This window comes from Streptomyces sp. NPDC017202 (genome assembly GCF_044331705.1).
In the GTDB taxonomy this organism is placed as follows: domain Bacteria; phylum Actinomycetota; class Actinomycetes; order Streptomycetales; family Streptomycetaceae; genus Streptomyces.
The window spans coordinates 397,636-628,321 of the sequence record NZ_JBIRNP010000001.1 but is presented as its reverse complement, the minus strand read 5'-3'; the positions used below and the strand labels follow the sequence as shown (position 1 = coordinate 628,321).

Annotated in this window: 190 protein-coding genes, 5 tRNA genes and 3 pseudogenes (2 of these 198 running past the window's edge); 107 read left to right on the top strand and 91 right to left on the bottom strand. The window is 72.9% G+C overall.

Annotated features, from left to right (window positions below; translation table 11 throughout):
• The 9 genes from ACH4N1_RS02635 to ACH4N1_RS02595 all read left to right on the top strand — a co-directional run.
• Positions 1–3,695, top strand: the 3' portion of a protein-coding gene (locus ACH4N1_RS02635; RefSeq protein ID WP_398093970.1) for a polymorphic toxin-type HINT domain-containing protein. 3,229 nt of this gene lie to the left of the window's left edge; the window shows 3,695 of its 6,924 coding nt (coding positions 3,230–6,924); the start codon falls outside the window, past its left edge; it ends in the stop codon at positions 3,693–3,695.
• Between the two features lie 8 nt (positions 3,696–3,703).
• Complete coding sequence (locus ACH4N1_RS02630; protein ID WP_398093969.1) at positions 3,704–4,072, top strand: hypothetical protein; 369 nt, start codon at positions 3,704–3,706, stop codon at positions 4,070–4,072.
• Between the two features lie 212 nt (positions 4,073–4,284).
• A complete protein-coding gene (gene rplU, locus ACH4N1_RS02625) occupies positions 4,285–4,605 on the top strand; it encodes a 50S ribosomal protein L21 (RefSeq protein WP_007381993.1) in 321 nt (106 codons plus the stop codon).
• A 14-nt stretch (positions 4,606–4,619) separates the two neighbouring features.
• Positions 4,620–4,874 (top strand): 50S ribosomal protein L27, encoded by a 255-nt coding sequence (gene rpmA, locus ACH4N1_RS02620; protein WP_040253648.1) that lies wholly within the window; start codon positions 4,620–4,622, stop codon positions 4,872–4,874.
• Between the two features lie 125 nt (positions 4,875–4,999).
• Positions 5,000–6,445: a GTPase ObgE gene (gene obgE / locus ACH4N1_RS02615; RefSeq protein WP_398093967.1), complete on the top strand. Its 1,446-nt coding sequence runs from the start codon at positions 5,000–5,002 to the stop codon at positions 6,443–6,445.
• 242 nt (positions 6,446–6,687) lie between these two features.
• Positions 6,688–7,839, top strand: a complete 1,152-nt coding sequence (locus tag ACH4N1_RS02610; RefSeq protein WP_398093966.1) for a hypothetical protein — start codon at positions 6,688–6,690, stop codon at positions 7,837–7,839.
• Positions 7,840–8,097: 258 nt separating this feature from the next.
• Positions 8,098–9,597 (top strand): SDR family NAD(P)-dependent oxidoreductase, encoded by a 1,500-nt coding sequence (locus ACH4N1_RS02605; protein ID WP_392241268.1) that lies wholly within the window; start codon positions 8,098–8,100, stop codon positions 9,595–9,597.
• 156 nt (positions 9,598–9,753) lie between these two features.
• Positions 9,754–11,823, top strand: coding sequence for a hypothetical protein (locus ACH4N1_RS02600; RefSeq protein WP_398093964.1), 2,070 nt, complete (start codon positions 9,754–9,756; stop codon positions 11,821–11,823).
• A 230-nt stretch (positions 11,824–12,053) separates the two neighbouring features.
• Positions 12,054–13,268: a glycosyltransferase family 2 protein gene (locus ACH4N1_RS02595; protein WP_398093963.1), complete on the top strand. Its 1,215-nt coding sequence runs from the start codon at positions 12,054–12,056 to the stop codon at positions 13,266–13,268.
• Between the two features lie 78 nt (positions 13,269–13,346).
• On the opposite strand, the gene ACH4N1_RS02590 is transcribed toward ACH4N1_RS02595, so the two are convergent.
• Positions 13,347–14,741: a polysaccharide pyruvyl transferase family protein gene (locus tag ACH4N1_RS02590; protein ID WP_398093962.1), complete on the bottom strand. Its 1,395-nt coding sequence runs from the start codon at positions 14,739–14,741 to the stop codon at positions 13,347–13,349.
• Positions 14,742–14,980: 239 nt separating this feature from the next.
• Here ACH4N1_RS02590 and proB point away from each other — a divergent pair, with 239 nt between their 5' ends.
• The 5 genes from proB to ACH4N1_RS02565 all read left to right on the top strand — a co-directional run bounded on the left by proB (position 14,981) and on the right by ACH4N1_RS02565 (position 20,049).
• Positions 14,981–16,087 (top strand): glutamate 5-kinase, encoded by a 1,107-nt coding sequence (gene proB / locus ACH4N1_RS02585; RefSeq protein WP_382786868.1) that lies wholly within the window; start codon positions 14,981–14,983, stop codon positions 16,085–16,087.
• 164 nt (positions 16,088–16,251) lie between these two features.
• Positions 16,252–16,764 (top strand): hypothetical protein, encoded by a 513-nt coding sequence (locus ACH4N1_RS02580; protein ID WP_398093961.1) that lies wholly within the window; start codon positions 16,252–16,254, stop codon positions 16,762–16,764.
• A gap of 150 nt (positions 16,765–16,914) precedes the next feature.
• Positions 16,915–18,201, top strand: a complete 1,287-nt coding sequence (locus ACH4N1_RS02575; protein ID WP_366057491.1) for a glutamate-5-semialdehyde dehydrogenase — start codon at positions 16,915–16,917, stop codon at positions 18,199–18,201.
• A 68-nt stretch (positions 18,202–18,269) separates the two neighbouring features.
• Positions 18,270–18,887, top strand: a complete 618-nt coding sequence (locus ACH4N1_RS02570; protein ID WP_398094390.1) for a hypothetical protein — start codon at positions 18,270–18,272, stop codon at positions 18,885–18,887.
• Positions 18,888–18,975: 88 nt separating this feature from the next.
• The gene (locus ACH4N1_RS02565; protein ID WP_398093959.1) at positions 18,976–20,049 is read left to right on the top strand and encodes a hypothetical protein; all 1,074 of its coding nucleotides are present in this window, start codon (positions 18,976–18,978) and stop codon (positions 20,047–20,049) included.
• A gap of 110 nt (positions 20,050–20,159) precedes the next feature.
• On the opposite strand, the gene ACH4N1_RS02560 is transcribed toward ACH4N1_RS02565, so the two are convergent.
• Entirely contained in the window at positions 20,160–21,254 is a 1,095-nt protein-coding gene (locus ACH4N1_RS02560; protein ID WP_398093958.1) for a M48 family metallopeptidase, read from the bottom strand.
• Positions 21,255–21,394: 140 nt separating this feature from the next.
• Here ACH4N1_RS02560 and ACH4N1_RS02555 point away from each other — a divergent pair, with 140 nt between their 5' ends.
• From ACH4N1_RS02555 to ACH4N1_RS02525, 7 genes are all read left to right on the top strand, one after another.
• Positions 21,395–21,556 carry a hypothetical protein gene (locus ACH4N1_RS02555; protein ID WP_366057487.1) on the top strand — a complete coding sequence of 54 codons (162 nt, stop codon included), beginning with the start codon at positions 21,395–21,397 and terminating at the stop codon, positions 21,554–21,556.
• A 194-nt stretch (positions 21,557–21,750) separates the two neighbouring features.
• A complete protein-coding gene (locus tag ACH4N1_RS02550; RefSeq protein WP_366057486.1) occupies positions 21,751–21,915 on the top strand; it encodes a hypothetical protein in 165 nt (54 codons plus the stop codon).
• Between the two features lie 87 nt (positions 21,916–22,002).
• Positions 22,003–22,641 (top strand): nicotinate-nucleotide adenylyltransferase, encoded by a 639-nt coding sequence (nadD, locus tag ACH4N1_RS02545; protein WP_382790000.1) that lies wholly within the window; start codon positions 22,003–22,005, stop codon positions 22,639–22,641.
• 16 nt (positions 22,642–22,657) lie between these two features.
• The gene (locus ACH4N1_RS02540; RefSeq protein ID WP_398093955.1) at positions 22,658–24,382 is read left to right on the top strand and encodes an LCP family protein; all 1,725 of its coding nucleotides are present in this window, start codon (positions 22,658–22,660) and stop codon (positions 24,380–24,382) included.
• Positions 24,383–24,511: 129 nt separating this feature from the next.
• On the top strand, positions 24,512–24,955 hold the full coding sequence (gene rsfS, locus ACH4N1_RS02535) for a ribosome silencing factor (protein WP_398093954.1): 444 nt from the start codon (positions 24,512–24,514) through the stop codon (positions 24,953–24,955).
• The gene (locus tag ACH4N1_RS02530) at positions 24,952–25,632 is read left to right on the top strand and encodes a histidine phosphatase family protein (RefSeq protein WP_398093953.1); all 681 of its coding nucleotides are present in this window, start codon (positions 24,952–24,954) and stop codon (positions 25,630–25,632) included. Before rsfS ends, ACH4N1_RS02530 begins: the two co-directional genes overlap by 4 nt.
• Before the next feature lie 93 nt (positions 25,633–25,725).
• Positions 25,726–25,798 (top strand) — tRNA-Ala (locus ACH4N1_RS02525).
• 71 nt (positions 25,799–25,869) lie between these two features.
• Here the strand turns inward: ACH4N1_RS02525 and ACH4N1_RS02520 are convergent.
• Positions 25,870–25,995, bottom strand: coding sequence for a hypothetical protein (locus ACH4N1_RS02520; RefSeq protein ID WP_398094407.1), 126 nt, complete (start codon positions 25,993–25,995; stop codon positions 25,870–25,872).
• 6 nt (positions 25,996–26,001) lie between these two features.
• On the opposite strand from ACH4N1_RS02520, the pseudogene ACH4N1_RS02515 reads away from it, so the two are divergent.
• The 4 genes and pseudogenes from ACH4N1_RS02515 to ACH4N1_RS02500 form a co-directional block, all read left to right on the top strand.
• A pseudogene (locus tag ACH4N1_RS02515) lies at positions 26,002–26,752 on the top strand (MFS transporter); the annotation flags it as partial.
• 69 nt (positions 26,753–26,821) lie between these two features.
• Positions 26,822–26,995, top strand: coding sequence for a hypothetical protein (locus tag ACH4N1_RS02510; protein WP_398093952.1), 174 nt, complete (start codon positions 26,822–26,824; stop codon positions 26,993–26,995).
• 3 nt (positions 26,996–26,998) lie between these two features.
• Positions 26,999–27,232 (top strand): hypothetical protein, encoded by a 234-nt coding sequence (locus tag ACH4N1_RS02505; RefSeq protein ID WP_003976229.1) that lies wholly within the window; start codon positions 26,999–27,001, stop codon positions 27,230–27,232.
• A 120-nt stretch (positions 27,233–27,352) separates the two neighbouring features.
• A tRNA-Ala gene (locus ACH4N1_RS02500) sits at positions 27,353–27,425 on the top strand.
• A 163-nt stretch (positions 27,426–27,588) separates the two neighbouring features.
• Here ACH4N1_RS02500 and ACH4N1_RS02495 read toward each other — a convergent pair.
• Both ACH4N1_RS02495 and ACH4N1_RS02490 read right to left on the bottom strand, forming a co-directional pair.
• A complete protein-coding gene (locus ACH4N1_RS02495) occupies positions 27,589–29,199 on the bottom strand; it encodes an NADH-ubiquinone oxidoreductase-F iron-sulfur binding region domain-containing protein (protein WP_366057479.1) in 1,611 nt (536 codons plus the stop codon).
• Positions 29,196–30,488, bottom strand: coding sequence for a cytochrome b/b6 domain-containing protein (locus tag ACH4N1_RS02490; protein WP_398093949.1), 1,293 nt, complete (start codon positions 30,486–30,488; stop codon positions 29,196–29,198). Before ACH4N1_RS02490 ends, ACH4N1_RS02495 begins: the two co-directional genes overlap by 4 nt.
• Before the next feature lie 412 nt (positions 30,489–30,900).
• Between ACH4N1_RS02490 and leuS the strand changes: the two genes are divergently transcribed.
• The 9 genes from leuS to ACH4N1_RS02445 all read left to right on the top strand — a co-directional run bounded on the left by leuS (position 30,901) and on the right by ACH4N1_RS02445 (position 43,167).
• On the top strand, positions 30,901–33,777 hold the full coding sequence (leuS, locus tag ACH4N1_RS02485) for a leucine--tRNA ligase (protein ID WP_398093947.1): 2,877 nt from the start codon (positions 30,901–30,903) through the stop codon (positions 33,775–33,777).
• Positions 33,778–34,055: 278 nt separating this feature from the next.
• Positions 34,056–34,799: a hypothetical protein gene (locus ACH4N1_RS02480; protein WP_398093946.1), complete on the top strand. Its 744-nt coding sequence runs from the start codon at positions 34,056–34,058 to the stop codon at positions 34,797–34,799.
• Between the two features lie 94 nt (positions 34,800–34,893).
• Positions 34,894–35,739, top strand: a complete 846-nt coding sequence (locus ACH4N1_RS02475) for a DegV family protein (RefSeq protein WP_398093944.1) — start codon at positions 34,894–34,896, stop codon at positions 35,737–35,739.
• Positions 35,740–35,930: 191 nt separating this feature from the next.
• Complete coding sequence (locus tag ACH4N1_RS02470) at positions 35,931–36,992, top strand: helix-hairpin-helix domain-containing protein (protein ID WP_398093942.1); 1,062 nt, start codon at positions 35,931–35,933, stop codon at positions 36,990–36,992.
• A gap of 206 nt (positions 36,993–37,198) precedes the next feature.
• Positions 37,199–39,985 (top strand): ComEC/Rec2 family competence protein, encoded by a 2,787-nt coding sequence (locus tag ACH4N1_RS02465; RefSeq protein ID WP_398093940.1) that lies wholly within the window; start codon positions 37,199–37,201, stop codon positions 39,983–39,985.
• A 4-nt stretch (positions 39,986–39,989) separates the two neighbouring features.
• Positions 39,990–40,886, top strand: coding sequence for an arylamine N-acetyltransferase (locus tag ACH4N1_RS02460; protein ID WP_398093939.1), 897 nt, complete (start codon positions 39,990–39,992; stop codon positions 40,884–40,886).
• 146 nt (positions 40,887–41,032) lie between these two features.
• Positions 41,033–41,278 (top strand): hypothetical protein, encoded by a 246-nt coding sequence (locus ACH4N1_RS02455; RefSeq protein ID WP_398093937.1) that lies wholly within the window; start codon positions 41,033–41,035, stop codon positions 41,276–41,278.
• A 192-nt stretch (positions 41,279–41,470) separates the two neighbouring features.
• Positions 41,471–42,460 carry a DNA polymerase III subunit delta gene (gene holA, locus ACH4N1_RS02450; protein ID WP_398093936.1) on the top strand — a complete coding sequence of 330 codons (990 nt, stop codon included), beginning with the start codon at positions 41,471–41,473 and terminating at the stop codon, positions 42,458–42,460.
• A 311-nt stretch (positions 42,461–42,771) separates the two neighbouring features.
• Positions 42,772–43,167: a nuclear transport factor 2 family protein gene (locus ACH4N1_RS02445; protein WP_398093935.1), complete on the top strand. Its 396-nt coding sequence runs from the start codon at positions 42,772–42,774 to the stop codon at positions 43,165–43,167.
• A 303-nt stretch (positions 43,168–43,470) separates the two neighbouring features.
• Here the strand turns inward: ACH4N1_RS02445 and rpsT are convergent, their stop codons facing one another.
• On the bottom strand, positions 43,471–43,737 hold the full coding sequence (gene rpsT / locus ACH4N1_RS02440; RefSeq protein WP_363088202.1) for a 30S ribosomal protein S20: 267 nt from the start codon (positions 43,735–43,737) through the stop codon (positions 43,471–43,473).
• A gap of 220 nt (positions 43,738–43,957) precedes the next feature.
• Between rpsT and lepA the strand changes: the two genes are divergently transcribed.
• From lepA to hemW, 4 genes are all read left to right on the top strand, one after another.
• Positions 43,958–45,826 carry a translation elongation factor 4 gene (gene lepA, locus ACH4N1_RS02435; RefSeq protein WP_398093934.1) on the top strand — a complete coding sequence of 623 codons (1,869 nt, stop codon included), beginning with the start codon at positions 43,958–43,960 and terminating at the stop codon, positions 45,824–45,826.
• Between the two features lie 240 nt (positions 45,827–46,066).
• The gene (locus ACH4N1_RS02430; protein WP_398093933.1) at positions 46,067–47,941 is read left to right on the top strand and encodes an AMP-dependent synthetase/ligase; all 1,875 of its coding nucleotides are present in this window, start codon (positions 46,067–46,069) and stop codon (positions 47,939–47,941) included.
• Positions 47,942–48,224: 283 nt separating this feature from the next.
• The gene (locus tag ACH4N1_RS02425; RefSeq protein WP_398093931.1) at positions 48,225–50,126 is read left to right on the top strand and encodes a SpoIIE family protein phosphatase; all 1,902 of its coding nucleotides are present in this window, start codon (positions 48,225–48,227) and stop codon (positions 50,124–50,126) included.
• Positions 50,127–50,224: 98 nt separating this feature from the next.
• The gene (gene hemW, locus ACH4N1_RS02420; RefSeq protein WP_398093929.1) at positions 50,225–51,457 is read left to right on the top strand and encodes a radical SAM family heme chaperone HemW; all 1,233 of its coding nucleotides are present in this window, start codon (positions 50,225–50,227) and stop codon (positions 51,455–51,457) included.
• A gap of 45 nt (positions 51,458–51,502) precedes the next feature.
• On the opposite strand, the gene ACH4N1_RS02415 is transcribed toward hemW, so the two are convergent.
• Both ACH4N1_RS02415 and ACH4N1_RS02410 read right to left on the bottom strand, forming a co-directional pair.
• Positions 51,503–52,324 (bottom strand): DUF3097 domain-containing protein, encoded by an 822-nt coding sequence (locus tag ACH4N1_RS02415; protein WP_398093928.1) that lies wholly within the window; start codon positions 52,322–52,324, stop codon positions 51,503–51,505.
• Positions 52,325–52,355: 31 nt separating this feature from the next.
• Positions 52,356–53,081, bottom strand: a complete 726-nt coding sequence (locus ACH4N1_RS02410; RefSeq protein WP_398093927.1) for an MBL fold metallo-hydrolase — start codon at positions 53,079–53,081, stop codon at positions 52,356–52,358.
• A gap of 158 nt (positions 53,082–53,239) precedes the next feature.
• Here ACH4N1_RS02410 and hrcA point away from each other — a divergent pair, with 158 nt between their 5' ends.
• The 9 genes from hrcA (at position 53,240) to ACH4N1_RS02365 (ending at position 64,150) form a co-directional block, all read left to right on the top strand.
• Complete coding sequence (gene hrcA, locus ACH4N1_RS02405; protein WP_398093926.1) at positions 53,240–54,256, top strand: heat-inducible transcriptional repressor HrcA; 1,017 nt, start codon at positions 53,240–53,242, stop codon at positions 54,254–54,256.
• Entirely contained in the window at positions 54,257–55,390 is a 1,134-nt protein-coding gene (gene dnaJ / locus ACH4N1_RS02400) for a molecular chaperone DnaJ (RefSeq protein WP_363088194.1), read from the top strand.
• A 165-nt stretch (positions 55,391–55,555) separates the two neighbouring features.
• The gene (locus ACH4N1_RS02395) at positions 55,556–56,647 is read left to right on the top strand and encodes a nitronate monooxygenase (RefSeq protein ID WP_398093924.1); all 1,092 of its coding nucleotides are present in this window, start codon (positions 55,556–55,558) and stop codon (positions 56,645–56,647) included.
• Positions 56,644–57,390 carry a 16S rRNA (uracil(1498)-N(3))-methyltransferase gene (locus ACH4N1_RS02390; protein WP_398093923.1) on the top strand — a complete coding sequence of 249 codons (747 nt, stop codon included), beginning with the start codon at positions 56,644–56,646 and terminating at the stop codon, positions 57,388–57,390. Before ACH4N1_RS02395 ends, ACH4N1_RS02390 begins: the two co-directional genes overlap by 4 nt.
• A 513-nt stretch (positions 57,391–57,903) precedes the next feature.
• Entirely contained in the window at positions 57,904–58,452 is a 549-nt protein-coding gene (locus ACH4N1_RS02385; protein WP_398093922.1) for a hypothetical protein, read from the top strand.
• Positions 58,453–58,514: 62 nt separating this feature from the next.
• Entirely contained in the window at positions 58,515–61,718 is a 3,204-nt protein-coding gene (locus ACH4N1_RS02380) for a S41 family peptidase (RefSeq protein WP_398093920.1), read from the top strand.
• A gap of 159 nt (positions 61,719–61,877) precedes the next feature.
• Positions 61,878–62,231, top strand: coding sequence for an HIT domain-containing protein (locus tag ACH4N1_RS02375; RefSeq protein ID WP_398093919.1), 354 nt, complete (start codon positions 61,878–61,880; stop codon positions 62,229–62,231).
• Between the two features lie 3 nt (positions 62,232–62,234).
• Entirely contained in the window at positions 62,235–63,140 is a 906-nt protein-coding gene (locus ACH4N1_RS02370; RefSeq protein WP_398093917.1) for a ribonuclease Z, read from the top strand.
• Between the two features lie 20 nt (positions 63,141–63,160).
• Positions 63,161–64,150 carry an adenosine deaminase gene (locus tag ACH4N1_RS02365; RefSeq protein ID WP_398093916.1) on the top strand — a complete coding sequence of 330 codons (990 nt, stop codon included), beginning with the start codon at positions 63,161–63,163 and terminating at the stop codon, positions 64,148–64,150.
• Between the two features lie 43 nt (positions 64,151–64,193).
• Here ACH4N1_RS02365 and ACH4N1_RS02360 read toward each other — a convergent pair whose 3' ends face one another.
• A complete protein-coding gene (locus ACH4N1_RS02360; RefSeq protein WP_398093915.1) occupies positions 64,194–65,540 on the bottom strand; it encodes an MFS transporter in 1,347 nt (448 codons plus the stop codon).
• Positions 65,541–65,841: 301 nt separating this feature from the next.
• On the opposite strand from ACH4N1_RS02360, the gene ACH4N1_RS02355 reads away from it, so the two are divergent.
• From ACH4N1_RS02355 to ACH4N1_RS02325, 7 genes are all read left to right on the top strand, one after another.
• On the top strand, positions 65,842–67,131 hold the full coding sequence (locus ACH4N1_RS02355) for a glucarate dehydratase family protein (protein WP_398093913.1): 1,290 nt from the start codon (positions 65,842–65,844) through the stop codon (positions 67,129–67,131).
• A 102-nt stretch (positions 67,132–67,233) separates the two neighbouring features.
• Positions 67,234–68,355 carry a carbohydrate kinase family protein gene (locus tag ACH4N1_RS02350; RefSeq protein WP_398093912.1) on the top strand — a complete coding sequence of 374 codons (1,122 nt, stop codon included), beginning with the start codon at positions 67,234–67,236 and terminating at the stop codon, positions 68,353–68,355.
• A gap of 239 nt (positions 68,356–68,594) precedes the next feature.
• A complete protein-coding gene (locus ACH4N1_RS02345; protein ID WP_398093911.1) occupies positions 68,595–69,665 on the top strand; it encodes a PhoH family protein in 1,071 nt (356 codons plus the stop codon).
• Positions 69,666–69,678: 13 nt separating this feature from the next.
• The gene (gene ybeY / locus ACH4N1_RS02340; protein WP_398093910.1) at positions 69,679–70,176 is read left to right on the top strand and encodes an rRNA maturation RNase YbeY; all 498 of its coding nucleotides are present in this window, start codon (positions 69,679–69,681) and stop codon (positions 70,174–70,176) included.
• Positions 70,173–71,468 carry a hemolysin family protein gene (locus ACH4N1_RS02335; RefSeq protein WP_398093908.1) on the top strand — a complete coding sequence of 432 codons (1,296 nt, stop codon included), beginning with the start codon at positions 70,173–70,175 and terminating at the stop codon, positions 71,466–71,468. The genes ybeY and ACH4N1_RS02335 overlap by 4 nt, the downstream gene beginning before the upstream one ends.
• The gene (locus ACH4N1_RS02330; RefSeq protein ID WP_398093906.1) at positions 71,465–71,824 is read left to right on the top strand and encodes an MmcQ/YjbR family DNA-binding protein; all 360 of its coding nucleotides are present in this window, start codon (positions 71,465–71,467) and stop codon (positions 71,822–71,824) included. The genes ACH4N1_RS02335 and ACH4N1_RS02330 overlap by 4 nt, the downstream gene beginning before the upstream one ends.
• A 52-nt stretch (positions 71,825–71,876) precedes the next feature.
• The gene (locus ACH4N1_RS02325; RefSeq protein ID WP_398093905.1) at positions 71,877–72,230 is read left to right on the top strand and encodes a cytidine deaminase; all 354 of its coding nucleotides are present in this window, start codon (positions 71,877–71,879) and stop codon (positions 72,228–72,230) included.
• 94 nt (positions 72,231–72,324) lie between these two features.
• Here ACH4N1_RS02325 and ACH4N1_RS02320 read toward each other — a convergent pair whose 3' ends face one another.
• Both ACH4N1_RS02320 and ACH4N1_RS02315 read right to left on the bottom strand, forming a co-directional pair.
• A complete protein-coding gene (locus ACH4N1_RS02320; protein ID WP_366057621.1) occupies positions 72,325–72,663 on the bottom strand; it encodes a P-II family nitrogen regulator in 339 nt (112 codons plus the stop codon).
• Entirely contained in the window at positions 72,660–73,970 is a 1,311-nt protein-coding gene (locus ACH4N1_RS02315; RefSeq protein ID WP_398093904.1) for an ammonium transporter, read from the bottom strand. Before ACH4N1_RS02315 ends, ACH4N1_RS02320 begins: the two co-directional genes overlap by 4 nt.
• Before the next feature lie 174 nt (positions 73,971–74,144).
• Here ACH4N1_RS02315 and era point away from each other — a divergent pair, with 174 nt between their 5' ends.
• Positions 74,145–75,098, top strand: coding sequence for a GTPase Era (era, locus tag ACH4N1_RS02310; RefSeq protein ID WP_366057623.1), 954 nt, complete (start codon positions 74,145–74,147; stop codon positions 75,096–75,098).
• 67 nt (positions 75,099–75,165) lie between these two features.
• Here era and ACH4N1_RS02305 read toward each other — a convergent pair whose 3' ends face one another.
• The 3 genes from ACH4N1_RS02305 to ACH4N1_RS02295 are packed head-to-tail and all read right to left on the bottom strand — an operon-like array spanning position 75,166 to position 77,913.
• Positions 75,166–76,509 carry a GH1 family beta-glucosidase gene (locus ACH4N1_RS02305; RefSeq protein WP_398093903.1) on the bottom strand — a complete coding sequence of 448 codons (1,344 nt, stop codon included), beginning with the start codon at positions 76,507–76,509 and terminating at the stop codon, positions 75,166–75,168.
• A 46-nt stretch (positions 76,510–76,555) separates the two neighbouring features.
• Positions 76,556–76,822: a protealysin inhibitor emfourin gene (locus ACH4N1_RS02300; RefSeq protein WP_398093902.1), complete on the bottom strand. Its 267-nt coding sequence runs from the start codon at positions 76,820–76,822 to the stop codon at positions 76,556–76,558.
• A 20-nt stretch (positions 76,823–76,842) separates the two neighbouring features.
• The gene (locus ACH4N1_RS02295; RefSeq protein WP_398093901.1) at positions 76,843–77,913 is read right to left on the bottom strand and encodes a M4 family metallopeptidase; all 1,071 of its coding nucleotides are present in this window, start codon (positions 77,911–77,913) and stop codon (positions 76,843–76,845) included.
• Between the two features lie 319 nt (positions 77,914–78,232).
• On the opposite strand from ACH4N1_RS02295, the gene leuA reads away from it, so the two are divergent.
• A complete protein-coding gene (gene leuA, locus ACH4N1_RS02290) occupies positions 78,233–79,954 on the top strand; it encodes a 2-isopropylmalate synthase (protein WP_398093899.1) in 1,722 nt (573 codons plus the stop codon).
• A 186-nt stretch (positions 79,955–80,140) separates the two neighbouring features.
• The gene (locus ACH4N1_RS02285) at positions 80,141–80,836 is read left to right on the top strand and encodes a TerB family tellurite resistance protein (protein ID WP_382784894.1); all 696 of its coding nucleotides are present in this window, start codon (positions 80,141–80,143) and stop codon (positions 80,834–80,836) included.
• A 123-nt stretch (positions 80,837–80,959) separates the two neighbouring features.
• Here the strand turns inward: ACH4N1_RS02285 and ACH4N1_RS02280 are convergent, their stop codons facing one another.
• A complete protein-coding gene (locus tag ACH4N1_RS02280) occupies positions 80,960–81,400 on the bottom strand; it encodes a GNAT family N-acetyltransferase (RefSeq protein ID WP_398093898.1) in 441 nt (146 codons plus the stop codon).
• A gap of 221 nt (positions 81,401–81,621) precedes the next feature.
• Between ACH4N1_RS02280 and ACH4N1_RS02275 the strand changes: the two genes are divergently transcribed.
• The 6 genes from ACH4N1_RS02275 to ACH4N1_RS02250 all read left to right on the top strand — a co-directional run bounded on the left by ACH4N1_RS02275 (position 81,622) and on the right by ACH4N1_RS02250 (position 88,349).
• Positions 81,622–82,419 (top strand): SCO2525 family SAM-dependent methyltransferase, encoded by a 798-nt coding sequence (locus ACH4N1_RS02275; RefSeq protein WP_398093897.1) that lies wholly within the window; start codon positions 81,622–81,624, stop codon positions 82,417–82,419.
• A 70-nt stretch (positions 82,420–82,489) separates the two neighbouring features.
• Positions 82,490–84,352 carry an SCO2524 family protein gene (locus ACH4N1_RS02270; protein ID WP_398093895.1) on the top strand — a complete coding sequence of 621 codons (1,863 nt, stop codon included), beginning with the start codon at positions 82,490–82,492 and terminating at the stop codon, positions 84,350–84,352.
• A gap of 2 nt (positions 84,353–84,354) precedes the next feature.
• A complete protein-coding gene (locus ACH4N1_RS02265; protein ID WP_366057633.1) occupies positions 84,355–85,275 on the top strand; it encodes an SCO2523 family variant P-loop protein in 921 nt (306 codons plus the stop codon).
• Positions 85,272–86,258, top strand: a complete 987-nt coding sequence (locus ACH4N1_RS02260; protein WP_398093893.1) for an SCO2522 family protein — start codon at positions 85,272–85,274, stop codon at positions 86,256–86,258. The genes ACH4N1_RS02265 and ACH4N1_RS02260 overlap by 4 nt, the downstream gene beginning before the upstream one ends.
• 1 nt (position 86,259) lies before the next feature.
• Positions 86,260–87,225, top strand: coding sequence for an SCO2521 family protein (locus tag ACH4N1_RS02255; RefSeq protein WP_398093892.1), 966 nt, complete (start codon positions 86,260–86,262; stop codon positions 87,223–87,225).
• 140 nt (positions 87,226–87,365) lie between these two features.
• The gene (locus tag ACH4N1_RS02250; RefSeq protein ID WP_398093891.1) at positions 87,366–88,349 is read left to right on the top strand and encodes a DUF6879 family protein; all 984 of its coding nucleotides are present in this window, start codon (positions 87,366–87,368) and stop codon (positions 88,347–88,349) included.
• 45 nt (positions 88,350–88,394) lie between these two features.
• Here ACH4N1_RS02250 and bla read toward each other — a convergent pair whose 3' ends face one another.
• A complete protein-coding gene (bla, locus tag ACH4N1_RS02245; protein WP_398094388.1) occupies positions 88,395–89,285 on the bottom strand; it encodes a class A beta-lactamase in 891 nt (296 codons plus the stop codon).
• Between the two features lie 150 nt (positions 89,286–89,435).
• Between bla and recO the strand changes: the two genes are divergently transcribed.
• Positions 89,436–90,182, top strand: a complete 747-nt coding sequence (gene recO / locus ACH4N1_RS02240; RefSeq protein ID WP_366057638.1) for a DNA repair protein RecO — start codon at positions 89,436–89,438, stop codon at positions 90,180–90,182.
• A gap of 35 nt (positions 90,183–90,217) precedes the next feature.
• Entirely contained in the window at positions 90,218–91,051 is an 834-nt protein-coding gene (locus tag ACH4N1_RS02235; RefSeq protein ID WP_382794716.1) for an isoprenyl transferase, read from the top strand.
• Between the two features lie 103 nt (positions 91,052–91,154).
• Here ACH4N1_RS02235 and ACH4N1_RS02230 read toward each other — a convergent pair whose 3' ends face one another.
• The 4 genes from ACH4N1_RS02230 to ACH4N1_RS02215 are packed head-to-tail and all read right to left on the bottom strand — an operon-like array spanning position 91,155 to position 94,301.
• Entirely contained in the window at positions 91,155–91,565 is a 411-nt protein-coding gene (locus ACH4N1_RS02230) for a Fur family transcriptional regulator (protein ID WP_398093888.1), read from the bottom strand.
• Between the two features lie 59 nt (positions 91,566–91,624).
• Complete coding sequence (locus ACH4N1_RS02225; protein ID WP_398093887.1) at positions 91,625–92,527, bottom strand: metal ABC transporter permease; 903 nt, start codon at positions 92,525–92,527, stop codon at positions 91,625–91,627.
• A complete protein-coding gene (locus ACH4N1_RS02220; protein WP_398093885.1) occupies positions 92,527–93,324 on the bottom strand; it encodes a metal ABC transporter ATP-binding protein in 798 nt (265 codons plus the stop codon). The genes ACH4N1_RS02225 and ACH4N1_RS02220 overlap by 1 nt, the downstream gene beginning before the upstream one ends.
• On the bottom strand, positions 93,321–94,301 hold the full coding sequence (locus ACH4N1_RS02215) for a metal ABC transporter solute-binding protein, Zn/Mn family (RefSeq protein WP_398093884.1): 981 nt from the start codon (positions 94,299–94,301) through the stop codon (positions 93,321–93,323). Before ACH4N1_RS02215 ends, ACH4N1_RS02220 begins: the two co-directional genes overlap by 4 nt.
• 218 nt (positions 94,302–94,519) lie before the next feature.
• Between ACH4N1_RS02215 and ACH4N1_RS02210 the strand changes: the two genes are divergently transcribed.
• The gene (locus ACH4N1_RS02210; protein ID WP_363088155.1) at positions 94,520–95,902 is read left to right on the top strand and encodes a glycine--tRNA ligase; all 1,383 of its coding nucleotides are present in this window, start codon (positions 94,520–94,522) and stop codon (positions 95,900–95,902) included.
• Between the two features lie 116 nt (positions 95,903–96,018).
• Here ACH4N1_RS02210 and ACH4N1_RS02205 read toward each other — a convergent pair whose 3' ends face one another.
• Positions 96,019–96,225, bottom strand: a complete 207-nt coding sequence (locus ACH4N1_RS02205; protein WP_398093882.1) for a hypothetical protein — start codon at positions 96,223–96,225, stop codon at positions 96,019–96,021.
• 284 nt (positions 96,226–96,509) lie between these two features.
• Here ACH4N1_RS02205 and ACH4N1_RS02200 point away from each other — a divergent pair, with 284 nt between their 5' ends.
• Positions 96,510–97,034, top strand: a complete 525-nt coding sequence (locus ACH4N1_RS02200) for a hypothetical protein (protein WP_398093881.1) — start codon at positions 96,510–96,512, stop codon at positions 97,032–97,034.
• Positions 97,034–101,605, top strand: coding sequence for an HAD-IC family P-type ATPase (locus ACH4N1_RS02195; protein ID WP_398093879.1), 4,572 nt, complete (start codon positions 97,034–97,036; stop codon positions 101,603–101,605). Before ACH4N1_RS02200 ends, ACH4N1_RS02195 begins: the two co-directional genes overlap by 1 nt.
• A 421-nt stretch (positions 101,606–102,026) precedes the next feature.
• Here the strand turns inward: ACH4N1_RS02195 and ACH4N1_RS02190 are convergent, their stop codons facing one another.
• Positions 102,027–103,472 carry an MFS transporter gene (locus ACH4N1_RS02190; RefSeq protein WP_398093878.1) on the bottom strand — a complete coding sequence of 482 codons (1,446 nt, stop codon included), beginning with the start codon at positions 103,470–103,472 and terminating at the stop codon, positions 102,027–102,029.
• 81 nt (positions 103,473–103,553) lie between these two features.
• Between ACH4N1_RS02190 and dusB the strand changes: the two genes are divergently transcribed.
• Positions 103,554–104,696, top strand: coding sequence for a tRNA dihydrouridine synthase DusB (gene dusB, locus ACH4N1_RS02185; RefSeq protein WP_398093876.1), 1,143 nt, complete (start codon positions 103,554–103,556; stop codon positions 104,694–104,696).
• 50 nt (positions 104,697–104,746) lie between these two features.
• Here the strand turns inward: dusB and ACH4N1_RS02180 are convergent, their stop codons facing one another.
• The 3 genes from ACH4N1_RS02180 to ACH4N1_RS02170 form a co-directional block, all read right to left on the bottom strand.
• On the bottom strand, positions 104,747–106,552 hold the full coding sequence (locus ACH4N1_RS02180; protein ID WP_398093875.1) for a CDP-alcohol phosphatidyltransferase: 1,806 nt from the start codon (positions 106,550–106,552) through the stop codon (positions 104,747–104,749).
• A 154-nt stretch (positions 106,553–106,706) separates the two neighbouring features.
• The gene (locus ACH4N1_RS02175) at positions 106,707–108,644 is read right to left on the bottom strand and encodes a glycogen debranching N-terminal domain-containing protein (protein WP_398093873.1); all 1,938 of its coding nucleotides are present in this window, start codon (positions 108,642–108,644) and stop codon (positions 106,707–106,709) included.
• Positions 108,641–110,131, bottom strand: a complete 1,491-nt coding sequence (locus ACH4N1_RS02170; RefSeq protein ID WP_398093871.1) for an MGH1-like glycoside hydrolase domain-containing protein — start codon at positions 110,129–110,131, stop codon at positions 108,641–108,643. The genes ACH4N1_RS02175 and ACH4N1_RS02170 overlap by 4 nt, the downstream gene beginning before the upstream one ends.
• Before the next feature lie 132 nt (positions 110,132–110,263).
• Here ACH4N1_RS02170 and ACH4N1_RS02165 point away from each other — a divergent pair, with 132 nt between their 5' ends.
• A complete protein-coding gene (locus ACH4N1_RS02165) occupies positions 110,264–111,484 on the top strand; it encodes an ROK family protein (protein WP_398093869.1) in 1,221 nt (406 codons plus the stop codon).
• Between the two features lie 508 nt (positions 111,485–111,992).
• Positions 111,993–114,740 (top strand): pyruvate, phosphate dikinase, encoded by a 2,748-nt coding sequence (gene ppdK, locus ACH4N1_RS02160; protein WP_398093867.1) that lies wholly within the window; start codon positions 111,993–111,995, stop codon positions 114,738–114,740.
• Between the two features lie 266 nt (positions 114,741–115,006).
• Here ppdK and ACH4N1_RS02155 read toward each other — a convergent pair whose 3' ends face one another.
• Positions 115,007–115,492, bottom strand: coding sequence for an excalibur calcium-binding domain-containing protein (locus ACH4N1_RS02155; protein WP_398093865.1), 486 nt, complete (start codon positions 115,490–115,492; stop codon positions 115,007–115,009).
• A gap of 174 nt (positions 115,493–115,666) precedes the next feature.
• Positions 115,667–116,824 carry an alkaline phosphatase PhoX gene (locus ACH4N1_RS02150; RefSeq protein ID WP_398093863.1) on the bottom strand — a complete coding sequence of 386 codons (1,158 nt, stop codon included), beginning with the start codon at positions 116,822–116,824 and terminating at the stop codon, positions 115,667–115,669.
• A 152-nt stretch (positions 116,825–116,976) separates the two neighbouring features.
• Here ACH4N1_RS02150 and ACH4N1_RS02145 point away from each other — a divergent pair, with 152 nt between their 5' ends.
• Entirely contained in the window at positions 116,977–117,897 is a 921-nt protein-coding gene (locus ACH4N1_RS02145; RefSeq protein WP_398093861.1) for an oxidoreductase, read from the top strand.
• A gap of 63 nt (positions 117,898–117,960) precedes the next feature.
• Here the strand turns inward: ACH4N1_RS02145 and nirD are convergent, their stop codons facing one another.
• The 3 genes from nirD to ACH4N1_RS02130 are packed head-to-tail and all read right to left on the bottom strand — an operon-like array spanning position 117,961 to position 122,176.
• Positions 117,961–118,314, bottom strand: a complete 354-nt coding sequence (nirD, locus tag ACH4N1_RS02140; RefSeq protein WP_363088144.1) for a nitrite reductase small subunit NirD — start codon at positions 118,312–118,314, stop codon at positions 117,961–117,963.
• Complete coding sequence (nirB, locus tag ACH4N1_RS02135) at positions 118,311–120,935, bottom strand: nitrite reductase large subunit NirB (RefSeq protein WP_398093859.1); 2,625 nt, start codon at positions 120,933–120,935, stop codon at positions 118,311–118,313. Before nirB ends, nirD begins: the two co-directional genes overlap by 4 nt.
• Positions 120,932–122,176 carry an NAD(P)/FAD-dependent oxidoreductase gene (locus tag ACH4N1_RS02130; RefSeq protein ID WP_398093858.1) on the bottom strand — a complete coding sequence of 415 codons (1,245 nt, stop codon included), beginning with the start codon at positions 122,174–122,176 and terminating at the stop codon, positions 120,932–120,934. The genes nirB and ACH4N1_RS02130 overlap by 4 nt, the downstream gene beginning before the upstream one ends.
• Positions 122,177–122,403: 227 nt before the next feature.
• Between ACH4N1_RS02130 and ACH4N1_RS02125 the strand changes: the two genes are divergently transcribed.
• Positions 122,404–123,186 (top strand): sulfite exporter TauE/SafE family protein, encoded by a 783-nt coding sequence (locus ACH4N1_RS02125; protein ID WP_398093856.1) that lies wholly within the window; start codon positions 122,404–122,406, stop codon positions 123,184–123,186.
• Between the two features lie 25 nt (positions 123,187–123,211).
• Here the strand turns inward: ACH4N1_RS02125 and ACH4N1_RS02120 are convergent, their stop codons facing one another.
• Positions 123,212–123,829, bottom strand: a complete 618-nt coding sequence (locus ACH4N1_RS02120; protein ID WP_398093855.1) for a class F sortase — start codon at positions 123,827–123,829, stop codon at positions 123,212–123,214.
• A 118-nt stretch (positions 123,830–123,947) separates the two neighbouring features.
• Positions 123,948–124,481, bottom strand: a complete 534-nt coding sequence (locus ACH4N1_RS02115) for a hypothetical protein (protein WP_398093853.1) — start codon at positions 124,479–124,481, stop codon at positions 123,948–123,950.
• 616 nt (positions 124,482–125,097) lie between these two features.
• On the opposite strand from ACH4N1_RS02115, the gene ACH4N1_RS02110 reads away from it, so the two are divergent.
• Positions 125,098–126,744 carry a M4 family metallopeptidase gene (locus ACH4N1_RS02110; RefSeq protein WP_398093851.1) on the top strand — a complete coding sequence of 549 codons (1,647 nt, stop codon included), beginning with the start codon at positions 125,098–125,100 and terminating at the stop codon, positions 126,742–126,744.
• 182 nt (positions 126,745–126,926) lie between these two features.
• Here the strand turns inward: ACH4N1_RS02110 and ACH4N1_RS02105 are convergent, their stop codons facing one another.
• Both ACH4N1_RS02105 and ACH4N1_RS02100 read right to left on the bottom strand, forming a co-directional pair.
• Positions 126,927–129,173, bottom strand: coding sequence for a molybdopterin oxidoreductase family protein (locus tag ACH4N1_RS02105; protein ID WP_398093849.1), 2,247 nt, complete (start codon positions 129,171–129,173; stop codon positions 126,927–126,929).
• A 198-nt stretch (positions 129,174–129,371) separates the two neighbouring features.
• Positions 129,372–130,058 (bottom strand): vancomycin high temperature exclusion protein, encoded by a 687-nt coding sequence (locus ACH4N1_RS02100; protein WP_398093847.1) that lies wholly within the window; start codon positions 130,056–130,058, stop codon positions 129,372–129,374.
• Positions 130,059–130,448: 390 nt separating this feature from the next.
• On the opposite strand from ACH4N1_RS02100, the gene ACH4N1_RS02095 reads away from it, so the two are divergent.
• The 6 genes from ACH4N1_RS02095 (at position 130,449) to ACH4N1_RS02070 (ending at position 138,619) form a co-directional block, all read left to right on the top strand.
• Entirely contained in the window at positions 130,449–131,261 is an 813-nt protein-coding gene (locus tag ACH4N1_RS02095) for a sirohydrochlorin chelatase (protein WP_398094386.1), read from the top strand.
• Between the two features lie 90 nt (positions 131,262–131,351).
• On the top strand, positions 131,352–132,605 hold the full coding sequence (locus ACH4N1_RS02090) for a deoxyguanosinetriphosphate triphosphohydrolase (RefSeq protein WP_398093845.1): 1,254 nt from the start codon (positions 131,352–131,354) through the stop codon (positions 132,603–132,605).
• 129 nt (positions 132,606–132,734) lie between these two features.
• Positions 132,735–134,015, top strand: coding sequence for an NAD(P)/FAD-dependent oxidoreductase (locus ACH4N1_RS02085; RefSeq protein ID WP_398093843.1), 1,281 nt, complete (start codon positions 132,735–132,737; stop codon positions 134,013–134,015).
• 182 nt (positions 134,016–134,197) lie between these two features.
• A complete protein-coding gene (dnaG, locus tag ACH4N1_RS02080) occupies positions 134,198–136,102 on the top strand; it encodes a DNA primase (RefSeq protein WP_366057669.1) in 1,905 nt (634 codons plus the stop codon).
• Between the two features lie 104 nt (positions 136,103–136,206).
• A complete protein-coding gene (locus ACH4N1_RS02075) occupies positions 136,207–137,550 on the top strand; it encodes an RNA polymerase sigma factor (protein ID WP_398093842.1) in 1,344 nt (447 codons plus the stop codon).
• A 349-nt stretch (positions 137,551–137,899) separates the two neighbouring features.
• Positions 137,900–138,619 (top strand): hypothetical protein, encoded by a 720-nt coding sequence (locus ACH4N1_RS02070; RefSeq protein ID WP_398093840.1) that lies wholly within the window; start codon positions 137,900–137,902, stop codon positions 138,617–138,619.
• Positions 138,620–138,693: 74 nt separating this feature from the next.
• Here the strand turns inward: ACH4N1_RS02070 and ACH4N1_RS02065 are convergent, their stop codons facing one another.
• The 4 genes from ACH4N1_RS02065 to ACH4N1_RS02050 all read right to left on the bottom strand — a co-directional run bounded on the left by ACH4N1_RS02065 (position 138,694) and on the right by ACH4N1_RS02050 (position 144,353).
• A complete protein-coding gene (locus ACH4N1_RS02065) occupies positions 138,694–140,622 on the bottom strand; it encodes an ABC transporter ATP-binding protein (RefSeq protein WP_398093839.1) in 1,929 nt (642 codons plus the stop codon).
• Positions 140,622–142,355: an ABC transporter ATP-binding protein gene (locus ACH4N1_RS02060; protein WP_398093838.1), complete on the bottom strand. Its 1,734-nt coding sequence runs from the start codon at positions 142,353–142,355 to the stop codon at positions 140,622–140,624. The genes ACH4N1_RS02065 and ACH4N1_RS02060 overlap by 1 nt, the downstream gene beginning before the upstream one ends.
• 129 nt (positions 142,356–142,484) lie before the next feature.
• The gene (locus ACH4N1_RS02055; RefSeq protein WP_398093837.1) at positions 142,485–143,939 is read right to left on the bottom strand and encodes an FGGY-family carbohydrate kinase; all 1,455 of its coding nucleotides are present in this window, start codon (positions 143,937–143,939) and stop codon (positions 142,485–142,487) included.
• Positions 143,940–144,047: 108 nt separating this feature from the next.
• Positions 144,048–144,353, bottom strand: coding sequence for a YtxH domain-containing protein (locus ACH4N1_RS02050; protein ID WP_398093836.1), 306 nt, complete (start codon positions 144,351–144,353; stop codon positions 144,048–144,050).
• A gap of 159 nt (positions 144,354–144,512) precedes the next feature.
• Here ACH4N1_RS02050 and ACH4N1_RS02045 point away from each other — a divergent pair.
• The 3 genes from ACH4N1_RS02045 (at position 144,513) to ACH4N1_RS02035 (ending at position 144,905) form a co-directional block, all read left to right on the top strand.
• A tRNA-Asn gene (locus ACH4N1_RS02045) sits at positions 144,513–144,585 on the top strand.
• A gap of 5 nt (positions 144,586–144,590) precedes the next feature.
• Positions 144,591–144,663 (top strand) — tRNA-Asn (locus ACH4N1_RS02040).
• 168 nt (positions 144,664–144,831) lie between these two features.
• Positions 144,832–144,905: transfer RNA gene (locus tag ACH4N1_RS02035), tRNA-Ile, on the top strand.
• 302 nt (positions 144,906–145,207) lie between these two features.
• Here ACH4N1_RS02035 and ACH4N1_RS02030 read toward each other — a convergent pair.
• Entirely contained in the window at positions 145,208–145,975 is a 768-nt protein-coding gene (locus tag ACH4N1_RS02030) for an SDR family oxidoreductase (RefSeq protein WP_398093835.1), read from the bottom strand.
• Positions 145,976–146,043: 68 nt separating this feature from the next.
• On the opposite strand from ACH4N1_RS02030, the gene ACH4N1_RS02025 reads away from it, so the two are divergent.
• The 4 genes from ACH4N1_RS02025 to ACH4N1_RS02010 all read left to right on the top strand — a co-directional run bounded on the left by ACH4N1_RS02025 (position 146,044) and on the right by ACH4N1_RS02010 (position 149,581).
• Positions 146,044–146,679, top strand: coding sequence for a TetR/AcrR family transcriptional regulator (locus ACH4N1_RS02025; RefSeq protein ID WP_398093834.1), 636 nt, complete (start codon positions 146,044–146,046; stop codon positions 146,677–146,679).
• Positions 146,680–146,911: 232 nt separating this feature from the next.
• Positions 146,912–147,235, top strand: coding sequence for an STAS domain-containing protein (locus ACH4N1_RS02020; RefSeq protein ID WP_398093832.1), 324 nt, complete (start codon positions 146,912–146,914; stop codon positions 147,233–147,235).
• A 226-nt stretch (positions 147,236–147,461) separates the two neighbouring features.
• Positions 147,462–148,997 carry a DUF1254 domain-containing protein gene (locus ACH4N1_RS02015; RefSeq protein WP_398093830.1) on the top strand — a complete coding sequence of 512 codons (1,536 nt, stop codon included), beginning with the start codon at positions 147,462–147,464 and terminating at the stop codon, positions 148,995–148,997.
• A gap of 320 nt (positions 148,998–149,317) precedes the next feature.
• On the top strand, positions 149,318–149,581 hold the full coding sequence (locus ACH4N1_RS02010; RefSeq protein ID WP_398093829.1) for an SHOCT domain-containing protein: 264 nt from the start codon (positions 149,318–149,320) through the stop codon (positions 149,579–149,581).
• 46 nt (positions 149,582–149,627) lie between these two features.
• Here the strand turns inward: ACH4N1_RS02010 and ACH4N1_RS02005 are convergent, their stop codons facing one another.
• From ACH4N1_RS02005 to ACH4N1_RS01995, 3 genes are all read right to left on the bottom strand, one after another.
• Positions 149,628–150,281 (bottom strand): DUF305 domain-containing protein, encoded by a 654-nt coding sequence (locus ACH4N1_RS02005; protein ID WP_398093827.1) that lies wholly within the window; start codon positions 150,279–150,281, stop codon positions 149,628–149,630.
• Between the two features lie 115 nt (positions 150,282–150,396).
• Entirely contained in the window at positions 150,397–150,858 is a 462-nt protein-coding gene (locus tag ACH4N1_RS02000) for a DUF6153 family protein (RefSeq protein WP_398093826.1), read from the bottom strand.
• 135 nt (positions 150,859–150,993) lie between these two features.
• Positions 150,994–151,425 carry an ester cyclase gene (locus tag ACH4N1_RS01995; RefSeq protein WP_398093825.1) on the bottom strand — a complete coding sequence of 144 codons (432 nt, stop codon included), beginning with the start codon at positions 151,423–151,425 and terminating at the stop codon, positions 150,994–150,996.
• Between the two features lie 301 nt (positions 151,426–151,726).
• Between ACH4N1_RS01995 and ACH4N1_RS01990 the strand changes: the two genes are divergently transcribed.
• A complete protein-coding gene (locus tag ACH4N1_RS01990) occupies positions 151,727–152,185 on the top strand; it encodes a hypothetical protein (RefSeq protein WP_398093823.1) in 459 nt (152 codons plus the stop codon).
• Positions 152,186–152,224: 39 nt separating this feature from the next.
• Here ACH4N1_RS01990 and ACH4N1_RS01985 read toward each other — a convergent pair whose 3' ends face one another.
• The gene (locus ACH4N1_RS01985) at positions 152,225–153,757 is read right to left on the bottom strand and encodes an MFS transporter (protein ID WP_398093822.1); all 1,533 of its coding nucleotides are present in this window, start codon (positions 153,755–153,757) and stop codon (positions 152,225–152,227) included.
• Positions 153,758–154,089: 332 nt separating this feature from the next.
• Positions 154,090–155,808 carry a protein kinase gene (locus ACH4N1_RS01980; RefSeq protein ID WP_398093821.1) on the bottom strand — a complete coding sequence of 573 codons (1,719 nt, stop codon included), beginning with the start codon at positions 155,806–155,808 and terminating at the stop codon, positions 154,090–154,092.
• Between the two features lie 357 nt (positions 155,809–156,165).
• Here ACH4N1_RS01980 and ACH4N1_RS01975 point away from each other — a divergent pair, with 357 nt between their 5' ends.
• A complete protein-coding gene (locus ACH4N1_RS01975; RefSeq protein WP_398094384.1) occupies positions 156,166–157,320 on the top strand; it encodes a glutathione-independent formaldehyde dehydrogenase in 1,155 nt (384 codons plus the stop codon).
• 198 nt (positions 157,321–157,518) lie between these two features.
• On the opposite strand, the gene ACH4N1_RS01970 is transcribed toward ACH4N1_RS01975, so the two are convergent.
• The 8 genes from ACH4N1_RS01970 to ACH4N1_RS01935 form a co-directional block, all read right to left on the bottom strand.
• Positions 157,519–158,559, bottom strand: coding sequence for a rod shape-determining protein (locus tag ACH4N1_RS01970; RefSeq protein WP_398093819.1), 1,041 nt, complete (start codon positions 158,557–158,559; stop codon positions 157,519–157,521).
• A 197-nt stretch (positions 158,560–158,756) separates the two neighbouring features.
• Positions 158,757–162,092, bottom strand: a complete 3,336-nt coding sequence (locus ACH4N1_RS01965; protein ID WP_398093818.1) for an SAV_2336 N-terminal domain-related protein — start codon at positions 162,090–162,092, stop codon at positions 158,757–158,759.
• Positions 162,082–163,158 carry an AAA family ATPase gene (locus ACH4N1_RS01960; RefSeq protein ID WP_398093817.1) on the bottom strand — a complete coding sequence of 359 codons (1,077 nt, stop codon included), beginning with the start codon at positions 163,156–163,158 and terminating at the stop codon, positions 162,082–162,084. Before ACH4N1_RS01960 ends, ACH4N1_RS01965 begins: the two co-directional genes overlap by 11 nt.
• 43 nt (positions 163,159–163,201) lie before the next feature.
• A complete protein-coding gene (locus ACH4N1_RS01955; RefSeq protein WP_398093815.1) occupies positions 163,202–164,899 on the bottom strand; it encodes a trypsin-like peptidase domain-containing protein in 1,698 nt (565 codons plus the stop codon).
• Positions 164,896–165,312, bottom strand: a complete 417-nt coding sequence (locus ACH4N1_RS01950; RefSeq protein ID WP_398093814.1) for a CU044_2847 family protein — start codon at positions 165,310–165,312, stop codon at positions 164,896–164,898. The genes ACH4N1_RS01955 and ACH4N1_RS01950 overlap by 4 nt, the downstream gene beginning before the upstream one ends.
• A gap of 155 nt (positions 165,313–165,467) precedes the next feature.
• Positions 165,468–166,865 carry a carboxyl transferase domain-containing protein gene (locus ACH4N1_RS01945; protein WP_398093812.1) on the bottom strand — a complete coding sequence of 466 codons (1,398 nt, stop codon included), beginning with the start codon at positions 166,863–166,865 and terminating at the stop codon, positions 165,468–165,470.
• Positions 166,862–168,322 (bottom strand): acyl-CoA synthetase, encoded by a 1,461-nt coding sequence (locus ACH4N1_RS01940; RefSeq protein ID WP_398093810.1) that lies wholly within the window; start codon positions 168,320–168,322, stop codon positions 166,862–166,864. The genes ACH4N1_RS01945 and ACH4N1_RS01940 overlap by 4 nt, the downstream gene beginning before the upstream one ends.
• A gap of 153 nt (positions 168,323–168,475) precedes the next feature.
• Entirely contained in the window at positions 168,476–169,552 is a 1,077-nt protein-coding gene (locus tag ACH4N1_RS01935) for a MerR family transcriptional regulator (protein WP_398093808.1), read from the bottom strand.
• Positions 169,553–169,688: 136 nt separating this feature from the next.
• Here ACH4N1_RS01935 and ACH4N1_RS01930 point away from each other — a divergent pair, with 136 nt between their 5' ends.
• Positions 169,689–170,627 carry a RimK family alpha-L-glutamate ligase gene (locus tag ACH4N1_RS01930; RefSeq protein WP_398093807.1) on the top strand — a complete coding sequence of 313 codons (939 nt, stop codon included), beginning with the start codon at positions 169,689–169,691 and terminating at the stop codon, positions 170,625–170,627.
• On the opposite strand, the gene ACH4N1_RS01925 is transcribed toward ACH4N1_RS01930, so the two are convergent.
• The gene (locus ACH4N1_RS01925) at positions 170,587–171,189 is read right to left on the bottom strand and encodes a hypothetical protein (RefSeq protein ID WP_398093805.1); all 603 of its coding nucleotides are present in this window, start codon (positions 171,187–171,189) and stop codon (positions 170,587–170,589) included. The two genes, ACH4N1_RS01930 and ACH4N1_RS01925, sit on opposite strands and share 41 nt — an antisense overlap.
• Before the next feature lie 250 nt (positions 171,190–171,439).
• Between ACH4N1_RS01925 and ACH4N1_RS01920 the strand changes: the two genes are divergently transcribed.
• Positions 171,440–172,213, top strand: coding sequence for an IclR family transcriptional regulator (locus tag ACH4N1_RS01920; RefSeq protein WP_398093804.1), 774 nt, complete (start codon positions 171,440–171,442; stop codon positions 172,211–172,213).
• The gene (locus ACH4N1_RS01915) at positions 172,210–173,058 is read left to right on the top strand and encodes an SMP-30/gluconolactonase/LRE family protein (RefSeq protein ID WP_398093803.1); all 849 of its coding nucleotides are present in this window, start codon (positions 172,210–172,212) and stop codon (positions 173,056–173,058) included. The genes ACH4N1_RS01920 and ACH4N1_RS01915 overlap by 4 nt, the downstream gene beginning before the upstream one ends.
• Before the next feature lie 161 nt (positions 173,059–173,219).
• Here ACH4N1_RS01915 and ACH4N1_RS01910 read toward each other — a convergent pair whose 3' ends face one another.
• The 6 genes from ACH4N1_RS01910 to ACH4N1_RS01885 all read right to left on the bottom strand — a co-directional run bounded on the left by ACH4N1_RS01910 (position 173,220) and on the right by ACH4N1_RS01885 (position 180,413).
• Entirely contained in the window at positions 173,220–174,632 is a 1,413-nt protein-coding gene (locus ACH4N1_RS01910; protein WP_398093801.1) for an FAD-dependent oxidoreductase, read from the bottom strand.
• A gap of 280 nt (positions 174,633–174,912) precedes the next feature.
• The gene (locus ACH4N1_RS01905) at positions 174,913–176,088 is read right to left on the bottom strand and encodes an MAB_1171c family putative transporter (protein WP_398093800.1); all 1,176 of its coding nucleotides are present in this window, start codon (positions 176,086–176,088) and stop codon (positions 174,913–174,915) included.
• On the bottom strand, positions 176,085–177,473 hold the full coding sequence (locus ACH4N1_RS01900) for an MAB_1171c family putative transporter (protein WP_398093798.1): 1,389 nt from the start codon (positions 177,471–177,473) through the stop codon (positions 176,085–176,087). The genes ACH4N1_RS01905 and ACH4N1_RS01900 overlap by 4 nt, the downstream gene beginning before the upstream one ends.
• A 30-nt stretch (positions 177,474–177,503) precedes the next feature.
• Complete coding sequence (locus ACH4N1_RS01895; protein WP_398093796.1) at positions 177,504–178,013, bottom strand: toxin; 510 nt, start codon at positions 178,011–178,013, stop codon at positions 177,504–177,506.
• Between the two features lie 343 nt (positions 178,014–178,356).
• Positions 178,357–179,805, bottom strand: coding sequence for a DUF6545 domain-containing protein (locus ACH4N1_RS01890; RefSeq protein ID WP_398093795.1), 1,449 nt, complete (start codon positions 179,803–179,805; stop codon positions 178,357–178,359).
• The gene (locus tag ACH4N1_RS01885) at positions 179,802–180,413 is read right to left on the bottom strand and encodes a toxin-antitoxin system, toxin component family protein (protein ID WP_398093794.1); all 612 of its coding nucleotides are present in this window, start codon (positions 180,411–180,413) and stop codon (positions 179,802–179,804) included. The genes ACH4N1_RS01890 and ACH4N1_RS01885 overlap by 4 nt, the downstream gene beginning before the upstream one ends.
• Positions 180,414–180,860: 447 nt before the next feature.
• On the opposite strand from ACH4N1_RS01885, the gene ACH4N1_RS01880 reads away from it, so the two are divergent.
• Positions 180,861–182,375 (top strand): alpha-N-arabinofuranosidase, encoded by a 1,515-nt coding sequence (locus ACH4N1_RS01880; RefSeq protein ID WP_398093792.1) that lies wholly within the window; start codon positions 180,861–180,863, stop codon positions 182,373–182,375.
• Between the two features lie 63 nt (positions 182,376–182,438).
• On the opposite strand, the gene chvE (ACH4N1_RS01875) is transcribed toward ACH4N1_RS01880, so the two are convergent.
• On the bottom strand, positions 182,439–183,521 hold the full coding sequence (gene chvE, locus ACH4N1_RS01875; protein WP_398093790.1) for a multiple monosaccharide ABC transporter substrate-binding protein: 1,083 nt from the start codon (positions 183,519–183,521) through the stop codon (positions 182,439–182,441).
• A 546-nt stretch (positions 183,522–184,067) separates the two neighbouring features.
• Between chvE (ACH4N1_RS01875) and ACH4N1_RS01870 the strand changes: the two genes are divergently transcribed.
• Positions 184,068–184,727 (top strand): DUF4360 domain-containing protein, encoded by a 660-nt coding sequence (locus tag ACH4N1_RS01870; RefSeq protein WP_398093789.1) that lies wholly within the window; start codon positions 184,068–184,070, stop codon positions 184,725–184,727.
• A gap of 40 nt (positions 184,728–184,767) precedes the next feature.
• On the opposite strand, the gene ACH4N1_RS01865 is transcribed toward ACH4N1_RS01870, so the two are convergent.
• Positions 184,768–184,950, bottom strand: coding sequence for a DUF397 domain-containing protein (locus tag ACH4N1_RS01865; RefSeq protein WP_398093787.1), 183 nt, complete (start codon positions 184,948–184,950; stop codon positions 184,768–184,770).
• Positions 184,947–185,786, bottom strand: coding sequence for a helix-turn-helix domain-containing protein (locus tag ACH4N1_RS01860; protein ID WP_398093786.1), 840 nt, complete (start codon positions 185,784–185,786; stop codon positions 184,947–184,949). Before ACH4N1_RS01860 ends, ACH4N1_RS01865 begins: the two co-directional genes overlap by 4 nt.
• A gap of 127 nt (positions 185,787–185,913) precedes the next feature.
• On the opposite strand from ACH4N1_RS01860, the gene ACH4N1_RS01855 reads away from it, so the two are divergent.
• The gene (locus ACH4N1_RS01855) at positions 185,914–186,393 is read left to right on the top strand and encodes an ATP-binding protein (protein ID WP_398093785.1); all 480 of its coding nucleotides are present in this window, start codon (positions 185,914–185,916) and stop codon (positions 186,391–186,393) included.
• Positions 186,394–186,623: 230 nt separating this feature from the next.
• On the opposite strand, the gene ACH4N1_RS01850 is transcribed toward ACH4N1_RS01855, so the two are convergent.
• Complete coding sequence (locus ACH4N1_RS01850; RefSeq protein WP_398093784.1) at positions 186,624–187,241, bottom strand: DUF6058 family natural product biosynthesis protein; 618 nt, start codon at positions 187,239–187,241, stop codon at positions 186,624–186,626.
• A gap of 257 nt (positions 187,242–187,498) precedes the next feature.
• On the bottom strand, positions 187,499–188,143 hold the full coding sequence (locus ACH4N1_RS01845) for a dihydrofolate reductase family protein (protein WP_398093782.1): 645 nt from the start codon (positions 188,141–188,143) through the stop codon (positions 187,499–187,501).
• A 199-nt stretch (positions 188,144–188,342) separates the two neighbouring features.
• Here ACH4N1_RS01845 and ACH4N1_RS01840 point away from each other — a divergent pair, with 199 nt between their 5' ends.
• Positions 188,343–188,726, top strand: a complete 384-nt coding sequence (locus ACH4N1_RS01840; protein ID WP_398093781.1) for a hypothetical protein — start codon at positions 188,343–188,345, stop codon at positions 188,724–188,726.
• A 226-nt stretch (positions 188,727–188,952) separates the two neighbouring features.
• Positions 188,953–189,492, top strand: a complete 540-nt coding sequence (locus ACH4N1_RS01835; protein WP_398093780.1) for a GNAT family N-acetyltransferase — start codon at positions 188,953–188,955, stop codon at positions 189,490–189,492.
• Between the two features lie 111 nt (positions 189,493–189,603).
• Here ACH4N1_RS01835 and ACH4N1_RS01830 read toward each other — a convergent pair whose 3' ends face one another.
• Entirely contained in the window at positions 189,604–189,741 is a 138-nt protein-coding gene (locus tag ACH4N1_RS01830) for a hypothetical protein (RefSeq protein WP_398093778.1), read from the bottom strand.
• 153 nt (positions 189,742–189,894) lie between these two features.
• On the opposite strand from ACH4N1_RS01830, the gene ACH4N1_RS01825 reads away from it, so the two are divergent.
• A complete protein-coding gene (locus ACH4N1_RS01825; RefSeq protein WP_398093776.1) occupies positions 189,895–190,149 on the top strand; it encodes a hypothetical protein in 255 nt (84 codons plus the stop codon).
• Between the two features lie 29 nt (positions 190,150–190,178).
• Here the strand turns inward: ACH4N1_RS01825 and ACH4N1_RS01820 are convergent, their stop codons facing one another.
• The 11 genes from ACH4N1_RS01820 to ACH4N1_RS01770 all read right to left on the bottom strand — a co-directional run bounded on the left by ACH4N1_RS01820 (position 190,179) and on the right by ACH4N1_RS01770 (position 206,595).
• Positions 190,179–190,742 (bottom strand): cysteine hydrolase family protein, encoded by a 564-nt coding sequence (locus ACH4N1_RS01820; RefSeq protein ID WP_398093775.1) that lies wholly within the window; start codon positions 190,740–190,742, stop codon positions 190,179–190,181.
• 385 nt (positions 190,743–191,127) lie between these two features.
• The gene (locus ACH4N1_RS01815; protein WP_398093774.1) at positions 191,128–194,928 is read right to left on the bottom strand and encodes a CHAT domain-containing protein; all 3,801 of its coding nucleotides are present in this window, start codon (positions 194,926–194,928) and stop codon (positions 191,128–191,130) included.
• A gap of 213 nt (positions 194,929–195,141) precedes the next feature.
• Positions 195,142–195,906: an intradiol ring-cleavage dioxygenase gene (locus tag ACH4N1_RS01810; RefSeq protein WP_398093772.1), complete on the bottom strand. Its 765-nt coding sequence runs from the start codon at positions 195,904–195,906 to the stop codon at positions 195,142–195,144.
• A gap of 178 nt (positions 195,907–196,084) precedes the next feature.
• Positions 196,085–197,767 carry a pyridoxal phosphate-dependent aminotransferase gene (locus ACH4N1_RS01805; RefSeq protein WP_398093771.1) on the bottom strand — a complete coding sequence of 561 codons (1,683 nt, stop codon included), beginning with the start codon at positions 197,765–197,767 and terminating at the stop codon, positions 196,085–196,087.
• A 211-nt stretch (positions 197,768–197,978) separates the two neighbouring features.
• Positions 197,979–199,127 carry an aldose epimerase family protein gene (locus tag ACH4N1_RS01800; RefSeq protein WP_398093769.1) on the bottom strand — a complete coding sequence of 383 codons (1,149 nt, stop codon included), beginning with the start codon at positions 199,125–199,127 and terminating at the stop codon, positions 197,979–197,981.
• A gap of 60 nt (positions 199,128–199,187) precedes the next feature.
• Positions 199,188–200,432 carry a multiple monosaccharide ABC transporter permease gene (mmsB, locus tag ACH4N1_RS01795; protein WP_398093767.1) on the bottom strand — a complete coding sequence of 415 codons (1,245 nt, stop codon included), beginning with the start codon at positions 200,430–200,432 and terminating at the stop codon, positions 199,188–199,190.
• Complete coding sequence (mmsA, locus tag ACH4N1_RS01790) at positions 200,429–201,979, bottom strand: multiple monosaccharide ABC transporter ATP-binding protein (RefSeq protein ID WP_398093766.1); 1,551 nt, start codon at positions 201,977–201,979, stop codon at positions 200,429–200,431. The genes mmsB and mmsA overlap by 4 nt, the downstream gene beginning before the upstream one ends.
• Before the next feature lie 32 nt (positions 201,980–202,011).
• A complete protein-coding gene (gene chvE, locus ACH4N1_RS01785) occupies positions 202,012–203,121 on the bottom strand; it encodes a multiple monosaccharide ABC transporter substrate-binding protein (RefSeq protein ID WP_398093765.1) in 1,110 nt (369 codons plus the stop codon).
• Positions 203,122–203,264: 143 nt separating this feature from the next.
• Positions 203,265–204,236 (bottom strand): hypothetical protein, encoded by a 972-nt coding sequence (locus ACH4N1_RS01780; RefSeq protein WP_398093764.1) that lies wholly within the window; start codon positions 204,234–204,236, stop codon positions 203,265–203,267.
• 197 nt (positions 204,237–204,433) lie between these two features.
• On the bottom strand, positions 204,434–205,438 hold the full coding sequence (locus ACH4N1_RS01775) for a zinc-binding dehydrogenase (protein ID WP_398093762.1): 1,005 nt from the start codon (positions 205,436–205,438) through the stop codon (positions 204,434–204,436).
• Positions 205,435–206,595 carry a mandelate racemase/muconate lactonizing enzyme family protein gene (locus ACH4N1_RS01770; RefSeq protein WP_392241124.1) on the bottom strand — a complete coding sequence of 387 codons (1,161 nt, stop codon included), beginning with the start codon at positions 206,593–206,595 and terminating at the stop codon, positions 205,435–205,437. The genes ACH4N1_RS01775 and ACH4N1_RS01770 overlap by 4 nt, the downstream gene beginning before the upstream one ends.
• Positions 206,596–206,865: 270 nt before the next feature.
• Here ACH4N1_RS01770 and ACH4N1_RS01765 point away from each other — a divergent pair, with 270 nt between their 5' ends.
• Positions 206,866–207,744 (top strand): hypothetical protein, encoded by an 879-nt coding sequence (locus ACH4N1_RS01765; RefSeq protein WP_398093760.1) that lies wholly within the window; start codon positions 206,866–206,868, stop codon positions 207,742–207,744.
• Positions 207,745–207,904: 160 nt separating this feature from the next.
• On the opposite strand, the gene ACH4N1_RS01760 is transcribed toward ACH4N1_RS01765, so the two are convergent.
• Positions 207,905–208,453 (bottom strand): NADPH-dependent F420 reductase, encoded by a 549-nt coding sequence (locus ACH4N1_RS01760; protein WP_398093759.1) that lies wholly within the window; start codon positions 208,451–208,453, stop codon positions 207,905–207,907.
• On the opposite strand from ACH4N1_RS01760, the pseudogene ACH4N1_RS01755 reads away from it, so the two are divergent.
• Positions 208,421–209,026 (top strand): annotated as a pseudogene (locus ACH4N1_RS01755) (LysR substrate-binding domain-containing protein); the annotation flags it as partial. The gene ACH4N1_RS01760 and the pseudogene ACH4N1_RS01755 sit on opposite strands and share 33 nt — an antisense overlap.
• A 136-nt stretch (positions 209,027–209,162) precedes the next feature.
• On the opposite strand, the gene ACH4N1_RS01750 reads toward ACH4N1_RS01755, so the two are convergent.
• Positions 209,163–209,612 carry a MarR family winged helix-turn-helix transcriptional regulator gene (locus tag ACH4N1_RS01750; protein ID WP_398093758.1) on the bottom strand — a complete coding sequence of 150 codons (450 nt, stop codon included), beginning with the start codon at positions 209,610–209,612 and terminating at the stop codon, positions 209,163–209,165.
• A 151-nt stretch (positions 209,613–209,763) separates the two neighbouring features.
• Between ACH4N1_RS01750 and ACH4N1_RS01745 the strand changes: the two genes are divergently transcribed.
• On the top strand, positions 209,764–210,786 hold the full coding sequence (locus ACH4N1_RS01745) for an NADP-dependent oxidoreductase (protein ID WP_398093756.1): 1,023 nt from the start codon (positions 209,764–209,766) through the stop codon (positions 210,784–210,786).
• Positions 210,787–210,913: 127 nt separating this feature from the next.
• Here the strand turns inward: ACH4N1_RS01745 and ACH4N1_RS01740 are convergent, their stop codons facing one another.
• Positions 210,914–212,068: a serine hydrolase domain-containing protein gene (locus tag ACH4N1_RS01740; protein WP_398093754.1), complete on the bottom strand. Its 1,155-nt coding sequence runs from the start codon at positions 212,066–212,068 to the stop codon at positions 210,914–210,916.
• A 236-nt stretch (positions 212,069–212,304) separates the two neighbouring features.
• Between ACH4N1_RS01740 and ACH4N1_RS01735 the strand changes: the two genes are divergently transcribed.
• A complete protein-coding gene (locus ACH4N1_RS01735) occupies positions 212,305–213,108 on the top strand; it encodes an EI24 domain-containing protein (protein ID WP_398093752.1) in 804 nt (267 codons plus the stop codon).
• 97 nt (positions 213,109–213,205) lie between these two features.
• Here the strand turns inward: ACH4N1_RS01735 and ACH4N1_RS01730 are convergent.
• Positions 213,206–213,791 (bottom strand): annotated as a pseudogene (locus tag ACH4N1_RS01730) (TetR/AcrR family transcriptional regulator).
• A gap of 116 nt (positions 213,792–213,907) precedes the next feature.
• Here ACH4N1_RS01730 and ACH4N1_RS01725 point away from each other — a divergent pair.
• Positions 213,908–216,325 (top strand): beta-glucosidase H, encoded by a 2,418-nt coding sequence (locus ACH4N1_RS01725; protein WP_398093750.1) that lies wholly within the window; start codon positions 213,908–213,910, stop codon positions 216,323–216,325.
• Positions 216,326–216,428: 103 nt separating this feature from the next.
• Here the strand turns inward: ACH4N1_RS01725 and ACH4N1_RS01720 are convergent, their stop codons facing one another.
• Together ACH4N1_RS01720 and ACH4N1_RS01715 are read right to left on the bottom strand one after the other, a co-directional pair.
• Positions 216,429–217,409, bottom strand: a complete 981-nt coding sequence (locus ACH4N1_RS01720; RefSeq protein ID WP_398093748.1) for an aldose epimerase family protein — start codon at positions 217,407–217,409, stop codon at positions 216,429–216,431.
• A 15-nt stretch (positions 217,410–217,424) separates the two neighbouring features.
• On the bottom strand, positions 217,425–218,321 hold the full coding sequence (locus ACH4N1_RS01715) for an SGNH/GDSL hydrolase family protein (protein ID WP_398093747.1): 897 nt from the start codon (positions 218,319–218,321) through the stop codon (positions 217,425–217,427).
• A gap of 282 nt (positions 218,322–218,603) precedes the next feature.
• On the opposite strand from ACH4N1_RS01715, the gene ACH4N1_RS01710 reads away from it, so the two are divergent.
• Positions 218,604–219,098: a DUF3145 domain-containing protein gene (locus ACH4N1_RS01710; RefSeq protein WP_398093745.1), complete on the top strand. Its 495-nt coding sequence runs from the start codon at positions 218,604–218,606 to the stop codon at positions 219,096–219,098.
• A gap of 104 nt (positions 219,099–219,202) precedes the next feature.
• Here ACH4N1_RS01710 and ACH4N1_RS01705 read toward each other — a convergent pair whose 3' ends face one another.
• From ACH4N1_RS01705 to ACH4N1_RS01685, 5 genes are all read right to left on the bottom strand, one after another.
• A complete protein-coding gene (locus ACH4N1_RS01705; protein WP_398093744.1) occupies positions 219,203–220,495 on the bottom strand; it encodes a beta-ketoacyl-[acyl-carrier-protein] synthase family protein in 1,293 nt (430 codons plus the stop codon).
• Between the two features lie 86 nt (positions 220,496–220,581).
• Positions 220,582–220,830, bottom strand: coding sequence for an acyl carrier protein (locus ACH4N1_RS01700; protein ID WP_366057748.1), 249 nt, complete (start codon positions 220,828–220,830; stop codon positions 220,582–220,584).
• An 82-nt stretch (positions 220,831–220,912) separates the two neighbouring features.
• Positions 220,913–221,914, bottom strand: a complete 1,002-nt coding sequence (locus ACH4N1_RS01695; RefSeq protein WP_398093742.1) for a ketoacyl-ACP synthase III — start codon at positions 221,912–221,914, stop codon at positions 220,913–220,915.
• A gap of 16 nt (positions 221,915–221,930) precedes the next feature.
• Entirely contained in the window at positions 221,931–222,845 is a 915-nt protein-coding gene (locus ACH4N1_RS01690) for an ACP S-malonyltransferase (protein WP_398093740.1), read from the bottom strand.
• An 89-nt stretch (positions 222,846–222,934) separates the two neighbouring features.
• Positions 222,935–224,140, bottom strand: coding sequence for a PucR family transcriptional regulator (locus ACH4N1_RS01685; RefSeq protein ID WP_398093738.1), 1,206 nt, complete (start codon positions 224,138–224,140; stop codon positions 222,935–222,937).
• Positions 224,141–224,233: 93 nt separating this feature from the next.
• Here ACH4N1_RS01685 and ACH4N1_RS01680 point away from each other — a divergent pair, with 93 nt between their 5' ends.
• Positions 224,234–224,893, top strand: coding sequence for a pirin family protein (locus ACH4N1_RS01680; protein WP_398093736.1), 660 nt, complete (start codon positions 224,234–224,236; stop codon positions 224,891–224,893).
• 6 nt (positions 224,894–224,899) lie between these two features.
• On the opposite strand, the gene ACH4N1_RS01675 is transcribed toward ACH4N1_RS01680, so the two are convergent.
• Positions 224,900–226,681: a protein kinase gene (locus ACH4N1_RS01675; protein ID WP_398093734.1), complete on the bottom strand. Its 1,782-nt coding sequence runs from the start codon at positions 226,679–226,681 to the stop codon at positions 224,900–224,902.
• A gap of 72 nt (positions 226,682–226,753) precedes the next feature.
• Positions 226,754–227,590: a serine hydrolase domain-containing protein gene (locus tag ACH4N1_RS01670; protein WP_398093732.1), complete on the bottom strand. Its 837-nt coding sequence runs from the start codon at positions 227,588–227,590 to the stop codon at positions 226,754–226,756.
• 111 nt (positions 227,591–227,701) lie between these two features.
• On the opposite strand from ACH4N1_RS01670, the gene ACH4N1_RS01665 reads away from it, so the two are divergent.
• Positions 227,702–228,166: a MerR family transcriptional regulator gene (locus ACH4N1_RS01665; protein WP_398093731.1), complete on the top strand. Its 465-nt coding sequence runs from the start codon at positions 227,702–227,704 to the stop codon at positions 228,164–228,166.
• Complete coding sequence (locus ACH4N1_RS01660) at positions 228,163–229,188, top strand: aldo/keto reductase (RefSeq protein ID WP_398093729.1); 1,026 nt, start codon at positions 228,163–228,165, stop codon at positions 229,186–229,188. The genes ACH4N1_RS01665 and ACH4N1_RS01660 overlap by 4 nt, the downstream gene beginning before the upstream one ends.
• A 10-nt stretch (positions 229,189–229,198) precedes the next feature.
• On the opposite strand, the gene ACH4N1_RS01655 is transcribed toward ACH4N1_RS01660, so the two are convergent.
• Positions 229,199–230,053: a DUF4429 domain-containing protein gene (locus ACH4N1_RS01655; RefSeq protein WP_398093727.1), complete on the bottom strand. Its 855-nt coding sequence runs from the start codon at positions 230,051–230,053 to the stop codon at positions 229,199–229,201.
• 75 nt (positions 230,054–230,128) lie between these two features.
• A protein-coding gene (locus ACH4N1_RS01650) for an alpha/beta hydrolase (RefSeq protein WP_398093725.1) crosses the window boundary here: on the bottom strand, positions 230,129–230,686 show its final stretch. It continues 651 nt past the right edge of the window; the window shows 558 of its 1,209 coding nt (coding positions 652–1,209); the start codon falls outside the window, past its right edge; the stop codon is at positions 230,129–230,131.

Genomic DNA, 230,686 nt, shown 5'->3' with positions numbered 1-230,686 from the left:
CGACGGCGCAGACGCCGAGCATCAAGTACTCGTACAACGTCCGCAAGGACAAGGTCACCTCGATCAAGACCGAGAAGATCGAGAACGACGGCAGCTACGGCGCCGAGTACCAGCTCTACGACGCCTTCCTCAGGCCCCGTCAGATCCAGACCGAGGGCCCGGACGGCACCCGCATGGTCGCCGACACCTGGTACGACGGCACGGGCAACGTCAGGAAGACCAACGCCACGTACAACGCGGCGGGCGCAGCCTCGGACGAGCTGCTGCTCGTCAGCAACGGCGAGGTCGGCCAGCAGAGCCTCATGGAGTACGACGGCCTGGGCCGCCCGACCGCGCAGATCCTCGCCGTCGGCGGGGGCGAACAGTGGCGCACCACGACCACCTACAACGGTGAGCTGACCAGCGTCGACCCGCCGATCGGCGGCGTCCCCACCACCACGGTCACCGACGGCCAGGGCAACGTCTCGGAGATCCGCCACCACCGCGGCGCCTCACCGGCCGCGGGCGTGCCCTACGACTCGACGAAGTACACGTACACCGCGGCGGGTCAGCTGGAGACCGTCACGGACGCCAAGGGCAACGTGTGGCGGTACGAGTACGACCAGCTCGGTCGGCAGACCAAGTCGATCGACCCCGACGCGGGCACCTCGCGCGTGGAGTACGACGAGTTGGACCGGCCGATCGCCACGTACGACGGCCGGAACAAGAAGACCTCCACGGTCTACGACAGTCTCGGCCGCGTCCTGACCACCTGGCAGGGCGACGTCAACACCGGTACCAAGCTCACCGAGACCAGGTACGACAAGGCGGGCTGGCTGGGCCAGGCCTACGGCTTCCTCAACTACACCTCGCCCACGGAGTACTTCGCCACGGCCGTCCAGTCGATGGACGAGTTCTACCGCCCGCTGAAGACCGCCTACCAGGTTCCCGCCTCCCAGGGCGACCTGGCCGGCACCTACGTCTACACGTCCACCTACAACCGTGACGGAACGCTCCAGGGCACCGGAATGCCGGCCGTCGGCGACCTGCCGGCCGAGGCACTGACCTACACGTACGACAGCCTCCAGCGTCCCAAGACGATGACGGGCTCCACTTCGTACGTCACCAACACCGTCTACTCCGGCAAGAGCCTCCTCCAGCAGCTGGAGCTGAACACCGGCAGCGGCAAGAAGGTCTGGCAGACCTACAACTACGAGAAGGGCACCGAACGGCTCACCCGCTCGATCGTCGACGTCTATGGCGCGACGGCCCCGGCCAAGGACTCCCGGTACTCGTACGACCAGGCGGGCAACGTCCTGTCCATCGCGGACACCGCGAACTCCGCCTCGCCGGACATGCAGTGCTTCGCCTACGACGACCGCCAGCGGCTGAAGGACGCCTGGACGCCGACCGCCACCGCGACGACCGCGGCCGGCATGGGCACCCGAGGCTCCTCCGTCCCGGTGGAGGGATCCGGCCCGACGGCCTGTGACTCCGCCGCCGGCACGAGCGCCCTCGGCGGTCCGGCCCCGTACTGGAAGTCGTACGAGACCGACGCCATCGGCAACCGCGTCTCGGAGACGGTCCACGACACCGGGCTCGACGCCGCGAAGAACATCACCCGCAGCTACGAGTACGGCACCGCGGGCACGCTGGGCGACGGTCCGCACCAGGTCACCAAGATCGTCGAGAACACGCCGACCGGCGACCGTCAGTCGACGTACGAGTACGACGACTCCGGCAACACCATCAAGCGCACCATCGGCGGCAACGCGCAGTCCCTGCTCTGGACCGACCAGGGCAAGCTGAGCGAGGCCACCGAGGCGAACGGCTCGAAGACCAGCTACCTCTACGACGGCTCCGGCAACCGCCTGGTGCGCAAGGACCCGTCGGGGACGACGGTCTACCTGCCCGGCACCGAGCTGAAGCTGTCGGCGGACGGCACCAAGAAGGAGGCCACCCGCTACTACGAGTACGCCGGCCAGGCGGTCGCCGTACGCACCGCGGGCAAGGTGTTCTTCATCGCCTCCGACCACCACGGCACGGGTGAGGTGGCGATCGACGCCGCGACCGGCGCGATCAGCCAGCGCCGCTTCGACCCCTTCGGCGTCGACCGCGGTGAGAAGACCGGCGTCTGGCCCGGAGAGAAGGGCTACGTCGGCGGCACGATCGACGCCTCGACCGGCTTGACCCACCTGGGGGCGCGCGAGTACGACGCGGTGATCGGCAAGTTCATATCGGTCGACCCCGTCATCGACCACACGCAGCCGCAGCAGATCAACGGCTACGCGTACGCCAACAACTCGCCGGTCACGCACGCCGACCCCAGCGGCATGATCATCCCGGAGTGTCGGGAGGGTCTGATCGAGTGCCGCGGCGGTGTGCCGTACTTCCCGAAGACCGACGTCGACAAGGCGGAGTCGGAGAAGGACAAGGCGTCCTGGAACGTCACGCAGGCACAGGGGCAGCAGTCCGCGGCCAAGCAGCGCATCAAGTCCGCGGGCAAGGCCCTGGTCAAGATCGCGCGGGACATCCTCGGTGTCGACGCGGCCCTGGACTGCATCTCCAGCGGTGACGTCGGCGCCTGCGGTGAAACCCTGCTCAACATCGCCGGCAGCTTCGCGGGCGGTCTCGCGGGCAAGATCCTGGCCAAGTACGGCGCGCCCTGGAAATGGGCCAAGGGCATCAAGCTCGCCAAGCGGGTCACCGGCCTGGTCGGCGACCTGATCGGCGGGGCCAAGGACCTGTGGAAGGCCAACAAGGCCGTCGGCAAGGCCCAGGCAGGGCTCGCCAAGGCCGGGGAGAAGCTCGCGGCCGCCAAGAAGAAGGCGGCCGAGGCCCTCAAGAAACGGAAGAAGAACGAGGAGGGCGGCTCCTGCCCGGTCGGCGGGAAGCACAGCTTCCTGCCGGGCACGAAGGTGCTGCTCGCGAGCGGCAAGACCAAGCCGATCGAGAAGGTGAGGCTCGGCGACAAGATCACCGTCACCGACCCCGCCACCGGCGGCACGACGGTCCGTGAGGTCGTCGGCACCATCGTCACCGAGGACGACAAGCACTTCGTCGACCTGACGATCAAGGGGACCTCGGGCGAGTCCGAGACCCTGGTCTCCACCACGACCCACCCCTTCTGGTCGGACTCGGAGCAGGTGTGGATCGAGGCCGGAGCCCTGAAGCCCGGCATGCGCCTGCACACGGCGAACGGCGAGGCGGTCGAGCTCACCGCGATCCGTGCTTTCGACGAGCGTCAGCGCACGCACGACCTGACGGTCGAGGACGTCCACACCTACTACGTGCACGCGGGGGAGACCCCGCTGCTGGTGCACAACTGTGGCGATGGCGATGAGGGAACGGCCACGGTGCGCTGGGACGAGGACATGGAACACGCCACGATCAAGGTGGAGATGGACGGGGCCGAACCGCTGGAGACGGAGCAGGTCGTCAACGGCTGGGACGGCACGGGCAGCCCCAACGGATACCCCACCACCGGTGCGGTCGCCGAACGCCTGGGACCGAACGTCATCGAGCGGACGTTCCGTCTTCCCAACGCGCGGGCGGCCATGGAGGCGCAGCGCAGGACTCTGGGTGCGGACATGGGGGGGTACGACGGCATCCACAACAGTTGCGTCACCTACTGTGTGGCAATCCTGAGAGAGGGTGGCGTGGACATACCGGCAGGTGCGCGAGGCATGGTCGCTCTCAAACGGACATTGGGATAGGGGCTCCATTGACTGACGAAACGGAACACTGGAACGCGGTGCTCGCCGAGATCCTTCTGAGCGAGAAGGTGGGGGTGGCCCACGTGCGTCTGGTGGGCGACCTGATCTCCGTCCAGGCCCAGCTGAGCATGGGCATGCAGGGGCCGGTCGGCCTCTCGTTGGCCGACCGGGCGGACATCGCCGAGGAGCTGCTGGTTCTGGAGGACACCTACAAGGAGGTCTGGCAGACAGTGGTGGCCGCGCCCGACATCGACCGGCGTATCCCCGAGCTCAAGAGGCTTGAGGTCGCGCTGGAGGAAGCCGTTGAAGGGGTTGCGGCCGTGGCCCGCCGATACGGCATCACGTCGGAGCCCAGGCGCCTGGATGACGACCGCTAGCGTGCCGCACTCCTGAAGATCGGGGCCCGGTTTGACCCCTCAAGCCGGGCCCCGTAACCTTGACCGTCGGCGTGTCGAGTGGCGCGCCACATCCCCGTAAACCTCTTCCTTCCGGACGCCGGTCTGTCGGTGGCCGGGAGAGGTCGCCCGTGTTTCCTGCCCGGGTGGCTGGCCTGCGGGGGTGCCGTTCTCCGAGCGAAAGAGAGACCCGCGTGTACGCCATCGTGCGCAGCGGTGGTCGCCAGCACAAGGTTGCTGTCGGCGACATCGTTGAGGTTGACAAGATTTCCACCGCCAAGGTTGGCGACACGGTCGAGCTCTCGACCCTGCTCGTGGTCGACGGCGACGCTGTGACCAGCGACCCGTGGGTGCTGGCCGGCATCAAGGTCCAGGCCGAGGTCGTGGACCACCACAAGGGCGTCAAGATCGACATCCTTCGCTACAAGAACAAGACCGGTTACCGCCGTCGTCAGGGCCACCGCCAGCAGTACACGGCGATCAAGGTCACTGAGATCCCCGCGGCTGCGAAGTAAGGGACTGAGGAGACATGGCACACAAGAAGGGCGCATCGTCCACCCGGAACGGTCGCGACTCCAATGCCCAGCGGCTCGGCGTGAAGCGCTTCGGCGGTCAGGTCGTCAACGCGGGTGAGATCCTGGTCCGCCAGCGCGGCACCCACTTCCACCCCGGCTCCGGCGTCGGCCGCGGCGGCGACGACACGCTGTTCGCGCTCCAGCCCGGTGCGGTGGAGTTCGGTACGTTCCGTGGCCGCAAGGTCGTGAACATCGTTCCGGTCGCCTGACCTCAGGCTTTCCGGGAACGCTTCGCGAGGCGGACCTCACTTCCCTTCCGGGAAGGCGGGTCCGCCTTTCGCTTGTTGGCACAGGTAACACCCGTACATCACGTACATCACTGGAGGCACCCACCATGACCACCTTCGTGGACCGCGTCGAGCTGCACGTCGCCGCGGGTAACGGAGGTCACGGCTGTGCCTCCGTCCACCGTGAGAAGTTCAAGCCGCTCGGCGGCCCGGACGGCGGCAACGGCGGCCGCGGCGGGGATGTCATCCTCACCGTGGACCAGTCGGTGACCACCCTGCTCGAGTACCACCACTCCCCGCACCGCAAGGCCACCAACGGCAAGCCCGGCGAGGGCGGCAACCGCTCCGGCAAGGACGGCCAGGACCTGGTCCTGCCCGTGCCGGACGGCACCGTCGTGATGGACAGGGCGGGCAACGTCCTCGCCGACCTCGTCGGCCACGGCACCTCCTTCGTCGCCGCCCAGGGCGGCCGCGGCGGTCTCGGCAACGCGGCCCTGGCCTCGGCCCGCCGCAAGGCGCCCGGCTTCGCGCTGCTCGGCGAGCCCGGCGACCTGCACGACATCGTGCTGGAACTGAAGACCGTCGCCGACGTGGCGCTGGTCGGCTACCCGAGCGCCGGCAAGTCGTCCCTGATCTCGGTGCTCAGCGCGGCCAAGCCGAAGATCGCCGACTACCCGTTCACCACCCTCGTGCCGAACCTCGGCGTCGTCACCGCCGGCTCGACCGTCTACACCATCGCCGACGTCCCCGGCCTCATCCCCGGCGCCAGCCAGGGCAAGGGCCTCGGCCTGGAGTTCCTGCGCCACGTCGAGCGATGCAGTGTGCTCGTGCACGTCCTGGACACCGCGACCCTGGAGTCCGAGCGCGACCCGGTCTCCGACCTCGACATCATCGAGGAGGAGCTGCGCCAGTACGGCGGGCTCGGCAACCGCCCGCGCGTCGTCGTCCTGAACAAGATCGACGTACCGGACGGCAAGGACCTCGCGGAGATGGTGCGGCCGGACCTGGAGGCGCGCGGATACCGCGTCTTCGAGGTGTCGGCGGTGGCGCACCTGGGGCTCAAGGAGCTGTCGTTCGCGCTGGCCGACATCGTCGGCAAGGCGCGCGCCGCGAAGCCGAAGGAGGAGGCCACCCGGATCGTCATCCGGCCCAAGGCCGTGGACGACGCCGGCTTCACCGTCACGCGCGAGGAGGTGGACGGGGAGCTGGTGTTCCGCGTCCGCGGCGAGAAGCCCGAACGCTGGGTGCGCCAGACCGACTTCAGCAACGACGAGGCCGTCGGCTACCTCGCCGACCGTCTCAACCGGCTCGGCGTCGAGGACGAGTTGATGAAGGCGGGCGCCCGCTCCGGCGACGGCGTCGCCATCGGCCCCGAGGACAACGCGGTCGTCTTCGACTGGGAGCCGACCGTCACGGCCGGCGCCGAGATGCTCGGCCGCCGCGGCGAGGACCACCGCTTCGAGGCCCCGCGCCCGGCCGCCCAGCGCCGCCGCGACCGCCAGGCCGAACGCGACGAGGCGACCGAGGAGTTCGAGGGCTTCGAGCCCTTCTGAGCCACCGGCTCCTCCGGGACCCGCCGCGGCACGCGCCGCGGCGGGTCCTCCGTCGTTGCTTCCCCGCCGTCCCGCCGTCCCGCCGTCCCGCCGTCCCGGTGCCCCGGACTCATCGCGGTCCCAGGCTCCTCTCAGCGTCGCCTCAGGGACGCCTCTTACCGTCCTCTGACCATGGAGACGCACTGTACGAGTGACGAGAATCCCCGGAGCGGCCCCGGAGCGGCCCCCTGAGCGCGGTCTCCGTGCCGCCCGGCACCCGGCTGCTGCACATCGGGCCGCACAAGACCGGCACCACCTCGATCCGGGGCGCCCTGTTCGCCGCCCGGGACGCGCTGCCGGCGTACGGCGTGGAGTTCCCGGCGACCAGCAGGCACCCCCTGCAGGCGGTGCTGGCCGCCTGCGCCCGGCCCGGCATGATGGGGGACACCGCGCCCACCGAACGGCACTGGACGCGGCTGCTCCGACAGGTGCACGCCACCGGCCCGCGCACATCCGTGATCAGCAGCGAGTTCTTCGCCGACGCCCCCGACGACGCGACGGTCCGGCGGATCGTCGCACAGCTCGGCGGAGACCGGGTGCACGTCCTGGTCACCCTGCGCACGCTGGCGCGGATCATGCCCTCGCAGTGGCAGCGGTACGTGCAGAACGGGCTGCGCACGGGCTACGAGGACTGGCGGGAGCACATGCTCCGCAAGGCGCCGTACGAGAAGCCCACCCCCAGTTTCTGGCGGCGCCACCGGCACGACCGGCTGGTGGAGCGGTGGGCGGCGGCGGTGGGCGCCGACCGGGTCACCGTCGTCGTGGTGGACGACCGGGACCGGGACGGGCTGATGCGCACCTTCGAGGAACTGCTCGGACTGCCCGAACGGCTGCTGCGGGCCGTCCCCGGCACCGCGAATCGCTCCCTCACTCTCGCCAAGACCGGGATGTTGCGGAATCTCCATAAGGAATTCCGGGGCCACGGCCTTCCCGACGAGCTCTATTCGAAGCTGGTCCGCAACGGCGCGGTCATGCATTTGAAGAACACGTGCGGTCCCACGGCCCGGGACGTGAAGATCTCCACACCGGCCTGGGCGGCCGAGCGCGCCGCCGCCGTCGGAGCCGCGGCCGCCGCCCGGAGCGGGGCGACGGGCGTGCGCGTGCTGGGGGATCCGGGCCTGCTGTCCACCGGGCCGGAGCCGGCCGGGGCCGGGGCGGACCGGGCCCCGGGGACGGCGGTGCCGGACGGGTCCGTCATCGCGCCGGAGGTGGCGGCGCAGGCGCTGTACGGGGCGCTCGCGGCGGCGGCCGCGGCGTCGGGCCGACGGTCCGGGCGTCCGGTGCACCGGACGCCCTCGAAGGAACTCGTGAAAGTACTCGGCGGGCGCTGCCTGAAACGGCTGCGACGCCGGTGAGCCGCAATCCCGTCACTCTCGGCAATCCGTTACCGTCTGTGCGGTTACTCACAGGATTTAACGAGAGGGTGTCAGGAAGGCCCATCCGCACCGGCCCAATCACCCGCACCGTATGGTTCATCCGCACCGGCTTCATCCGCACCGCAAGGTGAATGGCGGGTGGCGCGCACATATGCGCTGAACGGCGCTCACCTTGCACCGCGGTTACCGAAAGTGGGAGCATTTCCCCGTTCCCTGTCGCCCCAAGGTAGGTCACCCGTGTCCCAGCGCATAGCCAAGCCCCGTACCACCGCAGTGATCCTGGCCGGTGGCACCGGCCAGCGGGTGGGTCTGTCGATCCCGAAGCAGCTGCTGAAGATCGCCGGCAAGGCCGTCATCGAGCACACCCTGACCACCTTCGAGCACGCCGACTCCGTCGACGACGTCATCGTGCTGATGGCGCCGGGCTACGTCCCGGACGTCGAGAAGATCGTCGCCAAGGCCGGGTTCACCAAGGTCTCCCGCGTCATCGAGGGCGGCTCCACCCGCAACGAGACCACCGAGCGGGCCATCGCCGCCCTCGGTGAGGGCCTGGCCGAGGGCGAGGACCTCAACGTCCTCTTCCACGACGCCGTACGCCCCCTGCTCTCGCAGCGCGTCATCGACGACTGCGTCGCCGCGCTGGACCGCTACCAGGCCGTCGACGTGGCCATCCCGTCCGCCGACACCATCATCGTCACCCGCACCCACGGCGAGGACGGGGAGTTCATCACCGAGATCCCGGACCGCTCCCGGCTGCGCCGCGGCCAGACCCCGCAGGCCTTCAAGCTCTCCACCATCCGGCGGGCCTACGAGGTCGCGGCGGGCGACCCCAACTTCCAGGCCACCGACGACTGCACCGTCGTCCTGCGCTACCTGCCGGACGTGCCGATCCACGTCGTGGCGGGCGACGAGTACAACATGAAGGTGACGCAGCCCGTCGACGTCTTCATCGCCGACAAGCTGTTCCAGCTCGGCTCCACCGCCGCGCCCGAGCAGATGAGCGAAGAGGCCTACCGTCAACTGCTCACGGGCAGGACCCTCGTCGTCTTCGGCGGCTCGTACGGCATCGGCAAGGACATCGCCGAACTCGCCCGGTCCTACGGCGCCCACGTCTACGCCCTGGGCCGCTCCACCACCAACACCCACGTGGAGAACCCGGAGGAGGTCGACGACGCGCTGTCCAAGGCCTACGCCGAGACCGGCCGCATCGACTACGTCGTCAACACCGCGGGCGTCCTGCGCATCGGCAAGCTCGCCGAGACCGACAACGCGACCATCGAGGAAGCGCTCAAGGTCAACTACCTGGCCCCGGTCCAGATCGCCCGCTCCGCCTACAAGTACCTCTCCGAGACCAAGGGCCAGCTGCTGCTCTACACCTCCAGCAGCTACACCCGCGGCCGCGCCGAGTACAGCCTCTACTCCTCGACCAAGGCCGCCATGGTGAACCTCACCCAGGCCCTGTCCGACGAGTGGGCCGCCGACGGCGTCCGCGTCAACTGCGTCAACCCGGAGCGCACCGCGACCCCCATGCGCACCAAGGCCTTCGGCCAGGAGCCGGCGGGCAGCCTGCTCTCCTCGGAGACCGTGGCCCGCACCTCCCTGGACGTGCTGCTGTCCGAGCTGACCGGGCACGTCATCGACGTCCGCCAGCAGGACCCCACCGCCGACGCCTCCCGCGCCTCCGGCTTCGAGCAGGCCCTGGCCGGCGTGCTCGACCGACAGGACGGCGTGGCATAATCAACCGCCATCAGCCTTGAAATTCAGGCCTCTGTGGCTCCCTGTTTACGGGATATTCACAGAGGCCTGAATCCGTAAGGCTCCGGAAACCTTCACAACGTATTTTCCGGACTTTTCGGATTCACTGACCGGCCCCCTCCCAGAGCAGGTTTCTCCGTGATAACGACCGCCATTCGCGTCGCCCGGGTGGGCAGCGTGGCCGAGCTGGCCGCGGTGGCCCTCATGACGCTGGGCTTCCCCTGCCTCATGCTGGCCGCGCTCGTCCCGAACGTCCCCGCCTTCGCCGCCGCGGCAGCCGTGACCTACCTTGCGGACCTCTATCTCCACCGCAAGGGCAGCTACCTCATCAGCCTCCTCGGCAAGGTGAGAGCCGGCCTGTCGACCCGGTTCCTGGTCAGGGAGCTGCTCCTGATCCTGCTCCTGGCCCGGCTCGAGCTGTCGGAGGAGCCGGTCTTCTACGCGGCGATCGCCTGCTTCACGGTCTTCTTCGGTCTCCAGGCCCCGCACGGCGCCCTCGTCACCCTGATCGGCAACCGCCGCCAGATGCCGGTCGTGACCCGCAACGTCGACCTGGTCTCCCGCCTGACCGTCCCCGACGCCCCGCCGCGCCTGCTGCTGCGCCGGGCCGACGTGAAGATGCTCCACCTCGACCTCGCGGCCGTCGCCGGCCTGCTCGCCTACGCCGTCACCGACAGCGAGGCCGCCGGCTTCGCCGGAACCGGCGTCACCCTGGGCCTCGGCGCCCTGTACGTCCTCGCGCTGGCGCCGTACCTGCGCGCCAAGCGGATCCCGCCGAAGGCCGACAAGGTCCTCAAGGCCGTCAGCGCCTGGCTGCGCGAGTACCGCCCGGAGACGGTGCTGTACTTCTCCGGCTCGGCCGACTCCGCCTACCAGCTCAACATGTGGCTGGAGACGATGGAGCAGTTGGAGTCCCGCCCGCTGATCATCCTGCGGGAGCGCGTCATCCTGGAGAAGATGGCGCCCACCACGGTCCCGGTCGTCTGCGTGCCCGGGGGGGTGCACCTGATGAACATGGACCTCTCCATGGTGCGGGTCGCGTTGTACGCGGCGAACGTCGGCAAGAACATCCACCTGCTGCGCGTGCCCACCATGAAGCACGTCTTCATCGGCCACGGCGACAGCGACAAGCTCGCCAGCGTCAATCCCTTCAGCAAGGTGTACGACGAGGTGTGGACCGCCGGCCGCGCGGGCCGCGACCGCTACGCCATCGCCGACGTCGGCATCCGCGACGAGGACATCGTCGAGGTCGGCCGCCCGCAGCTCGCGCCCATCGAGTCCTGGCAGGGCGCGCCGGCGGACCGGATCCCGACCGTGCTGTACGCGCCCACCTGGGAGGGCTGGGACGACGACCCGGGCAACACCTCGATCCTGCTGGCCGGCGAGAACATCGTGAAGAAGCTGGTCGCGGCCGAACCCCCGGTCCGGGTCCTGTACAAGCCGCACCCCTTCACCGGCACCCGCAGCGCCAAGGCCCGCACCGCGCACCGCCGGATCACGGCCCTGGTCGAGAAGGCCGCCGCCGAACGCGCCGCCGACCCCCGGTTCACCGCGGACCCGGCCGCCCAGGCGAAGGCCAGGGCCGAGCTGACCCGCCTCAAGGCCCGCCTCGACCAGCTCTCCCTCACCTTCGACGAGAAGGCCGACGAGGCGGTGACGAGCCGCGACGGCCTCGTCGACCTGCGCAAGCACCAGGAGGCCGCCCGGCTGCGCGCCGACTGGAACGACGCCTACTGGCGCTCCTTCCCGTCGTACGAGCACCGCGTCATCACCGGCGGCGAGCCGCGCCTGTACGACTGCTTCAACGCCTCCGAGGCGATGGTCTCGGACATCTCCAGCGTCGTCTCCGACTTCATCGCCAGCGGCAAGCCGTACGCCGTCACCGACTCGGCCGAGCTGGGCGCGGAGGAGTTCCGGCGGCAGAACACCGCGGTGCGCGCGGCCGTGATCCTCACCAACGACGCCGCCGGGGTGCAGCAGCTGCTGGACGCCGTCCGCGACCCGGCCGCCGACGTGCTGGCCGAGGACCGCAAGGAACTGAAGGAGTACCTGCTCGGCCCCGACGAGCCGACCTCCCTCGAGCGGTTCGACACCGCGATCGCCGACCTCGCGCTGAAGGCCGAGGCCCGCAACGTCGGCCAGGAGTCCCGCGTCGTCGCGGAGGCCGGAGAGGCGGAACTGGCGGAGGGCGGCGTGACCGCGGTCTGAGGCACCCGCGTGTGAAGCCCGCGGTACGAGGCGCCCGGTAGGAGGCGCCTGTGGGACATCTGCTCGGCCCCCGGAGAGGGAATCTCCGGGGGCCGAGCCGTTTCCCTAGGCTGTGACGCGGCACACATCCAGGGTGCGGGTAACACGAGCAACCCCTTTCTGTAATCCCCCGTCTACCGGGTTGCCCGATCTTTGACCAGGGGGGAAACCGTGCGTGACGAGGGGGAGAAGTGACCGTGGCCGAGCCCGATGTCAGCGTGATCATCGGGGCGTACGAGGCGATGCCGTACCTGGTCGAATGCCTGGCATCGGTGGAGGCACAGTCCCTGGACCCGGCGCGCATCGAGGTGATCGCGGTCGACGACGGCTCCACGGACGGCAGCGGCGACTGCCTGGAGGAGTTCGCCGCCCGCGTCCCCATGGCGGTCACCGTGATCCGCCAGCCGAACTCCGGCGGCCCCAGCGGCCCGCGCAACGTCGGCCTGGCCAAGGCCACCGGCCGGTACGTCTTCTTCCTCGACGCCGACGACCGGCTCGGGCCCGAGGCCCTGGAGCGCATGGTCGCCATGGCCGACCGCAACGGCACGGACGTGGTCCTCGGCCGCGTCGAGGGCGTCAACCGCAAGGCACCCCGGTCCATGTGGGGCAAGACCCTGGAACGGACCGACGTCTTCTCGTCCAACATCAAGTTCACGCTCAGCGCGCAGAAACTGTTCCGGCGCGCACTGCTGGAGCGGCACGGCATCCGCTTCGACGAGTCCCTGTGGACCGGCGAGGACGCGGTGTTCACCATGGAGGCCTACCTGCGGGCCGACGGCGTCTCCGTGGTCGCTGATCACACCTGCTACTACCTGGTGGGCCGCAGCGACGGCAAGCACGTGACCAAGAGCGGCAGCTACACCCTGCGCTTCGACTCGGCGCGCGCCCTGATGGAGCTGATCGCCCGGATGCTGCCGCCCGGCCCCAAGCGGGACGTGCTCATGGTCCGCCCGTTCCTGGTGACCGTCCTGCCGCAGTTCGGGCCGGTCTTCCTCAGGAACGACGAGGAGATCCGGCGCACCAAACTCGAACTGGCCAAGCCGCTGATGGACGCGTACTGGAACGAGGGCGTCTCCCACCGCCTCCGGGTCCACGAGCGGTTGCGCCTGCACCTGGTCGCCGAGGGGCGCCCCGACCTCCTCGCGGAGGTCATCGAGTTCATCAAGGACAAGCGCGAGCCCGACCCCGTCCTGGAGAAGCGCGGCACGCGGCTCTACCTCGCCTACCCGCACTTCCGGGACCGCGCGGCCGGCGTCCCCGACCGCGTCTACCTCGCCGAGCCCCGGGAGGCCAGGGAGTTCCCGGGCTGGCGCCAGGGCCCGGCCGAGTCCTTCCTGCGCAGGGCGACCCGCAAGGTGCGGCGCACGCTGCGCCGGCTGAGGGCTCGGACGACGGCGGCGGCGTGACGAGGGTGGCGATGTGACGTCGGCGGCGGCGTGGCGAGGGCGGCGACGGCGGTGTGCGGGGCGGGAGGGCTCCCAGGGCTACTTCGACGGCTTCAGCGCCCGCCGCAGCGGCCCTCCGACCGCCCGCCGGGCACGCCGGTAGATCGACGGAGTGACCAGCGCGGCCTTGGCCGCGCCCCGTGCCCCCGCCCGGCTCTTCGCCAGCTCCCGCTTCAACTCGGTGTTGTGCGCGTCCAGTTGGCTGATCCGCTGCTGAAGCCACCCGAACCGGCTCGTCAGCGAGGCAGGGTCCGTGTCGTTCCAGGGCCGCACCCCGGCCGGGAAGGACAGCGACCGCAGCTTCTTGTCGAAGGCCGCGCCGCCGTCGCCGTGCGTGAAGGTGTTCTCCAGGCCGTTCTTGTCGAGGAAGCCCGTGAACCGCTCGAAGCGCTCCCGGTGGTTGCCGGTCAGCGGCCCGAAGTCGGCCTCCTCGTACAGGGTGGCCGGGTCGAGGTCCGCGGGCACCTCGTTGAGGAGCCGGTGCGGGATCTCGAAGTAGCGGCACAGCTCCAGCGTGCGCGAGTCGAAGGCCAGCACCGTCGCGGGCGTGCCCGCCAGCAGCGCCGCGATGTTGCCGTGGATCCGCGAACCGAACGAGTAGTCGAAGTCGCGGAGGTCGTCCATCCACCTCACCGGGTCGACGTACACCCGGACCTTGTCCTCGCGGTACATCGGGTGGTCGGGGTGGGTCGGCATCTGCGTCACGCGGCCGGCCGGGGAGTCCACGTCACGCCAGTGGAGCTGCTTGGCGTCGGTGAGGTTCTGGCCTATGTACCGCAGGTTCGGGTAGTGCGCGTGGGTCCGCGTGATGATCCGGTGCAGACCCCCGCTGCGCACCGCGGTGTGCGAGCCGTTGACGGCTATCCGCGACTCCGGCGTGAGGGACTCGACCCGCTTCTCCACGGTCAGCCGGTCGCCGTGCAGGAACATCGACGGGCAGCCGATGACCTCCACGTCCCGGAACCCCATGTCGGTCAGGTACTTCTCGGTGAACTCGCCCCGCACGCCGATCGACGCGCTGCGCTCCAGCACCGCCGAGCAGAACGCCCGCACGGTCGGCTCCATGGCCTTCAGCCGCGCGGGGTCCTGGTCGAGGCCGGCCTGCGCGCCGACGCCCAGCACCACGACCGGGATCCGCAACTTGCCGATCAGCCGGGTCAGCCGCTGGAGCGCCGGCTCGAACGTCGGCCGGAAGGCGTTGGCGAGAGGCACGACGAAGGCGTCGTACTCCTCGTTGATCCGCCCCGCCGCGGCCACCTCGGTCCGCATGCTGTTCGAGACCACCTCGGTGTCCGGGGTGGTGAGGATCTTGTGGGCGGCATCGCTGAAGATCAGGTTGCCGGAGTTGGTGGCGATCACGTCGCGGTGCAGTGCCTCCTCGACGGGGAGTACGTCGAAGGGGCTCTTCCCCGATCTCAGGAGTATGCGCTTCACAGGGCGAACTTTAGGTCACGCGAACTTCGAAGGAAATTTTGGATCTCTTCAAATTTCCTGTGGAACCCGCACAGGCTCTTTGCCCTACGCAAACGGTGAACATCCGCGGGCACAGCGTGACCGTCCCGGCACGTGAAACCCCGGCGCGCCCTCCGCCCCCGTTCGCGTAGATTGCGTGAGGGGCAGCCGTGGACCTACGCGAGGGGACGAAGAACAAGGTGGCAGGGGCAAGGCAGGCCGTGCGCGAGGCCCGCAGGATCGTCGTCAAGGTGGGCTCCTCGTCGCTGACCACCGCCTCCGGCGGCCTGGACGCCGACCGGGTGGACGCGCTCGTCGACGTCCTCGCCAAGATCCGCAGCGGAGGAGAGCGCGAGATCGTCCTGGTCTCCTCCGGCGCCATCGCCGCCGGACTCGCACCGCTGGGCCTGCGCCGCCGGCCGAAGGACCTCGCCCGGCAGCAGGCCGCGGCCAGCGTCGGCCAGGGCCTCCTCGTGGCCCGCTACACCGCCTCCTTCGCCCGCTACGGCGTCCGCGTCGGCCAGGTCCTGCTCACCTCCGACGACATGAGCCGCCGCGCCCACCACCGCAACGCCTCCCGCACCCTCGACAAACTGCTGGCGATGGGCGCCTTCCCGGTCGTCAACGAGAACGACACCGTCGCCACCGACGAGATCCGCTTCGGCGACAACGACCGGCTCGCCGCCCTCGTCGCCCACCTCGTCCACGCCGACCTCCTCGTGCTCCTCTCCGACATCGACGGCGTGTACGACGGCAACCCCAGCAAACCCGGCACCTCACGGATCGCCGAGGTGCGCGAACCCGCCGACCTGGACGGCGTCGAGATCGGCAGCGCAGGCAAGGCGGGCGTCGGGACCGGCGGCATGGTCACCAAGGTCGAGGCCGCCCGGATCGCGGCCGCCGCGGGCATCCCCGTCGTCCTCACCAACGCCGTCCACGCGGCCGACGCCCTCTCGGGCGGTGACACCGGCACCTACTTCCATGCCACCGGCAAGCGCTCCGCCGACCGGCTGCTGTGGCTCCAGCACGCGTCCACCCCGCAGGGCTCGCTGACCCTGGACGACGGAGCCGTACGGGCGGTCGTCGAACGCCGCACCTCGCTGCTGCCGGCCGGGATCGCCGCCGTCGAGGGCGACTTCAGCGCGGGCGACCCGGTCGAGCTGCGCGACGGCTCCGGGCACGCCGTGGCCCGCGGCCTCGTCAACTTCGACGCCAAGGAGATCCCCCAGCTGCTCGGCCGCTCCACCCGCGAACTGGCGCGCGAACTCGGCGCCGAGTACGAGCGGGAGGTCGTCCACCGGGACGACCTGGTGATCCTGCACCCTTGAGGCTCCCGCCCCCGCGCCCGCGGTCGAACGGCCGCTCCCGGCGACGCTCGAACGGTCCGTACCGGTGGGGGACGTTCCGTGAAACGGCCCCATGGAGCCGTGCGGCCTGCTCCACTTTGTTTCTGGGACATGTTCCGCACGAGCGCTGCGTAAAGGAGGCCGTCGTGAGACGAGTACGCCCTGGGGTGGCAGCGGCCCGTGGGAGTGCCGGCGGGGCGAGTCCGGCGGCCTCGCGCCCGGCGGCCGAGGAACGCGCCCTGACGAGCGTGGCGACCGGGGAGAACTACCGGGAGCGGCAGGAGGACGGCGGCCCGGGGCGGACCCGCCCCGCGGACCTGCCCCGCCTGTGGCACGTCACCCTCAGCGTCTCCGGCGAGGAGGCCGACCTCAAGGAGGTGCGGCGCGCCCTGGAACGGCTCGCCCACGACCACCCCTTCCTCCTGACCAGCCGCTACGCCGTCGACCACGCGGAGATCCGCTACTGGGAGGAGGCCCGCGACCTGCACGACGCGGCCGCGGTCGCCCTGCGCCTGTGGGGCGAGCACCGTCAGACGGCCGGACTCCCGCCGTGGGAGATCGTCGGCCTGGAGGTCATCGACCGCCAGACCTACCACCAGCGCATCGCCGAGGGCTACGGTCCGGCCCCGGCGACCCCCGTCGGGGTCCACCCCTACTGACCTCGGCCGGCCCGGGCGGGAGCCCCGAGAGGCGTCTCGGCCGACATCTCGGCCGACGTCTCCAGGGGCGTCCCGGCCGGTGTCTCGGTGGGTGTCTCGGGGTGTGGAACAAGCCATGAGCGGGCCCGCGCCGCGCACTACCCTTTCCTTATGACCACGCTCTCGCCGTACGACGCCCTCTCCCCGGTGACCCAGGCCGCCTACCGCGCCAAGGCGGCCGCCGCCGACCTCGCGCCGCTGCCGCGGGCCGTCAAGGACGACGCGCTGCTCGCCATCGCGGACGCGCTGGAGGTTCGTACGAGCGAGATCGTCGAGGCCAACGCCAGGGACATCGCCAAGGCCCGCGAGGCCGGCACCAGCGAGGCGATCGTCGACCGGCTGACCCTCACCCCGGAGCGGGTGCGGGCCATCGCCTCCGACGTGCGCGACGTCGTCGCCCTGCCCGACCCCGTCGGCGAGGTCGTGCGCGGCTCCACCCTCCCGAACGGCATCGACCTGCGCCAGGTCCGCGTCCCGCTCGGCGTGGTCGGCATCATCTACGAGGCCCGGCCGAACGTCACCGTCGACGCCGCCGCCCTGTGCCTGAAGTCCGGCAACGCGGTCCTGCTGCGCGGCTCCGGCTCCGCCTACGAGTCGAACAGCGCTCTGGTGCGGGTGATCCGCGACGCCGTCGGCGGCGCCGGGCTGCCCGCCGACGCCGTCCAGCTCGTGCCTGGGGAGAGCCGGGAGAGCGTGCGCGAGCTGATGCGCGCCCGCGGCCTCGTCGACGTGCTGATCCCGCGCGGCGGCGCCTCGCTGATCCAGACGGTCGTATCGGAGTCCACCGTTCCGGTGATCGAGACCGGCACCGGAAACTGCCACGTGTACGTCGACGCCCAGGCCGACCTCGACATGGCGGTCGACATCCTCATCAACTCCAAGGCCCACCGGGTCAGCGTCTGCAACGCCGCCGAGACCCTCCTGGTCCACCAGGACATCGCCGCCGAGTTCCTGCCCCGCGCCCTCGACGCCCTCGCGGACGCCGGGGTCACCGTCCACGCCGACGAGCGCGTCCTGGCCTACGCCAAGGACTCCCGGGCGACCGTCGTCGAGGCCACCCCGGAGGACTGGGAGACCGAGTACCTCTCCTACGACATCGCCGCCGCCGTCGTCGACTCGCTCGACAAGGCCGTCGAGCACATCCGGCTGTGGACCTCCGGCCACACCGAGGCCATCGTGACCACCTCCCAGCAGGCCGCCCGCCGCTTCACGCAGTTGGTCGACTCCACCACGGTCGCCGTGAACGCCTCCACCCGCTTCACCGACGGCGGCCAGTTCGGCTTCGGCGCGGAGATCGGCATCTCCACCCAGAAGCTGCACGCCCGCGGCCCCATGGGCCTGCCGGAGCTGACCAGCACCAAGTACATCGTCACCGGCGACGGCCACGTACGACGCTGACGGGAGGCACGTGGCGCCCGCCGGGGGCGTGAGAGGCGTCTCGGCGGGCGGATGAATTTCCGTACCGTCTGCCCAAATTAACCCCCCAGGTCTACTCTGGATCCGTGCCGGAGGACGTGGGGGGCACGCCGTTCCCGGACGGCTGGGAGCCCGACGACGACCACGACCGCGGGGTGTCGGACGAAGAGTTCGCCTCCGTGGTCTTCGACGAGGCCTTCGTACGGGCGGCGCCGGTGCACGAGCCGACCGCCGTCGAACGCCTCCTGGCCGCCGCGCAGGCGAGAGCCGAGGCCTCGGAGGCCGAAGCCCGCCGCGCCCGCGGCGACCGCTACGACGACCTGTACGGACCCGGCGTCTTCGGCCATGATCCGGACTACGACGATCCGGACGACCTCGAGGATCCCGACGACCCGGACACCTGGGGCCGCCGGCACGACGGTTTCGGGCCGTACGGCAAACAGGTCCGCTGGCATCGGCCGGTCGCCTGGATGCTCGCCGTCGTCATGGGGGTGGGCATGGTCGCGCTGGCCTTCGCCGCGGTCTACCGGGGAGCCTCCCCCTCCGACAACCGCGACCACGCGCCGTCGCCCGCGTCGACCGGGCTCGAAACCGGTGCCGGGCCGGTCCCGTCCGCCTCCGCCGGCCAGGTGCGGCCACCCGTCGCGGCCGTCCCGCGCACGCCTTGAGGCAGCGCCGCCGACCGGGTGAGAACCTGTCAGAACTTGTGGCGCAGCGCGGCGTTTACCGGGACTCCCGGCGACCTACTCTGAAGGTATGGGCGGGCCCGGAGAGCCACCGGAGGGGGCACCCGAGGGAACTCCCGGTGGCGGTGAGGACGAGTACCGATCCGTCGTCTTCGACGAATCGTTCGTCCGCGCTGCCCGCCTCCAGGAGTACTCCGCCGAGGAACGCATCGCCGACCACGCCCCCGCCGTACGCCGCCGCCCGCCCGTGCGGCGGACCGGCCTGCCCCGGCAGGCTCTCGCCCTGGTCCTGCTGATCGCTCTCGCCTTCGGCACCGCGATCTACATGGGTGTCCGGCACCCTTACCAGAACCCGGCCGCCCGCCGCGCCGTCGAGCCGCTGCGGATGACCGTCATCCCGCTCGCCCCGCAGGGCGCCGTGCCCGGCACCGCCGACCCCGCCCACCTGTTCGCACACAGCCCGGCCGCCCAGTACCGCGTCGGCGCGGAGGGCATCCCGCTGCCCCCCTCCCGGCGCACCGCGCACTTCTCCGACAGCCAGGTCGTCACCGCCCTGAGCACCGCCAAGGACTACATCGTGCGCTCCTCGCTCTACCCGGAGGTGCTCACCGGGCAGCAGGTCAGGCCCGTACGGATGCTGCTCGACCCCGCTCAGCTCGACCAGTTCGACGAGAGCTTCACCCACCCGGCGGCCGACGGACGGCACGCGCCCACCGGATGGCTCGTGCGTTTCGACCCCGCCCGAGCCGAACTCGCCGACCGCGGGATCCGCGTCCAGGGCACCCTCCAGGCCGCCGAGGCCGACGCCGCCACCCTCGAGGTCACCGCCGACCACACCTTCGTCTACGCCCTGCGCCCGGCCGGAGCCGACGCCGGGACCCCCGCCTCGCTGTTCACCGTCCGCCGCGAGCTCCAGTTCCGCTTCGACCGCGACGACCTGCGGCTGCGGCAGACCCAGCTGATCGTCTCCTACGTGCAGGCCGGCCCGCTGTCCTGCGGCGACGACTCCACGAACCACCTGCGGCCCCTGCTCGCCGGCCAGACCGCCGGGACGGGCGGCCCGGCCGGCACCGACCCCTACGCGACAGGCGGGGCGACGGCGCTCTGCGGATCGCTGGCGGCGAGCGCACAGCCGAGCGTGTGAGCGGCGGGGGCCGCAGGGGCGGGTCCGGGGAACGGGACGTGCCGGCGAGACGCGAGCCGGCGCGGGCGTGAGCGGTGGGGCCGGTGCGCCCCGCCGGGCGAACGGGCCCGTCAGGCTTCGTCGCGCGGGGGCGTGTCCGTCGGACGGTCCTGCGGGGGCGCGGTGCCGGTGAAGCCGTCGAAGCCGCGGCGCACCCGGCCCCCCAGGTTGCCCGCCCCACCCGCGATGTCGGTGACCAGCTTCATCAGCGGGTCCTTCGAGCTCTTCACGTGATCGGTGTAGTGCGACGCCGACTCGCGGAGGGAGTCGGTGACCGAGGTCTCCTTGTCCTCGGTGCGACGCGGGTAGTGACCGTCCAGGATCCGCTGGTGGTCACGGGACTCGGCCCACTTCTTCAGCTCGGCCGCGCGCACGGTGGTGAAGGGGTGGGAGCGGGGCAGTACGTTGAGGATCTTCAGCACGGAGTCGCGCAGGTCGCCTCCGGCCTCGTACTCCTCGGCCTGCTTGAGGAACGCGTCCACGTTCATCTCGTGCAGGTGGTTGCCGCCCGCGATCTTCATCAGGCCGCGCATCGAGGCCTTGAGGTCCTGTCCGACCAGCAGGCCGGCCCGGTCCGCGGACAGCTCCGACTTGCGGAACCACTCGCGCAGCGCGGTCACGATCGCCATGATCGCGAGGTTGCCCAGCGGGATCCAGGCGACCTTGAGGGCGAGGGTCGTCAGGAACAGCAGGATCGTGCGGTACACGGCGTGCCCGGACAGGGCGTGACCCACCTCGTGACCGACGACGGCCCGCATCTCCTCCTCGTCGAGCAGCTCGACGAGGCCGGTGGTCACCACGATGATCGGTTCGTCCAGACCGATGCACATCGCGTTGGGCTTCGGGTCCTGGGTGACGTACATCGCCGGGACCTTCTCCAGGTCCAGGATGTAGCAGGCGTCCCGCAACATGTCGTTCAGGTGGCTGAACTGCTGGTCCGAGACGCGGACCGAGTCGGACAGGAACAGCAGACGCAGACTCCGCTCGGGCAGCAGCCCGCTGAGCGCCTTGAAGACCGTGTCGAAACCGCTCAGCTTGCGCAGCGCCACCAGGGCGGAGCGGTCGGCCGGGTGCTCGTACGCACGCGAGGAGATCCCGGGGAAACGCCTGCGCTGCCTGCTCGGCACGTTCTCGTGACCGTTGTGCTCGTGGCCGTCGTCGGACATCCATCCCCCAAGTGCGTGTGTATGGCCCTTGTACGTGTGGTCCTTTGCGGACCTTTGTGCAGCCCTTTGCGCCTCCGAAGCAGGGCCCGTCCCAGGCGGAGTTACGGTGGACGGGCACCACACCGAAGGAGTCCCGCGCCATGGAGCACACCCCCACCGCCGCCTGGATCGCGCAGGCCGCCGGCGCCGCGCAGCAGCAGGGTTCGGGGTACCTGCTCCGGGTCGTACTGATCGTGATGGTGCTGGGTTGCGTGCTGACAGCCTGGTTCCTGTTGCGGGGCTACAAGCGGAAAGACGACTGAGCCGTCGGGAAGGTTCCCCCTCGCCTCCCACGCCACGTCCGCCTCCTCCGGAACCGCCCACGGAGCCGCCGCCGGCGGCGCCCGCGGGCAACCGGCCTCCCCAACGGCGGAGTCGGCGTGTGGCGTGCCGAGGCGCCCGCTTACGATGGGCCGACATCTTTATCCCGCCCTCCATCGGATAGGTCCTGCCGAAGATGAGCTTCCACAGCGCAGCCGCCCAGTTGGTCACTCTCGCCGCCGAGGGCGAGGAGCACGGTGGCAACCACGAGAGCCTGAGCCCCCTGGTCACCGGTGGTGCCGCCTTCCTGATCCTGGTGCTCCTGCTGTGGGTCACCACCCGCTTCAACCGCGACCGCTGAGACCACTGAGACCACTGTGTTCATAGCGGGGCGCTTCGGACATCGGTCGGACCGTGTCCTCGGGACGGGCCGGTAGGGTCTGCACGCATGGGAGAGCAGGACATGCCTACCGGTCCGTCGAACAGCCCGTCGAAGCCGGGCAAGCGCCGCCTCGGCGTCATGGGCGGGACCTTCGACCCGATCCACCACGGGCACCTCGTGGCGGCCAGTGAGGTCGCCGCGCAGTTCCACCTGGACGAGGTCGTGTTCGTCCCGACCGGCGAGCCGTGGCAGAAGAGCCACCGCAGGGTCTCCCTGGCCGAGGACCGCTATCTGATGACGGTCATCGCGACCGCCGAGAACCCGCAGTTCTCGGTCAGCCGCATCGACATCGACCGCGGCGGTCCCACCTACACCGTGGACACCCTGCGCGACCTGCGGTCCCTCAATCCCGACACGGACCTCTTCTTCATCACGGGTGCGGACGCCCTGGGACAGATCCTGACCTGGCGGGACAGCGAGGAACTGTTCTCCCTCTCCCACTTCATCGGTGTCACCCGGCCCGGCCACAACCTGGCCGACCCCGGCCTCCCCGAGGGCGGCGTCTCCCTCGTCGAGGTCCCCGCACTGGCCATCTCCTCCACGGACTGCCGCGCGAGAGTCGCCAAGGGCGACCCCGTCTGGTATCTGGTGCCGGACGGAGTCGTGCGCTACATCGACAAGCGCGAGCTGTACCGCGGCGAGTGAGCCGAGAGGGGCACCGGTGAACGACCGAAACGACGCGGGCTACGGGGAGACCCCGTACGAACTCGTCGGCTATGACGAGTACGGCCAGCCGGTGTACCGGCAGGTCCCGCCGCAGCAGGCCTACGACCCGTACGCACAGCAGCAGGGCTACGGCCACGACCCGTACGCCCAGGGCGAGGGGCAGCAGCAGGCCTACGACCCCTACGGCACCGGCCGGCAGCCGGCCACCCCCGCGTACGACCCGTACGACACCGGCCGGCAGGCTCCCGTCCACGACCCCTACGGCACCGGCACGCGCACGCAGCAGGCAGGCGGGACCGCGGCCCCGTACGACCCCTACGGGCAGACGGCCACCAGCGGCCAGCAGTCGCGGGCCGCCGAGCAGACCGCCTACATCCCGCAGCAGGCCGGACCGGCGGAGGCCGAGGAGGAGCCGGACGCCTCCGCGCGGCCCCAACGGGATTACCACACGGAGCAGTTCGCGTTCGTCGAAGATCCCGACGGGGACTCCGAGGACGTCATCGACTGGCTGAACTTCACCGAGAACCGCACCGAGCGCCGCGAGGAGGCCAAGCGCCGCGCCCGCAGCCGCCTGGTCGCCCTGGCCGTCGTCCTCGCGCTGACCGCGGTCGGCGGAGTGGGCTACCTCTGGTACGCCGGGAAACTGCCCGGACTGTCGTCGTCCGACGACTCCAAGGGCGGCACCACGGCCGCCCCCGCCGCCCAGAAGCGCGACGTGATCGTGGTCCACCTGCACGACACCGCCCAGGGCGGCACCTCCACGGTCCTGCTGGTCGACAACACCACCACCGAGCAGGGCACCACCGTCCTGCTGCCCAACTCCCTCGTCGTCACCACCGACGACGGCACCACGACGACCCTCGCGAAGTCCGTCGACGGCGACGGTTCCGCAGGGACGCGCGAGTCGCTGGACACCGTCCTCGGCACCGAGATCCAGGGCACCTGGCGGCTGGACACCCCCTACCTGCAGAACCTCGTCGACCTCGTCGGCAACATCGAGGTGGACACCGACACCGCCGTGCCGGACCCGGCCGCCAAGAAGGGCCAGGCCCCGCTCGTCAGCAAGGGCGAGGGTCAGACCCTCAGCGGCAAGGCGGCCGTCGCCTACGCCACCTACCGCGCCGAGGGCGAGGCCCAGAACGCCCAGCTGGAGCGGTTCGGCCAGGTCATGCAGGCCGTGCTGCGCAAGGTGTCCTCCGACCCGCAGGGCGCCACCGTCACCGTGCAGACCCTGGCGCAGATCCTCGACCCCTCGCTCACCGACAAGGATCTCGGCGCCTTCCTCGCTGGCCTCGCCGACCTCGCCAAGGGCGGCGACTACAAGACCGCCCTCCTGCCCGTGCAGGCCGACGGCACGCTCAGCGCCGAGGCCGGCGCCAGCGTGGTCAAGGACATCCTCGGCGGCACCGCGAAGAGCCCCGACAAGGACGCGGCGGTCAGCGTCTTTGTGCAGAACGCCGGCGGAGTCAAGGCCACCACCGAGGACGCGCGCGTGGTCCTCCTCAACGGCGGCTTCACCTTCCTGGACGGCGGCACGGCCCCGGGCGGCACCGCGTCCACGTCCAAGGTGCTCTACGCGGACGCCGCCGACAAGGAGAACGCCACCGAGGTCGCCAAGACCCTGGGCCTGCCCGGCACCGTCGTCGCGAAGGGCACGGTCCCCGCGAACGCGGATGTCACGGTCGTCCTCGGCAAGGACTACGAGCCCTCGTCGTCATAGCCGGGGCGGAACCGGGGGCCCGTCACGGAAGCGGCCCCCGGTCACGCCGGGTCCGGTGCATTCCCGTGGGGTGTCGTCGGCGGCCGTGAGACCCTTGAGGGCAAACGACCGCCGACGGAAAGCCACGCAGTGACCGCCACAGACCGCTCCATCGAGCTCATCCGGACCGCCGCCCAGGCGGCCGCCGACAAGCTCGCGCACGACATCATCGCCTACGACGTCAGCGACGTGCTGTCGATCACGGACGCCTTCCTGCTGGCCTCCGCCCCCAACGACCGCCAGGTCAAGTCGATCGTCGACGAGATCGAGGAGCGCCTGCAGAAGGAGCTCGGCGCCAAGCCGGTCCGCCGCGAGGGCGACCGCGAGGCCCGCTGGGTCCTGCTCGACTACGTCGACATCGTCGTGCACGTCCAGCACAGCGAGGAGCGCGTCTTCTACGCCCTGGAGCGGCTGTGGAAGGACTGCCCCGAGCTGGACCTGCCCGCCGACGCCCGGGCGACCCGGGGCAAGGCCCGGGAACACGCCGAGCTGCAGGCCGCCCAGGACGCCGCAGAGCCGGGGGGCGACTGGTGACGACCCCACCTGGTGCCGAGGCCGCGGCCGGCCGGTCGCCGGGCCGCGGCCGGCGCGTCATCCTCTGGCGGCACGGCCAGACCCTGTGGAACGTGGAACGCCGCTTCCAGGGCACCACGGACGTCCCGCTGACCGAGACCGGCGTGGCCCAGGCCCGCCGGTCCGCCAGGCTGCTGGCCTCCCTCAAGCCCGACGCGATCATCGCCTCGGACCTTCAGCGGGCCGCGAACACGGCCGCCGAGCTGGCCGCGCTCACCGGCCTCGAGGTGACCCACGACGAGGCCCTGCGGGAGACGTACGCGGGCGTCTGGCAGGGACTGACGCACGAGGAGATCGTCTCCCGGTTCGGTGACGAGTACACCGCGTGGAAGCGCGGCGAGCCCGTCCGCCGCGGCGGCGGCGAACTGGAGACGGAGGTGGCCGACCGCTCCGCCCCCGTCGTGCTGCGGCACGCCGAGAAGCTGCCCGAGGACGGCACGCTCGTCGTCGTCAGCCACGGCGGCACGATCCGCACCACCATCGGCCGCCTGCTCGGCCTGGAGGCGCACGACTGGGAGAGCCTCGGCGGCCTCTCCAACTGCTGCTGGTCCGTCCTCGGCGAGGGCGCCCGCGGCTGGCGGCTCCTCGAGCACAACGCCGGCACCCTGCCGGAGCCGGTCCTCGGCGACGACGACTGAGCACCTCGGGGCGGACCGGACCCGGATTTCACTTTCCGGCAGGTCGCAGGCTAAAGTTCTTCTTGTTCGCCCCGCCGAGCGGGAAGAACGCAAGGGGCTATAGCTCAGTTGGTAGAGCGCCTGCATGGCATGCAGGAGGTCAGGAGTTCAATTCTCCTTAGCTCCACTGATCGACACTCTCTGGAGTTGTCAAAGATCGGTTTCGGGAAGATCCCGTCCCTCAGGGGGCGGGATTTTTCATTGCCCGCGCAGCGCCTCCACCCGCAGCGCCGTCTCCTCGTCCTCCGGTGTGTAGACCACGATGCGGCACTCCGGCATCCCGTTGATCGACAGCGACATGGACGTCATCCACAGCTCGCCCACCGCGGGACCGTGCCGCTCGTGCTCGGCCAGGAGGAGGACTGGCCGTCGTGGTCCCTGCTCTCGCCGGCCGTCGGCGCGCTCCTGTTCGCGGTGTTCCGCGGTTGTGAAGCCCGGCTCGCCCGGCGCGGCGGTGCCCCGCTGATCGCGCCCCGCGTGCTGCGCCACCCCGGCATGGGGCTCGCCGTGCTGCGCATCGCGGCCGTCATGGCGGCCAACGGCGGCTTCCTGTTCGTCCTCACCCTGCACGTCCAGGCGGGCCTGGGTACAGCGCGCTGCGCGCCGGTCTGACGTTCGCGCCGACCGCGGTGGTCTTCGGCGCGGTCGGTCTGACCTGGCGCAGGTGGCCCGCAGCCTGGCAACGGGGGCTCGCTCCGGCCGGGTTCACGCTCACCGCCGTCTCCCTGGCCGCGGTGGGCCTCGTCTTCAGGGGCGGGGGCGACGGGGGCGTGTGGCTGTATGCGGCGTACGCCGGAGTGGGAGCGGGGCTCGCGCTGGCGTTCAGCCCCACGCTCACCCGGGCCCTGGCCGCCGTACGCCCGAGGACGCGGCGGACGCCGGCGGGCTGCTGGCCACGGTCACGCAGCTCGGGCAGCTGGTCGGGGTCGCGGCCTTCGGCGCACTCTTCTTCGACCGGCTTGAGTCACTCGGGGGCCTGGCGGCGTATACCTCTTCGCAAGCGCTGCTGACGTGCATGTTCGCGCTCGCAGCGACGGCCGCGCTGGGTGGCGTGTCCGGACTGGTACTGAGGCGTCGCTGACCGTATCGGCCCGGCCGTGGCAGAATCAAACGGCCGGAAGGGGGCGCGGCCCGACGGGAGGGAGTTGCGATGCCTGCGAGCATCCTCGGAGAGGTCGGCCACCTCTCCGGAGCAGCGGTGACACGGGACACGGCCACCCGGCTCGGCTGCCCTTCCTGCGGTTCCGCCTTCGTGGCCCAGGTCCTCGGTGACAACGGCGGGATCTCCTACGTGTGCACGGCCTGCGGCCACAGCTGGAGCTGATCGATGGGTGCCCACAGGCGAAAGTGCGACTGGTGCGGCAGTGGCACCCCGATCGTCCGCGACATGGAGCCGGTCAATCCCGACTACCAGTACTGGTGCGAGGAATGCGCGCGGGCGCTGATCATAAAGGGCGACCCGATCGAGACCTATCGGGAGCTGGAGGGCGAGCCGATCTACGGCCGGCTCCTCGAAGAGCACTGCACGCTCAAGCGGTTCTACTCGTTCGTCACCGCCTGAAGTGGCATTCCGGGTGAATCCGGGCAGAACGGAAACGATTTGGTAGTGCACCCCCCGGACCGTGTAATGTTGGCGTCGCCGCCAGGGAAACCCGCAAGGGAAGCCCGGTGGACAAGGCAAGGGGCTATAGCTCAGTTGGTAGAGCGCCTGCATGGCATGCAGGAGGTCAGGAGTTCAATTCTCCTTAGCTCCACAGTGGATCCCGCCGGGTCGAAAGAACCGGCGGGATCTTTTTTGTGTTCTCACGCGCGCGTGCGGCGGGACACACGCGCGTGCGGCGGGAAACGGGCCGAGGGGCCGCTCCCCGCCGGGCGGCCCCTCTCGGTGTCGCCGCGGCGACGGGTGCGCGGCGCCGGTCAGCGGCCCAGGGCGCGGCGGCCGCGGCCCTGGGAGAGGACCGGAAGGTTGCGGGAAGGCTCCTTCGCGCGCGTGTCCTCCTCGATGCGCAGGGCGAGCGCCGGGCAGCGGCGCACCGCGCGCAGCGCCTTCGCCTCCGCGTACCGCGGCACCTTGGCCTGCGCGACCGTCGGGAAGCCGTCGGCGCCGAGCTGGAAGACCTCCGGGAGGATGTCCGCGCACAGCCCGTGGCCGCGGCACAGGGTCCAGTCCACGAAGATCTTCTGACGGCTGTCGCCGGCGTCCTCGGGCGCTCCGCCGGCCGAGATGCCCGCGGGGGCCATGCCGCCCTCGAAGAGCGGCAGGACGCCCTCCACGGGCCGTCCGCAGCCATTGCCGAGGACATGGGCCGCGAGGTCGTCCGTGAACGCCTTGATGGTCGACTCCAGGAACATCGCGGAGCCGTCCGGGTGCGAGCAGGCGCCGCGCCGCTTGACGTTCTTGGCGACCTGCTTGAGTGCCTCCAGGGCGGCCGGGCCGCCGCCGTTGATGATGTCCTCCATGCCGCGCGCGGCGGCCGGCAGACCGAGGTAGCAGGGGCCGCACTGCCCCGCGCTCTCCTCGGCCAGCCACTGCGCCACGCGCAGCGACTCGCCGAGCGGGCAGGTCTCCTGGCTGATCGGCAGGATCGCGCCGGCGCCGAGCGCGCCGCCCACCGCGTCCAGGGAGTTGCGGGAGACGATCGCCTCGTTGACCGTCGCCGCGTCGATCCACTTGCCGTGGTAACCGCCGGTCAGCACCCCCTGCGGGACCGGCGGGGCGCCGGCCAGCTGGAGGACGTAGCGCAGCGGGACGCCCGTGGGGACCTCGATCACCATCGGGCGGGCGACCGCGCCGGAGACCGTCAGCATGACGGTGCCCGGCTCGTCGTACAGGCCGGTGTTGCCGTAGCGCTCGGGGCCGATGCGGGCGCCGATGGCCAGCTGGGCGAACGTCTCGGCGTTGGACAGCAGGGTCGGGGCGCCGCCGACGCCGTTCTGCGAGGCGCTGACCTTGCGGCCGGGCGGGATCGCCGGGCCGCCGTCGATGGAGCGGATCACGGACGCGGCCGCGCCGGTGACCATGCGGATCGGGTTGCGCTGGACGAACGCCTTCAGCGCCGAGCGGCGGCCGTTGCTGAGGCCGCGCTCGGCCAGTGCGGCCTCCATGGAGCGCTGGGTCGATTCGCGGGTGACCGCCACCACGAGCGTGCGGGCGCCCAGCGCCTCGGCGACCAGCAGCGCGCCGTCCAGGATGAGGTGCGGGGCACGGTTGATCAGGACCGTGTCCTTGCGGCAGGCCGGTTCGTCCTCGCTGCCGTTGACGACGACGACGGGCCGGACGCCCCGCTTGATCGCCGCGTCGGCGACGGAACGCAGCTTCTTGTGGAAGGGGAAGCCCGCGCCGCCGCGGCCCTTGAGGTTGATGCGTTCCGAGAGCTGCGCGAGCTTCTCTCCGCCCATGGGTTCGAGCGGCCCGTGCACCTTCAGGTGCATGGGCAGGTCGAGTCTCTCGACAAGGTCGAAGCCCGACGTGAGCTGCGGAAGGCCGACCACGCGGACTTCCGGGACGTCGGGCAGGGCCTCGTTCACCTATAGCCTCCGGAAGGCGTGTTCCAAGGTTCGCCCGAACCCGGCGCGTCGAAGGACGCCCCGGGGGATGGTTCATCGGCGGGACCGCTGTTGTACGTGTCGTTCGGGTTGTACGCGTCATACCGGGTGTTTGTCTCACCGGTGTCGTACATGTCACTCCCGCCGTACCCGCCGGTGCCCGGATTGCCATAGACCGGGATGGTGAATCCCGTGTCCTGGAGCGGGTCGTAGACCGACTGCGGGGCCTCGCCGACCGGCGGCGGGGACGGGATCGGCCAGCTGCCGGAGGTGCTGCCGCCGCTGTCCACGCGCGGGACGGCCTCGGTGGCCTGCAGGTCGAACGGCAGGTCCATGCGCGCGGTCTGGCCGGACGCGAACGACTGCTCCGCGCGCGGGGGCGTGGAGACGGCGCGGTAGGCGGCCGCGAAGCCGTTGGCCGGCTCGGGCGCGGGAGCGTCGAACAGGGGCGACGGCGGTGGCGTCCCGCGTCCGGAGCCCGCCGTGTCCGCTCCCCGGCCGGGGCGGCCCTCGTAACCCGGCAGCGACTGGGACTCGGCCATCCGGGCCCGGCTCGCGTCCAGGGCGTCGCGGCCGGCCGGCTCGTCGGTGCCCAGGACGGCGGCGATGCGGTCGGCGACCTGGCGCTTGAAGGGGCGTGGTGCGGAACGCAGGGCGAGGGCGGCCATGACGCCCAGCAGGCACAGGCTGTAGAGGATGGTGAAGATCGGTTTGGCCGCGCGACCCGCGTAGAGTCCGTGGATCAGCGCGGCGCACCAGGCCGGGTAGGCCAGCATGTGCATGGCCCGCCAGCGGGCGGCCACCGGGGCGGGCGAGGCGAACCGGCTGCGCAGCGCGCCGGTGATGCCCACGAAGATCATCAGAAGTCCGGCCAGCGAGCCGAGTCCGATCAGCCCGGCGGCTCCGGTGACGCCGAGCGAGAACGGGATGATCGCGGCGATGAACTGGGTGTGGTCCAGCGCGATCTTCGTGGTGATGTGCAGCAGCAGGAACGCGATCGAGGCGACCGCCGTCGTCCGGTGCACGGCCTGCCCGATGAGCCGCTGGCGCGTGTTGAGGAAGATCCGGTCCTGGGCGACCAGGCCCCAGATCACCGAGCAGCTGAGCGAGACGAGGGACAGTACGCCCGCGCCGAAGTTCAGGAACGCGCGGAACTGGTCACCTCCGACCAGCACGACCACGGGTATGAGGAGCAGGACGACGGCGGACGCCACCCCGTAGGCCGACCGGCCCGGCTGGGGGAGCGAGCTGTTACTACGAAGAGGGTTCATGGGGGCAACTCCGAGCAGTTCGGGAAAGCGGTCCCGATGCCGAACTCTAAGTGGGCGCCATACCGATGGGTACGAGGTTTGAGTTATTGCGTTGTTATCAAAGGACAATGTGGCCACGGCGATGTCCCTTAGTGGCTGTTACGCGAAGTAATCCCTGACCTTGGTCCGGTTGCGGCGTGGTGCGTACGTGTCGACCAGGCATACGCAAGCGCGTCGCAGCTTGCTCAAGCCCTGCGGTACCCTGAGGCCATGCGTGCCGTACGCCTTCTGCTTAGCGAGCCGCGCTGATCAGTCCCGAACGCCGGAGAACCGGGCGGTTCGGAATCGGCGCGGCGTCCCCTCCTGTGCGAGGGGATTTTTCGTTTCCCGAGTGGCAGCCGCTGGCAGAGACGATCGATGGAGCTTTGAGGACATGAGCGAGACGAACCCCGCCGCCACCGCCGAGGTGGCCGCGCCGCACCGGTACACGGCCGCCATGGCAGCCGACATCGAGGCACGCTGGCAGGACGTCTGGGACGCCGACGGCACGTACGCGGCACCGAACCCGAAGGGCGACCTGGCGGGCGACCCCGCGGTCGTCGCCCGGCCGAAGAAATTCATCATGGACATGTTCCCGTACCCCTCGGGTGCGGGCCTGCACGTCGGCCACCCCCTGGGCTACATCGCGACCGACGTCTTCGCCCGCTACCAGCGGATGACCGGCCACAACGTCCTGCACACCCTCGGCTTCGACGCCTTCGGCCTGCCCGCCGAGCAGCACGCCGTCCAGACCGGCGAGCACCCCCGGATCACCACCGAAGCCGCCATCAACAACATGAAGTCCCAGCTGCGCAGGCTGGGCCTGGGCCACGACAAGCGCCGGTCGTTCGCCACGATCGACCCGGACTACTACAAGTGGACCCAGTGGATCTTCCTGCAGATCTTCAACTCCTGGTACGACGACGAGGCGAAGAAGGCCCGCCCGATCGCCGAACTGGTCGCCCGCTTCGAGTCCGGTGAGCGGAGCCTGCCCGGCGACCGCTCCTGGGACGAGCTGAGCGAGGTGGAGCGCGCGGACGTCCTGAGCGAGTACCGCCTGGCCTACGCCTCCGACGCGCCCGTCAACTGGTGCCCCGGCCTGGGCACCGTGCTGGCCAACGAGGAAGTCACCGCCGACGGCCGCTCCGAGCGCGGCAACTACCCGGTCTTCAAGGCCAAGCTGCGCCAGTGGAACATGCGCATCACCGCCTACGCCGACCGGCTGCTCGACGACCTGGACGCGCTGGACTGGCCCGAGGCCATCAAACTCCAGCAGCGCAACTGGATCGGCCGCTCCGAGGGCGCCCGCGTCGACTTCCCGATCGACGGCGAGCGCATCACCGTCTTCACCACGCGCCCCGACACCCTGTTCGGCGCGACCTACATGGTGCTGGCGCCCGAGCACCCGCTGGTCGAGAAGTTCACCCCGGACGCCTGGCCCGAGGGCACGCACGACGTGTGGACCGGAGGCCACGCGACCCCGACCGAGGCCGTCGCCGCGTACCGCGCGCAGGCCGCCTCCAAGTCCGACGTCGAGCGTCAGGCCGAGGCCAAGGACAAGACCGGCGTCTTCATCGGCGCGTACGCGACCAACCCGGTCAACGGCGAGCGGATCCCCGTCTTCATCGCCGACTACGTCCTGATGGGCTACGGCACCGGCGCGATCATGGCCGTCCCGGCCGGCGACCAGCGCGACTTCGAGTTCGCGCGCGCCTTCGAGCTGCCGATCCAGTGCATCGTCGAGCCCACCGACGGCCGCGGCACCGACACCTCGACGTGGGAGGACGCCTTCGCCTCCTACGACGCGAAGATCGTCAACTCGTCGAACGACCGGGTCTCCCTGGACGGCCTGGGCGTCGCCGAGGCCAAGGAACGCATCACCGAATGGCTGGAGCGGTCCGGCGTCGGCGCGGGCACGGTCAACTTCCGGCTGCGCGACTGGCTGTTCAGCCGCCAGCGCTACTGGGGCGAGCCCTTCCCGATCGTCTACGACGAGGATGGCATCGCCCACCCGCTGCCCGAGTCGATGCTGCCGCTGGAGCTGCCCGAGGTCGAGGACTACTCGCCCCGTACCTTCGACCCGGACGACGCCGACACCCAGCCCGAGACGCCGCTGTCGCGCAACGAGGACTGGGTCGACGTCACCCTCGACCTGGGCGACGGCCGCGGTCCGCGCAAGTACCGCCGCGAGACCAACACCATGCCCAACTGGGCCGGTTCCTGCTGGTACGAACTGCGCTACCTGGACCCGCACAACTCCGAGAAGCTGGTCGACCCCGAGATCGAGCAGTACTGGATGGGCCCGCGCGCGGGGCAGCCGCACGGCGGGGTCGACCTGTACGTCGGCGGTGCCGAGCACGCCGTGCTGCACCTGCTGTACGCCCGCTTCTGGTCCAAGGTCCTGTTCGACCTGGGCCACGTCTCGTCCGCGGAGCCGTTCCACAAGCTGTTCAACCAGGGCATGATCCAGGCCTACGTCTACCGTGACAGCCGCGGCATCGCCGTACCGGCCGTCGAGGTGGAGGAGCGCGACGGGGCGTACTACCACCAGGGCGAGAAGGTCTCCCGGCTGCTGGGCAAGATGGGCAAGTCCCTCAAGAACGCGGTCACTCCGGACGAGATCTGCGCCGAGTACGGCGCCGACACCCTGCGCCTGTACGAGATGGCGATGGGCCCGCTGGACGTCTCGCGGCCGTGGGACACGCGCGCGGTGGTCGGCCAGTTCCGGCTGCTCCAGCGACTGTGGCGCAACGTCGTGGACGAGGCGACCGGTGAGATCACCGTCGTCGACACCGAGCCGGACGAGGACACCCTGCGTGCCCTGCACAAGGCCATCGACGGTGTGCGCCAGGACCTGGAGGGCATGCGCTTCAACACCGCCATCGCCAAGGTCACCGAGCTGAACAACCACCTGACCAAGGCCGGCGGCCCGCTGTCGCGCAGCGTCGCCGAGGCCCTGGTGCTGCTGGTCGCGCCGCTGGCCCCGCACATCGCCGAGGAGCTGTGGCGCAAACTGGGCCACACCGACTCCGTGGTCCACCAGGACTTCCCGGTGGCCGACCCGGCGTACGTCGTGGACGAGACCGTGACCTGCGTGGTGCAGATCAAGGGCAAGGTCAAGGCGCGCCTGGAGGTGTCGCCGGCCATCTCCGACGAGGAGCTGGAGAAGGTGGCGCTGGCCGACGAGAACGTCGTCAACGCGCTGGGCGGCGCCGGGATCCGCAAGGTGATCGTGCGGGCGCCGAAGCTGGTCAACATCGTGCCGGCCTGACGAAACACGGGTACGGGACACGGGTACGGGCGCGGCTGGGGCCGGCGTCCGGGCGTCACGCGGCGCGTGCGGCTGGGACCGCTGCGCGGGGGCGCCCCGTGCGTGCGGCTCCGGCCGGCGCCCGAGGGACACCGGTGCGTGCGGCTCCGGCCGACGCTTGCTTCGGGGTAGTCCCCTACGGGCAGGTTCGGGGTTCTGACGGAACTCCGCGCCTGCCCGTTGCGTTTACCGTTGAAGAGCGGCGCGCGGCGTGCCGTGTCGGACCGGAGGAGGAGCTCGTGGAAGCAGTGATCGCGATCTTTGCCCTGCTCTTCGTGCTCTTCCTGGCGGCGGGGGCCTACGCGACGGTGAAGGTCGTCGGTGCCGCCAAGCGCGGCGTCGACCGCACCATCACCCAGGCCCGCCGCACCGTCGAGGACCACACCCTGCGGGCCAAGTCCTTCGCCCAGACCGGTCCGGCCGGCGAGATCGCCCAGCTCCGCCTCAAGCTGCGGACCTCGATGCGGGCCACCCAGGAGGCGCTCCACGCCGGCGTCGCCGAGGACGAGTCCCTCAAGGAGTCCCTCGCCCTCTTCGCACGCCTCAGCGGACACGGGCGCGAACTCGACGACGAACTCAAGCGACTGGAGTCCGAGCCCGACCGGGCCACCCTCGCCGAGCGGCTGCCGTCGCTGCGCGAGCGCACCGGACGGATCACGTCGTCGGCCGACTCGCTGCGCTGGGCCGCCCGCGACCGGGCCCACCGCTTCGCCGACGACGACCTGGACACCCTCCACGCACAGATCGACGTCGAGGCCGGTGCCCTGCGGCACTGGACCACCGCGGACGACCCGGCACCGGCGCAGGCGCCCCCCTCCTGGCCCGAGGCACCTGCGGCCGACCGCGCGTCCGGAGGCCGGACCCGGTCGGAGACGTCCGCCGCGCGTCCGGCGGAGACCCCCGCACGGCCCGCCATCACCCCGCCGGGGCCGCGTCCCAGCTACCCCTGGCAGAAGAAGCCCCGGCCCGAGAGCACCACCTGAGCCCCCCCGGCCCGGTACCCGATCCGGTCGACGGCCGACCGGCCGCGAGGGCCCGGACTCCCGTCCCGCGGATACGGCAGGTAACCTCCAGCTCATGTCCCGCCATGTCGCTATCGTCACGGATTCAACGGCCTATCTGCCGCAGCGGACGATGGAGCGCCACGGCATCACCGCAGTGCCCCTGACCGTCGTTCTCGGCGACCGGGCACTCGAAGAGGGCACCGAGATCTCGACCCGCTCCCTGGCTCTGGCACTGCAGAAACGACGCTCCGTCACCACCTCGCGCCCCAGCCCCCAGGTCTTCGCGGAGACCTACCGCAGGGTCGCCGAGTCCGGCGCCACCGGCATCGTCTCCCTCCACCTGTCCGCCGAGTTGTCGGGTACCCACGACGCGGCGGTCCTCGCGGCGCGTGAGGCCCCGGTCCCGGTGCGGGTGGTGGACACCGGCATGATCGCGATGGCGCTCGGATTCTGCGCGCTCTCGGCGGCCGAGACGGCGGAAGCGGGCGGCACGATGGACGAGGCGGTCGCCGCCGCGGAGAAACGCGCCTCCGGCACCTCCGCCTTCTTCTACGTCGACACCCTCGACTATCTGCGCCGTGGCGGCCGCATCGGCGCCGCCCAGGCCCTCTTCGGTTCCGCGCTCGCGGTGAAGCCGCTGCTCCAGCTGGACGGGGGGCGCATCGAGCCCTTGGAGAAGGTGCGGACGGCGTCGAGGGCGATCGCCCGCCTCGAGGAACTGGCGGCCGACCGTGCGGGCGGCGCACGTGTGGACATCGCCGTCCACCATCTCGCCGCCCCCGACCGGGCGTCAGCCCTGGCGGACCGGCTGCGGGCGCGGGTGCCCGGTCTCGGGGAACTGCATGTGAGCGAGGTCGGTGCGGTGATCGGGGCGCACACCGGGCCCGGCTTGCTGGGAGTCGTGGTTTCGGCCCGGTGATGCGGGTCGGTGGATCGGCTCGTTCGGCTCGGTGGTTCGCCTCGTCCGGTTCGGGGTTCGGCTCGGGGTTCGGCTCGGCTAAGAGCCGTCGCCTCACTCCCGCGGGTGGCGGAGTTATCCACAATCAGGTGGTTCTCCCCGAGAATTGAGCAAGATCATCGCGGATTCGTGAAGTGTCCCATTCTCGTGGCATGGCACTTCGATCACGCACACGGACGACCACCGCGACCAGTGGACCCGGGCGTCGGCCCGGCTCCGACGGACGCGTCCGACACCGACGGTCACCGGCACGCAGCCGGGTGGGGAACCGCCATGCGCCGGCTGAGGAGCTGCGCCGACGAGCGGAGCTGTTGTTCGGGGAACGGGACGGCGAGCGCGGGGAGTTGGGGATGGGGCCGCCGCAGCACGGCGGCGGTCCGGGGAGCACGCCCGGCGTGGTGGGGGAGGGGACTGCCGGTTCCCGGTCCGGGTCCGTAGCCGAGGGCGAGGGCGAGGGCGAGGGCGACGACCGTGCGGTGGTGACTCGGGGGCCGGGGCAATGGCGGGCGCGGGCCGGACTGGCCCTGCGGGAGAGGCTGCCGGTGTGGGCGCAGGCGCGATGCGGACTGGAACGCAGGAACGTACTCGCGCTGGCCGTCGTGGTGGTCGCCGTCGCCGCGTTCGCCGTCCAGCACTTCTGGACCGGCCGCGCGCAGCCCGTGCGGGCTCCCGAGGTGGTGCAGGCGGCCGCTCCCTACGCAGAGGACGAGCGGAGCGGGCCGGCCGAGCCATCGGCTTCGGCCCCGGCGCCCGGCGGGGCGGGTACGGCGGAAGCGCAGATCGTGGTGGACGTCAGCGGCAAGGTCCGCGATCCCGGCATCCATCGCCTTCCGGCCGGCTCGCGCGTGGTCGACGCACTGGCCGCGGCCGGTGGGGTGCGGCCGGGCACGAACACGGACGGTCTGAACCGGGCGCGCTTCCTCGTGGACGGGGAACAGGTCGTCGTCGGTGGGCCGCCGGGGACCGGAGGCCAGCCGGCTGGAGCAGGGCCCGGAGGTGGCGCGGTGGGAGCGGGACCGCCGGCTCCCGTCTCCCTCAACACGGCCACCGCGGACCAGCTCGACACGCTGCCGGGAGTGGGGCCCGTGCTGGCGCAGCACATCGTGGACTACCGGACGCGGCACGGCGGCTTCCGATCGGTGGACGAGCTGCGCGAGGTCAACGGCATCGGGGAGCGCCGCTTCTCCGACCTGCGGAACCTGGTGCGGCCATGAGGGAGGAGGAGACGGGGAACGGCGGGACCCGACGGGTGGGTCCGGCGGGGGACGCGCCGGTGGCTTCGGCAGGGGCCGGGACACCGGCCGGGACGGGAACGGCGACTGCGTCGGGTGCGGGAGCCGGTGCAGGGGCGGCGGCCGGGGTCGGGCCTGGGCGAAGGGCGGAGGCCGGAGCGGATGCCCCATCGCGTTCGCGGCGAGCGGTGCACGCCGCTTCCGGGAGCCGACTGGGAGCTTCGCACCCGCGACAGGAAGGGCCGGTGGATCTGCGGCTCGTACCGCCCGCGCTCGCGGCCTGGGCCACGGCGGCATGGACGCTGGACGCCCCGCCCCGGGTGGTGGGCGGTGTGGTGCTCCTCTGCGGGATCGTGGCGGGGATCCTCCTCAGCGGGTGGGGGAGCGGTGCTCGGGGAGTACCGATGGTGGCCGGCGGCGGTGCGTCACCGGGCGGTGCGGGTGGCGCGACGCCGGGCAGCGGTGCGCGACCGTCGGGCGGTACGGGGAACCTGTCGCCGGACGGTCCGCCGGACCAGTCGCCCGACGGGCCCGGGGACCGGTCCTCCCAAGGGACGAGAGTCCGATCCCGAGACGGGACGGGGGATCGGTCGCCCACGGGCACGAGCCCGCTGTCACCGGAAGGGCCGAGGAGCCGGTCGCCGGGCCGGTCGTCGGGGTGGCCGGCCGGCGCTCGGTACGAGTGGTCGCGGATGAGCGGGGCCGCGCTGCTGCTCTGTGTGGCCGCGGCCGGCGTGTCCGCCGGGCTGCACGGGGCCGACCTGCGTCGCGGACCGGTACCGGTGCTGGCGCGGGAGTACGCCACCGTCACCGCGGAGGTGGAACTGACCTCGGACCCGCGGCTGACCCGGCCGAGGGTGAGTGGGGACCACGTGACCCCGGACTCCGTCCTGGTCGACGGGCAGGTGCGATCGGTCGCGGTGGACGGGGCGGCGAGGACGGAGACCAGGGCGCCGGTGCTCGTGGTGGTGGACGTCCGGGACCGTGCGGGACCGGACGGCGGACGACCGGCGGGCGTCGGCCGGGGCGCACGGCAGGCATGGCTCGGACTGCTGCCGTCCACCCGGGTGCGGGTGACCGGGCGGCTGGCTCCCGCGCTGACGGGCGGGGACCGGATCGCTGCCGTGCTGCGGGTGCGGGACCGCGGTGCGGGCGCGGTTCCGGTGGTCGTGCGGAAGCCGTCGGCACCGCAACGCGCCGCGGGCCGGCTGCGGGCGGGGCTACGGGAAGCCACGGACGGGTTGCCGACGGACGCGCGGGCGCTGCTGCCGGGGCTGGTCGTCGGGGACACCTCGCGGATCACGCCCGAGCTGGACGAGGCCTTCAAGGAGACGGACCTCGCCCACACCCTGGCCGTGTCCGGGAGCAACCTCACGATCATGCTCGCCCTCCTCCTGGGGCCGCCCGGTCTGGCCCAGCACGTCGAGCGTCGCGGCCTGGCACCCCGCCTGGGCATCCCGCTCCGCACGACCGCACTGCTCGGCGGGGCGCTCACGCTCGGGTTCGTCGTCGTGTGCCGGCCCGACCCGAGTGTGCTGCGGGCGGCGGCCTGCGGCGCCGTCGTCCTGCTCGCCCTGGCGACCGGTCGCCGCCGGTCCCTGATCCCGGCACTGGCGACGGCGGTCCTGCTCCTGGTCCTGTACGACCCCTGGCTGGCGCGGAGTTACGGCTTCCTGCTGTCGGTGCTGGCCACAGGGGCCCTGCTGACGCTGGCGCCGCGCTGGAGCACCGCTCTGCGGCGTCGCGGGCTTCCGCCGAGGCTCGCGGAGGCGCTGGCGGCAGCGGGAGCCGCACAGGCCCTGTGCGCGCCGGTCGTGGCGGTGCTGTCGGCCCGGGTCAGCCTGGTGGCGGTGCCGTGCAACCTCCTCGTGGAATTCGCGGTGGCACCGGCCACCGTCCTGGGGTTCACCACCCTGGCGACGGCGCCGTGGGCGATGCCGGCGGCGAAGGCGTCGGCCTGGTTGGCGAGTTGGCCGGCCGAATGGATCGCGGGTGTCGCACGGACCGGGGCGGCGCTGCCCGGCGCGGGAGTGGACTGGCCCGGCGGTTGGGGCGGGGCACTGCTGCTCGCCCTCGCCACCGCGGTGGCGGTGCCGCTGGGGAGACGGCTGCTGCGGCGGCCGTGGCTGTGCGCGGCCTGCGCGGCGCTGCTGCTGCTCGCGGTGGTGCGGCCGACTCCGCTGACCCGGGTGCTCACGGGCTGGCCACCGCCGGGCTGGCGGCTGGCCATGTGCGATGTGGGCCAGGGCGACGCGACGGTGCTGGCGGCGGGTGACGGCACCGGCGTGGTGGTGGACGCCGGCCCGGACCCGGCACTGGTCGACCGGTGCCTGGACCGGTTGGGCATCACCCGGATCCCGCTCGTCGTGCTGACCCACTTCCACGCCGATCACGTGGCGGGACTGCCCGGCGTGCTGCGGGGCCGGACGGTGGGGGCGATCGAGACGACGGGGTTCGCGGAGCCGGTGGACCAGGTGGCGTTCGTGCGGAGGGAGGCCGAGGCCGGCGAGGTTCCCCTGGTGCGGGCGGTTGCGGGGGAGCGGCGGCGGCTCGGTTCCCTCGACTGGGAGGTGCTGTGGCCGCCGGCCCGGCAGGTGCCGGAACCGGAGGGGCCGAACGACGCGAGCGTGACGCTGCTCGTTCGGTCGGCCGGGATACGGATGCTGCTGCTCGGCGACCTCGAGCCTCCCGGCCAGCAGGCGCTGGCGCGGTCGCCCGCGGCGGCCCGGTGGGCAGGGGTGGACGTGCTGAAGGTCGCCCATCACGGCTCGGCCTACCAGGACCCGGATCTCATACGCGCGGTGGCGCCCCGGCTGGCGTTGATCTCCGCGGGGGCGGACAACCCGTACGGCCATCCGGCACCCGGCACCGTCGCCGCACTGAGGGCCACGGGCGCGGTGGTGCTGCGGACCGACAGGGACGGGGCGTTGGCCGTCGTGGGTGCGGGCGGCCGACTGCGGGTGGCGCGAGACTGAGGACATGGATTCCGTACAGGCCGCCATCGCCACGTCCCCGCTCGACGCGCGTCTGGTCGAGGCGTATCTGCGTCGGCTCGGCGTCGAGTACCCGGCGTGGCCCACCGCCGACGTCCTGCGGGAGCTGCACCTGCGGCACCTGCGGGCCGTGCCCTTCGAGAACCTGTCGGTGCATCTGGGAGAGGAGATCGTGCTGGAGGAGAGGTGGCTGGTCGAGAAGGTCGCCACGTCGGGGAGGGGAGGGTTCTGTTACGAGCTGAACGGCGCGTTCGGCGCGCTGCTCACCGCGCTGGGCTTCGATGTGACGCTGCTCGCCGGCCGGGTCTACGGCGACGAGGGGCGCCTCGGGATCCCGTACGACCACCTCGCGTTGCTGGTGCGCACGGTGGACGCGGGGGAGTGGCTGGCCGACGTCGGGTTCGGGGCGCACAGCCACTACCCGCTCCGTTTCGAGCACCGGGGGCAGCAGGAGGACCCCGGCGGCCTGTTCCGGATCACGGAGGCCCGTGCGGACGCGGCCGGGGTGAAGGACGGGACGGGCCGGCCGGCGCGTGCGGGCGGTGGCGTGCCGGGGGCGGCCGACCTGGACGTCGTACGGGACGACAGGCGGGTGTACCGGCTGGAGGCGCGGCCCCGGGTGCTGGGTGACTTCGTGGCCGGGGCGTGGTGGCACAGCACCTCGCCCGCGTCGCACTTCACACGGTCGCCGGTCTGCTCGCGGGTCACGCAGGACGGCGGACGGATCACTCTCAGCGGCCGTCGGCTGAAAGTGACGGACTCGCAGGGACACAGCCGGGAGGAGGAGTTGGCGGGGGACGAAGAGGTGCTGGACGTGTACCGGGAGCGGTTCGGGATCGGGTTGGAGCGGGTGCCGGTGGCGCGGGGCGGTGGCGCGCCCTGAGGAGACCGACCGGCCGGCCGGCCCGCAAGCCCGGAGGGCCGGCGCGGCGTGCCGGGGCCCGGCGACGGGATCGAGCTGGACGTGGCGCTCGTCTCCCACGGCCGACCTGCCCTCCGGCCTCCGTGGGGGTGCCGGAAAATGGGCGGATGAGCGATGTGAGACATGTGCTGGTGCTGCCCGACCGCGACGCCGCCGAAGAGGTCGTGGAAGCGCTCGGGGAGCGGTTCGGGGTGCGCGAGGAACCGCAGGTCGTCCGGGACGCGTTGGCCGGTGAGGACGACGCGGAGGACGCGCAGTGGCTGGTGGTGCTGCGGGACGAGGAGGGACGGCTCGACGCGGACGAACTGCACGCCTTCGCGGCCGAGTGGGAGGGATGGCGGGAGGAACCGTAGAGGCGACGCCGGAGGCGGAGCCGCTGCCGGGTCCGCGCTGCCGGGTCCGCGCTGCCGGGTCCGCGCTGCCGGGTCCGCGCTGCCGGGTCCGCGCTGCCGGGTCCGCGCTGCCCCGGTCCCTGGCTCCCGCTGCGGCCGGTCCCCGGTCCCGGCCGGTCCTCGCTGTCACCGCCCCGTGCCATCCTTGAGCCAATGGCCAGGAAGACTGCGAATGACGACCCCCTCGCCCCGGTGACGCTCGCCGTGGGCCAGGAGGACCTGCTCCTCGACCGTGCCGTGCAGGAGGTGGTGGCCGCCGCCCGGGCCGCCGACGCCGACACGGACGTGCGTGACCTGACGCCGGACCAGCTCCAGCCCGGCACGCTCGCCGAGTTGACCAGCCCGTCGCTCTTCGCGGAGCGCAAGGTCGTGGTCGTACGCAATGCGCAGGACCTGTCCGCCGACACGGTCAAGGACGTGAAGGGATATCTCGCGGCGCCCGCCGAGGAGATCACGCTCGTGCTGCTGCACGCGGGTGGCGCCAAGGGCAAGGGACTGCTGGACGCCGCGCGCAAGGCGGGGGCGCGGGAGGTGTCCTGCCCGAAGATGGCCAAGGCGGCGGACCGGCTGGCCTTCGTCCGGCAGGAGTTCCGGGCCACCGGCCGGTCGGCCACCCCGGAGGCCTGTCAGGCGCTCGTCGACTCCATCGGCAGCGATCTGCGGGAGCTGGCGGCGGCGGTGTCGCAGCTCGCCGCCGACATCGAGGGGACCATCGACGAGGCGATCGTCGGGCGGTACTACACGGGCCGGGCCGAGGCGTCGAGCTTCACCGTCGCCGACCGCGCCGTGGAGGGCAGGGCGGCGGAGGCGCTGGAGGCGCTGCGCTGGTCGCTGGCCACCGGCGTCGCACCCGTGCTGATCACCAGCGCCCTCGCGCAGGGCGTGCGGGCCATCGGCAAGCTGTCCTCCGCGCGCGGCGGCAGACCCGCTGACCTCGCGCGGGAGCTGGGCATGCCGCCCTGGAAGATCGACCGGGTCCGTCAGCAGATGCGGGGCTGGACGCCCGACGGCGTCTCCCTGGCCCTGCGCGCGGTCGCCGAGGCCGACGCGGGGGTGAAGGGCGGTGGCGACGACCCGGAGTACGCGCTGGAGAAGGCCGTGGTGGCGGTGGCACGGGCGGCCCGTTCCGGGGGCCGGGCGTAAGGCCGGCCCCCCAGAGCCGGAGCTGGAGCCCGACGCCGGAGCCGGAGCCCGACGCCGGAGCCGGTCGCCGCTTCGGCTGCCGTCGGTACCGGACCCGACCTGTCCGCCAGCCACCTGGACCCGATCAGCACGCCTCGAACCCCGCGCCTCGAACCCCGTGCCTTGACCCCCACACCTCGAACCCCCCCACCTCGCACCCCGCGCCTCGCCCCCATCGGCCCCTGGATCCAGTCGCCGTGCCCGGTGGACGGAGGAGAATCGAAGCAGCAGCCGACGCATCGCCCAGGACGTCGGAAAGGTGGCGATCGACCATGGCTGAACACCCGCACGCAGCGCTCGTTCGCAGGGGCTTCGAGGCCTTCTCCCGAGGGGACATGGACACCCTGCGGGAACTGATGGCGAAGGACGCCACGCATCACGTGCCCGGCACTCACCCGCTCTCGGGTGACTTCAAGGGCCAGGACGCGATCATCGACATGTACCGGCGGCTCGGTGAGGAGACGAACGGCACGATGCGTCTGGACATGCTCGGCACCTGTGCCGACGGTCGCGGACACGCGGTCGGGATGTGCCGTGTCACCGCCGAGCGGCAGGGCAAGCACCTCGACGACACCGGATGCATCGTCTTCCGGGTCGTCGGCGACAAGATCACGGATCTCGACGAGTGCGTCGAGGACATCGACAGGAGCGACGACTTCTGGGCGTGAGAGCACCCGCTGGGAGCACCGCTGAACGCACCAGTTGGGGGCACCCGTTGAGAGCACTCCCTCAAAGCACCCCTGAGAAACACCACCTGAGAAACACCACCTGAGAAACACCCCGACCGGGAATGCCGAAGGCCCCGGCGCCCGCCCTGGGGAAGGGCGAGGCACCGGGGCCTTCGGTTCGCGATGCTGGATCCACGCCCGCGTGGCGAACGCAGGCCGCGCGTAGATCCGTGGGTGCCGGTCGGGAGCGGATGAGAGAGGGCCCGCTCTGGGTCTCCCCGGCGATCAGATCAAGAAGGGAGTTCAGCCCTTGAGGGTCGCGACCTTCGAAGCGAGCGCCGACTTCTTGTTGGCGGCCTGGTTCTTGTGGATGACGCCCTTGGAGACGGCCTTGTCGAGCTGACGCGCTGCAGCGCGCTGCAGCTCGGTGGCCTTCTCGACGTCACCCGCGGCAGCGGCCTCGCGGGCCTTGCGGATCGCGGTCTTCAGGGAGGACTTGACGGCCTTGTTGCGCAGCCGAGCCTTCTCGTTGGTCTTGATCCGCTTGATCTGGGACTTGATGTTCGCCACGAAAGAGCCTTTGCAGGTTCAGGCACGGGGCCGCTCGGGTCCCGCACCAGGTGATTTCTTGAGTGTGCCTCGCGCTGAGAGGGCATGAGACACAGCCACCCAGACTACCAGCGGGTCCGAGAGCGGCCCAAACCGGTCCCCGGTCGCCGCGCGTGGGACCATGGAACCTACGTATCGATCCGACCCGAGGCATAAGGCGCCTCAAGAGACAGGACCCTGCGTGCCCGCGACCCCTAACAATGTGCCCGAGCCGAGCCGTACCGACCCGGCACTGATCCGCAACTTCTGCATCATCGCGCACATCGACCACGGCAAGTCCACCCTCGCCGACCGGATGCTCCAGCTGACCGGTGTGGTCGAGCAGCGGCAGATGCGTGCTCAGTACCTCGACCGTATGGACATCGAGCGTGAGCGCGGAATCACGATCAAGTCCCAGGCGGTGCGTCTGCCGTGGGCTCCGACCCAGGACCCCGGAAACACGCACATCCTCAACATGATCGACACCCCGGGGCACGTCGACTTCACCTATGAGGTCTCGCGGTCGCTCGCCGCGTGCGAGGGCACCATCCTCCTCGTGGACGCCGCCCAGGGCATCGAGGCCCAGACCCTCGCCAACCTCTACCTGGCGATGGAGAACGACCTCGCGATCATCCCCGTGCTCAACAAGATCGACCTGCCGGCCGCGCAGCCGGAGAAGTTCGCCGAGGAGCTGGCGAACCTCGTGGGGTGCGATCCGGACGACGTGCTGCGGGTCTCCGCCAAGACCGGTGTCGGCGTCGACGCGCTGCTCGACAAGGTCGTGCGGGAGGTCCCGGCGCCGGTCGGGGTCAAGGACGCGCCCGCCCGCGCGATGATCTTCGACTCGGTGTACGACTCCTACCGGGGTGTGGTCACGTACGTCCGTGTCATCGACGGGCAGCTCAACAAGCGTGAGCGGATCCGGATGATGTCCACGAACGCCACGCACGAACTGCTGGAGATCGGCACCAACTCGCCCGAGATGCTGGCGGCCGACGGCCTCGGCGTCGGCGAGGTGGGCTATCTGATCACCGGGGTGAAGGACGTCCGCCAGTCCAAGGTCGGTGACACCATCACCAGCCAGCAGAAGGGCGCGACCGAGGCGCTCGGCGGCTACAAGGACCCCAAGCCGATGGTCTTCTCGGGCCTGTACCCGCTGGACGGCTCCGACTACCCGGAGCTGCGCGACGCCCTGGACAAGCTCCAGCTCAACGACGCCGCGCTGGTCTACGAGCCGGAGACCTCCGCCGCCCTCGGCTTCGGTTTCCGCGTGGGCTTCCTGGGGCTGCTGCACCTCGACGTGATCCGGGAGCGGCTGGAGCGCGAGTTCGGTCTCGACCTCATCGCCACCGCGCCGAACGTGGTGTACCGCGTGGTCATGGAGGACGGCACCGAGCACACCGTCACCAACCCGAGCGAGTTCCCCGAGGGCAAGATCAGCGAGGTGTACGAGCCGGTCGTGCGCGCCACCGTCCTGGCGCCGACCGAGTTCATCGGCTCGATCATGGAGCTGTGCCAGACCCGGCGCGGCACCCTGCTCGGCATGGACTACCTCTCCGAGGACCGGGTCGAGATCCGCTACACGCTGCCCCTCGCGGAGATCGTCTTCGACTTCTTCGACCAGCTGAAGTCGAAGACGCGCGGCTACGCGTCGCTGGACTACGAGCCCACCGGCGAGCAGACCTCCAGCCTGGTCAAGGTCGACATCCTGCTGCACGGCGACAAGGTCGACGCCTTCTCGGCGATCACCCACAAGGACGCCGCGTACGCCTACGGTGTGCGGCTCGTCGCCAAGCTGCGCGAGCTGATCCCGCGGCAGGCCTTCGAGGTGCCCATCCAGGCCGCCGTCGGCTCGCGGGTCATCGCCCGCGAGACCATCCGCGCCATCCGCAAGGACGTCCTCGCCAAGTGCTACGGCGGCGACATCTCCCGCAAGCGCAAGCTGCTGGAGAAGCAGAAGGAGGGCAAGAAGCGGATGAAGATGGTGGGTTCCGTGGAGGTTCCGCAGGACGCCTTCATCGCCGTCCTGAGCAGCGACGAGAACGCGGGTTCGGGCAAGGGCAAGAAGTAGCCCGCCGACACGCCGGTTCCGGGGCCCGTCGCGCTGCAGCGCGGCGGGCCCCGCCGCGTCACCGGGTCGCCGTTGTGTAAAAAGTGACAGTCCGTGGCCCCTTACGTGCAGGCCAGTCGCCCTCTACTCTGATCCCTGCTCGATAGTTACTCGCGAGTTAAACAACAGCCGCACCGAGTCGGCCGCATTGTCAACAGCCGCACCGAGCCAGCCGCACCGTCGCGGGTCCCGGAGGATGTCGTGAGCGACACACAGACACTGATCGAGAACCGTCCGCCGTCCGTCGCGGGCCTCTTCCTGGAGCGGGTGGCCGCCACGCCGGACGCGGAGGCCTACCGCTACCCCGTGCCGGCGCCGGCGGGCGAGGGCCCGGACGAATGGAAGTCGCTGAGCTGGGCGCAGGCCGCCGAGCGGGTCCACGCCATCGCGGCCGGCCTGATCGAACTGGGCGTGCAGCCCGAGCAGCTGGTGGCGCTGGCCTCCTCCACCCGGATCGAGTGGATCCTCGCCGACCTCGGCATCATGTGCGCGGGCGCGGCGACGACCACCATCTACCCGCAGACCAACGCCGAGGAGTCGGCGTTCATCCTCTCCGACTCCGGCAGCCGGGTGCTGATCGCGGAGGACGCGGCCCAGGTCGCCAAGGCGGTGGAGAAGCGCCAGGAGCTGCCCGAGTTGACCCATGTGGTGGTGATCGACCCGGCCGGGGTGGAGACCGCCGACTGGATCCTCACGCTCGACGAGCTGGAGAAGCGCGGCGCCGCCCGCCTGGAGCAGGACCCGCAGCTGATCAAGGAGCGGGTCGGCGCGATCACCAGGGAGCAGCTCGCCACCGTCATCTACACGTCGGGCACCACGGGCCGCCCCAAGGGCGTGCGGCTCCCGCACGACAACTGGTCGTACATGGCGAAGGCGATCGCCGCGACCGGCCTGGTCGGCCCCGACGACGTGCAGTACCTGTGGCTGCCGCTCGCCCACGTGTTCGGCAAGGTGCTGACCTCCGGCCAGATCGAGGCCGGGCACGTCACCGCCGTGGACGGCCGCGTCGACAAGATCATCGAGAACCTGCCGGTCGTGCGGCCGACGTACATGGCGGCCGTCCCCCGCATCTTCGAGAAGGTCTACAACGGGGTGGCCGCGAAGGCCCGTGCGGGCGGCGCCGCCAAGTACAAGATCTTCCAGTGGGCCGCCGAGGTCGCCCGCGAGTACGCCAGGGTCGCGCAGGACAACTTCCGGCGCACCGGCACGGCCTCCGTGCCCTTCGGGCTCGGCGCCAAGCACAAGGTCGCCGACGCGCTCGTCTACGCGAAGATCCGCGAGGCGTTCGGCGGGAACCTGCGCGCGTGCGTCTCCGGCAGCGCCGCCCTCGCGCCGGACATCGGCTTCTTCTTCTCCGGCGCCGGCATCCACATCCTCGAGGGGTACGGCCTGACGGAGTCCTCCGCGGCCTCCTTCGTGAACCCCGGCGAGGCCTACCGCACCGGCACGGTCGGCAAGCCGCTGCCCGGCACCGAGGTGCGCATCGCCGACGACGGCGAGATCCTGCTGCGCGGTCCCGGCATCATGGAGGGCTACCACGGGCTGCCGGAGAAGACCGCGGAGGTCCTGGAGGCCGACGGCTGGTTCCACACCGGCGACATCGGCGAGCTGTCCCCCGACGGGTACCTGCGGATCACCGACCGCAAGAAGGACCTCATCAAGACGTCCGGCGGCAAGTACATCGCGCCCGCCGAGGTCGAGGGACAGTTCAAGGCGGTCTGCCCGTACGTCTCCAACATCCTCGTGCACGGCGCCGACCGGAACTTCTGCACGGCCCTGATCGCCCTGGACGAGGTGTCCCTGCGCGCCTGGGCCGAGGAGAACGGCCTGGGCGGCAAGTCGTACGCCGAGATCGTGGCCGCGCCGGAGACGGTGGCGCTCATCGACGGCTACGTGAAGCACCTCAACCAGGGGCTGCAGAAGTGGCAGACGATCAAGAAGTTCCGGCTGCTGCCGCGTGACCTCGACGTGGAGCACGGCGAGATCACGCCGAGCCTGAAGCTGAAGCGGCCGGTCGTCGAGCGCGAGTACAAGCACCTGATCGACGAGATGTACGCCGGGTCGCGCGAGGCGTAGGCGCCGGCAGCGGACCTCGTAGGCCGGGGGCGGCCGCGGACACGCCGCCCCCCGGCCGAGGCCGCGCCCGGCACGGGCCCACCGGGACGAACGGCAGGGTGCTCGAATCCCGCCCCCTAAGCGCCCCTTTCCGGACACATGCGGAACCCGGTTTTCCCTCATCACGGCCCACTTCGGTAACTCAGCGCGTAGGAGTGCGACCGGTCTGTCACCCTGTCGGCATCGGCCGGGGTGTGCCGCCCGCGGACCGAGGCCCGATTCGTCGATCGCCCGGGAGCCGTCCATGGGGGCCATTCCCACGCAACGGGAGACCGTGTCCCGTGCCAGTGGTGCGCCGGCGCACGCGGGCGGGCACCCGCACACGCGCGTGACCCTCGCCGGCGGCCCCCTCGCGCCCGGCGCCGCCCGTGACGTCGTCCGCGTCGCGTTAGCCGAGTGGACCGGCCGTGGCCTGCCCGGCGCCCGGGAGCTGGCGGGACGGCTCGGCGAGGAAGTGGTGCTCGTCGTCAGCGAACTGGTCACCAACGCCGTCGTGCACGCCGGTACCGACGTCGACCTGCTGTGCCGGCTGGAGGCGGAACCGGAGCAGCCCGACACCTGCGCCGTCGTCGTGGAGGTCACCGACCGCCACCCCTCGCGCGCACCCCGCGACGGCGGCCCCGACACGCCGTACGACACCCCCGAGCACGGCCGCGGCCTGCGCCTGGTGGCCACGCTGGCCGACGCGTGGGGGGTGACGTACCGCCGGGGGGCGAAGACCGTGTGGGCGCGGCTCCCGGCCCGCCCGGCGGACGACGACGGGAACCCCGACGAACCCCGGGCCCGCACCGCCCCCGAGCCCGCCACCCCCCTCGCCCTCGCCGAGGCGCTCGCCCCCGAGAGCCGGTCCGCCGCCCACGACCGCGACTGGCTCGGCCGCGGCGCCCTGTCCTTCCTCGCCGAGGCCTCCGACCTGCTCGCCGGGCAGCTCGACGAGGAGCTGGTCGCCGCGCTCACCGGCCAGCTGATCGTGCCGCGCCTCGCGGACTGGTGCGCGATCCGGCTGGAGGACGAACTCGGCCCGCGCGCCGGCTGGGACGACGGACCGCAGGCACGGCTGACCCGCGTCTGGCACGTCAGCGAGAACCACGTCGAGGAGCTGCGCCGGGCCCTGGAGAAGGACCCGCCGCGCCCGCCCGACGGGTCCTTCTCCGGGCCCGCGGCCCACCCCTGGCCCGGTGGCGCGCTCGGCCCGCACGGCACCGCCCTCGCCTACCGCCTGGTCGCCGGCGGCCGCCCGCTCGGCACCCTCGTCATCGGACGGGCCGGGCTGCCGCGCTTCCCCGACGAGGTCACCGGGCTCGTCGAGGACCTCGGCCGACGCGTGGCCCTCGCCATCGGCGCCGCCCGCCAGTACGCCCGCCAGGCCACCATCAGCGCCGTCCTCCAGCGCGGTCTGCTGCCCGGCGCGGTCGCCGAGATCCCCGGCCTGCGCAGCGCCCTCGTCCACGAGCCGCGCGAGCAGGGCGGGCCGAGCGGCGACTTCTACGACCTGTTCCCGGTGGGCGACGGCCGCTGGTGCTTCGCGGTCGGCGACGTCCAGGGCAAGGGCCCCGAGGCGGCCGTGGTCATCGGACTGGCCCGGCCCTGGCTGCGGCTGCTGGCCCGCGAGGGGTACGGCGTCGCCGACGTCCTCGACCGCCTCAACCAGCTCCTCCTCGACGACGCCACCGAGGCCGCCGACGCGGCCGCCCGCGCCTTCGTCGGCCCGGCGGGCCCCGGCGACGGGCCGCAGACCCGCTTCCTCTCGCTCCTCTACGGCGAGCTCGTGCCCTTCGACGGCGGCGTCCACTGCACCCTCGCCTCGGCCGGCCACCCCCTGCCGCTGCTCCTCGGGCCCGACGGCGGAGTGACCACGGTCGCGCAGCCGCAGACCCTCCTGGGCGTCGTCGAGGACGCCACGTACGTCAGCGAGAGCCTGGACCTGTGGCCCGGCGACACCCTGCTCTGCGTCACCGACGGCGTCACCGAGCGCCGCTCCGGCTCCCGCCAGTTCGACGACGGTGACGGCCTCGCCCTCGCCCTGTCCGGCTGCGCGGGGCTGGACGCGGAGCTGATCGCCGAGCGGATCCGCCGCCTGGTCCACGAGTTCGGCGGCCGGCCCCCGGAGGACGACCTCGCCCTGCTGGTGCTCCAGGCCGAGTAGCCGGGCGGCGCAGGCGCGGCACCGCGGAGGAGCCGGACGACGGACGGCGGACGACGGACCCGCGGGACCCACGGGCCGCGTACGGGACAATGGAGGACATGCCTTCCGCACTTCCCGACGGCGAGCCCGTCCCCACCGACGGCGCACTGCCCGCCTCCGCGCTCGCCGGGGCCGCCGACCGCCCCCTCGGGTTCTACCTGCACGTGCCCTACTGCGCGAGCCGCTGCGGCTACTGCGACTTCAACACCTACACCGCCACCGAGCTGCGCGGCACCGGCGGTGTCCTCGCCTCCCGCGAGAACTACGCCGACACCCTGCTCGACGAGATCCGGCTGGCCCGCAAGGTCCTCGGCGACGACCCGCGCGAGGTCCGCACGGTCTTCGTCGGCGGCGGCACGCCCACCTTGCTCGCGGCCGGCGACCTGGTCCGGATGCTCACGGCGATCCGCGAGGAGTTCGGGCTGGCCGCGGACGCGGAGGTCACCACCGAGGCCAACCCGGAGTCGGTCGACCCGGCGTACCTCGCCACGCTCCGCCAGGGCGGCTTCAACCGGATCTCCTTCGGCATGCAGAGCGCCCGGCAGCACGTGCTGAGGATCCTCGACCGCACCCACACGCCCGGCCGCCCCGAGGCCTGCGTGGCGGAGGCCCGCGGCGCCGGCTTCGAGCACGTCAACCTCGACCTGATCTACGGCACCCCCGGCGAGTCGGACGACGACTGGCGGGCCTCCCTGGACGCGGCCCTCGGTGCCGGACCCGATCACGTCAGCGCGTACGCCCTGATCGTCGAGGAGGGCACCCAGCTCGCCCGCCGGATCCGCCGCGGCGAGGTTCCGATGACCGACGACGACGTCCACGCGGACCGGTACCTGATCGCCGAGGAGACGATGTCCGCGGCGGGCTTCGACTGGTACGAGGTGTCCAACTGGGCCACCTCCGAGGCGGGCCGCTGCCTGCACAACGAGCTGTACTGGCGGGGCGCCGACTGGTGGGGCGCGGGTCCGGGAGCCCACAGCCACGTCGGCGGCGTGCGCTGGTGGAACGTCAAGCACCCGGGGGCGTACGCGGCGGCGCTGGCGAGCGGCCGTTCACCGGGTGCCGGACGCGAGGTCCTGTCGGAGGAGGACCGCCGGGTCGAGCGGATCCTGCTGGAGCTGCGGCTGCGGGAAGGGGTTCCGCTGGACCTGCTGAAGGAGGCGGGGCTGGCGGCGTCGCGGCGGGCCCTGGCGGAGGGGCTGCTGGACGGCGGCCCCTACGAGGCGGGCCGGGCCGTCCTCACCCTGCGGGGCCGCCTGCTGGCGGACGCGGTGGTGCGGGACCTGGTGGACTGAGGGTCTCGACGGAGGGACCCCGACCCCGGTGTCCCGTACCCCGGGTCAGGTTTCGGCCGGTGCCGTGACGAAGTCGATCAGTTCCTCGACCGCTCTCAGCAGCTCCGGCTCCAGGTCCTTGTAGGACTCCACCCGCTTCAGGACGGCCTGCCACACCGCGCCGGTGTTCTCCGACGGCCATCCCAGGGCCCGGCACACCCCCGTCTTCCAGTCCTGCCCGTGCGGGACGCGGGGCCAGGCCGCGATGCCCAGCGCCGACGGCTTCACCGCCTCCCAGACGTCGATGTAGGGGTGGCCCACCACCAGCGCGTGCTCGCTGGTCACGGACCGGGCGATGCGCCACTCCTTGGTGCCGGGGACGAGGTGGTCCACCAGGACGCCCAGGCGGGCGTCGGGGCCGGGGGCGAACTCGGCGACGATCGACGGCAGGTCGTCCACGCCCTCCAGGTACTCCACGACCACGCCCTCGACGCGCAGGTCGTCGCCCCACACCTTCTCCACCAGCTCGGCGTCGTGCCGGCCCTCGACGTAGATGCGGCCGGCGCGGGCCACCCGGGCGCGGGCGCCGGGCACGGCGACCGAACCGGAGGCGGTACGGGCGGGCCGTACCGGAGCCGTCGGGGCCGGGCGGACCAGCGTCACGACGCGTCCCTCCAGGAGGAAGCCGCGCGGCTCCAGCGGGAAGACCCGGTGCTTGCCGAAGCGGTCCTCCAGGGTGACCGTGCCCGCCTCGCAGCGGATCACCGCGCCGCAGAAACCGGTGCCGGGCTCCTCCACCACCAGACCGGGGTCCGCGGGGACCTCGGGGGCGGGCCGCTGCTTCTTCCACGGCGGGGTCAGGTCGGCGGAGTACACACGGGGGCCCATTCGGATGACGATAGGAGAAGCCTCGCGGCGCTCACGGCGACACGCCGAAACGCGCGGCCAGCGCGTCCCGCTGGGCCCGGACGAACGCCGCGTCCACCACCGCGCCGTGACCGGGCACGTACAGCGCGTCCTCACCGCCGAGGTCCAGCAGCCGGTCGAGGGCGGCCGGCCAGTGCGACGGTACGGCGTCGGGCCCGGCCTGCGGTTCGCCGGACTCCTCGACGAGGTCGCCGCAGAAGACGACCTCGGGCGAGCCGGGGCCCGCCGGGACGAGGACGGCGAGGTCGTACGCGGTGTGGCCCGGACCGACGTTCGCCAGCAGGACCTGCCGCCCGCCGCCCAGGTCGAGCGTCCACTCGCCGGAGACCGGGTGGTGGGGCCGTACCAGGGTGTCCGCGGCCTCCGCGGCCGTGGCCCCGTCCAGGCCGCACCGGACCGCGTCCGCGCGCAGTTCGTCCGCCGGTACCGTGTCCGCCCCCACCGCCGCGTAGACCTCCGCGCCCGCGAAGGCCGCCGCCCCGAGGACGTGGTCGAAATGGGGGTGTGTGAGCGCGAGATCCGTCACACGCCGGCCGGCGAGTTCCTCGGCGCGCATCCGCAGCCGGGCGCCCTCGGCGAGACTCGACCCCGCGTCCACCAACAGGGCCCGCCCCTCGCCGACGACCAGCCCCACCGTGCAGTCCCAGCCGGGCAGCCGGCACCGGCCGACCCCGGTGGCGACCCGCTCCCACCCCAGCTCTTCCCAAGTCACCGTCATACCGCGACGCTAGACCCGGCGGCCCGGCGGGGCGACCGACCTTGCCCTGGGTGTACCCCACAGCCGTACACTGGGCCGGGGAACGCTGGCACTCGAATGTGAAGAGTGCCAGGCGGGGCGCCCGGGGGACCGGGGACGACTTCTGGAGGTGAGCGCGGATGCTGAGTGAACGCAGGCTCCAAGTGCTGCGCGCCATCGTCCAGGACTACGTCGGCACCGAGGAACCGGTGGGTTCCAAGGCGCTCACCGAGCGGCACAACCTCGGCGTCTCCCCGGCCACGGTCCGCAACGACATGGCGGCCCTGGAGGACGAGGGGTACATCGCGCAGCCGCACACCAGCGCCGGGCGCATCCCCACCGACAAGGGCTACCGGCTGTTCGTCGACAAGCTCGCCGGCGTCAAGCCGATGACGGCCCCCGAGCGGCGGGCCATCCAGAACTTCCTCGACGGCGCCGTCGACCTCGACGACGTCGTGGCGCGGACCGTACGGCTGCTCGCGCAGCTCACCCGGCAGGTCGCCGTCGTGCAGTACCCGTCGCTGACGCGCTCCACGGTGCGGCACGTCGAGCTGCTGTCGCTGGCGCCGGCCCGGCTGATGCTGGTGCTGATCACGGACACCGGGCGGGTCGAGCAGCGGATGGTGGACTGCCCGGCGCCCTTCGGCGAGACCTCGCTGGCGGACCTGCGGGCGCGGCTGAACAGCCGGGTCGCGGGCCGCCGCTTCAGCGACGTGCCGCGGCTGGTCGAGGACCTGGCCGACGCCTTCGAGCTCGAGGACCGCGGCACGGTCACGACGGTGCTCTCCACGCTGCTGGAGACGCTCGTCGAGGAGAACGAGGAGCGGCTGATGATCGGCGGCACCGCCAATCTCACCCGCTTCGGACATGACTTTCCCCTCACGATCCGACCCGTCCTGGAAGCCTTGGAGGAGCAGGTCGTCCTCCTCAAGCTCCTTGGCGAGGCGGGGGATTCGGGCATGACCGTACGCATCGGTCACGAGAACGCCTACGAGGGACTCAACTCCACTTCGGTGGTGTCGGTCGGCTACGGTTCGGGCGGCGAGGCAGTCGCCAAGCTCGGCGTGGTCGGACCGACCCGCATGGATTACCCGGGAACGATGGGAGCGGTACGCGCAGTGGCACGGTACGTCGGACAGATCCTGGCGGAGTCGTAAGTGGCCACGGACTACTACGCCGTTCTCGGCGTGCGCCGCGACGCGTCGCAGGAAGAGATCAAGAAGGCCTTCCGGCGGCTCGCACGCGAGCTGCACCCGGACGTCAACCCCGATCCGAAGACCCAGGAGCGGTTCAAGGAGATCAACGCCGCCTACGAGGTGCTGTCGGACCCGCAGAAGAAGCAGGTCTACGACCTCGGCGGCGACCCGCTGTCCCAGGCGGGCGGTGGCGCGGGCGGCTTCGGGGCCGGTGGCTTCGGCAACTTCTCCGACATCATGGACGCCTTCTTCGGCACGGCGTCGCAGCGCGGACCGCGCTCGCGCACCCGCCGGGGCCAGGACGCGATGATCCGGCTGGAGATCGACCTCGACGAGGCGGCCTTCGGCACGACCAAGGACATCCAGGTCGACACGGCGATCGTCTGCGGCACCTGCAGCGGCGAGGGCGCGGCGCCGGGGACCACCGCGCAGACCTGTGACATGTGCCGCGGCCGCGGTGAGGTGTCGCAGGTGACGCGGTCCTTCCTCGGCCAGGTCATGACCTCGCGGCCCTGCCCGCAGTGCCAGGGCTTCGGCACCGTCGTGCCGACGCCGTGCCCGGAGTGCGCGGGCGACGGCCGGGTGCGCTCGCGTCGCACGCTGACCGTGAAGATCCCGGCCGGCGTCGACAACGGCACCCGCATCCAGCTCGCCGGCGAGGGCGAGGTCGGCCCCGGCGGCGGTCCCGCCGGCGACCTGTACGTCGAGATCCACGAGCTGCCGCACGCGCAGTTCCAGCGGCGCGGCGACGACCTGCACTGCACGGTCACCCTGCCGATGACCGCGGCGGCCCTGGGCACCAAGGTGCCGCTGGAGACGCTCGACGGGCTCGAGGAGGTCGACATCCGGCCCGGCACGCAGTCGGGCCAGTCGATCCCGCTGCACGGGCGCGGCGTCACGCACCTGCGGGGCGGCGGACGCGGTGACCTCATCGTGCACGTCGAGGTGCAGACCCCCAACAAGCTGGACCCCGAGCAGGAGCGGCTGCTGCGGGAACTGGCGAAGCTGCGCGGGGAGGAGCGGCCCCTCGGGCAGTTCCAGCCCGGTCAGCAGGGCCTGTTCTCCCGGCTGAAGGACGCGTTCAACGGACGCTGACGATGGCGGGCGGGCGGTGGGGCCTCCTCGCCCCGCCGCCCCTTCCCCGTCCCGTCCCTCCGGGGGCCGCGCCCCCGGACCCCCGATCTCGGCCCGGACCGCCCCTCCCCGGATGCCGGACGGGCTGGGTTCGGACTTGTCCGGGCGACGTGACAACATGCCGTCATGTCCTCCGCACTGACCGATCTCTTCCCTCTCCCGATCGTGCAGGCCCCCATGGCGGGCGGCGTCTCCCTCCCGCGGCTCGCCGCCGCCGTGTCCGAGGCCGGCGGGCTGGGCTTCCTGGCCGCCGGGTACAAGACCGCCGACGGCATGTACCAGGAGATCAAGCAGCTGCGGAGCCTCACCTCCCGGCCCTTCGGCGTGAACCTCTTCATGCCGCACCCCGAACACGCCGAGACCGGCGCCATCGAGGTCTACGCCCACCAGCTGGCCGGTGAGGCCGCCTGGTACGGGACCGAGCTGGGTGATCCGGACAGCGGCCGCGACGACGGCCACGACGCCAAGCTGGCGGTCCTGCTGGACAACCCGGTGCCGGTGGCCTCGTTCCACTTCGGCGTCCCCGATCCGGACGCGCTGGCCGCGCTGCGCCGGGCGGGCACGCTCACCCTGGTCACCGCGACCACCGTGGAGGAGGCCCTCGCGGTCGAGCGGGCCGGCGCGGACGCGGTGATCGTGCAGGGCGTGGAGGCCGGCGGACACCAGGGCACCCACCGCGACATCCCCGAGAACGACGGCTCCGGGATCGGCCTGCTGTCGCTGGTCGCCCAGGTCCGGGAGGCCGTCGGCCTGCCGCTGATCGCCGCGGGCGGCCTCATGCGGGGCAGCCAGATCGCCGCCGTCCTCGCCGCCGGGGCGAGCGCCGCCCAGCTCGGCACCGCCTTCCTCGCGACGCCCGAGTCCGGCGCGGCCGCCGTGCACAAGGAGGCGCTCACCGACCCGCTCTTCGTGCGCACGGAACTGACCCGCGCCTTCTCCGGACGCCCGGCCCGCGCTCTCGTCAACCGCTTCCTGCGCGAGCACGGCCCGTACGCGCCCGCCGCCTACCCCGAGGTCCACCACCTCACCTCGCCGCTGCGCAAGGCCGCCGCGAAGGCGGGCGACGCGCAGGGCATGGCGCTGTGGGCCGGCCAGGGACACCGGCTGGCCCGCCCCCTGCCCGCCGGTCGACTGGTGGAGGTGCTGACGGCCGAACTCGACGCGGCGAGGACGGCGTTGTCGGACGGCGGCGCGGCCGGCGCGGGCGGTGCGCGATGACCGCCCCCGTCTTCGTCGTCGAGGAACTGCCGGGCGGTCCCGCCGAGTTCGTACTGGACGGGCCCGAGGGACGGCACGCCGTCTCCGTGAAGCGGCTGCGGGCCGGTGAGGAGGTCGTCCTCACCGACGGCACCGGCCGCTGGGCGCGGGGCGAGGTCGTCGCCGCCGAGGGCAAGGACCGGCTCGTCGTCGATCTGACCCAGGTGGCGGAGGAGCCCGCCGAGGCGCCGCGGATCACCGTCGTCCAGGCGCTGCCCAAGGGCGACCGGGGCGAACTGGCCGTCGAGACGATGACCGAGACCGGCGTCGACGCGATCGTGCCCTGGTCCGCGTCCCGCTGCATCACCCAGTGGAAGGGCGACCGCGGGCTGAAGGCGCTCGCCAAGTGGCGGGCGACCGCCCGCGAGGCCGGCAAGCAGTCCCGCCGGGTCCGCTTCCCCGAGGTCGCCGACGCCGCGACCACCCGGCAGGTGGCGGCACTGCTGGCCCGGGCCGACTTCGCGGCCGTGCTCCACGAGGACCGCGACTACGGCAGCGAGCCGCTGGCGACCGCGGTACTTCCCGCGGACGGGGAGATCGTGCTCGTCGTCGGACCCGAAGGGGGCGTCTCCCCGGACGAGCTGGCGCTCTTCGAGGAGGCCGGTGCCAGGGCGTACCGGCTGGGGCGCAGCGTGCTGCGGACCTCGACCGCCGGGACGGCCGCCGCCGCCCTGCTCCTGGGCCGGACCGGCCGCTGGTCCTGACCGGCCGCCGGCCCTCACCCGTCCGCCTCCGAGAACCGGGTCGGTCCGGTGGGGCTTCGGTCATGGCCGTCGCGCGGCTGAGGGCGTCGAACGGGATCCAGCCGTCCGACTCCCGCTCCCGTTCCCCCTCGTGCGGCAGCAGTCGGCGGCGGACGGCCTCGTCGACGAGCGCGCGCACCGTGCCGGGCCTGTGCAGGCCGAGATGGTGGGCGCGGTCGCCGACGCCGCCCGCGTGCGGGTACGCGCCGCCGCCGACGTAACGGCCCTCGCCCTCACGGAAGACGATCCTGGTGCGCGCGCCGTCCCGGATCGGGGTGAGGACGTCCTCGCAGCCCCGGCCGTCCCGGTGCCGGTGGCGGACCGTCCACAGGCAGGCGGTCGTGTCGTCGACGATCGGTTTCCTCGGGCGGCGGCGGTCGCGCATGCGGTCACCGTGGACGGCGGCGGCGGCGGTGCGGCGCATGGCGGTAAGTGCTCTACCGCGTCCCCGCCGGCGGTGGCAGGCTGCCCTCCATGGGGGCATGGAGGAGAAGGACGCGGGGCCGGGCGCGCGGGACACGTGCGGCGGCGGTGGCGGGGCTGGCGGTCCTGGCCGTGGCCGGCGCGGTGGCGTGCGAACCCGGCGGGATCGGCTCGGCGGCCGTCGCGTACACCACCGACGAGGCGGCGACGGCCGAGATCGAGCGCCGGGACGTCGACGTGCGGTGGCTGACCTGCACCGCCGACTACGGCGACGGCGGCGCCTCCGGGGGCCGGGAGACCGTCGCCTCCGTCGACTGCGAGGGGGAGACCGGCAACGGGCGGGACATCGCCGTCACCGGCCACGTCACGCGTGCCGTCGACGGCTCCTGCGTGCGCGGCGACCTCCGCGCGGACGTCGGCGACAAGCAGCTGTTCCAGGTGAGCGGGCTGGGCGACTGCGGGTCCGCCACCCCTTCACCGCTCACCCCGCCCCGCTCCGCGCGGCCCGCCGAACCCGGGCGGCCCACGGTCACCGTGACCGTCACCCGGACGGTCTGGTGCGGGGACGACACGCGCTGCGGGTCCGCCGGCACCAAGTGACCCGGGCGGCCAACCGGCAAGAACCCCTGTCGGTCACCGCCGCCCTTGCCTAGAGTGATCGGGTGACACAGCCCGTGACGCCTGCCGCGTACTTCCGATTCCCGCACTTGCAGGGCGAGTTGGTGGCCTTCACCGCCGAGGACGACGTGTGGCTCGCGCCCCTCGGCGGCGGGCGCGCCTGGCGGGTCAGCGCCGACAACACGCCGGTCACCCTGCCCCGCGTCTCACCCGACGGCACCACCGTCGCCTGGACCTCCACCCGCGACGGCGCCCCCGAGGTGCACGTCGCCCCGGTCGACGGCGGCCCCGCCACCCGGCTCACGTACTGGGGCAGCCCCCAGACCAGGGTGCGCGGCTGGACCCCCGACGGCCGGGTGCTCGTCCTGAGCACCCACGACCAGGCGAGCGGGCGCCGCAGTTGGGCCCGCGCGGTCCCGCTCGACGGCGGACCGGCCACCACCCTGCCGTACGGGCCCGTCGGCGGGGTCGCCTTCGGCCCGCACACCGTGCTGGTGTCCGCGTCCATGGGGCGCGAGGCCGCCCACTGGAAGCGCTACCGGGGCGGCACGGCCGGCAAGCTGTGGATCGACCGGGACGGCGACGGCGAGTTCACGCGGCTGCACGAGGACCTCGACGGCAACATCGAGTACCCGGTGTGGGCCGGCGACCGCATCGCCTTCCTCTCCGACCACGAGGGCACCGGCGCGCTGTACTCCTCCCTCGCCGACGGCTCCGACCTGAGGCGCCACACACCCCTCGACACGTTCTACGCCCGGCACGCGGCCGGGGACGGCCACCGCGTCGTGTACTGCTCCGCCGGTGAACTGTGGGTCCTGGACGACCTCGACGGCGCCGAGCCGCGCCGCCTCGACGTCCGCCTCGGCGGGCAGCGCACCGACCGGCGGCCGCACCCGGTGTCCGCCGCCCGCTGGCTGGGCTCCGCCACCCCCGACCACACCGCGCGCGGCAGCGCCGTCGAGGTGCGCGGCGCCGTCCACTGGGTCACCCACCGCCACGGCCCCGCCCGCGCCCTGGCCGCCGAACCCGGCGTGCGGGCCCGGCTGCCGCGCACCTTCCGCACGGAGGGGGAGGAATGGGTGGTGTGGGTGACCGACGCCGAGGGCGAGGACGCCCTGGAGTTCGCCCCCGCCACCGGCCCGGCACCGGGCGCCGGCCCGCGCCGGCTGGCCGCCGGACGCCTCGGCCGGGTGGTGGGACTGGCCATGGCCCCCGACGGCAGCCGGGCCGCCGTCGCCGCGCACGACGGACGGCTGCTGCTCGTCGAGCGGGAGACCGGCGAGGTCCGCGAGGTCGACCGCAGCGAGGACGGCGACGTCGGCGGCCTCGTCTTCTCACCCGACTCGGCCTGGCTGGCCTGGTCACACCCCGGCCCGCGCCCGCTCAGCGGGATCAAGCTCGCCAACACCGCGGACCTGTCGGTCACCGAGGCGACCCCACTGCGCTTCCACGACTACGCGCCCGCCTTCACCCTCGACGGCAAGCACCTCGCGTTCCTGTCGACGCGCGCCTTCGACCCGGTCTACGACGAGCACGCCTTCGACCTCTCCTTCATCGAGGGAGCCCGCCCCTACCTCATCCCGCTGGCCGCGACCACCCCCTCGCCGTTCGGCCCGCAGCGGCACGGCCGCCCCTTCGAGGCCCCCGACAAGGACGAGACCCCCGACAGCCAGGGCACCCCGGCCACCCGGATCGACCTGGAGGGCCTCGCCGACCGGATCGTGCCCTTCCCCGTCGAGGCCGGCCGCTACTCGGGGCTGCGCGCCGCCAAGGACGGCGTGCTGTGGCTGCGGCACCCCGTGCGCGGTGTCCTCGGCGCCTCCCGCGCCACCCCCGACGACCCCGGTCCCGGCACCGAGCTGGAGCGCTACGACCTCGTCCAGCAGCGTCTCGAACACCTCGCCCCCGACGCCGACTCCTTCGAGGTCAGCGGCGACGGCAAGCGGCTGCTGCTGCGGTCCGACGGCAAGCTCAGGGTCGTCCCCGGCGACCGGCGCGCCTCCGGCGACGAGGACAGCGACACCAACCTCACCGTCGACCTCGGCCGGGTCCGCCAGACCGTCGACCCGGCCGCCGAGTGGCGCCAGATGTACGACGAGACCGGCCGCCTCATGCGGGACAACTTCTGGCTGCCCGACCTCGGCGGAATCGACTGGGACGGCGTCCTCGACCGCTACCGGCCGCTCCTCGACCGGGTCGCCACCCGCGACGACCTCGTCGACGTCCTGTGGGAGGTGCACGGCGAACTCGGCACCTCGCACGCCTACGTCGTCCCCCGCGGCCACGGCGGCGGCGCCCGCCAGGGTCTGCTCGGCGCCGACATCTCCCGTCACGACGACGGCGGTTGGCGCATCGACCGGATCCTGCCGTCGGAGACCTCCGATCCCGACGCCCGCTCCCCGCTCGCCGCGCCCGGCGTCGCGGTGCGCGCGGGCGACGCGATCCTCGCCGTCGCCGGGCACCCCGTGGACCCGGTCACCGGACCCGGACCGCTCCTCGTCGGCACGGCGGGCCGGGCCGTCGAGCTGACCGTGTCGCCGGCCGGCGGGGGCGAACCCCGGCACGCCGTCGTCGTCCCCGTCGACGACGAGGGGCCGCTGCGCTACCACGCCTGGGTCGCGGACCGGCGGGCGTACGTGCACGAGAGGTCCGGCGGCCGGCTCGGCTACCTCCACGTGCCCGACATGCAGGCCCCCGGCTGGGCCCAGATCCACCGCGACCTGCGGGTGGAGGTGGCCCGCGAGGGTCTCGTCGTGGACGTCCGCGAGAACCGGGGCGGGCACACCTCCCAGCTCGTCGTGGAGAAGCTGGCGCGGCGGATCGTCGGCTGGGACGTGCCGCGCGGGATGCGGCCGTACAGCTATCCGGAGGACGCGCCGCGCGGTCCGGTCGTCGCGGTCGCCGACGAGTTCTCCGGCTCCGACGGGGACATCGTCAACGCGGCGGTCAAGGCGCTGGGCATCGGGCCGGTGGTCGGGACCCGCACCTGGGGCGGCACGATCGGCATCGACAGCCGGTACCGGCTGGTCGACGGGACGCTGGTCACCCAGCCCAAGTACGCGATCTGGCTGGAGGGTTACGGCTGGGGCGTGGAGAACCGCGGCGTCGACCCGGACGTGGAGGTGGTGACGCGCCCCCAGGACCACGTGGCGGGCCGGGACGCGCAGCTGGAGGAGGCGGTCCGGCTGGCGCTGCTCGCACTGGAGGAGACGCCGGCGAAGACGGCTCCGCCGCTGCCGGAGCTGTAGGCCGCCGAAATCGGGGGCCCGCGGGGCACTGCCCCCGCTCCCGGCCCGAACGGCCCCGTCCTCGGACTCCCCCGGAGGGGGCGCCCCCGGACGGGCCGGATCGGCCCGGCGCTCGCTACCATGCCTGCGTACTGATCGAACCGGCGTGAGGAGGCCCCTGTGCCAGGCGAGCCGCAGGACGACTGTCTGTTCTGCAAGATCGTGGCGGGGACGATCCCTGCGACGATCGTCCGGGAGACGGCGACGACCATCGCCTTCCGGGACATAAACCCCCAGGCGCCCACGCACGTCCTGGTGATCCCCAAGGCGCACCACGTGGACGCCGCCGCTCTCGCCGCCGAGGCGCCGCAGCTCGCCGCGGACGTCCTGCGCGAGACGCGGGCGGTCGCCGACCAGGAGAAGCTGGAGAGCTACCGCATCGTCTTCAACACCGGCAGCGGCGCCGGCCAGACCGTCTGGCACGCCCACGCGCACGTCCTCGGCGGCCGTGGCCTGCAGTGGCCCCCCGGCTGAGCCGTGTCCGTACGTGAACTGGTGGTCCTGGGCACCGCCAGCCAGGTCCCGACCCGGCACCGCAACCACAACGGCTACCTCCTGCGCTGGGACGGCGAGGGCATCCTCTTCGATCCCGGCGAGGGCACCCAGCGCCAGATGCTGCGGGCCGGGGTCGCCGCGCACGACCTGCACCGGATCTGCGTCACCCACTTCCACGGCGACCACTGCCTCGGCGTCGCCGGGGTGATCCAGCGCGTCAACCTCGACCGGGTCCCGCACCCGGTGATCGCCCACTTCCCGCGGTCCGGGCAGCACTTCTTCGACCGGCTCCGGTACGCCACCGCCTACCGCGAGACCGTCGGCGTCACCGAGGTCCCGGTCGACGGCGACGGGCCCCTCGCCGTCACCGCGTCGTACACGCTTCAGGCCCGCAGGCTCTCCCACCCGGTCGAGTCCTACGGCTACCGCCTGGTCGAGCCCGACGGCCGCCGGATGCTGCCCGACCGGCTCGCGGCGCACGGCCTGCGGGGACCCGACGTCGGCCGCATCCAGCGGGAGGGCTCGGTCGGCGGGGTGTCGCTGGAGGAGGTCAGCGAGGTGCGGCGCGGACAGCGCTTCGCGTTCGTCATGGACACCCGCCTGTGCGACGGCGTGGGGGAGCTGGCCGAGGGCTGCGACCTGCTGGTCATCGAGTCGACGTTCCTCGACGAGGACGAGCGGCTCGCCGACGAGCACGGCCATCTGACCGCCGGTCAGGCCGGCCGGGTCGCGCGGGACGCCGGTGTCCGGCACCTCGTGCTCACCCACTTCAGCCAGCGCTACGGGGAACCCGCCGAGTTCGAGCGGCAGGCACGGGCGGCCGGGTTCGCGGGGGAGCTGACGGTGGCGTACGACCTGCTGCGGGTGCCGGTTCCGAAACGCCGGTAAAACGCCCGTACGATGCTTTGATGCCCCTCCCCAAAGCTGAACTGCACCTGCACATCGAAGGCACCCTGGAGCCAGAGCTGGCCTTCGAGCTGGCCGCCCGCAACGGTGTCGCCCTGCCGTACGCCGACACCGAGGCGCTCCGCGAGGCGTACCGCTTCGAGGACCTCCAGTCCTTCCTGAACCTGTACTACGAACTGATGGCGGTCCTGCGCACCGAGCGGGACTTCGAGGACCTGGCGAACGCCTACCTCGCCCGTGCCGCCGCCCAGGGCGTACGGCACGCGGAGATCTTCTTCGACCCGCAGGCCCACCTCGCCCGGGGCGTCGGGATGGGCACGGTCGTCGAGGGGCTGTGGCGGGCGCTCGGCGCCGGCGAGGCGAACCACGGCGTCTCCACCCGGCTGATCATGTGCTTCCTGCGCGACGAGTCCGCCGAGTCGGCGCTGGAGACCCTCGACGCCGCGAAGCCGTACCTCGACCGGATCACCGGCGTCGGGCTGGACTCGGCGGAGGTCGGGCATCCGCCCGTCAAGTTCCGCGAGGTCTACGAGGCCGCCGCCGCCCTCGGTCTGCGGCGGGTGGCGCACGCCGGTGAGGAGGGGCCGCCGGAGTACATCACCGAGGCCCTCGACGTCCTCGGGATCGAGCGCGTCGACCACGGCCTGCGCTGCATGGAGGACCCGGCGCTGGTGGAGCGGCTGGTGCGGGAGCGGATCCCGCTGACGCTGTGCCCGCTGTCCAACGTCCGGCTGCGGACGGTCGACGTCCTTGCCGACCACCCGCTGCCCGCCATGCTCGACGCCGGACTGCTCTGCACGCTCAACTCCGACGACCCGGCCTACTTCGGAGGCTACGCGGGCGACACCTTCGACGCCGTGCGGTCGGAGCTGGGCCTGGACGAGGAGCGGCTGCGCGAACTGGCCCGCAACTCCTTCCTCGCCTCCTTCCTGGAGGACGACGAGGAGCGACGCGCCCGCTACCTGGCCGAGGTCGACGCCTACCGGTTCTGAGCGGACCGGTCACCGGTGCCGCCGGGACGCCCGGCCGGGAGACCTACCGTCCGGCCCCCGGCGCGGCCCCCGCCCGCCGGGGGCCGGCGGTGTCGTAGGCCCCCTGGACGGACACGCCCGCCGGGACCTCCACCGCGATCTCCACGACCTCCTGCTCCACCGCGCCCACCCGCGGCACCGCACCGCTGGGCGTGCCGGTGGACGCGGCGAGGACCGCCGCCGGGGTTCCGCCGCGCCGCCGGACCGCACCCGGAAGCAGCGGACGTCCGCCCGCGTGCAGCGCGACGACGGTCATCGGCACCGCCACCACCAGCAGCCCGGCGCCCAGCACCAGCCCCATCACCGGGAAGCCGGCCCGCGCCGACAGCAGGCTCCCGGTCAGCGGCCCCGCCGCCGTCCCCAGCGAGGACGCCGAGCCGACCAGCACCGCCCAGCGCCCGCGCGGGTCGAGCGAGGCGGCCAGCCCGATCAGGTACGACAGCACGACCGGGTAGAGGACGTTCCAGGCGATCTCGCCCGCCGCGAAACTCCCCGGACCGGTCGCCGACGCGCTGACCACGACGCACCCGGCGATCAGCACGGTCCCCCCGCCGATGGGCAGCGCCCGGCCCAGCCGCGCGCCCAGCGCCCCCGCGCCCAGCACCCCCAGCAGCCCGGCGCCGAGCGCCACGGCGAAGACGACCCCGACGCCGGCCTCGCCGAGCCCCGCCTGCGTCAGGCCGATGCGCCCGCTGACCCCCCACAGGGAGTTCTGCACCAGCGACCAGCACGGCATGGCCGCCGCCAGCAACAGCCCGGACCGCAGGTGCGGCAGCCGCGCGGAACCGCCCTCGGGTCGGGCCGGAGCAGGGGCCGCCCGCCCCGGAAGCCGCCCGGTCAGCGGCCACACGGCGACGGCGGTCAGGGCGATCGCGGCCAGCGGCTGCCCGTGTCCGGGCCCCAGGTGCGGCACCGTCAGGTAGACGGCGCCCGCGAGCGCGGACACCCCGAGCAGGCCGAGCGTGGAGGCGCGGTGCGGGTCGGGCTCGGCGGCGATCCGGGTGGCGGCGACCGTCGTGGCCGTACCGGACCCGAATCCGCCCAGCACCGCGCCCGCGACGACCGCCGGCACGCTCCCGGCGAGAGCGGCCCCGCCGTACCCGACGACGGCCAGCACCAGGCCGACGCGGGCCAGGGTGCGGGCCCCGATCCGCTCGACGCGCGAGGCCAGCGCGAACCCGGCCGAGGCCGAACTCAGCAGCAGCGCGCTGCCGACGGCCCCGGCCTGGGTGGCCGACAGGGCGAGCCCCGAGTCCAGCCGTCCCACGACGGTCGGCAGCAGGTAGGGAGCGAGGTACCCGGCCGTGAAAAGGGCGACGAGGGGCCAGGGAGTGGTGCGGGGCGCGAACACGGGCGTTCCAGGGCAGGCGAAGGAGCGGCTCGGGAGGAGCGGCTCAAGAAGAGGAGGAGCGACGACCGTCGAGGGACGGGAACGCGCGGCCAATTTGTATCAAGCACGCAGTTGCGAGCAGAAGCGGGGCGAGAGTGATGTGGGTCACCATCGGTTTGGCCGGTGAGCCGTCGGGTAACAGCGTCCGCCCTCACCGCCCCCGACGGGTCCCGCGCGCCGACGGCTCCGTTGACGCCCACCCGTCCATGTATCTAGCCTCCATCTTCATACGTGGACGACTTTCACACAGGGAGATGGCCGGGTGGACCTCACCGTCACGGACGTACGGCTGACACCGATCCTGATCGCCGACCCGCCCCTCCTCAACACCCAGGGCGTGCACCAGCCGTACACCCCGCGCCTCATCGTGGAGATCGTCACGGCGGACGGCGTCACGGGCCTGGGCGAGACCTACGGCGACACCAAGTACCTCGACCTGGCCCGCCCCTACGCGAACAAACTCGTCGGCCGGCCGGTCAGCGACCTGAACGCCCTGTTCACCCTCGGGGACGAGATGGACGTGGACCGCTCCCGCGTCTCCGACCAGGTGGACGTCGGCGGCCTGCGGGGCGTCCAGACGGCCGACAAACTGCGCCTGTCGGTGGTCTCCGCCTTCGAGGTCGCCTGCCTGGACGCCCTCGGCAAGACCCTCGGCCTGCCGGTGCACAGCCTGCTCGGCGGCAAGGTCCGCGACGCCGTCGAGTACAGCGCCTACCTCTTCTACAAGTGGGCCGACCACCCCCGGGAAGTGCCCCACGAGAAGGACGACTGGGGCGCGGCGGTCGACCCGGCCGGCATCGTCGCGCAGGCCCGCACGTTCAAGGAGCGGTACGGCTTCACCTCCTTCAAGCTCAAGGGCGGCGTCTTCCCGCCCGACGAGGAGATCGCCGCCGTACGCGCCCTCGCCGAGGCCTTCCCCGGCCACCCCCTCCGCCTGGACCCCAACGGCGCCTGGAGCGTCGCGACCTCACTGCGCGTGGCCCGGGAACTCGAGGACGTCCTCGAATACCTGGAGGACCCCGCGCTCGGCACCCCCGCCATGGCCGAAGTGGCGGCCGGAACCGGCGTACCGCTCGCCACCAACATGTGCGTGACGACGTTCGCCGAGATCCGGGAGGCCTTCGCCCGCGACGCCGTCCAGGTCGTCCTCTCCGACCACCACTACTGGGGCGGTCTGCGCAACACCCAGCACCTGGCCGCGATCTGCCGCACCTTCGGCGTCGGCGTGTCCATGCACTCCAACACCCACCTCGGCATCAGCCTCGCCGCCATGACCCACGTCGCCGCCACCGTCCCCGACCTCCACCACGCCTGCGACTCCCACTACCCCTGGCAGTCCGAGGACGTCCTCACCGAACGCCTCGCCTTCACCGACGGCAAGGTCACCGTCCCCGACACCCCGGGCCTGGGCGTCGAACTCGACCGCGACCGCCTCCAGCACCTCCACCGGCGCTGGCTCGACGACAAGGGCACCTACCGCGACCGGGACGACGAGGCGGCGATGCGCGTGGCGACCCCGGCCTGGACGACCCCCGCCGTCCCCCGCTGGTGACGGCCCGCCGGCCGCCCCGGCGACACCCCGCCCCCGACGCCGACGCGTCGTCCCCGACGTGGTGCACACTGGCCGGATCGGCACCACGTCAGGGAGCACACCGTGACCGCGTCCACCGGAGAGGGACACCACCGACACCCGCGCCAGGCCCAGGTGGACCCCCTGGCCGCCCGGCGCACCCCGACGGACCCGCCCTGGGACGTCTACCTCACCGGCGCCGTCTTCCTCGACATCATCTTCACCGGCCTGGACTCCGCCCCCGTCCGCGGCACCGAGTCCTGGGCCCGCGGCATGGGCTCCAGCCCCGGCGGCGTGGCCAACATGGCCACCGCCCTGGCCCGCCTGGGCCTGCGGACCGCCCTCGCCGCCGCCTTCGGCGACGACCACTACGGCGAGTACTGCTGGGACACCCTCGAACAGGGCGAGGGCATCGACCTGACCACGTCCCGCACGGTCCCCGGCTGGCACTCCCCGGTCACCGTCTCGATGGCGTACGAGGGCGAACGCACGATGGTCTCCCACGGCCACGAACCGCCCCCGGAGGAGCCCGCCCCCGCCTCCCCGCCGCACGCCAGGGCCGCCGTGGCCTCCCTCGTCCCCGGCAGGCGCGACCCCTGGATCGCGCAGGCGGCGAGCCGGGGCACCCGCGTCTTCGCGGACGTCGGCTGGGACGACACGGGCGCCTGGGACCTGGCGGGCCTGGCCGACCTGGAGCACTGCGAGGCCTTCCTGCCCAACGCGCAGGAAGCCATGCGCTACACGGGCGTCACCTGCCCGCGCGCCGCGGCCCGCGCCCTCACCGAGCACGTACCGCTCGCGGTCGTCACCCTCGGCGCCGAGGGCGCCTGTGCCGCGGACGGCCGCACGGGCGAGACCGCGGAGGTCCCCGCGATCGCCGTCGAGGCACTCGACCCCACCGGCGCGGGGGACGTCTTCGTCGCCGGTTTCGTCACGGGCACGCTGGCCGCATGGCCGCTCGCGGACCGCCTGGCCTTCGCCGGCCTGACCGCCGCCCTGTCCGTCCAGGAGTTCGGCGGCTCGCTGTCCGCGCCCGGCTGGTCCGAGGTCGCCGCCTGGTGGCGCCGCGTGCAGTCGGTGGAGACCCAGAACCCGGAGGCACTGCGGCGGTACGCGTTCCTGGAGGACCTGCTGCCCACCCGGGAGGTCACCCCGTGGCCCCGCCGCCGAGCGGTCCCCACCATCGGGTTCGGCCGCTCGGCCTAGGGTCTCTCGTTTGGATCATGCCGGGCTCGCAGGCCCTGGCACCGCACCCTGATCCGGCCTGATCCAAACGAAAGACCCCAGCCGGGACACCGCCCGCCCGGGACCCCGGCCGCGGGCCGCCCCTTGTTCGAAAAGCCCTACGGCGTTGTCAGCCCCCTGGCGTACCCTGGAAATCGCCAGGCCGCCCTCGTGGCAGGCGAGTCGTATCCGGGAGGACGTAGAGGCCTTCGGGCCGGCCTATGACTCAGACACCGACAGCTCACACGCCCGCGCAGGGCGAGGCGAGAGCACAGTTCACCGTTCCCGCCCAGCACCCCATGGTGACCGTGCTGGGGTCCGGAGATTCCCTTCTGCGCGTGATCGAGACGGCTTTCCCGGCGGCCGACATCCATGTCCGGGGCAATGAGATCAGCGCGGTCGGCGACCCGCGGGAAGTCGCCATGGTCCAGCGCCTGTTCGACGAGATGATGCTGGTGCTCCGCACCGGGCAGCCGATGACGGAGGACGCAGTGGAACGCTCGATCGCCATGCTGCGGGCGAGTGAGAACGGGACGAACGACGGCCAGGAGACCCCGGCCGAGGTTCTGACGCAGAACATCCTGTCCTCGCGCGGTCGCACGATCAGACCCAAGACCCTCAACCAGAAGCGGTACGTCGACGCGATCGACAAGCACACGATCGTCTTCGGCATCGGCCCCGCCGGCACCGGCAAGACGTACCTGGCGATGGCCAAGGCCGTCCAGGCGCTCCAGTCCAAGCAGGTCAACCGCATCATCCTGACCCGCCCGGCGGTCGAGGCCGGCGAACGCCTCGGCTTCCTCCCCGGCACCCTCTACGAGAAGATCGACCCCTACCTGCGCCCGCTGTACGACGCCCTCCACGACATGCTCGACCCGGACTCGATCCCGAAGCTGATGGCCGCGGGCACGATCGAGGTGGCGCCGCTGGCGTACATGAGGGGCCGGACCCTCAATGATGCTTTCATCATCCTGGACGAGGCCCAGAACACGAGCCCCGAGCAGATGAAGATGTTCCTCACCCGGCTCGGCTTCGACTCGAAGATCGTGATCACCGGTGACGTGACGCAGGTCGACCTGCCGAGCGGCACCAAATCCGGGCTCCGCCAGGTCCAGGACATCCTGGAGGGCGTGGAGGACGTCCACTTCTCCCGGCTGTCGTCCCAGGACGTCGTACGGCACAAGCTGGTGGGCCGTATCGTCGACGCGTACGAGAAGTACGACGACACGCACGGCACGGAGAACGGCACGCACAAGGGCGGCCGGGGCAAGTCCGGGCACAAGGGGAAGTAGACCGAGCACCACCATGTCGATCGACGTCAACAACGAGTCCGGAACCGAGGTCGACGAGCAGGCGATCCTCGACATCGCCCGCTACGCGCTCGCGCGGATGCGCATCCACCCGCTCTCCGAGCTGTCGGTGATCGTCGTGGACGCCGACGCCATGGAGCAGCTGCACATCCAGTGGATGGACCTGCCGGGGCCGACGGACGTCATGTCCTTCCCGATGGACGAGCTGCGTCCGCCGTCGAAGGACGACGACGAGCCCCCGCAGGGACTGCTCGGCGACATCGTGCTGTGCCCCGAGGTCGCGAAGAAGCAGGGGGAGGAAGCGCCGACGCGGCACTCCATGAACGAGGAGCTCCAGCTGCTCACCGTCCACGGCGTGCTGCACCTGCTGGGCTACGACCACGAGGAGCCCGACGAGAAGGCCGAGATGTTCGGCCTCCAGGCGGCCATCGTGGACGGCTGGCGCGCGGAGAAGGGCCACACCGGCCCGTCCCCGGCCCCGACCGTGTCATGAGCCTTCCCCTCGTCGCCGGTGCCGTCGCCCTGGTCGTCGTGGCGTGGCTCGCCGCCTGCGCGGAGGCGGGCCTCGCGCGCGTCTCCAGTTTCCGTGCCGAGGAGGCCGTCCGCTCCGGGCGGCGCGGCAGCGCGAAGCTGGCGCAGGTCGCGGCCGACCCGACCCGCTACCTCAACGTGGCGCTGCTGGTCCGCGTGGTCTGCGAGATGGCGGCGGCCGCACTGGTCACCCACGCCTGCCTGAAGACGATCGACGGCACGACGCCCGCGCTGCTGGCCGCGATCGGCGTGATGGTCCTGGTGTCGTACGTCGCGGTGGGCGTCTCCCCGCGCACCATCGGCCGCCAGCACCCGCTGAACACGGCGACGGCGGCCGCGTACGTGCTGCTGCCGCTGGCGCGGATCATGGGCCCGATCCCGTCGCTGCTGATCCTCATCGGCAACGCGCTCACGCCGGGCAAGGGCTTCCGGCGCGGCCCGTTCGCCTCCGAGGCGGAGCTGCGCGCGCTGGTCGACCTCGCGGAGAAGGAGTCGCTGATCGAGGACGACGAGCGCCGGATGGTGCACTCGGTCTTCGAGCTGGGCGACACGCTCGTGCGCGAGGTCATGGTGCCCAGGACCGATCTCGTCGTCATCGAGCGGTACAAGACGATCCGTCAGGCCCTCACCCTGGCACTGCGCTCCGGCTTCTCGCGGATACCCGTCACCGGGGAGAGCGAGGACGACATCGTCGGGATCGTGTACCTCAAGGACCTGGTCCGCAGGACGCACATCAGCCGGGACTCGGAGAGCGACCTGGTGTCGACGGCGATGCGGCCCGCCGCGTTCGTCCCCGACACCAAGAACGCCGGCGACCTGCTGCGCGAGATGCAGCAGGAGCGCAACCACGTCGCCGTGGTCATCGACGAGTACGGCGGCACCGCGGGCATCGTCACCATCGAGGACATCCTCGAGGAGATCGTCGGGGAGATCACCGACGAGTACGACCGCGAGCTCCCGCCCGTGGAGGAACTGGGCGAGGACCGCTACCGGGTCACCGCGCGCCTCGACATCACGGACCTCGGCGAGCTGTACGGCCTGGAGGAGTACGACGACGAGGACGTGGAGACCGTCGGCGGACTGCTCGCGAAGGCGCTGGGCCGGGTGCCGATCGCCGGTGCCTCCTCGACCGTCGACCTGCCCGACGGCCGTGCCCTGCGGCTGACCGCGGAGGCCGCCGCCGGCCGCCGGAACAAGATCGTGACGGTGCTGGTGGAGCCGGTGGACCCGCCGGGGGACGAGGAGGCGGCGTGACCCCGGGGGAGCTGCGCGACCTCTGCCTGTCGTTCGAGGCGGTGGTGGAGGACTTCCCGTTCCGTCCGGAGATCTCGGTCTTCAAGGTCGGGGGCAGGCTCTTCGCGCTGACGAGCCTGGACGCGAAGCCCCTGAAGGTGAACCTCAAGTGCGACCCGGAGGACGCGATCCGGCTGCGCGGGGAGCACCCCGGCCTGATCGCCCCGGGCCATCACATGAACAAGCGGCACTGGAACACGGTGACCGTCGACGGCGGCCTCCCGGACCGGGTGGTCCGGGAGCTGGTCGAGGACTCCTACGACCTGGTGGTGGCCGGTCTGCCGCGTGCGGAGCGGCTCCGCCTCGACCGGCCCTGAGACACCCCGACCCTGGGCGTCCGCCGCGCCGGCCTGTTCGTATGCTCGGGGCATGACCGACATCAACGCGCTTGGTCCCGAGGACCGCAAGATCGTCACCCTGGCCCGTTCGGCGCGGGCCCGCAACGGTGTGGCCGAGGGGGCCGCCGTACGGGACGAGACGGGACGCACCTACGTCGCCGGGACGGTGGACCTGCCGTCGCTGAAGCTGAGCGCGGTGCAGACGGCGGTGGCGATGGCGGTGGCGTCGGGGGCCGAGTCGCTGGAGGCGGCGGCGGTGGTGACGTCCGCGGAGGGCGCCGCCGCGGCGGACCTGGCCGCGGTGGGGGACCTGGGCGGGCCGGGGACACCGTTGCTGGTGGCCGCGCCCGACGGGACGGTGCGGCTCAGCGTCCTGGCCGGCTGAGGCACACGTCCGCGGCGGTTGCGGGCCGCCGCCCGGACGGCGCGTCCGGCTCACCGGATTCCGGCGGGCGCACCCCGACCGGACCGGGGGCCGGTCAGAGCGCGTCGGGGCCGCGCTCGCCGGTCCGGACCCGCACGACCGTCTCGACCGGCACGGCCCACACCTTTCCGTCGCCGATCTTCCCCGTCTGCGCGGCCCTGACGATCGCGTCGATGACGGCCTCGGAGTCCGCGTCCTCGACGACGACCTCGATCCGGACCTTCGGGACGAGGTCGACCTGGTACTCGGCCCCGCGGTACACCTCGGTGTGGCCGCGCTGCCGGCCGTAGCCGCTCGCCTCGGTGACGGTCAGACCGTGCACGCCCAGTTCCTGGAGAGCGGTCTTGACCTCGTCGAGACGGTACGGCTTCACGATCGCGGTGATGAGCTTCATGCCTGGGGCTTGACCTTCTGAGCGGAGGGGACGGAGGACGCGCCGACCGGGGCGCCGTGGCCGAGGACGCCGTGATCGTATGCGGTCTCGGCGTGCACCGTAAGGTCCAGGCCGGTGTGCTCGTGCTCCTCGTCGGCCCGCAGCCCCAGCGTCCGGTGGAGCACCCGGGCGATGCCGTACGTGACGAGGAAGGCGTACCCGCCGACGGCGAGGACGGCCACGAGCTGCTTGCCGAGCTGGGCGAGGCCGCCGCCGTCGAGCAGGCCCCGGGGGCCGCCGGTCATCGACTCGACGGCGAAGACGCCGATGAGGAGGGTGCCGATGATCCCGCCGACCAGGTGGACACCGACCACGTCGAGGGAGTCGTCGTAGTCGAACCGGAACTTCCAGCTCACGGCGTAGGAGCAGACGACGCCGGCGGCGAGGCCGACGACCAGGGCGCCGAGCAGGGAGACCGAGCCGCAGGACGGGGTGATGGCGACCAGGCCCGCGACGGCGCCGGAGGCCGCGCCCAGGGTCGTGGGGTGCCCGTCGCGCTTCTGCTCGACGAACAGCCAGCCCAGCAGGCCGGTGCAGCCGGCGGCCAGCGTGTTGAGGAAGGCGGCGGCCGCCAGACCGTTCGCGCCGAGGGCGGAGCCCGCGTTGAAGCCGAACCAGCCGAACCAGAGCAGGCCCGCGCCCAGGACGACCATGGGGAGGTTGTGCGGACGCATGGCGTCCTTCTTGAAGCCGAGGCGCGGGCCGAGGACCAGGCACAGGGCCAGGCCGGAGGCGCCCGAGGTGATCTCCACGGGGAGGCCGCCGGCGAAGTCGAGCGCTCCGAGGCGGCTCAGGATCCAGCCGTCCGGGCCCCACACCCAGTGCGCGACGGGAACGTATACGAGGAGCGCCCAGAGGGGCACGAAGACCAGCCAGGCCCCGAACTTCGCGCGGTCCGCGATCGCGCCGCTGATCAGGGCGGCCGTGATGATCGCGAACGTGAGCTGGAAGGTGGCGAACAGCAGGGTCGGCACGGTGCCCTGCACGCTGTCCGGGCCGAGACCGGCCATCCCGGCGTGCTCCAGGGTGCCGATGAGGCCGCCGCCGGCGTCGGGTCCGAAGGCGAGGGAGTATCCGGCGGCCAGCCACACCACGGTGACCAGTGCGATCGACACGAAGCTCATCATCAGCATGTTGAGGACGCTCTTCGTGCGGACCATGCCGCCGTAGAACAGGGCGAGGCCCGGTGTCATCAGCAGGACGAGGGCGGTGGCGGCGAGCAGCCAGGCGGTGTCGCCGGTGTCGATCCGGGCGGCGGCGAGGGTCACGGTCGTCTCCAACGGTGCGGGGGCTCGTCAGAGGGTCACGGGCACGCGTTTCCGGGCGTGTACGGGTGTGTTTCCGCGAGGTTTCATTGCCCGCGGGTTTCCGGACGCTCACGTCCGGGGGCGCTCTCGGGCGGTTGTACGGCAGGGCTTCGTGGATCAGGGAGAATGGGCGGCATGAGCGTTCGTACCCAGTCATCCGAACAGCCGGCCGAGGCCGCCCACCGGGCCGGTTTCGCCTGTTTCGTCGGCCGCCCCAACGCGGGCAAGTCCACCCTCACGAACGCTCTGGTCGGGAAGAAGGTGGCGATCACCTCCAACCGTCCGCAGACCACCCGGCACACGGTGCGGGGCATCGTGCACCGGCCGGACGCGCAGCTGATCCTCGTGGACACCCCGGGGCTCCACAAGCCGCGCACCCTGCTGGGCGAGCGGCTCAACGACGTCGTGCGCACCACCTGGGCCGAGGTCGACGTCATCGGCTTCTGCCTGCCGGCCAACGAGAAGCTGGGCCCCGGCGACCGGTTCATCGCCAAGGAGCTGGCCGGGATCAAGCGGACGCCGAAGGTCGCGGTCGTGACGAAGACCGATCTCGTCGACTCCAAGGCGCTCGCCGAACAGCTGATCGCGATCGACCAGCTCGGCAGGGAACTGGGCATCGAGTGGGCCGAGATCGTGCCCGTCTCCGCCGTCGGCGACCAGCAGGTCGAGCTGCTCGCCGACCTGCTGATCCCGATGATGCCCGAGAGCCCGCCGCTCTACCCCGAGGGCGACCTGACGGACGAGCCGGAGCAGGTGATGGTCGCCGAGCTGATCCGCGAGGCGGCCCTGGAGGGCGTCCGCGACGAGCTGCCGCACTCCATCGCGGTGGTCGTGGAGGAGATGCTCCCGCGCGAGGACCGCCCCGCGGACAAGCCGCTCCTCGACATCCACGCGAACATCTACATCGAGCGCCCCAGCCAGAAGGGCATCATCATCGGCCCGAAGGGCAAGCGCCTGAAGGACGTCGGCATCAAGTCCCGCAAGCAGATCGAGGCACTCCTCGGGACGGCCGTCTTCCTGGACCTGCACGTGAAGGTCGCCAAGGACTGGCAGCGGGATCCGAAGCAGCTGCGCAAGCTGGGGTTCTAGGGGTTCCGGGGCGGTCAGGGCTCGCGAGGCGTCCGGGACGTCCGGGCGCTGCCGGGGCGGGCCCTCGTCACCTCTGGGCCCGCAGGACGTCCCGCAGCCAGTGGTAGGAGGCCTTGGGGGTGCGCTTCAGCGCGCCGGGGTCGGAGAAGTCCACGTGGACCAGGCCGAAGCGGCGTTCGTAGCCCTGCGCCCACTCGAAGTTGTCCAGCAGCGACCACACGAAGTAGCCGCGCACGTCCACGCCCGCCTCCATCGCCCGGTGCAGGGCGCGCAGGTGACCGTCGAGGTAGGCGATGCGGTCCTGGTCGTCGACGCCGGGACAACTGCACCCGTTCTCGGTGATGACGACCGGCGGGAGGCGGTCGCCGTAGCGTCCGGCGAAGCCGGTCAGGAGTTCGGTCAGGCCCTCGGGCACCACGGGCCAGCCGAAGTCGGTGACCGGGACGCCCTCGATCTGCCGGACGGTGAAGGGGAGTCCCGCCGGGATGCGGACGCCGCCGAACTCGATCTCGGTGCCCTGCGGGGCGCCGACGCGGGTGGGGGCGTAGTAGTTGACGCCGTAGAAGTCGAGGGGTTCGGCGATGACCTTCAGGTCGGCCGCCACGTCACCCGGCATCGACTCGCCCAGCCCCTCGGGGTATTCGCCGAGCAGGAGGGGGTCCGCGAAGAGCCGGTTCAGCAGGACGTCGTAGAAGGCGGCGGCCTCCTGGTCGGCGGGTTCCCGGGAGGCGGGCCACGTGGGGCCGTGGGAGTTGGCGATGCCGACGTCCCGGGCGCCCGCCGCCCGCAGTGCCCGGACGGCCAGGCCGTGGGCGAGGAGCTGGTGGTGGGCGACCGGCAGCGCGTCGAACATCAGCTGCCGGCCGGGGGCGTGGGTGCCCAGGGCATGGCCCAGCAGGGTGTGTTCGGCGGGCTCGTTGAGGGTGATCCACCGGTGGACGCGGTCACCGAGGCGGTCCGCGACCAGGGAGACGTACGCGGCGAAGCGGTGCGCGGTGTCCCGTTCCAGCCAGTCCAGCCGGGCCGGCAGGTCCCAGTGGAAGAGGGTCGGCACCGGGCGCACGCCGGCCGCCAGCAGCTCGTCCACCAGCCGGTCGTAGAAGTCGAGGCCGCCGGGGGAGTTCACCCGCGGCCAGGAGATCGAGAAGCGGTACGCGTTCACGCCCAGGCCGGACAGGAGCGCCACGTCCTCGGTGTGGCGGTGGTAGTGGTCGCAGGCCACCGCGGCCGTGGAGCCGTCCGCGACCCGTCCCGGTCCGGCCGTGAAGACGTCCCACACGGACGCCTCGCGCGTGTCCGCCGCGCCCTCGATCTGGTGGGCGGAGGTCGAGACACCCCACAGGAAGCCGGCCGGGAACCGGGGGATCGGGTGCGTCGTCCCGTGCGTGTCGGTCGCCATGGGCGCGATCATCCGTACCGCCGGCGACGGAAGTCAACGCCCGCGCGGGAAACGGCTGTTACGCACCCTCCTTCAGCACGCGCGAGATCAGCTCGCGCTGCTCCGGGGTGAGCCGGGGGTCGGCCGCGTACACCGTCGCGCCGTCCACCGTGATCTCGTAGCCGAACCCGTCGGGGACCCCGGCCGGGCGGGACCGGTGGCCGTCCGTCAGCGCCTGCCCGGCCAGGGCCTCCCAGGCGCGAGCATCGGGCCGCCCCGAGGTGTCCACCTCGGCGGCGCGCTCGATGCCCGCGAAGCCGCCCGTGCGTCGTACGTGAATCCGCATGGGACGTGTCTAGTACGGATCTACGGGATCCGCACCCCCACCCGCTCCCACGCCTTCTCCACGGCCTGGAACTCCTCGCCGCCGTCGCCGAAGCGCTCGCGCGCGGCCTTCACGGTGAGCTTCGCGAAGTCGGTGAAGAACGCCCTCTCCGACAGCTCGCCGCCGGTCAGCACGTCGTACCAGATCTGGCCGGCCTTCTCCCAGGCGAAGCCGCCGAGGGCGGTGGCGGCCAGGTAGAACGCGTGGTTGGGGATGCCCGAGTTGATGTGGACGCCGCCGTTGTCGCGGCCGGTGCGCACGTAGTCGTCCATGGTCGCGGGCTGCGGGTCCTTGCCGAGCACGTCGTCGTCGTACGCGGTGCCGGGCGCCTTCATGGAGCGCAGGGCCCGACCGGACACGTCCGGGGCGAGCAGCTCGGCGCCGATCAGCCAGTCGGCCTCGGCGGCGGTCTGGCCCAGCGCGTACTGCTTGACGAGCACGCCGAAGACGTCGGACATCGACTCGTTGAGGGCGCCCGGCTGGCCGTAGTAGGTGAGGTTCGCCGTGTACTGGGTGACGCCGTGGGTGAGTTCGTGGCCGATCACGTCGAGGGAGCCGGTGAAGTCGAGGAAGATCTCGCCGTCGCCGTCGCCGAACACCATCTGCTCGCCGTTCCAGAAGGCGTTGTTGTAGTCCTCGTCGTAGTGGACGGTGGCGTTCAGGGGCAGGCCGTCGCCGTCGATCGAGTGGCGGCCGTACACCGTGAGGAAGTGCTCGAAGGTGGCGCCGAGACCGGCGTAGGCGCGGTTCACCGTGGCGTCCCGGCCCGGTTCCTCGCCCTCGCCGCGGACCTTGGTGCCGGGCAGCGCGGTGCCGTGCCCGGCGTCGTGGACCGTGCGCAGCGGCTGGTCCGAGGGTGCCTCGGCGGCCGGGGCGGTCGCGAGGCGGAACTCGCTGGTCACGCGGCGCCGCGCGCGCAGTTCGCTGTCGCGCAGCAGGGTGCGCCGAGCGGGTCCGGACCGTGCGGGGTCGTCGCTGCGCGCCAGGCGGTCGAGGACGTGGGGCGGTACGACGGTGCAGAAGACGGGCTCGAAGCCCCCGTGAGTCGTCATGTCCGGCACCTTCGCACCGTGTGACCGTGCTGTCACCACCTGCAACCATGATTGGTGAAATACGGTGACAAACGACCTCGATCCGCGCTCGCGAGTGGTATACGGCACTTTTTGCCCGATTGGTCCGCCCGGTCCCGCATACTGGAACGGCCCCGCGCGTCCCGTGGGGCTCGGCTAAAGTGCGGAGCACTATGCGTTTCGGGCTGCTTCTCCTTAGCTGCCGCGGCGAGGGCCTGTAGTCGAGGCCGACTCCCTCCCCGCGGAGCTTCGCGTTGCGTCGTCGGCCGTCCTTCCGGACATCCTGAGGAGCCCCGCATAGATGGCGAACCGCCAGCAGCCCAGCACCATGCCGATCCACAAGTACGGGCAGTACGAGCAGGTCGACATCCCCGACCGCACCTGGCCGGACCAGCGGATCACCGTCGCCCCCCGCTGGCTCTCCACGGACCTGCGCGACGGCAACCAGGCCCTGATCGACCCGATGTCGCCCGAGCGCAAGCGCCGGATGTTCGACCAGCTGGTCGCGATGGGCTACAAGGAGATCGAGGTCGGCTTCCCCGCCTCCGGCCAGACCGACTTCGACTTCGTGCGCTCGATCATCGAGGAAGAGGGCGCGATCCCGGACGACGTCACGATCTCCGTCCTGACCCAGGCCCGCGAGGACCTGATCGAGCGGACCGTGGAGTCCCTGAAGGGCGCCCGGCGCGCCACCGTCCACCTGTACAACGCGACCGCGCCGGTCTTCCGCCGGGTGGTGTTCCGCGGCTCCAAGGACGACATCAAGCAGATCGCCGTCGACGGCACCCGCCTGGTGATGGAGTACGCGGAGAAACTGCTGGGCCCCGAGACCGAGTTCGGCTACCAGTACAGCCCCGAGATCTTCACCGACACCGAGCTGGACTTCGCGCTGGAGGTCTGCGAGGCGGTGATGGACGTCTACCAGCCCGGCCCGGGCCGCGAGATCATCCTCAACCTGCCCGCCACCGTGGAGCGTTCGACCCCCTCCACGCACGCCGACCGCTTCGAGTGGATGAGCCGCAACATCTCCCGCCGCGAGCACGTCTGCATCTCGGTCCACCCGCACAACGACCGCGGCACCGCCGTCGCCGCCGCCGAACTGGCGCTGATGGCCGGCGCCGACCGCGTCGAGGGCTGCCTGTTCGGGCAGGGCGAGCGCACCGGCAACGTCGACCTGGTCACCCTGGGCATGAACCTGTTCTCGCAGGGCGTCGACCCGCAGATCGACTTCTCCGACATCGACGAGATCCGTCGTACGTGGGAGTACTGCAACCAGATGGAGGTCCACCCGCGCCACCCGTACGTGGGCGACCTGGTCTACACGTCCTTCTCCGGCTCCCACCAGGACGCCATCAAGAAGGGCTTCGACGCCATGGAGGCCGACGCGGCCGCCAAGGGCGTCACCGTCGACGACATCGAGTGGGCCGTCCCGTACCTGCCGATCGACCCGAAGGACGTCGGCCGCTCCTACGAGGCCGTCATCCGCGTCAACTCGCAGTCCGGCAAGGGCGGCATCGCCTACGTCCTGAAGAACGACCACAAGCTGGACCTGCCGCGCCGGATGCAGATCGAGTTCTCGAAGATCATCCAGGCCAAGACGGACGCCGAGGGCGGCGAGGTCACCGGCGGCGACATCTGGGCCACCTTCCAGGACGAGTACCTGCCCAACCCCGAGAACCCGTGGGGCCGCATCCAGGTGCGCAACGGCCAGTCGACCACCGACACCGACGGCGTGGACACCCTCACCGTGGACGCGGTCGTCGACGGCGAGGAGACCGTCCTGTCCGGCTCGGGCAACGGTCCGATCTCGGCCTTCTTCGACGCCCTGGAATCCATCGGCGTCGACGTACGCCTGCTGGACTACCAGGAGCACACGATGAGCGAGGGCGCCTCCGCGCAGGCCGCCTCGTACATCGAGTGCGCGATCGGCGACAAGGTCCTGTGGGGCATCGGCATCGACGCCAACACCACGCGTGCCTCGCTGAAGGCGGTCGTCTCCGCCGTCAACCGCGCGACGCGCTGATCATCCCCACGGGGAGTTCCGCAGCCCCGGCCGCCGTTCCCGGCGGCCGGGGCCGCGTCGTATATCGGCCATCCGTCCGTGGAGGTCACGGAAAGGTCTCGTCCCGGGTGCTGACTCCGCCTCGACGATGTGGCTAACATCACGAAAGCGCGCGGCGATGTTGCCACGCGGTTACGGAGGTGCGACGTGCTGCCAGAACGGGGACGAGACGGCCGTGCCACCGGGCTGGCCCGCGTGCTGGGCCACCGCACCGCCTGGACCCCCGTCGGGGACGGCGAGTTCTTCTGCCCCGGCTGCGGTGGCGACCGCAACTACCAGCGGCTCACCGGCCGACGCCGCTTCACCCTGCTGGGCGTACCCGTGCTGCCGCGCGGCGAGACCGGCCCCGTCGTCGAATGCGCCGCCTGCCGCCGCCACTTCGGCACCGACACCCTCGACCACCCCACCACCACCCGCTTCTCCGCGATGCTCCGCGACGCCGTCCACACCGTCGCCCTCGCGGTCCTCTCGGCCGGCGGCCCCTGCGCCCGTACGTCCCTGGAGACGGCCGCGGTCGCGGTGCGCGCGGCCGGCTTCCCGGACTGCACCCGCGAGCAGCTCGCCGCCCTCGTCGACGCCCTCGCCGCCGACACCGGCCGCGTCCACGGCGAACCCTGCACCCCCGGCCTGGCCATAGAGCTGCACGAGGCCCTCGGCCCGCTCGCCCCGCACCTCGCCCCCGTCGGCCGCGAGTCCCTCCTGCTCCAGGGCGCCCGCATCGCCCTCGCCGACGGCCCCTACACCCCCGCCGAACGCGAGGTCCTCGCCACCGTCGGCACGGCCCTCGCCCTCCGCGCGGACGACGTCACCCGGCTGCTGGCGGCGGCCCGGACGCCGTCCTGACGCTCCCGCGGGAGTGGCACGGCCCCGTCGGCCGCCCGCCCGGTCCGCAGGACGGCCCCGCACGCACCACGCCGGGCGACTCGTACGCACCACGCCGGGTGACTCGTACGCCACTCGAAGGGCTCACAGGGTGAGCGTCATGAGGAGGCGGTCCTCGCCGGGGCCGAAGTAGTCCGGTCGGGGTCCGCCGGGGTCGGGGGCGAAGCCCAGGGACCGGTACAGCGCGATCGCCGTGTCGTTGCGCGGCTCCACCGAGAGCGTGACGCCGTGCACGCCCCGGGTGCGGAGATGGGCGAGGATCCGCGTCATCAACTGCCGTCCGAGTCCCTGGCGTTGCAGCGGCGGGGAGATGCCGAGGCTGAGGATCCAGCTCCGCGCCGCGTCCGGCGGCGTCGACAGCACGTATCCGCCCAGGTCCTCGCCCATGTCCACGACGAACACGAAGTCCGGGAACGAGGCCAGCAGTTGGCGCAGCACGAAGTAGGGGTACGGGGCGGTCGGGAAGGCCTCCTCGTCGAGCCGGACGATGCGGGGGAGATCCTCCTCCGTGGCCGCTCTGATCACTGGGCGCCTTTCCTGGGACGCCTGGCCCACTGTCGAACCGGCGACCGACCGGGAACGATCTCGGGGAACACGGGGAAGAGGAGTCATGCAGTCCCCTTGTGAAGGATCGACGAAATGAATGGCGCGCGTGCTCGCTCTTGTCCGATATGCATACCCGACCGTCCATCATTGCCCGATGCACGCACTTCTTCAAGAGTGCGTCGCCCTGCTAGGCTGAACCAATGACCTCGGGACCGCCCACCGCCACCGAAAAGCTGAATGCCGATGTGCCCTGGGACGCCTTCGATCCCGATGAGTACATCAAGCGGAATTACCTGGAGATCCAGCCCGTGGACAGGGCGATCCTCACTCGGGTCCGAGATCACTTCAATGATCACTTCGAGAAGCACGGCGGTCGCGGCGGCGCCGGTATCGACGTGGGTGCGGGGCCCAACCTCTATCCGGCCCTGGCGATGCTCCCCTGGTGCGGCCGGATCACGCTCCTCGAGCGGTCCGAGCGGAACCTCGACTACCTCCGCGGCCAGCTCTCCGGCTACGACGCCCACTGGGACCAGTTCTGGGAGGTCCTCACGAGCGGCGCGCACGGCGAGGGCGCGGTTTACGCGGGCCTCGGCGCCGACCCCAGGGCGCACTTCCGGAAAGCGGTCCGCGCCCCCAGGCCCGGCAGTCTCTTCGACCTCTGCGGCGAAAAGCCCGCCTGGGACATCGGCACCATGTTCTTCGTCGCGGAATCCATCACCACCTCGCTCGAAGAATTCCGGCGGGGTGTGGGCTGTTTCATGAAGTCCCTGAAACCCGGCGCGCCTTTCGCCGCCGCTTTCATGGAACATTCCGAGGGCTATCGCGTGGGCGTGCAGGAGTTTCCCGCCCGCGATATCGACGAGGTGGAGGTGCGCACCGTTCTCGCCCCGTTCGCCGAAACGGACATGAAGGTCTTCTGCCTGGACAACCCGAAGCAACTGGTGCGCCACGGATACACCGGAATGATTCTGGCCTGCGGCCGGCGAAGGAAAAAGTGACGTCCCGCGGTTCCACGACGGGGTGAACATGTGGATCGTGTGGTGACGGGCCTGTGCGAGGGGAATGGGCATGCAGATCAAGCCGAGACAGAACCTGCTCGAGGTGTGGCAGGCCGTCGCCCGCCACTCCTTCGACGACGGTGAGTGGGAGTGGGGGGAGTCGGGCGGCCTGAGCAGCGTCGCCGACGCCGAGCGGCTGCTCTGCCTGCTGTACCCGGCCACCGAGATCACCGCCTTCCGCCTCGACGACCCCGACACCACCCAGCGGGACGTGGAACGGGCGCTGAGGACCGCGGGCGACTCCAGTGAGATCCCCGGGAACCTGGTCGAGGTCCTCGCCGACTTCATGGAGAAGCACCGCGGCGAGGAGAGCCCCACCTTCTCCGGCGGCCACTACTTCGCCGCCGAGGACCCGCAGCAGGAACTCACCAAGGAACAGCGGGCCCTGGGGGTGGTCGACAGCTACTCCATGTCCGTCACCCTCTGCCTCGCCACCCTCGGCTTCCTCAAGGTCTACCGGGGCAAGACCCAGCGGGCGAGCACCCTGCAGCAGATCGACCGGCTCCGGGACGCCACCAGCGCCCGGCTCACCGCCGCCATGGTGAGCCTGCTGCGCTCCTTCACCGTCAACGTCGTCGACGTCGCCTCCGACCAGGGGCAGTCCCTGACCCGCCTCCTCGGCCAGGGCCGGCTCTCCGAACGGCAGGTCCTCCAGCGCTTCCAGGAGCGCTTCAAGGCCCTGCGCGCCGTCATCAGCGAGAGCGTCACCCTCGGTCTCGACTCCGACGTCACCGACGCGCTGCGCAACGAGAACCGCCTCTTCGAGTGCGGCTGGGCATGGAGCCTGGTGAAGGGCGCGCCCGACATCCAGGTGGAACCGGCGACCGCCGAGGCGATCGGCAAACAGCCCGCCGGCGTCGCCCACCCCACGCCCTACCTGTACTTCACCGTCGTCGCCCTCGACGGCATCCCCGACCTGTTCTCCGAGCGCACCCTCGTCCTCGGCCTGCTCACCGCCGAACAGCAGAAGCTCGCCGACGCGCTGCGACTGCGCTGGGAGATCACCCAGCAGTACTGGTCGGCCATCGCCCGCTTCGGCGACGGCACCTGGCCGCTGGAGCAGATCCCCTGGCGCACCACCCTCCAGCAACTGGAGTCGGAGTACTTCTCCCTCTCCGTCGCCTCCATCCTCGTCCACGACCTGGTACGCCGCCGCGCCACCGACGACGACCTCACCCGCACCGTCGCCGTCATGGAACGCCTCGCCGAACGCGGCCGGATCACCAGCGGCATGACCCGCGACGACCCCGCGGTCGGCCTGCACAACCCCGGTGTCACCCTGCCCCTGCTGGGCAGCGGGGCCGTCGGCCCGCCCATGAAGTGGACGATGACCGACTTCTCCGCCCAGTTGCTCAAACGGACCGTCCAGCTCTGCTCGCTGTCGAGGAACATCGCCTCCCAGGACCGCCTGCTGCGGCTCGCCGAGGACATCCTCGACCACCTCTGGCAGCGCCGCATCAGCGAGGGACGGGGCGTCGGCCTCTGGGACAACGTGCACGCCGTCTACCCCGAGTCCCCCGAACGCCAGGGCCCGGTGTCCTGGAGCATGACCGAGCGGGTCACCGAGTGCATGGTCGCCGCGCACGGCCTCTACGACCAGCCGCCCATCCGCAGCGCCGAACTGTCGCTGCTGGCCAGGGCGTTGATCAGCGAGTCGGCGCATCTCTTCGGCAAGGAGCAGATGCAGCAGCCCGCGCCCGCCCCCAAGAGCCCCCAGGGCGAGGAGGTCAAGGGCATCGAGGCCGACCTGCGCCGGGCCCGCCTGCTCGTCGACGAACAGCCCGGCACCGCCTACGCGCTGGCCCTCGGCGTCCTCGGCCGGCTGGACACCCTCTCCCGGGCCCGCGGCGGCTCCGGCCACCAGGGGGTGTGAGCGTGCTCGTGTTCGCCGCCTCCGACAAGGGAGGCACCGGCCGGTCCGTGACCAGCGCCAACCTCGCCTACCACCGCGCGCTGGACGGGGACGACGTCTGCTACCTGGACTTCGACTTCGGCTCGCCCACCGCGGCCGCCGTGTTCGACCTGCCCGACGTCCTCTCCGAGGCCGAGGACCGCGGCCTGCACTCCTACCTCAAGGGCAAGACCGCCGAACCCCTGCGCGTCGACGTCTGGTCGCGCACCGAGCACCCCGTGCTGCGCAGCCGGCCCGGCGGATCGGGCCGGCTCGTCCTGCTGCCCGGCGACCGCACCGGCGGCGAATTCGTCACCGACGAGGAGAACCTGCACCGCTGCGTCGATCTCGTCCTGCGGCTGAAACGCGAATTCGACGTCATCATCGTGGACTTGAGCGCCGGACGCAGTTATGCGATGGACCTCGCTCTCGCCGCCACCTCGCCCCGCGGCGGACTCGGCCGCCTGAAAACGCGCTGGCTCGTCTATCACCGCTGGACCCGCCAGCACGTCATGGCCGCCGCCGAACTCGTGTACGGGAAACAGGGCATTGTGAAGGCAGGCGTCGCCATGGGGCACGACACCGACGCGCTTTCCGCCTCGATCCGCTTCGTCCGCGCCGCCGTACCCGATCTCGACTCGCCGATGTGGTCGCAGGCCTCGCCCGCGCAGTACGCGTGGATGCGGCAGTGCGACACCCAACTGGAGGAAACCGCGGCCGGTCTCGGTATCGGCAGGACCCGCGTCCTGTCGTCCATTCCGCTGGAACCCGTCCTCCAGTGGCAGGAGCGGCTCATCACCGACGAGGACGTGCACGACCGGCGCATCGCCAACGTGGAGACCTGGCAGAAGATGGGCGAACTCGCCCAGCGCCTGACCGAGGACAAGCACTGGGGGCAGCTGTGACCGGACCGGGAACCGTCTTCCGGGAGACCAGCGCACAGCCGCGCACCGAATCCGTGCCGTTCTCCCACCTCTCCCTCGAACTCGGCCACCTGTACATGGAGGACTTCGCCGAGGGCCCCGCCCGGCTGCGCCGCCACTTCGCCGCCGTACGGCCCTGGGTGGACGCCGCCCGCGCCTGCGTCGGCCCCCTGCCGGCCGGCGCACGGCCGCGGATCAGCACCTGTTTCCTCGTCGACGACTACTTCAGCCGGCTGTCCACCCCCGCCGAACTCGTACCGCCCCTGCTGGCGGCCGCCGCCGAGGCCGGCCTGAGCATCGACTACCTGGCCCGCGAGTCCGGCTGCGCCGCCGCCGAACCCGGCCACCGCGACCGCGCCGGACTCGCCGAGTCCGTCCTGCACCGGCTGGTGGAGTCCCCGCCGCCCGGCAGCAACGGCTTCCGCCCGCCCGTCAGCCGCTCCGGCTGGCTCACCAACGGCCGGCGCACCCCCTCGCACCGCACCTCCGCCGCCCTCGACGCCACCGGCACCGTCTGGGAGCCGCCCAGCGAGACCGGCGCCCGCGGCCACTCCGTCTTCGTCGACGTCGAACTGTGGAGCGGACCCGAGGACGAACGCCTCTGGTCCTGCGCCTTCCTCGCCTCCGTCTGGCAACTCGTCCGGCTCGGCCTGCTGCGCCACGACGGCCGGGCCGTGCTGACCCCCGAGCCCTGGGACGACAAGGAGTTCCCCGCCGACTGGGACGCCCTGCCGCCGGTGGTACGCCTCAACCCCCTGGCCGCGCCCTTCGCCGCGTACGCCACCTGCAGCATCCTCCCGGCCCGCTTCCTGCCCGTCGAACACGCCGTCCGCGTCGTCCTCGACCAGGTCCACGTCGAGTCCGAGGCGTTACGGCAGGTCGCCGAGCGGTCCGCCGCGGAGGGCCGGCCCGTCCCCGCGGGCGTAGTGGACCGCACCTCCTACGTCTTCCCGCCGGGGCTGTGACATGAGCGGCCCGCAGGAGTCCACGGAGCCGGTCCTCGCCTGCGGGGAGGTCCGCACCTGCCTGCTGCCCACCCGGGACGCGGTCGACGAGCGGGCCGCCGAACAACTGCTGCGGCTGCGCGCCGACGAACGCGTCCGGCTCTCCCGCCGCCCCAACCGGCACGCCGTCTCCCCGGACGTCCTCACCGGCGTCGACTGCCGGCTGCCCACCGCCGGCGGCGCCAGGATCCGGGCCGTCGGCACGGTGACCGCCCGCGCCGCCCTCGTCGAGGGCCGCGTCCTCCAGGCCACCGCCCACTTCTGCGTCCCCGCCCGCGGCCCCGACCGGCGGCAGCCCTGGGGCTACTACCTGGTCCGCCCCGGCGTCCTCGTGCCCGTCGGCAAGCTCTCCGCGCCGGCCGTGGTCAAGGGCTTCCTGACCGGACACCGGCAGGACGAACTGGACGTCGGCTCGGTCGCCGAGAGCCTCCTCGCCCGGATCTCCCGCCAGCACCGGCTGCTCGACTACGACACCCCGCTCAACACCACCGACACCAGCCTGCGCTGGGCCGCCCTGCCGGCCGCCGACGGCGAGGCGGCCGCCCCGCACTTCACCGTCGCCGACGACGGCCGGCGGATCGTCGAGCTGCGGCTGCCCCGCGGGACCGCACCCGCCGCGGCGGCCGCGCTCTGCGAGGACCTCGCCCTGCACGACTGGCTGCTCACCACGGTCGCCGACAAGCTCGACGGCCTGCGGCTCGGCTCCGACGACGGCCGGGCCGCACTGAAGGTGCTGCGCCCGCTCGTCGACCACCTGCTGCACCTGTGGATGCCGCAGGCCCGCGTCGACCGCGGCCTGCACACCCTGTGGCGGGAACTGGAGGAGACACCGGGCTTCAGCAGACAGTGGACGAGCCTGGCCCAGCGCATCCGGGACCAGCTCGCCGTACGTCTCCTCACCCGGAGCGACGCGCTGACCCCGTCCTGACGGCGGCACCGCACGGCACCACGCCCCACGGCACCGGGTTCCACGGGGCCACGTCCCACGGCACGACACCTGTCCGAACCTGTCCGAGCATCATCCGACGCACAACTCGACGCACGATCCCAACGGGGGGAGAAAGAGAGATGAGCGCACCGACGGACTCGTACTTCCGAAGCGGCCAGCAGCGGCGGTCCGACAACGACAGCGCACGTCAGCTCACGCTGAAACTCCTGGTCACCGTAGTGGTGGGCGGAGTGGTCTACGTCCTCACCAACGTCCTGCTGCCGAAGGAGGAAGGTCCCTGGCAGCTCGTCCTGTCCGTGCTGTGCGGCGGCACGGTCCTGATCGTGCAGTTCATGGCGTCCTTCGTGAACCAGCTCAGCGAACTGAAGGACGTCGTGGAGAAGCGCTTCGCCGACATAGGCGAGGCCACCAAACTCTTCAACGAGGTGGAGAAGCTGCGCGGCGACGGGGTGCCCCGGCTCGCCGAACACGCCACCAAGGTCGTCTCCATGGGACCCGGCATCCTGCACGAGTTCGCGCACGAGGAGATCAACCGCCTCGCCGCGCAGATGGAGGACCTCACCAACCTCACCGCCGAGACGCCGGGCGAGAACCACGACTGGCTGATGACGCTGACCAAGTGCACCAGGAGCAGCATCGACGCCATCAGCACCAGCGTCGTCGACGACGGCTTCTGGTCCAGCGAACCCGCGAGCCGCTATCTCACCGCCCAGCGCGAGGCGATCACCGAGCGGGGTGTCACCGTACGGCGGCTGTTCATCGTCAAGGAACCCCGGGAGCGCTCCGCGCTGGCCCCCATCTGCGAGGAGCAGCGCCAGATCGGCATCCAGGTCCGGGTGGTGGTGCTGGAACAGCTCCCCGCCCATCTGCGGCGCGGCAAGATGATCGACTGGATCGTCTTCGACGGGGCGCTGTCGTACGAGATCCACGCCGACCAGCTCAGCGTGAACTCCTCGACCACGGTGAACGCCCGCGCGGACGAGGTGCAGCCGCTGATCCGGCGCTTCGACCAGCTGTGGGACGCCTCCGCGGAGATCTCCCCGAACGGCACGCCCGACACCGTGCCCGTGCTGACCCCGGGGGCCGACCCGGACGGTGACTGACGCGCCGTCCGGGCCCGCCCCCGGGGCGGTGCCGGTGGCGGCGTCTCAGCCGAGCGTCGCCGCCAGCAGCCTCGTCGTCTCCACGATCAGGTCGTGGTCGTAGGCGGCCTCCCGGTCCGGCATCGTGACCTGCACGACCAGCACGACGGGTGCGCCGTCGGGCGTCCAGGCGATCCCGGCGTCGTTGTTGGCGCCGTACCAGCCGCCGCCGGTCTTGTCCGCGAGCGTCCAGGTGGGCGGCAGGCCGGCCCGGAAGCGGTTGTCGCTGGTGCGGTTGGCGAGCATCCAGTCCGTCAGCCGCCGCCGGTCGCCGGGCGCCAGCGCGTCGCCCAGCACCAGCCGGGCGTAGGAGCGGCCGATCGCGTACGGGGTCGTGGTGTCCGTCACCCGCCACGGCTCGGCCGAGTTCAGCTCCGGCTCCCACCGGTCGAGCCGGGTGACCCGGTCCCCGATCGACCGGGCGAAGCGGGTGACGGCGGCCGGGCCGCCCAGCTCGCGCAGCAGCAGGTTGGCGGCCGTGTTGTCGCTGCGGCGGATCGCCGCGTCGCACAGCTCGGCCACGGTCATGCCGTCGGCCACGTGGTCCTTCGTGACGGGCGAGTTCTCCACCACGTCGTCGCCGGTGAAGTGGATGCGGCGGGCCAGGACCTCGCCGTCCCGGTCCAGGTCGCGGAGCACGGCGGCGACCGCGAGGACCTTGAACAGGGAGCAGACGGGGAAGCGTTCGCCGGCGCGGTGGCGCACGGAACGCCCGGTGCGCACGTTGTGCGCGAAGACGCCGAGGCGGGCGCCGTGCGCCTCCTCCAGGGCGCGCAGGCGGGCCGCCACGGGTCCGGCGCCGTCGGCGGCCCGCGCCGGACCGGCGCCCAGCAGGGAGGCCGCGGTGAGGGCGCCCGCGGTGGTGAGCAGGGTGCGGCGGTTCGTCGAGCTTAAGATCGTTCTCTCCGTCCGTCGGTGACTGAGCCGGGGAAACCCGGTGGTCTCCGGGGTCCCCTCAGTCACGGACGCCTCCTCCTGCCACACGGTTGCGGGAGCGGTGGACCGCCGACGGCACACCGCTCCCGCCGCGTAGGCGAGAATGGCGGCATGAGTCTGTTCCGCGACGACGGCATCGTGCTGCGCACCCAGAAGCTGGGCGAGGCGGACCGGATCATCACCCTGCTCACCCGCGGGCACGGCCGGGTGCGGGCCGTCGCCCGCGGGGTGCGGCGGACCAAGTCGAAGTTCGGGGCCCGGCTGGAGCCGTTCTCGCACGTGGACGTGCAGTTCTTCGCGCGGGGCAGCGAGCTGATCGGGCGCGGACTGCCGCTCTGCACGCAGAGCGAGACCATCGCGCCGTACGGCGGCGGCATCGTCACCGACTACGCCCGCTACACCGCCGGCACGGCCATGCTGGAGACCGCCGAGCGGTTCACCGACCACGAGGGTGAACCCGCCGTGCAGCAGTACCTGCTGCTCGTCGGCGCCCTGCGCACCCTCGCCCGCGGCGAGCACGCCCCGCACCTCGTCCTGGACGCCTTCCTGCTGCGCTCCCTCGCCGTCAACGGCTACGCGCCCAGTTTCGGCGACTGCGCGAAGTGCGGCATGCCCGGCCCCAACCGGTTCTTCTCCGTCGCCTCCGGCGGCTCCGTCTGCGTCGACTGCCGGGTGCCCGGCAGCGTCGTACCCTCGCCGCAGGCCCTGGCGCTGCTGGCGGCGCTGCTCACGGGAGACTGGGAGACCGCGGACGCCTGTGAGGCACGGTACGTGCGGGAGGGCAGCGGGCTGGTGTCCGCGTACCTGCACTGGCACCTGGAGCGCGGTCTGCGCTCCCTGCGGTACGTCGAGAAGTAGAAGCAAGCCGAGACGCAAGAGGAGACGAGAAGCACATGGTCGTACGCGGGTTCCTGGGGCGGCAGCGTCGGGAGTACAAGGCGCCGGAGCCGCACCCGTCCGGCGCCCGCGCGCCGAAGCTCCCCGGCGAGCTGGTCCCCGAGCACGTGGCGATCGTCATGGACGGCAACGGCCGCTGGGCGAAGGAGCGGGGCCTGCCCCGCACCGAGGGCCACAAGGTGGGCGCCGAGCGGGTGCTGGACGTCCTCCAGGGCGGCGTCGAGATCGGTGTGCGCAACATCTCCCTGTACGCCTTCTCCACCGAGAACTGGAAGCGCTCGCCCGACGAGGTGCGCTTCCTGATGAACTTCAACCGCGACTTCATCCGCAGGACCCGCGACCAGCTCGACGAGCTGGGCATCCGGGTGCGCTGGGTGGGCCGGATGCCCAAGCTGTGGAAGTCGGTCGCCAAGGAGCTCCAGATCGCGCAGGAGCAGACGAAGGACAACGACCGCCTCACGCTGTACTTCTGCATGAACTACGGCGGACGCGCGGAGATCGCCGACGCGGCGCAGGCCCTCGCGGAGGACGTGAAGGCGGGCCGTCTCGACCCGTCGAAGGTCAACGAGAAGACCCTGCAGAAGTACATGTACTACCCGGACATGCCGGACGTGGACCTGTTCCTGCGCCCGAGCGGCGAGCAGCGCACGTCCAACTACCTGCTGTGGCAGAGCGCCTACGCGGAGATGGTCTTCCAGGACGTCCTGTGGCCGGACTTCGACCGCCGCGACCTGTGGCGGGCCTGCCTGGAGTTCGCCTCCCGGGACCGCCGCTTCGGCGGCGCGATCCCGAACGAGGAGCTCCTGGCGATGGAGGGCCGGCAGGAGTGACCAGCCCGTCCGGCGATTGAGGACGAGGCCGTTCAGGCCGAGAAGGGGGTCCGGGGGCGAAGCCCCCGGGCGGTCCCGTGACCCACCCGCACGTGGGTCCCGCTCACCCCGCGGCGCACTCCGCGCAGGTGCCGAAGATCTCCACCGTGTGGGCCACGTTCACGAACCCGTGTTCCGCGGCGATGGCCTCCGCCCACGTCTCGACCGCGGGTCCCTCGACCTCGACCGCCTTGCCGCAGGCGCGGCAGACGAGGTGGTGGTGGTGTTCGCCGGTGGAGCAGCGCCGGTAGACGGACTCGCCGTCGGAGGTGCGCAGCACGTCGACCTCGCCGGCGTCGGCGAGGGTCTGCAGGGTGCGGTAGACCGTGGTCAGCCCGACGGAGTCGCCCTTGTGCTTGAGCATGTCGTGGAGTTCCTGAGCGCTGCGGAACTCCTCGACCTCGTCGAGCGCCGCCGCCACGGCGGCGCGCTGCCGGGTGGCTCGGCCCTTCACGGGCGATCCAGCGGTCGTCACCGTTGCCTCCTCACGTCTGCGCTGTGCCGGGCCATTGTGCCAGTCCGGGCTGTGCGTGGTCAGACGCCGACTCCGTCGCCGCCCGCGCGGCTGGCCGGAATCGCGCACTCCGCCGGGTCCCCGGCGGGTTGCGCGGCGGCGGCCGCGCGGGCGCGGCGCCGGGCCAGCGGGGCGGCCAGGGCGGTCAGCACGAGGAACGCGCCGATGGTCAGCAGCACGATCGTCGCGCCGGGCGGGACGTCCTGGTAGTACGAGGTGACCGTGCCGCCGATCGTCACGCCGACGCCGATCGCGACGGCGATCGCGAAGGTCGCCGCGAAACTGCGGCTGAGCTGCTGGGCCGCCGCCACCGGCACCACCATCAGCGCCGACACCAGCAGCAGGCCGACGACCCGCATGGCGACGGTGACGGTGACCGCCGCGGTGACGGCCGTCAGCAGGTTCAGGGCGCGCACCGGCAGTCCGGTGACCCGCGCGAACTCCTCGTCCTGGCTGACCGCGAACAGCTGCCGGCGCAGTCCGACAGTGACGAGGACCACGAAGGCCGCGAGGGCGCAGATCGCGGTCACGTCCGACTCCGACACCGTCGACAGCGAGCCGAAGAGGTACGACGTCAGGTTGGCGTTGGAGCCGGTCGGCGCGAGGTTGATGAACATCACGCCGCCGGCCATGCCACCGTAGAAGAGCATGGCGAGGGCGATGTCGCCGCGGGTCCTGCCGTACCAGCGGATCAGCTCCATGAGGACCGCGCCGAGGACGGAGACGGCGGTGGCCATCCAGACCGGGGACCACGACAGCAGGAAGCCGAGGCCGACGCCGGTCATCGCGACGTGGCCGATGCCGTCGCCCATGAGGGCCTGGCGGCGCTGGACGAGGTAGATGCCGACGGCGGGGGCGGTGATGCCGACCAGGACGGCGGCGAGCAGCGCCCGCTGCATGAAGGCGTAGTCGAGGAAGTCCATCAGCTCAGCAGTCCCGTGCGGATCGGTTCGGTGCCCGCCGGAGCGTGCGGGTGTACGTGGTCGTGGCCGGGCAGCGCGTGCTGGCCGAGCGCCCGGGGCGGCGGCCCGTCGTGCGTGACGCAGCCGTCGCGCAGGACGACGGCCCGGTCGATGAGGGGCTCCAGGGGGCCCAGTTCGTGCAGGACGAGCAGCACGGTGGTGCCCTGGGCGACCTGCTCGCGCAGGGTCTCGGCCAGGACCTCCTGGCTCGCCAGGTCGACGCCCGCCATCGGCTCGTCCATGATCAGCAGCTCGGGTTCGGCGGCGAGCGCGCGGGCGATCAGCACCCGCTGGTGCTGGCCGCCGGAGAGGGCGTCGACGGAGTCCTTGGCGCGGTCGGCCATGCCGACGAGGTCCAGCGCGCGGCGCACGGCCTCGTGGTCGGCCCTGCGCAGGACGCCGAAGCGGGCCCGGGACAGCCGTCCGGAGGAGACGACCTCGGTGACGGTCGCCGGGACGCCGCCGGCGGCCGTGGTGCGCTGCGGTACGTAGCCGAGGCGCGGCCAGTCCCGGAACCGGCGCCGGTCGGTGCCGAACAGCTCGATGTGCCCGGCGCTGAGCGGCACCTGGCCGATGACGCTGCGCACGGTGGTCGACTTGCCGGAGCCGTTGGCGCCGAGCAGGGCGACGACCTCACCGCGGTGCACGGTGAGGTCGATGCCGCGCAGGACCGGGCGCGAGCCCAGTTCGGCGCGGACACCGTGCAGCGATATGACGGGTTCGCTCTTGGTGTCCATCACGCCCTCCGTGAAGATCATGCGGTTCCCAGGGCCGTCTGCAGGGCCTTGAGGTTCGCCCTCTGGACCGCGAAGTAGTCGGTGCCGCGGGACTTGTCGGTGATGCCCTCGATCGGGTCGAGGACGTCCGTCTTCAGCTTCGCGTCCCGGGCCACGGTCCTGGCGGTCTTGTCGCTGACGAGCGTCTCGTAGAACACGGTGGTGACGCCGTCGGCCTTCGCCATCTTCTCAAGCTCCTTGACGCGCGCGGCGCTGGGCTCCGACTCGGGGTCGAGGCCGCTGATGGCCTCCTCGGTCAGGCCGTAGCGCTCGGCGAGGTAGCCGAAGGCGGCGTGCGTGGTGATGAAGACCTTGGTCTTCGCGGCGGCCAGGCCGTTCTTGAACTCGGTGTCCAGGGCACCGAGCTTGGCCACCAGGTCGGCGGTGTTCTTCCGGTAGTCGGCCGCGTGGTCCGGGTCGGCCTCGGCGAACGCCTTGCCGACGCCCTCGGCGACCTCGGCGTACTTCACCGGGTCGAGCCAGACGTGGGGGTCCTTGCCGCCGGTCTCCTCGTGCCCGTGCTCGTCCTCGGCGGCGTGCTCGTCCTCGTGCCCGTCGGCGTGGCCGCCGACCTCGCTGCCGTGCTCCTCCAGCGTGGTGAGGGTGGTGGCGTCGATCTTCGTCCCGATCCCGGACTGGTCGACGGCCTCGTCGACCGCGGGCTGCAGGCCCTTGAGGAAGAGGGCCGCGTCGGACTCCTCCAACTGGGCGCGCTGCCGCGTGCTGATCTCCAGGTCGTGCGGTTCCTGGCCGGGCTCGGTCAGGCTGGTGACGTTCACGTGGTCGCCGCCGATCCGCTCGGCGAGGAAGGCCATCGGGTAGAACGACGCGACGACATCGAACTTCTCCGTGCCGCCGGCGGCCGCGCTGTCGGTCGAGCAGGCGGACAGGGTGCCGAGGCCGAGGGCGGTGACGGCCGCGAGGGCCGTCCCGGATATGTGGTGTCGTCGTACGTTCATGACAGTCATTTTCAACAAATATGGAAACCGTTGTCAACAAAGTCGTGGGCGGCGGCCGGGGCGAGGACCCGGCGAGGATGCCCCCGGCGGGTCCGCCGCCCTCCGTGAAGCCTTGGAAGGGTACCGATTTGGCCGAGGGGGAGCCCCCGCCGGTACCCTGGGGCAATTCTCTGGAAGCATCTCGCTTCGTCGCCCGTCGTCGTTATGAAGAGAGCACCGTGGCCGCCGACAAGATCGACACCATCGTCAGCCTGAGCAAGCGCCGTGGCTTCGTATTCCCCTGTAGTGAGATCTACGGTGGCCAGCGCGCCGCCTGGGACTACGGACCGCTGGGTGTCGAGCTCAAGGAGAACCTGAAGCGCCAGTGGTGGCGCTACATGGTGACGTCGCGCGAGGACGTGGTCGGCATCGACTCGTCCGTCATCCTGGCCCCCGAGGTCTGGGTCGCCTCCGGCCACGTCGCCACCTTCTCCGACCCGCTCACCGAGTGCACCTCCTGCCACAAGCGGTTCCGCGCGGACCACCTGGAGGAGGCCTACGAGGCCAAGCACAAGCGCCTGCCGGAGAACGGCCTGGCGGACGTGAACTGCCCGAACTGCGGCAACAAGGGCCAGTTCACCGAGCCCAAGCAGTTCTCGGGCCTGCTCTCCACCCACCTCGGCCCCACGCAGGACACCGGCTCCATCGCCTACCTGCGCCCCGAGACCGCCCAGGGCATCTTCACCAACTTCGCCCAGGTGCAGACCACTTCGCGCCGCAAGCCGCCGTTCGGAATCGCCCAGATGGGCAAGTCCTTCCGCAACGAGATCACGCCCGGCAACTTCATCTTCCGCACGCGCGAGTTCGAGCAGATGGAGATGGAGTTCTTCGTCAAGCCGGGCGAGGACGAGCAGTGGCAGGAGTACTGGATGGAGCAGCGCTGGAACTGGTACACCGGTCTCGGCCTGCGTGAAGAGAACATGCGGTGGTACGAGCACCCGAAGGAGAAGCTCTCCCACTACTCCAAGCGCACCGCCGACATCGAGTACCGCTTCCAGTTCGGCGGCAACGAGTGGGGCGAGCTGGAGGGCGTCGCCAACCGCACCGACTACGACCTCGGCGCCCACGCCAAGGCCTCCGGCCAGGACCTCTCCTACTTCGACCAGGAGGCCGGCGAGCGCTGGACGCCGTACGTCATCGAGCCCGCGGCCGGTGTCGGCCGCGCGATGCTGGCGTTCCTGCTCGACGCCTACGTCGAGGACGAGGCGCCCAACGCCAAGGGCAAGCTGGAGAAGCGCACGGTGCTGCGCCTCGACCACCGCCTCGCCCCGGTGAAGGTCGCCGTGCTGCCGCTGTCGCGCAACCCGGAGCTGTCGCCCAAGGCCAAGGGCCTCGCCCAGGCGCTGCGGCAGAACTGGAACATCGACTTCGACGACGCCGGCGCGATCGGCCGCCGCTACCGCCGTCAGGACGAGATCGGTACGCCGTACTGCGTCACCGTCGACTTCGACACGCTCGAGGACAACGCGGTGACCGTGCGCGAGCGCGACTCGATGAAGCAGGAGCGCGTGTCCCTCGACCAGATCGAGGGCTACCTGGCCGCCCGCCTGATCGGCGCCTGAGCCCCGGCACCGACCGAAGCCCCCGGCTCCCTTCCCGGAGCCGGGGGCTTCGTGGTGCCGCCGTGGAGTCCGGGGCGGCGGGGGAGTCCCCGCGCGCGAGGGCCTCGCCGCCGGGGCTACGCCCCCGCGGGGTCCACCGTCGCCTGATGGGCCTGCGCCAGGTGCTCCTCCGCCTTCAGCCAGGGCAGGAACTGGGCGCCCTGGTGCCAGCCGCACGTGTCGCACCGGATCGTGCGCCGGCTCCCCGCCCGCCGGACCCGGACGACGTGCTCGCGCCCGTGCTGGTCCCAGCGGCTCACCTTGCTCGTGTTGATCTCCGACATGCTGCCTCCAGAGGCGGGACCGGCTGAGAGTGTGCGACAAGTCCAACATCAACGGGGCATTCCACGGGGTGAGTTGGCCGGACCGGGGCTCGCCGGCCGGGAACGCGCGGGAACGGCGCACCGGGGCCGGGCCCGGCCGGAGCGGCCGCACGCGGACCCGCCGGATCGGGTCCGGACCCCGGCCGGGAGGAACCGGGGACGGTTGTCCCGTCCATGGGTGAGGGTCCGCGGTGCGGGAACTCGGGCGGTCGGGGGACAGGGGGGCCACCCGAGGAGTGAGAGCCATGACCGAGCAGAACGCGACCTCGACACGGGAACTCCCCCAGCCGCTGCGGGCGGCCGCCTCGGTGCTGAACAGGGTGCCCGGCGCCGGCCTGGTGGGCCGGGCCGCCGGGGGCGCGCTCGACAAGGTCGGCGCGGTGTCCCCGCGCGGGCGCCGGCTCGCCGTCTACACCGGCGCGGGCGTGCTCGGCGTCGCCGGGGTCGTGGAGTGGCCCGTCGCGGTGACCGGGGCGGCGGTGGCCTGGCTGACCCAGCCGCGACCGCGGCCGCGGACGGACGGCGACGCGGCGGGCACGGACGTGGCGGGCGCCGACGTGGCGGGCACGGACGTGGCGGACGCGGGTGGGACCGGCAGGCGCACCGCGGGCGACGCGTCCGGCGCACCGACCACGCCCGAGGTGCTCGCCGGGCACTCGGCGGTGGCCGCCGCGGCGGAGCGCGCGGCGACGCCCGCGACCCCCTCCGACAAGCTGCCCTCGCACCACGCGACGCCGTCGCGTGCCGCACGGGACGCCGAGGGCCGGTGATGGCCACGGGAATCCTCACCCGGCCCGCGGCGGCCGCCGCCGGGCTGGCCCTGGCCGGCCCGCGCCTGCTCGCCCGCGGCACGGCCCCGGCCGTGGGCGCCGCCGCCGGCGCGGTCGCGGGCACGGCCAGGGCGGGAGTACGGGTCGCGGACTCCGCACTACGGCTGGCCCGGGTCACCCGCGCCGCCCTCCCGGGCACCTCCCCCCACTGGCGCGCCGGCACCCGCACCCACCTGTCCCTGCGCGAGGCCGCCCCCGGGGAGGCCACGCTCGGGGAGACCACCCCTGGAAAGCCGCCCCACCCGACCGCCGAGGCCTCCGCGCGCCCGCAGGCCGGAAGGCCGCCAGGTCCGACGGACACCGAGGCCTCCGCGCGCCCGGTTCCCCAGGACGCGCCCGGTGCGGCTGCCGAGGCTGCCGCACGCCCGGATGCCGGGAGGCCGCCCCGCCCGGACGCCGAGGCTCCTGCGCCCCCGCTCCCCGGGGAGCCGCCCCGCCCGGCGGACGCCGGGGCCCCCGCGGAGGCCCCCGCCGGCGTCACCTCCCGCACCCGTTCCCTCGAACACCGGGCCCGCCGGGTGGCGGCCGTGCTCGCCGAACATCCCGATGTCGCCCTCGCCTACTGGGACAGCGGGCTGGCACGGCTGGTGGTGGTGGCGGTCGAGGAGGCGGTGAGCGACAGCGTCGTGGAGCGGGCGGAGGCGCTCGCGGAGCGGCACGGGCTGGTCCCCGCCGACGACGACGTGGAGGAGCTGGGGCACCCCGGCGATCCGGCCTCCGTGCGGACCGCCGCCGAGACCCTCGCCGCCGACGCGGCGGGTGCCGCGGCCGCGCTGGCGGGGTCCGCCCTGCGGCTGCCGCCGTCGCCGCGGCTGCTGACCGCCGCGGTCACGCTGCTGCGCGAGAACCCCCGCTTCCGCTCCTGGCTGCGGGCCCGCCTGGGCGACCCCCGCATGGAGGTCTTCCTCGCCGTCGTGAACGCGGCCGTGCACGGCGCCGGGCACACCCCGACCTCGCTGGTGCTGGACGGCGCGCTGCGCGCCGCCCAGCTGACGGAGGCGCTGGTGCGGACGGCCGCCTTCGAGACCGTCCACGACCACCTGTGCGTCCCGGACCGGCACAGCGTGCCCGCCGACCCGTCCCTGCGGCCGCCGCTGCGCACCTCCCCGGCCCAGGAGTACGCCGCCCACGCCTCGGCGGGCAGCGTCCTGGGCGCGGTGGCGGCGCTGCTCGTCAAGCACGACCTCGCCGAGTCGGCGGAGGCGGTCCTGGCCGGTTCCCCGAAGGCGGCCCGGTACGGGCCCGCCGTCTTCCACGCCGCCCTTGGCTGCGCCCTCTCCCGCGAGGGCGTGCTGGTGCGCGACCCGGGCCGGCTGCGGCAGCTGGAGATGGCCCGGACGGTCGTCCTGCACCCCAGTGCGCTCCGAAAGCCCGGCGCGGGCGCCGACCCGTGGACCGAGCCCGTCCTGGACGCCGCCCGCCGGGCCGGCCTGCGCGTCGTGGTCGTCGACGACCCGGCACTGGCCGACTTCACCGGCCTCGCCGACCGGGTCGTCGGCGCGGACCGCCCGTTGGGCGAGGTGGTCGACGGGCTGCGCGGCGAGGGCGGCGTCGTCGCGGTCGCCCGCCCCCGCCCCCACGACGACGCCGACGTCACCGCCGGTCTGCTGCGCGGCGACGTGGCCGTCGCCCTCACCGACGAGGACGGCCAGGTGGTGTGGGGCGCGGACGTCCTCGCCCCGCACGGCCTGGCGGACGTGTGGCGGCTGCTGACCGCCGTACCGGCGGCCCGCCGGGTCGGCGGCCGGTCGCAGACCCTGGCCCGGTCCGGCGCCGCGCTGTCCGGCCTGCTCGTGGCCGTCGGCGAGTCCCGCGGGAGGAGTCCCGGCTCCTTGCTGCCGGGCCTGCGGCACGCGCCCGTCGACGCGGGCGCCGCGCTGGCCCTGCTGACCGGAGCGCGCGCCGCGCTCGGCGTCGCCCTGGCCCGCCCGCCGCACCCCCGGCCCCGGGTCGCCTGGCACGCCCTGCACCCGGACGACGTGCGGGACCGGCTGGAGCGCGAGGCGCCCCCGGAACCGGGCCCCGCCGAACGGGCGGCGGCCCGGGTGCGCACGGCCGCCGGCACGGTCGTACGCCTTCCCGTGCTGGCCCCGGCGCGCTGGTCGGGGCAGCTGGCCCGGGCCGTGCGGGGCGAACTGGACGACCCGCTCACCCCGGTCCTGGCCGTCGGCTCGGCCGCGTCCGCGATCCTCGGCTCGGTCGTGGACGCCCTGCTGGTCCTCGGCGCCCTCGACCTGAACGCCCTGGTCGGCGGCTTCCAGCGGCTGCGGGCCGAGCGCGCCCTGTCCGGGCTGGTCGCGGGACAGCAGCAGAAGGCGCGGGTCGCCGACGACGGGACGGCCACGCACGTGGTCGACGCCGCCGGGCTCGCTCCCGGCCACGTCATCGACCTCCAGGCCGACGACGTCGTGCCCGCCGACGCCCGCCTGCTGTGGGAGGACGGGCTGGAGGTCGACGAGTCGGCGCTGACCGGCGAGTCCCTGCCGGTCGGCAAGGCCGTGGACCCCGTCCCGAAGGCCCCCGTCGCGGAACGGCGGTGCATGGTCTTCGAGGGGACGACCGTGGTGGCGGGGCACGCCCGGGCCCTCGTCGTCGACACCGGCGACCGCACCGAGGCCGCCCGCGCCGTCTCCCTCGCCGCGCGCGTCCCGCCGGCCGCCGGAGTGCAGGCCCGCCTCCAGGAGATCACCCGCAAGGCCATGCCGTTGACCCTGGCGGGCGGCGCCGCGGTGACCGGCCTGGCGCTGCTGCGGGGCACCCCGGTCCGCCGGGCCGTGAGCGGCGGGGTCGCCGTCGCCGTGGCCGCCGTACCCGAGGGGCTGCCCCTGGTCGCCACGGTCGCGCAGCTCGCCGCCGCCCGCCGGCTCAGCGGCCGCGGCCTCCTCGTCCGCACCCCGCGCACGCTGGAGGCGCTGGGCCGGATGGACACCGTCTGCTTCGACAAGACCGGCACCCTCACCGAGAACCGGCTGCGCCTGGTCCGGGTGACCGGTCCGGACGGCACGGTCCACCCACTCACCGACCCGGCCGCCGCCGCCCCCCTGCGCGCCGCGGCCCGGGCCTGCCCCCGCCTCGACGGCGACCCGCACCGCCCGGCGCACGCCACCGACGAGGCCGTCCTGGACGCCGCCGGACCCGACCCCGACTGGCGGCAGACCGAGGGGCTGCCCTTCGAGGCCGGCCGCGGCTACGCGGCCGCGGTCGGGCGGTCCGCCGGCGGTCCGCCCGTGCTGGTCGTCAAGGGCGCCCCGGAGACCGTCCTGCCCACCTGCGCCGGTCTGCCCTCCCGGCTGCACGACCGGTCCCAGTCCCTCGCCGCCGACGGCCTGCGGGTCCTGGCGGTGGCCCAGCGCCCGCTGGCGGACGGCGAGCGGGCGGCGGACGCCCTCGAAGCGCCCCTGGAGGGGCTGGAGTTCACCGGACTCGTGGCCCTCGCCGACGTACCGCGCGAGACCTCGCCGGCCCTGGTCCACGGACTGCGCGAGGCGGGCGTACGGCCCGTCGTGCTGACCGGCGACCATCCGCGGACCGCGCACGCCATCGCCGTCGGGCTGGGCTGGCCGGACGACGCGAACGTGGTCACCGGCGACGAACTCGCCGCCGCCGACCGCTCCGTGCGCTCCCGGATGCTCCGGGACGCCGACGTCGTCGCCCGGGTCGCGCCCGAGCAGAAGCTCCAGGTCGTCGAGGCCCTCAGGGACGCGGGCCGGGTCGTCGGCATGGTCGGCGACGGCGCCAACGACGCCGCCGCGATCCGCGCCGCCGACATCGGCGTCGGCATCAGCGCCCGCGGTTCGGCCGCCGCCCGCAACGCCGCCGACCTCGTCGTCACCGGCGACGACCTCTCGGTCCTCATCGATGCCGTCCAGGAAGGCCGTTCGCTCTGGCACAGCGTGGCCGACGCCATCGCCATCCTCATCGGCGGCAACGCGGGCGAGGTCGGCTTCGGCGTCCTCGGCACCCTGCTGTCGGGCTCCGCGCCCCTGTCCACCCGCCAGATGCTGCTGGTCAACCTGTTCACGGACCTGTTCCCGGCGATGGCGGTGGCGGTGACCCCCAAGGAGGAGGCCGACGCCGCGGAGACCGGCGCCCCCCTGGGCACGGCCCTCCTCGGCGCCCCTCTCGTCCGCCAGATCCGCCACCGGGCCCTCACCACCTGCCTGGGCGCCACCGTCGCCTGGCTCATCGGCCGCTTCACCCCGGGCACGGCCCGGCGCTCGACCACGATGGCCCTGTGCGCGGTGGTGGGCACGCAACTGGCCCAGACCCTGGCCGACCGCCGCGACAGCCCCCTGGTGCGCCTCACGTCCCTGGGGTCGGCGGCGGTCCTGTTCGCGCTGGTGGAGACGCCGGGCGCCAGTCAGTTCTTCGGCTGCACGCCACTGGGCCCGCTGGCCTGGGCGGGGGTCCTGGCGGCGATGGCGCTGGCCCTGGCGGGCCAGAAGGCACTGCCGAGGGTGGAGGACCTGCTGCTGAGGCGCCGGCCCGGCCCGGCCGCACGAGCGGCGTGAGCGCGGTTCGCGAGGGACGCGGTGCCATGCGGCACCGCGGCCCGCCCGGCCCGGGACGGTCCGAGCCCGCCGCCCCCCGAGCAGGCCGCGGGGCGCACCCGCCCGCCGTCCGAAGGCTTGGCGGCCGGGCGTGATGGGTCTGCCGCCCGCAAGTCCGTCCGCCGGGCGTCACGGGCCTGCCGCCCGCAGGCCTGTGGTGCGGGGCGTTGCGCGTCTGCCGCTTCGTGGGTCCGGCCGCGGGGCGCACCCGCCCGCCGTCCGGAGGCTTGGCGGCCGGGCGCGATGGGCCTGCCGCCCGGGAGTCCGTCCGCTGGGCGCCATGGGCCTGCCGCCCGCAGGCCCGTGGCGCTGCTCGTCTGCCCCTTCCTGAGTCAGCCCGCAGGGCGCTACCCGCCCCCCCCGAAAGCCCGCCCGCAGGGCGTCAGGCGCTCAGCTCCGCCTGTTCGCGGATCTCGGGGGAGGCCAGCCGCTCGGCCGCCCGCGCGGCCGTCCCCCGTGCCCACGGCCCGCTGCTCACCAGGCCCACCACCAGCACCAGCGCCCCGCACCCGGCGAGGATCCACCATCCCGGCACCGCCGCCGCCACGAACGTCTCGCGGTACGCCGACGCCCCGATGCCCGCCGCGAGCACCGCCCCGACCACCGCGACCCCGAGGGTCTGGCCGAGCTGCCGGCTGGTGGAGGCGACGGCGGCGGCGACCCCGGCCTGGGCGCGGGGCATCCCCGAGACCGCGGTGTTGGTGATGGGGGCGTTCACGAAGCCGAAGCCGATGCCGAACAGCACGTACCCGAGGAACAGCGTGGTGTCGGAGGTCTCCGCGTCGAACGCGGCGAACAGCACGCCGCTCGCGGTCATCGCGAGGCCGGCGACCAGCAGGGGCACCCGTGGCCCCCGGCTGCCGACGAGCCGCCCGGACAGGGGGGCGCACAGAAAGGTCGGGAGGGCCATCGGCAGCATCCACAGACCGGCGTGGAGGGCGTCGAGGCCGCGGACGTTCTGGAGGTACAGCGTGGACAGGAACAGGAACCCGCCGAGCGCCGCGAAGGCGCTGATCGCGATCACGGTCGCCCCGCTGAACGGCGCCGACCGGAAGAACCGCAGGTCGATGAGGGGTTCGTCGCGGCGGGGCTCGTAGCGCAGGAGGCCGAGCAGGGCGGCGAGGGCGACCGCGGCGAAGGGCAGGCTGGTGCCGGGCCCGGCCTCGGGCGCCTCGATGATCGCGTACGTCAGGCAGCCGAAGAGGACGATGACCAGGAGCTGGCCGACCGGGTCGGGGCGGCGGGCCTTCGGGGCGCGGGACTCGGGGACGTACCGCAGGGTCAGCAGGAGGGCGGCGAGGCCGACCGGCAGGTTGACCCAGAAGACGGAGCGCCAGCCGACGGACTCCACCAGCAGGCCGCCGATCAGGGGGCCGGCGGCCATGGAGATGCCGACGACCGCGCCCCACACGCCGATGGCGCGGGCGCGTTCGCGCGGGTCCGTGAACGTGTTGGTGATGATCGACATGGCGACCGGGTTGAGCATCGAGCCGCCGACGGCCTGCACCATGCGGGCCGCGACCAGCAGGTCGAGGCCGGGGGCGAGGGAGCAGAGCAGGGAGCCGAGGGAGAACACGACCAGGCCCGCGAGGAAGACCTTCCTGCGGCCGATCCGGTCGGCGGTGGACCCGGCGAGCATCAGCAGGGACGCGAGGACGAGGGTGTAGGCGTCGATCGTCCACTGGAGGCCGGAGGTGCCGGCGTGCAGGTCGCGCTGCATCGCGGGGAGGGCGACGTTGAGGATCGTGTTGTCGAGGCTCACGATCAGCAGGCTCATGCAGCAGATCGCGAGGACGAGCAGACGTCGTCGCTGGCTCAGCTCGGGCATGCGGTCATGCTACGCCGGGTTCGATAGTGCGTCTAACTAATGACCGCTACATGAGGGTCGTCGATGGGTGACAATGGGCGGATGTCCACGCCCGTTCCCCCCTTGCAGATCGGCCCGCACACCGTTCAGCCGCCGGTCGTCCTCGCTCCCATGGCCGGTATCACCAACGCGCCCTTCCGCACCCTGTGCAGGGAGTTCAGTGGGGGGAAGGGCCTGTTCGTGAGCGAGATGATCACGACCCGGGCGCTGGTCGAGCGCAACGAGAAGACCATGCAGCTGATCCACTTCGACGCGAGCGAGAAGCCGCGCTCGATCCAGCTGTACGGCGTGGACCCGGCGACCGTCGGCAAGGCCGTCCGCATGATCGCCGACGAGGGCCTGGCCGACCACATCGACCTGAACTTCGGCTGCCCGGTCCCCAAGGTCACCCGCAAGGGCGGCGGCTCCGCGCTCCCCTACAAGCGCAACCTGCTCCGCGCCATCCTCCGCGAGGCCGTCGGCGGCGCCGGGGACCTCCCCGTCACCATGAAGATGCGCAAGGGCATCGACGACGACCACATCACCTACCTCGACGCCGGCCGCATCGCCGTCGAGGAGGGCGTCACCGCCATCGCGCTGCACGGCCGTACCGCCGCCCAGCACTACGGCGGCACCGCCGACTGGGAGGCGATCGCCCGTCTGAAGGAGCACGTCCCGGAGATCCCCGTCCTCGGCAACGGCGACGTCTGGTCGGCCGGGGACGCGCTGCGGATGGTGCGCGAGACGGGCTGCGACGGAGTGGTCGTCGGCCGCGGCTGCCTGGGCCGGCCGTGGCTGTTCGCGGACCTGGTCGCCGCCTTCGAGGGCCGTCCCCAGGACGTCGCGCGCCCCTCCCTGCGCGAGGTCGCCGACGTCATGGTCCGGCACGCCACTCTCCTCGGCGAGTGGATCGGCGACGAGACCAGGGGCGTCGTCGACTTCCGCAAGCACGTCGCCTGGTACCTCAAGGGCTTCGCCGTCGGCTCCGACATGCGGCGGCGCCTCGCGGTCACCTCCTCCCTGGCGGAGCTCCGCGCCGGACTCGACGAACTGGACCTCGACCAGCCCTGGCCCGCCGGTGCCGACGGCCCCCGCGGGCGCACCTCCGGCAACAACCGGGTCGTCCTCCCGGACGGCTGGCTGAAGGACCCCTACGACTGCGCGGGCGTCGGCGAGGAAGCGGAACTGGACACCTCCGGCGGCTGAGGCGACCGACGGGGTGTGCCCTCCCACGCCCCGCCGGTTCCCGGTCCGGGTCAGTCCTTCGTGGGGTGCGGGGTCGACCCGTACGCGGTCAGGAAGCGGTCCCGGAAGAGGTCCATCTTCCAGACCGGGGCGTCGTGGGCCGGCCGGAGGCCGTCGGTCCACTTCCAGGCCGCGATCTTGTCGAGGACCGCCGGGTCCTTGGCGACGACGGAGACCGGCACGTCACGGCTGGCGTTCTCGCCGCTGACCCGGGTGATGGGCTGGTGGTCGCCGAGGAAGACCAGGACGGTGTCCTCGGTGCCGTAGCGCTCCAGCCACTGGGTGAGGGCGGTCACCGAGTACTCGATCGACCTGCCGTAGGCCTCGCGGGACCTGGTCGAGTCGGCGATGACGTCGGACGCCTTCTCGCCGGCCCGCTGGATGCCGTCGAAGACCGAGCCGTCGCCCACCTCGTCCCAGCCGACCATCTCCGGGAGCGGGGCCCACGGCTGGTGGCTGGAGGTCAGGATGATCTCCGACATCAGCGGCCTGTCGCGTTCCCTGCCGTGCTCCAGCCGCTGGAACGCCTCCAGCGCGTACTGGTCGGGCATCGTCGACCAGCTGAACTTCGGTCCCCGGTAGCCCATCTGGAAGGCGTTGTAGACCTTGTCGAGGCCGTAGTGCTTCTGCTCGGGCCACGCCTTCTGGATGCCGGGCATCACGCCCACCGTGTCCCAGGCCCCGGTCTTCTGGAAGATCTTCGGCAGGCTGAGGCGGTCGCTGTTCATGACCGTGCGGTAGCGCTGCTGGTTGTCGATCCACAGCCCGGACAGCGTGCTGGAGTGGCCGAGCCAGCTGCTGCCGCCGAAGGTCGCCGAGGTCAGCCAGCCGCTCTTGGCGCGGTAGCCGGCCTTCGCCAGCGCGGCGGTGCTCGCGGTGAGCGTCCGGTCGACGCCGGGGGACATGATCGGGTCCTCGATCGCGCTGCGGCCGTAGCTCTCGATGAAGGTGAAGATCACGTCCTTGCCGCGCAGGTCGGGCACGAGCTGGTCGGGCGGGGTGTCGCCGAAGGCGTCCGCGCGGGCCTCCTTCGCGAACGCGGCCTCGTCCGCGAGGGTCTGCCGTACGTCCTTGGCCTTGACGGTGACGGCGCTGACCGCGCGGTGGAAGGCGAGCGGCAGCCCGGCGTACTGGAGGGACAGGACGGAGCAGGTGATCCAGACCGTGCCGGCGATCAGCGTGCCGCGGGTCGCCGCGGGGACGTTGCGCGCCAGCACCTCGCTCAGCCGGACCGCCGCCAGCGCCATCACGACGAACAGCACGGCGATCAGCAGGAGCAGGCCGATCGCGGCGCCGAGGGCCGTCGCCCCGCCCATCGAGTCCGCGACGTAGGACTGCGCGTCGTCCAGCAGACCCCAGTCCAGGACCAGGTTGAAGCCGCGGCCCAGGTACTCGGAGTACGCCATGTCCAGGACGTTGACCACGGTCAGCGCCGCGAGGCCGGCCCCGAGCGCCGCCGCGGCCACCACCCGGGGGCGGCGCGGCAGCGACAGCAGCACGGCCGCCGAGACGATCGCCTCGCCGGGCAGCCGCAGAAGCCGGTCGGCCCGCAGGAGGCCCAGCTGGTTCGGCAGCACCATCGCCCCGAGCACGAGCACGAGGGCCAGCACGGTCGTCGTCCACCACAGCGCGCGCGCCGCCCGCGGATGGCGGCTCCGCCAGGCCCACCCGTACGCGATGCGGGAGGCGAGGGTGCGCGGCGGCGTGGTTCCGCCCTCCGGCGCCTCGGGCTCCCCGGCCGCCTCGGTGCCGTCGGCGCCCTCGGGCGAGCCGTCGCGGGAGTCGGGCAGGTCACGAGACCGTGTGAAGACAGGCACCCGAGGGGTCCTTCCGTACGAAGCCGGGCGGAGCGGCGGATCCGGTGGGGGGACCGGATCCGCCACCGTTTCGTACGGCGTGCCCGGGCCCGGCGTTCACCGGTCCCGGCGAGCGGTCGGCAAACACCGGGCAAACGTCCGGCCATGGGTGACGCTACGCTCCGCCCACCGCCGTGAGCAGGGCCAGCGGGGCCGCCGCCGAGCGGGACTCCCGCACGCACGCGTGCGGGTACGGCACCGGTTCCGCGTGGGTGTCGCGGCCGTAGCCCGCGAGCACCTCCGGCAGGCGGTGGCCGGTCGCGGTGGCCGCGTCGACCAGCCCGTGCGCGACGGTGCGGGCCTCGTCGTGCAGGCCGTAGCGGGCCAGCCCCAGGGCGATCAGCGCGTTGTCGTGCGGCCACACCGAACCGCGGTGGTACGACAGCGGGTGGTACGCCGGCTGCCCGGCCGCCAGCGTGCGCACGCCCCAGCCGGAGAAGAAGTCCGGCTCCAGCAGTCGCCGGCCGACCAGTTCGCCGTACTCCTTGTCCAGCAGCCCCGACCACAGCAGGTGGCCGGCGTCCGAGGCGAGCGCGTCGACGTGGCGGCCCTCGCCGTCCAGCGCGAGCGCCGGGAAGGAGCGCTCGCGCATCCAGAAGTCCCGCTGGAAGCGGTCGCGTAGATCGGCGGCGGCCTGTTCGAGCAGGGCCGCGTAGGTGTCGTCCCGCCACGCCGCGCGCGCCACGAACGCGGTCCGGCGCAGCGCGTCGTACGCGTAGCCCTGGGCCCCGGCCGCCGTCACCGGGCCCGAGGGGCGGCTGCCGTCGGCCGAACAGATGGCGCCGGGGGAGTCCTTCCAGTTCTGGTTGGCGAGGCCGCCCTGGTCGGCGCGGTAGACCAGGTAGCCGCGCGAGGTGAGGCCGCCGTGGTCGAGCATCCAGCCGACGGCCGCGCGGGCGTGCGGCTCCAGCCGGCGGGCGAGGGCCGCGTCGCCGGTCTGTTCGACGTAGGCGCCGAGCAGGACGAGGAAGAGCGGGGTGGCGTCCACCGAGCCGTAGTAGCGGCCGTAGGGGACCTGATGGAAGTGGGCGAGTTCGCCGTGCCGCACCTCGTGGACGATCTTGCCGGGCTGGGCGACCGACTCCGGGCCGGTCTCGGTGGCCTGGGCCGCGGCCAGCGCGAGGAGCGTGGCGGCGGCCGGGGCGGGCCGGTAGGGCAGCGCGAAGAGCGAGGTGAGCAGGGCGTCGCGGCCCAGCAGGGTCAGGAACCAGGGGGCGCCGGCGGCCGGGACGCGCACTTCCTCCCCGTCCGGCCCGGTCGCGGGGACCTGGAGCGCGGCCAGGTCGGCGAGGCCCCGCGCGCAGGCGGCCGCCAGTTCGGGCCAGCCGGTGGGGAAGGCCACGCCCTCCACGAACGCCCCCTCCTCGGCGAGCAGCTTCGCGGTCAGCGCGGCGGGGGAGCCGGGGACGCGCAGGGCCCGCTTCTCGCCGTGCGGGCGGGCCATCACCCGCAGCGTCAGCTCGGCCGAGCCGTGCGGCTCCAGTTCCACGGTCCACACCAGGCGGCGGGCGCCGGTGCCGGTCTCCTCCACGCCGTCCGGCGCGGGGTCGGCGGTCACCGCCGTGAGGGACCGCCACTCGCCGCGCCGGTAGCTGAACTCCACCCCGTCGTCGAGGATCCGGCGGCCGCGGACCGCGCCGGTCTTGGCGTAGGTGCGGTGGTCGGAGCGGAGTTCGAACTGGTCGGTGAAGTCGGCGTCGACGGTGAGCGCCAGCCGGACCGTCAGCGGCGTTGGACGGTTGCCGACCACCCGCAGCGACTCGACGAACGAGCCCTCGCCCACCGCCTGTTCGCGGAAGACCGTGCACGACGGCGGCTCCGTGCGACCGCCGCGCGGTACGAGCACACAGCGCGCCGCGTCCCCGTCCGCGACGGGCACGAGCACCTCGGGCACCGCCCCGTCCACGGTGAGCTGCCAGCGGCTGAGGTGGCGCGCGTCCCTGACGAACAACCCGTCGGGGGATCCGGCGCCGCGCACGCCGCTGATGTCCCCGCGGTCACCGACGGCGGCGAACGTCCCGCCGTACACGAGCAGATGATGCCGGTCCGTCATCCCCGGTCCCCTCCCTTGAACGAGCTGTCGTCCCTGACGATGTCCGTGCCGCACGGCACGCCGTCCGTGTCGTGCAGCAGGTCGAGCATGAGCGCGGCGGTCCAGCTGAAGCCGGTCGCCCCGCAGGCCACGCCGGTGTACGGGTCGACGTACTCGGCGAAGTCCGAGGAGTCCGCGAGGTCCAGCACGGCCTCGCGCAGCGCGTCCGCGTCCGCCCGCTCGCCGTGCAGCCGCAGACCCCGCTCGACGAGCCAGGCGGTGTTGAACCAGGCCGGCCCCCGCCAGTAGCGGTGCGGGTCGAAGGCCTCGCCGAGCAGGTCGTAGCTGGGGGCGAGGCGGGTGGTGACACCCACCCCGAAGTGCGGGCCGCGCAGGGTGCGGACGAGAGCGGAGACGATCTCGCGGGGCAGGGCGGGCAGCAGCAGCGGGACCAGGCCGGCGACCCCGCGCTCCGGGATCAGGCCGCCGCCGCGCAGGTCCCGGCACAGGAACAGGCCCTCTGCGGGGTCCCACAGCCGGTCCACCAGCGCCGCCGTCAGCCGCTCCGCGCGCGCGTGCCGGGCGGTGCCGGTGGCCCCCAGCTCCCGCGCGATCCGGGCCAGCGCGTGCTCGGAGGCGATGAGCAGGGCGTTGAACGCGGGGTCCTCGACGGCGAAGGCGGCCCGGCCGTCTCCCCTTCCCCCGCCCGTCCCGTCCCCCCTTCCCCCGCCCGGCCCGTCCCGGTACCCGCCGTCCCGGTACCCCCCGTCCCGGTAGTCCGCCGCCAGCCGCACGTACCGCCCGTAGTCCAGGTCCGTCGGCCGGTCCTCCGGTGCCCCGTGGGCGAGGTCGGCGCGCCGGAAGGAGCGGGCCGGGGCCGGGGTGATCCGGGCGAGCGGCGCGTCCCACGAGGGGGCGTTGTCCATCCCCTGCTCCCAGGGATGCACGACCGACGCCAGACCGCCCCCGCCCAGGTCCCGCCGGTGCAGCAGGTAGCGGTGCCAGGCGGCCAGCCGGGGGTACACCCGGGCGAGGAAGCCGCGCGCCCGGGACAGCCCGGGGTCGGCGCGGTGCACCAGCCAGGCCGCCAGCGCGTGCACCGGTGGCTGCACGATGCCGGAGGTCTGTACGGTGCGCGGGGCGCCCGCAGCGCGCCCCGCGGTCGAGGAGCGCCAGAAGTCGGGGCTCGGGAAGTACGCGTCGAGCGGTACGGAGGGGTTGAAGACGATGTGCGGGATGCGCCCGTCGCCCCACTGGGCGTCCAGCAGCGTCTCCAGCTCGGTCTGCGCCCGGCGCGGGGAGACGTGCCGCAGCCCGATCGCGACGAACGCCGAGTCCCAGGACCACTGGTGCGGGTACAGGCCGCGCGAGGGCACCGTCGAGGTTCCCGTCCAGTTGCCGTCCAGCACCTCCACGGCCCTGAGGTGCGGCGACCCGGCCGCGGTGGTCGGATCGTATACGGAGGGGTACTCCGCGGGACGGGCGACGAGCTGGGCAGTGCGATCCACTCGGGCTCCCCGAAGAACGACGACGACGAGGCCACCGTCGACCGGTTCGGCAGTGGCTACCGTGGGGTTACGTCTATTTAACACGCAGAACTCAATATGTAATGCAGGATTGAGAAACACAAGGGGGTGCGCATGACCGGACAGCCCGGACGGACGGGCAGGGGCGGCGGTCAGGCCGGCGCCGGAGACCTGCTCGCGCTGGTACGCACCGGCCGGGCCACCACGCGAGGTGCCCTCCAACAGGCCACCGGACTCTCCCGGGCCACGGTCGGGCAACGCCTGGACCGCCTCTTCCGCGCGGGCTGGCTGCGCGAGGGCGCGGGCGGCCCCGTCGACTCCCCGCTGGGCGGCCGCCCCTCCATCACGCTCGAGTTCGACGACGCGCACGCCGTCGTCCTCGCCGCCGACCTCGACACCCGCCACGCGCGCGCGGCCGTGCTGTCCCTGACCGGCGAGGTCCTCGCCGAGCACTCGGGCACGCTGGCCGTCGAGGACGGCCCCGACACCGTGCTCGGCGAGCTGGGCGGCTGGTTCGCGGAACTGCTGGAGAAGGCCGGCCACCGCGCGGACGAGGTGTGCGGCATCGGCCTCGCCGTGCCCGGCCCGGTCGACAGCGAGACCGGCCTGGTGGTCCAGCCGCCGATCATGCCCGGCTGGGACGGCTACGACATCCGCGGCCGGCTCGCCAGGGCGTTCACGGAACGCGCGGGCACCGCGCCCGTCCCCGTCCTCGTCGACAACGACGCCAACCTCATGGCCTACGGCGAGCAGCGCACCGGATACCCCGACTGCTCGGCGTTCGTGCTGGTCAAGGTGTCCACCGGCATCGGCGCCGGGGTCGTGGTGGGCGGCGAGATCTTCCGGGGCGTCGACGGCGGCGCCGGCGACATCGGGCACATCCGGGTGGGCTCCGAGGCGCTGTGCCGCTGCGGCTCCCACGGCTGTCTCGCGGCCGTCGCCAGCGGCGGCGCGGTGGCCCGCAGGCTGGCCGAGACCGGGGTGCCCGCGGCCTCCGGCTCGGACGTGCGGGACCTGCTCGCCGCCGGGCATCCGGGCGCGGCCGCGCTGGCCCGCGAGGCCGGGCGCCAGGTCGGCGACGTGCTGGCGACCGTCGTGACACTGCTCAACCCGGGCGTGCTGATGATCGCCGGGGACCTCGCCGGCACCTCCTTCGTCACCGGCGTGCGCGAGCTGCTGTACCAGCGGGCGCTGCCCCGCTCCACGGCCCGCCTGGAGGTGGTGACCTCCCGGCTGGGGGAGCGGGCGGGGCTGGTGGGGGCCGGCGCGCTGGTGGTGGAGCACCTGTACGCGCCCGGGCGGGTGGAGGAGCGGCTGCTGGCGCTGGGGGTGTGACGGGGGCGGGCGCCGGGTGTGCGGGCGGCGGTGCACGCCGGGCGTACGACTGCGGCCGGGGTCGGGCGGCGGTCGTGTGACGAGCGCGTTTCCGTTCGGAGGCGGGTCCGGGTCGCGTCCGGGGAAGCGTCCGGATGGTGAAATCCGACGGCCTGTGGAAGCGTGATTCTCGCCACCCTTGATAGCGGTAGTGCTCAGATGAGCAGCACGCGCTCGTTTGCACTTCCTCAAGGGGTGGCACTCAGTGCCACCCCTTGATCGTTCATCGATCGAAATCAAGCGTGGCGACGGGCGCTCACATGAGCGCAAAATGGGGCGTGTGAAGAGGGATGCGTTCAAGAAGTGAAAACACCGGCCGCTCCGCGCTTGCCGAGCTTTGACTTTCGATCCGGTGGCGGACGACTGGTTACAGGCGTATGACGCACAAGTGGACGTACCCAGGTGCCTTCGATCTGGGTATGTTCCTGGCCGTCAGGGCAGCCACCGCGTCCTCGAGGAGTCGAGACCCGTGTCGGAAAAAAAAGATCTCCCGGTAGCCGGAACGGCCACGAGTGTTGAGGCCGTGAAGTTCGTCTACGACTTCACCGAGGGCAACAAGAACCTCAAGGACCTCCTCGGGGGCAAGGGCGCCAACCTCGCCGAGATGACCAACCTCGGCCTGCCGGTGCCCCCCGGCTTCACCATCACCACCGAGGCCTGCAAGGTCTACCTCGACAGCGGTGAGGAACCGGCGGCACTGCGTGACGAGGTGAGTGCGCACCTCGACGCCCTGGAAGAGAAGATGGGCAAGAAGCTCGGCCAGGCCGACGACCCCCTGCTCGTCTCCGTCCGCTCCGGCGCCAAGTTCTCGATGCCCGGCATGATGGACACCGTCCTCAACATCGGCCTCTCCGACAAGTCGGTCCAGGGCCTGGCCAAGCAGGCCGGCGACGACCGCTTCGCCTGGGACTCCTACCGGCGCCTCATCCAGATGTTCGGCAAGACCGTCCTCGGCGTCGACGGCGACCTCTTCGAGGAGGCGCTGGAGGCCGCCAAGGCGGCCAAGAAGGTCACGGTCGACACCGAGCTGGAGGCCGCCGACCTCAAGAAGCTCGTCACCAGGTTCAAGAAGATCGTCAAGACCGAGGCCGGCCGGGACTTCCCGCAGGACCCGCGCGAGCAGATGGACCTGGCCATCCACGCGGTCTTCGACTCCTGGAACACCGACCGCGCCAAGCTCTACCGCCGTCAGGAGCGCATCCCGCACGACCTGGGCACCGCCGTCAACGTCTGCTCGATGGTCTTCGGCAACCTCGGCCCCGACTCCGGCACCGGCGTCGCCTTCACCCGCGACCCCGCCTCCGGCCACCAGGGCGTCTACGGCGACTACCTCCAGAACGCCCAGGGCGAGGACGTCGTCGCCGGCATCCGCAACACGGTCCCGCTCGCCGAGCTGGAGTCCATCGACAAGAAGTCGTACGACCAGCTGATGCAGATCATGGAGACGCTGGAGAACCACTACAAGGACCTCTGCGACATCGAGTTCACCATCGAGCGCGGTCAGCTGTGGATGCTCCAGACCCGGGTCGGCAAGCGCACGGCCGGCGCCGCCTTCCGCATCGCCACCCAGCTCGTCGACCAGGGCCTCATCGACGAGACCGAGGCCCTCCAGCGGGTCAACGGCGCCCAGCTCGCCCAGCTGATGTTCCCCCGCTTCGACGAGCACGCCAAGGCCGCGCAGGTCGGCCGGGGCATCGCCGCCTCCCCGGGCGCCGCGGTCGGCAAGGCGGTCTTCGACTCCTACACCGCCGTCAAGTGGTCCCGCTCGGGCGAGAAGGTCATCCTGGTCCGCCGCGAGACCAACCCCGACGACCTCGACGGCATGATCGCGGCCGAGGGCATCCTCACCTCGCGCGGCGGCAAGACCTCGCACGCGGCGGTCGTCGCCCGCGGCATGGGCAAGACCTGCGTCTGCGGCGCGGAGGAGCTGGAGGTCGACACCAAGCGCCGCCGGATGACGGTGCCCGGCGGGCACGTCGTCGAGGAGGGCGACCTGATCTCGATCGACGGCTCGTCCGGCAAGGTCTACCTGGGCGAGGTCCCGGTGGTCCCGTCCCCCGTCGTGGAGTACTTCGAGGGCCGCATGCACGCCGGCGCCAACGACGCCGACGAACTGGTCGAGGCCGTGCACCGGATCATGGCGTTCGCCGACCGCAAGCGCCGCCTGCGGGTCCGCGCCAACGCGGACAACGCCGAGGACGCGCTGCGCGCCCGTCGCTTCGGCGCCCAGGGCATCGGCCTGTGCCGCACCGAGCACATGTTCCTCGGCGACCGCCGTGAACTGGTCGAGCGCCTGATCCTGGCGGACACGGAGGCCGAGCGCGAGGAGTCGCTGGCGGCGCTCCTGCCGCTCCAGAAGAAGGACTTCGTGGAGCTGTTCTCGGCGATGGACGGCCTGCCCGTCACCGTCCGCCTCCTCGACCCGCCGCTGCACGAGTTCCTCCCCGACATCACCGAGCTGTCGGTGCGCGTGGCGCTCGCGGAGTCCCGCCAGGAGCCCCACGAGAACGAACTGCGCCTGCTCCAGGCGGTCCACCGCCTCCACGAGCAGAACCCGATGCTGGGCCTGCGCGGCGTACGCCTCGGCCTGGTCATCCCCGGCCTGTTCACCATGCAGGTCCGCGCCATCGCCGAGGCCGCGGCCGAGCGCAAGAACGCCAAGGGCGACCCGCGCGCCGAGATCATGATCCCGCTCGTCGGCACCGTCCAGGAGCTGGAGATCGTCCGCGAGGAGGCCGACCAGGTCGTCGCCGAGGTCGAGGCGGCCACGGGCGTGTCGCTGAAGCTGTCCATCGGCACGATGATCGAGCTGCCGCGCGCCGCGCTGACCGCCGGTCAGATCGCGGAGGCGGCGGAGTTCTTCTCCTTCGGCACGAACGACCTCACCCAGACCGTGTGGGGCTTCAGCCGCGACGACGTCGAGGCCTCCTTCTTCACCGCCTACCTGGAGAAGGGCATCTTCGGGGTCTCCCCCTTCGAGACCATCGACAAGGACGGCGTCGGCTCCCTCGTGAAGGCCGCCGCCGAAGCCGGCCGCGCGACCCGCCCCGACCTGAAGCTCGGCGTCTGCGGCGAGCACGGCGGCGACCCGGAGTCCGTGCACTTCTTCCACGAGGTCGGCCTCGACTACGTGTCCTGCTCCCCCTTCCGCATCCCGGTCGCCCGCCTCGAGGCGGGCCGGGCGGCGACCCAGTCGGAGGGCAGCGACCACCGCTGAGCCGGGGGGTGGGGGACAGTCCCCTGACGGTCCGTCCCCCACCCCTCTCCACACCCGGAGCCGCTGCGGTCCCCGACCCTCAGCACCGATCGCGGCGGCTCCGGCGCACCGAGAGAGGGCGGCACCCTGTGCGGGGGTGCCGCCCTCTCGCGCCGTTCCCGGCTCGCGCCGTTCCCGGCTCGCGCCGTTCCCGGCTCGCGCCGTTCCCGGCTCGCGCCGTTCCCGGCTCGCGCCGTTCCCGGCTCGCGCCGCCCTTCCGCGGTCCGCTACTCGCAGCCCGTTCCGTCGCCGTCCCGGTCCAGGTGCCGGCCGTAGCCGGGGTCGCCCGCGTGGACGGGGGCCGCGCCCGCGGCCCTGGCCTCGGTGCAGTTGGCGTAGTAGGCGCTGTCGGAACCCCCCGCGCCCCCCGAGTCGCCGGAGCCCCCCGAACTGCTGCCGTACGAGCCGCTGTCGTCGTCCGCCGCCGGCTCGGCCGTGACCGTCCTGGTCACCTTCACCGTCTCCGTCGCGGTCACCGTCTGCGCCGGCTCCGGGGCGGCGGTCGCGGTGGCGGTCGCGGTGGCGGTGGCCGTCGTCGTCACCGTGACCGTCGGCCGGGGCTTGGCGGAGAGGGGTTCCGCGTCCTTCGCGGAGTCCTCGGCACTCCCGCCCATGCCGACCCCGACGAACAGGGCGAGGGCGAGCGCGGGCAGGACATAGCGCTTGCGGGCCCATCTCGGCGCGGGGCGGGTGGTGGTGTACGGGTTGCTCATGTCGTCCCCCTGAGACGGTGGTGTCAGAGGGACGACCGTAGGGCGCCGGGACGGAGCGTGAAGGCTTCGTGGCTGATCCGTGATGAAGATGTGTGCGGCACCCATCCGGGTGGGCGGGGTCCGCGGGCTGGTGGAGCGGGCACCGGGCGGGTGGGGACGGTGCCCGTGCAGGGGTCAGGCCCGGAACGGGCCCCTCACCTCGTACGTGATGCCGCCGGAGGAGCTGCCCGAGGTGCCGCGCTGGCTGGAGAAGTACAGGCGGGTGCCGTCGGGGGAGAAGGCCGGGCCGGTGATCTCCGAGCCCGACTGGCCGTCGACGCGCAGGAACGGGGCGACCACGTCGGCCGGGGTGATCACGCAGATCTCCATATTGCCGCCGTCCTCCGCGACGAACAGGTCACCGGAGGCGGAGCCGGTGATGTTGTCGACCCCGGTGAGCGGTGCCGTGCCGGAGACCAGGGAGTCGTCGTAGGCCAGCTCGTAGGTGTTGTTCACCAGGTTCAGCTGCCAGACCCGGTTGTCGCCCTTCGTGGTGAACCAGACGGTGTCGTCCGCGTAGTGGCAGCCCTCGCCGCCGTTGAAGGACTTCGCGCCGGACACCTGGGTGCGGGTGGTGGTGGGGGAGCCGTCCGGGTCGGGGACGTTCGCCCAGGTGAAGGAGCCGGACGTGGCGCTGCCGGCGACCATCACCTGGAGCGTGCCGGAGGCCAGGCTGCCCCAGGTCGTCGGCACGAAGCGGTAGAAGCGGCCGTCCGTCTCGTCCTCGGTCAGGTAGACCACCTTGCGCACCGGGTCGGCGGCGGCCGCCTCGTGCTTGAAGCGGCCCATCGCCGGCCGCTGCACGGCCGCGTTCACGCCCCACGGGTCCGTCTCGTAGACGTGGCCCAGCGACACCTCCTCGCACGACAGCCAGGTGTTCCACGGGGTCTTCCCGCCCGCGCAGTTCTGCCGCGTGCCGGACAGGATGCGGTACGCGCCGGTCACCGTGCCCGTCGAGGAGAACCGCACCGCGCTCGCTCCGCCGGACGGGTTGATCTCCGAGTTGGAGACGTAGATCCAGCCCGTGCCGTCCGCGTAGCAGGCGCCTCCGTCGGGGGCGTTGTGCCACGTGTACGACGTGCCGGGCACGGTCTGCCCGGAGCGGGCGATCACCCGGCTGGTGAAGCCGCTCGGAAGCCTGATGCCGTTGGCGTCCGGCGAGCCGAGCGCCCCGTACGGGCTCGCGCCGGGCTGTGCCGGCGCGGCGTACGCGGCGCCGCGCCACAGGGTTCCGCCGAGCACGGCGGAGGACCCGCCGAGGACGGCCGCACGCAGGACAGTACGACGTTCCACGCTCACTCCCAAGGGGTGTCGTGACACCCCGCGGCCGGCCGGCCGCGGGGGTCGTGCGGTCAGGGAGACTACGAGCGCAGGGTGACCGTGTCGTGGACACGCCGTGACGAGGAAATGCCTAGGCTGGGGACAGCAACGGAGGGAGCACGGCCATGACCGGCTGGAACACGCACGACATCCCCGACCAGAGCGGCCGCACCGCCGTCGTCACCGGCGCCAACGGCGGGCTCGGCTACGTCACCGCGCGGGAGCTGGCCCGCAGAGGCGCGCGGGTCGTCCTCGCCTGCCGCAGCGAGACCCGGGGGCGGGAGGCCGTGGCCCGGCTGACCGGTGAAGTGCCGGGCGCGGAAGTGGAGTTGGGGAGGCTGGATCTCGGGGACCTGGCCTCCGTCCGGGAGTTCGCCCGGCCGTACGCCCGGCTCGACCTGCTGGTCAACAACGCGGGCGTGATGGCGATGCCGTACGGCACGACCGCCGACGGGTTCGAGACGCAGTTCGGCGTGAACCACCTCGGCCACTTCGCCCTCACCGGACTGCTCATGCCCGCGCTGCTCGCCGCGCCCCGGGCCCGCGTGGTGACCGTCTCCAGCATGGCCCACCTGCTCGGCACCATCGATCCCGGCGACCTCAACAGCGAACGGAGGTACCGGCGTTGGATCGCCTACGGCCGTTCCAAGACCGCCAACCTGCTGTTCACGCACGAGCTGGCGCGCCGGCTGGAGGCGTCCGGCGCGCAGGTGATCGCGGCGGCCGCGCATCCCGGGTACGCGGCGACCGGCCTCCAGACGGCCGGACCGCGTGCGCAGGGCCGCCGGACCGCCGAGCGGCTCATGTCCGCGGGCAACCGTGTCTTCGCCCAGTCCGCCGAGGTCGGCGCCCTGCCCGTCCTGTACGCCGCGACCGCGCCGGACGTACGCCCCGACTCCTTCACCGGCCCGTCCCTCGCGATGTGGCGAGGGGCGCCCGCTCCCTCGTGGCGGGCGCCCTGGACCCTCGACGACCGGGCGGGCCGCCGCCTGTGGACGGAGTCGGAACGGCTGACCGGGGTGTCGTACGCCGGCCTCGACGGCTGACCGGGCGCCCGCGCCGGCGTCCGCGCGAGCGCCCGGCAGGCAGGCCGGCCGGCCGGCCGGAGGTCAGCCCGCCGCCCGCACCTCGTACGTCGTGATGCGGACCGCGTCGTCGTCCAGGCACTGCCCGCTGCGCAGGTCGAAGCGCTGCTTGAGCAGGGGCGAGGCGACGAACGGCCGCCCCTGCGCCGAGCCGGTCAGACCGCGGGAGAGGACCGCCGCGCCGCTGAACGGGTCGCGGTTGTCCACCGCGTACAGCTCCCCCGCCCGGTCCCGGAACAGGGCCGCCTGGCGGCCGTCCGGCAGGAGCGCCGCCACGCCGCGGCCGGGGACCAGCAGGCTCAGGTCGCAGACCGTGAACCAGTCCTCGCCGAGCTGGAGCTGCACCTTCAGGTCGGTCGTCTCGAGTGCCAGGGTCATCGCTGGGCGCTCCCTTCCAGGGGACGGTGGCCGATGGAGAGCAGCGGCAGATCGGGCTTGATCTGGTCGCGCTCGGGGACGAAGCCGACGACCGGGTCGGGGGTGTCCGGCGCGTTGACGAAGGACACGAACCGGGCCAGCTTCTCGGGGTCGTTGATGGTGGTCGCCCACTCGTCGGCGTAGTTGGCCACGTGCGCGGCCATCAGGGACTCCAGCTCCTCGCAGATGCCGAGGGAGTCCTCCACGACCACGTCCCGCACGTGGTCCAGGCCGCCGGGGATGCGCTCCAGCCAGGTCGAGGTGCGCTCCAGCCGGTCGGCGGTGCGGATGTAGAACATCAGGAACCGGTCGATCAGACGGATCAGTTCCGCGTCGGTGAGGTCCTGGGCGAGGAGGTCGGCGTGGCGCGGGGTGGCGCCGCCGTTGCCGCCGACGTACAGGTTCCAGCCGTTGGAGGTGGCGATGACGCCGAAGTCCTTCGACTGGGCCTCGGCGCACTCGCGGGCGCAGCCGGAGACGGCGGACTTCAGCTTGTGCGGGGAGCGCAGGCCCCGGTAGCGCAGCTCCAGGTCGATCGCCATGCGGACGGAGTCCTGGACGCCGTAGCGGCACCAGGTCTGCCCGACGCAGGACTTCACGGTGCGCAGGGACTTGCCGTAGGCGTGGCCCGACTCGAAGCCGGCGTCGACCAGGCGGGCCCAGATCAGGGGGAGTTGTTCCACGCGGGCGCCGAACATGTCGATCCGCTGGCCGCCGGTGATCTTCGTGTAGAGACCGAAGTCGCGGGCGATCTCGCCGATGACGATCAGGCCCTCGGGGGTCACCTCGCCGCCGGGGATGCGCGGCACCACCGAATAGGAGCCGTTCTTCTGGAGGTTGGCGAGGAAGTGGTCGTTGGTCTCCTGCAGCGCGGCCTGCTCGCCGTCCAGGACGTAGCCGCTCGCGCCGATCACGGGGGCGAGGGAGGCGATGATCGAGCCGATCGCGGGCTTGCAGACGTCGCAGCCGTCGCCACCCCGCGCGCCGTCGCGGCCGTAGCGGTCGAGCAGGTCCTGGTAGGTGTTGACGCGCAGGGCGAGGACGATCTCGTACAGCTCCTCGCGGGTCTGCGCGAAGCAGCCGCACAGGCCCTTGTCGACCTCGACGCCGCTCGCCTCCAGCTCGGCGGTGACGAGCTGGCCGAGGACCTTGACGCAACTGCCGCAGCCGGTACCGGCCTTGGTGCACTTCTTCACCTCGGGCACGGTGGTGCAGTGGTGCTCGGTGACCGCGCCGCGGATGGTGCCCTTGGTGACGTTGTGGCAGGAGCAGATCACCGCGTCGTCGGGGAGCGCGGACGGGCCGAGCTGGGCGCCGCCGCCGGCCCCGGCGGGCAGGACCAGCGACTCGGGGGAGACCGGCGGGACGGAGCCGGTGAGGGCGCGCAGGGTGCCGTAGGCGTCGGCGTCGCCGATCAGGATGCCGCCCAGCAGGGTGCCGTCGCGGCCGATGACCAGCTTCTTGTACAGGCCCGAACGGGAGTCGGAGTACACGACGTCCAGGCAGTCCTCGGCGGTGCCGTGCGCGTCGCCGAAGGAGGCCACGTCGACGCCGAGCAGCTTCAGCTTGGTGGAGAGGTCGGCGCCGGTGAACGACTTCTGCTCGCCCTCGCCCTCGCCCTCGCCCTCGTCGGCGGCGATGGCCGCGGCCGCCGTCTCGGCCTGCTCGTAGCCGGGGGCGACCAGGCCGTACACCCGGCCGTCGGCGGCCAGCGCGCACTCGCCGATCGCGAAGACGTGCGGGTCGGAGACCGTGCGGCACCGCTCGTCGACGGCGATGCCGCCGCGCTCGCCGACCGTGAGGCCGCAGGCGCGGGCCAGCTGGTCGCGCGGGCGGACACCGGCGCTGAACACCACCAGGTCGGTGGCCAGTTCGGAGCCGTCGGACAGCTTCATGCCGGTGACGGCACCGGAGGCGTCCGTCACGATCTCCTGGGTGCCGACGCCCGTGTGGACGCTCAGGCCCATCTCCTCGATGGTGCGCAGCAGCGCCGCGCCACCGCCCTCGTCGACCTGCACCGGCATCAGGCGCGGCGCGAACTCCACGATGTGGGAGGTGAGTCCGAGGCCCTGCAGCGCGCCCGCGGCCTCCAGGCCGAGCAGACCGCCGCCGACGACGGCGCCCGTCGTGGCCCGCGACTTCGCGTACTCCTCGATGGCGAGGAGGTCCTCGATCGTGCGGTAGACGAAGCAGCCCTCGGCGTCCTTGTTCGGGACCGGCGGCACGAACGGGTAGGAGCCGGTGGCCAGCACCAGCACGTCGTAGTCGACGACCAGGCCGGAACGGGCGGTCACCCTGCGGGCGTCACGGTCGACGGTCTCCGCCGGGTCGCCGACGTGCAGCTCGATGCCGTGGTCCTCGATGAACCCCGGGTCGGTCAGGGAGAGGTCCTCGGGCGTCTTCCCCGAGAAGTACGAGGTGAGCTGGACGCGGTCGTACGCGGGACGCGGCTCCTCGCACAGCACGACCACGCGGTGCGTGGCGGTCAGGCCGCGGTCGGCGAGTGCCTCGAGGAAGCGCTGGCCGACCATGCCGTGGCCGACGAGGACGATCGTGGGGGTGGCCCCCGGGGCGGCGGTCATTCAGGGCCTCCATCGTTGGTGAGCAGGTGGAGCAGGGGGCCGTCGTCGGGGAGCGGCTCTGCTCCCTCCCAGGCGCGGGCGAGCGCGCCGACGGTGCCGAGTTCGCCGACCAGCACGCCGCCGACCAGACGGTCGTCGCGGACGACGACCTTGCGGTAGGTGCCGCGGGTGGCGTCGGCGAGCTGGACGACGTCGTCGCCGGGGCGCGCCTCGGTCTCGCCGAACGCGGCGAGGTCGAACGCGCCGAGGTCGAACGCGGTGCGGCCGGGGCCGGCGTGCCCGTGGAGCGTGAGGCGGGTGAGGGAACGCGTCCCCGCGTAGCGGGCGCCGGCCGAACCGGTGAGCAGCTCGGCCAGCACGTCCGCCTGTTCCAGCGCGGGCGCGGCGAGCCCGTAGACCTCGCCCCCGTGCTGGACGCAGTCCCCGATCGCGCGGATGTGCGGGTCGGAGGTGCGCAGTTCGTCGTCGACGAGGACGCCCTTGTGGACGGCGAGGCCGGCGTCCTTCGCGAGGCCGGTGCGCGGGTGGACGCCGCAGGCCAGGACCACCAGGTCGGCGTCGAGGGCGTATCCGTCGGCCATCTCCACCGAGCGGACGGCGCCGCCGACGCAGGCCACGTCACGGACCCGGCACTCGGTGTGCACCTCGACGCCGAGGTCCCGCAGGTGCCGCAGCACCAGCGCCGAGGCACCGGGGTCGAGCTGGCGTTCCATGAGCCGTTCGGACTGCTGGGCGAGGACCACCTGCGCGCCGCGGGCGGCGAGCGCGCGGGCGGCGGAGACCCCGAGGAGCCCGCCGCCGACGACGACGGCCCGCACGCCCGGCCGGACCGCCTTCGACAGCCCCAGGCAGTCGTCCATGGTGCGGAAGGCGTGGACGCCCTCGGGCAGTTCACGGTCCGGCGTGAACAGTCCGCGCAGCGGCGGCAGCACCGGGTTGGAGCCGGTGGCCAGCACCAGCGTGCCGTAGGCGATCTCCGAGCCGTCCGCGCAGGCCAGGCTGCGCCGCTCGCGGTCGATGCCGGTCACCCGGGTCCGGACCAGTTCGGCCGGCGCGGGCAGCGCGATCACCTCGGGGGCGTACCGGCCGGCCAGCACCTCGGCGAGCAGGACCCGGTTGTAGGGCCGGTGCTCCTCCTCGCCGATCAGCAGGGCGGGCGTGCCCAGCTCACCGAGCCGGCGGGCCAGGCGTACACCCGCCAGGCCGGCTCCGATCACCACCACACGCTCGTTCGAGGTCATGACACCGAGCGTGCGGTGCGGAGGTTACCCGGCCGCATCACCGTTGTTTCCCGAGGGGAACACTGCCCTCAGCGGGGACGGGGCGGGGGTGTGAGGGTTCCCGGGGGCCGTGAGGGGCCCCGTGTGAGCTTCCCCCTGCCCGGCGCGGGCGCGTGTGACCGGCCCCATCCTCAGAAGTGCCTCAGTTCGATGGACGTGCCATGTATCCGGTCCCTAGGGTCGCGATCATGCCCGACATATCACTGACCATGGTCGCCGTCCTCTGTCTCGCCGCGCTCGCGGCCGGCTGGATCGACGCCGTGGTCGGCGGGGGCGGGCTCCTGCTGCTGCCGGTCCTGCTGCTGGGGCTGCCGGCCGGCACCCCGGCCGCGCACGCGCTCGGCACCAACAAGGCGGTCGCGATCGTCGGCACCTCCGGCGCGGCGGTGACGTACGCCCGCAAGGCGCCGGTCGACGTGGGGGTGGCCGTACGGATCGGTCTCGCCGCGCTCGCCGGGTCCTCCGCGGGAGCCTTCCTCGCGGCCGGGATGAGCACGGAGGTCCTCAAGCCGGTGATCATGGTGGTGCTGCTCGGCGTCGCCGCCTTCGTGATCCTGCGCCCGGCCTTCGGCACCGCCCCCGCCACCGGCCCGGCCGGCCCGCGCCGCGTCCTCGCCGCGATCGGCCTCGCGGGTCTCGGCATCGGTTTCTACGACGGACTCGTCGGCCCCGGCACGGGCACCTTCCTCGTCCTCGCCCTGACCGCCGTCCTCCACCTCGACCTGGTCACCGCCTCCGCCACCGCCAAGATCGTCAACTGCTGCACCAACGCGGGCGCCCTGGCCACGTTCGCCTGGCAGGGCGCGGTCCTGTGGCAACTGGCGCTTCCGATGGCCGCCTTCAACCTCGTGGGCGGCATGCTCGGCGCCCGCACCGCCCTGAAGAAGGGCAGCGGCTTCGTCCGGATCGTGCTGCTGACGGTGGTCTTCGCACTGGTGGCGAACCTGGCGTACGAGCAGTGGGTGGCGTAGGGCGCCCGCGCGGCCTCGTGGCCCTTCACCGGCTCCCCGTCAGGTGCGCGAACACCACCACGTTCCCCCGGTAGCCGGTCGCCCGCGAGTATCCGCCGCCGCAGGTGATCACCCGCAGTTCGGGCCGGGCCGCCGCCCCGTAGACCTTCTCGTCGGGGAAGGCGCGGGCGTCGTACACCTCGACCGCGTCGACGGTGAACACCGCGACCCCGCCGTCGCGCCGGTCCACCTCGACGGTGGCGCCCCTGCGCAGGGCGCCGAGGTCGTAGAAGACGGCCGGGCCGTCCGCGTTGTCGACGTGCCCGGCGACGATCGCGGTCCCCCTCTCACCGGGAGTGGTGCCGGACTCGTACCAGCCGGCGAGGTTCTTCCTCGCGGCCGGCGGCACGTCGAGGCTGCCGGACTTCGTCAGGCCGAGGCCCATGAGGGGGGCGTCGACCCGGATCGACGGGATGCGGACGCGGTCGGGCGGGGACGGCGGCAGCGCGGGCGCGGACCGCGGGTCGACACCGCCCGGACGGGCCTCGGCGGCCGACGGCTGCGGCGGGGCGGGCGTCCCGCCGCCGTGCAGCAGCCACACCCCCGAGCAGAGGGCGACCGCGGTCACGGCGGCTATGACGGTGTCGCCGACGACTCTGCGCATGCGTGGGCACCCCTCTCCCTGACGGAACCCCGTGCCCCCCTCCGGGCCGCGAGGGGCGTCGGACCCGGAGGGGGGAGGGGACATGCGGTACCGGCGGACGGACAGCGGAGGGTGCCCGTCAGATCCCGTCGCCTCTCGCCCGGCGATGCAGGAGCCAGGTACCGCCCGCGGCGGCGACGGCGAGAGCCGTCACACCGGCCGCGGTCTGCACGGGATCGGGGCCCAGAGCGCCGCCGACCCCCGTCTTCACACTTCCGCGCGGATACACCTGTTCCCGCGCGGAACTCAGGACGACCACCAGGTCCCCGGCGACCCTGCGGCCGTCCGCGGCGCACTGCGCGACGATCTCGTACGTCCCCGGCTGCGCGCTCGGCGGCACCTGGAACTGCCCGATCGCCTGACCGTCGTGGCTGCTCGGCGCGAGCGTGAAGGGGCCGGCGCCGACCGCGCCCGCGTCGCCCGCGGCCGCCCCGGGGTCGCCGCAGGCGGCCGTGTTCACGGTGACCTGGCCGCCCGGCACGGCGGTGGAGGGGTACACGTCCAGGCTGCCGTTCCTGGAGGCGGCAGCGGCCTGGACGGGCGCGGCGAGCCCGGCCGCGGTGGCCGCGGTGAACGCGGCACCGGTCAGCAGTCGGGCGGCGGTACGTCGCATCGGTGCTCCTCCGAGCTGTCGCGGGGGCGGCCCGCGACATCCCCATGTGTCGCTGCGTCAGTCGCGCCCCTGCTCCTTCGAGGTAAGTGGCAGCGACGCGAGCCCGCTTCCCGAGAAGGCGTCGGGAATGTGGTGAACGGGTGTCGGACGGCTCGGCCGCGAGGGTGCATCCCCGGCCGTTCCCGCAGGTCACCGAGGTGCGCGGAGCGGCCTGCGGAAAAGCGGCCGAAGGGTGCGGGGAGGGGTGTGAACGGGTGACCCCGGGTGGGGCCGGCCGGAGCGGCGGCCCGGGTCCGTCCCGGCGGCGGCCCGGTTCCGTCCCGACGGCGGCCCGGCCGCGGATCGGCGGCGGCCCGGTTCCGTCCCGGCGGAGACCTGGCCGCGGCCTCGCTCCGGGCGCCCGTGGCGCGTTCCCCGGTTCGTGCCGGTCCCGCCCCGGCGCCCGGCCCTTCCGTGCCGTGCGGCTTCCTCGGCGTCCGGTGCCGGTGCCGGCACGCGCACCGCCCCCGCACGGGCTATGGACATGACATGTCATGCCCACTTAAATCTCAGGACGAGCTCAGCGCCACCCCCACGCGCCCCCCACGGCGCCTTCCCGAGGATCCCGAGGAGACCGATGAGCCGGATACGGCCGCACGTCCGAGGTTCCCGTCTCGCCACCGCCTGCATCGCCGCCACCACGGCCACCCTGCTGGCCGCCGTACTCACCCCCGCCGCCGACGCGGCCGACCGGCCGGACCGGGCCACCGCACTCGACAACGCCGCCGCCGTGCTGGCCGAGCGCGCCGCCGGCCTGGGCCTGACCGCCGCCCAGAGCACCGCCGTCCGGGACGTGATCGTCGACCGGGACGGCACCCAGCACGTCCGCTACGACCGCACCTACCGGCAACTCCCGGTGCTGGGCGGTGACTTCGTGATCCACCTGGCGCCCGACGGCAGCTACCGCAGCGCCGACCGCGCGACCGGGAGCGAGATCTCCCTCCCCACCGTCGCCCCCGCCCTCTCCGCGCCCAGGGCCGCCGACACCGCCGCGAACGACCTGCGCGCCGCGCACCCCGGCGAGGCGCTGAAGAAGCTCACCGCCAAGCCGCGGCTTGTCGTCGACGCCCTGCACGGCGCCCCCAGGCTGGCCTGGCAGACGAACGTCGTCGCGCTGGACGCGCGGGGCAACCCGGTCGCCCGCGCCGTCCTGACCGACGCCCGCACCGGCGCCCGGATCGACGCCTGGGACACCCTGGAGACCGCGACCGGCGACGGCGCGTCGCTGTACGGCGGCACGGTCCCGCTGGAGACGACCCTCTCCGGGGCGACGTACCAGCTCAAGGACCCCACCCGCGGGAACACGTACACCGGCGACGCCGCCAACAAGACCGACCTGTGCATCTTCGGCATCTGCATCAGCCGCGCCCCCTCGACGGTGTTCACGGACGCCGACAACCACTGGGGGACCGGCGCGACCGCCGACCGCGCCACGGTCGCGGCGGACGCGCAGTACGGCACCGACGTGACCTGGGACTACTACAAGAACGTCCACGGCCGCAACGGCATCGGCAACGACGGAAAGGGCTCCTACAACCGCGTCCACTACGGCAACGCCTACAACAACGCCTTCTGGGACGACAGCTGCTTCTGCATGACCTACGGCGACGGCGACGGCACCCAGCTCGGCCCGCTGGTGTCGCTGGACGTGGCCGGGCACGAGATGAGCCACGGCGTGACCTCGAAGACCGCCAAGCTGACCTACTCGGGCGAGTCCGGCGGCCTGAACGAGGCGACCTCCGACATCTTCGGCACCCTCGTGGAGTTCCACGCCGGCAACACCTCCGACGTCGGCGACTACCTCATCGGCGAGAAGATCGTCCGCTCGGGCTTCGGCCGGGACGCCCTGCGCTACATGGACAAGCCCTCCAAGGACGGCAGCTCCGCCGACTACTGGAGCAGTTCGGTCGGCGGTCTCGACGTCCACTACTCCTCGGGCGTCGCCAACCACTTCGCCTTCCTCCTCGCGGAGGGCAGCGGCACCCGGACCGTCAACGGCGTCACCTACAACTCCCCGACGTCCAACGGCTCGACGCTGACGGGCATCGGCCGGGACAAGCTCGGCAAGATCTGGTACCGGGCGCTGACCGTCTACATGACGTCCTCCACGAACTACGCGGGCGCCCGCACGGCCACCCTCAACGCGGCCCGCGACCTCTACGGCGCCGGCAGCGCGGAACAGAACGCGGTGGCGGCGGCCTGGAGCGCGGTCAACGTCAACTGACCGCTCCCGCTCCCGTTTTCGTTCGCGTCCCCGTTCCCGGGAACACCGACGGGCGGCACCTCGCGGTGGGTGCCGCCCGTCGGTCCTGCGAAGGCGTGCCGAGAGGCCCTGGGTCTTTCGTTTGGATCAGGGCGGATCAGGCACCAGGGCCTGCGAGCCCGGCATGGTCCGAACGAGAGGCCCTAGCTCCCGGCGATCTCCACCCGCACCGCGCACACCTTGAACTCGGGCATCCGCGAGGTCGGGTCCAGGGCCGGGTTCGTCAGCGTGTTGGCGCGGCCCTCGCCCGGCCAGTGGAAGGGCATGAAGACGGTGTCGGGGCGGATGCCGCTGGTGATCCGGGCCGGTGCCACCGCCCGGCCCCGCCGCGACACCACGGCCAGCGGATCGCCCTCGGCCGCGCCGAGCCGCGCCGCGAGGCGGGGGTGCAGCTCCACGAACGGGCCGGGCGCGGCGGCGTTCAGCTCCGCCACGCGCCGGGTCTGGGCGCCGGACTGGTACTGGGCCACCACCCGCCCGGTGGTGAGCAGGACCGGGTACTCCGCGTCCGGTTCCTCCGCGGCGGGCCGGTGCGAGACCGGCACGAAACGCGCCCGGCCGTCGTCCGTGGCGAACCGGTCGAGGAAGAGGCGGGGCGTGCCGGGGTGGACGGCGCCGGCCACGGCCGTCACCGCCGCTCCGGCCGCTCCCTCCGCGGCCGGAGCGGCGGTGACGGCCGCTCCCTCCGCGGCCGTCGCTCCGGCCGTCGTCGGCGTTCCGGCCGCCGCTCCCGCCGTCGCCGCCGCTCCCGCCGTCGCCCCCGCTCCCGCCGTGGCCGCCGCTTCCGGCGCCGGGCAGGGCCAGAAGACCCCGTTCTCCTCGACCAGGCGCCGGTAGGTGATGCCGGAGTAGTCCGCGGGCCCGCCCGCGCTGGCCCGGCGCAGTTCGTCGAAGACCTCCTCGGGGTCGGTGGGGAAACCCTTCTCCACCCCGAGCCGCGCGGCCAGTTCGTGCAGCACCTCCAGGTCGCTGCGCACCCCCTCGGGCGGAGTGACCGCCCGTCGCCGCAGCAGCACCCTGCCTTCCAGGCTGGTCGTCGTCCCGGTCTCCTCGGCCCACTGGGTGACGGGCAGCACGACGTCCGCGAGCGCTGCCGTCTCCGACAGCACCACGTCGCAGACGGCCAGGAAGTCCAGGGACCCGAGGCGGTCCTCGACGTGCGCGGCGCGCGGCGCGGACACCACCGGGTTGGACGCCATCAGCAGCAGCGAGCGGATGTCGGTGCCCATCGCGTCCAGCAGCTCGTAGGCGCTGCGTCCCGGACCGGGCAGACTGTCGGGGTCGACTCCCCACACCCCGGCCACGTGCCGGCGGGCCGCCGGGTCGTCCAGCTTGCGGTAGCCGGGCAACTGGTCGGCCTTCTGACCGTGTTCGCGCCCGCCCTGCCCGTTGCCCTGACCGGTGAGGCAGCCGTACCCGGACAGCGGGCGCCCCGCCCGGCCGGTCGCCAGGCACAGGTTGATCCACGCGCCGACCGTGTCGGTGCCCTTGGACTGCTGCTCGGGCCCGCGTGCGGTGAGCACCATCGCGGCCTCCGGCTCGCAGAACATCCGCACGGTCTCCCGGAGCTGCGGAACGGACACCCCCGTGATCCGTTCCACGTGCTCCGGCCAGTGCGCCATCGCCGCCGCCCGTGCCTCCTCCCAGCCGGACGTCCGCTCCCGCACGTACTCCTCGTCGACCCGTCCCTCGGCGACGACCAGGTGCAGCAGTCCGAGCGCCAGCGCGAGATCGGTGCCGGGCCGGGGCATCAGGTGCAGGTCGGCCTGCTCGGCGGTCTTCGTGCGGCGCGGGTCGACGACGATCAACGTGCCGCCGTTCTCGCGCAGTTCGCTGAAGAAGCGCAGTGACGGCGGCATGGTCTCCGCGAGGTTGGACCCGACGAGGATCACGCAGCCGGTCCTCGGGATGTCCTCCAGCGGGAACGGCAGCCCCCGGTCCAGGCCGAAGGCCTTGATGCCGCCGGCCGCGGCGGACGACATGCAGAAGCGGCCGTTGTAGTCGATCTGCGAGGTGCCGAGCACCACCCGCGCGAACTTGCCGAGGGCGTACGCCTTCTCGTTCGTCAGCCCGCCCCCGCCGAACACCCCGAGCGCGTCCGGACCGTGCTCCGCCCGGATCCTGCCCAGCTCACCGGCGATCCGGTCGAGTGCCTCGTCCCAGCCGGCGGGCACGAGCGTGCCGCCGGAGCGCACCAGCGGAGAGGTCAGCCGCACCCGGGACGAGAGCACCGCCGGCGCCGTGCGGCCCTTGCCGCACAGCGCCCCCCGGTTCACCGGGAAGTCCGTGCGCTCGGTCACCTCGACGCCCCCCTCCGGCGTGGGCGACAGGTTCATCCCGCACTGCAGGGCGCAGTACGGGCAGTGGGTGGGCGTCGAGGTGGTCTCCATGCGCCTCAGCGTGCTTCGGCCGTGTTACGCGCCGTGCGGCGTCCTGTTACGGCGGTGTGGTGGTGCCCTCCCGGCGGACGCCCGTCCGGCGTGAGGCGCCCCACCCGGCAGGCCGGAAGCGTGCGGACGCGGGTGCGGCTGTGGGTGCGGGCACGGGTGCGGACGTGGGTGCGTGGGCCCGCACCGGCATCGGGGCCGTCATCCGCCCTGGCCGGCCGACGCCAGCGCCCGCGTCACTCCGGGTTCCTCGGGCCCGAGGAACCGCGGATCCGGCTCGAACACCGCGTCCAGCGCCGCCTTGCCGGCCGCGAAGATCTCCCGTGCGCCCCCGTAGTACCAGGTCACGTCGTGCTTGGCGGCGACGCCGACGCCGTACGACTCGACCCCCGCCGCCTCGCACAGCGCGACCGCCCGCCGGATGTGGAAGCCCTGGCTGATCAGGACCGCCCGGTCGACCCCGAAGATCTTCTTGGCGCGCACGCAGGAGTCCCAGGTGTCGAACCCCGCGTAGTCGCTGACGATCCGCGCGTCCGGGACGCCGTGCCGCGTCAGGTAGGTGCGCATGGCGTCGGGCTCGTCGTAGTCCTCACGGCTGTTGTCCCCGGTGACCAGCACCACCTTGACGCGCCCCGCCCGGTACAGCGCCGCCGCCGCGTCCAGCCGGTGCGCGAGGTACGGCGACGGCTCCCCGGCCCACAGACCGGCACCGAACACCACCGCGACGTCGGTGCGCGGCGCCCCGGCCGTCGTGCCCAGCCGGTCCGCGGTGGAGACGTACAGCCAGGTGGCCGGAAGCAGCCCGAGCACACAGGCGGCCATCACCCCCTGCACCAGTCGCCGCCACCCGGTACGGGTGCGCGGCAGCCGCGGTCGGCGGATCTTCATGTGGTGCCCCCTGCCGGCCGTCCGGACCGTCCTTCCGGCTTCGACCGGGTAAGACGCGACCGGCCGCGATCCGGTTCGGTCCGCCGCACGTCACGCCGGTCACACCGTCCGCCGGTCACACCGCCCGCCGCTCGCACCGCACCGCCGCCCTCGCCGCACCTCACATCGCGGCCGCGCGCGCCGTGAACCCCCGGAAAACACCCGTGACGGCCGTGCAACGGGGGCGCAACCTCGTACCGCCACGATCGGTCCATGACGGCGTCGCCCTCCACGGACAATGAGTCGCCCTCCACGGACAATGGGATGTACGACGAGATGTACGACGAGTCCCCCCGCCGCCCCCGCAGCCCGCTGCCCGGCGGCGTCCACCTCGACAGTACGGCGCACACCATGAACCGGATCAGTTCCCAGCCCGCCGGCCGGCCCGGCCCCGTCCCGCTCGACGGCCGCCGGCGCCCCGGCCCGCCCGCGCTGGTGGTCGTCGCCCACGGCAGCCGCGACCCGCGCGCCCTGAGGACCGTCAGCACGCTCCTGGACGGCGTCCGCGACCTGCGCCCGGGCCTGCCCGTGCACCTCGGGCACATCGAGCTGAACGAGCCGCTGCTGTCGGACACCCTCGCCGGCCTCGACGCGGCGGACACGGCGCACGCCGAGGGCGCCGTCCTCGTACCGCTGCTCCTGAGCCGCGGCTACCACGTACGCCGGGACATCCCCGAGACGGCCGCCGCGGCGCGGGTCCACACGCGCGTGGCCGCACCGCTCGGCCCGCACCCGCTCCTCGTGGAGACGCTGCACGCGCGTCTCGTCGAGGCCGGCTGGCGCACCCGGATGACGGCCGCCGAGCGCCGCACCAGTGCGGTGGTCCTCGCGGCGGCGGGCTCCCGCGACCCGGACTCGGCCGTCGACACCGGCCGTACGGCCCGGCTCCTCGCGGACCGCCTCGGCGTCCCCGTGGTCCCGGCGTACGCCACCACGGCCGCACCCACCGTCCCCGCCGCCGTCCGCGCGCTCGCCGCCAGGGGTCGCCACCGGGTGGCCGTCGCCTCCTGCTTCACCGCTCCCGGCCGCTTCGCCACCGAGTGCGCGCAGGCCGCGCCCTGGATCGCCTCGGCCCCCCTCGGCACCCACGAGGCGATGGCCCGCCTGGTCCTGCACCGCTACGACCAGGCACGCGCGGCGACCGTCGGCAGCAACGCCGCCTGAGGGATCGCGCGACGGTGACGCCGCGCACCCCACGTGACCCGGCAGCCGCGTGGCGCCCCGATTGTCACCGCCGCCGCTTACTGTCGGGACATGCCCTACGACGAGCTGTCGACACAACGCTGGGCGGCGGAGCCCGACAAACGCCCCGGCCGCACCGCCTTCCAGCGCGACCGCGCCCGTGTCCTGCACTCCTCGGCGCTCAGAAGGCTCGCCGGCAAGACCCAGGTGGTGACCCCGGGCACCCGCACCGAGGCCTGGGACGCCACCCCCCGCACCCGCCTCACCCACTCCCTGGAGTGCGCCCAGGTCGGCCGGGAGCTGGGCGCGGCCCTCGGCTGCGACCCCGACCTGGTCGAGGCGGCCTGCCTCTCCCACGACCTCGGCCACCCCCCGTTCGGGCACAACGGCGAACAGGCGCTGAACGACTTCGCCCGCGACTGCGGCGGCTTCGAGGGCAACGCCCAGTCGCTGCGCCTCCTCACCCGCATCGAGCCCAAGCGCTTCACCCCCGAGGGCTCCGTCGGCCTCAACCTCACCCGCGCCGCCCTCGACGCCGCCACCAAGTACCCCTGGCCGCGCGGCGCCCACCCCACCGACCCGGCGTCCCCCAAGTTCGGTGTCTACGACGACGACCGCCCCGTCTTCGACTGGGTCCGGGAGGAGGCCCCCGGCACGCGCACGTGCTTCGAGGCGCAGGTCATGGACTGGTCGGACGACGTGGCCTACTCGGTGCACGACGTGGAGGACGGCCTGCACGCCGGCCACATCGACCCGAACTGCCTGCACGCCGAACCGGAGCGCGCGGAGGTCTTCCGCGTCGCCGTCGGCCGCTACGTGCCCGCGGACACCGACCCGGCGGAACTCGACGCCGCCCTCGACCGCCTCCAGGACCAGCAGTGGTGGCCGCACGGCTACGACGGCACGGCCGTGGCCCAGGCCCGCCTGAAGGACGCCACCAGCCAGCTCATCGGCCGCTTCTGCCTGGCCGCCGAGGCCGCCACGCGCGCGCGGTGGGGCACGGGGCGCCTCACCCGCTACGGCGCCGAACTCGTCGTACCGCGCGAGACGCGCCTGGAGTGCGCGGTCCTCAAGGCCGTCGCCGACCGGTACGTCATGCAGCGCGCGGAGCAGGAGCTGCTCCGCGCCGACCAGCGCGTGGTCATCGGCGAGCTGGCCGAGGCGCTCACGGCCCGCGCCCCCGACGGGCTGGAGCCCCAGTTCCGCACCCTGTTCGACCGGGCCGGGGACGACCGCGCCCGCAAGCGGGTGATCGTCGACCAGATCGCCTCGCTCACCGACGCCTCGGCCCGCTCGCTGCACGCCCGCCTGACCACCGGGCCGTGAACCGGACGGACGGCGCGGCCGAACGGGCCCGAAGGTGACACTCCGTGGCCTGATCGGGTCACCCCCTCTTCCCCCGGTCTGCCGCGTGCGGGACGCTCGGGTGGCGGCACTGTTACGAGGAGGCATCACGTGGTCGACGCGGATCAGACATTCGTCATCGTCGGAGGAGGCCTGGCCGGAGCCAAGGCGGCCGAGACACTCAGAGCCGAGGGCTTCACCGGCCGCGTGATACTGATCTGCGACGAACGGGACCACCCCTACGAGCGCCCGCCGCTCTCCAAGGGCTTCCTGCTCGGCAAGGAGGGCCGCGACAGCGTCTTCGTGCACGAGCCCGCCTGGTACGCGCGCAACGACGTCGAGCTGCACCTGGGCCAGACCGTCGACGCCATCGACCGCACGGCCAGGACCGTCCGCTTCGGCGACGACGGCACCCTCGTCCACTACGACAAGCTGCTGCTGGCCACCGGCTCCGAACCCCGCCGCCTCGACATCCCCGGCACGGACCTCGCGGGCGTCCACCACCTGCGCCGCCTCGCGCACGCCGAGCGCCTCAAGGGCGTCCTCGCCGCACTCGGCCGTGACAACGGCCACATCGTGATCGCCGGCGCCGGCTGGATCGGCCTGGAGATCGCGGCGGCGGCCCGCGAGTACGGGGCGGAGGTCACCGTCGTCGAACCGGAGCCGACCCCGCTGCACGGCGTCCTCGGCCCCGAACTGGGCAACGTCTTCGCCGAACTGCACCGCGAGCACGGCGTCCGCTTCCGCTTCGGCGTCCGGCTCACCGAGATCGTCGGCCAGGACGGCATGGTCCTCGCCGCCCGCACCGACGACGGCGAGGAACACCCGGCGCACGACGTGCTCGCCGCGATCGGCGCCGCCCCGCGGACCGCCCTCGCCGAGGCCGCCGGACTGGAGCTGGCCGACCGCGTCCACGGCGGCGGCATCGCGGTGGACACCCGGCTGCGCACCTCCGACCCCGACATCCACGCCGCCGGCGACGTGGCGTCCTTCCCGCACGGCCTGTTCGGCACCACCCTGCGCGTCGAGCACTGGGCCAACGCCCTGAACGGCGGACCGGCCGCCGCCCGCGCCATGCTCGGCAAGGACGTCACCTACGACCGGGTGCCCTACTTCTTCTCCGACCAGTACGACCTGGGGATGGAGTACAGCGGGTGGGCGCCGCCGGGGACGTACGACGAGGTGGTGATCCGCGGGGACGCGGGGAAGCGGGAGTTCATCGCGTTCTGGGTGAAGGAGGGACGGGTGCTGGCGGGAATGAACGTGAACGTGTGGGACGTCACGGAGCAGATCCAGCGGCTCATCCGCTCACGCGGACGGGTCGGCACGGAGGCGCTGGCCGATCCGCGCGTCCCGTTGGACACCCTCGGCCAGGGCGTGTTCCGAAAGTAGCGTCGTCTGCCCAAAGGGCAGACGGGACTTTCGGAACACGCCCTGGGCCCCTTGCACGCGGCTGCCGAGTTCCGCGGCTTCACACGTGCCGCGGTCCCCGGCCGCCCGAGCGCCGCCGCGCGCCCCGCCCGCGCGCCGCCGCGGCGCCCGAGGCTGTCGGCGCACCCCCGTAGAATCAGCACGTGGCAGGACGGATCAACGACGAGGACGTGAAGGCGGTTCGGGACGCGGTTCCGATCGACGCCGTGGTGTCCGAGTACCTCCAGCTGCGGGGCGCGGGCGGCGGCAACCTCAAGGGCCTGTGCCCCTTCCACGACGAGAAGTCACCGTCCTTCCAGGTCAGCCCCAGCAAGGGCCTCTTCCACTGCTTCGGCTGCCAGGAGGGCGGCGACACCATCACGTTCGTGATGAAGGTCGACCACCTCACCTTCTCCGAGGCCGTCGAGCGCCTCGCCGCCCAGGCCGGCATCACCTTGCGTTACGAGGAGGGCGGCTACAACCCCTCCCACCAGCGCGGCGAACGCATCCGCCTGGTCGAGGCCCACAAGATCGCCGCCGAGTGGTACGCCGAACAGCTCGCCGTCAGCCCCGAGGCCGACGCCGGCCGGATCTTCCTCGCCGAGCGCGGCTTCGACCAGGCCGCCGCCGTCCACTTCGGCGTCGGCTACAGCCCCCAGGGCTGGGACCACCTCACCCGCTTCCTGCGCGGCAAGGGCTTCAGCGACAAGGAACTGATCCTCTCCGGCCTCGCCCAGGACGGCCGCCGCGGCCCCATCGACCGCTTCCGCGGCCGGCTGATGTGGCCCATCCGCGACATCGGCGGCGAGGTCGTCGGCTTCGGCGCCCGCAAGCTCTACGAGACCGACAACGGCCCCAAGTACCTCAACACGCCCGACACGGCCATCTACCGCAAGTCACAGGTCCTCTACGGCATCGACCTCGCCAAGAAGGACATCGCCAAGTCCTCCCGCGCGGTCGTCGTCGAGGGCTACACCGACGTCATGGCCTGCCACCTGGCCGGCGTCACCACCGCCATCGCGACCTGCGGCACGGCCTTCGGCACCGACCACATCAAGATCCTCCGCCGGCTGCTGATGGACAACGGCTCCGCGCGCGTGATCTTCACCTTCGACGGCGACGCGGCCGGCCAGAAGGCGGCCCTGCGCGCCTTCGAGGACGACCAGAAGTTCGCCGCCGAGACGTACATCGCCATCGCGCCGGACAACATGGACCCCTGCGACCTGCGGCTGGCCAAGGGCGACGAGGCCGTCGCCGACCTCGTCGAACCCCGCACCCCCCTGTTCGAGTTCGCCCTGCGCCAGATCGTCGCGCGCTACGACCTGGAGACCCCGGGCGGGCGGGCCGCCGCCCTCGACGAGGCCGCCCCGGTCGTCGCCCGCATCAAGAACAGCGGCGCCCAGCACGAGGTCGCCGTCCAGCTGGCCGGCATGCTCGGCATCCTCGACACCCAGTTCGTCGTCAAGCGCGTCGCACAGCTGGCCCGTTGGGCCCGCGACCGCGGCGGCAGGGGCCCGGCGCCGGCCCGCGGCGGCTCCGCCCCGTCCTACGAGGCCGCCCCGCGCCCCGCCGTCACCGGCCCCGCCCTCACCCTGCGCAATCCCGTCTACGCCACCGAGCGCGAGCTGCTCAAACTCGCCCTCCAGCGCCCCGAGCTGGTCTCCCCGGCCTTCGACGCGTACGGCGTCGACGAGTTCACCGCCGCCCCCTACGCCGCCGTGCGCGCGGCGATCCAGGACGCGGGCGGCGCCGAGTACGGCACGCAGGACCCGCAGGACTACCTCGTCCGCGTCCGCGAGGCCGCCCCCGACGACACCGTCCGCGCGATGGTGACGGAGCTGGCGGTCGAGGCGATCCTGCGCAAGACGGTGGACGAGGTGTACGCGGGCGCCCAGCTGGTCACCGTCCGCCGCCGCGCCGTCGAACGGCGCATCCGCGACGTCCAGTCCCAGCTGGCCCGGCTGTCCGCCGGCGGCGACCCGGCCCAACTGGCCGCCGTCCAGAACGAACTGTGGGTCCTTCAGCAGTACGACCAGGCACTGCGCGGACACGGAGCCGCGGCTCTGTGAGCACGTCCTGACCTCCCCGGTCAGCAGGCGGTCACGGACCGGACGCAAAAAGTCATCGCACGCCCCTCGTGGCGGTGATGTGTCGTACCCCACACTGGGTGGCGGTGCCTGAGCCCTCGGAGCGCGGCCGATCCGTCCCCAGCGGGTCCCACACCCCCGCGGTTCCGCTCATCGCGTACGGGACGGACAGCGGCGAGGCCGCCTCCGCCCTCGAAGCAGCGCTGCCGCGCCTCTCGGCAGCGATCACCCTGGAGGTCGCCCCCGTGCAGACCCGGACCCTCACCCAGACCGACACGCGCACCGACGGCACGGAACCGGACGGCGGGCCGGGCGTCCTGGTCGCGGTCCCGCCGCAGAACCGTGCCGTGCGCCCCCTGGAGACGGCCATGGAAGCGGAGCCCGAGCAGGCCGACGCGGCACCCGAGGACCCGCCCGCGGAGGAGCTCACCGAGCCCTCCGAGCAGGCCCTCGACCAGGCTGCCGACCAAGCCCTCGAACCCGTCGGGACGCCCGCTCCGCGCTTCGTCGACACCTCCGGCCCCTCCTCGGACCTGTTCCGCCAGTACCTGCGCGAGATCGGCCGGATCCCGCTGCTCACCGCCGCCGAGGAGGTCGAACTGGCCCGCCGGGTGGAGGCCGGCCTGTTCGCCGAGGCGAAGCTCAGCGGCACCCCCGACGTGGACAGCGACCTCGCCCTCGACCTGGACCGGCTGGTCGTCATGGGCCGGATGGCCAAGCGCCGCCTCATCGAGTCGAACCTGCGCCTCGTCGTGTCGGTCGCCAAGCGCTACGTCGGCCGCGGCCTGACCATGCTGGACCTCGTCCAGGAGGGAAACCTGGGTCTGATCCGCGCGGTCGAGAAGTTCGACTACGCCCGCGGCTACAAGTTCTCCACGTACGCCACCTGGTGGATCCGCCAGGCCATGTCCCGCGCGCTCGCCGACCAGGCCCGCACCATACGCGTCCCCGTGCACGTGGTGGAGCTGATCAACCGCGTGGTCCGCGTCCAGCGCCGGCTGCTGCAGGAACGCGGCTGTGAACCCACCGCCGAGGAGGTCGCCGCCCAGCTCGACCTCGCCCCCGAGCGGGTCGGGGAGGTGCTGCGACTGGCCCAGGAACCGGTCTCCCTGCACGCCCCGGTGGGCGAGGAGGACGATGTGGCCCTCGGCGACCTCATCGAGGACGGCGACGCCGCCAGCCCCGTGGAGTCGGCGGCGTTCCTGCTGCTCAGGGAGCACCTGGAGGCGGTGCTGTCGACGCTCGGCGAGCGCGAGCGCAAGGTCGTCCAGCTCCGCTACGGCCTCGTCGACGGCCGTCCCCGCACCCTGGAGGAGATAGGCCGCATCTTCGGCGTCACCCGGGAGCGGATCCGCCAGATCGAGTCCAAGACCCTCGGCAGACTCCGCGACCACGCCTTCGCGGACCAGCTCAGGGGCTACCTGGACTGAGCCGGGTCCGCCCCGCCCGACGTCCGCGAGCCGCTCACCGCGTCCCGCCCGAGGACGCCGGCCTGACCGGGTCCGTGCCGTCGGGCTGCGGACCCGTGCCGGGCTGCCGGCACGTATGTGTCATCACGGGTGAACAGGCCTGCCCGGTGGCCCCGTTGCGGCGCGGTGGCCGTCGGGCAGCCGCCGCAACGCCCCGAGGGCCTGCCGGCCGCCCTCGGATCGGCCGCCGGGCGTAGTGGTTCTACGCATTTTCACCGACGCGGCGCTGGTCGAGCTCTGTCACCGCCTCTCCAGGTGTGATCTTGTTACCGGCATGCTGAGAACAGGTTTCCGAGGAGTGGGAATGCGCGTGGACGGATTACGGCGGGTTCCGGCGGTCGTGGCGGTGCTGGCGACGGCGGCACTGCTGGCCGGCTGCGGAGGCGGCGACGAGAAGTCCGGGGACGAGGGGGCCACCGCCGCGGCCGGGGACTCGGCGAAGGGGACGCCGGACGGCGGGGCGGGCGGCGGCCCGCTGGACGCGGCCGGTCTGGAGAGCGCGGCGATCGCGGAAGCGGACCTGCCCGACTACACCTTCACCGTCTTCAAGCAGGGCACCGTCCTCGGCAGCAGGGGCAAACCCGCCGACCCGGCGGTCTGCCAGCCGATGGAGGACATCCGGCTGCGCGCGCCGGAACCGGCCCCGGCCGCGGCGGCGGCCCGCTCCGTCCATCCGAAGACGGACACACAGGCCACCGAGGTCACGCTGTACGCCTACGACAAGGCGGCCGACGCCGGGAGTCTCCTCACCCGCGTCCGTGACGCCGCGAAGGGCTGCACCGGGTACGAGGACGACATGGGCCTGAACCCGACCGTCACCGCCCTTCCCGACCCCGATCCCGGCCCGGGCGACGAGGCGGTCGCCTACAAGCGTGAGTCGTCGGGAACGGCGCACTGGTACCGGGTGGTGCGCAGCGGCTCCAACGTCGCCGTCTTCGCCTGGATGAGCCCGGCCACGAAGAAGAACGCGGGTGAGGCGTCGGACGAGGTGATCACCGCTCAGCTGAAGAAGCTGGCGGGCACGGGCTGACTCGGGGGCGTTCCCACGCCCCGCCGTCCCCGGCTCCTCAGCCCCGGGCCCGGGGCTGAGGAGCCGGGGACGGCTCAGTCGACCTCGGCGACCGCCTCGGCGAACTGCGCCTTGTACAGCCGCGCGTACGCCCCGTCCACCGCCAGCAGAGCCGTGTGCGTGCCCTGCTCGACGATCGCCCCGTTCTCCATGACCAGGATGGTGTCGGCGTCCCGGATCGTCGACAGCCGGTGCGCGATGACGAACGACGTCCGCCCGTGCGCCAGCTTCGCCATCGCCTTCTGGATCAGCACCTCGGTACGCGTGTCGACGGAACTCGTCGCCTCGTCGAGCACCAGGATCACCGGGTCGGACAGGAACGCCCGGGCGATGGTGATCAGCTGCTTCTCGCCCGCGCTGACCCCGCTGCCCTCACCGTCGATCACCGTGTCGTAGCCGTCGGGGAGCGTGCGGATGAACCGGTCGGCGTGGGCCGCCCGCGCCGCCTCCTCGACCTCCCCGCGCGTGACCTCGCGCGAGGCGCCGTACGCGATGTTCTCCGCGATGGTGCCGCCGAACAGCCAGGTGTCCTGGAGCACCATGCCGATCCCGGCGCGCAGTTCGTCGCGGGACATCCGCGTGATGTCGACACCGTCGAGGGTGATGCGCCCGCCGGTGACGTCGTAGAACCGCATGAGGAGGTTGACCAGGGTGGTCTTGCCGGCGCCGGTGGGACCGACGATGGCGACCGTGTGACCGGGGTCGACGACCAGCGAGAGGTCCTCGATCAGCGGCTTGTCGGGGTCGTAGCGGAAGGACACGTGCTCCAGCGCCACCCGCCCGCGCAGTGCCTCGGGCCGCACGCCCGGCACCGGATCGGCCTGCTGCTCCTCCGCGTCCAGCAGTTCGAAGATCCGCTCGGCCGAGGCGACGCCCGACTGGACGAGGTTCGCCATCGAGGCGACCTGCGTCAGCGGCATCGAGAACTGGCGCGAGTACTGGATGAACGCCTGCACGTCACCGATCGACAGGGCGCCGGTGGCGACCCGCAGCCCGCCGACCACGGCCACCAGCACGTAGTTGAGGTTCGACACGAAGAACATCAGCGGCTGCATGATCCCGCTGTTGAACTGCGCCTTGAACCCGGCCTCGTACAGCTCCTCGTTCTGCTCGGCGAACTGCCGCGCCGACTCCTCCTGCCGGCCGAACACCTTCACCAGCGTGTGGCCGGTGTACATCTCCTCGATGTGCGCGTTCAGCCGGCCCGTGGTGCGCCACTGCTGCACGAAGTGCGGCTGCGAACGCTTGCCCACGCGCGCGGCGACGACCGCCGACAGCGGCACGGTGACCAGCGCGACCAGGGCGAGGATCCACGACACCCAGAACATCATCGCCAGCACGCCGACGATGGTGAGCAGCGAGTTCACGAGCTGGCCCAGCGACTGCTGGAGCGTCTGCCCGATGTTGTCGATGTCGTTGGTCGCCCGCGACAGCACCTCGCCGCGCTGCCGCTTGTCGAAGTACGACAGCGGAAGCCGCGACAGCTTCGTCTGCACGTCCTCGCGCATCCGGTACACCGTGCGGTTGACCGCCCGGTTGACCAGCCGGGTCGCCACCGCCATCAGCAGGCCGGCGACCGCGAACACCGCGACCGCGAACAGCAGCACCCGGCCCACGGCGTCGAAGTCGATGCCCTGGCCGGGGGTGAAGTCGGTGCCGCGCAGCATGTCGGCGACATCGCCGTCACCGCGCTCGCGCATCGAGTCGAGGACCTCGTCCTTCGACGCCCCGGCCGGCATCTGCCGCCCGACGATGCCGGCGAAGACCAGGTCGGTGGCCCGGCCGAGGATCTTCGGCCCGACCACGCTGAGGCCCACGCTCAGCACGACGCAAGCCAGCATCGCGTAGAGGGTGAGCCGCTCCGGCTTGAAGTGGGCGAGCAGCCGCCGGCCGGACGCCTTGAAGTCCAGCGAGCGGTTGTCCGGCCCGGTTCCGGCCATCATGCGCCCCATGGGCCCGGCCATCAGGCAGCCTCCGCTTCCGTGAGCTGGGAGAGCACGATCTCCCGGTAGGTCTCGTTGTCCGCCATCAGTTCCTGATGGGTGCCCTCGCCGACGACCCGGCCCCCGTCCAGCACGACGATGCGGTCGGCGTCACGGATGGTGGCCACCCGCTGGGCGACGATGACGACGGTCGCCTCGGCGGTCTCCCGGCCGAGGGCCGCCCGCAGCGCCGCGTCGGTGGCGTAGTCGAGGGCGGAGAAGGAGTCGTCGAAGAGGTAGATCTCCGGGCGCTGCACGAGCGTGCGGGCGATGGCGAGCCGCTGCCGCTGACCGCCGGACACGTTGGTCCCGCCCTGCGCGACGGGGGCGTCGAGACCGCCCTCCAGCTCGCGCACGAACGCCGCGGCCTGGGCCACCTCCAGCGCGTGCCACAGCTCCTCGTCCGTCGCGTCCGGGTTGCCGTACCGGAGGTTGGTCGCGACCGTGCCGGCGAACAGGTACGGCTTCTGCGGCACCAGCCCGACCGTCCTGGCGAGCAGCGCCGCGTCCAGGTCCGCGACCTCGACGCCGTCGACGAGGACCTGCCCGTCGGTGGCGTCGAACAGCCGGGGGACCAGCCCGAGCAGCGTGGACTTGCCGCTGCCCGTCGAGCCGATGACGGCGGTGGTCTCACCGGGCCGCGCCACCAGGTCGACGCCCTTGAGCACGGGCTCCTCGGCGCCCGGGTAGCCGAAGCCGGCGCCCCGGATCTCCAGGTGGCCGTGACGGCGCAGTTCGCGCACCGGCGCCTTCGGCAGGACGACGCTGGACTCGGTGTCCAGGACCTCCTGGACGCGTTCGGCGCACACCTCGGCGCGCGGCACCATCATGAACATGAAGGTGGCCATCATCACGGACATGACGATCTGCATCAGGTAGGCGAGGAACGCGGTCAGATCGCCGATCTGCATGCCGCCGCTGTCGATCCGGTGGGCGCCGAACCACACCACCGCGATCGACGACAGGTTCACCGTGGTCATGACCACCGGGAACATCAGCGCGAGCAGGTTGCCGGCCTTCAGCGAGATGTCGGTGAGGTCGGCGTTGGCCTTGCGGAAACGCTGCTCCTCGTAGCCGTCGCGGACGAAGGCGCGGATGACGCGGTTGCCGGTGATCTGCTCGCGCAGCACCCGGTTCACCGTGTCCAGCCGCGTCTGCATGGACCGGAACAGCGGCCGCAGCCGCCGCACGATCAGCGTCACGCAGATGCCCAGCACCGGCACCACGGCGACCAGGATCCCGGACAGCGGGACGTCCAGGCCGAGGGCCATGACGATGCCGCCCACGCACATGATCGGCGCGGACACCATCAGCGTGAACGTCATCAGGGCCAGCATCTGGATCTGCTGGACGTCGTTCGTGGTCCGGGTGATCAGGGAGGGCGCGCCGAACTGGCCGAGCTCGCGGGCGGAGAAGGACTGCACGCGGTCGAAGACGGCCGCCCGCATGTCCCGCCCGAGCGCCGACGCCGTCCTGGCGCCGTAGTACACGGCACCGATGTTGCAGAGCACCTGCACCAGCGAGATGCCGATCATCAGGGCGCCGTGGGAAAGGATGTAGCCGGTGTCGCCGTTGACCACGCCGTCGTCGATGATGTCGGCGTTGAGCGTGGGCAGGTAGAGCGTGGCGCAGGTCTGGAGGAACTGGAGCAGCACCAGCAGGACGATGGGTTTCTTGTAGGGCCTGAGATAGGTCCGCAGAAGTCGTATGAGCACGCTACGTCTCTCGGAGTCGGCGGGGCGCGGGGCACTGGTTGCCCCTGGCCCCTATCGTCCGACACTCCACCGGTGTTACCTCAACCGATTAAGCCGACAGCGTTGTGCTATACGCCCCCGGCCCCGGCCCTACGAGCGGAACGCGGTGGGATGCGTCTGCTCCCGCACCGACACGTACTGCTGCCGCACGGCCTGCCCCACGGCCAGCTCCTCACCCGGGTCCAGCACCTGCGCCGCCGGACCGGGCCAGGCCGGCGGAGTGCGCGGATCGAGCGTGCCCTGCGACACCCCGAGCGCCCAGGCGGCCTGCCGCGCCGCCCCGATCGCCGCGTAGTCCGCGGGCTGCGGTACGACGACCTGCGCCCCGAAGAGCGCGGGGGCCGCCGCCTGCACGGCCGGCAGCTCGGCCGCCGCACCGAGCAGGAAGACCCGCCGCACCTCGACGCCGCGGCCGCGCAGCACGTCCAGCGCGTCCGCGAGCCCGCACAGCATGCCCTCGAAGGCCGCCCGCGCGAAGTGCTCCGGCTTCATCGACTCGCGCCGCAGACCCGTCAGGGTGCCCGCGGCGTGCGGCAGGCTCGGCGTCCGCTCACCTTCCAGGTAGGGCAGCAGCACCAGCCCGTGCGACCCCGGGGTCGACTTCATCGCCAGATCGGACAGCGTCTCCAGATCGGCCACGCCGAGCAGCTCGGTGGCCCCGCGCAGGGTCCGTACGGCGTTCAGGGTGGTGACGACCGGCAGGTGCATGCCGGTGGCGTCCGCCAGCGAGGTGATCATGCCGCTCTGGTCGACGAGGGCCGCGGGGTGCACGGCCATCACGGACCCGGAGGCGCCCAGCGACACGACCGCGTCCCCGAGGCCGATGCCCAGCCCGAACGCGGCGGCCATGGTCTCGCCGGTGCCGGCCGAGATCAGCAGGCCCTCCGGGGTCGTGCCCGCCGCGTCGGAGGGGCCGATCACCTCGGGCAGCATGGCCTGGTGACCGAGCGCCAGCTCCACCAGCTCGGACCGGTAGCCGCCGGTGGCCGCCGACCAGTACCCGGTCCCGGAGGCACCGCCGCGGTCGGTGGTGCGGCGCACCGGCCGCCCGAGGAGCTGCCACACCAGCCAGTCGTGCGCCTGGAGCAGCACGGCGGTGCGCAGCGCGGCGTCCGGCTCGTTCTTCGCCAGCCAGCGCAGTTTGGTCACCGGCTGCGCGGCCTGCGGCACACAGCCGACCGCCTGCGCCCACGCCTCCCGGCCGCCGAGCGCGTCGATCAGGTCGGCCGCCGCGACCTGCGCGCGCTTGTCGCCGCCGACCATCGCCGGGCGCACGGTGCCGCCCTGCGCGTCGAGCGGCACGACCGCGTTCTGCTGCGCGGACACGCCGATCGCCTGCACGCCCTCGAGCAGCCCGCCGCCGGCCGCCTCCCCGAGGGAGAGCAGCCAGGCCTGCGGATCGACGTCGGAGGGACGGCCGGCACCGTCGGGACCCTCCACCGGGTGCGGTGCGTAGCCCTGCCTGAGCACGGCCCCTGTGTCCGCGTCGCAGACGACGATGCGAGTGAAATCGGGCGAACTGTCCAACCCGGCGACTATCCCCATGCGCAAAATTCTGCCGCACCGCGGGGGGTGACCGCGTCGGCTCGACCCGCACGGGGGACTTTCGCCCGGGCGGGGCCCGCGGGCCCCGCCCGATCCGGACGGGCAACCCTAGGGATGGCTGGTGCCCCAGTCGTCCGATCCGGCACTGTGCGCGTTCCGGTCCCGCAGGGAACGGACCCGGCCCGCGACCGACTCGGGCATCCGGTCCCCGACCTTGTCGCTGACCGCGTGGTACGCCTTGCCCGCGAACTGGCGGCCCTGTTGGGCCGCCGACTCCGCCGTGTTGCGCACGGCGGGGTTCTGCGCGACCTGCCGCGCGGACTTCTTCAGCTGTTCGTAGCGCTCCCGCCCGGCCTTCGTGCCGAGCACGTAACCCAGGGCGAGTCCGACGACGAACGTGAGCCGGTAGCGCATGACGGCCACCCTTTCCTCGTGTAGGTCTGCGGTGCGGCATCGGTGCCGGAGGGAACCGATTGGCGGAGCACCCCCCTGCTTGCGCTAATGTATGTGTCGCAGCGAGCGTCCGCCCCCTGGCGAATACCCAGGTAGGGGCGTTCGATGCGAACGAGGCATTCCTCCGTAGCTCAATTGGCAGAGCAGCCGGCTGTTAACCGGCAGGTTACTGGTTCGAGTCCAGTCGGGGGAGCTCGGTCCTCCGTAGCTCAATTGGCAGAGCAGCCGGCTGTTAACCGGCAGGTTACTGGTTCGAGTCCAGTCGGGGGAGCATCGTGATCGAGGACCCTTAGGGGTCCTTTTTCATGTCGCCGGGAACCGGGCAGGTGGCAGCGCGGTCCTCATGGTCATGCGGCGTCGGACCAGGCGGAGCGTGAGATCGTATGAGCGGCTATGCTGCGGCAGACGGCGCGCACACGTGTACGCGACACGCCGCTATGGGGCGGTAGCTCAGCCGGTTAGAGCAGCGGACTCATAATCCGCCGGCCGTGGGTTCGAGTCCCACCCGCCCCACCTTTCACGTGGTTTGACCTGCGGAAACATTCATTTTCGGGTGCGGGATCGTCAACTTTGCCTGACCGGACTGAATCCGCTGCTCGTGAGTGTGGAGTCGGGCGGTGCTCGGGAGAGCCGTGACCCGGCCGACCTGCGGCGGGGCAGGTGACCGAGGTTGTCGCTCGCCGTCCGGGCGGCCGCCCTGAGGCCCGATGCCGACTGGCGGGCCGCACGCAGCCGCGTCGGCCGGCAAGTGGCCGTCGACGGCTGTGAGTTGCCGCACCTCGAGGTCCGGGCCCGGGTGGCCGGGCCGCCCCTTGCTATCCGGCGCGCGGTCCGAGGAACAGTCCACCGCTCGCGTCGATGACCTGCCCGGTGATCCAGCGTGCCGCGTCGGAGGCGAGGAACGCGACCACGTCGGCGACGTCGTCGGGCCCGCCCAGCCGATCGAGCGCCGTCGTTCCGGCGATGAGTTCGACCAGGCCCGGCGCTTCGAAGAGTGATCCGTTGGTCGCCGTCCGAGTGGCGCCGGGGGCAACCGCGTTCACCGTGATGCCCCGGACCCCGAGCTCGTTGGCCAAGGTCATGGTCATCGTCTCGACCGCACCTTTCGTCATGGCGAAGGACGTCTGGGCGGGGTTGGCCATCCGGGTCGCCACGGACGAGATCGTGACGATGCGGCCGCCGTCGCGGAGCAACGGCAACGCCCGCTGGATGATGAAGTACGGCGCTCGCACGTTCACCGCGAAGAGGTGGTCGAACTCCTTCCTCGTCGTGGCTCCGAGCGGGCCGGCGGGCGCGGCCGCCGCGTTGTTGACCAGGATGTCGAGCGGCCGCCCGGCCAGGCCGGCCTCGACTCCCGTGAAGAGCGTCTCGACGTCGTCGTCCACGCCCAGCTCTGCCCCGACGGCGAGCGCGGTTCCACCGGTACGTTCGATCTCGTCGACCGTGGCCGTTGCGCCGTCCTCGTCCGTGCCGAAATGCACGATGACCATGGCCCCCTTCGCCGCCAGCCGGGCCGCGATCGCCTGCCCGATGCCGCGCGATGCCCCCGTCACGAGAGCCGTCCTGCCGGTCGGATCACTCATGCCCACCACCCCGTCATGTTAGTCGCTACCAATCTGGTAGTCGCTACCACTCCGGTAGGGTCTATCACATGCCCGACCAGCCCTCAACACTGCGAGAACAGCGGCGAGCCGAGACGCAGCGCACGATCCAGGCGCACGCGGTACGGCTGTTCACCGAGCGCGGATACGACGCCACGACCGTGGCCGACGTCGCCGAAGCCGCGGGTGTGTCGCCCATGACCGTGTACCGGCACTTCCCCACGAAGGAAGACCTCGTGCTCGTCGACCAGAACGGTCAGCTCGTCGCCGAGCGGATCATCGCGTCGTCCGCCGCACAGCCCCTGGTCCGCCGCATCGGCGGCGCGCTCGTCGATTCGGCCGCGACGTTGACCGGCGGCGGCCACGGAGGCGACCTGGCGGCGGGCGAGCGGTTCCTGCTCGCCCGCCTGCGGCTCATGATCTCGACGCCGGCCTTGCGGGCCAGGCACCTGGACAACCACTACGCCCTTCAGCAGGCGATCGTCGACGCCCTCGGGGGCGACGCCACCGATCCCGACACGGCGTTCCGCGCACATGCGGCGGCCAGTGCCTGCCTGGCCGCCATGCACACGGCATTGGTGCGCTGGGCCGAAGGCGACGGACGGGCCGAGCTGCCCGACCTGATCGCGAAGGCGCTCGCCGCCGCCTTCGGCGATGACGTCGTCGACACCGCCCCGGACGCGTGAGGGGGACCCTCCCGGCACCGCCTGAAGCGACTGGCGCCCGCCGGGTCGATCGCACAGCCGCGTCCCGCGACGCCTCGGCGAGGGCGAGACGGTCACCGAGATCGTCCCTCCCGGTCCCTTCTGGATCACATGGCGCAGGCAGCGGCCGGGAAGCTGCGGCGGACCGAACGCTCGGTCGAGATCGCTGCGTGTCGTCTCGGGTTTCCCGGCGGGGCCGTAGGCGACGGGGTCTGTGGAGCGAGGCGACAGCGGACGCGTCGATCGCGTCCGCACGGCCGTGAAGGAGCTGGTGGCCGCATCCGACCGGCCGCCCCGTGCCGTCGTGGTGGACCTGACGGCGAGCTACCGGCTGGGCCTGCCCGTCCTGGACACCCTGGCGGACCTCGCCGCGGACCTCGACCACCAGGGAGTCGAGCTCCATGCGGCTCGGGTCCGGCCCGGCCCCACTCGCTCGCTGTCCCGGCACCCCCTGCACGCGACCCTCGGTCCGGATCGCCTCCACCCGACGGTGACCGACGCCGTGAACGCGCTGAGTGACGGAGGGGGAACGTCGTGACCTGCGAGCCCGGTTGCCGGGGCAGGGACGCGGTGATGTACTCGAAGAGCGGGTGCGTGTGGGAGCACCCGGCCCGGTAACCCCCAAGCATGGCGCAGACGTCGCTGCTTGGCGCACCGGGAAGAGCCGGTACGCGTCGTCGACGGTGCCGGTTCCCCTGTTCGCGTGCTGAGTTCGTGTGGTGGCTGCGGGCTGTGCTGTTCAGCCTCAGGAGAGGGACGCGGTGATGGCATCCTCAGCCGACAGCAACCGTCCCAGGCGGAGTCTGCGCCACGATCTCGCCGCGGCGGCAGCCGGCATCGGCCAGGCGGCGGCCTCCACCGGAAAGGCCACCGCGGCGGTCGTACGTCACCCGGGGGGCACCATCGACCGCGCCAGGAAGGTGTCGCGGGCACTGCCCGCGACATGGCGATCGGTGAAGCCGGCGCTGACCGGCCGGGTCGACGACTGGCGCCGCGAGTACGCGTACACGCTGGGAGAGCAGGCCTTCGTCTACGGCTTCCCCTACATCTACAACGCCGAGCTCCGCCACCGTTGGGTGACCCGGAAGCCCGAGACGGAAACGACGCCCTACGCACCCGTCAACCACTTCTGGCACGGGAGCAGGGTCTGGGACGCCTCGGACCGGGAGGGCGTGTCCCCCAACAACGACACGCTGTACTCCTGGGCGTGGGCGGACCTGAGCGAGGAGCCCCTCATCCTCTCGCACCCGGACATGGGCGACCGCTACTTCACCTTCGAACTGGTCGCCTTCACCTCCGACAACTACGACTACGTGGGCATGCGGGCGACCGGATCGCAGGCCGGTGACTTCGCCCTCGTCGGCCCGGGCTGGAGCGGGGACCTCCCGGAGGGCGTGCGCCGCACGGCGACCTCCCCCACCCCGTGGGTCCTGGTGGTCGGGCGGACCCTCGTCGACGGCGTGGACGACCTCCCGGCCGTCCACGCGCTGCAGCGGCAGTACCGGCTGACGCCGCTCCATCTGTTCGGCCAGGAGGGCGCCACGCTCCCGGAACGCCGCGACGTACCGGTACCGGCCGACCCCGCGAAGGATCCGCTCGGTCCGTGGAAGACACTCAACGCGATGCTGGCCGAGAATCCTCTCCCGAGCCACCACGACGTCCTGCTCCGGCAGTTCGCGGAGATCGGCATCGGCCCGGGGCTGGACGTCGAGGCACAACCGGAGCCGGTGAAGGAGGGCCTCATCCGGGCCGCCACCACCGCCGTGCCCATGCTCGAACAGCAGATACTCAGCGGGCAGTGGGGCGAGCTGATCAACGGCTGGCGGTACCCTCCCCCGGAGATCGGGCACTTCGGGGACGACTTCCTCAGGCGGGCCGCGGAGCAGTCCCTGGTGGGGATCGCCATCAACGATCCCGAGGAGGCGGTCTACCTGGCGGCCTTCACCGACGGCGCCGGTGAGACGCTGACCACCGGCCGCTACGAGCTGCGCTTCGCTGCGGGGGCGCTGCCCCCGGTCGACGCGTTCTGGTCGCTGACCGCCTACGACGAGGACCGGAACCTGATCCCGAACCCGATCGACCGGTACTCCGTCGGGGACCGCACCCGGGGGCTCGTCAGGGACGCCGACGGGGGCGTGACTCTCCACCTGCAGCCGGACTCGCCGGGGCCCGAACGGGAGTCCAACTGGCTGCCCACGCCGCAGCAGGGCATCTGGTACGTCGCGCTGCGCATGTACCTTCCGCGCCCCGAGGTCGTCGACGCGCGGTGGCACTGCCCGCCGATCAACCGCGTCGGCTGACGGAAGGCGGGCCACCCGGCCCGGAGGGCTGCCGGAAATCCCGGTCCCGGCCCCGGCCGGGTGGAGTCGCAGCAGGGCATGCGGGCATGCGGGGACCTGAACAGCCGCCGGCGCTGCCGGTCCTCCTCGCCCGGGCCGTCGGTGGCGGACTCGACACGGGGCCGTACCTCCGCCGGACAAGGGCCGAACGGCCCACTGGCCCTGGACCGTCCGGCCCCGGCCCCGCCGCCCCGGCCGGAGGGACCATGTCGGTGAAGGCGAGAAGTCCCGGGGGCCGCCCGGCCCTCCGTTCGCCGGTACGCCGGAGCAGGTGAGTGGCGATGATGTTCTGGTACGACCACGATGTCGGCGGGTGGGGCTGGTTCGCGATGTCGGCCGGCATGATCCTGTTCTGGGCCCTGGTCATCACGGTCGTCGTGCTGTGCGTCCGCGCTCTCGACGGCCCGCGGCGACACACCCCCACCCCGGCCCCGCCCACACCGGACGGCATCCTCCGGGAGCGGCTGGCCCGCGGGGAGATCGACGAAGAGGAGTACCGGCGCCGCCTGAGCGCGTTGCACGCCGGCCCTCTCACCAGACCCTGAGACCCGGGCCGCCCCGTCGCGGCCCGGGCCCCGCACGGTGGTGCCGTCAGCTCTTGCCGAGGAGCTTGTTCATCTCCTCGATCTCGGCGTTCTGCGCGGTGACGATGTCCGCGGCCAGCTCCTTGGCCGGCGCGTACCGGCCCTTCTCCTGCTCCGTGGTGGCCATCTCCACGGCCCCCTCGTGGTGCTCGACCATCATGGTGAGGAACATCGAGTCGAAGCCCTTGCCGGACTTCCCCATCAGCTCGTCCATGTCCTCGGTGTCCATCATCCCGGGCATGCCCGGGCCCGACGACTCGTCCGTGCCGTGCATCGAGTGGTCCATGCCGGGCATGGACGTGGGCACGTCCTCGCCCCAGGCCTTCAGCCACCCGGACATGGTCGTGATCTCCGGGCCCTGCGCCTTCTCGATGCGTGCGGCGAGGTCCTTGACCTCGCTGGAGGAGGCGCGGCTCTCCGCCGTCCGGGCCATCTGAACGGCCTGCTCGTGGTGCGGGATCATGCCCTGCGCGAAGGACACGTCCTGGTCGTTGTGCGCTTCGGCGGCGCTCGCCGGGGCGGACTCCCTGGCCGTGGAGCCGGCGCCGGCTCCGGAGTCGGAACCGCCGTCGTCGCTGCCGCAGGCGGCGAGGACGAGAGCGGCGGTGACGGCCGCCGTGCCGAGCGCGGCGCGGCGGATCAGGGAACGGGTGCTGGTCATGCGGGAACTCCTGCGGTGTGCGGAAGGGGCGCGCGAAGCGCGCGGGACACGGCGGAGGGCCGTACGCCTGCCCGCCGCGCTACGCGCGGCGGCGGCGACACGGCTCGGAACCGGCCTATATCCGCAGGAGTTGCAGCTCGGAGAGGGACGGAGGCGCGCGAGCGCCCTCCGGTCCGGTCGTCGTGGACGAGCGGCCGCCCACCGGTTCCGCTGCCCGCCCGGTGGGGTCGAGGGCCGGTAGGGGGAGGAGCGGGCCCGCGCCGACGGCGCCCGAGGAGCACGTCGGATCGGCGTGCGCCGCGTGCCCGCGGCCGTCACCGCCGCCGTGGCAGAGGTGTGCGGCACTCACCACCGCCGGCTCCGCGTGCCGCGCGGCGGTGGCGGAGTGGGAGGAGAGCGGGGAGTGCCGGGAGTGGGAGGAGGGCGGGGAGTGATGGCCGGTGGCGGTGGATCCGCCCGGTGCGAGGCCGTGCATGCCGACCAGGCCGACCAGCAGCCCGAGCACCAGCAGCGCCGGCCACCACCTTGCGGGTGATGGCGCGCGGAGGTGCTCTGCACGGGCTGTCACAGCCCTCATGCTACGCAGGCCCGCCGGCTCCGCCGCCGGGGGAGCGCTCCGTTGGGCCGACCGAGCTACTCCCGAGCCGCCGATGCCGACAGCCGGCCACCGGCCCCTACCGGGGGCCGGGGCCTCGGCCGCCGACTCCTCCCGTCAACCCCGCGACTGCCCGGTCAGGCCCAGCTGGCTCATGAGGGCGCCGGTGTCCAGATAGGCGCGGCCCCGCTTGATCTTGTCGTCCTCGACCTCGTAGATGTCGCACGCGTGCACCGTGACCTCGCGTCCCGTGGCGGGCACGGTGCCGGCGTGCAGGACCAGGTCACCGGTCTGGGTCCCGCTGCCCGTGTACTCGACGACCACGGTGTCCCCCTGGGACGTGAGGTGGTCGAGGGTGAAGGTGCCGTCGGGCATCGCGTCGAACATCGCCCTGGCGAGCTGGGTGAAACCCTCCGGACCCTTGAGCGTCCTTCCGCTGCCCTCCTCGACGAGGGTGCAGTCCTGGGAGACGGACCCGGCGATGGAGTCGTAGTCCCGTTCGTTCCACGCCCGGAAGAGATCACGGACGAAGGCTTCGTTGTCGGTCATGGGGACCTCCCGGGCGAACGACTCCTTCCTTCCGTGCTGACCCTCCACGTCCGGCCGTGCATCCCCTGGCGGACCGCCGGACGTCGCCGGGCGGCCGCCCCGCTCACCGTTGCCGGGCCGGCGGCCGGAGGGGCGACCGCACCCAGGTGACGGATCGTCAGGCGGGGCTGGGGCCCGGCCCCGGCGATGTCGGGGAGAGGGGCATTCGGCTTCGGCAACACGGCCTGGGGCGAAGGTGGTTCACTTGCGGCCGGTTCCCGTGACCGGACCGTCTCCCCGTATGCCGAAGGAAGCCGTTGCGATGACTGCCTCTGCTCCCGTACCGCCTCCCCCCGCGACCCCGCCCGCCGGCGCCCGCGTTCCCTCCCGGTGGGCCGCGCCGCTGGTGGCCGCCCTCGTCGCCGCCGGCGCGGGCCTCGGCATCGGCTGGCTCCTGTGGGCCGGCCCGGCCGGCGCGGCGTCCGGGACCGGCCTCGCAGGCGCCGCGGCCGACGCGGCGGGCGCCTGCGAGGCCTGGGACCGGGTCCCCGCGCTGCGCGAGGTGTTCAGCGACGACAAGGCCTCCGAGGCCTCCTACGACCGGGCCGGCGGTGCTGCCGCCCTGGCCGGTTCCGCAGCCCGGACGGACCCCCGCTACGACGCTCTGGACAAGGCCCTGCAGGACGTCATGAGACGCCTGCAGACCTTCGACGTGAAGAGTGCCGAGGCGGTGGCCGCCCACGACAGGGTGAGCACCCTGTGCGCAGGGCTGGACGGCTGAGCGGGGCCTCCTCGCCCTCGGCCCGGGTGGCGTCCGGGATCAGGGCCCCGCGGCCGGTGACCCGGCCGGTCCCTCCGGCGCGGTCCGGGGCCGTCGCGGCATGACGCGGTACGCCACCACGGCCAGGGCCAGCGGCAGCAGGCTCACGACCAGCATGGTGAGCCGCAGGCCGTCGGTGAAGTCCAGCCCGAGGTCGAGTCCGGACTGCCGAAGCAGGTTCGGGTCGTACCCGGTGGTGCCCGGACCGACGGCCAGCGCGCTGCGCGTCGCGTCCACGGCCTGTTCGGCCTCGGTGACGGAGACGCCGCGCTCCTCGGCGTCGTTGAGCCACTGCCGCTGGAAGAAGAGGTTGAGGAGCAGGAGGTAGACGGCGGGACCGAGCGCGTAGCCCGTCATCCCGAACGCCGGCTGCACGGAGGCCACGGCGCCCGACTTCCCCGGTGGGGCGGACGCCAGGATGGTCTCGGCCACGGCGGAGGAGGTCACCAGCGATCCGAGGTTGGTGAGCCAGGTCGCCAGTACGACGATCCACAGCGCCATCGCGGGATCGGCGGTGGCCGCCATCAGCAGCCCGCCCGCCACCATCACCAGCAGGCCGGTGATCAGGACCGGCCGGGGGGTGTACTTCCCGATCAGGCGGCCGGCGAGGATGACGCCGGCCGCGATCGCCAGGGTGCCGGGCAGGAACAGCAGGCCGATGGTGCGCGGGGACAGCGACAGGATCACACTGCCGAACTGCCCGAGCGCGAAACTGAACCCGGCGACGAGGAAGTTGAGCGTCAGGCTGGCCAGCGCCGCCACCGCGAACGGGCCGCTGCGGAACAGCGACAGGTCCAGGACCGGATCCGGCGTCCGGCGCTCACGGAGCACGAACAGCACGCCGGTGACCACGCTGATCACCAGCGGCAGCCAGGCCTGGAGCCGGGAGATGCCGTTCTCCGCCTCGGCGACGCCGTGGACGAGCATCAGCAGGGTGACGCCGAACAGGGAGATGCCGGCCACGTCGATCTCGCGGCGTCGCAGGACGGGGGGCTCGGTGACGTACCGGGCGGTCAGTCCGAGCGCGACGAGCGACAGCAGGGGGGCGAGCAGGAACAGCCACCGCCAGCCGACGGCCTCCACCACCCACCCCCCGACCGCGGGGACCACCCCGCACAGCACCATGTCGATGGCCATGAAGATGCCGATGGCCGTCGGCCGTTTCTCCGCCGGCACCGACGCCTTGAGCAGGGCCATCGACACGCCCAGGACCGCGGCCAGCGCCAGACCGTCGAGGAGGCGCGTCACCAGCAGGAAGACGTAGCCGGGGGAGATCGCGGAGAGCAGGTTGACGGCGATGTCGCCGACCAGCCCCAGCGTCAGCAGCCGCTTGAGCCCGAAGGCGTCCCCGAGGCTGCCCACGGCGAGCACGGCGGCGGCCACCACCAGCGTCGCCGCGCCGCCCAGGAACCCGACGGCGTCGGGAGGCACGTCGAGGGCCCGGCTGACCTGCGGCATGTTCAGGCTGAGGACCAGCGGGTCGACCGCCGTGATCGTGAAGGCGAGCGCGAGTCCCGAGATGACCGGAAGCATCGCGACGGTGGATCGCGGACCCGCAGCCGACACCACAGCACCTCCCGTACGCCGGCCGGTGCCGGCCGCTGGTCGACCGACCGTAACGGGGCATCCGCCTTCGGCCCGTCCGCCCCGGCCGACGCACGCGGCCCGGTACCTGTTCGGGCCACTCGCGCGAACCCGGGGCGGACACCGGGGCCGGGTCTGCGGCCGCGCGGTCGGGGACAGGCGGGAAGCCGGACCCGCCGGCCGGCCGACGGGACGCCGGCCTCGCCGCGGCTGCGGGCGGCGAGGCGGTCCACCCGCACCGGGGAAAGGCGGCGGCAGGAGCGGGAGGCGGCGTCGGGCCGTCAGTCCTCGGCGCGCAGGGCCGTCCAGGTGTCGTGGTCGACGATGCCGTCGGCGGTCAGTGCCCGGTCGTTCTGGAAATCGCGTACGGCGGTTTCCGTGCCGGGACCGAAGTCGCCGTCGGCGTCGCCGCCGAGGCCGTGGCCGCGTTCCGTCAGCATGCACTGCACCTGCAGGACGCGTCTGCCGGTGTCGCCCCGGCGGGTGCGGCCGCTGCCGAGGTAGTGGGTGCAGTCGGTGTTCCAGGGCGCGGTCACGGGTTCCGCGGCGGGACTGCTCGGGGCCGGGGCCGGGTCGGTGGAGGCGCCGGGGCCGGCCGGTGGGGCGGCGGAGGTGGGCGTACGGCCGTCGGAGGAGGACGGGGAGGTCGTGGCGAGGGGGCCGGAGCCGTTGTCGGTGGAACCGTCGGGGCGGGCCGCGCTGCCGCCCCGGGCGGACGTGCCGCTGAGGGCGTCGCGCGCGAGGGGGGAGGCGGTGCCGCCGCCACCCGCACCGGGCCCGGCGGGGGCTGTCGCGGCCGATCCGGGGGAGTCGGCCGTGGCGGGGTCGTCCCGGCCGGTCAGGGCGTAGAGGCCCGCGGCGGTCAGACAGAGGACGACGGTGGCGGCGCCGGCCAGCAGCGGCGTGCGGCGCCGGCCGCCGCGAGGGGCGCCGGGCGGGGGCGTCGCCGCGGGAGGGGCCGCCGGTTCCGCGGGCGGCGGGGGCGGCGCCGGGGTCGGGCGGCCTAAGCGGGCCCTGCGGTCGACCGGGAGGCGGAACAGCACCTCGTACGCCCGCTGCCGGGCCAGGACCCTGCCGCCCAGCGGGTCGGGCCAGCCGGGCGGACCGGCGTGCCGCGCGGCCGTCCGCAGGAGTTCCGCCGGGGTGGGGCGCCGGCCGGGTTCCTTGGCCAGGCAGGCCGACAGCAGCGAGCCGAGTGCCGGGTCCGCCGACGAGATCTCGCCGAGCAGTTCCCGGTCGGGTTCCTCGAAGGCCACCCGGTGCATGACGTCGACGCCGGTGCCGTCGCCGAACGGGGCCCGTCCGGACGCCGCGAAGACCAGCGTCCCCGCCAGCGAGAACACGTCCGACGCCGGGTCGGAGCGGCCCGTCCTGAGGTGCTCCGGCGACATGTAGGCGGGCGTGCCGACCCGGTTGCCCGTGCCGGTGATCGAACTCGCCTCCGCCGCCCTGGAGATGCCGAAGTCGATGACGTGCGCGCCACGGAGGGTGAGCAGGACGTTGGACGGCTTGAGGTCGCGGTGGACGATGCCCGCGGCGGCGAGTTCGCACAGGGCCCGCGCGAGGTGCTCCGCCACCTGCCAGACCGTGGAGGTGGCGAGCGGGCCGTCCTCCCGTACGGCCTGCGCGAGGTCCGGTCCGGGGAGGTACTCGGTGGCCATCCACAGCAGTTCGTCCCGGAAACCGGTGCCGCACAGCTTCGGCGCGTGCGGGGTGCGCAGCCTGGCGTGCACGGCCGCCTCCCGTTCGAACCGGCGCCGGAAGCGGGGGTCCTCCGCGTACTCCGGCCGGATCACCTTCAGGGCGACCAGGCCGGGGCTGTCGTCGACGGGGCGTGCCAGGTAGACGCGTCCCATGCCGCCGCTGCCCAGCCGGGCCAACGGCACGTAGGGGCCGACCTGTTCGGGGTCGTCCGGACGCAGGGGGGAGGCGCCTGCCTGCCGCAGCGCGGCGGCCTCGTTCGTCGCCGGGTCCGATGGCGACGGCCGCTGATCTGACACGTGTGTTCCCCTAAACGGTGTTCGACGTACGTCAGTTCGCCTTCGTGGAGTGTGAAGAGGCTAGTGCAGCATCGGGCGCCGTTCGCCCCGTCGGGCACGGTTCGCAGCCGCTTGTCGTCGGCGGCGGCACCACGTGTCATCCGCCCGGCACCGCGTGCACCTCCCCGTGCGGTGTTCCGGTGGGGAGTTCCGGTGGGGAGTTGCAGCGCGTGCGGGACGGGCGTTCCCTGGAAGTACCAGTGGGAGCCAGAGCGCCCGGGGCTGCGAAACGGACCGAGGGGCCGTTGCCGCGTGCCGGTGAGGGCCCCGGTCAGGGCGGTCCGTCGTCACCCGGCGTTCGACGCGGAGGTGAGCCAGGTGAAAGCCGTCGTCTACGAGAAGCCCTTCAGTGTCACCGTCAGGGACGTCGATGATCCACGCATCCAGCACCCGAACGACGTGCTGGTACGCGTCACGTCCTCCGCCATCTGCGGCTCCGACCTGCACATGTACGAGGGTCGGACCGCGGCCGAGGCGGGCATCGTGTTCGGGCACGAGAACCTCGGCATCGTCGAGGAGGTCGGCTCGGGCGTGACCTCCCTCTCCGAGGGCGACCGGGTCGTCATGCCGTTCAACGTCGCCTGCGGATTCTGCAAGAACTGCCTCGCCGGGAAGACCGGCTTCTGCCTGACGGTCAACCCCGGCTTCGCCGGCGGCGCCTACGGCTATGTGGCCATGGGGCCGTACACCGGCGGGCAGGCCGAGCGGCTGCGGGTGCCGTTCGCCGACTTCAACTGTCTGAAGCTGCCGCCGGGCAACGAGTTCGAGACCGATTTCGTGCTGCTCGCCGACATCTTCCCGACCGGCTACCACGGGTGCGAACTCGCCCAGGTGTCGCCCGGCGAGAGTGTGGCCGTCTTCGGTGCCGGCCCGGTCGGGCTGATGGCCGCGTACTCCGCGATGCTGCGCGGCGCGGCGAAGGTGTTCTGCGTGGACCGGGTGCCCGAGCGGCTCGCCAAGGCCGAGGAGATCGGGGTCGTCCCGATCGACTTCACCCAGGGCGATCCGACCGAGCAGATCAAGGAACAGACCGGCGGCGAGGGCACCGACAAGGGCGTCGACGCCGTCGGCTACCAGGCCCAGGCGCACGACGACACGAGCCACGAGGAACCCGCCGTCGTCCTCAACACCCTCGTCGAGACGGTCCGGCCGACCGGCATGCTCGGCATACCGGGTCTGTACGTGCCGTCCGACCCGGGCGGACCCGACGAGCACGCCAAGCACGGTCAGCTGCTGGTCTCCATCGGCAAGATGTTCGAGAAGGGCCAGCAGATGGGCACCGGCCAGTGCAACGTCAAGCGGTACAACCGCCAGCTGCGCGACATGATCATCGCGGGGCGCGCCGAGCCCAGCTTCGTGGTCTCCCACGAGATGTCGCTGGAGGAGGCGCCGATGGCGTACGAGAAGTTCGACCAGCGGATCGAGGGCTACACCAAGGTCGTCCTGCACCCCGGTCACGCGCTCGCCGCGTAGGACCGGGCAGGACGCCGCACGCGCTCGCGGCGTGGGGCCGCGTGGCGCACCGTATGGCTGACGCACGGCTGCCGGGCGGCCGGGAACGGGGCCGCGCCGGGGGCCGTGCGCCGGTCGCGGGCCGGGGGGCGGACCGCGCCGGTCGCGGGCCCGCCCCGGAAGGCCCGTGACGCACCCCGTACCGTGGCCGACGGCCCGTCAGGCCGTCGCGATGTGCTGCAGCGTGAGGGGGGCGATCCTGCCCTCCAGCATCGCGCCCAGGCCCTGGGCGGCGCAGATGTCGGGCCGTTCGGCGATGTGCACCGGCATGCCGGTGGCCTCACGGAGCATCTGGTCGAAGCCGGGCAGCAGGGCGGAACCGCCGACCATCATGATCCCGCGGTCGCCCAGGTCGGCCACCAGGTCCGGGGGGCACTCCCGCAGCACCCGTCCGATGCCGTCCAGGACGGCGGTCAGCGGGGTCTCGATGGCGTCCCGCACGGCCGCGGTGTCGACCCGCACGGACCGGGCCAGGCCGGTGGCCACGTCCCGGCCGTGGATCTCCGTGGAGGCCGGGCCCTCCGGGGTGAGGCCGTTGCCCGACAGGGCCAGCTGGAGCGGCCGTACGGACTGGCTCGGGAGCATCAACTCGTGTTCGTGGCGCAGGTGCTGGACGATCGCGTGGTCCACGGCCTCGCCGCCGACGGGAATGCGTTCCGCGGTCACGATCGAGCCGAGGGAGAGGACGGCGACCTGGGTGGCGGCCGCCCCGCACACCATGATCATGGTGGCTTCGGGCCGCTCCACGGGCAGCCCGCAGCCGACGGCGGCGGCGATCAGGGTGTCGACGAGTTCGACGCGCCGGGCGCCGAGCCCGACGAGCGTCTCGATGGCCGCGCGCCGGGCCAGCGGGTCGGCGTCGTGCGGGGTGCAGGCGGCGGCCCGCAGGAACGGCTTGCGGCGCAGCTGGCGGCGGATCTTGTCGCCGATCAGGTGCCGCAGCATGCGCTGTGCCATCTCGATGTCGACGACCGTGCCGCCGGAGACCGGGCGGATGACGCGGATGTAGTGCGGGGTGCGGCCGGTCATCCTCTCGGCGAACTCGCCGACCGCGATCAGCGCGCCGGTACGGGTGTTCATGGCGGCGACGGACGGCTGGTCGACGACGAGGCCGGCCCCCTTGACGTACACCCGCGTCCGCGCCGCGCCGAGGTCGACGGCGAAGTGGCAGCGGCGCAGCTGCTCCAGGCTGGTGGTCATGGAAGGTCCTCCCGAGAGCACAGGCCGTGGCGGCCGCCGGGCCTTCGTGAGCGGGCCGCCGGGTGGTGACCCTCCCTCGCATCGTGCGGGTGCGGGAGGGCGGGCGCCCGCTGGAGGGGGCCGGGCGGGGAACCGCCGAACGGGGGGTGCGCCGCCCGTCACCGGTTCGACCGCCGCCTCGTGCCCCGGCCCGGGCCCTACCGGGCGCGGGCCGCCTCCAGCACCTCCGTCAGCGACCGGACGGTCACCCGGCACCCGGCGGCCCGCAGCTCCTGCTCCACGGTGGGACTGCGCGCGAGGCCGACGAACCGCAGGCCCGCCCGCTGGGCGGCGGTCAGCTCCGCCACCGTGGCCCCGATCAGCACGGCGTCCGCCGCCCCGACGTCCAGGGACCGCAGCGCCCCCAGCAGGCGCTCGGGGTCCGGCATCAGCGGCGCCGGATGCGGACCGCGCCCGTGGACGCCGTCCAGCGGCAGCCGGTACGGCTCCACGTAGCGGCGTACGGCCTCCTCGCACACGTCCGTCACCACGGCCACCCGCCGGCCCGACTCGTGCAGCGCGCGCACCAGGGCGACGAAGTGGTGGGTGGTCGGCGCGTGCGGGACGGCCGCCAGTTCCCGTTCGTCCAGGCGGGCCCGCAGCAGGGGCCCGAGCGGGTCGCGGGCGTACGCGCGCAGCACGTCCAGCGGATGCGCCGGCGCGTCCCGTGCCGCCGGGGCGGACGGCGGAAGGTCCGCCGTCGCGTTCCCCGGGCCCCGCTCGGCGGCGGCGACCGCCAGCAGGTCCAGCGCGGCCTCGCGCGCCGTCGACGCGGTGAACAGCCGGGCCACCGGGCCGTCGAAGCCGAGCAGCACGGCGTCGGCGCCCGCGAGGAGGCCGGTCGGTGAGGACCCGCCGGCCGGGGCCGGCCGCGGTGACGCGGGCGGCGGCGCCCACTCCGGGGCCAGCCGCACCGTGCAGTGCACCGCGAGCCCCGGCACCGGCCACCCGCCCAGCTGCGCCCCGAGCGCGCGCTGCGCCCCGGCCGCCCGGCGCGGCGAGTGGTGACGGGTGATGCGCGGCGCGGCCCGGAGCAGGTGGGCGAGGAGCCGGTCCGCGACCCCCGTGGTCTGTGCCCGCACGAAGGCCACCGGGTCCTCCACCCGCCAGGTCAGCTCGGCGGTCCCCACGAAGTCGCCCTTGCCGGAACCGGGCAGCGACACCGTACGGGTGGCCTGCCGCGGCGTGAGGTCGACCTCGTAGTACGTCAACGGCCGCGGCAGGCGCCCGGCGTGCGGGTCGGCCGGGTCGAGGAGGGCGGGCGGGCGTCCGGCCGACAGGTGCACGACGGCGGACCGGCCCGGCACGGGGATGCCCGGCCGGTCGGGGCCCCTGGCGATGAGGGGGCCGCGCACCAGGTCCCGCTCCTCCTCGGCGCGCGGCGCGGGCAGCGGGCAGTACCAGGCCAGCGGCGGGGCGTCGGGGGCGTCCCCGTACAGCGGGTGGAAGCGGTGCGGTCCGGCGGCGGCGGAGCTGTCGGCGAACGCCTCGTAGAGGGCGGGCGGGACGAGCACCAGCACCGGAGCGGACCCCTGCGGCGGCGGGGGCGGGGGCGGGGGCGCGGTCCGCCGCCCGTCCCGGAAGGTCACCCGCAGCCGTGGCGCCGCCGCCCGGCCGGTCAGGGGCCCCGGCAGCCAGCGCAGGGCCGCCGCCAGCACCGGCAGCAGGAAGACGCCGGGGTCGACGCGGACGCGGTACCCGTCGGGCCGCACCAGCACCTCGTACTGCTGCGGGGCCAGACCGCCGCGGGACAGGACCTGGTGCACGGCGTACTCGAGGCTGATCCGCGCCTCGGGGCGGCTGCCGAGGTCGGTGCCGGTCTCGAACAGCAGGGTGGGGCGGGCCGTGGCGTCCCGGTCGCCGTCCGGCCCGGAACCGGCGGGCTCCGGCCGTACCGCGTCGTCGGTGCCCGCGCCCAGTCGCCGTACGGTCTCCTCGGCGACCGTCGCGAACGCCGCCCCGCCGTCCCCGGTGCCGTCCCCGGTGCCGGTCCGCGCGCGGAACTCGCCCGCCGTGCGGCCCGCCCGGTCGTCGATGAGGCGCCCCGTCCGTTCCAGGAGGTCGCGGGTGCGGCCGCGCGCGGTGCGGGGGAGGGTCCGCACGAGGAGTTCGCCGACGCCGGGCCGGAAGGCGTACGAGCCGGGCGGGCCCGGCACCGCCGTGAGCATGCCGCTGAGGATCACCTCGGCGAGGTGCTGCGGGCGCGGGTCGCGCTCCACCGCGCGCTGCACCAGGCGCATCACCGGCACGGACGGGTCGGCCAGAGCCAGGTGACCGGCGAGCCGGAAGGCCTCCGGGGAGGCGGTGGCGCGGAACCGCAGGACCAGGTCCCGCGCGGGCAGGCCCGCCGGATCGGCCGCCCGGTCCCGCTCGGGCGGCGCCGGGTTCAGCCAGGCCGCCGCGCCCGGGGTGCGCGCGCCGCCGGGGCCGGCCACCAGCGCCGCCCAGTGCGCCAGCCAGGGGGCGCCCGGTTCCAGGACCGGCAGGGGGACGGCGGCGGGGTGCGGCCGGCCGGCCTCGGGGTCGTACGGGGTGAAGGCCAGGGCGGTGGCCGGGGCCGCCGCGCCGGGGGCGGACAGCACCCCGGGCTCGGCCGGGAGGGCCGTGGTCGGCCACAGCCGCTCCGGCAGCGGCTGGACGACGGCCAGCGGCATCCGGGACGCCCAGTGCCGCAGCGTGGCGTACCAGCGGGTGCCCGCCGGGCCGGGCCGCCACTGCGGGCCCATGCAGTCGCTGACGACCAGGGTGAGCGTCCGCCCGTCCGCCGGGTCGGGCACGTGCCGGGCCCGGCCGTCGGGACCGGCGGGGTGGAGCGTGACGGTGCGGAAGACGCCCGACTGGGCCAGCACGGTGTGCAGTTCCCGCACGAGCGGGCGCCAGACCGGCATGGTCGGACCGGTGTCGTGCACGAGGGCGAGGCGCAGCCAGCGCTCGCGTGCCGGGCGCAGCACGGGGAGCCAGACGTCCGGGTGCGCGCCGAGCCGGGCGATGCGGTCGGCCGTCGCCCGCTCGTCCAGGATCCGGGCGCGGGCCGCCGGCACCGTGCGTTTCAGCGGGCGCAGGGCGCGTTGGAGGGCGAGGGGGCGGGGGAGCATCGCCGGCGCGGGGGCGAGCAGGGGAGTCCCGCCGTCCCGCTCGCCGCCGTCCCGCTCACCGGGGGGCGGCGGGGCCGGGGACGGCAGGTGCAGGGGGACGCGGGAGGCCCCGGCCGGGGGACGTGGCGGGGGCGGCGGTGCGGCCGGGTGCGGGGCGGGCGCGGCGGTCCCGTCCCGGCGCGGCGGCGCGGGAGCGGGCGGCACGCGCTCCCCGGGCCGCTCCCCGGCCGGCGGGCCGTCCTGCGACCGTGCGGCCAGCCACAGCAGTTCCGCCAGTTCGCGCGGGGTCGGCGGGGTCCCGGCGGCCGCCGTCAGGAGCGCGGCGAGCCTGCCGACGGCCGTGTCCCCGCGCTCCCGCGGTGTCCCGCCGGACGCCGTCGGCGGGTCCTCAGAAGCCATCGCCGTCCGCCGTCGCGCTCAGGTACGGCATCAGCTCGTCCGCGAGGGCGTCGCGGGAGTCCGCGTCCAGACCGGCGACGCCCGTGAGGTAGAGGGCGTTCAGCAGCTGGTCGGTGGCGAGTTCGCCGTCGGCGGCGCGGGCCAGGAAGCGGTTGATGAGGTGTTCCGCCTCGCCCGCCGGGGTGTCGAGGTGGGCGCGGACGATCTCGGTGAGCTGCTCGTGGTCCGGGCGCCGCAGCCGCAGCCGGACACAGCGGCGCAGGAAGGCGGGCGGGAACTCGCGCTCGCCGTTGCTCGTCAGCACCACGAACGGGAAGGCCCGGCAGCGCACCCGGCCACGGGTGACCGCGACCGGCGCGTCCGTGCCGTCGGCGAGGACCTCGGCGGTGGCGCCGGGGCCGGAGCGGCGCGCGGAGCGCATCAGTTCGGGGATCTCGTACTGCCCCTCCTCCAGCACGTTCAGCAGGTCGTTGGGCAGGTCCAGGTCGCTCTTGTCGATCTCGTCGACGAGGAGCACGCGAGGGCGGCCGTAGGGCAGCAGGGCCGTGCCGAGCGGGCCGAGGCGCAGGTGCTCCTCGACGTCGGTGCCCGCGGGCGGGCCGTCGTCCGGCCGGCCGGTACCGGGCGCCTCCGCCCCGGGCGTCCCGTCCCCCGCCCGCCACGCCGCCCGCCGCGCCGCGTACAGCCGGGACAGCGGGTCGTACTGGTAGAGGCCGTCGGACAGGGCGGAGCGGCTGGTGATGTTCCAGCGCAGGACCGGGCCGAGCCCCAGTTCCCGCGCCACCGCGTAGGCCAGCGAGGACTTGCCGGTGCCGGGCGGCCCGGTGACCAGCAGCGGCCGGCGCAGCACCAGCGCGGCGTTGACGAGCTGGACGGTCTCGGGGGCGGCCACGTAGGTGCGGGCCCGGTGCGCGCGGTCGGGGGAGACGGCCGCCTCGTCGTCGGTGTCCCGCGGCGCGGGCAGGACGGGTCCGCCGTCGAACGCCCGCCAGGGCGGCGGGGCGGGCAGGTCGTCGATGCCGTCGTGCGGCTCGCTGTTGCCGGTGTAGACGGACCAGTGGGGCATGCGGGATCTCTCCGTGCGGTGGACTCGGCGTGGGGTGGGCGGGTCAGGCCACGGGCGATCGGACGTGCGCCCCCGTCTCGCCGTGCGGGTCGGTGAAGACGCGAGGGTCGTCCCACAGCAGCTGGATGTCACGCGCCCAGTGCTCGTCCTCGGCGTCGGCCTCCTCCCGCAACTGAAGGATCCGGCGCGGCAGTTCCGCGGGCGGGACGCCGGACACGCAGCTGTCGAGCTGGTCCAGGAAGGTCTTGCCCGTGCAGTCGGCGCCACCCGCGCAGGGCTCCTCGGAACCGCTGTCGCAGCCCTCCCGGGACCACACGACCAGCGGGGCGGGCGCGGCGAGCGTGGTGTCGAAGTGGGCCCGGGTGCGGGGCGCGGCCGGCGCGGTGGCGAACCCGGCGAGACAGGCGTCGGACTGCCGCAGCCGTACCCGCAGTCGGCGCGGCTCCTCGGGCGTGCCGCACTCCACCCGGTGCAGCTGGGCGCCGGGCGCGGAGTCGAGCCGGTTCCAGGCGCGGGTCAGCTGGTGCCGGGTGCCCGCCCGCCGCCGCGCCTGGTCGGTGACCACGACGGGGTGCACGCAGCCGAGCGGCGTGTCGTCGTCGGGCGCGCTCGCCCAGCGGTCCACGGGCAGGTCGATCCAGTCGCGGGGCAGCGCGAACGCGATCAACTCGTCGCAGCCCGGCGTCAGATACCCGAACGCCGCCTCGATCCGGTCCTGGACGTAGGCGGGCAGCCGGGACCGTGGGACGGTGTCGGACCCGACCGGGTGCCGGCGGCCCCCGCTGTACGCCGACACCTCGACGCGGACCTCGCCGTCGCCCGCGCCGCTGTGCCGCAGGTCGACCAGGATGGGCGACCACCGCGGCGCGGCGGGCGTCTCCGCGGGCGCCCGGAACAGCGCCTCCACGTGCCCGGTGAAACGGGCGACGGTGCCGGCCGCGTCCTCGCCGTCGATCTCGCACAGCACGAACAGCGCGGCCGAACGCAGCGAGTCGAAGCCCTCGCGCGGCGGCTCGGGGTCCAGCGGCCCGGCGGCGGCCCGGTAGAGCCGTACGGGGTCGCAGTCCAGGCCGGCGCGGACGGCCCGCTCGACCAGTTCCCGCAGCCGGGCGCGGTCGGCGGTGCGGTGGTCGGAGGTGGGGACGAGCCCGGCGAGACCGGGCCAGTAGCGGGCCATCACCTCGGTGGGCATCATCCGCCCGTTGCGCACCCCCTGCGCGCCGGCCGCCGCCGTGACCATGCCGACCACCTCACCGGTGTCGACGAGGGTGACCGCGGCACCGCTGAACCCCGGTTCGAGCGGCTGGCCGTCCGGCTGCCAGGCCTCCAGCTGCATCCACTCCCGGTTGAGCAACTGCGGTGCGGTGACCCGGTACTCGGCCAGCGTGCCCTCGTCGAAGCCGGCCGGGAAGCCGTACACGACGAGCTTGCGCGGCCGGCGGCCGTAGGCGGTGTCCACGGGCGCGAGCGCCGCCGGGGCGATGTCCACCGCGTGGGCCAGCTCCAGGACGGCGAGGTCGCCCAGGTCGGTGCTGCCGCCGCCCCAGCCGCCCTCGGCCACGACCCGGGCCGCGACGGGCGCGGAGCCGGGCCGCTCCGTGAAGGTCACCGCCAGCGCCCCGGCCGGCCCCTCGTGGACGACATGTGCGCAGGTCAGGACCGTGCGCGGGGTGACCAGGAAGCCCGCTCCGACGACCTGTCCGGCGCACTCGACCCGGGCCTGCCACTCGGCGCTCCTCATGAGAGGGGGGAGGACTCCGGCTGTACGGCCGCCGGTACGGCCGCAGGTACGGTCTCCCGCGGCCGGTCCGCCGGTACGACCTCCCGCGGCCGGTCCGCCGACGGGGACCAGGTCAGCCTGACGACCAGGTGCCCCTCCGTCGTGCCCTTGGCGATGACCGCGCCCGTCTCGGCCGCCAGCTTCACCCCGAACTCGATCTCCACGCCGTCGGGCCGCAGCGCGCCGTCGCGGAAGACCCTCAGCGCGGACTCCGCGGCCGAGCGCACGCCCTCCAGGGCGCCCTCGAAGGTGCGGGCCGCCCGCACGGTGCCGTCGCCGCGGGCCACCAGCCGGGAACCGGGCCGCTGTTCCTCCACGGCCTCGACGGCGACCACGGCCCCGTCGTCCGTCGTGAACTCCACCACTGCTGCCATGACGCCCCCGTCGTACCTCTCGAACCGCGGCTCCGTGCGCCGCCATTGTCACGGACGGTACGGGAGGTTGTCCTGTTCCCGCTCCCGCCGCCCGCCGCCGCCGACGGAAATCCGCCACGACGCCTTCCCGCCCCCTCCCCGCAACGCCGGCACCCTCACGGCAGATCCGTGCGGACCACCCCCAGCTCCGCCAAGTCCTGCGGACGGATCCGGAGTTGTCCGGCCGTCGCCTCGGCCTCGCCGGGCGGCCGCTTCAGGATCGCGGCGGCCGCCTCCGGCGCGATGACCGAGAAGTAGCTGTCCGGGGTGGCCCAGGTACGGCCGGGCGCGGCCAGCGCCAGCGCGCCCCCGGACCCGCCCTCGCCGATCACCAGCGTGGTGACGGGCGTCCGCGCGGTGGCCACCGCGCCGAACAGCTCGGCGATCGCCGCGCCCGCGCCCTGCCGCTCCGCCTCGGCGTCGTTGGCCGCGCCCGGCGTGTCCACCAGGGTCAGCACCGGGATGCCGAGCCGGTCCGCGAGCCGGATCAGCCGGGTGGCGGTGCGGTATCCGGCGGGCCGGGTCGCGGTTCCGGTCTGGGCGGCGTAGGCCACGGTACGGCCCCGGTGCTCGCCGAAGCCGCACCGCATGCCGTCCGGATCGGTGCCGCCGCAGCGGTCGCCGCCGATCGCGGCCCGCACCGTGAAGTAGGCGTCCAGGTAGGCGTCGGCACGCGGGCGCCGGGGCGACCGGGCGCGCAGCACGGCGTCCCAGCCGGTGGCCGGAAGGCCCTGTGCGCCCAGGGCGCGAGGGACCGGCGCGGGCTCCTCGGACGGGCGGGTCAGCAGCCGCAGCCACCGCCCCAGCGTCTCCCGCAGCGCCCCCGGCTCCACGACGGCGTCCGCGGAGCCCGCCGCGACCTGCGCCTCGGCGGTGTACGCGGCGGGGTCGGCGTCCGGCGGCCGCACCCGCGACCCGGCGAAGCCGACCTGGGCGTCCGGCAGGGCGAGCACCACGTCGGCGCCCGCGCCCAGGGTGGCCCAGCCGCCACCGGTCGTCGGATCGCGCAGCACGGCGATCTGCGCCAGCCCGGCCTGCCGGGTCAGCGCCGACTGCCGTGCCACACGCTGGAGTTGGGTGAGGGCGACCATGCCCTCCTGCATCCGTGAGCCGCCGGTGGCGACCAGCGCGACGACCGGCAGCCGGTGGTCACGGGCGTGGCGGTACGCCGCCTCCAGCCGGTCGCCGGTGCGTTCGCCCAGCGAGCCGCCCAGGAAACCGAACTCGAAGGCGATCAGCACGGCCCGGGTGCCCTCGACGCGGCCGACGCCGCAGACCACGGACTCCGTCTCCCCGGTCCGCTCGGCGGCACGGGTCCGCGAGGCGTCGTAGCCGGGCCAGGCCAGCGGGCCGTCGGGGGCGGACTCGCGCGCCGGGAGGGAGAGTTCGTCGAAGGAGCCGGAGGAACCGGAGGACTCCGGAGAGTTGGGGACGCCGGTGGACCCGGAGGAACCGGGGGCGTCGAGGACGAGGGCGAGGATCTCGCGTGCGGAGAACCGCAGGGGGCCGCTCATGACGGCAGCGCCCGCTTCATGATCTTCCCCATGTCGTTGCGCGGCAGCACGTCGAGGTACCGCACCGTGCGGGGCCGCTTGTGCGGGGCGAGCCGCCGCGCCACATGGCCGGCCAACTCCTCCTCTGCGGGCGGCGACTGCGGGTCGGCGGGCACGATCCACGCCACGATCCGCTCCCCGAGGTCGGGGTCCGGCTCCCCGGTGACGGCGGCCTCCCGCACGCCCGGATGCTCCAGCAGCGCGTTCTCGATCTCACCGGCGCCGATCTTGTAACCGCCGCTCTTGATCAGGTCGGTGGCCTTGCGCCCCACGATCCGGACGTACCCGTCGGCGTCCCGCACCGCCATGTCCCCGGTCCGGAACCAGCCGTCGGCGGTGAACGCCGCCGCCGTGGCGTCCGGCCGGCCGAGGTACCCGGTGAACAGGTTCGGCCCGCGCACCTGGATCTCCCCGACGCTCTCCCCGTCGTACGACGTCAGGGGCGTCCCGTCCTCCTCCACGAGCCGCAGCTCCACGCCCGGCAGCGGTACCCCGACCGTGCCCGGGCGGGGTGCGCCGTCGGCGCGCACGGAGGTGTTCATCAGCGTCTCCGTCATGCCGTACCGCTCGACGACCCGCTGCCCGGTCGCGGCCGTGATGCGCTCGTGGTCGTGCACCGGCAGCGCGGCGGAGCCGGAGACGAGCAGCCGGGCCCGGCCGAGCGCCGCGGCGAGAGCGGGGTCGCCGGGGAGGGTCTCGGCGAGCCGGTGGTACATGGTCGGCACCCCGAACAGCATGGTGGCACCGCCGTTCAGCTCCCGGGCGACCCCCTCGGGGGAGAACCGGCCCAGGTGCCGCACCGACCCCCCGCGCCGCAGCGGCCCCAGGACGCCCAGCACCAGCCCGTGCACGTGGAACAGCGGCAGCCCGTGCACCAGTACGTCCTCGCCGGTCCACCGCCAGGCGTCGGCGAGCGCGTCCAGCGTCGCCGCGACCGCCCGCCGGGGGATGACCGCGCCCTTGGGCGGGCCGGTGGTGCCGGAGGTGTAGACGACGAGCGCGGGGTCCTCGCCGCCCACCTGCACGTGGCCGGGGAGCCGGCCGGGTGCCCGCACGTCCACGTCCAGACGCGGCAGGTCCTGCGTCACGGAAGGAAGTTCCTCTCCGGGCGCGGCCAGGAGGAGGGCGGGCGCGCTGTCGGACAGGATGTGCCCGAGTTCCTTCTCCCCGGACTTCGGGTTGAGCGGCACCACCGGCGCCCCGGCCTCCAGCGCCGCCACCACGGCCACCGCCGTCTCCGCCGAGGGCGTCGCCCACACGGCGACCCGCGCCCCGCCGCCCGGCAGCCGGGCCGCCAGGGCACCCGCCGCGCCGGCGAGTTCCGCGTACGTCAGGGACCGGTCACCGAACCGCAGGGCCACACGGTCGGACGGCGGACCGGACGGCGGGCCGGTCAGGGCCGGGAAGAGAGAGGACACCGGAACACTCCTCGGGCAGGGGACGACAGCATCGTTCCTACCCCATGACCGGCCCGGTCCCCCGCTCCCGGAGGTTGACGCCCGTCACGTCCGCCCCCGGCGAGCTGCGCGGGCCGGTCCCCGGGTGGGCCGGAGCGCGGGCCGGAGCCCGGTTCAGGCCGCCTCCACCACGTCGGCGACGACACAGCTCACGTTGTCCGGGCCGCCCGCGCCGTTCGCCTCGGCGAGCAGGGCGAGGACCGTGTCGGCGGGCGAGGGGGTCCGGGTGAGCAGGGCACGGATCCGGGCCTCGGGGACCACCGTCGACAGGCCGTCGGAGCACAGGAGGTAGCGGTCGCCGGGGTGGGCGTCGTGCAGGCGCAGTTCCGCCCGCGGGGGCGCGGCGCCGGTCAGGGCCTTCAGCAGGAGGGCGCGCCGCGGGTGGGTGGTGGCCTCCTCGGCGGTCAGCCGGCCCTCGTCGATCATCGACCGGACGACCGTGTGGTCGTGGGTGATGAGGAAGAGGGCGCCGTCGCGCAGGAGGTAGGCGCGGGAGTCCCCGATGTGGACCAGGGCGAGGCGGGAGCCCGTCCGGACCAGGGCCGTCAGGGTCGTACCGGCGTCGTCCGCGCCGTCCGCCGCGTCCCGCACCGCGTCGTTCGCGCCGCGCACGGCGTCCTCCAGGACGTCGAGGACGTCTCCCGCCGGCACCTCCTCGGTGTCCAGGAACCGCAGGGCCGCCACGGCCGCCCCGCTGGCGGGGGCGCCCGCCGGTCCGAAGCCGTCCGCGACCGCGAGCAGCCGGCGGCCCGCGTACGCCGTGTCCTGGTTCTCCGGGCGGACGAGGCCCCGGTCCGAGCCGGCCGAGTGACGAAGTTCCAGCATGGTGGTGTCCTTCCTCGATGACTGTGGTGTCCGTGACGCGTGCGACAGCTGGTCCACGAGGAACGCCGCGAGGTCACGCCGTACGGCCGTCTCCGCCTCGACCCGCGCCCAGTAGGCGCGGACCTCCCCGGCGGCGGCCGCCGGGTCGAGCGCGCACACCTCGCGGATCCGCGCGAGCGGCATCCCGATCCGCCGCAGCCACGCCACCAGCCGCGCCCGCTCCAACTGGCCGGCCGTGTAGTAGCGGTAACCGGTGGCGGGGTCGACCCGCGCGGGGCGCAGCAGTTCCAGCTCGTCGTAGAGCCGCAGTGCCTTCGGCGACAGCCGGGAGGCCTTCGCGAAGGCCCCGATCGTCAGCATGTGCATGCGCACTCCGTTCCCGTGTCCGTTCCGCCACCGATGCTGGGGCTTCACCGAAGGGGAAGGTCAAGCGGGTTGCGGCGGTTGCGGGGGCGGCGGTTAGCCTGCGGGTTCGTGCCCGCCAGGAGAACGGAGTCCCGCCGTGCCCCGAGTCGCCCTCGTCACCTACGACCCCCGGCCCGAGCCCAGCAAGGACCGTGACCTGCCGGTCCTGGTGCGGGCGCTGGAGGAGGCGGGGGCCGAGGCGCACGCCGTGTGCTGGGACGACGCCGATGCCGACTGGGCCTCCTACGACCTCGCCCTGATCCGCTCCACCTGGGACTACAGCTGGCGCGCGGCCGAGTTCACGGCGTGGGCGGAGCGCTGCGCCGGGGCGACCCGGCTGGCCAACCCGGCCGCCGTCGTGCGCTGGAACACCGACAAGCGCTACCTCGGCGAACTCGCGGCGGCGGGGATACCCGTCGTCCCCACCCGCTACCTCGCCCCCGGTGACCCGGCCGACCTCCCCGGCGACCACGAGTACGTCGTCAAGCCCACCTCGGGCGCCGGCGCCCGTTACGCCGCCCGCTACACCCCCGACCAGCACGACACCGCCGTACGCCAGCTCGCGCGCATGCACGAGGAGGGGCTGACGGCGATGGTCCAGCCGTACGCGCGGAGCATCGACACGGCGGGGGAGCGGGCCCTGCAGTTCTTCGGGGGCTCTCTGCTGCACGCCAGCCGCAAGCGGGCCGTGCTCGCTCCCGGGACCGCGTTCGACGCGGCCAAGGTCGCTCATCCGGGGCTGGAGCCCTGGACCCCGACGGCGGCCGAACGCGACGTGGCCGAGCGGGCGCTGGCCGCCGTACCGGGCGCGCCCGAGCTGCTGTACGCGCGGGTCGACCTGGTGGACGGTGACGACGGCCGGCCGCGGGTGATGGAGCTGGAACTGGTGGAACCGAACCTGTTCCTGTTCCTGCACCCGGAGTCGGTGCCGCGGGTGGTGGAGGTGGTCCTCGAGGCGGCGGCCTCCGGCGCCGCCGGCCGGGGCCCCGCCGGGACTACCCCCGCACCGCCGTCCGCTGCAGCAGCCCCCAGGTGAACTCGGCGACCGCCTCCCGTCGTACCCCTTCCCCGTCCGGCGCCGTGAAGGCCAGGGCCCAGCGGGTGGGGGCCGAGCCCTCCAGGGGGCGCGCGGGGGCGAAGGCGCGGGCGGCCTCGTCGACCGTGCAGGACCAGGGGGTGAGGTCGTCGAGGGTGCGCAGGGCGGGCGCGGGGGCGCCGGGCGCGCGGACGAGCCACTCGTTCCAGACCGCGCCGCCGGGGGCGAGGAGCACCTCGAAGCGGAGGGCGGGCCACAGGGGCAGCGGCCACAGCCACGCCTCGCAGTCCAGGTCGCCGATCCGGCGCGCCGACCGCGACGCGGGGGCGCCGAGGACGGAGCGGTACCGGGCGGCGGCGCCCCCGCCGCGCGGTGAGCGCGCCATCGCCTGCCAACGCTTGTTGGCCTCCCGCATGTCGGCCGGGGAGGCGCCCAGCGCGCGGCGGGCGTCCTCGACCGGCCCGGGGTTGTGGTCGGCCATGCGGCGCAGCAGCACCAGCTGGAAGTCGACGGGGGTGAAGGGGTGGCCCGCGGGGCGTGTGTCGGACGGCATGCGGTCCATCGTCGCCCACCGGGCCGCGGGACCGCCCGCGCGCCGGGTGCTGCACCCGCCCGCGCGCCGGGCGCCGCACCCGCCCGCGCGCCGGGCGCCGCACCCGCCCGCGAACCGGGCGGCAGGCCGGCGGTGTTCGGTATCCCGTCCCCGGCCATTGCCCGGTGCCGCGCTGTGTGACTAGCCTGTGTTCGTCATGCCGATCGCCTGTTGAAATTTCGAACACAGGCCTGAGACGAACCAAGGGAGGGGGCCGGCCGTGGGACGACTCGTACCTGCCGTTACCCGGGCTCTCGACATCCTCGAGCTCTTCCTCGACGGGGACGGCACGCTCTCCGCCCCCGACATCGTGCGCCGGCTCCAGCTGCCGCGCACCACCGTGCACGAGCTGGTCACCACGCTCGCCGCCCGGTCGTACATCGTCACCGTCCCCGGACAGCCCGGACGCTACCGCCTCGGCGTGCGGCCCTACCAGCTCGGCAGCCGGTACGCCGAGCAGCTCGACCTGGCCGCCGAGGGCCAGCAGGTGGCCCGCACCGTCGCCGAGACCTGCGACGAGACGGTCCACGTGGCGATCCTGGAGGGCACGGACGTCATCTACATCGCGAAGGTCGACTCCACCCACGCCGTGCGCATGGTGTCGGCGGCGGGCCGGCGCCTGCCCGCGCACTGCACCTCCGTCGGCAAGATGCTGCTCGCCTCCCTCCCCGACGCCGAGCTGACCGCACGGATTCCCGACGACGCCGACCTGGCCGCCATGACGCCCAACAGCATCACCGAACCGGGCGCCCTGCGGGAGGTCCTGGCGGAGATCCGGGAGCGGGGCGTCGCGGTCGAGAGCCGCGAGTCGAACCCGGACGTCAGCTGCGTGGCGGCCCCGGTGCGCGACCGCACCGGCCGGGTCGTGGCCGCGCTGTCGATCTCCGTCCCCATGATCCGCTGGAGCGACGAGCGCCGCATCGAGCTGGAGCAGCTCGCCGCCAAGGGCGCGGCCGAACTGTCCGAGCAGCTCGGCTACCGGAGCGCGGCATGACCGGCACCTTCGACGTCGCCGTCCGCGCGGAGGCCGCCCTCGGCGAGGGCCCCACCTGGGACCCGGCCGGCGGCCGCCTCCTCTGGCTGGACATCCTCGGCTCGCGCCTGCACACCTACGACCCCGCGACCGGCCGCCGCACGGTGCGCGTCACCGACCAGCACGTGGGCGCGGCCAAGCCCCGCGTGGGCGGCGGTCTGGTCCTCAACCTCCGGGACGGCGTGGGCCTCCTGGACGAGGACGGCGGCTTCCGCTGGCTCCACCACGAGCCGGTCCCCGGCCGCCGCGCCAACGACGCGGCCGTCGCGCCGGACGGCTCGCTCTGGGCCGGCACGATGCGCTACGACGAGGCGCCGGGCGGGGGGTCGCTGTCCCGCGTCACCGGGGACGGCTCGGTCCGCGTGGCCCTCGACGACGTCGCGGTGAGCAACGGGACGGGCTGGAGCCCCTGCGGGACGCTGATGTACTACATCGACTCCCCGACCCGCCGCGTCGACGTCCTCGACCACACCGACGGCCGGGTGACGAACCGTCGCCCCTTCGTCACGGTCGAGGAGGGCGCCGGCTTCCCCGACGGGCTGACGGTCGACGCGGACGGATGCGTGTGGGTGGCCCTGTGGGACGGCGGAGCGGTGCGCCGGTACACCCCGGCGGGCGCGCTGGACCGGGAGATCCGCTTCCCGGCCCCCCGCGTGACGGCCTGCGCGTTCGGCGGGCCCGGCCTGACCGACCTGTACGTCACGACGGCCCGCGTGGGCCTGACGTCACCCCACCCCCTGGCGGGTTCGCTCCTGGTCGTCCCCGACGCGGGCAAGGGCCTGCCCCAGCCGGCGTTCGACGGCTGAGGGGGCGCCGGGGGGCGGGTCGCCGCGAGGCGGCTCCGCCCGGGCGCCGCCCGCGCTCGCCCGTGCCGCCCGCGGCGCCAGGCCTGCCCGCGGCCGGGGCGGTGGCCGGTTCCGGTCCGGCCCGGTGCCGCCGCGGGTGGGCACCGGGCCGGACCGCGGGGTCACCCCGCCGCGGTACCGGCGGCCTCCAGCTCCCGCAGGATCCCCCGCTCCGCGTCGGTCAGCGGCGGGCCCGCCGCCGCCCGCAGCGCCGGACCGCTCAGGGTCGCCAGCAGCGCCGACGGGCGCAGCAGCCGTTCCGGCCCCGCCGTCAGGCTCGTGACGTCCCACAGCGCCGCCGCCGCGTCGTACGACCCCGTGGCCGTCCGCATCACCCGCCGGGTGAACCGGGTGACCAGCCGGTCCGTGACGGTGGGGGCCCCGCCCCGCGTGCCGGGGAACCAGACGTCCTGGCTGACGGCCATCGTCCAGGCCGCCTCGACCGACGACGCGGCCCCCCGCTGCACCCGCCGCGCGAGCCCCGCCGTGCCGGTCCCGCCGTCCTGCCGCAGCTCCCGGCTCAGCACCCGCGCGCCGAGCGCGGCCACGGACATGCCCTGCCCGTAGGCGGGGTTGAAGGTGGCCAGCGCGTCGCCGAGGACGACGAACCGCTCGGGCCACTCCCGCGCCTTCTCCAGGTAGCGCCGGTGGTTGTTGGTGCTGCGGCTGACGTGGATGTCGGTGAGCGGCTCGGCGCCCGAGATCAGCCGTCCCACGAGGGGGTGCGGCAGGTCGAGCGTGTACCGGAGGAATCCGTCGGGGTCGGACGGCGGTTCGCCGCCGCCCCGCGTCCCGGCGAGGCTGACCATCCACCGGTCGCCCTCGATGGGCAGCACCATGCCGCTGCGTCCGGGCAGGCCCTGGTAGGGGTTGGCCTGGATGATGGTGAGCGGGAACCGCCCGGCTCCTTCGGGGGTGCGGTAGATCCGCGTGGCGTTGACGAGGCCCGCGTCGACCGTCTTCTCCCGGATGCCGGAGATCCCCAGCTCCCACAGCCAGTTGACGACCCGCGAACCGCGCCCGCTCGCCTCGACCACGAAGTCGGCGTCGATCACCTCGTCCCCGTCGGGGGTGGAGACCCGCACGCCGGTGACGCGCCGCGCGTCACCGGTCAGGTCGAGCACCTGGCCCTTGCGGATCCGGGCCCCGGTGTGGGCCAGTACGGCGTCCCGGACCGCCCAGTCGAGCAGCGCCCGGCTGCAGGTCATCATCCGCGGCCCCTCGTGGCGCCAGCGCCGGAACCAGCCTTCGGGCGTGAGGGCGATCATGCCGGAGCTGAGGGACACCTCGCGGGCCCCGGCGGCGAGCAGGTGCTTGCGCATGTCGACACCCGGCACGAGGTCCTCCATGGCGGCGAGTCCGCCGGCCATGAGGAGGTGGGCGTGCCGCCCCTGCGGCAGGCCCTTGCGGTGTTCGGGTTCGTCGGGCAGGTCGTCCCGTTCCAGCACGGTCACCTCGTCCACGACGGTGGACAGGGCCGCCGCGGCCAGCATGCCGGCCAGGCCGGCACCGATGACGACAGCTCTACTGGACATGGGGCTCCTCGTACTCGGCCATGAAGGCACACAGGGCAGGCGGGGCAGACGGGGCGGACGGGGCAGGCGGGGCGGACGGGGCCGACGTGGCGGGCACGACGGACACGGCGGACACGGCAGGCACGGCGGGCACGGCAGGCACGGCGGGTGTCCCGGGTGGGACAGGCCTCATGAAGGCGGACATTCGGCCACCGCGGGACCGGCCGCACGGCCCGTGCGCCGCGAGGGGACCCGCCCACCAGGCCGTTCAGCCGTGAGGGCTCGCCGCCGCACCCGGCATTCAGCCATGGAAGGCTTTCACCGTACCTTCACCCGCCGTGTCCGGCACCGGAGTTCGGGCCAGTTCCCGCGCCAGCTCCACCAGCCCGGCGGCGCCGGAGACCTCGGTGGCGTGCAGCCGGTGGGCGCTCGGCGTCCCGCACGGCGCCTCGCGCGCGGCGGCCCGTCGGGCGGCCTCGGCGAGCATGGCCGCCTCCGAGGCGATCCGCGCCTCGTGCGCGCCGCGGCCCTCGCCGAGGGCGGCGGCGAGGGCCCGTGCCCGGACCCGGTCGTCGAAGTAGGGGGCGAGGGCGAGGAGCGCGTCGTGGATGGCGACCTCCCGCCAGTGCAGCCGTTCCTCGGGCAGCCGCCACCAGGACACGGGCGGCTTGGGGGCCACCGACACGAACCCCACGCGCGCCCACAGCGGCCGCAGCCGCCGGTGGTCCCGCAGCCCGCGTCCGTGGGCGACGGCGGCCGGCAGCAGCCGGGGCAGGACGTAGCCGGCGGAGCAGAGCAGGGCGCCGAGGGCGGCCATCGGCGGGGCGACGCTGGTGGACAGGAAGTCGAGGTCGTGGCCGGTCCAACGGGCGACGACGGCCGTGTACTTGGTCAGCTGGAAGCCGAGCAGGTCCAGCAGCGCGCCGACGAGGATCAGCAGCAGCCCGGTGCGCAGCAGGCCGGTGACCTCGCGGGCCCACTTCACGCACACCACGGCCATCGCGACGATGGCGGCGGTGTGCCCGAGCAGGTAGAGCACGATCATCTCGCGCATGTACGGCGTGTTCGCGTAGTAGGTGTCGAGGTCGGTGAGCCGCTCGACGGGCGCGTCGGCCAGCGCGAACAGCACGATCACGGCCACGATCAGCGGTCCGTACACGGCGATGCCGCCCAGCACCTGCCGCCGTACCCGCTCGGGCGGCCCGCCCCGCCAGTAGGCGAGCAGGATCAGCAGCGAGCAGCTGTACGCCGAGAGCATGCCGTACGTCAGCGGGGCGCCGAAGTTGGGGATGCCGGTGAGGTCGTTGACGGCGGCCAGGGTGACCGGCGCGGAGCAGACGAAGACGAGCGCGCCCAGGGTGATCGCGACGCAGGTGGAGGCGGTGAGGGGGTTGGGTGCGGCCGAGCGGGGCCGGCGGAACAGGACGGCGGCGGAGAGCAGGAGGACGGCGCCGGCGAGGTAGACGACGAGACTCACGCGGTCGGCCTCCGTTCGACGGCCACCGGACCGGCGTTCGCCACGGCCCCGGTCACCGCCCCCGTCACGAACTCGGGCACGGCTTCCGGCACGAACTCGGGCACCGCCACCGCCACCGCCACCGCTTCCGCCTCCGCCACCGCTTCCGCCTCGGCCACCGCCTCCGCCTCCGGTCCGGCTTCCGCCGAGACGTCCGCCACGGCCCTCGGCACACGATCGGGCACGGATTCCGTCACGGCGCCGCGGACGAGGGGTTCGCCGGCGAGCGCGTCGGCGATGCGCACCAGCGCGGCCGGGTCCGGCGCCCGCTCCAGGAACCAGGCGGACTCCCCGGCGGAACGCTCGCCGCCGTCCGGCCCGGCGTGCGCCTCCTGCCGCACGGCCGCCGCGATGACGGTCGCCCAGGCCGTCGCGGCGGCCCGCTCGGCGTCGCCGGTACGGCGCAGGGCGGCCCGCAGCGTCGCGTCGTACAGCTCGCGGTCGACGTAGGCGTCCAGGTGGGTCAGCGCGTTGTGGATGCTGGTGCGGCGCCACACCAGCCGGGTGGCCGGCCGGGCCCAGCACGGCCGGGGCAGCCGCAGGGCGTGGCGGGTGAGGACGCCGTCCAGTTCGTGTTCCAGGGGTTCGAGGCGGGCGTAGGTGTGCCGGGTCCGTCGCCATTCCGTCAGCCGGGGCCCGGCGAGCGGGACGAGGACGCCGACGACCGTCATGACCGCGCCGAGGCCGGCCGCGGCCGGGGAGGCGTCGGTGACCAGGGCGGACCAGTCGTGGCCGGTCCAGCGGGCGGCCACGGCGGTGAGCCGGGCCAGGCTGTACACAACCCCGCACAGCGAGCCGAAGCCCAGCGTCACCAGGCCCGCCCGCAGCCAGCCCCGTACCTCGCGGGCCCAGCGCAGGGCGGACACGGTGGTGACGCCGACGGCGGCGAGGTGTCCGAGCAGGTAGAGCACGATCATCTCGCGGAGGAAGGGCGTGTTCGCGTAGTAGGTGTCCAGGTCGACGCGCCGCTCCACGGGCGCGTCGCCCAGGGCGAACATCGTGACGATGCCGAGGACGACCAGCGCGTACGCCAGGATCCAGCGCCGGGCCGTCCGGCGCACCCGCGGTCCGCCCCGCCAGTGCACGATCAGCACCTGGGAGGCGGCGCTGTACCCGGTGATCGCGGCGTACGTCAGCGGCGCGGCCAGGTTGGGGGTCGCGCCGAGCCGGTTGACGGCGCCGACCGTGGGCGGGGCGCCGAGGAGGAAGCAGAGTCCGGCCAGGCCGAGCACCGCGCAGATGGAGCGCAGGTAGGGGTCGTGCCGGTGGCGCAGCAGGTCGGGGGCCCGCACCAGCAGGCCGAGCCAGAGGACGGCGGCGCTGACGTAGTGGGGCAGGCCGTTCATCCGCGGGTTCCGTTCATCCGCGGGTTCCGTTCATCTGCGGGTTCCGCGGTAGTTGAGGGCCGCGCCGATGCGTCCGGCGATGTCCTGGGTGTCGTCGCCGCGGTCGGCGTACACCGAGTCGGCGGACGCCTCCAGCCAGGTGCGCAGCCGACGGCCCATCAGCATGCCGAAGTGGTCGGCCTCCTGCTCGTCGGAGAGGGTGAAGTCGCTGCGGGCGGCGGCGGCCGGAGCGGCGCCGGGGACGGCGTCGGCCCGGCGCCGGTGCATGTGCCACACCTCGTGGCAGAAGATCACGATCTGGTGCCAGACGGCGGCCCGTTCGTCGATGACGACGTCGTCGTGGTCCGCGCCCTCCAGCCAGAGGCCGCTGGCGGTGTGCGGCGGGAACACCGCCCGGTGCACGACGATCTCGCGGCCCCGCCAGCGCGCGGCCGCCGCGACGACCGCGTCGAACAGGACCTCGGGTTCGGCCGGGACCGGCACCCGGATGGGAGCGATGAGGGTGTCGGCGAGGCGACGCATCTCCCTGTTCGTACGCACGGTTCTCCCCGTGGCTGCGCGGGCTTTCGGTCCGTGCAATATGCCAAGATCTTCGCCGTTTCAGCTACCTCCGCCCGCGCGGGCGGAGGAATTCGGCGTGAACTCGGCCGGGAGGAAGCGGCTGTAACGGATGAACGGGGTACGGCACCCCGAGGGCGTTGGCCGAAAAGATCCGGTGTCCGGCGCCCACTGTCCGTGCCTCACCTGGTTCGGCCGGTCCCGCGCCCACCAGATCCGGCCTTTGTCGACGGGTGTGCGGGACCGGTGGACGCCGGATGGAGAAGCCGCGTCCGCCCCGCGGTGCCGGCCGCACCCGTGCCGGCCGCACCCGTGCCGGTCCTCCTCACCGGGTGCCGCCCGCCGGGGCGTCGGGGCGGGCCCCGCCGGTCGGCGCACCGGCCCGGTCGGCTTCGCCCTCCGGCACCGCGGCCACCTCCTGTGCAGTGGCCACCTCCGGCACCGCGGCCACCTCCCGTGCCGCGGCCCCTTTCCGCCCCGCGGTCTCCTCCGGCACCGCGGCCCCCTCCGGCACCGCGGCCTCCGGTGCCGCCGTCCCCTCCCGCGCCGCCGCCTCCCGTACCGCCCGCACCGCCTCCGGTTGCCGCAGCGCACGCGACACCGCGCCGATGTCCCGCAGCAGGTCGGTGGTGTCGGCCTCGGCGTCGGTGTCGCGCTCCCGTCCGCGGCTCCGGGCGTCCGCCGCGTCCAGCACGGTCACCGCGGCGGCCAGCGCCTTCGCCCGGTCCGGCGGGAAGCCGAGGGCGAGGGCGGCGTCGTGGGACCGGCGGCGCAGGTCCTCGTCGACGAACCGGGCCAGTGACAGCAGCCCGTCGCGGATGAACGTCTCCCGGCGGATCAGGCGCAGTTCGGGAGCGGAGCGCAGGACGCGGGGGACCCCGCCGCCGACGACCGTCTTCATCAGCGCGTACAGCGGCCGCAGTTCGCGCACGGCGTCCCTGACCTGCCGGCGGTCGTGCAGGTACTGGCCGGCGTGCGGCAGGATGAAGCCCACCGCGATCAGGATGGCGGACAGGCAGGCCAGCGGCGGCGCCACGGCCGTGCTCAGCCAGTCCAGGTTCCGCCCCGCCCAACGGGCGCACACGGCCGTCACCTTGGCCGCGTCGAAGACCAACTGGAGTGCGTAGCCCACGCCGAGGAACTTCAGCCCCCAGCGCAGCAGGGCGTCGAGGCCGTCGGCGCGCACCCAGTTCCAGATCAGCGCGTTGGTGACCAGCGTGGCCGTGGTGTGCGCGAGCAGGTAGAGCACGATCAGTTCGCGGGCGTACGGCGTGTTCGCGTAGTACGTGTCGAGGTCCCGCAGCCGTTCCTCGGGCATCTCGGCGAGGGCGAACAGCACCCACAGCGCGGCGATGACGGCGGCGTAGGTGCCCAGGACCCAGCGCATGGCGGAGCGGGTGCGGGCGGAGCGGTCGGACAGGCCGTTGCGCCAGGTGATGATCAGCAGCAGGCACGAGCCGCAGAACGCGGTGAGCAGCGAGTACACCCAGGGCCCGGAGATGTTGGGGACGCCCGTGACCCGGTTGACCCAGGCGATCGTCGACGGCGCGACGAACACGAACACCGCGCAGGCGAGCAGCAGCAGGCCGCCGACCGCGCGCAGCAGCGGGTCGGTCCACAGCCGGATGATGCTGGGCAGTTTGATCGCCAGGGCGGCCGCGAGGATGCCCGCCGGGATCCACCAGAAGGAGGGGTAGAAGTCGTTGACGAAGCTCGCCGGCGTCACGGCCAGCGGTTCGGTGAACCGTGCCGCCGCGGGGGCCAGGTCGCTCAACGCCGTTCACCGCCCCCGCGTCCGCGGTAGCCCAGGGAGCGCTGCACGGGTTCCAGGGGTGCGGCGGTGCCGTCGCCGCCGTTCAGCAGGGGCCGCAGGGTGGCGGCGAGCCGGTGGCCGAAGTCGTCGGCCTGGGACTCGTCCTGGGCGCGGGAGCCGTTGCGGGCGGCGACCGCGAGGGCCACGTCGCGCCACGCGGGCCGTACGGCGAGGGCGCGGGCGGCCGCCGTGCCGGCGGTGTGGTGGTGATCGTGTCCGACGTGCAGGTGCCACAACTCGTGGCCGAGGATGACGAGTTGCTGTACCTCCTCGGCGCGTTCCTCCACGATGACGAGGTCGAAGTCCTCGAACTCGACCCACAGGCCGGTCACTTCGATCTCGTCGGGAAACCGCTCGAAGCGCAGCTCGACGGGCCGTCCGCCGCGCAGCGCGGACATCTCCTCGCACAGCGCGCGGGCGATCTCGCGCACTCCGGCGGGCGTCCGGGGCCGGGCCCGCAGTGCGCCGGTCAGTCGGCCGGCCAGGTGGCGCATGGCGGGGCCGGTTCTCGCGCGCCGCAGCGCCGAGGTGATCCGGGCAGCCGTCGTGCGCACGCCCGCGTCGTCCATCCGCTCCCCTTTCCCGCCGCCCCGCGGCAGCCGTTCCCGAGGCTACGCGGCCGGACGTGTCCCCGTCACGGAGAACCGGGCCCGGAACGGACGCGCGACGGGGGCGAGGCGGGCGTGGGACGGGAGCGGGGCGGGCGTGCGGTGGAGCCGAAGCGGGCGGAGGGCGGGACCGGAGCGCCACCTTGGCAGAAAGCGCTGTCAGTTCCACGCTCGGAGGTTGCCGTGAGTCCTGCCGGAACCATTGACGCGGGGGCGCATCGAACTTACGGTCCCGTTCGAAGTGGCGAGCGCGATTCGACATGTCGAACACCGATGGGTCGGACACCACCGGACAGTGAGGCGGGCCATGGGACGACCCGGAGCCGACGCGCTCGCCTCCGGTGCGGGCCGGCCTCCCGGCCCCCCTCCCTCACGTCGCACGGACGACAACGCCCCCGAAAGGACACGATGCGCACCGCCCGCTTCACCCTCGACCCCGCCTTCACCGTCGGCCGGGTCGACCCCCGTATCTTCGGCTCCTTCGTGGAACACCTCGGCCGCTGCGTCTACACCGGCATCCACGAGCCCGGCCACCCCACCGCCGACGAGGCCGGCCTGCGGCAGGACGTCCTGGACCTCGTCCGCGAACTCGGTGTCACCACGATCCGCTACCCCGGCGGCAACTTCGTCTCCGGCTACAAGTGGGAGGACTCCGTCGGCCCGGCCGAGGACCGCCCCCGGCGCCTGGACCTGGCCTGGCACTCGACGGAGACCAACCGCTTCGGCCTCTCCGAGTACATCGCCTTCCTGAAGAAGATCGGCCCGCAGGCCGAGCCCATGATGGCCGTCAACCTCGGCACCCGGGGCGTCGCCGAGGCCCTCGAACTCCAGGAGTACGCCAACCACCCCTCCGGCACGGCGCTCTCGGACCTGCGCGCCGCCCACGGCGACAAGGACCCCTTCGGCATCCGGCTGTGGTGCCTCGGCAACGAGATGGACGGCCCCTGGCAGACCGGCCACAAGACGGCCGAGGAGTACGGCCGGATCGCCGCCGAGACCGCCCGCGCCATGCGCCAGCAGGACCCCGGCGTCGAACTCGTCGCCTGCGGCAGCTCGGGCCAGTCGATGCCGACGTTCGCCGCGTGGGAGGCGACGGTCCTGGCGGAGACGTACGACCTGGTCGACCACATCTCCCTGCACGCCTACTACGAGCCGCACGACGGCGACGTGGACTCCTTCCTCGCGTCCGCCGTCGACATGGAGTCCTTCATCGAGAACGTGGTGGCGACCTGCGACCACGTGGGCGCCCGGCTGAAGTCGAAGAAGAGGATCAACCTCTCCTTCGACGAGTGGAACGTCTGGTACATGTCCCGCTGGCAGGAGCAGGCGACGACGTTCGCGCAGGACGACTGGCCCGAGGCCCCCCGCCTGCTGGAGGACAACTACAGCGTCCTGGACGCCGTCGTCCTCGGCTCCCTCCTGATCGCCCTGCTGCGGCACGCCGACCGCGTCACCGTCGCCTGCCTGGCCCAGCTGGTCAACGTCATCGCGCCGATCATGACCGAGCCGGGCGGCCCGGCGTGGCGCCAGACGACGTTCTTCCCGTTCGCGCAGGCGTCGCGCCACGGGCGGGGCGAGGTGCTCGACGTCCGGGTGGACTCACCGACGTACGAGACGCGGAAGTACGGCGAGACGGACCTGCTGCACGCGACCGCCGTCCGCGCGGAGGACGGCTCCGTGACGGTCTTCGCGGTCAACCGCAGCCGCACCGGGGCGCTCCCGCTGGAGGTGACCCTGAACGGCCTCGGGGTCTCCCGCCTTGTCGAGCACAGCGCGCTCGCCGACGCCGACCCGGACGCCCGCAACACGCTCGACGACCCCGAGCGGGTCGTCCCGCACGCGGTGGACGGTACGACGGTCACCGACGGCACGCTGCGGGCGACGCTGGAGCCGCTGTCCTGGAACGTGATCCGGCTGGCCTAGGAACCGGCCGGCCCGCAGACGGTTCTCCCCGGCCCGGCGGCCGGGGAGAACCGGTGACCGCCGCTACTTCAGCTCGTCGGCGGTGTAGTAACCGGCCAGGACGGAGCTGTAGTTGCTCTTGTCGACGCTCGCCGGCTGGAGCAGGTAGGCGGGCACGGGCTTCACGCCGTTGTCGTAGCCCCTGCGGTTGTTGATCCTCGGCGTCCTGCCCTTGAGGATGTCGTCGGCCATGTTCGCGGCGACCGTGGCCAGTTGGCGGAGGTCCTTGTAGACGGTCTGCGACTGCTCACCCGCGATGATCGACCGCACCGAGGCCAGTTCGGCGTCCTGGCCGGTGACGATGGGCAGGCGCTTGCCGCCGGAGCCGTAGCCGTACGACTTGAGCGCGGACAGGACGCCCAGGGAGATGCCGTCGTACGGCGACAGGACCGCGTCGACCCTCTCGCCGTTGTACGACGTGGACAGGATGCGCTTCATGCGCGACTCCGCGGTCGTCCCGTCCCAGCGCAGCGTGGTGATCTTGTCGAGCTTGGTCTGGCCGGACCGGACGACCAGCTGCTTGCCGTCCAGGTACGGCTGGAGGAGGTACATCGCCCCCTCGTAGAAGTACTTGGTGTTGTTGTCGTCGGGCGACCCGGCGAACAGCTCGATGGTGAACGGCCCCTTGCCGTCCGCCAGGCCGAGGCGGTCGATGATGTAGAGGGCCTGCTGCCGGCCGACCTGCTCGTTGTCGAAGGAGACGTAGTAGTCGACGTTCTTGCTGCCGAGGATGAGCCGGTCGTAGGAGATCACCGGAATGTCGGCGTCGGCGGCCTGCTGGAGCACGCCGGTCAGCGACTTGTTGTCGATGGCCGCGATGATCAGCGCGTCGACGCGCTGCTTCACCAGGTCCGCTATCTGTGTGACCTGGGCCTGCGGGTCGTCGTCCCCGTAGACCAGCTTGGTCCGGTACCCCTTGGCCTCGAGGTCCTTGACCATGCTCTTGCCGTCGGTGAGCCAGCGCTCGGAGGACTGGGTCGGCATGGCGATCCCGATGGTGCCGCCTTCGGAGCCGGAGCCGGCCGCGCTCTCCTTGCCGCACGCGGCCAGGGTCAGCGCGAGGGAGGCGCCGGTGATGATGCCGAGAGCGGCTCTTCGAGTGCGCATGGTGATCGTTCCTTGTTCTTCTCGTCGTTGAGGGAGCCAGGTACGCGGGCGCCCTGCGGGGTCCGGGCGCGCTGGACGGGCCGGACCGCGGGGAGAGGGCGCGGCGTGAGATCGGGAGACGTGCGGCGGTGCGGCCGGGCATCCGGGTCTGGTCGACGCTCGTGACGCCTCTGCCGGTGTGCACCTGTGGGTACGTGCGACCGCCGCGTTACGGCATTCCGGTCACACAGGTGCTGAGTCCGGTGGTGCTCAGGGTGCTTGCCTTCCGCCGTTCGACATCTCGACACAGGGTCGGAATGTTTGCGTGACCTTAGGAGGGAGCGTGCGGAGTGTCAACGGTTTGAACAGGAACGGTCACAGAGAAGAAGGATGTAGGGGTGCCGGTGTGAACGGGTCGAGGTGAATGGCCGGAGTTCGGCCTGGGCGCGCCCCAGGTGGCTCCCTACGCTGCGAACGCCCCGACCCTTCACAGCAACTCCATTGATTATTCACAGAGTTGGTGTGGCGGGCGGGGCGCAGCCACCCCCCTCGACCCAGGGAGAGACCATGACAGGTGGGCTCCTTCTGAGCGGCGCCGTCGCCGCTCTCGTCACCTCCGCGCTTCCCGCGCACAACCCGTCCTCCGGGTTCGTCGACCCGCCCCCGGACAAGATCGTCATCAACGTCGCCACCGTGAACGGCTCCGGCTGCCCGGCGGGCACCGCGGCCGTCGCCGTCTCCGAGGACAACACCGCCTTCACCGTGACCTACAGCGACTACCTCGCCCAGGCCGGCGGCAACTCCGACCCCACGGCATTCCGCAAGAACTGCCAGCTCAACCTGATCGTCCACGTCCCGCAGGGCTTCACCTACGCCATCGCCAGCGCGGACTACCGGGGCTTCGCCCTCCTCCAGCCCGGCGCGAGCGCCGTGCAGCGGGCCTCGTACTACTTCCAGGGCTCGTCCAGCACGGTGTACAAGAACCACACCGTCAGCGGCGCCTACAACGACAACTGGCAGGCGACCGACACCACCGACTGGGCGCAGCTCGTGTGGGCGCCCTGCGGGGTCCAGCGCAACTTCAACATCAACACCGAGCTGCGGGTCAACGCGGGCACCTCGGCGCCGGGCAAGGTCAGCTTCATGACCATGGACTCGACCGACGGCGACATCAGCACGGTGTACCACATGGCCTGGAAGGAGTGCCCCGGCAAGTCGGGGAAGTGAGGTGAGGGGGCCGCCCGCGCTGGTGCGGGCGGCCCCGCGATCACCTGCCCGCGTGGGCGACGAACTCCGCCCAGGTGGCGGGGGAGAGGGCGAGCCGGGGGCCGTCCTTGTCCTTGGAGTCACGGACGTGGACGTGGTGGGGGAGGGTGGCGACCTCGACGCAGTCGTCGCCCGAGGCGCTGCTGTAGCTGCTCTTGAACCAGGTCGGTTCGGAGGTGCTCATAGGTCTCCTCGCATCCGTCGCAACAGGCTCACGGAGTCATCGAGGGTGAGAGCCTGTGAACGCATCCTGGCATACCGGCTCTGGAGCACGCTGACCACTTTCGGCTCGGAAATCAGTTGGCCGCTTTCCTGGCCTTCGTTGTAGGCGAACCACTTGTTTTCCGGCGTCTCTGCGAGGCGAATGGGACCCTGTAGCCCCGCGTGCGAATCCCCGACAAGCGGCATGACTTGGACCTCGACGTTCCGCAGCCTGGAGACCTCCAGTACGTGATCGATGAGGTCTCGTGTCACTTCCACGCCACCGGTGCGCCGCAAGAACAGATGCTCATCGAGGATGAAGCTGAAAGCCGTGTTGGGTCGCCCGTTGAGAAGCTTCTGCCGTTCGGCCCGAGTGGCCCACAGCTCCTCGATCTCTGTGTCTTGCAACGGTGGCAACTGGGCTGCGGACAGAGCCCGCACGTATCCTTCTGTTTGCAACAGCCCAGGAATCATGCGGCATTCGTACGTAGAGAGGCAGATCGCTCGCTTCTCGAGCCGTGCCCACTGGCGGAACCAGGCCGCCATCCCCGGATTTCGAGCCAGGTGTTCGGCCGCCTTCCGCAGGGTGCCCGTGTTTCCCAGCACCCTGTCCGCAGCCTCGACCATGCCCTCGTCGGGTATCCGGCGGCCCAACTCTACTGAGGCCACCGTATGTTTGGAGTACCCGACAAGCGTCCCGAACTCCTCCCTGCTGAGCCCCTGATGTTCCCGTAAAGCCTGGACGACCGCTCCGAATGTGCACAGACTCTCTGAGGACTCCGGTTCGCTTCCCGTGCCCGCCTGCCCGTCGACCACCATGGTCACCTCCCGCGCCCCACGGTCACGCCCCGTGACGAGTACTGTCCAGCAGGTGACCGTGTACGCTCGCGCAGCGTACGCGCGTCGGACCTGGTGAACCCCCGGAGGGACCCGTCACATTGGCGGCATGACAGTACGTCCCACCCCCCAACCCCTGGTTACCGTACGTGTGTTCACGCAGCGGCTCAGTGCCACGCCGAGGGGCGCCCGCCTGGCCAGGCACCTCGCGCTGCACCAGCTGGAGCGCTGGGGCGTCCCGCACGGCACGGACGTCTCCGACGCGGTCGCGGTGATCGTGGCGGAGCTGGCGGCGAACGCGGTGACGCACGGCCGCGTACCGGGAAGGGACTTCGAGCTGCGGCTCCTCCTGATCCCGGGGAGCGTCCGGATCGAGGTCACCGACACCCGCACGGGCCCGCGCCCGCCCGGCCCCGGTGCCGTACGCCCGCCGTGCCCGCTCGGCGAGGCGGGACGCGGGCTGCTGCTGGTGGACGCGGTCGCCGCCCGCTGGGAGGTGGTGGACCGCACGCCCGCGCCGGGCAAGACGGTCCGCGCGGAGGTGGACGTACCCGGCTGGCTCGGCATCGCACGGCGGGCGGGCGCCTGACCGGGGTCGAGAACCGCCTGACCGAACACGGACGCACCCTCAACGAGGCGATCGGCCCGCTCTACGCCTGGGGGCGCGAACGGATCCGCCGCGAGGGCTTCGAGGTGGCGACGGCCGAGGCCCCGCGGCGCCGGACCGTTCCGTCCGGTCCGCCTCCCGGCCTGGGAAGCCTGTGACGGGCCGGCGCGTGCGGGCCCCGCAGGGCCTCACCCGCCGTGTGCGGCTCCGGGTCACGGGCGTGGGAAACGGGCGCGCACGGCGTCGACGCAGGTGTCCCGGGAGGTGGGGCCGCCGAACCGGAGACGGTCGTAGGCCGTGAACGCCGGTTCCAGGGCGTCGAGTTCGTCGACCAGGGCGTGCAACCGCCCGGACCACCGCGCCGAACCGGCCTCCGGCTCGTTCACCGCGGCGTCGATCGCGGCCGTCAGGTGGTCCTTGCGCCGGATGGTGGCCGGGGTCACCGAGCGCAGACAGACGTACTGTCCGCTGAGGTACGCGTCCCACTCCGCCTTCCCGGCGGCCCGGTCGGCCCAGTGAGCGGTGAACCACGCTTCGAGCAGGTCCACGCCGCCCGCCTCGTCGGCGAGGGCGAACAGGTCGGCCGGCACCATCTCGGCGCCGTCGGACCGCAGGTACCCCGGAAGCGGCAGACGCCGTCCCAGCATCAGCCGGCGGACCGCGTCGGCGTCACGGCCGTGGACCGCGCACAGTTCCTCCAGGGCGACGAACTGCGTACTGACGTACAGGTCGTCCGCACCGGTCATCGGATGGTCGCCGTTGACCTCCCGGAACCGCTCGGCGAGCTGCTGCTTCAGGTCCGTCTCCGGCACGGGGGCCTCCGGCGTCATCGGCGCGGGCCTCTCCCGCGCGGCACTCCGGACGCTACGGTCCGGACGGTTCGGCACACACCGAACCGTCGGCGGAAACCCCCGTGCCGACGTGGGACGGCCCTCCGTCAGGAGAGGCCGGAGAGCTCCTCCGGGGTGAGAGCGATCGTCCCGGCGGCGGTGTTCTCCTCCAGGCGGGCGAGAGATCCGGTGCCGGGGACGGCTCCGGCCCCGCCCGGACGACAGCGGACGCCGGCGAACGCGACGGGGCCCGCGCGTCACCGCCGCCAGAACAGGTGGTGCGTCACGCCGCTCGGGCTGGGCACGACCTCCAGGTGGAACCGGTCGCGCAGCTCGTCGGGGGACTCCCACAGGCGCAGTCCGGACTCGAGCTTCACCGGCGAGACCGCCACGTGCAGGGTGTCGACGAGGCCGGCGTCGAGGAACTGCCGGACGGTGGTGACACCGCCGCCGAGCCGGACGTCCTTGCCCCGGGCCGCCTCCCGCGCCTGTTCGAGGACCGTGGCGGCGTCGCCGTCGACGAAGTGGAAGGTGGTGTCGGAGAGCGTGAACGACGGACGCGCGTGGTGGGTCATGACGAACACCGGCGTGCGGAACGGGGGCTCCTCCCCCCACCAGCCGCGCCACTCGTCGTCCTGCCAGGGCCCGCGCTGGGGCCCGAACTTGTTGCGGCCCATGATCTCGGCACCGATGTTGCGCGCGAAGTCCCGCGTGAAGTAGTCGTCGAGGCCCCGGCTCCCCCCGGGATCCGTGCGCATGGGCCAGCTCGCCGTGGCACCGGCCCACGCGAACAGCCTCTCGGGACGATCGTGGCCGAACGGCCGTTCCAGGCTCTGGTGTTCACCGGCACCGATCCCGTCGCTCGAGAGGCAGAAGTTCATCACTCGCAGCAATTGAGCCACCGTTTTCCTCACCAGGTCCTGTCGCGTCGTCGTGCGGGGGGACCCCGCGCGCCATGACGTCGAACGGGACGTCGCCGGACCGACAGCCGCCGGCGGCTTCGTTCCGGGACGCGTCAGGGCACAGCGGGGGCTGCGCACCCGTGCCCTGCCGGAGAACCCCGTGCCGGTGAGGTGCGCGTCGCTCTCCTAACGTGTGCGGATGAACGAGGTCACGTGGACAGGGGTGCGCGATCGGGTGATCGGGCTCGCCCACCCGGGGCGGCCGACCACCGCCGAGTTCGCCGGCCGGCCCTTCGCGGCCGAGGCGCTGCAGAGCGAGCTGGACGCGCTCGACGCACAGGAGCCCGAGCGGGACGCCTGCACGGACGACGACGCGTTCCGCCGCGCGCACGCGGCCCGGGACGCGCGCCACGAGGAGCTGTACGACGCCCAGGAGGCGGGCGTGGTCTTCCTCGCGGAGCAGGGCTGCGCCTACACGTCGCTGCTGGTCATGACGGGCCCGCACCGGGGCACCGTCCGGGAGGACCTCGGACCGGCGGACCGGGGCATCGAGCCGACCGGCCTCGACTTCGCCCGGTGGTAACGCGGATGGCTGGAGCGCACCGAGCGGCAACTCGGCATCGCACCGGCCGCACCGCCCCGCTGAGCGCCGCAGCGGCTGGATGAGTGTGCGACGCCCAGGGCGAGGACCGCGGTCCGGCCCGCGGCGGGAACCTGTCGGCGAAGTCGACGTCCGGCACCGGGGAGCCATGGGCCCGGTGTCAGAAATTGCTTTGCCGGCCCCGTGGGGCTGAGGCAGCATCCCGGTCATGGGACAACAGCCTGCCGATGTGCTTCGCTTCGACCGGGTCGAGCTGCGCCGGTGGCGCGTCGACGACATCGAGACCCTGGACCGGGTGATCACGGAGTCGCGTGATCACCTGCTGCCGTGGATGCCCTTCGCGGCCACCCACGACCGGAAGCAGGGGGAGCGGTTCCTGGCCCACGCCGAGGAGCAGTGGGCCTCGGGACAGGAATACCACTACGCGATCACCTCGGGTGGAGTGGTGGTCGGCAGCTGCGGACTGCATCGCCGGATCGGCCCCGGCGGTCTGGACGTCGGGTACTGGCTCCATCACGCCTGGACGGGTAAGGGGCTGGCCACCATGGCCGCGGCCGCCCTCGTGCAGGCGGGACGGGAGCTGCCGGGCATCGATCGCGTCGAGATCCACCACGACGAGGCCAATTCCGCGAGTGGTGCCGTTGCCCGCCGCCTGGGCTTCACCGAGGTCGAACGGGTGCGCGTGCCGGAGGGGCCGGAAGCTCCCGGCGAGACGGGCGTCCACGTGAGATGGCGCCTTCGGACATGACCCTCGCCCGGCCCGTCGGCGGGGTGCCGCCCGGCTCGCCGGGCGAGGGCGCACCGTCGGCCCCGACGTGCGACTGGGCGCCCTTGCCGGGGCCCTCGAGCGGGCCGCGTCCTACGCGAGCAGGTCGGCGTACAGGATGATGTTGTCGGGCCGGTGGCCCTCCGTGAGGTCGCCGCCGCAGATGATCAGGCGCAGCTCGGGACGCTCGGTGTTCCCGTAGACCTTGCTCACCTGCTCGATCTCGCGCACCCGGAAGTCCGCGGTGGTGCCGTCGGCCTCGACCCGTGGACGTTCCTCATGACGGCCGGACCCCTGGCGGTGTCGAAGTGACCGACGAGGACGGCGGGGCCGGTCTCCCCGGGTGTCACGCCCTTGTCGTACCAGCCGATGCGGTCCGCCTCGGTGACGAGCACCGTGTCCGCGCTGTCGGCCGACGACTCCACGCCCGCGGCCACCCCGCCCTTGGGCACGACGGTGGTCTGGGCCGTCGTGGTCCGGGCGGTGGCCGCAGTGGTGGCGCCCGTCTGCGGCTCGGCGCGGTCCTCGTCGTCGACGAAGACCGCGGGGCCCTGCTTCCCGCTGCCCAGGAGGTGGTTGCTGAAGGAGCAGTCGGGGTTCAGGACGATGACGGTGCCGATCGACAGACCGCCCCGGTAGGTCTTCAGCCCGTGGACGCCGTTCTCGCGCTACCGCGGTGCGATGGTTTCGAGCCAGTCCTCGACGGTGAGGACATCGGCCCACTGCGGGAACAGCTTCTCGGTGAGGACCCGGTGCACCTCGGGGTCGGTGTCGAGGCAGGCATCCGCCAGGACGGTGAGGCCGAAGTCCAGGTCGATGGCGTGCCACAGGGTGGACAGCACCACGGCGCTGGTGGCGATGCCGGTGAGGACAAGACCGTCGATGTCGCGAGCCCTGAGCACCAGGTCGAGGTCGCTGCCCGAGAACGCGCTCCCTCGCCTCTTGGTGACCACGACGTCCCCTTGCCGGGGCGCGACGTCGGGATGGATCTCGGTGCCGGGGGCGCCCTCGGTGAACAGACCGGCCCGCACGGCGTTGGTCATCACCTTGTTGCGGGGGCTGACTTCCGGATCGCCCGGCCGTAACCCGAGCACCACGTAGATCACGGGGACACCGGCAGCCCGGGAACCGTCGATCGCCCTGCGCAAGCGCGGCAGATATCCGGAACCGTCGTCGGCGATGGCCACGACGTCCCGTTGGACGTCCATCACCAGAAGCGCGCTGTTCGCCATGCTTGCCGTCCCTTCTCCGTGGGGAAACAAGAGCAAGCCTGATGGATCGACCGAGCCGCGGGGGAGGTTCCGGAGATTTTCGTCGGCGTCGCGGCGCAGCGCCCTCATGACCGGGGCCGGTTCCCGGGTTCTGTCTCACCTTCCGTTCCCACCGCTGCGCAGCCGCGCCTTCGGGGGAGGAGCAACACGGGTTCTTCCCGGGCCCGGAGCCGCTGGAAGCACGCCTCGCTGTGTCGGGGGCCGCACACGACATCGTCCCGCCCGAAGCCTGTCGGCCGTTCCCACGCACGTCGGCGGCTCGGACGCGGCACCGTTCTGCGGCCTCATACCGCTGGAGCGGTGTTCCCCGCTGGTCACGCATCGGCGCGGGAACCGGGGGCACCGCTCACCGCCCCCGGAACAACAGCGCGGACGGGGCTCGGCGTGCCGCGGGACTGCCCTGGTGGGTGAAGGCGGCCCACAGGTGGATCTCGTGCAGGTCGGCGCGGGCGGCCTCGCGCCGCAGCGGGTCGCCCAGACCGGGCGGGGGCCGGCGGTCCGGGTCGAGCATCCACAGCTGGGCGGCGCGCAGCGCCTCGGCGGGAGCGAGGTCCTGACGGGTGAGGAAGTGGTGGAAGACGGCCATCATCAGCGCGGTCGCGCGGTCGCTGACGGCCCAACGGGAGCCGACCACGTCGGCCGCACCCCGGGCGACCAGGGCGGTGGAGAGGGTCAGTGCCTCGTCGTGATCGCCCGTGCTCAGGTCGGTCTCGCAGGCGCTGAGCACGACCAGCGGGCCGTCCGGGCCGGGCGCCGCGTCCGCGGCGTGATCCAGGATCCGGGCGACGGTCAGCTCGCCGTCGGCCAGCGACAGCGCCGATCGCGTGGGACTGGGACCGGCCACACCGTGGCAGGACACGTGCACGACCGCCGTCGGCCGATCACCGCCCGGCAGCACGGCCAGCAGGTCCTCGCAGCTCCCCGGCGCGTCCGGCGCCTCGGCCTCCACGAACCTGCCGTAGCGCCGGGCGTCCGGGTAGCAGGCCGAACGCAGCGTCTCCGTCTCGAACTCGGCCCACACCAGACTGAGCCGTGGGTCGGTGACCAGCACCTGGCCCCGGGCGGCGGGAAGCCGGTCGCGGGCGGCGGCCCGCAGGAACTGCGCCCCGGACGGGGCGTAGCTGAACACCGCGTCCTGACAGGCGTACCGGTGACCTCCCAGCGGGATGTGCTTGCGCGCCGCGTGCCAGGGAACGACCCCGAGGGGGCCGCAGGGGACCAGGACGATCCGCGGCGGCCGGCCGAGGGGTGCCAGGGAGTCGAGGACCGGGCCCACGGCAGCGGGCCAGGCCCAGTCGCACAGCTCGCCCAGTGCCGCCTGCCATTCCGTCCTGGCGGCCTTCCGCGACGCCTGCGACGCGTCCGGGTCGGCCGTCCGGCGGGAACGGTCGGCGGCGGCGGCGAGGTAACGCTCCAGCGGGTGGCTGCCGGGGGAGAGCAGCAGCGGCAGGGTGAGCACGGTGGGCTCGGCGCCGCCGGGGCGCAGGATCAGCGCGCATCCCGGGACGTGGGGGCGGAAGCCCTCACCGGGGACCAGGTAGACCAGCGCGTCGGCTCCCGAGGCGGCCAGCGCGGCGGTCAGCGCGGCGACGTCCGGAGTCCCGAGCAGCTCCCGCGCGCCGGTGCCGTCTCCCGCCCCCAGCGCGGCGAGCGCCTTACGCCGCAGGCTGCTCGGCAGTTCAGCGCCCGGGGCCGGGTCCGGGTCCGGGGTCGGGTCCGGGGTCGGGTCCGTCACCACGGCCGCTCTCCCCGGCCGGAGCGGATCCCCCTCGGCCGGATGCCCCTCGCCCACGTCCCCCTCCACCCGGTTCCCCCCGCGCGGACCCCGCTGGAGCGGATGCCGCGGTGCCTGCGCCCGCCACCGCTCGGCCAGGTCGGTGTGACCCCGTTCCGCCAGCATCCGGGGCACGCCGTGTGCCGCCGCGGCCGTCTGCAGCACCAGGGCCCGGCCCAGCTCCAGCGCCTCCACGGCCTCGGCGGGGCGGCGGTCCTCGGCATACCGCAGGGCCAGCCACAGCACGTGGCCGGTCGCGCCCCGGGCCACCGACAGGGCGTGCTCGGCGCCGAGCTGAAGGAGGACGTCGGCGGCCATGAGCTCCAGTGCCTCACGGCGGGTGTCCAGGCTCGCCCTCCGGTCCTCGCTCGCGCGCGGCCCGCCGGTCACCGCGCTCGTCCAGTGGGCCGTGGACAGCTCGGTCAGGACCACGAAGTGCAACGACCGGCCGTGACCTTCGGCGGCCAGGGCGCGAACCCGGCTCAGCTCGGCGATGCACGGGTCGAGCAGGCCGAGGTCACCGCGGTGGGCGGTCGCGCGGAGCATGGCCCGGCCGAGGGCGAGCCGCAACTGGGCTTCGTCCCAGGGCGACGTCCGCGATTCGCCGATCACCCGGTGGACCTCCGCGACGGCGCGGTCGATGACCTCCCGGCGCGGGTCGGCCAGAGCCAGCTCGGTCATCAGCTGCGCCCGCGTGGTGGGGAAGTGCGCCGCGAACAGCGGCGGGACCGTGGCCGGATCGATCTCCACCGCCTCCCGCAGGTGACGGACGGCGGCCCGGAGGTCGGCCCGGTCCCCGGTGAGGGCGGCCCGTTCGCCGTAGGCCATGCCCAGGGTGCCGGTGATGACGAAGCGTGTGCCCGCGTCGGGCGCGGGGGAGTCGTAGCGGTCGCTCAGGGTCCGGATCAGATCCTCCGTCACGCGGGCCAGCGCGGCCCGGTCCCGGCTGCGGCGGGCCAGCTGGAACCCGGCGAGGAGGCTGAACAGCGACTGGACCTCGTCGCGTTCGTCGGCGGCGACCAGGCCCTCGGCCATCGACAGGGCGGTGACACCGTCCTGGAGACTGCCGCCGAGCGTGGCGGCGGTGGCCACGCGATGGGCGAGCAGGCCGGTCAGGTACCGGCGGGTGGCCGTCTCCCCGTCCGCCGGCAGGGCGTCGATCCACTCCCGGAGCCATGCCGCGCTCCGCTCCACGCGCGCGATCTCGCCGTTCGACGTCCACAGATCGTCGATCGAGGTCAGCAGGATCAGTTCCAGGCTCCCCTTTCGCCGCCAGGCCGAACGCGCCGCGGGGTCGGGGTCCGGCCGCATCGCGGCCGCGTCCACCTCTGCGAAGTCCACCGTTTCGGGCATCCGGAGGTACCCCGCCACCAGCAGGGCGGCGTGGAACTTGGCGACGCGGATCCGCTCGGGCGCGTCCGCGGGCAGGGCGAGCAACACCTCCCTGACCGTCTGCGCGGTGCCGCGGACGCGCCCGGCGAGCGACCGGGGATCCTGCCCACCGGATCCGAGCGCGGCCAGCAGCTCGCGCAGCGGCGCGAACTCCGGCCGGTCCAGGCCCACATCGACCAGCTCCCGGTCGGCGTCCGCCGCGGAGCCCCCGGGATCGTTCACGGTGACGCACAGCCACTCCAGCAGGCGCGCGAAACCCACCGCGTCCCGGCGCGCCCAGTCCGCCACCCCCTGGACGGCGTCGGCCGGCACCTCCGCCACGGGCTCCCCGCCGGGCGTCGCACCGGTCGGCTCCGCCGCCTCCGCCGGCTCCTCGCCGTCGTCGCCCTCCCGGGGCGCGGACGGCGAACTCTCCCCGGGCGGGCCGGGCAGCGAGGACAGCATCGTCGCGACGTGCTCCATGAGGGTCACCACCGGCTCCCGCGCCGTCAGGTCCCCGGCGACGACGCGGGCGAGAACGTCCAGGGCCTCGGTCAGTCGCTCCCGCAGGGATGCGGCCAGGGCGGGCGGACCCGAACCGTCGCGCACCTCCGGAGGAATGCCCGGCGGGATGAGCAGCAGGGCCAGGTGGCTCCGCGCCGCCATGGCGAGCCGGTCGTTCAGCGGCCCGGCGCGGTCGGCCCACCGCAGATGTCTCAGGGCGGCCGTCCGCTCCCGCGGGTCGGCGTCCGGCCGGCCCCTGAGCCGCGCCTGCATCAGCAGCCCGAGCCAGGACACGACGGCCGCCCGGGCCGGGTCCTCCGCCGGTAAGAGCCTTTCGACGGTGGCCAGGTGTTCGGTCACGAACCGCAGCTCGGCCGGGGGCGGATCCTTCCGCATCCGGGGCCACAGCTCGTGCGCCTGGCGAACGGCGACGGCGGCCCAGGCCCGGAGCCCCGCGACGTCCGCCTCGCCGTGGTCCGGCTGCTCCGCGTCGGTCATGCGTCCCCCCGGCGACCGATGGTCCCAGCCCGCTCCCCGCAACGGTCCGCGGCCGGGCGGGCACGGCCGGTGACCTAGGACAGGCTAGTGCGCCGGTGGTCCGACCGGTGTCGGAAAACGGATACCCGTCGCACGGGAGGCGATCTCGAAGGTCCCGCAACGGTGCGGGTCGACCGGGCGCCACCGCGGCCGCGGCGGCGCCCGGCGCGGAGGTCAGCGTTCGACGCCCAGGGTGAGCGTTCCCGTGTAGCCCGCGGCCGGGGTGCCGCCCAGGGCGGTGAGGGTGAGCAGGCCCGAGGCGGCGCCTCCCTCGTCGTAGATGGAGTCCTGGGCGAGGGTGGTGCGGGTGACCGTGTTCGTCGAGTACGGCGAGACGCGCGCGACCGCGGTCGTGACCGTCTCCTTGAAGAAGAGCTGGCCGGTGTGGATCTCCTGGCCGCCGGTGAAGTGGCCGTCCGAGGTGACGGTGACGTTCGTGTGGACCTTGACGTGGATGTGGACGCAGCGGCCCCGGTACCAGCCCGGGTAGACGGTCGTGACGGCGGCGACGCCGCGGGCGTCGGTGAGCACGCCGCCGCGCAGGAAGGTGCCGTCGTCGGGCTCGTCGTGGCCGTTGTTGCCGACGAAGCCGGAGTACTCGCCGAGCGCGTCGGCGTGCCACAGCTCGACCAGGGCGCCCGGGAGCGGCACGCAGGTGTCGTCGTCGACGACGGTGAGGTTCAGCTTCAGCGGGATGCCCGCCTTGCCTTCGGTGATGTCGGCGCGGACGTACTGTCCGTCGAGGTAGTAGGGCCCTTCGGTCATCTCCTTCGTGAGGGTGCACACGGCCGCCGCGGCCACGGGGGCGGTGTCCGGCGCGGCCGGCGTTCCGGAGGCGGCGGCCGCGCCCACGGCCAGGGTGGCCGCGGTGGCGCCGGTGGCGATCAGCACGGTCCGGCGCCCGACGGGGTGATGGGGTGTACCCGAGGTGTCTGTCATGGGCACGGCACCGTAGGGAGTGTTCCTGTCGGGGAGCTGTCAGTTGGGCAAAGTGACGAGCCGTCAAGTTGCTTGCCGGACAAGGGAATCGGCGAACCCGTAGGGGCGCGGCGGTTTTCGCGGGGGTGCGGATGGCCCGTCGCCCACTGACCCGGTGAGGGGAGGACCGAAGGCCGGGTCAGCCCGCCTGGCCCATTCCGGCCGGGCTGGGCCAGCTCTGGGCGTTCGGCCACCCCGTCGTCGCCGCGGGCGACAACCCGTTCGTGCCGCGCACCTGCGCGGCCGTCAGGCCGCCGCGGGCCGGCACCCCCGGCGGGGTCGGCCCACCGGGGCCGCCCATCGGCCCGGCGGCCGGCGCGGTCGGCAGGGGCGCGGCCATGGGCGCCGGAGCCGTAACCGGCGGCGGCACCTGCATCGGCGGCGGCACCGGTGCCATGGAGGCCGCCGCGGCCGCCGCGGGCACAGGCGCAGGCACGGGCGCGGGCATCGGCGCGGGCATCGGTGCCGGCGCCGGAACCGACTGCGGGAACACCTGCGCCGCCGCGGGCACCGGCACCGGCATCTGCGCAGCGGGCGCGGGCACGGCCGCCGGCATGGGCATCGGTGTCCCGCCCCCCAACGCCTGCGCCTGCGCCGCGAGCCCCTGCACGCCCGCCCCGTTCGTCGCTCCCACCAGCCGGTCCACCGCCGCCGTCCCGGAGCTGTAGCCGGTCCCGTTGCCCGGCTCGGGCACGGCGGCTCCCCTCCTGGTCCCGTAGAGCACCTGCTCCAGGCCGGACACCAGACGGCGCACGTCCACCTGGGGGCGCACCACGAGCCGCAGGAAGCGGCTGGAGGACCCGATCTTGTTGCCGCACTCGCGGACCAGGATCCGGTGCTCGGTGAGCAGCCGGTCCCGGACGACCGTCCCCTCGGCGCCCACGGGAAGGCGGACGAAGAGGAAGTTCCCCTGGGAGGGATACACGGTCAGACCGGGCAGCGCGGAGAGCTGGCTGGCCATGTCGAGGCGGTCACGGCGCACCTGCATCAGGCTCTGCGCGTACTCGTGGCCGTGCTCCTTCAGCATGAACACCACGTGCTCGGCGAAGGAGTTGAGGTTCCACTTGGGCAGCATGGAGCGGACACGGCCGGCCAGGGCCGGGTTGGCGACGAGGTAGCCGAAGCGGATGCCGTGCAGGCCGAAGTTCTTGCCGAGGCTGCGCAGGACGATGACGTTCGGGCGGAGCATCGCCTCCTGGACCACCGAGGGTTCGCTCTCCGCGTCGGCGAACTCCAGGAACGACTCGTCGACGACGATCAGGTCCAGGTCGGCCATCGCGTCCATGAACTGCACGACGGCGTGCTTGTGCAGGAACCCGCCGTCGGGGTTGTTGGGGTTGCAGATGACGGCGACGCGGGTGCCGCGCGCGCGGATGAACTCGGCGTACTGCGCGAGGTCCAGCGCGAAGCCGCTGGACTCCTGGAGCGGGAACATGTCGACCCGCTTGCCGGTCTCCATGGGCTGGTCGGTCCAGCGGCCGAAGGTGGGGACGGGGACGGCGAGGGACTCGCGCACCAGCAGGTGGTCGATCCAGGTGATCAGCTCGGTGGAGCCGTTGCCCATCGCGACGGCCTGCGGCGGGAGCTGGAGCAGGCTGCACAGCTCGGCGGTGATCGTGTCGGCACTGCTCGGGTAGTACGTGATGATGTCCCGCAGCCGGGCCGACATGTCGTCGAACATCTGCGGCGTGGGGAAGTACGGGTTGCAGGGGATGCAGAAGTCCACCGGGCCGCCCCCGTCGCCGCCCTCCCGCGTCAGCGCCGCCATCGACGGGCTGTGCGCGGCGGTGCTGCGGAACAACGAGGTGACGTTGTCGGCCATGGAACCTCCGTATGGGGCGGACCCGGCGGGGACGACCGGGTCCGTCGTCATGTGGGTGGCCCGCGCGGGGGAGCGCGGGCCACCTCTCCATACGGATGCTGCGGTGGCGCTGTTCAACCGTCGGGTCAACCGTCGGGGAATCGGTGAGAAGTCGTGCGATCGCCGTGAAGGCGCGGTCACCGGCCGCGGGCGGGCCGCCGGCGACGGGGTGTCAGCGGTCGAACGAGTGGACCGTCGTCGTGCGGTACGTCTGCCCGGGCCGCAGCACCGTCGAGGGGAACGACGGCTTGTTCGGCGAGTCGGGGAAGTGCTGCGTCTCCAGGCAGAGCGCGTCGCCCTGGCGGTAGACGGTGCCGCCGCTGCCGACGAGGGTGCCGTCGAGGAAGTTGCCCGAGTAGAACTGGAGACCGGGCTCGGTGGTGGAGATCGTCATCGTGCGGCCCGAGGACGGGTCGCGCAGGGTGGCCACCGGCACGGGAGCGGCCGTGATCCCCTTGTCGAGGACCCAGTTGTGGTCGAAGCCCTGGCCGTACAGCAGCTGCTGGTGGGCGACGCGGATGTCCTCGCCCACGGTCTTGGCGCGGCGGAAGTCGAAGGGGGTGCCGGCCACCCTCGCCAGCTCGCCGGTGGGGATCAGCCCCGAGTCGACGGGCGTGTAGCGGGAGCCGGCGATCTTCAGCTCGTGGTCGTGGATCGTGCCGCTGTCCTCGCCGGCGAGGTTCCAGTAGACGTGGCTGGTCAGATTGACGACGGTGGCCTTGTCGGTGGTGGCCTCGTAGTCGATGCGCCAGTCGCCGTGCCGGGTGAGGGTGTAGGTGACCTTCACCCGGAGCGTGCCGGGGTAGCCCATCTCCCCGTCGGCGCTCGTGTAGTACAGGCGCAGGCCGACGTCCGCGCCCTTGGTGAACGGCTCGACGTCCCACACCCGCTTGTCGAAGCCCTTGGAGCCGCCGTGCAGGGTGTTCTCGCCGTCGTTGACGTCGATCTGGTGGGGCTTGCCGTCCAGCGTGAACCGGCCCTTGCCGATCCGGTTGCCGAAGCGGCCGATCAGCGCGCCGAAGTACGGCGACTTGGCGACGTAGTCCTCGAGGTCGTCGAAGCCGAGGGAGACGTTCGCGTGGCGGCCGTGCCGGTCGGGGATCTCCAGCGACTGGACGATGCCGCCGTAGGAGAGGACCTTCAGGCGCGTGCCGCCGTTGGACAGGGACCAGCTGTGCACCTTGGTGCCGTCGGCGAGCGTGCCGAACAGCTTCTTCGACGGCATCCCGCCGCCGGTGGCGTGCGCCGTTCCGCCGAGTGTGCTCGCGGCGATGCCCGCGGCCGCGGCTCCCGCGATGACCGTGCGTCGGTTCAGTTCCATGTGCGGCTCCCTCGATAAGGGCGGGCCCCGCCGGCTGCTCCGACGGGGCCCGAAACTGACTTACGAACCGGACTTGCGCTTGTTCCACACGTCGAACCCGACCGCGGCCAGCAGGGCGAGACCCTTGATGACCTGTTGCCAGTCGGTGCCGACGCTCAGGAGGTTCATGCCGTTGTTCAGCACGCCGAGGACGAGACCGCCGATGATCGCGCCGAGGACGGTTCCGACACCGCCGCTCATGGACGCGCCACCGATGAACGCCGAGGCGATGGCCTCGAGTTCGTAGTTCAGGCCCGCCTTCGGGGAGGCCGCGTTGAGGCGGGCGGCGACCACCAGACCCGCCAGGGCCGCGAGCACGCCCATGTTCAGGAAGACGTAGAAGGTGACCTTCTTGTCCTTGACGCCGGACAGCTTCGCGGCCGGCAGGTTGCCGCCGATCGCGTAGATGTGCCGGCCGAAGATCGAGTTGCGCATCACGTAGCCGTAGCCGACCACCAGCAGGCCCAGGATGATCAGCACGATCGGCGCGCCCTTGTAGCTGGCGAGCAGCAGGGTCACGACGAGCAGCGCGGAGACGATCGCGACGAGCTTCAGCAGGAAGATGTTGCGCGGCAGGATCTCCAGCGAGAACTCCTGCTGGCGCTTGCGGTCCCGGATCTCCTGGAGGACCACGAACGCGATCAGGACGATGCCCAGCAGCAGGGTGAGGTTGTGGTAGTTGGTCTCGGGGCCGGTCTCCGGCAGGAACCCGTTGCCGATCTTCTGCAGACCCTGCGGGAACGGGCCGAGGGTCTGCCCCTCCAGCAGGATCTCCGTGACACCGCGGAAGGTCAGCATCCCGGCGAGGGTGACGATGAACGACGGTATGCCGAGGTAGGCGATGAAGAAGCCCTGGACCGAGCCCGCCACGGCGCCCACGACCAGGCACAGCACCACGGCGACGGGCCAGGAGACGTCGTGCTGCACCGTCAGTACGGCCGCGAAGGCGCCGACGAACGCGGTCAGCGAGCCGACCGACAGGTCGATGTGGCCCGCGATGATGACGAGCATCATGCCGATCGCGAGGATCAGGATGTAGCTGTTCTGCAGCACCAGGTTGGAGACGTTGCGCGGCAGCAGCAGGTCGCCGTCGGTCCACACCGCGAACAGCGCCACGATCAGGCCGAGGGCGATCAGCATGCCGTACTGCCGCATGTTGCGGCGCATGCCGTCCAGCATCAGCTGCAGCAGGCCCCCGCCCGCCGCGCCCCCGCTCTTGCCGGGCGGCGCGGGGGCCGGGCTCTTGGCGGTCACATCCGTGCTCATCGGGTTACCTCTTTGTCCTTCGTCATCTGACGCATCAGCGATTCCTGCGTGGCCTCGGCACGCGGGAACTCACCCGTCAGCCGCCCCGCGGCCATCGTGTAGATGCGGTCGCACATGCCGAGCAGCTCCGGCAGCTCGGAGGAGATGAAGACGACCGCCTTGCCCTCGGCCGCCAGCTTGTCGATGACCGTGTAGATCTCGTACTTGGCGCCCACGTCGATGCCGCGCGTGGGCTCGTCCAGGATCAGCACGTCGGGACCCGCGAAGATCCACTTGCTGAGGACGACCTTCTGCTGGTTGCCGCCCGACAGCTTGCCCACCGGCTCGAAGACGGTCGGCGCCTTGATGTTCATGGACGTGCGGTACCGCTCGGCGACCTGCCGCTCCTCGTGCTCGTCGACCACACCGCGCTTGGCGACCTTGCCCAGCGCGCTGAGCGAGATGTTGCGGTTGATGGTGTCGATGAGGTTGAGGCCGTAGTGCTTGCGGTCCTCGGTGACGTACGCGATCCCGTGCTTGACCGCCTCGGGGACGGTCTTGGTGCGGATCTCCTCGCCGTCCTTGAGGACCGTGCCGGCGGCGTGCCGGCCGTACGTCCGCCCGAAGACGCTCATCGCGAGTTCGGTGCGGCCGGCGCCCATCAGGCCCGCGATGCCGACGATCTCCCCGCGCCGCACGTGGATCGACACGTCGTCGACCACCTTGCGCTGCTGGTCGATCGGGTGGTGCACGGTCCAGTTGCGGATCTCCAGGGCCGGGGCCGCGCCCTGCTCGGCCTCGTGCGGGGTCCGCTCGGGGAAGCGGTGGTCCAGGTCGCGGCCCACCATCCCGGAGATGATCCGGTCCTCGGTGGTGTCCGCGGCCTTCACGTCGAGGGTCTCGATGGACCGACCGTCGCGGATGATCGTCACCGAGTCGGCGACCTTGCGGATCTCGTTCAGCTTGTGGGAGATGATGATCGAGGTGATGCCCTGGTTCTTCAACTCCAGTATCAGGTCGAGGAGTTTGCCGCTGTCCTCGTCGTTGAGAGCCGCGGTCGGCTCGTCGAGGATGAGCAGCTTCACCTCCTTCGACAGTGCCTTGGCGATCTCCACCAGCTGCTGCTTGCCCACGCCGATGTCGGCGACGCGGGTCTCGGGGTGATCGCTCAGACCGACCCGGCGCAGCAGCTCGGAGGCGTGCCGCAGGGTCTGGTTCCAGTCGATCAGCCCGCGCTTGGCGTGCTCGTTGCCGAGGAAGATGTTCTCCGCCAGCGACAGGAACGGCACCAGCGCCAGTTCCTGGTGGATGATCACGATGCCGTGCTGCTCGCTCGCCCTGATGTCCTTGAAGTGGCAGACCTCTCCTTCGAAGAGGATCTCGCCCTCGTAACTTCCGTGCGGATGGACACCGGAGAGCACCTTCATCAAGGTGGACTTGCCGGCGCCGTTCTCCCCGCAGATGGCGTGGACCTCGCCCTGACGGACGGTCAGTGAGACGTCCGACAGCGCCTTGACACCGGGAAAGGTCTTGACGATCGAGCGCATTTCCAGGACGGGTCCCGCCATGGTCGTGCCTTCCAATCCTTAGGGGGCGGGGCCTACTTGAGCTGGTCGGCCGTGTAGTAGCCGCCTTCGACCAGGACCTTCTGGTAGTTGGTCTTGTCCACGCTGACCGGCTGGAGCAGGTAGGCCGGGACGACCTTGGCGCCGTTGTCGTAGGACTTGGTGTCGTTGACCTCGGGCTTCTTGTCGTTCAGGACCGCGTCGACCATGTTGGAGGCGACCTTGGCCAGCTCGCGCAGGTCCTTGTAGACGGTCTGCGTCTGGTCGCCGGCGATGATCGACTTCACCGAGGCCAGCTCGGCGTCCTGGCCGGTGAGGACCGGCAGCGGCTTGCTCGCGGAGCCGTAGTTGTCCGACTTCAGCGCCGACAGGATGCCGATGGAGATGCCGTCGTACGGCGAGAGGACCGCGTCGACCTTCTCGCTCTTGTAGGACTTGGTCAGGATGTCGTCCATGCGGCGCTGGGCGGTGGCGCCGTCCCAGCGCAGGGTGGTCACCTGGGTGAGCTGGGTCTGGCCCGACCGCACCACGAGCTTCTTGCTGTCGATGTACGGCTGGAGCACGCTCATCGCGCCGTTGAAGAAGTACTTGGTGTTGTTGTCGTCGTTGGAGCCGGCGAACAGCTCGATGTTGAAGGGGCCCTTGCCGCTCTTCAGGCCGAGCTTGTCGACGATGTAGTTCGCCTGCAGCTCGCCGACCTTGGAGTTGTCGAAGGAGGCGTAGTAGTCGACGTTCTCGCTGCCGAGGATCAGGCGGTCGTAGGAGATGACCGGGATGTCCGCGTCCTTGGCCTGCTGGAGCACGTTGTCGAGCGACTTGTTGTCGATCGCCGCGACGATCAGCGCCTTGACGCCCTGCGCGATCAGGTTCTCGATCTGCGAGACCTGCTGGTCGGGCTTGTCCTCGCCGTAGACCAGCTTGGTCTTGTAGCCCTTGGCCTGGAGGTCCTTCTCGACGTTCTTGCCGTCGGAGATCCAGCGCTCGGAGGACTTGGTCGGCATCGCGATGCCGATCGTGCCGCCCTTGGCGTCGCCGCTCTTGTTGTCCTCGCTGCCGCCCTCGCCGCTCTGGCCGCAGGCGGACAGGGTCAGGGCGAGGGAGGCGGCGCCGGCGATGGCGGCGAGTGCGGCTCTGCGGTTACCCATGATCATCATCCTTGATGTGTGTGCAGGGTTCGGTCGGTCTCGCGGTGCGAAGGCGCTCCCGGCAGGTTCTCCGAAGACCGAAGAGAGGTGTGTGGGATTCTGCGCGCCTGTGTCGTCTTCTGTGAAGCGGGGTTTCCGTAACGTTATGACTGGATGTCGAACCTGTTGAGTTCGCCGGGCAGGCGGGAGCCGAGCGGGGCCATGTCCCCGTCCGCCCCGTGCCGCGCCAGCAGGTCGAGGGCCAGCCGGCCGCGCCGCACCCGCTCACGGGCCGTGGACAGCGTCACTTCGCGCAGGTGGTGGCCGTACGGGTAGAGGGCGGGCGCCTTGGAGAGGCCGAACTTCAGGTACAGCGGTGCGCCGCGCCGGATCAGCTCGGCGACCTCGTACATCCGGACGTACCCGCCGAGATCGTCGGGGGCCTCGATGTACATGTCCATGGGAGCGCCGGACACCCGCCGGATCTCGGTGAGGTGATCGAGCGTCAGGTCGCTGGGCACGTTGACCGAGTCGGCGCCCAGCCGTTCGTAGACCGCGTAGGCGGCCGGGTTGACGGGGCCGATGAGCGCCGAGACCTTGAGCGTGGTGTCGGCCGGGATGAGGCCGGCCACTCGCGCCCGGTGCAGCGTCCACAACACGCCCTCGTCGGCGACGAGAAGGCACTTGACGCCCAACTCCGTTGCCCGCACGGCGTCTTCGACGCATCCGGCGACCGCGTCGTGGCCGCGGGCCCGCAGGCCCCCGCCGCGCGAGTCGGTACGCGTCGAGCCCCCGATGTCCCACGTGCCGCGCGGCCCCGTGAACAGGCACAGTTCGATGTCGCGCTCGTTCGTCGCGTCGACCATCTCGGTGATCTCGGCGTCGGTCAGCATCCACACGCCGCTGCCCTGGCTGATCCGGTGGATCGGCACGTCGAGCCGCGAGGCCTCCTTCAGGACGACGCCCAGCGCTTCGGGACCCTCGCACGAGGGGATCTCGGTGCGCCAGCGGCCGCCGCCCGGGAAGGAGCGGGTGGAGGTGTCGGCGGGGTCCGGGGCGGGCGCGCCCAGTCCGAGCGCGGTGAGCACCTGCTCACCGGGTCGGCGGGCGGCCGTAGCGGAAGCGTCGGTCGTCACAAGCTGTCCTTCGTGTTCGGTATGTCGGACGAGGTTCGCGGCTCAAGGCGTGGGGGGCTGGGGGTGTACGCCGGTGCGAAGGCCGTCAGGTCGCCCCGCACCGGCGTACGGCTGGGGTCTCGCGTTCGGGTCGGGCGGGAGCGGGGAGCGGGGAGCGGTGCCGGGGCCCGCGAGCCCGGCCTGATCCGGTCACAGCACTAGGGGCGGAGCAGCACCTTGCCCACCTTCGGATCGCCGGAGCCGACCAGCCTGATCGCCTCGGAGAACTCGGCGAGCGGCAGCTCGTGGGTGACCAGCGGCAGCGGATCGAGCAGTCCGGCCCCGAACACCCGCACCGTGTGCGACCAGGCGTCGGGCGGCGCTCCGAAGACGGTGTGCACCTCCAGCTGCCGCACGACCAGGTCCGTCGGGTCCAGGCCGTCGGCGCCCGGACCGGGAATGCCCGTCAGGACCAGCCGGCCGCCGCGCCTCAGCAGGGCGGCGGCGGTGCGGGCGGCCGAGGCGGACCCGGCGGTCTCGATCACCACGTCGAAGTCGTCCGGCAGGTCCTGGTCCCTGGTGCGGAAGTCGGTGGCGCCGAACCGCCGGGACAGCGCCTCCCGGTCGTCGCGGGTGCCGACCACCAGCAGCTCGGCCGGCGAGCCCGCCCGCAGGAACTGCACGGCGAACATGCCCAGCGTCCCGGTGCCGACCACGGCGACCCGCTCGCCCGGCAGGGCGTGCGCCTTGATCGCGGCGGCCGCGATGCAGGCGGCCGGCTCCAGCAGGGCCGCCGCCGTGAGGTCGGCGTCCCGGGCCAGCACGTGCAGCAGCCGGGCCGGCAGGGTCAGCGTGGCCGCCATCGCGCCCGGCTGGGTGAAACCGGTCTCCTCGTACCCGTCCGAGCACAGCGTCGTCTCACCCGCGTGGCAGCGGTCGCACACCTGGCAGTTGCGGAAGCCCTCTCCGACCACCTTGCGGCCGACGAGCGAGACCGGCACCCCGGCGCCCACCGCCTCGACCGTCCCGGACCACTCGTGGCCGGGCGTGAGCGGGTAACGGACGTACCCCTCGGGCCGGTTGCCCTGGTACACCTCGCGGTCGCTGCCGCAGATGCCCACGGCGTGCACCCGCACCAGCGCCTCACCGGGCTCCGGCCGACGGGGCGTGTGCGCGGTGAGCCGGTGCTCGCCGGGCGCCTCGACGACGACGGCGGTGCTCACTGCCCGGCGCCCTTCGGCTTGCGCTGCTCCCAGCCGTCGGCCCACAGGTCGAAGCGGGCCTGCTGCTGGGGGAACTCGGCGGCGGCGTCCACGTCCAGCTCGACCCCGAGACCGGGGGCGTCGGAGAGGTGGAAGTAACCGTCGACGACCTGCGGGGCCCCCTTGACGACCTTCTTGATCTCCGAGTCCGCGAAGTCGTTGAAGTGTTCGAGGATCTTGAAGTTCGGGGAGCTGAACCCGACCTGGAGGGAGGCCGCGGTCAGCACCGGCCCGCCCACGTTGTGCGGGGCGACCAGCATGTAGTGCGTCTCGGCGGTCGCGGCGAGCTTGCGCGTCTCCCAGATGCCGCCGATGTGGCCGACGTCCGGCTGGATGATGTCGACCGCCTGGCTCTCGAACAGCTCGCGGAACTCGATCCGGTCGTGGATGCGCTCACCGGTGGCCATGGGGATGTCCACCTTGGCGGCGACCTTCTCCAGCGCCTTGAGGTTCTCCGGCGGGACCGGCTCCTCCAGCCAGGCCGGCTTGAAGGGCGCCAGCTCGTTCGCCAGCCGGACCGCGGTCGACGGCGAGAACCGGCCGTGCATCTCCAGCATCAGCTCCGCGTCCGGCCCGATGGCGTCGCGCACGGCCTCGATGAGGGAGACGGCGTACAGGGTCTGCTCGTGGTCCAGCTCGAAGTGCCCGGTGCCGAAGGGGTCGATCTTCAGCGCCTTGTACCCGCGCTCCATGACCCCCTGGGCGGCCTTGTGGTACGCCTCCGGCGTGCGCTCGGTGGTGTACCAGCCGTTGGCGTACGCCTTGACCTTGTCGGTGACCTTGCCGCCGAGCAGCTGCCAGACGGGGACGCCGAGGGCCTTGCCCTTGATGTCCCAGCACGCCATCTCGACGACGGCGATGCCGGACATCACGATCTCGCCCGCCCGGCCGTAGTCGCCGTACTTCATGCGGCGCACGAGGTCCTCGACAGCGAACGGGTCGGAGCCGAGAATGTGATTGGTCTCGGCCTCTTTCAGGTAGCCGAGCAGCGCGTCGGTGTGGCCCAGCATGCGGGTCTCACCCACACCCGTGATGCCCTCGTCGGTGTGCACCTGGACGTAGGTCAGGTTGCGCCAAGGCGTCCCCACCACGTGGGTGCTGATTCCGGTGATGCGCACGGAAGTTGCCCTTCAGCTGTTCGAGATTTCGTCACACGTTCGAAATGCTGGCGTGACAGTAAGGACGCGGCGAGGGGGGTGTCAATGGGGTGAACGCACAGAGGTTTCGACAGTTTCGGGCGGGACTTTCGATACGGGGCGCAGCGGTCGATTCCGGTCCCGTCGAGGGCGATAGCGCAAGGTAGCCGCACCGGAACGGTCGGTTTCCCACACAACCTTCACAGGCGGAGCTAGGAACGTCACGCTCCGGGAACTTAGTCTTCCCGCGTCATGGACTACTGCCACCCGTGCCGTCGGCACCTCAACGGCGCCCTCGCCTGCCCGGGGTGCGGCACCCCTGCCGACCGGCCGCCCGCGCACCGGCAGGCCGCGTACGAGCCGGAGCCGTACACGCCGTACGCCCCTGAGGAGCCCTTAGAGGAGGAACGCGGCCCCGGCGCGGACCGGGGTGTCCCCGAGGCCGCCGAGACCGCCGAGGCATCCGAGACCGCACCCGAGTCCGAGTACGGGTCCGACGCCGAGGGTGATTCCGTGCCCCCCGCCGCCGGACGTGCCCGCCGCCGCCGTGAGCAGAGCCGCGGCCGGAGCGGCGGGGAACGCGGGCCGGCCGGTGAGGGCCCCGCCGAGGGCGAGGCGAGCCGTCGCGATCGCAAGGCCGCCGCGCACCGCCGCCGCCGCCGTCGCCGCACGCTCCTCGTCACGGCCGGTTTCCTGCTCGCCGCGGGCGGCCTGAGCCTGGCCGAACTCGGCATCGACGCACCGGGGTTCGGCTCCTCCTCGAACCCGGCGGCGGCGGGCGGGGAGTCCTCGCGGATCGAGTCCGAGGAGTCGCCGGGCACCACGGTCGAGCCCGTCGACGACACGGAGGGAAGCGGCGAGGCGTCGGCCTCCCCGTCCGCCGACCCGTCGCCCTCGGCCTCGGCCTCCGCCTCGGCGTCACCGTCGGCATCGCCCGACGCGTCGCGGACGCCGCAGGACGACGAGGAGCAGGACCCCCAGACGGCACCCGCCCCCGGCACACCCCCCGCGGCCTCCACCCCGGCGGACTCCGGCCCCGGCACCCCCACGGCCGGCCCGACCGCCTCCGACCCGGCACCGGTCCCGTCACCGTCGGAAACCTGCAACCGTTTCCTGTGGTGGTGCACCTAGGGTCTTTCGCCGGGGTCAGACCGGGCTCGCGAACCCCGCCACCGCTCCCCACCCCGCTCCCCGGTCCGGCCCGATCCCGACGGAAGGCCCCGGCGACAACGGCTCCCGCAGGGCCGGTCGCCGCTCCGCGGTGCGGACCGGTGGGTGGCGTGCGGCGGGGTCAGCGGGTCAGTGAGACGGCGAAGGGCCGCAGGCCGTGCCGGCGCAGGACGTGGGGCACGACCAGGATCATCGCCTCGGTGGCGCGGGCCGTGCGGATGTCCCCGAGGTCCTCGATCCACGCGGGCTGCCAGCCCAGGTCGCCGAGGAGTCCCGTGACGGCCTGCTTCGCGTCGGCGTCGGCGTCGTCGCCCGAGACGAAGACGGTCGGCGGGGTGGCCAGACTCTCCGGGTCGGTCATCACCGTGAACAGCATGGTGTTGAGGGTCTTGACCACCCGGGTGTCGGGCAGGGCGGCCTGCAGTCGCTCGGCGAGGCTGCCGCCGGGACAGCACAGGCCGCCGGGCAGGCCGTCGGCGTCGCGGGTGGCGTTGGAGACGTCGACGAGGATCTTCCCGGCGAGTTCGGCGTGCAGGCCGCCGAGGCGCTCCAGGGAGCTGTCGCCGGGCGTCGCGTTGATCACGACGTCCGCGGTGCGGGCGGCGGTGCGCTGGTCGGTGTGGGGCACACGGGGGACGCCGCCGTCCACCGCCGGGCCCCCGGCGTCCAACTGCGCCTGCCCGCCGAGTCCGGCACGGACACCCCCGAGCTGCGACGGGGTGAGGTGGACCTCGAGTCCAGCTCCCGCAGGCCGACGCTCCCCGACATCCGGCACCGGCTCGTCGGCCGCGACCGCCTCGTCGTGGCCGTCCGGCCCGGCCACCCGCTCACCGAAGGCCCGCTGACCGTCGAGCGCTACACGGCCGCCGAACACCTCACCGTGTCGCGGCGCGGACGCCTGCGCGACCCGGTCGACGACGCCCTGGCCGTCCGCGGGCACGAACGCCGCGTCGTCGCCGCCGGGCCCACCGCCGCCTTCGCGCTGCAACTCGCCCCCGGAACCGACCTGGTGCTCACCCTGCCCGACGCGGTGACCCGTGAGGACCGGGACCGGCTCGGCCTGGTCACCCTGCCCCTTCCCCTGCCGATGCCCGCCGTCCCGCTGTACCTGCTGTGGCACCGGCGCCACGACGACGACCGCGCCCACGCCTGGCTGCGCGACCTGGCCACCGAGACCGTCCAGGCACTCTCCGGCCCACCGGCCGCCGAAGGGGGAACCTCCACCCCCCGAAGCGGACGGTGAACAGGGAAGTCCCAGGAAGCCCAGGGAAGTCCGCCTCCGGTCCGGGGCACGCCGACGATGCGGCGGGCCACCTCGTCCCGGACCGGCAGGGATCGGCCGCTCCCGTCCCGGACCGGCAGGGATCGGCTGCCCGTCCCTACCGGGTCTCGTCCGTGCCCAGCATGCCGCGCAGCAGGCCCCGCAGTGCCAGTCGCTCCTCCTCGGCCAGTCCGGCGAGCGGCTCGCGGGCGAACCGCAGGTTCTCCCGCAGATGCCTGGCCGTCCGGCGCCCCTCGTCCGTCGCCGCGGCCAGCTTCACCCGGCGGTCGGTCGGGTCGGGCCGGCGTTCCACCAGGCCCCGGGCCTCCAGGCGGTCGACGATGCCCGTCACGTTGGACGGCTCGCACTTCAGCTTCACCGCCAGCTTCCGCATCGGCATCGGCTCCAGGGAGAGCAGGCTGAGCAGCCGGGCCTGCGCGCCGGTGAGGGAGTGCCCGGCGGCGGCCTCCTCGTAGTCCTGGTGGAACCGCGCCACGACCTCGCCGATCAACTCGACGACCTCCAGGGTCAGGGGGTCGGGCCGACGGGTCTTCCGGGGTGTGGACATGGTTTCCAGGGTACCCGCTTACTTGACATCATGAAATATCCAGGCGCATGGTTGTTTCAGGTACTGAAGTATTTGCGTCGTGTGCACCCGCAGCGCCCGAGCACCCGCGTCGCCCCGGCGCACGCCGCACCACCCCACAAGGAAGGGCTCCATGTCCGACACCCCCGCGCTCCCGTCCGTCAGCCGCGAATGGCGCCTGCTCAGCCGCCCCGTCGGCTGGCCCAAGGCCGAGGACTTCGAGCTGGCCGAGGCGGAGATCCGGCAGCCCGGCCCCGGCGAGGTGCTCGTCCGCAACGCGTACCTCTCCGTCGACCCGTACATGCGCGGCCGGATGAGCGCCGCCAAGTCCTACACGGCCCCCTACGAGCTGGGCAAGGCCATGCAGGGCGGCGCGGTCGGCGAGGTCGTCGCCTCGCAGGCCGAGGGCATCGCCGTGGGCGACCACGTGCTGCACTTCGGCGGCTGGCGCGAGTACGCCACGTTCAACGCCGCCCAGGCCGTCAAGGTCGACCCCGAGGCCGCCCCGCTCTCCACCTACCTGGGCGTCCTCGGCATGACCGGCCTCACCGCCTACGCCGGCCTGCTGCGCACCGCCGCCCTCAAGGAGGGCGACGTCGTCTTCGTCTCCGGCGCGGCCGGCGCGGTCGGCAGCCAGGTCGGCCAGATCGCCAAGCTCAAGGGCGCCTCGCGGGTGATCGGCTCGGCCGGCTCCGACGAGAAGGTCAAGCTCCTGGTCGAGGAGTACGGCTTCGACGCGGCGTTCAACTACAAGAACGGTTCCGTCAGCGAGCAGCTGCGCGAGGCCGCCCCGGACGGCATCGACGTCTACTTCGACAACGTCGGCGGCGACCACCTGGAGGCCGCGATCGGCTCCCTGAACCAGGGCGGCCGCATCGCCGTCTGCGGCATGATCTCGGTCTACAACAACACCGAGCCCGCCCCCGGTCCGCGCAACCTCGCCCGCCTCATCCAGACCCGCGGCCGCATCGAGGGCTTCCTCGTCGGCGACCACTACGACCTCCAGCCCCAGTTCGTCCAGGAGGTCGGCCCCTGGGTCGCCTCGGGCGCCCTGAAGTACCGCGAGACGGTCGTCGAGGGCATCGAGAACAACCTGGAGGCGTTCCTCGGAGTACTCCGGGGCGACAACACGGGCAAGATGATCGTGAAGCTGTAACCGCCCGCTCCGCCCCCGGCCGGGCCGGGCGGTGGGCCGACGAGGGCCCGGGGGCGGGGCGCGGCCCCCGGGCCCGGGACGGGAAGGGACGGGAAGGGGCGGCGGGGCGGCCCCCCGCCCCGCCCTCTCACCCCAGGGCCGTCGCGGCCCCGTGCACCGCGGCGACGAACCTCTCGTTCTCCACCCCCGCCCCGCCCGGGAACGCGAACCGCCGCCGCGTGTAGCCGTAGGCGATCCCGCTCCGCGGATCCGCGAAGCCCTGGCTGCCGGCCGCCCCGCTGTGCCCGAAGGCCCCCGCCCCCAGTACCGGATACCAGGTGTCCGCGGTCGCCTGGAACCCCAGCCCGTACGACTTGTGCGCCCGCGCCACCAGGTCGTACCCCACGGAGTGGAACTGCGCGAACTCCGCCGCCGTGTCCTCCTTCAGCAGCGGTGCCTTTCCGCCGACCTCGCTGATCGCCGCCGCGTACATCGCGGCCAGCCCGCGCGCGGAGGCGACGCCGCCGACGGACGCCGGCCCCTTCGCCCGGACGAGCGGATCGTTCGGCAGCGTCTCGAGGTCGGTCGGCTCGGCGGCGTGCCGGTTGAAGGCGATGCCGGCAAGGGTGTGCGGCCCGTCCGGCGGCGAGGCCGGCAGCGCCCGCTGCTCCTCGGTCGGCGCCATGGCCCGCGTCGACCGGAACCGCGGCTCGTGCGCCCTCGGCAGCCCCAGGAAGAGGTCGAGCCCGTACGGCGCCCGCACCCGTTCCTCGTACACCTCCTGGAGCGTACGGCCGGTCGCCCGCCGTACGACCTCGCCGCTGAGCGCCCCGATGACCAGCGCGTGGTAGCCGAACGCGGTGCCCGGACGCCAGAACGGCCGCTGGTCGGCGAGCCGTTCGGCGACCTGCCGGTCGTCCGCCAGTTCCTGCCGGGAGAACCCGGAGTCGGTGCCGACCACTCCGGCCCGGTGCGCGAGCAGGTCGCGCAGGGTCAGCGCGCCCTTGCCCTCGGACGCGAACTCGGGCCAGTAGTAGGTGACCTTGCGGTCCAGCTCCAGCGTCCCCTCCTGCACCAGGAGCGCCGCCACCAGATGGGCGGCACCCTTGGAGGACGAGAACACGCCGTAGAGGGAGTCGGCGTCCGCGCCGTCCCCGGCCCACAGGTCGACGACCCGCCGGCCGTGCACGTACACGCACAACTGGCCCTCGTAGTCGGGCCGTTCGGTCGCCACGAACGCGGCGAACTCGTCCCGTACCGTCTCGAAGCCCGCCGCGACGGTGCCATGGATCTCCTGGGTCATCCGCTCTCCTCCACCAGACCGCTGCTCGCGTGTGCCGTGGTCAACCGTGCTTCCGGGGGCTCCCGGGTGCTTCCGTCGATCGGTACGGCGAGGCCTACCCGTTCGACTCAACGGCGGCGGGCAGGCGTTTGGTGTCGTGGGTAGCCCGGATGGCGTAGGGGCGGCCGGGCGCGGGACCGGTGCGCGCGATCCCCGGCGACCCCGATGTCATGCTCGCGCCCCGATAGAATCCGGCCATGCGCGATCTTGGGGCGGGATTCGGATACCTCCTGAAGGGCCACCGCTGGGTGGCCCGGCACGGGAAGCAGTACGGGTTCGGGCTCGTGCCCGGCCTGATCACGCTCGTCCTGTACGTGGGCGCGCTGGTGGCGCTCGGCGTGTGGGGCGAGGACTTCGTGGGCTGGGCGACCCCCTTCGCCGACGACTGGTCGAGCCCCTGGGGCGGACTGTTCCGCGGGTTCCTGACGGCCGTCCTGTTCGCGCTCGGCCTGCTGCTCGCCGTGGTGACCTTCACCGCGGTCACGCTGCTGATCGGCCAGCCCTTCTACGAGAGCCTCTCCGAGCGGGTCGACCGCGACGTCTCGCCCGACGGCTCGGCCCCGGTGTCCGGACTGCCGCTCCGGCGCGAGCTGTGGATCTCGGCCCGCGACAGCCTGTGGGTCCTGCTGCGCGCGCTGCTGTGGGGCGTGCTGCTCTTCGCGCTCGGCTTCGTCCCGTTCCTCGGCCAGACCGTCGTGCCGGTCATCGGCCTCTTCGTCACCGGCTTCTTCCTGACCGAGGAACTGACGTCCGTCGCCCTCCAGCGCCGGACCGTCGACGCCCGGTCCCGGCTGGCCCTGCTCCGCTCCCGCAGGAGCCTCGTCTGGGGCTTCGGCACGCCCCTCGCGGTCGCGTTCCTGGTCCCCTTCGTCGCGGTGTTCCTGATGCCGGGCGCGGTGGCGGGCGCGACGCTGATGGCGCGGGACCTGCTGGGCGAGGAGACCGCGGGCGACGACGACCGCGAGGAGCCGGACGCCGCCGTGCCGCAGCCGCCGCACTGACCGTCGCAGTCGCAGTCGCAGCCACGGCCGCGGTCGCAGCCACGGCCGCGGTCGCAGCTTCGGCCACGGCCGCAGCCACGGCCGCCCGGACCGGCCGTCAGTCCACGTCCTCGCCCAGCAGGCGCAGGAAGTCGCGGAAGGCGCCCGGCATGTCCACCGCCTCCGGGTCCAGGAGCCACTGGTACTGGAGGCCGTCCATCACCGCCACCAGCAGCGGAGCGGTCCGCTCCGGGGTGAGCCCGTTGGGCAGGCGGTCGCCGTACTCGGCGCGCAGGACCGCCGCCGTGTTCGCCCGCACCTGCCGGTACCGGTCGGTGAAGTACTCCCGCGCGGGATGCCCCTCGGTGACGCTCTCGCCGAGGAGGGCGCAGAAGGTCTGGATGATGCCGGGCCGCATCGCGTTGTACTCGACCAGCGAGCACAGCAGGTCGATCCGCCACCGGGTGTGCGGCATCGCGTCCCACTGGTCGCGTTCCTCCAGCACCGCGACCAGCAGCGCGTCCTTCGTGGGGAAGTGGTGCAGCAGCCCCTGCTGGGTCAGCCCGACCCGCTCGGCCACCGCCGCCAGGCTCGCGCCCCGGTAACCGCGTTCGGCGATCACCTCCAGGGCCGCCCGCACGATCTCCGCGCGCCGCTCCTCGCTCCTGGTCGTCCTGGCGTTCATGCCGGTCACCGTACGACATCACCGCCCGTGAAGGTAACGGCAGCGTCTCGAAACCTACCGCTCCACAGGCGGTCGATGCACGATGGGGAACAACACCGCACAGCACCGCACAGGAATTCAACGAGGAGGCCCGCGATGGCGGACATCGAGGCGGCCGTCGAGGCGGCCCTCGGCAAGCTCGACCTGGACGCGAAGACCCGGCTGCTGGCCGGCCAGGACATGTGGTCCCTGCCCGCCCTCCCCGAGATCGGCCTCGCGTCCCTCGTGATGTCCGACGGCCCGATCGGCGTCCGGGGCGTGCGCTGGACCGCCGACGACCCGTCCGTCGCGCTGCCGTCCCCGACCGCCCTCGCCGCCACCTGGGACCCCGGCCTCGCCCGCCGCGCCGGGGTGCTCCTCGCCCAGGAGGCCCGCCGCAAGGGCGTCCACGTCCTGCTCGCCCCGACCGTCAACCTGCACCGCTCCCCGCTCGGCGGCCGCCACTTCGAGGCCTACAGCGAGGACCCCCACCTGACGGGACGGATCGGGACCGGGTACGTGAGAGGCGTGCAGGAGGGCGGCGTCGGCACCACCGTCAAGCACTTCGTCGCCAACGACGCCGAGACCGACCGCTTCACCGTGAACAACCTGGTCGGCGAGCGCGCCCTGCGCGAGCTGTACCTGGCCCCCTTCGAGGCCATCGTCGAGGACGCCCGCCCGTGGGGTGTCATGACCGCCTACAACACGGTCAACGGCACCACGATGACCGAACACCACCACCTCGTGAACGAGGTCCTGCGCGGCGAATGGGGCTTCGACGGCTTCAACGTCTCCGACTGGACGGCCGCCCGTGACACCGTCGGAGCCCTCCGCGGCGGCCTCGACGTGGCCATGCCCGGCCCCACGACCGTCTACGGCGAGGCCCTCGCGCAGGCGGTGCGCGACGGCCGCCTCGACGAGCCCGAGGTCGACGACGCCGTACGCCGCGTCCTGCGCCTCGCCGCCCGCGTGGGCGCCCTCGCGGACGTCGAACCCGCCGTCCCCGTGCCGCCCGCGCCCGTCCACGGCGAGTCCCTGGCCCGCGAACTCGCCCGCCGCTCCTTCGTCCTGGTCCGCAACGAGCGCGCCGTGCTGCCCCTGCGGCCCGGCCGCACCGTCGCCCTCATCGGCGCCGCCGCCCGCGACGCCCGCGTCCTCGGCGGCGGCTCCGCCACCGTCTTCCCCGCCCGTGTCGTCTCCCCGCTCGACGGCCTCACCGCCGCCCTCCCCGAGGGCGCCCTCAGCTACGCCGTCGGCGCCGACCCGACCACCGAACTCGCCTTCGCCGACAAGGGGTTCATGCTGCGGGCCGTCTGCCGCGACGCCGCCGGAACCGTCCTCGGCACCGGCTCGGCCCCGAACGGGCAGATCCAGTGGATGGGCAACGACCTCCCGGACGGCGTCACCTCCGACACCCTGCACACCGTGGAGCTGACCGGCACCTTCACCCCGCGCGCGAGCGGCCGGCACACCTTCGGCGTCAAGGGCGTCGGCGCCTTCACCCTCACCGTCGCCGGCACCACGTACTTCGACGGCACCCAGGAGCCGGCCGACGTCAGCGACCCCTTCGAGGCGTCCTTCGGCTCCCCGGTGCCCCGTGCCGAGACCGAACTGACCGCCGGGGAGACGGTCGACGTCTCCCTCACCTACGTCGTCCGCTTCCCCGAGCGCCTGCCGCTGAAGGTCGTCGCCTTCGCGCTCGCCCACCAGGAGCCCCCGCGGGACCCGGACGCGCTGATCGCCGAAGCGGTCGCGGCGGCCCGCGCCGCCGACACCGCCGTGGTCGTCGTCGCCACCACCGAACGCGTCGAGTCCGAGGGCTTCGACCGCACCGACCTGCGCCTGCCCGGCCGCCAGGACGACCTGGTGCGGGCCGTGGCCGCCGCCAACCCGGACACCGTCGTGGTCGTCAACTCCGGCTCCCCGGTGGAACTCCCGTGGCGCGAGGACGTCGCCGCCGTGCTGCTGAGCTGGTTCCCCGGCCAGGAGGGCGGCGCCGCCCTCGCCGACGTCCTCACCGGCGCCCACGAGCCCGGCGGGCGCCTGCCCACCACCTGGGGCTCCCTCGCCGACGCCCCGGTCACCCGGGTCACCCCGACCGACGGCGAACTCCCCTACGACGAGGGCGTCTTCATCGGCTACCGCGCCTGGGAGAAGGAAGGCCGCACCCCGGCCTACCCCTTCGGCCACGGCCTCGGCTACACCGACTGGACGTACGACTCGGTCGAGACGGACGGCACGAACGTCGCCGTCCGCCTGCGCAACACCGGCGGACGGGCGGGCCGCGAGGTCGTCCAGGTCTACCTCGCGCCCACCGAACCCGACGCCGGCCGCCCGGTCCGCTGGCTGGCCGGCTTCGCCGGCGTCGAGGCCGGCCCGGGGGAGAGCGCCGAGGCCGTCGTCACCCTCCCGCGCCGCGCGTTCGAGATCTGGGACGAGACCGCCCGGCAGTGGTCCTTTGTGAAGGGTTCGTACGAAATCCAGGTGGGTAGGTCTCTCGCGGACCGCAGGATCACCGCGACGATTAACGTCTGACGCGGGCCCCGCGCCCCGAGAGCAGCCCCGGTCCGGGACCTGACCCCTGGACCGGGGCTATGCACGTCCCGGCGCCGTGCCCGCCGGGCCGGGACCCGTACGCCTACCGCGCCGAGAACCCGTACACCGTCTCCGACCGGTACACCTCGCCCGGACGCAGCTCGGTGCTCGGGAACTCCGGCCGGTTCGGGGAGTCCGGGAAGTGCTGGGTCTCCAGCGCGACGCCCGCGCCGGGCCCGAACGGCTCGCCCAGGTGGTCGGCGGTGTACACCTGGATGCCCGGCTCGGTCGTGGCCACCGTCAGCACCCGGCCGGATACCGGGTCGTACAGCTCGGCCACCTCCACCGGCCCGTCCGTGACGCCCTTGTCGAGCACGAAGTTGTGGTCGAGGCCCCCGCCCACCGCGCGGGCCGTACGGAAGTCGAAGCGGGTGCCCGCCACGTCCGCCTGCTCACCGGTGGGGATCAGGCCGTCGTCGACCGGCGTGTACCGGGAGGCGGCCAGCCGCAGTTCGTGCCCGCCCGCGCCGCCCGCGCCGCCCGCGCCGCTCAGGTCGAAGTAGCTGTGGTTGGTCAGGTTCACCACCGTCGGCTCGTCCGTGACCGCCTCGTACGCCAGCCGCAGCGCCCCCGACGCGTCCAGCGTGTAGGTGGCCGTGACCTCCAGCCGGCCCGGGAAGCCCTCCTCGCCGTGCGGGCTGACCCGGCTCAGCCGCAGCCCGTGCTCGACCGGCTCCACGTCCCACACCCGCTTGTCGAAACCGCGCGCACCGCCGTGCAGCGAGTTCGCCCCGTCGTTCGGCTCGAGGGCGTAGGTCACCTCGTCCAACGGGAAGCGGGCCCGGGCGATCCGGTTCGCGTACCGTCCGACCAGCGCGCCGAGAAAGGGCTCCGGATGCGTGACGTAGCCGTCCAGGTCCGCGAACCCCAGCACCACGTCCGTACCGCGCCCCTCCCGGTCCGGGACCTCCACCGACTGCACGATCCCGCCGTAGGACAGGACCCGCACCCGGACGCCCGCCCGTTCCAGGGTCCAGCGGTGCACGGGGGTGCCGTCGGAAAGTGTTCCGAAGTGTTCGCTCATGGGGGAAACCCTAAGTCACGCGCCGCGAGCGGTGATCCGACGGTAGGCGATCTCGGCCAGCCTGGCCTGCCCGTTCGTGCTCGGGTGGAACCAGTCCCAGTGGCTCAGCTGGTCGGTCCCGAAGCGGAACGCGTACACCGCGCCGCCGTCGAACCGGCACCGCGCGTCCTCGGCGCAGACCTCCTCCAGCACCCTGTTGTAATCCTCCACCCGCTGCCGCACGGTCTCCCGCCGCAGATTCGCCGCCGCGTCCAGCGCGTCCGCGTCCCCCAGCATCGACGGGCAGATCCCCAGCTTCCACACCTGCTTGCCCAGCACGTTCGTCCGCCCCTGCGACCACAGCCGCTTCAGGTCCGGCACGCTCGCCACGTACACCTGCGCCGTCGGCGCGGTCCGGCGCAGGGTGCGCAGCGCCTCCTCGAACCCCGCCCGGAAGTCGGCCACCGGCGTCATCGCCTCCGCCGTCACCCGGCAGGCGTCGTTGGCCCCGGCCATCACCGTCACCAGCGCGGGCCTGCGCGCCGCCGCCCGCGCCATCTGCGCCGGCAGATCCGCCATCCGCGCCCCGGTCACCGCGTAGTTCCAGCTGTGCGTGGCCGCCTTCGCCCCCAGCAGCCGCACGGCCACACTCTTCACCTCGCCGCTGTCGCCGGTCGCCCAGGACACCTCGGGGCAGTCCGTCAGCACCGAGCACGCGTCGAAGCCGCGGGTGATGGAGTCGCCCACGGCGGCCAGCGAGGCGGGGCTGGTGTCCCACACCGGGGTCGGCGACGCCGAGGGCCCCGCCTTCCGCTCCCGCGCACCCGACCCGCCCGGCCCGTCCCCGCCCAGCGCGTCGCAGCCGGCCGCGCCCAGCACGACCGCGGCCGTCACCGCGGCCACGGCCCGCGAGCGGTGGCTTCGCTTCCGCATCCTTCGGTGTCCCCTCGGTCGTCCCGCTCGTCCGGCCGTTCCCCGGCCGGACGTTCCGCCGGCCCACCCATGACAACGTCCGGGAGTTCCCGAGCCGGCCGGAGGCAACGAATCAGGCCCGTACAGGCGTCCTGCCGGGTGAATGGAGGCCTTTCGGCGGCCCGGGACCGACGGTACGTCACACTCCTCGCGCCGTCGCACGGTAGCCTCGCCATCAACGTGGCTGCCGCCACAGCCGCCATGCCAGCCAGCAAGACTGTCCCGCTCTGTCCGGAGGTACCGGTGACGACACGTGGAGTTCTGTACGTGCACTCCGCGCCGCGCGCGCTGTGCCCGCACGTCGAGTGGGCCGTCGCCGGGGTGCTCGGCACACGCGTCAGCCTCGACTGGATCCGGCAGCCCGCCGCGCCCGGCACCTGGCGCTCGGAGTTCTCCTGGCAGGGCGAGCCCGGCACCGCCTCCAAGCTCGCCTCCGCCCTGCGCGGCTGGCACCTGATGCGCTTCGAGGTCACCGCCGAGCCGTGCGCCAACGCCGAGGGCGAGCGCTACAGCTGCACCCCCGACCTCGGCATCTTCCACGCCGTCACCGGCATCCACGGCGACATCCTCATCCCCGAGGACCGCCTGCGCGCGGCCCTCACCCGATCCCAGCGCGGCGAGACGGACCTGGAGGCGGAGGTCGCCAAGCTCCTGGGCAAGCCCTGGGACGACGAACTGGAGCCGTTCCGCTACGCCGGCGAGGGCGCCCCGGTGAGGTGGCTCCACCAGGTCGTGTGACACACCGTGCCCCGGGCGGGGGCGCCGAGCGCGAAGAACACGAAGAACACGAAGAAGGGGCCCCACCTCCCGGTGGGGCCCCTTCACACACGTACAGGCGGTTCTCAGACCGTCCGGAACGCCAGCACCACGTTGTGCCCGCCGAACCCGAACGAGTCGTTCAGCGCGGCGATACGGCCCTCCACGGGCAGCTTGCGCGCCTCGCCGCGGACGATGTCCGCGTTCGCCTCGGCCTCGGGGTCGAGGTTCTCGACGTTGATGGTCGGCGGAGCCACCCGGTGGTACAGCGCGAGGACCGTCGCCACCGACTCCACACCGCCGGCGCCGCCGAGCAGGTGACCGGTCATCGACTTCGTCGCCGAGACCGCCATGTGGTCGGCGTCGTCGCCGAACACCTTGCGCAGCGCCTTCAGCTCGGCCACGTCACCGGCGGGCGTCGACGTCGCGTGCGCGTTGACGTGCACGATCTCCGCCGGGTCGAGGTCGGTGTTGTCCAGCAGGTTCTGCAGGGCGTGCGCGATGCCGCGGCCCTCCGGCTCCGGCTGCACGATGTCGTGGGCGTCGGCGGAGATGCCCTGGCCGACCGCCTCGGCGTACACCCGCGCCCCGCGCGCGGCGGCGTGCTCGGCGGACTCCAGGACGATCACACCGGCGCCCTCGCCGAGCACGAAGCCGTCGCGCGCGGTGTCGTAGGGACGCGAGGCGCCCTGCGGGTCGTCGTTGTTCTTGGACATCGCCATCATGTTGCCGAACGCGGCGATCGGCAGCGGGTGGATCGCCGCCTCCGTACCGCCAGCGACGACGACGTCGGCGCGGCCCGTACGGATCATCTCGATGGCGTAGCCGATGGCCTCGGCGCCCGACGCGCACGCCGAGACCGGCGTGTGCACACCCGCGCGGGCGCCCACGAGCAGGCCCACGTTGGCGGACGGGCTGTTCGGCATCAGCATGGGCACGGTGTGCGGGGAGACGCGGCGGACGCCCTTCTCCTTCAGCACGTCGTACTGGTCCAGCAGGGTCGTCACGCCGCCGATGCCGGAGGCGATGACCGCGCCGAGCCGGTCCGGGTCCACGGTGGCACCCGACGCGGCGTCGGACGTCCCGTCGGCCGTCCGCGGTGCGAAACCGGCGTCCTTCCAGGCCTCCTGAGCCGCGATCAGCGCGAACTGCGCCGAGCGGTCCAGCTTGCGGGCCTGCGGCCGCGGGATGACCTCGGTGGGCTCCACGGCGATCTGCGCCGCGATACGGACGGCCTGGTCGGCCGCCCAGTCCTGCTCCAGGGGCGTGACGCCGGACTTGCCGGCGACCAGGCCCTCCCAGGTAGAGGCTGCGTCGCCACCCAGCGGTGTGGTTGCGCCGATACCGGTGACGACCACGGTGCGATTGGTCGGGCTCACGGGAATTCTTTCTCCAACGATCGGGATTCAGCGGCGCCACCGCCGGGTGGCGGGGCAGGCCGGAACATCCGGCCCCAGCAGTGGCTCTAGTCCTGGTGCTTGAGGATGTAGTTCGTCGCGTCGCCGACCGTCTTGAGGTCCTTGACGTCCTCGTCGGGGATCTTGACGTCGAAGCGCTCTTCGGCGGCGACGACGACCTCGACCATGGACAGCGAGTCGACGTCCAGGTCGTCGGTGAAGGACTTGTCCAGCTGGACGTCCTCGACCGGGATGCCGGCGATCTCGTTCACGATCTCCGCGAGACCGGCGACGATCTCTTCCTGAGTGGCGGCCATGTCGGCGCTCCTTCGTTGGTGTTCCAGAGGGTGTGGCATTGGGTGTCTTCCGTCCCGGACCGCATGATCCGGCACGGAGTGCCTAGGGGAGGGTAACGACCGTCGCGGCGTACACGAGACCCGCCCCGAATCCGATGACGAGCGCGGTGTCGCCGCTCTTGGCCGCGCCGGTCGCCAGGAGCCGCTCCATCGCGAGCGGGATCGAGGCGGCCGAGGTGTTTCCGGTGGTCCGCACGTCACGCGCGACCGTGACGGACTCCGGCAGCTTGAGGGTCTTCACCATCGAGTCGATGATCCGCTCGTTGGCCTGGTGCGGGATGAAGACGTCCAGGTCGGCGGAGCTTATCCCGGCGGCGTCCAGCGCCTGCTGGGCGACCTTCGCCATCTCGAACACGGCCCAGCGGAAAACCGCCTGGCCTTCCTGGGTGATGGCCGGGAACTTCGCGACCTCGCCGTCGCGGTAGTCCGTCCACGGCACGGTCTGCTTGATGGTCTCCGACTTGTCGCCCTCGGAACCCCACACCGTCGGGCCGATCGCCGGCTCCTTCGACGGGCCGACCACCACCGCGCCCGCGCCGTCACCGAACAGGAAGGCGGTGGCCCGGTCCTCCAGGTCGGTCAGGTCGGACAGCCGCTCCACGCCGATGACCAGGACGTACTCGGCGGAGCCCTCGACGATCATGCCCTTGGCGAGCGTCAGGCCGTAGCCGAAGCCCGCGCAGCCGGCCGAGATGTCGAAGGCGGCGGCCTTGTCCGTGCCGAGCTTGTCGGCGATCTCGGTGGCCACGGCCGGGGTCTGCTTGAAGTGCGACACGGTCGAGACGACGACGGCGCCGATCTGCGAGGCGGTGATCCCGGCGTCGGCGATCGCCTTGCCGGACGCCTCGACCGACATGGCGGCGACGGTCTCCTCGTCGTTCGCCCAGTGCCGGGTCTCGATGCCGGAGCGCGAGCGGATCCACTCGTCGGACGAGTCGATCGTCTCGAGGATCACCTCGTTGGGCACCACCCGGGTGGGCCGGTAGCCGCCCACGCCGAGGATGCGCGCGTACGGAGCGCCCTTGCTGGGCTTGATCTTCGCCATGCTCGTCGGCTCCTTGTCAGGCACTGTGCTCGGCGATGACCTCGCGGGCCGCGTCGAGATCGTCGGGGGTCTTCAGCGCCAGCGTCTTCACGCCGGGCAGGGCGCGCTTGGCCAGACCGGTGAGCGTACCGCCGGGGCACACCTCGATCAGCGCCGTCACGCCGAGCTGCCGGAACGTCTCCATGCACAGGTCCCAGCGGACCGGGTTGGCGACCTGGCCGACCAGCCGGTCGAGGACCTCGGCGCCGGTGGCCACCGTGCGCCCGTCCTTGTTGGAGACGTAGGCGATCCGCGGGTCGGCGGGGGACAGCTCCTTGGCGGCGGCGGCCAGCGTCTCGACCGCGGGGGCCATGTGGTGCGTGTGGAACGCGCCCGCGACCTTCAGCGGAACGACCTTGCGGACACCCTCCGGCTTGTCCTCGTTCAGCACGGCGAGCTGCTCCAGCGTGCCCGCGGCGACGATCTGGCCGGCGCCGTTGACGTTCGCCGGGGTCAGCCCCAGCTTCTCCAGGTGCGCCACGGAGACCTCGGGGTCGCCGCCGAGCAGCGCCGACATGCCGGTCTCCGTGATCGCGGCGGCCTCGGCCATGGCCAGGCCCCGCTTGCGGACGAGGGTCAGCGCGGCGGTGTCGTCGAGGACGCCCGCGAAGGTGGCGGCGGTGATCTCGCCGACGCTGTGACCCGCGACCGCGCCGGGGGCCACGTCGCCGAGCGCCGCGGCCGACAGGATCCCGGCCGCGACCAGCAGCGGCTGCGCCACGGCGGTGTCACGGATCTGGTCCGCGTCGGCCTGCGTGCCGTAGTGGGCGAGGTCCAGTCCGATGGCGTCCGACCACGCGCCGACACGGTCGGCGGCGCCGGGCAGTTCGAGCCAGGGGGTCAGGAAGCCGGGCGTCTGTGCGCCCTGGCCGGGAGCGACGAGTACGAGCACTCTCACACTCTCTCTTGGGGACGGGCACGGCCGCCCGTGGGGACAGGGACGAAGAACGGCAGGGGGTTTTGTGGGCCTCCCACAAAACGCTAGCTCTTGGGGTCTCCGTCGACGAGACGCCCCAGGATCAGCGCGATGCGCAAGGTGAACGCAGAGCGTACATCCGACGGTGACCAGCCGGTGACGTCAGTCACACGTCGAAGCCGGTAGCGCACGGTGTTGGGGTGGACGAACAGCATCCTCGCCGCGCCCTCCAGACTGGACGCCTGTTCCAGGTAGACGGCCAGCGTCTCCAGGAGCGCCGAGCCCGCCTCCTCCAGCGGTCTGTAGATCTCCTCCACCAACTGCTCGCGCGCGCCGGGATCACCGGCGATGGCGCGTTCCGGCAGCAGATCGTCCGCCAGCACCGGGCGCGGTGCGTCCTGCCAGGCGGAACACGCCTTGAGCCCCGCCGCGGCGGCCTGCGCGGACCGGGTCGCGGCCAGCAGGTCGGGCACCACGGGGCCCGCGACGACCGGCCCCGCCGCGAACGGCCCGATCAGGGACTTGGCCACGGCCATCGGATCGTCGCTGCCGCCGGCGATGACGACGAGGCGGGAGCCGAGCACCCCGGTGAGCACCTGGAGCTTGGCGTGCCGCGAAGCCCGCCGGATCGCCTCCACCGTCAGCTCGGAGTCCCCGTCCGGCGCCGTTCCGAGGATCACGCACACGTGCTCGGGCGCGTTCCAGCCGAGGGCGGCGGCCCGGCTGACGGCACCCTCGTCGGCCTCCCCGCTGAGCACGGCGTTCACGACGAGCGACTCCAGCCGCGCGTCCCACGCGCCGCGCGCCTCGGCGGCCTGGGCGTAGACCTGGGCGGTGGCGAACGCGATCTCGCGGGCGTACACCAGGAGCGCCTCGCGCAGCACGTTCTCGTCGCCGGGGGCGGCGACCTCGTCGATCGCGCTCTCCATCACCTCGATGGTGGTGCGCACCATCTCGACGGTCTGACGCAGCGTGATGGCCCGGGTCAGCTCGCGCGGCGCGGTCCCGAACACGTCGGTGGAGATGGCCTGCGGGGCGTCGGGACGCCGGAACCACTCCGTGAACGCGGCGATGCCCGCCTGGGCCACCAGCCCGATCCAGGAACGGTTCTCCGGGGGCATCGCCCGGTACCACGGCAGCGTCTCGTCCATGCGCGTGATGGCCTGGGCGGCGAGGCTCCCGGAGGACTTCTCCAGCCGCTTCAGGGTCGCGAGGTGCGTGTGGGCTGCGGGTGCTGCGGCTCGGTTGTCGTGGGTTTCGGGTTCGGGCACGTGCACAAGACTGCCTCATCGGGACCCGCGCGTGCGTGGGCGGGTCACGGCTGCGGTCACCGCCCGGCCGGCGGCGGGTCTACCGTGGTCGGCGTGATGGACGTACGCCGCGCCGACGAGCGCTACCCCGGTGGTGACCCGGCGGCCGGCATCGAGACCCGGCACGCCTTCTCCTTCGGCCCCCACTACGACCCCGGCAACCTCCGCTTCGGCGCCCTGATCGCCTGCAACGAGGAGCGTCTGGCGCCCGGCGCCGGCTTCGACGAGCACCCCCACCGCCACACCGAGATCGTGACGTGGGTGGTCGAGGGCGAACTGACCCACCGCGACTCGGCCGGGCACGAGACGCGGGTGCGCCCCGGCGACGTGCAGCGGCTCAGCTCGGCGGCCGGGGTGCGGCACGTCGAACGCAACGACGGCACCGTGCCGCTGACCTTCGTGCAGATGTGGCTGGCCCCGCTCGAGCCGGGCGGCGAGCCGGCCTACGACCTCGTCCGCGGCATCGCCGACGCCACGCCGTACGCCGTCCCGGAGGCGGGCGCGATGCTGCACGTACGGCGGCTGGCGGCGGGGGAGCGGACCGCCGTGCCGGACGCGCCGCGGGTCCACGTCCACGTCGTCGGCGGCGCCGTCCGGCTCGGCCCGCACGAGCTGGGGCCGGGGGACGCGGTGCGCGCCGCCGACGAGGAGGACCTGGAGCTGGTGGCCGGGGCGGGCCCGGCCGAGGTGCTGATCTGGGCGATGGAGGCCTGAGCGGGGTCAGCTGTCGCCGGGCTCCTCGGCGTTGCGCCAGATCGTCAGGTCCACCGAGACGAAGTCGCTGGGGTCGCCCTGCGGCGCGCCGCCCTTGAAGGTGACCAGGGCGATGTGGCCGGAGGTGGTGTGCACGCAGAGCTGGGTGCCCTTCGCCAGCTGCGAGAGCGAGACGCGCTCGGCGTACCGGGTCTCCTCACGGCAGGTCTTCAGCGAGCCCTGCTGGGAGCTGTTCAGCAGGACGATCCTCTCGCCCTGGCTGGACAGCGCGTCTTCGTCGACGTCGTAGTAGTACAGGTCCGCGTCGGCGTTGTCGTAGGGGCTGCGGTCCTCGATCGGCTTCGGGGGCGAGTCCACGAACCGGACGTAGTAGTCCAGCGGGATGTTGATCCCCTTGTACGTCACCGGCTCCGGGTCGTGCAGGGCCCCGGAGCCCGTCGAACCGCCGGTGCCGCCGCCGGTGGCGGAGCTGTCCCCGTAGGAGTCCGACGAGTCCCCGAGGTCGCCGAGGGCCGACGCGCAGCTGCCGAGCCAGAACAGGCCCATCACCACCGCGGCGGCGATCCCGATCCACTTGCCGGCCTGGTTCTTCTTCGGCGGCAGCGGCAGCGGCCGCCAGGCGGGCTGCTGGTGGGCGAAGGGCGGCCGCGGCGGGGTCGGCGGGCCGTACGACGGCGGGAAGGGGGCCTGCGGTCCGGGCAGCGGGACGACGGGGCCGAACGACGGTGTCGCCTGCACCTGCGGGGCGGCGGTTGTGGGGGCCGCGTGCACGGACGGGGACGCCGGGGTGTGCGCGTGCGGCGGCGTGGCCGGGCCGGCCTGCGCGACCGGTGCCGTGGGCGTCGGGGCGTCCGGGCCGGCGGCCGGGGCCGACGCCAGCGCGGCCGACGCCGACACCCGCTGGGTGATCTGCGCGGCGATGGCCTCCGGCAGCCACGAGCCGGACTGGCGCAGCGGCGTCGGCGACGCCTCCTGGCACAGGGCGATGATCTCGGCGGGGGAGGGGCGTTCGGCCGGGTCCTTGGCGAAGCAGCGGGCGACGAAACCGAGGTGCTCGGGCAGTCCGTCGAGATCGGGTTCCTCGTGGACGATCCGGTACAGCACCGCGTGCGAGGGCCCGTCCCCGTACGCCCCGGTGCCGCGCGCCGCGAACACGGCCACCTGACCGAGCGCGAACACGTCCGAGGCGGCCGTGACCTTCTTGCCGGCGCCCTGCTCGGGCGACATGAACGCGGGGGTGCCGATGGAGACGCCGGTGCCGGTCAGCGCGGTGGCGTCGGCGGCGCGGGCGATGCCGAAGTCGATGACCCGCGGACCGTCGGAGGCGAGCAGCACGTTGGACGGCTTGAGGTCGCGGTGGACGATGTCCGCCCGGTGGATCACCGACAGCGCCTCGGCCATCCCCGCGAGCAGCAGCAGGACCGACCCCGCCGGCAGCGGCCCGTGCTCGCCGACGGCCGAGGCCAGCGAGGGCCCGGCCACGTAGGCGGTGGCCAGCCAGGGCCGCTCGCCCTCGGTGTCGTAGTCGATGACCGGCGCGGTGTAGAGGCCCTGCACGCGCTGCGCCGCCTGCACCTCCTGGCGGAACCGGCGGCGGAACTCGGGGTCCTCGCCCAGTTCCGGACGGATCGTCTTGAGCGCGATCGGGTGCCCGCCGGGCGTGTACGACAGGTACACCGTGCCCATGCCGCCCGCGCCGAGCCGCGCCGCCAGCCGGTAGCCCGCCACCGACGTCGGGTCGCCGCTCTCCAACGGGCGGAAACGGCCGCCCCGTTGCACGCCTGTCATTGCTCTCCCCCGAGATCCGCGCAGTGGGTCCTGTGTGCAGAGGGAGGTTAGCGGAGGGGAGCGGCGCAGGGATCAGCGGGCGGGACCGGAGCCCCGCACCTCGCCGAGCACCGCGTCGGTGAACACCGGCCACGCCTCGACCGCCCAGGGGCCGAACGCCCGGTCCGTCAACGCCACTGCGGCGGCCCGCACTTCGGGATCGACCCACAGGAACGTGCCCGACTGCCCGAAGTGCCCGAACGTCCTCGGTGAGGACGAACCACCGGTCCAGTGCGGCGACTTGGCGTCCCGGATCTCGAAGCCGAGGCCCCAGTCGTTGGGGTTCTGGTGTCCGTATCCCGGCAACACGCCCTTGGTGCGCGGGTATTGGACGGTCATCGCCGCCGCCACCGTCCGCGGGTCCAGCAGCCGCGGCGCCTGCACCTCGGCGGCGAACCGCAGCAGGTCCTCGACGGTCGACACGCCGTCCTTCGCGGGCGAGCCCTCCAGCGAGGTCGCCGTCATCCCCAGCGGCTCCAGCACCGCCTGCCGCAGGTACTCCGCGAACGGGATGTCCGTCGCCTTGGCGATGTGGTCCCCGAGCTGCTCGAAACCGGCGTTGGAGTACAGCCGCCGGTCCCCGGGCGGCGCGGTCACCCGGTGCTCGTCGAAGGCCAGCCCGGAGGTGTGCGCGAGGAGATGGCGGACGGTCGCCCCGGGCGGCCCGGCCGGCTCGTCCAGCTCGATCGCCCCCTCCTCGTACGCGACGAGGGCGGCGTACGCGGCCAGCGGCTTGGTCACGGAGGCCAGCGGGAAACGCCGGCCGACCGGCCCGTGCGTGCCCAGGACCGTACCGTCGGCCCGGACGACACCCGCCGCGGCGGTCTCCACCGGCCAGTTCTCGATCAACGCCAAGCTCTTCAAGGACATGACGTCGAGACTAAGCGGCTCACAGCGACAGCCGCACCGAGGGGTCGGCCTGTCGATTTCTCACCGGGTCCGCTTGCTTCGAGTGCGCTCCAAGGCCCTAGTTTTGAGGTCATGACGGTGATGGAGACCACGGGTACCAGGACCGACAGCTGCGCCACCGCGCCCCGGGCCGCCCGGCGCCCCGACGGCCAGGACAGCTACACGATCAGCGAGGTCGTCGCCTTCACCGGCCTGACGGCGCACACCCTGCGCTGGTACGAGCGGATCGGCCTGATGCCGCACATCGACCGCTCCCACACCGGCCAGCGCCGCTACAGCAACCGCGACCTGAACTGGCTCGACCTCGTCGGAAAGCTCCGGCTCACCGGCATGCCGGTCGCCGACATGGTGCGGTACGCGGAACTGGTGCGCGAGGGCGACCACACGTTCACCGAGCGCTTCGAGCTTCTGCAGGCGACCCGCCGGGACGTGCGGGCGCGGATCGCCGAACTCCAGGACACGCTCGCCGTACTCGACCGGAAGATCACGTTCTACTCGGACGCCACCCAGGCGTACGAAGCGGAGAGGACCCGATGACCGACAGCAGGATCCCCACGGCACGACTCGGCGACACGGGCCCCGAGGTGGGCGTCCAGGGCCTGGGCTGCATGGGCATGAGTTTCGCCTACGGCCCCTCGGACGCGAAGGAGTCACGGGCCGCCCTGGACCGCGCCCTGGACCTGGGCGTCACCCTGTACGACACCGCGGACGCGTACGGCGCCGGCGCCAACGAGGAGTTCCTCGCCCCGTTCTTCAAGGCGCACCGCGACGAGGTCGTCATCGCCACCAAGTTCGCCCTGTCGATCCCCGCGGACGACCCGACCCGCCGGGTCGTCCGCAACGACGCGCCCTACGTCCGCCGGGCCGTCGAGGCCAGCCTGAAGCGCCTGGACGTCGACGTCATCGACCTCTACTACATGCACCGGCGCGATCCGCGGGTGCCGATCGAGGACACCGTCGGCGTGATGGCCGAGCTGGTGCGCGAGGGCAAGGTCGGGCACCTCGGCCTGAGCGAGGTCACGGCCGACGAGCTGCGGGCCGCGCAGGGCGTGCACCCGATCGCCGCCGTGCAGTCGGAGTGGTCCCTGTTCAGCCGGGACATCGAGGACCGGGTGGTGCCGGCCGCCCGTGAGCTGGGCGTCGCGCTCGTGCCGTACTCCCCGCTCGGCCGGGGCTTCCTCACCGGCTCCTTCGCCGACGCCGACAAGGACCTCACCGCCGACGACTTCCGCCGTCAGCAGCCCCGCTTCACCGGCGAGAACGCGGCGGCCAACGCGGCCCTGCTGGAGCCGGTCCGCGCGGTCGCCCGGGCCCACGACGCCACCCCGGCCCAGATAGCGCTGGCCTGGGTCCAGCACCGGGCCGGCGTCCACGGCCTGCCGGTGATCCCGATCCCGGGCACGCGGAAGGCGGGCCGGGTGGAGGAGAACCTCCGGGCGACGGCCCTCGAGCTGACCGCGGACGAGCTGGCGCTCCTGGAACCGATCGCGGGCAAGGTCGCGGGCGACCGGTACGCGGACATGACGTTCACCTCGGCCGGACGGGAGACCCGCTCCTGACGGACGCCCGTCACAGCTCCGCGAGCAGCTCCGCCTTCTTCGCGGAGAACTCCTCGTCGGTCACCAGCCCGGCCCGGTGGAGTTCGCCGAGGTGACGGATCCGCTCGGCCACGTCCGCCGGGCCGCGGCGCTGGACCGGGGCCGCCACCGCCACCGCGGCCCCGGTCCCGGCTCCGCGCCCGCGCACCGCGGACAGCACGGCCGCCGCGAACGGCAGCGACTCGTGCACCGCGCCGTAGCCCAGCCCGAACACCACGGCGGCCGGGTCCTGGTCCGGCCGCGCCCGCGGGTCCTCCGCGCGCAGCAGCCGCAGGTACCCCTCGAGGACCTCCGGGGAGCGCCACTCCACCCCGCTCAGCTCGGACGCGGCGAAACTCTGGTCGCCGGCCTTCCACTTCGCGGACGAGGCACCCGTCCAGAACCAGCGGAACCGCACGGTCCGCCCGTCGAAGGACGCCTTCGCGTCGTACGCCTTGAACGACAGCGGCACCTCCGGCGCGGCCACCAGGAACCTCTCGGCCGGCCCGGACTCCGTCAGCCCCGCGCGCAGCTCGTCGGCGTAGTACTCCGCGAGCGCGTCCCGCTCGGCGGGCAGCACCAGCCGGTACGGGTCCGAGGGCTCCTTCAGCTGCCCCGCCGCGGCCTCGGTCAGCGGATCGGCGCCCGGCCGCGGCGTGATGCGCAGCACCACCGTCCCGCGCTTGCCCGGTTCGAGCGTGACCGCCTCGATCGCCGCCAGCGGGACGCGGCGCTCACCCAGCGCGGAGAACAGCTTGGGTGTGCGGATACCCCGTTCGTAGCGGATGAGGACGGAGTCGGACTCGAACTCCCAGGCGGCATGAAATCCGGCCAGTACGTCACCCATGCGGCTCATCGTATGCGGCACCCGCTCGTTCGTCCCCTCCCCGCGCGCACCGCGATTCCTGCGCCTCTACGCGCGTCAGGCCGTCGTCGTGCCGGACAGATCCTCCCGGCACGCGTCGTTCTCGTCGGCGCACCGCACCGCGTCGTAGGCGCCGGTGCCGATGTCCGCGAAGTTGCGCAGGCTGTCCGTGCCGGGCACGAAGTAGCCTCCGTGGCCCTCGGCCTCGCGGGCCGACAGCACCCGCGCGCCGAACCCGGCCGCCACCGGATCCTCGCCGTGCCCCAGACCGCCGAGTTCCAGATAGGGCACGTCCTGCACCCAGTCGTCGGAGTCCCGCATCGCCCACACCCGGGCGTCGGTCTCCAGCTGTGCGGCGTTCTCCACCCGCATCCCGGGGCTGCCGGCGACGGCGATGTCGGTCACCCGGTCCGGCAGGGCGTGCGCGGCGACCCCGCACACCACGGAGCCGTAGCTGTGGCAGAACAGGGAGACGGGGGCGCCGCCGGGCAGCCCGCGCACCAGGGCGTTCAGCCGTACGGCGCCGCGCTCGGCGCGCATCGCGGTGGCCGAGTCGATGCCGAGCCCGGCCGGCGAGGTGTAGTCGGCCCAGGCGATGACGGCCGTCCGCGTCGT

Bases quoted from the DNA above. Each gene is read 5' to 3' on its own strand.
- rpmA (WP_040253648.1), top strand. From the start codon at position 4,620: ATGGCACACAAGAAGGGCGCATCGTCCACCCGGAACGGTCGCGACTCC.
- obgE (WP_398093967.1), top strand. From the start codon at position 5,000: ATGACCACCTTCGTGGACCGCGTCGAGCTGCACGTCGCCGCGGGTAAC.
- ACH4N1_RS02575 (WP_366057491.1), top strand. From the start codon at position 16,915: ATGACCACGCTCTCGCCGTACGACGCCCTCTCCCCGGTGACCCAGGCC.
- ACH4N1_RS02565 (WP_398093959.1), top strand. From the start codon at position 18,976: ATGGGCGGGCCCGGAGAGCCACCGGAGGGGGCACCCGAGGGAACTCCC.
- ACH4N1_RS02560 (WP_398093958.1), bottom strand. From the start codon at position 21,254: ATGTCCGACGACGGCCACGAGCACAACGGTCACGAGAACGTGCCGAGC.
- ACH4N1_RS02555 (WP_366057487.1), top strand. From the start codon at position 21,395: ATGGAGCACACCCCCACCGCCGCCTGGATCGCGCAGGCCGCCGGCGCC.
- ACH4N1_RS02550 (WP_366057486.1), top strand. From the start codon at position 21,751: ATGAGCTTCCACAGCGCAGCCGCCCAGTTGGTCACTCTCGCCGCCGAG.
- nadD (WP_382790000.1), top strand. From the start codon at position 22,003: ATGGGAGAGCAGGACATGCCTACCGGTCCGTCGAACAGCCCGTCGAAG.
- ACH4N1_RS02510 (WP_398093952.1), top strand. From the start codon at position 26,822: ATGCCTGCGAGCATCCTCGGAGAGGTCGGCCACCTCTCCGGAGCAGCG.
- ACH4N1_RS02505 (WP_003976229.1), top strand. From the start codon at position 26,999: ATGGGTGCCCACAGGCGAAAGTGCGACTGGTGCGGCAGTGGCACCCCG.
- ACH4N1_RS02490 (WP_398093949.1), bottom strand. From the start codon at position 30,488: ATGAACCCTCTTCGTAGTAACAGCTCGCTCCCCCAGCCGGGCCGGTCG.
- leuS (WP_398093947.1), top strand. From the start codon at position 30,901: ATGAGCGAGACGAACCCCGCCGCCACCGCCGAGGTGGCCGCGCCGCAC.
- ACH4N1_RS02475 (WP_398093944.1), top strand. From the start codon at position 34,894: ATGTCCCGCCATGTCGCTATCGTCACGGATTCAACGGCCTATCTGCCG.
- ACH4N1_RS02470 (WP_398093942.1), top strand. From the start codon at position 35,931: ATGGCACTTCGATCACGCACACGGACGACCACCGCGACCAGTGGACCC.
- ACH4N1_RS02460 (WP_398093939.1), top strand. From the start codon at position 39,990: ATGGATTCCGTACAGGCCGCCATCGCCACGTCCCCGCTCGACGCGCGT.
- ACH4N1_RS02455 (WP_398093937.1), top strand. From the start codon at position 41,033: ATGAGCGATGTGAGACATGTGCTGGTGCTGCCCGACCGCGACGCCGCC.
- holA (WP_398093936.1), top strand. From the start codon at position 41,471: ATGGCCAGGAAGACTGCGAATGACGACCCCCTCGCCCCGGTGACGCTC.
- ACH4N1_RS02445 (WP_398093935.1), top strand. From the start codon at position 42,772: ATGGCTGAACACCCGCACGCAGCGCTCGTTCGCAGGGGCTTCGAGGCC.
- ACH4N1_RS02425 (WP_398093931.1), top strand. From the start codon at position 48,225: ATGGGGGCCATTCCCACGCAACGGGAGACCGTGTCCCGTGCCAGTGGT.
- hemW (WP_398093929.1), top strand. From the start codon at position 50,225: ATGCCTTCCGCACTTCCCGACGGCGAGCCCGTCCCCACCGACGGCGCA.
- ACH4N1_RS02415 (WP_398093928.1), bottom strand. From the start codon at position 52,324: ATGGGCCCCCGTGTGTACTCCGCCGACCTGACCCCGCCGTGGAAGAAG.
- ACH4N1_RS02410 (WP_398093927.1), bottom strand. From the start codon at position 53,081: ATGACGGTGACTTGGGAAGAGCTGGGGTGGGAGCGGGTCGCCACCGGG.
- hrcA (WP_398093926.1), top strand. From the start codon at position 53,240: ATGCTGAGTGAACGCAGGCTCCAAGTGCTGCGCGCCATCGTCCAGGAC.
- ACH4N1_RS02395 (WP_398093924.1), top strand. From the start codon at position 55,556: ATGTCCTCCGCACTGACCGATCTCTTCCCTCTCCCGATCGTGCAGGCC.
- ACH4N1_RS02390 (WP_398093923.1), top strand. From the start codon at position 56,644: ATGACCGCCCCCGTCTTCGTCGTCGAGGAACTGCCGGGCGGTCCCGCC.
- ACH4N1_RS02385 (WP_398093922.1), top strand. From the start codon at position 57,904: ATGGGGGCATGGAGGAGAAGGACGCGGGGCCGGGCGCGCGGGACACGT.
- ACH4N1_RS02365 (WP_398093916.1), top strand. From the start codon at position 63,161: ATGCCCCTCCCCAAAGCTGAACTGCACCTGCACATCGAAGGCACCCTG.
- ACH4N1_RS02345 (WP_398093911.1), top strand. From the start codon at position 68,595: ATGACTCAGACACCGACAGCTCACACGCCCGCGCAGGGCGAGGCGAGA.
- ybeY (WP_398093910.1), top strand. From the start codon at position 69,679: ATGTCGATCGACGTCAACAACGAGTCCGGAACCGAGGTCGACGAGCAG.
- ACH4N1_RS02335 (WP_398093908.1), top strand. From the start codon at position 70,173: ATGAGCCTTCCCCTCGTCGCCGGTGCCGTCGCCCTGGTCGTCGTGGCG.
- ACH4N1_RS02325 (WP_398093905.1), top strand. From the start codon at position 71,877: ATGACCGACATCAACGCGCTTGGTCCCGAGGACCGCAAGATCGTCACC.
- ACH4N1_RS02320 (WP_366057621.1), bottom strand. From the start codon at position 72,663: ATGAAGCTCATCACCGCGATCGTGAAGCCGTACCGTCTCGACGAGGTC.
- era (WP_366057623.1), top strand. From the start codon at position 74,145: ATGAGCGTTCGTACCCAGTCATCCGAACAGCCGGCCGAGGCCGCCCAC.
- ACH4N1_RS02305 (WP_398093903.1), bottom strand. From the start codon at position 76,509: ATGATCGCGCCCATGGCGACCGACACGCACGGGACGACGCACCCGATC.
- ACH4N1_RS02300 (WP_398093902.1), bottom strand. From the start codon at position 76,822: ATGCGGATTCACGTACGACGCACGGGCGGCTTCGCGGGCATCGAGCGC.
- ACH4N1_RS02295 (WP_398093901.1), bottom strand. From the start codon at position 77,913: ATGACGACTCACGGGGGCTTCGAGCCCGTCTTCTGCACCGTCGTACCG.
- leuA (WP_398093899.1), top strand. From the start codon at position 78,233: ATGGCGAACCGCCAGCAGCCCAGCACCATGCCGATCCACAAGTACGGG.
- ACH4N1_RS02275 (WP_398093897.1), top strand. From the start codon at position 81,622: ATGACCTCGGGACCGCCCACCGCCACCGAAAAGCTGAATGCCGATGTG.
- ACH4N1_RS02270 (WP_398093895.1), top strand. From the start codon at position 82,490: ATGCAGATCAAGCCGAGACAGAACCTGCTCGAGGTGTGGCAGGCCGTC.
- ACH4N1_RS02255 (WP_398093892.1), top strand. From the start codon at position 86,260: ATGAGCGGCCCGCAGGAGTCCACGGAGCCGGTCCTCGCCTGCGGGGAG.
- ACH4N1_RS02250 (WP_398093891.1), top strand. From the start codon at position 87,366: ATGAGCGCACCGACGGACTCGTACTTCCGAAGCGGCCAGCAGCGGCGG.
- recO (WP_366057638.1), top strand. From the start codon at position 89,436: ATGAGTCTGTTCCGCGACGACGGCATCGTGCTGCGCACCCAGAAGCTG.
- ACH4N1_RS02235 (WP_382794716.1), top strand. From the start codon at position 90,218: ATGGTCGTACGCGGGTTCCTGGGGCGGCAGCGTCGGGAGTACAAGGCG.
- ACH4N1_RS02225 (WP_398093887.1), bottom strand. From the start codon at position 92,527: ATGGACTTCCTCGACTACGCCTTCATGCAGCGGGCGCTGCTCGCCGCC.
- ACH4N1_RS02220 (WP_398093885.1), bottom strand. From the start codon at position 93,324: ATGATCTTCACGGAGGGCGTGATGGACACCAAGAGCGAACCCGTCATA.
- ACH4N1_RS02215 (WP_398093884.1), bottom strand. From the start codon at position 94,301: ATGAACGTACGACGACACCACATATCCGGGACGGCCCTCGCGGCCGTC.
- ACH4N1_RS02205 (WP_398093882.1), bottom strand. From the start codon at position 96,225: ATGTCGGAGATCAACACGAGCAAGGTGAGCCGCTGGGACCAGCACGGG.
- ACH4N1_RS02200 (WP_398093881.1), top strand. From the start codon at position 96,510: ATGACCGAGCAGAACGCGACCTCGACACGGGAACTCCCCCAGCCGCTG.
- ACH4N1_RS02195 (WP_398093879.1), top strand. From the start codon at position 97,034: ATGGCCACGGGAATCCTCACCCGGCCCGCGGCGGCCGCCGCCGGGCTG.
- ACH4N1_RS02190 (WP_398093878.1), bottom strand. From the start codon at position 103,472: ATGCCCGAGCTGAGCCAGCGACGACGTCTGCTCGTCCTCGCGATCTGC.
- dusB (WP_398093876.1), top strand. From the start codon at position 103,554: ATGTCCACGCCCGTTCCCCCCTTGCAGATCGGCCCGCACACCGTTCAG.
- ACH4N1_RS02175 (WP_398093873.1), bottom strand. From the start codon at position 108,644: ATGACGGACCGGCATCATCTGCTCGTGTACGGCGGGACGTTCGCCGCC.
- ACH4N1_RS02165 (WP_398093869.1), top strand. From the start codon at position 110,264: ATGACCGGACAGCCCGGACGGACGGGCAGGGGCGGCGGTCAGGCCGGC.
- ACH4N1_RS02155 (WP_398093865.1), bottom strand. From the start codon at position 115,492: ATGAGCAACCCGTACACCACCACCCGCCCCGCGCCGAGATGGGCCCGC.
- ACH4N1_RS02145 (WP_398093861.1), top strand. From the start codon at position 116,977: ATGACCGGCTGGAACACGCACGACATCCCCGACCAGAGCGGCCGCACC.
- nirD (WP_363088144.1), bottom strand. From the start codon at position 118,314: ATGACCCTGGCACTCGAGACGACCGACCTGAAGGTGCAGCTCCAGCTC.
- nirB (WP_398093859.1), bottom strand. From the start codon at position 120,935: ATGACCGCCGCCCCGGGGGCCACCCCCACGATCGTCCTCGTCGGCCAC.
- ACH4N1_RS02130 (WP_398093858.1), bottom strand. From the start codon at position 122,176: ATGACCTCGAACGAGCGTGTGGTGGTGATCGGAGCCGGCCTGGCGGGT.
- ACH4N1_RS02125 (WP_398093856.1), top strand. From the start codon at position 122,404: ATGCCCGACATATCACTGACCATGGTCGCCGTCCTCTGTCTCGCCGCG.
- ACH4N1_RS02120 (WP_398093855.1), bottom strand. From the start codon at position 123,829: ATGCGCAGAGTCGTCGGCGACACCGTCATAGCCGCCGTGACCGCGGTC.
- ACH4N1_RS02115 (WP_398093853.1), bottom strand. From the start codon at position 124,481: ATGCGACGTACCGCCGCCCGACTGCTGACCGGTGCCGCGTTCACCGCG.
- ACH4N1_RS02110 (WP_398093851.1), top strand. From the start codon at position 125,098: ATGAGCCGGATACGGCCGCACGTCCGAGGTTCCCGTCTCGCCACCGCC.
- ACH4N1_RS02105 (WP_398093849.1), bottom strand. From the start codon at position 129,173: ATGGAGACCACCTCGACGCCCACCCACTGCCCGTACTGCGCCCTGCAG.
- ACH4N1_RS02100 (WP_398093847.1), bottom strand. From the start codon at position 130,058: ATGAAGATCCGCCGACCGCGGCTGCCGCGCACCCGTACCGGGTGGCGG.
- ACH4N1_RS02095 (WP_398094386.1), top strand. From the start codon at position 130,449: ATGAACCGGATCAGTTCCCAGCCCGCCGGCCGGCCCGGCCCCGTCCCG.
- ACH4N1_RS02090 (WP_398093845.1), top strand. From the start codon at position 131,352: ATGCCCTACGACGAGCTGTCGACACAACGCTGGGCGGCGGAGCCCGAC.
- ACH4N1_RS02065 (WP_398093839.1), bottom strand. From the start codon at position 140,622: ATGGCCGGGCCCATGGGGCGCATGATGGCCGGAACCGGGCCGGACAAC.
- ACH4N1_RS02055 (WP_398093837.1), bottom strand. From the start codon at position 143,939: ATGGGGATAGTCGCCGGGTTGGACAGTTCGCCCGATTTCACTCGCATC.
- ACH4N1_RS02050 (WP_398093836.1), bottom strand. From the start codon at position 144,353: ATGCGCTACCGGCTCACGTTCGTCGTCGGACTCGCCCTGGGTTACGTG.
- ACH4N1_RS02030 (WP_398093835.1), bottom strand. From the start codon at position 145,975: ATGAGTGATCCGACCGGCAGGACGGCTCTCGTGACGGGGGCATCGCGC.
- ACH4N1_RS02025 (WP_398093834.1), top strand. From the start codon at position 146,044: ATGCCCGACCAGCCCTCAACACTGCGAGAACAGCGGCGAGCCGAGACG.
- ACH4N1_RS02015 (WP_398093830.1), top strand. From the start codon at position 147,462: ATGGCATCCTCAGCCGACAGCAACCGTCCCAGGCGGAGTCTGCGCCAC.
- ACH4N1_RS02010 (WP_398093829.1), top strand. From the start codon at position 149,318: ATGATGTTCTGGTACGACCACGATGTCGGCGGGTGGGGCTGGTTCGCG.
- ACH4N1_RS02005 (WP_398093827.1), bottom strand. From the start codon at position 150,281: ATGACCAGCACCCGTTCCCTGATCCGCCGCGCCGCGCTCGGCACGGCG.
- ACH4N1_RS02000 (WP_398093826.1), bottom strand. From the start codon at position 150,858: ATGAGGGCTGTGACAGCCCGTGCAGAGCACCTCCGCGCGCCATCACCC.
- ACH4N1_RS01995 (WP_398093825.1), bottom strand. From the start codon at position 151,425: ATGACCGACAACGAAGCCTTCGTCCGTGATCTCTTCCGGGCGTGGAAC.
- ACH4N1_RS01990 (WP_398093823.1), top strand. From the start codon at position 151,727: ATGACTGCCTCTGCTCCCGTACCGCCTCCCCCCGCGACCCCGCCCGCC.
- ACH4N1_RS01985 (WP_398093822.1), bottom strand. From the start codon at position 153,757: ATGCTTCCGGTCATCTCGGGACTCGCGCTCGCCTTCACGATCACGGCG.
- ACH4N1_RS01970 (WP_398093819.1), bottom strand. From the start codon at position 158,559: ATGACCACCAGCCTGGAGCAGCTGCGCCGCTGCCACTTCGCCGTCGAC.
- ACH4N1_RS01965 (WP_398093818.1), bottom strand. From the start codon at position 162,092: ATGGCTTCTGAGGACCCGCCGACGGCGTCCGGCGGGACACCGCGGGAG.
- ACH4N1_RS01960 (WP_398093817.1), bottom strand. From the start codon at position 163,158: ATGCCCCACTGGTCCGTCTACACCGGCAACAGCGAGCCGCACGACGGC.
- ACH4N1_RS01955 (WP_398093815.1), bottom strand. From the start codon at position 164,899: ATGAGGAGCGCCGAGTGGCAGGCCCGGGTCGAGTGCGCCGGACAGGTC.
- ACH4N1_RS01950 (WP_398093814.1), bottom strand. From the start codon at position 165,312: ATGGCAGCAGTGGTGGAGTTCACGACGGACGACGGGGCCGTGGTCGCC.
- ACH4N1_RS01945 (WP_398093812.1), bottom strand. From the start codon at position 166,865: ATGAGCGGCCCCCTGCGGTTCTCCGCACGCGAGATCCTCGCCCTCGTC.
- ACH4N1_RS01935 (WP_398093808.1), bottom strand. From the start codon at position 169,552: ATGCACATGCTGACGATCGGGGCCTTCGCGAAGGCCTCCCGGCTGTCG.
- ACH4N1_RS01925 (WP_398093805.1), bottom strand. From the start codon at position 171,189: ATGGACCGCATGCCGTCCGACACACGCCCCGCGGGCCACCCCTTCACC.
- ACH4N1_RS01915 (WP_398093803.1), top strand. From the start codon at position 172,210: ATGACCGGCACCTTCGACGTCGCCGTCCGCGCGGAGGCCGCCCTCGGC.
- ACH4N1_RS01910 (WP_398093801.1), bottom strand. From the start codon at position 174,632: ATGTCCAGTAGAGCTGTCGTCATCGGTGCCGGCCTGGCCGGCATGCTG.
- ACH4N1_RS01900 (WP_398093798.1), bottom strand. From the start codon at position 177,473: ATGAACGGCCTGCCCCACTACGTCAGCGCCGCCGTCCTCTGGCTCGGC.
- ACH4N1_RS01885 (WP_398093794.1), bottom strand. From the start codon at position 180,413: ATGGACGACGCGGGCGTGCGCACGACGGCTGCCCGGATCACCTCGGCG.
- ACH4N1_RS01880 (WP_398093792.1), top strand. From the start codon at position 180,861: ATGCGCACCGCCCGCTTCACCCTCGACCCCGCCTTCACCGTCGGCCGG.
- chvE (WP_398093790.1), bottom strand. From the start codon at position 183,521: ATGCGCACTCGAAGAGCCGCTCTCGGCATCATCACCGGCGCCTCCCTC.
- ACH4N1_RS01870 (WP_398093789.1), top strand. From the start codon at position 184,068: ATGACAGGTGGGCTCCTTCTGAGCGGCGCCGTCGCCGCTCTCGTCACC.
- ACH4N1_RS01865 (WP_398093787.1), bottom strand. From the start codon at position 184,950: ATGAGCACCTCCGAACCGACCTGGTTCAAGAGCAGCTACAGCAGCGCC.
- ACH4N1_RS01860 (WP_398093786.1), bottom strand. From the start codon at position 185,786: ATGGTGGTCGACGGGCAGGCGGGCACGGGAAGCGAACCGGAGTCCTCA.
- ACH4N1_RS01855 (WP_398093785.1), top strand. From the start codon at position 185,914: ATGACAGTACGTCCCACCCCCCAACCCCTGGTTACCGTACGTGTGTTC.
- ACH4N1_RS01850 (WP_398093784.1), bottom strand. From the start codon at position 187,241: ATGACGCCGGAGGCCCCCGTGCCGGAGACGGACCTGAAGCAGCAGCTC.
- ACH4N1_RS01840 (WP_398093781.1), top strand. From the start codon at position 188,343: ATGAACGAGGTCACGTGGACAGGGGTGCGCGATCGGGTGATCGGGCTC.
- ACH4N1_RS01835 (WP_398093780.1), top strand. From the start codon at position 188,953: ATGGGACAACAGCCTGCCGATGTGCTTCGCTTCGACCGGGTCGAGCTG.
- ACH4N1_RS01820 (WP_398093775.1), bottom strand. From the start codon at position 190,742: ATGGCGAACAGCGCGCTTCTGGTGATGGACGTCCAACGGGACGTCGTG.
- ACH4N1_RS01815 (WP_398093774.1), bottom strand. From the start codon at position 194,928: ATGACCGACGCGGAGCAGCCGGACCACGGCGAGGCGGACGTCGCGGGG.
- ACH4N1_RS01810 (WP_398093772.1), bottom strand. From the start codon at position 195,906: ATGACAGACACCTCGGGTACACCCCATCACCCCGTCGGGCGCCGGACC.
- ACH4N1_RS01805 (WP_398093771.1), bottom strand. From the start codon at position 197,767: ATGGCCGACAACGTCACCTCGTTGTTCCGCAGCACCGCCGCGCACAGC.
- ACH4N1_RS01800 (WP_398093769.1), bottom strand. From the start codon at position 199,127: ATGGAACTGAACCGACGCACGGTCATCGCGGGAGCCGCGGCCGCGGGC.
- mmsB (WP_398093767.1), bottom strand. From the start codon at position 200,432: ATGAGCACGGATGTGACCGCCAAGAGCCCGGCCCCCGCGCCGCCCGGC.
- mmsA (WP_398093766.1), bottom strand. From the start codon at position 201,979: ATGGCGGGACCCGTCCTGGAAATGCGCTCGATCGTCAAGACCTTTCCC.
- chvE (WP_398093765.1), bottom strand. From the start codon at position 203,121: ATGGGTAACCGCAGAGCCGCACTCGCCGCCATCGCCGGCGCCGCCTCC.
- ACH4N1_RS01765 (WP_398093760.1), top strand. From the start codon at position 206,866: ATGGACTACTGCCACCCGTGCCGTCGGCACCTCAACGGCGCCCTCGCC.
- ACH4N1_RS01750 (WP_398093758.1), bottom strand. From the start codon at position 209,612: ATGTCCACACCCCGGAAGACCCGTCGGCCCGACCCCCTGACCCTGGAG.
- ACH4N1_RS01745 (WP_398093756.1), top strand. From the start codon at position 209,764: ATGTCCGACACCCCCGCGCTCCCGTCCGTCAGCCGCGAATGGCGCCTG.
- ACH4N1_RS01740 (WP_398093754.1), bottom strand. From the start codon at position 212,068: ATGACCCAGGAGATCCATGGCACCGTCGCGGCGGGCTTCGAGACGGTA.
- ACH4N1_RS01735 (WP_398093752.1), top strand. From the start codon at position 212,305: ATGCGCGATCTTGGGGCGGGATTCGGATACCTCCTGAAGGGCCACCGC.
- ACH4N1_RS01725 (WP_398093750.1), top strand. From the start codon at position 213,908: ATGGCGGACATCGAGGCGGCCGTCGAGGCGGCCCTCGGCAAGCTCGAC.
- ACH4N1_RS01720 (WP_398093748.1), bottom strand. From the start codon at position 217,409: ATGAGCGAACACTTCGGAACACTTTCCGACGGCACCCCCGTGCACCGC.
- ACH4N1_RS01715 (WP_398093747.1), bottom strand. From the start codon at position 218,321: ATGCGGAAGCGAAGCCACCGCTCGCGGGCCGTGGCCGCGGTGACGGCC.
- ACH4N1_RS01700 (WP_366057748.1), bottom strand. From the start codon at position 220,830: ATGGCCGCCACTCAGGAAGAGATCGTCGCCGGTCTCGCGGAGATCGTG.
- ACH4N1_RS01695 (WP_398093742.1), bottom strand. From the start codon at position 221,914: ATGGCGAAGATCAAGCCCAGCAAGGGCGCTCCGTACGCGCGCATCCTC.
- ACH4N1_RS01675 (WP_398093734.1), bottom strand. From the start codon at position 226,681: ATGACAGGCGTGCAACGGGGCGGCCGTTTCCGCCCGTTGGAGAGCGGC.
- ACH4N1_RS01670 (WP_398093732.1), bottom strand. From the start codon at position 227,590: ATGTCCTTGAAGAGCTTGGCGTTGATCGAGAACTGGCCGGTGGAGACC.
- ACH4N1_RS01665 (WP_398093731.1), top strand. From the start codon at position 227,702: ATGACGGTGATGGAGACCACGGGTACCAGGACCGACAGCTGCGCCACC.
- ACH4N1_RS01660 (WP_398093729.1), top strand. From the start codon at position 228,163: ATGACCGACAGCAGGATCCCCACGGCACGACTCGGCGACACGGGCCCC.
- ACH4N1_RS01655 (WP_398093727.1), bottom strand. From the start codon at position 230,053: ATGGGTGACGTACTGGCCGGATTTCATGCCGCCTGGGAGTTCGAGTCC.